The sequence below is a fragment of the Acinetobacter sp. V102_4 genome, assembly GCF_031799005.1.
Taxonomy (GTDB): domain Bacteria; phylum Pseudomonadota; class Gammaproteobacteria; order Pseudomonadales; family Moraxellaceae; genus Acinetobacter; species Acinetobacter calcoaceticus.
The window spans coordinates 1-185,758 of record NZ_JAVQNR010000036.1; the positions used below are offsets into that span (position 1 = coordinate 1).

Consider the following 185,758-nt stretch of genomic DNA (forward strand, 5'->3'; position numbering starts at 1 on the left):
TTTGATTTGATTTGATTTGATTTGATTTGATTTGATTTGATTTGATTTGATTTGATTTGATTTGATTTGATTTGATTCTTATTCTTATTCTTATGAGTTTTTAAAATAAAAAAAGAGAGCTTGAGCTCTCTTTTTTCTTAACTTTGTTATGTTTGTTTATTGCGTTTAGCTCAATGCTTCTTAAATTAGCTGATAATTTAAGGATCTTACTTTTTATCCAAAGAGATAGTTCCAGGACCAGTGAACGCTAATAAAATGAATCCCCCAATAATGCTTATATTCTTGTAAAAATTAATCATATTCGGATGAACGGCATCACCTGTCATATTCCAATACGCATGGCCTATGATTGCAGTTCCTAATGTGTACAAAGCAAAAATTAAAGCAATTGGACGCGTAAAGAAGCCAAGCACAATAAGAAGAGAACCACCTACTTCCATTGCGACAGCAATAGCGGCTGCAAGAACAGGAAGAGGGGTATGTAATGATTGCATGTAACCCACGGTTCCCTCAAACCCAATCAATTTTGGTATACCTGAGATGAGAAAAAGAGCAACTAGCAGTACACGTGCAAGTAATAATAAAATTGATCTGGCACTTTTTAGTTCAAAATATTGTAAGTTATTCATGTGAAATACACCTTATATGTATATTGTTGATAGTGTTAGAGAGCACCTTTAATCCTTTTTGATAGTTCTAATTAGAGTGGCTGCACTCTTATAATTCTATATCGATAGCCGAATCAGCCCATACCAAACATGGTGTTCCTGAGTATGAGTATAGTATCACCTAGAATGTTTCACAATTGCACCCTCTGAACCTAGATATCCTTGTCTTTAAAGAATTTCCTTATTCATTTGCTTATGAGCAGTTCCGACCTATAAAACTGCAAATATATTATTTAGAATAAATTTAAATTAACTAGTTATATGTAATAACAACTAAACATTAATGATGAAAGATACGGATATTTATTAAACGGGTCACATCATGTCAAGCTTTAAAATAAATACACTTTTACTTTCTCTTATCTCTTGTTCGGTCTTTTTTTCAGGGTGTAATGACAGCAATTCTTCTGATGATAATTCGGCAGCAAATCAAGAAATACCCGCAGCGCCAAAGGGCGTAGGCTTTGAGGATACTGCTCCAGTCCCATCAAATATCACCACTATTGTAGATTCGTGGATGACCAATCAACGTGGCGATGCGCGGTATGCAACGGTTGAAACAAATGCTGGTGTACGTGTGCTGAGTGGTTTTTTAGAGGTATGGACGCCATCAAGTTTATTTGTAGATGCAGGCCAATCTGCGGAGGCAAAAGATGGCTTTCCTGCCGTAGTCGAATCAAACTGGACAGGTTTACCAGGCGACAGTACGGACGGTACAAAAAAGAATGCAGATGTATTGAACTATAATATTAATTATTCCATTCAGACCACGCATAAGCGTACAGAAGAAGAAGCTATTCGTGCCTATTTAGATGATAGACGTGGAAAAAGTTATAGCGTAACGACAGGGATGGGAGCATTGACTGATCCATGGAGAAAGCTTACTGGGCAGACCACCACAATCAATTCAGTGCCAGCCGATGCCGCACAAGTAAAATATGATGACAAAGGAAATAATAGTGGGCTGACGACGGCTGATGGAAACGCCAACTTTGGAAAAGTCGTTGAGTTTGTTCAAGCGATGGGGAATAACTCATCAACAGAGTCTGCAAAACGTTTTTATAAATATGCTCGCCCGTGGCGTTGGAGTTCTGAAGTTATTGTAGTGCCTAGTTTAGAGTCTGCAAAAAGTAGTACGCCCGCAACTGACGGTGGATTCCCAAGTGGACACACGGCTGAAGCTGGCCGAAATGCAATTGCGATGGCGTATTTAGTACCCCAACGTTATCAGGAACTAATCGCTCGTGGTTTAGATTTGGGTGATTCACGTATTATTGCGGGAATGCATTCAGCGATGGACGTAATTGGCGGACGACTTCAGTCGATTGCCGCAGATGTTGCAAACTTAAATGCCATGACTGTAGAGCAACGAAAAGAAGCTTATTTACAAGCTCAAACACAGCTTATGAAAGAGACCAATAGCTCAACGTTTGAATCATTTTATGGTTTGTCTAAAACACCTTATGACGCGAATGACCGTTTTGCCGATATTGAAAAATTAAAACAGCAGGTGAATCACTGGATGACCTATGGTTTTAACCAAATTGGCGATAAAACAAAAATAGCCATGGTGCCTAAAGGCGCAGAGGTTTTATTAGAAACCAGACTTCCTTATTTAACAGCCGATCAGCGCCGTGTAGTTTTGAAATCGACTGCGCTTGCTTCGGGTTATCCTGTCATGGACGACGTAGAAGGATATGGTCGTTTAAACCTGTTTAGAGCGGGCGCAGGTTATGGCAGCTTTGATGGTGACGTAAATCTGACCATGGATGCAAGTTTAGGTGGCTTTAGCCAATATGACCAATGGAGTAATGATATTACGGGTGCAGGTAAACTCACTAAATCAGGCACGGGAACTTTAGCACTGACAGGAAATAACTCTTTTACTGGCGGTATTGATTTAAAACAGGGTGGTTTAGAAATATTGTCTGAGCATGGTGCTGGTCAAGGTGATATTTATATGCATGAAAATAGCCTATTAAAAACCAACTCAGCTAAAACAGTTAATATTGCGGGTCATTTAACTCAGCTTGCAGGAACCACATTCAACATCACGTTAAAATCGAATGGACTTCCAGCAGTTCAGGTAGCAAATACCCTGACTTTAAATGGAACATTGCAGCTCGTCACAAAAGACAATTTAGCGGCAGGAACTTATACGGTGTTATCAGCTAAAAAAGTCCAAGGCACCTACAAAAAAGTGACACTGAATGGCAAGGATATTACGCCAATCTATCAAAATAATAGCGTTAAGTTCACGGTGTCATAAGTAGAGCTTGGATAACCAATATCCATAGTTAAAATTTAATTGGGCCACTCCAGAAGTGTAATTAAACAATTTTGAAGAGTGGCCCGACTAAGCAATATGTTTGAATAATGGAAAAATATATCTACATACGAATTTTGCTATAGATAGATTTTACATTCTCGGGGCTAATGGCCAACATGTGAATCGCACCGTGAATCATTCCGTCTAACAAATGAAAGTTCACCTGAATACCGGCATCCCACAGTTTTTGAGCATATCTTTCACCGTCATCGCGAACGGGATCATATTCACAAATAAAAATGGTCGCATCCGGTAGTCCTTCTAAAGACTGAGCGAGTAACGGGCTTACAAGTTCATTCTGTTTTTCACTTTCATGCGGCACATATTGATCCCAGCAATAAACCATTGTGGATGATTCCAAACCATAACCTTCGGCGTATTGGCTATAAGAATTGCTACTCATTGTTGCATCTAAAGCAGGGTAGAAAAGAAGTTGATGGCTCACCTTAATTTCTGGATGTTGTTTTGCCATGAGACATGAGGCGGCAGCTATGTTTGCGCCCGCACTATCTCCACCTACAGCTATACGGTTTGAGTCAATTCCAAATAGTGAAGCATTCTCATGGATATAACGGAACGCCGTAAAAAAATCATTTAAAGGTGTTGGGAACTTAAACTCTGGAGCCAATCGATAATCCACAGAAAACACAACCAGGTGAGTGGATTCTGCTAATAACCGACACGAGCGGTCCCATGCATCTAAACTTCCCAGACACCAGCCTCCACCATGAGCAAAAACTAAAGCGGGCCGTTGCTCAGTGTTTTCTAGGGAATGGGGAACATAAACACGAACCTCAATTTCCATATCATCTGAAACAGCCACATGAAAACTTTGCTGATAGCTTGCATCATGATGAATGCCTTGTTGATCAATAATGTCTTTATTTACTTGTTCCCTTAGCTCTTGCAACGAGTTTACAGCCTGTGTGGTTGGTCTGGACTTAAGCCAGCTTTCAATTTCAGCAAGTAGAGGCATCGCTTTTTTCCTGCTGTAAAAAATCTAAAATGAGAGAGCTAAATTTTTCTGACTGTTCTTCCATAATGAAATGACCGCAGTCTTTTACAATCGCACTGGTTAAATGCGGTGAAACCTTTTTCATGGTTTCATAAGGTGCATTGTCTGTGGCATGTTCAGCACCTATGGCTAAAACTGGCATGTCTAAGCTTTTAGTTTCTCTGATTTTATTTTGACGTATGGTCTCTGGAATAGAACGGTAATAATTAAAACCCGCCGTTAATCGACCCGGAATTTTATAGGCTTCAATATAAGTTTCAATCGCCACTTTATCTTTGTGCCACGACCATTTATCAAACATATAATTTAAATAAGTATCTTCACGGCCTGCGATTAAAGCTTCGGGTAAATCTAAGGTCTGGTTAAACATGAAATGCCAAAGAAAGATATTTTCACTCGGCTCAACAAAAATAGGAGGTGCGGGCGCTAAACCGGGAATCACTGCTTCTGTTACCGCAAGACGAGTCACTGACTCAGGAAAGTCAGATGCAAGCGCATAGGCAACCCACATACCAATGTCATGACCAACAACCGAATAAGTTGGATATTCAAGTTCAGTCATAAGCATCGATAGAATTTTAGCAATACGCCCCGTATCGTAACTTCCCTCCAGTGGAGCTGAATTTCCGGTCCCGGGTAAATCAACAGCGATTGCTCGATAACCCTGTTTCGCCAGTTCAACCATGACTTTGTGCCACGCGTACCATGTCTGCGGCCAGCCTGGGATAAGCAATACAACGGGACCTTCACCTAAGGTGACGTAGTGTAATTTTTTACTTTCGATGTGAGTGTAATGATGTTGGAATTCGTTATACGAGTTTTCATTGAATAATTGAGTTTTCATGTTGATCTCTTACGATTCCTTAAATACCTAATAACTGATTAATTTGAGTCTGATTCACAGGGGCAGCAGCAAAGTCATCAAACACTTTATCGGTGACATGAATAATATTTTGCTTAATAAACTCGGCACCTTCGCGTGCGCCATCGTCTTTATTTTTGAGGCAGCATTCCCACTCCAACGTTGCCCAGCCTTCGTAGTCGTAATGCGCTAACTTGGAAAAAATCGCTTTAAAGTCAACTTGACCATCACCCGTAGAACGGAATCGAGCCGCTCGATTTCCCCAGCTTTGATAGCCGCTGTACATCCCTTGGCGGCCTGTTGGATTAAATTCGGCATCTTTAACATGAAACATGCGAATGAAATCTTTATAGATATCGATATATTCCACATAGTTCAGTTGCTGCAAAACAAAATGGCTTGGGTCAAAAAGAATATTGCAACGTGGGTGGTTATGAGTTCGCTCTAAAAACATTTCAAATGTAATGCCGTCATGCAAATCTTCACCGGGGTGAATTTCATAGCAAAGGTTGACGTCTTGTTCATCACAAGCATTCAAAATAGGAAGCCAGCGACGCGCTAATTCATCAAACGCCGTTTCTATAAGCCCGGACGGTCTTTGAGGAAATGGAAATACATAAGGCCACGCCAAAGAGCCTGAAAATGTCCCCATGTCTTTAAGACCTAAACGGGCAGATGCTTGAATTGAAGCGAGCATTTGTTGTTTTGCCCACTCGGTTCTAGCCGTTGAATTGCCATGCAAATGAGATGGGGCAAAGTTATCGCACATTGAGTCATAAGCAGGGTGAACAGCCATTAACTGTCCAAAGATATGAGTCGTTAACTCACTAATTTTTAAGCCATGATTATTTAAAGTACCTAATATTTCATCGCAATAATCTTGGCTTTCTGCTGCCAAATTGACATCAAATAAACGCTTATCCCAAGCAGGAAGTTGTACCGCTTCAAAGCCTTGGTTTGCTACCCAAGCAGCAATATCTTCTAGGCGGTTAAAAGGAAAAACATCATCGCTAAATTGAGCAAGATGAATACTAGGGCCTTTGATGGTTTTCATAATAAAACCTAATTAGTTGTCGATCGACAAACAATAGGCTGGATTTTGGAGAAAAACAACTTTTTATTTTAAAATCAAAACAAAACGGGACTATTTTGAATAAATCTCATTGATTTATTTGTGAAAATATTTTTTTCGAATAATAATGAAAAGACGTACTAAGTTTGATAAAGGGTCATTATGGCTGGCAGACCAAGAGAGTTTGATCGAGATGAAGCCCTCGTAAAGGCGAGAGATTTCTTCTGGCTTCACGGCTATGAAGGCACATCAATGTCAGATTTAGTTGAAGTTTTAGGGATTGCCTCAGCTCGAATTTATAAAGCATTTGGCTCAAAAGAGGCTTTGTTTAGAGAGGCTGTAAATCACTATGAAAAGAACGAAGGTAATTTCGCGTTAAATGCTTTAAAGCAAAAAAATATTAAAGATGCAATAACGCAATTATTTCAAGATGCGCTAGCACTTTACACGCAAGCCAACCATTCGTATGGGTGCATGGTTGTGTCCGCAGCGAGCGTGTTAGGCGAAGAAAACCAAGCTGTTTTAGACTGGATGAAAGCACAGCGTATTGCTCGGGGTCAGAGTCTAGTTGATCGATTTGTTCAAGCAAAATCAGATGGTCAATTGGTCGCAGAGGCTGACCCTAAAACCTTAGGGCAATATTACGCGCTTGTTCTGCATGGGCTATCTGTTCAGGCAAGAGATGGATATTCAAAAGAAGAACTTGCTCAAGTGATTAATTTTGCATTAAAAAATCTAGATCAATATGTTGTGAGTGTTTAATAAGCTGGTGTTTACTTTAATGAAAATAAGTCATCATTAAATGCTTAAAACATAAAGTTTATTATTTTTGAAATTAAAACGAAGATTGTGTCTAGAGCCATCTTTCTAGCACATCACATTCTTGATTTTTCAAACATACGTTCAGACAAGAAATTAACAAATGCTCGAACTTTTGGAGAGGGATGTTTACTTGCAGGCCAGAGTACATTAAATACGCCAGTTCTATCTATAAACTCGGGTAATACTTGAACTAATTGATTAGTATTCAATAATTCTTTGATAGAAAAGTCAGGTAGGCAAGCAATTCCTCGACCTTTCAGCGCAAAACAAAGGCGTGTCTCAATATTATTACAAATCATCGATATTGGCAGTTGTAAGTCCGGTTCGTTTTCGGTTGTTTTTAAGGGCCATTTCTCAAGCTTGCCGCTATGAGAAAATCGATAATGTAAACAAGAGTGTTCTAATAAATCAGCAGGTACTATCGGGGTTCCACGTTGAAGTAAATAGGCAGGAGAGGCTACAAGTAATTGTCTAAAAGTCCCCAGTTTCAAGGCTTTTAAGCGTGAATCTGTTGGAATACCTGTACGAACAACAGCATCAAATCCTTCTTCAATCACATCGACCAAGCGGTCTGTAAAATCAAGATCTAATTCTATTTCTGGATATTCCTGCATAAAGTCACCCAGTACAGGTAATACCAGTGAACTCACTAAAGGCAAACTCACACGTAACCGTCCTTTGGGAGACTTGATCGCTTGCGATAATTCCATTTCCGCTGCTTCAATTTCAGCCAGTATGCGTCGACTACGTTCTAAAAATAATATTCCTTCAGCAGTCAAATTAATACTGCGTGTATTACGATGAAAAAGTCGTACACCAATCTTTTCTTCAAGGCGAATCAAGCTCTTACCAACAGCAGAAGCTGAAATTCCTAATGAACGTCCTGCCGCCACAATACTTCCAGTCTCAGCGATTTTAACGAATACGGTAAATCCATTCAGGCTATCCATTCTTTGCTCCTTATTACGGAACAAAACTTCCGTATAACAAGGAACTATAACCGACTTTTTCTTTAATAGGAGTCTTCCTACTATATAAATCTCGAATATGAAAAGAAGTTTTTAATATGAATTCCAAAGCGTTTGAATCAAATACTACCGTTCCATCGACCTCTTTAAGCCTAGTTCAAAATGTTGTTCAAAAAGCTATAGACAATAACCAGTTAGTAGGTGCTGCGGTTATTGTGGCTCAACATGGGAAAGTGATACACCGTGAAGCATTAGGATTCTCTGATCGAGAGCGATCAATATCCATGACAACGGATACCGTCTTCCGTTTAGCATCAGTGAGTAAGGTTATTGTTTCAACAGCTGCTTTAGTCTTGGTTGCCCAAAATAAACTGAACTTAGATGAGTTCATTCATCATCAATTGCCATATTTTCAGCCTAAATTAGAAAATGGAAAGTTTGTTCCAATTACTCTACGCCAACTTCTTAGTCATACGGCGGGCTTGGGTTATCGGTTTCTTGAACCAGATAACGGTGGTGCATATTCACAGGCAGATGTATCTGATGGCATGGATTCATCCGATATGAGTTTAGAAGAAAACGTACGTCGAATTGCTACCGTACCTTTACTCTATGAACCAGGAAAAGGGTGGGGATATTCTTTGGCAACCGATGTATTAGGTGCATTAATCGAAAAAGTATATGACAAGCCTTTAGATCAAGCAGTTAAAGAATTAGTCACTGATCGGTTGAAAATGAACAACACAGGTTTCGCTGTACCAGATAACCAACATGTCGCAACTGCTTATGTGAGTGATAGTCCTGAACCTCATGTTTTATTAGAAGAAGAGGTTGTTTCACCATTTGAAGGATGTGTTGGAATTAGTTTTAGTCCACGCCGTATTTTTAATTCGCAAGCATTTTTCTCAGGTGGCGGAGGAATGGCCGGAACCGTTGAGGATTTTTTTAGCTTATTAGAAGCTCTTCGTCAGGAAGACTCATTATTTTTACCCACTGAATTAATCGCTGAAATGACAAAAGATCAAACGGGTGGTTATGAGTTACCTAATGCACCGGGCTTTGGTTTTGGTCTCGGATTTTCAGTACTCAGAAATGCTCAGCAAGCACTATCACCAGAGTCAGAGGGAACATGGCGTTGGGGAGGAGCCTACGGTCATTCATGGTTTGTCGATAAAAAACATAATCTGAGTGTCATCGCATTTACAAACACACTTTATGAAGGCATGTCTGGAAAGTTTGTCACGGACCTACGCGATGCAGTTTATAAAGCGATAGGAGTAGTCGAATGAGCAACGCACCTTCAAATGATCGGTTGCCTATCGTTCCTTTACTCATCCTCGCTATGGGGGCGTTTGTTACGATCTTGACAGAAGCGTTACCTGCGGGATTATTACCTCAATTAGCTTTGGGTTTAAATATATCTGAACCCTTAGCAGGACAAACAATCACGATATATGCGATTGGGTCTTTATTAACAGCCATTCCATTAACGAATGCTACCCAAAGTGTTCGACGTAAGCCCCTGTTATTAATTGCTCTAGCTGGTTTTGCTCTCACAAATCTAATTACAACGCTATCTACCAGTTATCTTTTAACAATGGTTGCCCGATTTTTGGCAGGTGTTTCAGCAGGGTTACTTTGGGCTTTGCTCGCTGGATATGCAACGCGAATGGCACCAGAACACTTAAAAGGGCGTGCGATAGCAATAGCAATGTTAGGAACACCATTGGCTTTGTCTCTAGGTGTGCCAGCGGGTACTTACCTTGGTCAATTGTTCGGTTGGCGAATGGCTTTTGGTGTTATGAGTATTTTTGCGATTATTTTAGTGGTGTGGGGAAGCCTCACACTACCTGACTTTGAGGGGCAGGCTACTGATAAACACATCTCTTTAAAACAGGTATTTATTTTACCCGGTGTCAGACCTATATTATCTACTGTTTTAAGCTTTGTGCTTGCCCATAATCTTCTATATACCTATATAGCTCCATTTTTATCAATTGCTGATTTAGCTAAAAATACGGACATTATTTTACTGATATTCGGCTATTTATCATTATTCAGCATCTTCATTACAGGTGCGTTGATTGACCAACATTCACGCCTATTAACACTCACTAGCATCATATTATTTGGCTTTTCCGCTCTTTTACTTGCGGTCATGGGTAATTATGCGGTTATCGTTTATGTAGCAATTGCAATTTGGGGCGTTGCGTTTGGTGGCGCTGCGACATTGTTTCAAACTGCATTAGCGAAGACTACAACCAATATGGCTGATATTGCTCAATCCATGTTAGTGACTGTTTGGAATATCGCTATTGCTGGTGGGGGAATTATTGGTGGCTTTTTACTTAGTAATTTTGGGGTGAGTTCTTTCCCTCTAGTACTTTTAATATTGTTATTTATTACATTCATTGTAGTTTGGCGGGCTAAGCAATATGGGTTTCGCTAAAAACGACATATTCCATTATGAAAGCAGAACTCCAAATATAAGAGCTCTACCTTATATTGAGTTTCTAATTAATCAAACTTAGTAACTTCTGGTACTGACTCTAAATAATCAAAAAATTGCTGTATTTGTTTTTCTGTTACCCGTGCTGTAGAAATAGGCGGCAACTCATCTCTACCAAAGAATCCAACTTCGGGTGTTTCAATACTTGGTGTTAGTTCACCATCAATAATTTCACACCAGAAGAAAGCCTTATACACATGTAAAAACATAGGAGGATGGGAGTGTTTGGTTCTATCTGTTAAAGCCAATAATTTAATGGCTTTAACTCGAAAACCTGTCTCTTCCAGAACTTCTTTTTCAGCATTTTCCGACGCTGAGTAACCCACATCAGCCCATCCACCCGGAACAGACCATCCACCCGGAACAGACCATCGCCCATCTCCAATTTCTTTTGCTAATAATAATTTATTTTCTTTAAAAACAACTGCTCTGACATCTAATTTGGGAGTGGCATAACCTACATCTTGAAGAACATTATTAATAAAATTTTCTGTTTTGATTTCCTTTAGTTCTAACAAATATTCAATATGTCCTAAGAGTTGTTCATAACGTTCTTTGTCATAAACATCTTTTGAATAATGTAAACCTGTTTGAGCAATACCAGTAATTTTATTTAAAGTTTCTAACCACTTCACTGAGTCATTCATTGCAACGGATGCCTTCAAGCTTATATCTTTTAGCTATGGTAAGGCATACTCAGGTGAAGCACTATTAAACAGTTGTTAACTGAAATTTCAAGCTAAGTCTTTTGAGATTTTTTACGATTAATAGTTCTAATAGAAAATTACTCTTTAAATGTATTTGCCTTAATCATGAGCGGTAAACCAAGTTCAGATAATAAAGCAGTTCGTGAATTTGGAACACTTTTTCTCTCTAAAGCAATAAGCTCAATAAATTCTTTATTAAATTGTTTTCTAGGGTATTTTTCTAAAATTTCATTTCTAAAAGATAGGGGAAGTCTATATAGACCATCACTAATCACATCACAGGATGCGCCTTGCTGTAATAGAGTAATTTCTGCTGGGTCAGAATGATCTATATAGCCGTTCATATGTAAGCAGATAGCATCTCTAATAACTTCACTTTTCTTTTCATCAAAGCTATGTTCTTTAGCCTTTAGCTCAAATTGTTTAGCACTCTCATAGGTAAAACAATTACAACCTTTTTTATGAATATGCTGTTCAGTTAAGCCAATATCATGAAAAAGTGAGGCTATTAAAAGTGATTCATGGTCAAATTGCTGTTTTTGTATATTGCCTAAGGCAGCTCCCCAGAAATAGGTCCGCCATGAATGATTGTAGATAGATATATTTGCTTTAGCCTCTAGTTCATCAAGCGCGACTTTAACCATTTGAGTATCTGGTATTACGATCTGATCGATATCAAAATCATGGGAAGTTTTGAACCGAAAGTAATTTATTTTTATAGAGGCCATAATACTCGGCAGCATAATTTTTTGAATTAACTTTATTTTCTCTTTGAAGCTGAGCTGACCATTTGTAGTTTGCATCCAGTGATATGAACCAATTCTTATAGTTTTCATTAGTAGATCTCACTTTAGAGTAATTGCTCTAAAATATTATCATAGGTGATTTTTTGCAAGTTTTCTCTTTTAAGACATCGATAGAGCTTTGATTGATAGACGTTTTATAAACCCCAATTTAACAATAAATTTTAATTATTTATCCTTACTTTTTAATGATCTATTTTAATACGATTGTCATTTCGTGTGCTTGACTGAAAGAGGGTTGAATACTATTCTTTGCCTGCTGGCCTACATTGCCAGTCGGTTTTAGCAGACCGTTTTTTCGACCACATCAGGATTATTTCTTCTGAGGAACAGTCTTGTGTGAGTATCTCGTTCCCTCCCGTAGCGGTAGGACGGGAGAGGGACACCCTCGGGTGTGCTGGAGTCGAAACCAGTCTGCTAACCCTCTTTCGTTCTGCCACCATAATTTATAATGTTTTGGCAGAACTCCAATTACAAAGGAGTTGGCTTTGCACATCCATTATTTCTTGGCAGTCTTTGCCAAAAGCTATAACGACACAACTTAAAATTTTAAAACAGTTTGATGGGCTATAAGCTTTTCAAGCTTTAAATCGTCACGACCAAAAAACGTAATCAACAATAAAACTTGAGATGTGCCAAGCACAGTCTTCATGGGCTTTGCTATGCCTTTTTTCTCCCAAAAACGGCAACGGTTTTTATATCTCATTTATATACAACAATAATTTTCTATAACGGTAAAACTATGCCACATTCAGATCTTCCATTTCGTGCTTTAAGCGTGCTTCACACTTCAAGATTTCTCTTTAATAAATACGGCTTTCATAACGTTGGAGTAGACCGAATTATCGAGTCGGCAAAAGTGCCCAAAGCTACTTTTTATAACTACTTTCATTCAAAAGAACGTCTCATTGAAATGAGCCTAACTTTTCAGAAAGATGGCCTTAAACAAGAGGTGATTTCAATTATCCATGTTCAAAAAGAATTAACGCTAATTGAAAAACTGCGCAAGATTTACTTTTTACATGCCGACTTAGAAGGGCTTTACCATTTGCCGTTTAAAGCGATTTTTGAAATTGCGAAAACACATCCAAAGGCATATCAGGTGGTAGTTGACTATCGAAATTGGTTCATTAATGAAATCTATAAACTGCTTTTAACAACTAATGAAAATGCTTCAAAACAAGATGCACACATGTTTTTGTTCGTGATTGATGGAGCAATGGTTCAACTTTTAGACCCCAACAAACCAGATGAAAGAGAGAGGTTGCTTGAGTATTTTTTGTTGGGGTTTGGGTGAGCGGAAGATAAAAAATATTTTTGAAGTGTAATTCAATAAGCTTATTTAAAATACTGCTTTATACCAGTAAAGAAATAAAAAATCTAATAGATACTATTAGGCTTAAGCAATGACTGAGTGGGATTAAATCATTTATTTAAATAAAAGCTAATAGCTTTTTGTTTTGGTAATGAAATTATTTTTATTGTGTAGAATTATTTAAAAATCAACGGGGGTTTTTAAATTAAACAAATGTGGTTTATAGGATTTATTTAATAAATTTCATTATTTTTTTGTTGTTTTTATAAATAAATATATAATATTTTTCTTTATTTTAATTTTACTCGGAGAAAAAGTAGTGGGTAATAAAAACAATATTTATAAGAAATCCAGATTTCTTATATTTTTTTCATCTTTTTTTTTAGTTGATAGTGTAATAGCAGCTCCCTTTTTAGAGTCTGCAAAAGTTGCACCAGAAAATATACAGTCATGTATTGCTGACTCTGGTATAAATCCACTTTCAAACCAGGTGGAATTATCTAGAGTTGATATTTCCGGTCCTTTACCTTTCATTAGAAGCTATTCAACAACCATTTTTTTTGGTGGAACACATATCCAATATTATAATACTCTTATGGATAGAGAAATTCGTGATATGGGTATAGGTTGGACTCATAATTATTCTTATAAAATGAGTGAAGGGGCAGCAATTGATTTTAGTGGAATTCGAATCGTTATTAGTGTTTTTCTTCCAGAAATAGGAAGACAAGTTTATTTCCAACAAAATAAAGATGGGACTTATACGCGTACAACAGGAGCGCCTTATTGGCATCCAGTTAAAGATAAGGAAATAAATTTAAATAGAACTTCAACAAATATTTTTGTTGTTACTTATCAAGGAGCTGAAATAGAGTTTGAAGTTCGTAAAGGCACAGGTTTCTTTGCTAAAAAAGTTACATATCCTGGAGGAAAAATAATAAATTTTACACATGTTTACTCATCACAATATAATCGATGGTTACTCACAAAAGTTGCTGATAATCGAGGGAATATTCTCAGTTTTAATCGAATTAATTTGGATGGAAAGAGTACGGATCCTAATGCCCAGTATTATCGTGGAGCAATTTCTAGTGTAAGTTCCAATAATAAAATCCAACCTCAAACAGTTCAATATAGTTATAACGTAGGAGAAGTAACTTGGCCTTCATTCTTCTTTATTGAGGGTGGTTCTGATAAAGCTTATACGTATAATCAATACCCTAATTTGATTCAAGTAACTTCAACAGCAAATCTTCAAGAAGATTATAGTTACACAACTTATTCCAAGTCTGCTGCATTTGATTCTAGTGTTTCTTTCCCTATAATTAGCGAATTTAAGCAAGCAAATATATCAAGACGAACATGGGCTTATACAGATAACTCAATAACGAGTAAAGTTCCAGATTTCCCTAATGAAGAAGTTCGTATTCAAACAGAAAATATTAATAACCAACATATATTATCTATTTTTCGAAGATTTAATAATACACTTACTCAGACAGACCGCTATATTCATGAGATTGATTTAGGTAATTCTGATGTTGGTAGTGTTCCGACTAGTGTATATCAGGGAGATGAAAGATATGCACGTTATCAATCAGATGGTTACGCATCTTGTTTAACTTATAATAATGTTCCATTAAAAGATATTGTTACATCAAATAGTATACGTCAGCTTTCTTCCATCACTGATCAAAATTCAAATCGTACAGATTTTAGTTATGATGAAAATAACCGCCTGTTAGAAACTGTTGAAGCAAAGGGAACAGCCTCCGAACGTAAAACTTCATTGTCTTATACTACGAAATTTTGGATACCTAGCACGATTAAGCGAGGAAACTTAACACAGACTAATACAGTAAATACTCTTGGACAGATTACTGAATCTATTCAAAGTTCTACGCAAACGGGCAGTATTAAAAAAACTACAATCTATGAGTATTTAGCAAATGGGTTGTTAAGTTTTATTGATGGCCCTAGAACAGGTACAGCAGATAAAGTAAGTTTTACTTATGATAGTTTTGGTAATAAAGCTTCAGCGTCTCAAACTGTTAATGGGAATGAAAGAACCACAAGCTATGTAGGCTATAATTCATATGGTCAGCCCGAGCGAATCGTATATCCGTCTGGGCTTGTAGATAAATTTAATTATAATTCAGATGGTACTTTAAAAAATAAAATTACAGGTACAGGTGGTTCAGCGACAGTCATAACTGGTAAAACAACGGAATATACATATGATAGTTTAAAACGAGTTGCATCAGAAAGTAGTCCTGATGGAGAAATCACCTCGTATTCTTATAACTTAAAAGATCAACCAACTATAATAATTACTCCAGATGGAAGCAAAATTATCAAAGAATATTATGGGAACGGAGTTGTTTCAGTTGAGAAAAAAACTGATAGCACAGACTCAACTGTATTTGATCAAACTTTAACTGAAATAGATGTAAATGGTAGACCAAGTGTTATTAAACGTGGATCTCCAGCTTGGAGCTCTACAAAGATTACCTATGATGGAAATGGTAATAGAACTCAATCTACTTCAGCTTTGGATATTGCAGAGAAGTGGACCTACAACGCATTCAACAAAGTACTATCTCATTCCAATGGTTTAAGTTATTTGGATACAAAAACTTATGATGCTCAAGATAATACAATTACAGCTTTAGATTCACTCAAGTCAGGTACGAATCCATATAGCTATCGCAATGGAGGTATTCTTACGCAAGAAGTTAATGCGGATTATGGTACAAAAAAATATAGTTATGATGAAGCAGATTTGTTGATCCAATCAACATTTGGTAGCCGTAAATGTGAAAATTTAAAAATAGATGAAATTGAAAGAGTTGGAGAACAAACTTGTACTAATTTAAATAGCTCCACTCCATCTACCTTACAGCATAGTTTTAGTTACGAATATGATAAAACAAAATATGGAAATTTAGATTTTGTAACTTCAAAAGATAGCACTTACGGCAGTACCACAGCATATATTTATGATGTATATGGACGTATCGTTGGTAAGACGCAAACCAATAATGCAATAAGTACTTGGGGAGCAACAAAAACTAATTTAAGTGTGGGCTATGCATATACACTAGGCGATAAACTATTATCTATAAGTATGCCTTCTGGGCGTGCCTTGACATTTACTTATGATGCTACAAACAAAAATCAACTTAAGAATATTAATCTCGACAAGACGTCTTTAGTTAGAGATATAACTTATGATGGTTCAGGTCAAATGACTGGCTGGAAGTGGGGAGCAGGAGAGGCAAGTTATGGGCAAACGTATGATGCAAAGAATAGTGGAAACATAAAATCTATTACGAATAAAAATAATAGTAGTTCAGTTAACTATAGCCTGTCGTATGATTTTGACCAAGATAATCGTATTACGAAGATAAGTAGAAACAGTAATATTAATGATAGTTTTAGTTATGATAATGCTGATCATTTGACCAAAGAGACTCGTGTAAATGGAACTACAAATGTCTTTGATATTGGTTATACATATGACACCAATGGTAATCGTTTAACTTTAGCTGCGACAGGAACACACCAGCAACCTCAGTCTAGTGTAGCTTATACTTATACTGGTAATAAACTAAATACTATTTCTGGTACTGCTGCAAAATATACAGCCAATGCAGAATTGATCTATGGTGGTTTTACACCAACTTATGACTATTCTGGTAACCGTCGTGAAGATAAAACTACAAGTGGTACGACAACTTCACCTCAGTATTACATGGCTTATAACCACAAAAATGAACGTACTCTTCGTGGCTATGCTGCCAATGGTTCAGTGTGGAAAACTAATGCCATCCAATATATTTATGATGAAAGTAGTCATTTGATTGGTGAATATAATGCTGATGGGATACCACTTGTCGAATACATCTGGATGGGGGATAAACCCGTTGCAGCCATCTATGGCTCAGGCGTTACAACTAAAACGTACTGGATTGTAACTGATGCTCAAAATACACCGCGCCGTTTGATTGATGCTGCTGATGGGACAACGACTGTTTGGGCTTGGGATTCCACCGCATTTGGAGTAGGCATACCAAGTGTTCAAACTGTGAAGTTTAATCTCCGTTTTCCAGGACAATACTACGATGAATTAACTAAACAGCATTACAACCATAACCGTTTTTATAATCCTGTACTAGGTCGTTATATGGAACCTGACCGTATTGGTTTAGAAGGTGGGTTGAATCCTTATATTTATGCTGGATCTGATCCAATTAATAATGTCGATATAACTGGTTTAAATACTCGAAACAGTAGAGTAGCAGCTATAAGACCGATGTCTGATCCTTTGATTACCTCAACAGTATTGAGATTACAACAAGACATTCGATTACATAATCCGAACTTTAGTTATAATGTTATAGTTCCAGCTGGACAACCAACATATACAATTCGTGATGTTTTCTTTCTACAAAGAGAGCTTAATAGATATAGCAATTCTAATTCAATACCACTGTTAAATGGAGCCTCAAGAAGTGCTCAATATGCAAATAATTGGCAAAGTGCGAGCCTTTCAGAGACTGTTAGAAGAATAGCTGGTGAGAATCCTAGAATATATAATACACCTAATCGTCAAAAAACTATATTTGAAAATAGAACGGATGGGATGCAAGTTATGTATGATCTATCAGGTAATTATTTTAGAATTAATAATTCTAATATTAATTCAAGTCGGAGCTTTGTAGGTTTAAATGGTGAAAACGTGAGTAATAAGACACTACCAAATGGCTCCCAAATGGGACGTTCAAAAGTGGAATATCAACAAGTTTCACATTTCTATGCTTTGCCTTAATTGGAGTTAAAAAATGATATGTTTAATTGTTCCACATGATCAAGAAGCCGTTAAAAAACACGATTATGGTGAAGATGACCCAAATACTATGACAATAGTCCCTTTAGAAGAAGATAAGATTAATACCTTATGGGATATAGGTTATTTTGATGACTTAAATAATAAGTTTGGATTAATGATTAGCACAGGTGAGGATGAGAAAATTACTGGTCAAGAAGTTTTGAAAGATGTACTTAGTACTACAAATCAATATATAAGTGATTATCCAGATATTGAGTATTTATTTATTCTGAAGTCTTTACTTGAAATGGCATTAGAAAAAGAGACAGAATTGAATATTTATCTTTAGAGCATATCAGGACTCTAGTAATCAATTATTTTTAATAGAAGAGTATAACTGAATGTTTTATAACTTAGATTGTCATGAAATTTTAACTTGATATTTAACAAAGGTAATTTTAGAATCCGCCCAACTAATTTTTAGGAGCTTCAATGTGAGTACTTGCTCGAGTGACGATAGTCGATCGGTAATAGTCTAAGTATCCACTGAAGTCCTGACAGACCTCTTTTTGTGGATGCAAGAAGAGGTTTTTTATTTTCATCTTTTCATTTCTATTATTAGCCCATGATTTAATCATGACGGGTTGCAGTACTCGCATATGCTCCATAACTTATGGGAGTGATGCCAGTGGTATTTACTTTAAAGAAACGCTCACTTATTTTTGGTTTCTGTTTATTGGCTTTATCTAATGCTAGCCATAGTGGACGACCTATGGTTGTTGACGATGCAGCTCTTGTTTCACCAAAAACCTGTCAACTCGAAACGTGGATGCAGCATAATCCTGAAAACAAAGAATATTGGGTAATGCCTGCCTGTAATTTTGGTGGTAATTTTGAATTTGCTGTAGGGCTGGGAAGAGTAAACGATGAGACTGAGCACGTCAGCTATGCAACCTTACAAGGTAAAACCTTATTAAAGCCTTTAGAAACCAATGATTGGGGAGTTGGTTTCTCTTTTGGCACTCAAATAAATACTAAAGATTCTTCTAAGAAAGATTGGACGGTCAATGTTCCATTAAGTATTTCTACTTTCGATGATAAATTTTTAATCCATACCAACCTCGGTTGGTTACGTGAAAATACCACACATAAAAACCAGACCACGTGGGGAATTGGAACCGAAACACAACTTACTCATCCATTAACGCTCACTGCCGAAGTATATGGTAATGACCGAAACGACTCCTTTTACCAAACAGGTTTTCGATACATGGTCTATAAAGACTTTGTTCAGTTAGATGCAAGTTATGGCAATGAAATTTCTCATCACGATAATGCATTTTTCTCTGTCGGATTTGTATTCCTAACAAATGCTTTTTTACCTTGATGGTTTAGGAATATCTTAACAAGCTACTTTCAAAAAAGTGCTCTTTTGAACAGGAAAGGGCACAAACAAAGAAATTTAAAAAGGATGAGCACATATTTCTTTCAAGGAAATTTTTTCATTAATTTTTGATTTCATCTAAAACAAGAAGTAAAGTTGCCTCACAAGATATTAAATAAAATGAATGGATTGTTATGAATATTATAAAAGGTACTAATTCCTGGAGATTACTTTCTCTTATATTATTCTTTATAATTTTTCTGGGATTATATTATTTTTTTATTCTATATCCTAAGCATACAGAAAGAAATAGAGTTCAAATTGGCGAAGAAATTTTATCTTCCTTCTTTTGGTTAGATCTAGCTGAGGATAGTGAAATTCATAGTCTTATTTTAAAACGAGGACTAGAATTAAGCCCTCTTAATGATGAGATATATATTAAAGATTTAAAGGTTTTGAATCTATTTTATAGTTGGAATAATAGACATACAGAAATGAACTATATTCTGAATAAATATTCAGACTATCCCTCTTTTGATAAAGATGCTATTCGAGGATTATGCTTAAAGCTTATGTTTGTACAACAATATAATCAAAAAATTCAGCAACAAAATTATTCTTCACCAAGGCTAGTGGCATTAAAAAATATCAATCAAATTTATCTAGAAACTATAACCCCATGGTTAGGTGACATGAAGGCTTTTGACGAGTTTTATAAAGCTAAACACATGATTCCAAATTGTAAGATATAGATATGGCCTCTAAAAACTTTCTGTCTACTATTGCACTGAAAAGTAAAGAGAACAAAGGAAGTATAGCTATATGTTCCATTCTTTTTATTATTCCTTTATTTGTATTTCCTGCCTATCCTAAAAACGAATGGCAGTACGAGCTATATCAATACATCACACAAATTATGCATGTGACTATTGGTACGAAAGGCCCATTACCGTTTTTTACGATTCTTTATAGCATTTACATAACCATAGTCATGTTCTTTCTAGGCTGTACAGTATGTTATTTTTTTATTAAAGAATATGGAATTAATAAAGTCTATCAAGAAGAAATTTATAAATTCCTTTTCAAAGCCGAATTTGAATCTTCAAAAAAATATCCTTGGTTAGAAAATCCTCTAATTAAAAAGACTTTAGTCTCAAGTACATTCGCAATATGTTTGATTATGGGAATTTTTCACTTTATTGATGATGATATTTCTCAGCACAGGCCTAGACGTAAAGGTGGACTTATAGCATTTAGTTATAACTATAGAGTGGGGGTTATGTTCTGGGAAATAGCAGTCAGCTTATTTAGTATTTTTCCGATTTTTTATTTTGGTCTTTTATTCCTATATATCATTAATTATTTTTTCCGCGGATTAGGAACGGGCAAGGTGACTATTCCTATAAAAGTATCAAGCAAAAAACAAAAACGAAGTAGGAAGATATGATATTTCTCTTTTAATGGAGGCTGCAAATTTCACTTTATCTATCAATAAGTCTGACAGATTCTAACTTTTGATATCAGATAAATGCATTTATCCTAATTGGACTTGAGCACAACCTTTTGAAGTGCTCCTCTTTATGGTTAGATTTTTAGGTATTTAAAAAATGAATAAAATGCACGTAACTTTAGCGGTAATTATTGGCTTAATTGTTGGTGGAGTAATCGGCGCTCTAGGCTACTCTAAAACTGCTGCACGTTATGACGCGATGACCACAGCATGTGTAATGGTAAACCAAGCGGTTGAGCATGGGATATTGAATCCTGAACAAGTAAAAGAGCTAGGTGAGCTAACAGGACAAAGCCTTAAAAAAGATTATGAGTCAGTTGCCTCTAAATTCAAATTCTCTGAAAAGCAATTAGGTAATGCATCTGAAGGTTCTAATTGTAGTCAGTTTATTGTTGGGTTAAATGCCGCACAATAACCATTCAGAAGCCCACAGTAAGTGGGCTTTTTTAATGCTTTGGCATAACTCTATAAGAATTGACGAAGCACAAGCAGAATATCAAATGGCTCAGATATTATTTATGAATAAGTTCCAACATATTTTTAAATAACACACTATTTTTGTCAGCAAGAGTATTCACAATATCAAAATGATTATGTCCATGGTCTTTTACTAATGAAACGTTTAAACCCTTTTCTTTGCAAATAGAGTAGAAAAAATCTGTTTGATTATGGAAACCTTGCGTCTCTAACTCACCTACACTAAGTAGGAGTGGAGCAGAGTTTTCTGGTAGTGGTAAATTCTCATAAGGACTCAGTTCTGTTGCCTGATTTGGAGTGAGTTTAAGCCATCCATTAATAGTGGTATCGCATAAAGGTAATAAATTATACAGGCCACTTAAGCCAAGAGCGCCCTTAATGACATTTTTGGGCAAGTTAAATTCTTCTTGCCAACGATCACTCCAAAGCATAGCAACTAAATACCCCCCAGCAGAACTACCCCCTATATATATTTGCTCAGGATCTATGCCATAGGCTTTAGCATTATGATAGATCCAAGCAATCGATGATCTTACTTCTCGTACAATTTCAAAAAGTGATGCATGAGGGCAAAGACTATATTCAATTGTAGATACGGCTATTCCATGTGTGACAAAATTTTCCGCCATAGAGCAGGCATCATCTTTACTTTGTGCACGCCAATATCCACCATGAATATAGATAAAAATCGGAGAGGGCTGCCTCTTTACTGGAAAGATATCTAAGGTTTCTCTTTTAGCTAAGCCATAATGTAAATTATATAAGCCTGTAATAGAGTCTTTGGACTTCTGTGCAAGTCGTGCATATTCCTTCATACAAGAATCAAAATCTGCTACGGAATTTCGCGCGTTGTACTGAATTTCTCTTTCTTGAAGATTAGAAAAAAATAGATCTGCCATATAAACCTCAATAACATTTAACTTAATAGAGAGTAGTGATCAATCAGTACTGATGACCTTAAATTTTTGCTTAGAGATATTTAGTTCTCGATACCATTTAAGTGCCAAACAAATAAAAGCAATAAGGGTAGGTATTGCTAAACTTAAGAAAATTGAACTTAGATCTAACTTCAAAGTAAAAATTAACGAGCCTAATAATGATCCTAAAATTGCACCAATACGGCTTATTCCATGCATCCAAGAAACACCAGACCCTCTACAGTTCGTAGGATAAAAGAGAGTAGCTAAAGGAAACAATGCGGTTTGGGCGCCAGCTAATAAACCTCCAATCATAAAGATCAGAATTGAAAATAGGGTGATGTTGGTATGGGTAAAACTGAGAAGAATGAACAACAAAAATGCTGAGAAATACGAAAAAGTAATCACTTTAGTTGGATTTAATCTATCCATAAATCTACACATGATTATGGCTCCAATTACTCCACCGAACGGGAATAACGTAGACATTAGACTTAATTGTTGTAGATCAAAACCAACTGTCTTTAAAATAGTAGGCATCCAACTAGTAAAAAGATAAAACACTAATAAGCTCATAAAGGAGCAGAGCCATAACATTAATGAACCGAATAAATATTTGCTAAAAATATCCTTAAGTGGATTATTCTGCTCAATAAATTTTTCTTCGACTGATAATAAGACAAGTTCTTTTTCAATTTTTTTACCATGTATCTTTTCTAAAATTGAAAGTGCTTTTTTCTTTTGATTATTAATAATAAGGAACTGTGTGGATTCTGGGAGTTTAAAAATTAATATAAAGGTAAGTACGGCAGGTATTAAGCCAATAATAATTAACAATTCAGACCAACTAAAAATTTTTAATAAATAGGCCGAAAGAAAACCTCCAGATGATACTCCCATTAGAAATCCACAACCAGCTAAACCTGTAAGAAAGGCTCTATGCTTTTTAGGCATGTATTCTGAAACGATTGTACTTACGTTAGGCATAGTAGCACCTAATCCAAGCCCAGTTATAAATCTATAGATAATGAGTTCTCTTGTATTTGTCGAATAAGCCGAGATTATCGTAAATACAGATATGATTAACATGCTGATAATCATTATTTTCTTTCGACCAAATTGATCAGCAAAAACACCTGATATTAAAGCTCCAATACTCATACCTACTAAAGCTGCTCCAAATACAGGAGCCAATTCGGCCTTTGAAATTTGCCACTCATCTAATAAAGATGGTGCTATAAAACCTATGATTCCAGTATCTAGACCATCACAGAAAAATACTAAAAAACCTAAAACAAAGACAACCCATTGGAGGGGAGATAATTTTTCTCTATCTACGATAGTATTCACATCTATTTTATTCATATACATCCTTGAAATTGATTTTAAAATTATTGTGAAACAAAGAAGGTTTGGCATGCTCCATAAGTTTTGGATATTCGTACGTGTTCAAGATTTATTCTTATTTTTATCAATGATGAAAAATATCCATTTCATCCGTATCTATATCCAGTAATTCCGAATATTCACTAGATCTCATCATTGGAGTTAGACGGAAGTTTATCTAAAGGTAGGTTTTTTGATTTCATCATTTATAATTTTCACAATACTTTTATTAGAATTTAATTATGCTCATTGTTTTTATTATTTTAGCGGTCTTCTTGGTTCTTGCACTTTTAACTAAATTTACTAAATGAAACTCTATGCACTTAAAATATCAAAAAAACTATTTGGTAGAGGCAATGAAGATAAGCGACAAGATCAACTGAACATATCATCTTCTGACTGCTATAATCGCGTTCAGCCTTAAGATCACCACAAAATCTAAGGGATAAGCTCGTCTTAAAGACAGGCATCTTGAGATTGCAAACAAGTCTGCTAGGAAATATGAAACGCTATTTAAAACAAATTGAATCCACTACAGCTAATTGGACAACAGAGCAAGACTGCTTCTTGATCGAAAATAATTCTCTCTCAATTTACGAACTCACAGAACACTTGCCTTTTTCTGAAGAAGAAATAAGAGTGCGTAGATCTGTTTTGGGTTTGGTGCGGCGTGATAAACAGATGAAAACATATTAATTTTACCAATTGGTAAAAAATAATATGAAAGTAAATGTTTCTAATTATCTCTATTCAACCATTCATTTTGTGGATGAGTTATCAAAACCATAATTTTTTTAGGTGTTTTTTAGGCTATCTTTACATAAGATGCTAATTACTTACAAGCCACACCTATAAGATTACCTTTACTTACATTTCTTTGAGCATAATCAAAGTCATAAAAGATTTTTAGATCAGCACTTTATAACAATAGTACGGAGAGAGGTTAATGCCAAAGTATTTAGCTGTAGCCGAAAAGGTTTATAAAAATATTAAAAAAGATAGCTTATTCACTGATGACATTACTCAGAATCTTAACTGTTTAATTAGTCAGATTCGAAAAGCGATCAAGGGAACTGACTTTAAGCTCAAGTTCAACTATATAGATTTTGAAGAGAACTTAACCAAACCTTTAAGTGAATGCAAAGTTCAAATTGACTTGAGTGTCATGCCAAAATTTGCAAATGAAGGAGAGTATCTTCTATGGTTAGCTGGTTTTATTGAACGAATTACGGAAGGTGGAAAACCTAAATTGCCACCAATTTCGCAATTTCTTCCACCAGGTTTTAAGATGTCGAAAGATGCATTTCCTGTATCTGTAGCTCCTCAAAAAGAAGAGCATGCAGACATGATTATCAATTATTTTAAATCTGAAGATTTTAGTAAAACCAATAAAACTCCCTCATAAAAAGAATGTAGAAGTGACCGTCCACCACACTTCTATATACTGCTGGTTTAACTTCAGCGACCGCCTTCTGGGGCGGTTTTTTTTGTCTTAATCTCATCCTAACTAACTTTTAATATTGTCTAAATTTAGATTTTAGAAAATATTAAATGTATACAAATGTGCAGATATCTGCTGAATAATAATAAATAACAATACCTTAGGTGTATTTGTTAATAAAGAAAAATATACGTTTTTCACATAAGCAATGTGTCAAGTAACGCAATTAAACATTTAGCTGTTCATAATCTTTAAAAAAAGGGGAATATAAATAATATGAATGAAAATGCCGAGTTAATTAAATACATAGACGTTGCTGAAAATGTATATGAACGTATTTATGAAAATAACCAAGTTTCAAACAACTTGATTGTTAACCTCAATCGAATTATGGCGGAAATCAAAAAGCAGGCCGAAGAAAAAGATTTAAAATTAAAGTATAACTCTATCGATTTTGAATATTGCCTGAGTTTGCCTTTGGCAGATAGAGATATAAAAGTTGATTTAAGTTTGATTCCTCATTTTGAACATCGTGATGAATGCATTTTATGGCTAACCAATTTTATTGGAAAAATTAGTGTGCAAAAAAGGATGATAAGGCAGAAACTAAATTATCATTAAAGAATTAGATTTTAAATGTATGAACAAACCGTCTTTAGACGGTTTTTTGTGGGTGAAATATATAATATGATTTGCTTTAGATTGACACTCCATAATTAGAAAATGACATAGAGCGCTTTAAAATGAAAAAGCTTGTAATGACTTTTGCTGTATTAATTCAACTATCGACCTATAGCGTAGCCAATGATTCTACGGGCTATGTCGGTACGGGTGGAATTCAATATCTTAAAAATTCGCAGATTGCCATGCAAAGCGAAGATCTATTTATTAGTAAAAAACTGATTAAGGTCGATTACCTCTATAAAAACCTAAGCAATAAAGAGGTCACTGAAACGATTTTATTTCCGCTACCGCGCATTGATAATTTCTTTGAGTCTGATTTTGCCCATACAGAAGAACTTCTAAAAAGTTTTAAGATAGTGGTGGATGGGAAAAATATAAAACCGGAAATGCATGTCAGAACGTTTATTCAAAAAGATGAAAAATCACCGCTCATTGATGCAACGGATGAGTTTAAGCAATGCGGTTTTAGTGAAAAAGATATGCTCAACCCGTGGCTACGTAATAACTATGATTATGAATATTATGTAGATAAGCTAAAGCAATGTAATAAACCACAAATACAGAAAATTTTAGCTAATTTTAAAAAAGATGATGTAATCCCGTGGTCATCTCAAGTGATCTATAGTTGGAAGCAAACCTTTAAAGCCAATAGTTTGACTAAAATTCACCATGAATATAAACCTTTGGTGGGTGGTTCTGTTGCTTTATATCCAGAGGAAGATAGCCGACAATTTTGTATGGATAAGCAATTTAAGCAGGGCTTAAAAAAGGCCAGTGCAGAAAATTCGCCGTTTAGTGCTTTGGGTTATATTTTGACGACGGGCGCCAATTGGGCAAAGCCCATTGAAAACTTTAAGCTAACCATTGAGCGTGATAAAGATGAGCTGGTTTCTTTTTGCTGGGATGGACAAGTTAAAAAGATTAGTCCAACTCAATTTCAGATGACCAAAACCAAGTTTGTACCCAAAAAAGACCTAGATATTATTTTTGTGAGAGTGAAATAAGCCAAACTCAAATAAAAATGAATAAATGGCTAGCCTAATCACGCTAAGAAATTCCATACTATAAAAGTAGAGGGATTTCTAATGCGGGATGAAACGTGAATTTAAAGAATCTGGAAGCTTTTTATTGGGTTGTGACTTTAAATAGCTTCAATAAGGCTGCAACTAAATTGCAAACCACCCAGCCTGCGGTATCTCAAAAAATCACATCTCTTGAAAATGAATTAGGCTTTAAAGTCTTAGATCGAAACTATCGGCAGTTTAAACCAACGCACAAAGGCTTAACTTTGTTTAAGTACGCCGAAAAATTTATGCGACTAGAAACAGATCTGGTGGCTGAACTCACTGAAAACCAGCACCTGACTGGTACAATTCGTTTAGGCGTTTCTGAAACGATTGTCTATACATGGCTAGTCGAATATATCGAAAAGGTTCAACAAGAGTTTCCAAAAATTTCAGTAGAAATTGTGGTGGACCTGACACCTAACTTACAAGAAGGTGTGCGGACAGGGGACTTAGACATGGCCTTTTTACTTGGACCAACGTTGGCTTTTGAATGTATTGAACAGGCATTGTGTGACTTTGAGCTGAGCTTTTTGGCTTCACCGTCATTTAAGGGCTGTGTGGCTCAAATGTCTTTTAAAACTCTCATGTCTCATACCATTTTAACTTATCCAAAAATTACCTATCCCTATAAAGAATTGAAAGCCAGAATGAAAGAGCAAGGGATTGATGAACCACTTTCAATTACCAGTTATTCATTGGCAACTTTATTGCGTTTAGCTGAGCAGGGCCTAGGCATTGCTGTCGTGCCGACCTTAACGGCGTTAAAAGAAATTACAGATGGTCGACTGGAAATATTAAATACACCCATTCAGTTAAAGACCTTTCATTTCACCTCGATCTACATTCAAGGAAATGACGTTGCCTTGAAAGAAAAATTGACAGAGGTTGCGGTTAAAGTTTCGGAAAGTGCCATGAAAAGCCTCAATGAGAAAATCCAAAAATAAGCGCTGTTATTATTTTTCATAAAATATTTTTTCTTATTTTAAGTAGGCTGCTTGCATGCAAAGTCATAAAAGCAGCTTATGAAGTTTGATAAGTAAAACTTATCCTGATTTTTTAATAAACATTAAATCATTTAAAATCAAATATTTGTATTTTTTATTTTATGTAAAAAGTCTTATTGTCCGTAGGTATTAGCTATGTTTTTATTTTAGATACAAGATTTGATCACCGATTGTGTTGATTGGGGAACAGGGAATCTTTGTCATTTAAAAGGATTAAAGAATATCGTTTGGGAACGAAATGGTGTTCTTGGTTCAACTTGCAAATAGCGTTGTTAAGCTCAAATGGATGAGGAACGCATTAATATGTCTTTACTGAAATCTTCTTTTTTATCAGATCGCCAATGGGCCATTGTTGCCTCAATCTTTATGATGGCGACCTCTGCAATGGGGCCCGGCTTTTTAACCCAAACTGCTGTATTTACAGTGAAGTTAGGCGCGGCATTTGGCTTTGCCATTTTAGTTTCCATTCTGATTGATTATGTGGTTCAACAAAATATTTGGCGAGTGGTTACACTCACTCAAATGCGTGCATCGGATATTGCCAATAAAGCAATTCCCGGCAGTGGCTACTTACTGGCTTTTCTGGTCATTCTAGGTGGTTTTTTCTTTAGTATTGGTAATATTGCAGGTGCGGCTTTAGGTCTAAATGCGCTTTTTGGCCTAGACACAAAGTGGGGCGGTATTTTAAGTGGTGCGTTAGCCATTTTGATTTTTGCCTCAAGAAAAGCAACGCTTGCCATGGATAAAAGCATGATCGTGTTGGGATTGCTTAAAATTCTCCTGATCATTATTGTTGCCGTGATTGTGATGCCTCCTGTGGGTCAAGCTGTACATCAAACCTTTGCTCCAGATCAGATTGACTTTGCCATTATTACGACCATTGTGGGCGGTACGGTTGGTGGCTATATCTGCTATGCAGGCGCACACCGTTTACTCGATAAAGGTGCGGTTGGTCCTGAAAATATTGATGAAGTCGCTAAAGCTGCAACCAAGGGCATTATTGTTGTCGGCATCATGCGCTATGTGCTGTTTTTAGCATTTTTAGGTGTAGTGGTGAGTGGTGCAAATATTGATTTAGCCAGCCATGATGCTAATCCGGCAGCTCAAGCATTCCAATATGCAGCGGGTACATTTGGTTTTAAATTATTTGGTTTAATTTTCTGGGCAGCCGGTATTAGTAGCACTATTGGTGCAGCATATACTTCAGTGTCGTTCTTTAACGTGTTTAAAAAGAACTTAACACCAAAACAAAATAACTATACGACCATTACCTTTATCGCATTGGCTTTATTGCTCTATGTGTTATTGGGCGCAACTCCAGCAGGTCTACTCATTTTTGTGGGTGGTTTTAACGGTTTAGTGTTGCCAATTGGTCTTACAATTTTTGTGTATGTTGCTGCGTGCCGTAAAGATTTAATGGGTAATTATAACTATCCAAAATGGTTACTTATTTTGGGTGGATTAACATGTCTGTTGACGTGGTGGATGGGCTATATGTCGTTTACGACAGTGTTTAACTATTTGACCAAGCTTTAAGCCAGACTTTGTTAAGTGATAAAGGAATGATGCCATGTTTGTAGATTTAAATAGTGATTTGGGTGAAAGCTTTGGCTCATGGAAAATGGGTAATGATGATCAGATTTTACCTGTCGTGACCAGTGCTAACATTGCTTGTGGCTTCCATGCAGGTGATCCACTCGGTATTTTAAAAACGGTTCGTAAAGCAGTTGAGCTTGGCGTGACCATTGGCGCGCATGTTTCTTACCCAGACCTTGTTGGCTTTGGCCGCCGTAATATGGATTTGTCACGTGATGAATTGATTGCCGATGTGCTTTACCAAATTTCTGCACTCGATGGTTTGGCTAAAGTAGCAGGTTCAAAAGTGCAATACGTTAAACCGCATGGCGCGCTCTACAACACCATTGCACATGACCAAGCTCAGGCAGCCGCAGTGATTGACGCGATTAAAATGTATAACCCTGAATTGGTTTTGGTGGCTTTGGCTGGATCAAATTTAGTAGAGCAGGCACGTGCGGCTGGTTTAAAAGTCGTGTCCGAGGCTTTTGCAGACCGTGCGTATAACAGCGATGGTTCACTGGTGTCTCGTCGTCTAGAAGGTGCGGTTTTACACGACTCGGCATTTGTTGCCGGCCGTGTGGTTTCAATGCTTAAAAATGGTGGAGTTGAGTCAATTGACGGTGTATTTACCCCAATTCAAGCCGACACGATTTGCCTACATGGCGACACCGACGGTGCGTTAGAAATGTCGGCAGCCATTAAAGCCGAGCTTGTAAAAAACAATATTGAAATTCGCCCATTTGTAAACAAAGCATAAGGATGAGCACAATGTATAAGGATATTAAAGTCGACCCAGCTCAGCTTGAAGCCGCTTTAGATGCGCGTTTAAAAATCCGTGCAGGTTTTGATAAACCAACAGCAGGTATGGCTGCTGGCATGACTCAGGTGAACATGATTTCAGTGCCAAAAGAGTGGGCTTACGATTTCCTTCTTTACGCACATCGCAATCCGCAAAGCTGCCCAGTGCTTGATGTGCTCGAAGAAGGCATCTATGCAACCAAGCTTGCCGCAGATTCAGACATCCGCACCGATTTTCCACGTTATCGTGTTTGGAAAGATGGCGAAATGGTCGATGAAGTAACAGATGCAAGCGAGATTTATAATGCCCATCCTGATTTGGTGACGTTTTTAATTGGTTGCAGTTTTTCATTTGAAACGGCTTTGCAAGAAGCGGGTATTGAAGTTCGCCATATTCATGATGACACCAATGTGCCGATGTATCTGAGCAATATTCAGTGCCAGCCAGCAGGGCGTATTTCAGGAAATATGGTGGTTTCCATGCGACCAATTCCATCGCATCAAATTAGTGAAGCTGTAAAAATTACATCACGTATGCCAAGCGTACATGGCGCACCTGTACATATTGGTCACCCTGAAAGCTTAGGAATTTCGGATGTAAACAAGCCTGACTTTGGTGATGCTTCTCGCATTGAAGCGGGTGAAATTCCAGTGTTTTGGGCTTGTGGGGTAACACCGCAAGCAGCCGTTATGAACTCGAAAATTCCTTTTGCCATTAGTCATGCACCGGGTCACATGTTTATTACCGACATTCCTGACCGTGCTTGGATTGGCTAATTGGACTAAAGAAGAATTAAAAGGATAAGCAAATGCGTTTTTTATCGGTAAACGCCGATTGTTTTCTGATTGAGCTCGCGAGCTTAGAAGAAACTTTGGTGTTGTACAATAAATTGCAAAATACGCAATTGAATGGAATTAAAGACTTAGTCCCCGCTGCAAAAACAATTTTGGTTTTTTTCAACGAGATCGAAACCAATTTTAAAACGCTGGTTGCTTCAATTCAGAGCCTCAAAGTTGATTCAGGGTTTGAGCGTAGCGGACAAGAAGTGATTGTACCGATTCGTTATGATGGCGAAGACCTTGCGCAGGTTGCTGAGTTACAAGGTTTGTCTGTGGCTGATGTGATTAGAAAACATCACGAAAGCGTGTGGAATGTGGCTTTTATTGGTTTTGCGCCGGGTTTTGCTTATATGAGCAGTCCCGAGCGGCCTTTTACCGATATTCCGCGTTTAACGGTTCCGCGCAAAAAAATACCGTCAGGTTCTTTGGGCTTGGCTGGAAAATACTCTGGTATTTACCCAAAAGACAGTCCGGGTGGCTGGCAGCTTATTGGGACTACCTCAGAAAAAATGTGGGATTTAGAGCGCAAAAATCCAGCACTACTTTTACCGGGCATGACCGTACATTTTGAAGATATTACGCATAGTCCAACGACTGTGACTGTACCGCAGCAAATTACGCGTAAGGTTGAGCCGAAACAATCCGTGCCACTGTTTACGATCACTGCACCAAGTTTACAGATGCTCATTCAAGACGAAGGGCGTTTAAACCAGACCAATATTGGTGTCGGAGTCGCAGGTGCAATGGACTTATCTTCCATGCATAGTGCTAACCGTATTGTGGGTAACCCAACCGATACACCTGTCATTGAAGTTTTAAATGGTGGCTTAAAAGCCAAAATGCAGCATGCTGGCGTTATTGCGGTTGCAGGTGCTATTTCAAACATTCGAGTGAAATTTGCCAATGGTCAAACCGCAGACTTTGTCAGCTGCCAACCGATTGATTTGGATGAAGGCGATGAATTTCAAATTCAGCCACCAACAGCAGGTTTAAGAAACTATTTGGCAGTTCGTGGTGGTATAGACGTTGAACCAGTACTCAATAGTACTTCGTTTGACAGCTTAGCGGTGTTAGGGCCAGAGCCTTTAAAGCTTGGAGATACCATTTACCAAGGGCAGGTTAAGGCCGCCAACATTAGTGTAAATGAAGTGGGCAAGTTCGATTTGCCAAAAGTTGGCGAAGTAGTTGAGCTAGAAATTGTGATGGGACCACGCACAGACTGGTTTGAGCAAGACAGTATTGAACTGCTGTGTCAGCAAGAATGGTTGGTGACCAATGAGAGCAACCGAGTCGGCCTAAGACTTTCAGGTGAGCAGCCTTTATCTCGCAAAATTACCCATGAACTGGAAAGTGAAGGCACATGCATTGGTGCTTTACAGATTCCACCGAGCGGTCAGCCCGTTTTGTTTATGAATGATCACCCTTTAACGGGCGGATATCCAGTCATTGGCGCTGTTGCTAAACACCATTGGGATTTGGTGGCGCAGATACCAGCAGGTTGCCATATCAAATTTAAAAAAATTGCCGAATTTACAGATTTTGAGAATGAATGATGAATACAGAAAAATTATTGATTGCTAACCGTGGTGAAATCGCCGTTCGTATTATTCATGCTTGTCGTGACATGGGAATTTCATCGGTCGCGTTATATGCAGATGACGACATTGGCAGCATGCATGTCGAACTTGCAGATGAAGCATGGGGCTTGGCTGGTGCTACCGCAAGCGAAACCTATTTAAATATTCCTGCCATTATCGAAGTTGCAAAAAAATCGAAAGCGACCATGGTTCATCCAGGTTATGGCTTTTTGTCTGAACGTGCCGAATTTGCTCAAGCCGTGATTGATGCAGGCTTAAAATGGGTAGGGCCATCACCAAGTGCCATTGAAAAACTAGGCGATAAAATCGAAGCACGTAAAATTGCTGCTTCAGTCGGTGCGCCGTTGGTTCAAGGTACACAAGACCCACTTAACAATGCAGATGAAGCTTTAGAGTTTGCCAAACAATTTGGTTTACCAATTGCCATTAAAGCTGCATTTGGTGGCGGTGGCCGTGGTTTAAAAGTCGCGTGGAAACTCGAAGAAGTAAAAGAGCTTTATGAGTCGGCAGTACGAGAGGCAAAAGCTGCCTTTGGTCGTGGTGAATGTTTTGTCGAGCAATATCTAGATAAACCGCGCCATGTAGAAGCGCAAGTGATTGCTGACCAACATGGCAACATTGTGGTGCTTGGTACACGTGATTGTTCATTGCAACGCCGTAACCAAAAGTTAGTCGAAGAAGCACCAGCACCATTTATTAGCGACGAGATTTATCAACAAATTTTAACCTCGGCAAAAGACATTTGTCAGGCTGCGAATTATGTGGGTGCAGGAACAGTTGAATATTTACTGAGTCGTGACGGCAAGCTTTCATTCTTAGAAGTAAATACCCGTTTGCAAGTTGAGCACCCAGTTACTGAAGAAACCTCAAAAGTTGATTTGGTGGTTGAGCAAATTCGTGTCGCTCAGGGTCAAGCGCTTTCCATTAAAGAAACACCAAAAGCCCAAGGCCATGCGATTGAGTTTCGTATTAATGCCGAAGACCCAGCACGTGGGTTTATTCCTGCGTTTGGTGTGTTGAGTTTATTTGAAGCGCCATTTGGTAACGGTGTGCGAGTCGACACAGGCGTTCGCACTGGCTCATTAGTTTCGAGCCATTTCGACTCGCTCATGGCAAAACTGATTGTGACTGGTCCAACTCGTGAAGTTGCAATTGCTCGCGCTAAACGTGCTTTAAAACAATTTAAAATTGAAGGTGTAGCTTCGGTTTTAGACTTTCACCGTGCGGTACTCAATGAACCTGACTTTACAGATGAGTTTCATGTACACACGCGTTGGATTGAAAATGACTTTAAACAAGAGTTAAAGCCGACCAAACGTGGTATTCCAAACCATCAACAACCAATGCTGCTTAGCTACATTGAAATTGATGGCAAGTTACACCGTTTAGGTTTACCAGCGGGCATGTTTGCACAAGGTCCAGCAACGGCAACTCAAGCGCAGACTAACGAGCCAGAAGTGAGTGCTGAGCATTTAGTTGCTCCAATTAATGGTGTGATTAGCGCTTGGAAAGTCGAAAATGGAGAGCAAGTGACAGAAGGGCAAGTGGTCGCAATTATGGAAGCCATGAAAATGGAAGTTCAGGTACTTGCACACCGCGGTGGTGTTATTCAGATTGAGGCAGAGAAGGGCGCGACCTGCCATGCAGAAACCATTATTGGTCGCATTAATTAAGATTTGAATAAATGATTTGGCCTGATTGTGTTGCTTGTTTGATCGGGTCAAATCGAATGCTTATTTATTAACTCAGTTAGCTATTTTCACAGTACTCGTTAACTATTTTCAACTTGAAAGCCAGAATAGGTTATGAGATATTTCCCGCACTTTGGTGATATCAAAATTAATCACTGTATTGAAAGCTCGCCTTATGCGAGCTTTAATTTTTAGACCAGTTCAAGCATTTCTCACTTAATGAGCTGGCTGCATAAAAAAATTGAGAATTTATCATCCATTTTAAAGGCTAATTGAAGAACGCGAATGAAAATTCTACCTTCATCTGAATATGATCAAATTCTAAAATACAGTGTCTATTGGCTCGCCATATCAATTGTGATTGGAGTCGTCGCAGGTCTGGCCTCGACTTTAATTTTTGTGGCTTTTGATATTTCAAATAAAGTCAGAAGTCTGCATCATTGGCTCATCTACTTTTTGCCTTTTGTAGGTTTTGGTATAGGTTATCTCATCAAAAAATATGGTTCACCGATTGAACGGGGAACTCATTTACTGATTGATGAAATTCACCAACCGAAGTCGTTCATTCCGAAAAGAATGAGCCCCATCATTTTTATCACCTCAATTTTAACGCAGTTGTTTGGTGGTTCGGCAGGGCGTGAAGCACCAGCCGTTCAGCTTTCAGGTGCTTTAATTGATCACTTGAGCCATATTTTAAAAGTCTCGGAAGATAACCGAAAAATTTGTTTAATCGCCAGTATTGGTGCGGGCTTTGCTGGGGTATTTGGTTTGCCTTTGGCTGGTGCAATTTATGGCTTGGAAATTACTGCTTTAGGTAATTTAAGATATTCAGCCATTTTTCCATGTTTTGTGTCTGCTCTTGTTGCATCGACCATTCCTGAACTATTCGATATCGTTCACCCACACATTTTTTATGTGATTAGTGAGTTTCCGCCTATTCATTTCGGCACGCTCATGAACTTAATTGTGGCAGGGCTAATCTTTGGTTTGATTGCACGTTTCTTTATTGCCGCAATTCATTTTGCCAGTGACGTCTTTTACAAATATATTCACTATTTGCCATTAAGAACGATGGTGGGCGGTATTGTGATTATGCTACTTACTTTGTTCACTGCGCATCAACAATACAATGGTTTGGGTACAGATAAAATCATTTCATCTTTTTATGTGCCGATTGAATTTTACGACTTTTTCAACAAGACCATTTTTACTGCCATCACTTTAGGTTCTGGTTTTAAAGGTGGTGAAATTACGCCATTATTTTATGTGGGTGCGACATTAGGTAATGCTTTAGGGGCAGTTTTAAACTTGCCAATTTCATTGCTTGCAGGCTTAGGCTTGGTGAGTCTGTTTTCAGGAGCGAGTAAGGCACCGTTGACGTCTATTATTTTAGCAGTTGAGCTATTTGGAATGAATGTTGCGACTTATGCCATTATTACTTGTTTGTTGGCAGCGCTATTTTCTGGAAATTGTGGGTTGTATCGCCGTAAAAAGCTGATGGATTGATTCAGCCTTTCTAAGGAGTTGAGTAGTTTTAGGTTGCTTAGCTCCTATTAAATCTTCTTTTTTAATAACAATAATAAAAATTGGCATATTAAATGCTTAATAAAAACTGATAAGCAAATGAAAAGAAATGAAGTTCTATCTCTTGTTGGGAACTATAATGAGAAATAGAAAATTGTTTTAATATTAAAAAAAGGAATAACTTAAACTGTGTCAATATTTATTCTAATACTTACGTTTTTTGTGGGTGTACTTGTTGGGCGATACACTATATTTTTAATTCAGAAGTCCTTATCTATTTTTATATCTGTTGTTGATAAATTTTTAAATAAATATTTTGTTCTTTTTCTTTCAGTTATTTTGTTCTTTATTTTATTCTCTCTAATTTTAACAGGAGGATTGATATTGTGGTATATCATTAGTGGTAGAGCAATAGAGCTAGGTAAGTTTGTATATTTATTGGGATGGGTGGTTGGATCAAGTTTTTTGGGATTTCATCCGAAGAATAATAGTTTTAAATAATAGATAAGTAGTTGATATAAAAATAATCTTAAAGAGGGTGCTATGTCTATATTGGGTTTCGCTATTTTTTTTATAATTTCACATATCATTGGATATTTTATAGCTAAAACTGAATGGAAGATTCGGCATTTGGCTGCCTTATCTTTTATTTCAACATTTATAATTGTTTGGTTAGGATTTTTATTACTACTTTATTTTAAAGGAAGATATGTCCAATTTTTTGTGGATGGAAGGATATCATTAAATTGGCGAGCAGTAGATTTATTTTTTGTGGCAGGTATGTCTTCAACTTTATTAACATTGCTACTAGTTATTGTAGTGTGGAGTATTCGTAATAAGGTTTTCTAAATTAACATTGTGATAAGTAAGTTATTATTTTAAAAGAAGGTGCTATGTCTATATTGGGTTTTGCTATATTTTTATATAGCATTGGCTACTTTGTAGTTAAAGCAGGGTGGAAGCTTCGCTATTTAGTGCCAATATGTTTTTTATCTTTTTTTATTATCACTCTATTTATTTTAGCAATTTTATTTCCTAAAGATTGGACCAATGCACAATTTTTTACTATAGATGGTCCTAATCACTTAGCACTTCTTTCTTTATTAATATCTTCATCTTTAAGTTCAGTTATTACGTTTATTTTAGTTTTGGTTGCATGGGCTATTCGACATGATGTCATTTAAATTGTTTAGATTAAAAAATCTTAGACAATCTAATATTTGTATTAAAGAGCTAAGTCTTCTCTCATTTGGAGTAGTAAAATGATTGAGTCCCTTCCCATGATCGTTTTGTTAGGTGCTTTTTCAGGTGCTATTTTTGGGCGCTATTATAGAGCAGTCTTTGCATTTTTATATGATAAAGTTTATATACTCCTTAAAGGCCTTCTAACTAATCCTTTTCTTTCAATTGTTTCGATGCTTTGTGCAATAGTTTCTGTTTTCCTATTCGCGCTATGGGGCAATGTCTTTTCTTGGGTTATCTCTGACGAAAATTGGGTGTATTTTTATAACTCCTATTTTATTGGAGTTCTGGTAGGTCTTTTTCTGCTTAGGTTAAGTAGTAAAAAAATAAGTTTTAAGTAGTTGAATTTAGATTATTCTACCTGTATCTGGCGATTGAAATGAAAAAAATATTAAAAATACTTAAATGGCTTATTGTCCTATTTCTAATGTTTGTTCTCTTGCTCGGTGTAATCGAGTTTATCGCAAATAAATTCTTTGATAATGCTGCCAAGAAGGATGCATGTGCTGACTCTGGAGGGGCATGGGATCATCAAAAAGATACCTGCCAATTTGCTCCTAATGACCCTAGAAGTAAAAAAGAATTGGGAATATAAATGGAAAAGCAATTTGTCGATGAGAAAATGCAGAAATACTTGCGATTAATGCGTTTACGTAGAAACTTTGTATTCTCAGTATTAGTATTTCCATCAGTTGTTATTGTTGTATTGATGCTAGCAAGAGTAGATGAAAAGTACTTATCTATCTATTTATTTTCCGATAACCATGATTCCTATCATATTATTTTTGATGTTTAAGCTGCTAGCTAACGATATATGCCCTTGGTGTAAATGTGGTTTTTTCATGAATGATTTAGGTTCTTTTGTTAATGGGCTAAGTTTTATCTTCAGAAAACAATGCTCTCATTGCGGGCAGCCAGACAAATTATCAAAAAATGAAGATGTACATGATTCTTAAAACTATAGAATATTATCGCCGTAAAAAGTTGATGGATTAGTGAGTGTTTTATAGGTAGGGTTTGATTGGGTTTTAGCCCAATCAGCTCATTTTTTGGGATTCTCTACCCATTTATTTGTGTTTGAGATTTTATGCTAAAATCCATTAAATATATTTATCACCAAATGCAATTTAATATTAATTATGTTTTTAATTTTAAGAAAAAAACTTCAAAAAATTGGTATCGTTTTCTTAGCAATCAACTTATTAGCTTGTAGTCATCAGCCAGATTTTAAAGATATTTCTCGGTTAGCAGAAAGAGGTGATGCAGGAGCTCAAGCAAAACTTGGTGAACTATATGTAGAGGGGAAAGTTGTTCCTCAAGATTATAAAAAGGCATTTGAATGGTATAGCAAAGCTGCTAATCAAGGAAATGCAGAGGCACAGAATAATTTGGGAGCAATGTATGCTTTGGGGCAAGGGATAGAGCAAAATTATAAAAAAGCATTTGAATGGTATAGTAAAGCTGCTGAACAAGGGGAAGTAAAAGCACAGAGTAATTTAGGTGCATATTATGCAAATGGTGATGGTGGAGTTAAAAACTATAAGAAAGCCTTTGAGTGGTTTAGCAAATCTGCTGCACAAGATAATGCTGAAGCTAAATACTATTTGGGCATACTTTATGAAGAAGGTTATGGGGTAATCCAAGATTATAAAAAAGCATTTGACTGGTATAGCAAAGCTGCTGCACAAAATTATGCAGATGCACAAAATAATCTTGCAGCACTTTATGCACAAGGTAAGGGCGTAGAACTAAATAATAAAAAAGCCTTTGAGTTATATAGCAAAGCGGCTGAGCAAGGAAACTCAATAGCACAAAATAACTTAGGGGCGTGTTATGCGCTTGGGCAAGGCGTAAATCAAGATTATAAGAAAGCGTTCGAATGGTATAGTAAAGCTGCTCAACAGGAAAACGATGAAGCACAATTTACTGTGGGCATGATGTACTTTAAAGGTGAAGGCGTACAACAAAACAATGAATTAGCCGAAAAGTGGCTAAGAAAAGCAGCAGAAAATGGCAATAAAGATGCCTTATCACTATTTGAAGAATAGCCATTTTTCTATGACATGGATTTGCTGTTTTGTGGCTTCAATTAGGTGAGGAGAATTCTCTAAAGTCCATGTTTCATCACACCAATCGCAAGCATCGTAGAAAGATTCGAGCCAAGTAGGGTAATAAATTATATTATCTGGAAGATTTCTTGGAGCGCCCATAAAACCTGTTTCTAAATTATTGAAAATAGTACATAGTTGAACTGGGCTTAGATTGTTTTCTTGATAATTATTTAAAATATCTAAAAAAAATCTAGCTGCTAATATTTCTGCTTCAATACAATTATATGAGAAACTAGGATCTGTTATATTTATTGTTCGAAGTAATAAAGAATTATAATCATTAAATGGTAGTAGTAATTCGGTAAAATAATCTATTTGAAAATCTTCATTTTCTTCAATATATTTATTAATATTTTTTGTTTTTTCATATGCCGAATATTCTCCATAATAAAACTCTATATATAAAGATTTTAATGTCATTAATTAACTCTAATCATTTTGTCATAAAATTATATCATACAAAAATGTATTATAAATTTCATAATGAACTAGACCATAACCTAAACCTAGTAAATGGCTTTTTAATTTCCCCAACCGCTCTACTTTAATACGATTGTCATTTCACACGCTTGACGCCAACAAGTGCGAATACTATCCTTTGCGTGCTGGCCTACATTGCCAGTTGGTTTTAGCAGACCATCAGCCAAAGTACACGAAAAAGTCTAACTTTTTTGTGGAAATCCCTGTGTGCCCCCTTTACGGTGGAACGGAAGGGGGACACCCTCGGGTGTGCTGGATTCTTTGGCTCCAGTCTGCTAACCCTCTTTCGTTTCACCACCATTATTTAGCAGTAATGCGGTGAAACTTCTTTTATAGCCAAAGGAGTCCGCTATGCGTACTAATTCTTCTCATTTATTGGCCTTTGCCAAAATCTCTCCGTCCATACCAATTAAACAGTCTATAAAACGGTTTAATCGACTCTAGGTTTTCTACGCCTTAAGAATCGTTACGACTAAAAAATCATAGCAACAATAAACCCGAGATAGCTTAGGGCACATTTTTGTGCGGCTTATCCATGCCTGTTTTTAGCACTCAATTTAAGAGTGACGGCATTTCTATCTCTTTTAGATACAACAAAAAATTATTTTAAGCGGTATACATGAAAAATTTAGAATCTTCATTTAGAGCGCTGCGCGTGCTTCACGCAGCAAAAGATTTATTTAATCAAGATGGCTTTCATAAGGTCGGTGTTGACCGAATTATTGCAGAAGCCAAAATTCCCAAAGCTACTTTCTATAACGACTTTCATTCAAAAGAACGACTGATCGAGATGTGTCTGACTTTTCAAAAAGATGCGCTCAAAGTAAAAGTATTTTCCATTCTTAATTCATACAAAGAGCAAATGGTGCTTGATAAACTCAAGCAGATTTACCTTTTACATGCCGACTTAAATGGCTTTTATCATTTACCCTTTAAAGCAATTTTTGAAATTGAAAAGCTCTACCCAAAAGCCTATCGCGTGGTGATTGAATATAGAACTTGGCTAATCAACGAAATTTATAAACTGCTTTTAACCGTCAAAAGTACGGCTTCAATGAAAGACGCCCACATGTTTTTGTTCGTGATTGATGGGGCAATGGTTCAGCTTTTAAGTAAAAACAGTATAGATGAGCGAGACAAGCTACTAAATTATTTTTTAATAATGCTCTCTTAGCTCTAAATCCACACACTTTTTAAAAGTAAAAAGCCCGTAATTGGGCTTTTTATTTATTCGAGCTCTAGTTGATCGTCATCTTTAGTGACTTTGATTTTCATCTTTTTATATTTACGTTTGTTTGGATCTAAAGCAGAGTTTGTCACTTCATCAGCAAATTTTGGATTCTGCATGAGTTTGGCATAGGCTCTATAACCTATACGAATTCTGGTAGGTGGACAATCTGTTCTTTTGGAATAATATTCAATAAGCGAATTTAATTCCTTTAACAAACTCTGATGTTCCATTGTATTGCTTATTTTCTATTAATTAGTAAGTTATTTTCAGCATACTAAAATTTAGAAAATTTCTAAAGATGTAGTTGATATACATCACTTTTAATAAATGTTAATTGATTTGCATTTATTCTATTAAGAGTGAATTAATTTGCATTTTATTTGGTGTTTCTGATTTCTTTTTAATCAAACCGTCATAACCAAGGTGTAAATTAATGTTAGAAAAAGAAAATAGATAGAAGATTGCCACGAACAATAACTATTTAAGCAATTTTCTCACACTGTGGTATTAAGCTGACTTTAACGAGTCGGCTTTTGTTTTTTGTGGCCAAATAAAAAGCCCTTAATTGGGCTTTTTATTTGATAGGTCTCGATTAAAACTTAAGTTTTTTAAGTCCACGACTTACGCCATTTTGTAAAGCTGCTTTAATGATCGGGCCAAGAAAAGGCACTCGACCTTTAAAGCTAATAGTGTAATCCAAGCGAGTACGGTTGTTCCCCAAATCAATAAACTTCATCACACCACGGTGACCTTTAATTGGGCTAATCCCGCTAGTGATTGCATATTCGATCAGTTCATTTTCTTTGTAGACTAAATTTGTCTCTACAAATGAAGGGGTAAATGGAATAGACATTTTACGAGCAGAGCCCACACCATTACGAGTGTCTTTTCCGTTACTAATGCGAGTCACTTTAGCAGGAGCGAAAAGTTTGCTTAGGTTTTCATGTTCACTCAAGACGGCAAAGACCTTGTCTACGGGCGCATCAAATTCTTGTACGATGTTGATTGTTTGAGTTTTTAACATCTTGTTCCCTCTGAAAATAATTTTGACATTGGTGATTGTCAGTTTTTGGATATTAGCATGCTTTGGGCAATGGGGGAATTCTAATCCGTCGGAGTTTTGAGTCTTCAACAATCAGAGCCTGAATTTATCAATTGACCTAAATACTAAAACATCTGCTTTAACCTCACATGGTTAATTAAAATTTAAACGCCTAATATCTATGCTTGGGATAAGAACGAGTACAACAAAAATGAATGCTGTTCAACCAACAAAGCCCGCAGGTGTTATGCGGTATTTAATAAGTAAACTGAGTGTAATAGGCCTCGTAGTCTGTGTCACAAGTGCATCTGCCGCTAAAGAAATAAAATCAGGAGATTCGGCAATGGGTTATCAAAATCAAGCTGCTTGGCAACAAATTGAACAATTTCTTCCTCTCGAATTTCATATTCCTAAAGACCAGTTACCAAAAGAAGAATGGTGGGCTTGGAATGGTAATAACATCCATTTGGATACTTATCGAAATCCAAATGCAAAAATTAAAGTGATTTTATTTCATGGTGTAGGTACGAATGGCCGACAAATGTCGATGATTTTAGGTAAACCATTGGCTGATCGGGGATATGAAACAATTGCAGTCGATATGCCGGGCTATGGTGTCACTCAAGTTAGCAAAGGCAAGGTTATTAGCTATAACGATTGGGTACAGGCTGGTAGTGATTTAATTGATATTGAATTAGCAAAAGATAGTCGTCCGGTTGTACTTTATGGTTTAAGCGCAGGTGGAATGCTGACGTATCACGTTGCGGCCAAGAATAAAAAAGTGAAAGCAATTGTAGGAATGACCTTTCTTGACACAAGTAGTCAGAAGGTTACAGACACTGTAGCAAGTAACTTATTTATGAGCCGAATAGGGACACCAATTGCGCATTTGACTGCAAAAACACCTCTGGCCTCAATGCGGATTCCAATGAGCTGGGCAAGTAAAATGAGTACCTTGGTGAATAATAAAGAGGCTTTAAAGGCCTTCATGAAAGATAAAACCTCGGCTGGTAACTCAGTTTCACTCACATTTTTAGACTCATATATACATTACAAACCTGAAGTGACGCCTGAAGAGTTTGATGTGTGCCCAGTCTTGTTAACTCAACCGGAAAAAGACCGTTGGACTCCACTTGACTTAAGTACACCATTTCTTAGCCGTATTCAGAAGGTACCTGTAAAAACCGTAATACTGGAAAATGCAGGGCATTACCCATTAGAGCAACCGGGTTTATCTCAAATGGTTGATGCTATTGATAGCTTTTACAGCACTACGGTGAAATAACGAGTAATTGTGACCCGTTTTAATTCTGCTCGTTACGGTTTTTTATTTCTTAATTTTTTAAAGAAAGGTTGAATCACAGACCAGTTGGTTGAAATCCAGCAAATAAATGAACCAGCCGTAACCATGGCTGTTCCTTGCCAAAAGCTTAAGGACAATTGAGTTTGTAAAACAAACATTGCCAAAATAGATGAAATAATAGGGGTGAAATAAGAGGCAACCACAAGCATGGTAATGTTTCCATGAATGATGCCAATGTTCCATGCTGCATAGCCAAAGCCAATTGCAGCGGATGCAATTAAAAGGGTGATTACAGTTGGAATATCCATTGAAGGAATGGTGAATTGCCCAGAGAGAAGCAGCTTGAGCCATAGTGTGAGTGCGACACAAACAAAGAAAATAGAGATCGGGTTTTGCCCATTACTCATTTTTTTGGTGAGTACACAGTAAAAAGCCCAAATAATGGCACCTACAAATGCCAAAATATAGCTCAGAGGGTTGCTATGAAAATTATCGACAATGCTACTTAGACTAAAATCACCGTTTCCAGTTTGAATAAAAATAATGCCAGAAATTGAAATAAGTAAGCCGAGAATAATAAGAAAATTAAACTTTAATTCCTTAAAAATAACAAAAGCCAAAACCGTTAAACTCGGCCACAGATAGTTAACAATGCTGACTTCAATTGCCTGTTGAGGGCTTTGAGAGTAAGCAATCGCAAATGAAAAACACAGCTCATAAGCAACGAACAGGACTGTACCCAATATTAAATATTTTTTAGAAATCTGTTTAAAGTCTGGAACTTTGAAAATGGCAAGCAACAGTAGCGCACTTAAAGAATAAATAAGCGTAACACCTAGCTCAGGTCCAATGACGGCACTGACTTGTTTCATCAGACCGACCATAGATGCCCACATGAGAATGGCGCTTAGACCAATCAATGTTGCTAGATTTTTTGACATAAAATTCAGTAAATAACGGTTAGAAAATGGTAAAAGATTAAGCTGTGCTGGCGAAAGGAATAAATTTTCAAGATAGGGAATATAGGACAAATTATATAAAATATAAACAATTAAATTTATTGATTGGTTGAATCTGCTATGTTTATTTAAGTATTCAATTGGGTAAAGAAATTTCGAATAAAACAACATTGTTACGAGGGAAATATGGAAGTTATTAAAACGATTGGTGTGGTAGGTGCAGGCGTAATTGGAGCAAGTTGGACTGCCTTATTTTTATATAAAGGATTTAAAGTTAAGGTTTACGACCCATATCCTATAGATGAAGCGATTTTTAAAAAAAGAATATATGCAAATTTAAATGATTTATTGGCTTTGGATGGAAACTCTGAACACACCCATTCTCTACAAGATGTATTACTTAATCTGGAAATTTCTAATCACTTAAAAGATGCAGTTTCAGATGCTGATTTTATTCAAGAAAATGCACCTGAACGTCTGGATTTAAAACAAAAGCTATATCAAGAAATCACATCATATTGCCCTGAACATACCATTATTGCTTCAAGTTCATCGGGCTTAAAAGTGTCTGATTTTCAAAAAGAGGCCAAACATCCTGAACGTATTTTACTAGGGCATCCTTTTAATCCGCCTCATCTTTTACCTTTGGCTGAGATTGTTGGTGGTAATTTGACGTCTCCACAAGTTTTGAAGCAGGCTTCCGAGTTCTATAAACAATTAGGTAAGAACCCAATCGTTTTAAATAAAGAAGTCAAAGGGCATGTAGCAAACCGTTTGCAGGCTGCGCTATGGAGAGAAGCCTTCTCACTGGTTGAACAAGGTGTGTGTTCTGCCGAAGATGTTGACGTCGCGATTACCAGTGGGCCGGGTTTAAGATGGGCGTTATTTGGCCCCTATATTAATATGCAGCTTGCAAACCAAAAGGGCTTTAAAGAGGCGATTCATCATTTAGGCCCACCAATGACAGAATGGTGGAATGATATGCACGCATTTCAACATTCCGATGAGACAACAGACTTATTAGAAACACAAACCAACCAGCTGTTAACCCAATATAAAGATATCGATTTATACCAAACCAGAGATAAAGGATTGGTGGATATCTTAAAGCTCAGACAGCAGCTCAAGTTAGATTAAGCCCAGTCTTTACGGCAGAGCCAATCATTTTAATATAGAGATGATTGGCTTTTTGTTAGATCAATAAGAAAAACATTCCTAATTAAAATTGCTGTGCATTCATTAATTGTTACTCAAATCTCTATTGAGATAATTACTGCGGTGTCGATGCTGTATTGCTGCTATGAAATGCACAGTTTTTAGTGCAGCTTTTTACTTTTTATTTTAAACCGCACTCAAATTGCCCAAGTTTAGTATTACTTTTAATAAAAAACGTAATACTAAGCTGGCATGTCCTTTGCATAGTCATAAACAATCAAAAGTGATCTAGGGTTCCGATACTTCATGTATGACTGGACCGAGAGTTCACGGTTCCTAGCGAACTACACGGAGGGATAAAAGCCCGGGAGGAAGTCTAAAACTATCCGACAGGAGTAGCTATGAACACTGCAAATTATCATAACAATCAGGCGATTTGGACTGAACTTTTACCCGGTGGACATCACTGGTCGGGCCGTATTCAAAAGGGAACCATTCTTAGATTTAAATCACTTGGCGCGCAAGCAAACGTTTCTTTGTTTTGTGTAAATGCTGCCGATGTGCTTGAACGTTTTAACATGCCTGACAGTTTAAAAGGGCAACACACAGCCTATTTAAAAGCATCTAATGTGCTCTATTCAGACCTTGGCCGTGTCATGGCTTCAATTGTTCATGATGAGCATGGTTGGAACGATGCACTCTGTGGTCCAAGCCGACCAGAACAAATTGAAAAGCAATTTGGAACGCGTACATTTCAAGATGCCCGCAATGATATGTACCAAAACGGCTTAGACAGTTTACTCATTGAGATGTGTAAATATGGGCTTGCAAGCCAAGACCTCAGTGCCGCCGTTAATCTATTTTCTAAGGTTGCGGCAGATGAAAGCGGTGCTTTGTCTTACGTAAATTCTGATAACACCGATCAAACCATTGAGCTGCGTTTTGAAATGGACTGTCTGCTATTTTTATCTGCCGCGCCGCATGGTTTAGACACCAGCTCAAGCTATCAACCTGCCGATATTCAACTCAGTTTATTTAAAGCCAATTCCTTAACAGACAGCGATATTTGTCGTGATGCATGTTCGCAAAATCAGCGTGCGTTTCAAAACACAGCCCGCTACTACGCACTTAGCAATATTTAAATCAGGAGAAGCATCATGACAGTTTTACAATCATTTGAAAAAGCAGTTTTAAATGAAGTTTGTCCTGCGGGCGAAGCGTGGATGTGCGAGGTTAAAAAGGGCCAATATTTTCGAATTATTGATCTTGAGGGAAACCAAGCGGTCGATACTTTGTTTATGAGTGCCGAAAACCCAACTGAGCGTTATAGTGCAATGGATACCTTGGCCATCAACCAACACATTTATTTAGAAAAGGGTACAAAGCTCTACAGTAACTTTGGCCGTCCAATTGCCGTCATTCATGATGATAACTGTGGTCGCCATGACACCATTGGCGGTGCCTGTTCATGTGAAAGTAATACGGTTCGCTATGCACATGAAACTTACCCAATGCATAGTTGTCGTAACAATTTTATGTATGCTTTGGCAAAACACCCAATTGCAAAAAAGCATGGATTAAATGTGCGCCATATTGGTCCAAATATTAACTTTTTTATGAATGTGCCTGTTACGCCAGACGGTCAGCTTAAATTTGATGATGGAATTTCAGGCCCGGGTAAATATGTCGAAGTTCGGGCAGAAATGGATTTAATTGTTTTAATTTCTAATTGCCCCCAGCTGAACAACCCATGTAATGCCTATAACCCAACCAAAATTCAATTGGTTGTCCTTGAAGCGGAAGGGGTGTAAGCATGTTTAAAAAAGTTCTGATTGCCAACCGTGGTGCAATTGCCTGTCGTGTAATTCGTACCCTTAAAAAACTCGGTATTGCTTCGGTTGCAGTTTACTCCGAAGCCGATCGTGATTCTCTACATGTCACTTTAGCCGATGAAGCTTTTCTGATTGGTCCTGCGCCTGCTCATCAAAGCTATTTAAATATTGAAAAAATCCTTGAGGTTGCAAAACAGTCGGGGGCAGAAGCCATTCACCCTGGTTATGGTTTTTTGTCTGAAAATGCCGAGTTTTGTGATTTGTGTGAAAGCCAAGGCATTGCGTTTATTGGACCAACTTCAAGCCAAATGCTCGATTTTGGTTTAAAACATACTGCACGTGAGCTGGCTATTAAAAGCAACGTGCCTTTACTTCCGGGCAGTTCACTACTTGCAGACGAAGCTGAAGCCTTAACTGAAGCGGCCCGTATTGGTTATCCAGTCATGCTTAAAAGTACTGCGGGTGGCGGTGGTATTGGCATGCGTTTGGTCTGGAATGAAACCGAATTAAAAGATACCTATCAAACTGTGTCTTATTTAGCTCAGGTCAATTTTAAAGATGCTGGATTGTATTTAGAGAAATTTGTACAACATGCACGCCATATCGAAGTTCAAATTTTTGGTGATGGGCAAGGACAAGTTTTAGCGTTGGGTGAGCGTGATTGTTCGGTACAACGCCGTAATCAGAAAGTCATTGAAGAAACACCCGCACCACATTTAAATGAGCAGCAACGCGAATACATTCAAAAAGTTGCTATTCAACTGATGCAGTCGGTGAACTACCGCTCAGCAGGCACAGTTGAATTTGTCATGGACACTGAAACCCAAGAATTTTATTTCTTAGAGGTCAACACTCGTTTACAAGTTGAGCACGGCGTGACCGAGCAAGTGTTCGGTGTCGATTTAGTCGAATGGATGGTGACATTGGCAAGTGGCGACTGGTCAGTACCGACTGAAAAGTTAGAGCTAACAGGGCACTCTATTCAAGTTCGTCTTTATGCCGAAGACCCAATTAAACAGTTCCAGCCAAGTGCAGGCCTACTTACCCATGTTAAATTTGACCCGCAAGCACGAGTCGAAACATGGGTAGAAACAGGGTCAACGGTGTCGTCTTTTTATGACCCGATGATTGCTAAAATCATTGTGACTGCTGCAACCCGAGAGCAAGCCATACAGGCAATGAGTGCTAGTCTTGCCAACACGCAAGTCGCAGGCATTGAAACCAATCTGGAATATTTGCAAAACATTATTGCTTGTGATGTGTTTGCTTTAGGTACTCAAACCACTCGTTTTTTAAATACATTTGAATGGAAAACTCAAAAAATTGAGGTGTTGCAAGCTGGTATTCAAACCGCCATTCAAGACGTAACAGGTCGATTAGGTTATTGGGATGTCGGGGTGCCGCCATCGGGTGCCATCGATCCACTCAGTTTAAGTGTGGCAAACCAACTGTTAGCCAATGAAACGAATACAGCAGGGCTTGAATGCACCTTGCAAGGACCAACTTTAAAGTTTCACTGCGACAGCCAAATTGCGATTACGGGCGGTGATATGCCTTCAAAACTTGATGGCGAACTTATGCCGATGTGGCAAACCATCAATGTGAAAAAAGGCCAAGTTTTAAAATGTGGACTTATCCGTTCAGGTTGTCGCAGCTATATTGGCATTAAAGGTGGTTTCGATGTCCCTGACTATTTAGGGTCACAGGCGACTTTTACTTTGGGGCAATTTGGTGGGCACGCAGGCCGTAATTTATTAATTGGTGATATGCTGCCAATTACTGAATATTCCACTCAATCGACCACCGCCTTAGCTCAAGCGCAAATTCCTAGCTTTACCCAAAACTGGAAAATTGCAGTGATGTATGGCCCACATGGTGCGCCAGATTTTTTCACCAAACAAGATATTGATACCTTCTTTGCCAATGAGTTTGAAATTCACTATAACTCAAGCCGCACAGGTATTCGTTTAATTGGCCCAAAACCTGAGTGGGCACGTGAAGACGGTGGTGAGGCAGGCTTACATCCTTCTAATATTCACGACAATGCTTATGCGATTGGTGCGATTGATTTTACCGGCGATATGCCAATTATTCTTGGTCCCGATGGTCCGAGCTTAGGCGGTTTTGTATGTCCTGCCGTGGTGATTCATTCCGAGCTTTGGAAAATCGGGCAGCTAAAAGCAGGCGATAAGGTTAAATTTGTACCCGTGAGTTATGCGCAAGCAAAAGCCCTTGATCAACAATATCATCAAAGCTTAACCGCGGCTGATACAACTAGCATTGATTTCAACCCAACCATTCAAGCAGAACCCGACACTTTAAAAGATGCCGTTCTGGCAACTTTAGAAGGTGAAGCTGACTTACCAAGTGTGACTTATCGACCAGCAGGAAATAGCTATTTGTTGGTGGAATATGGGGAGTTAGTACTCGACCTAAATTTACGTTTCCGTATCCACGCGCTTATGCAATGGGTTAAAGATCAAAACATTCAGGGCATTATTGACCTAACACCGGGCATTCGTTCACTACAAATTCATTTTGATTCAATTCAACTCGATCAACTGGAGCTTTTACAGAAACTTCAACAAGCAGAAGCTGAATTACCCGACATTCAAAATATGCAGGTGCCTTCACGGACTGTCTATTTGCCTTTGGCTTGGGAAGATTCGCAGACTCAACTTGCCACCGAACGCTACACACAGATTGTTCGTCCAGATGCGCCGTGGTGCCCGGATAACGTCGAGTTTATTCGCCGTATTAATGGTTTAGCTTCAAAGCAAGCGGTTAAAGATGTGGTCTACAGTGCGAATTATTTAGTGATGGGTTTAGGCGATGTGTATTTGGGCGCGCCAGTTGCGACACCACTCGACCCACGCCAACGGTTAGTCACTACAAAATATAACCCTGCGCGAACTTGGACACCTGAAAATGCCGTGGGTATTGGTGGTGCTTATATGTGTGTGTACGGTATGGAAGGGCCAGGTGGCTACCAGTTTGTTGGCCGTACCACCCAAATGTGGAGCCGCTACCGTAAAAATGCCGACTTCGAAGATGGCAAACCGTGGCTACTGCGCTTTTTTGACCAAGTTAAGTTTTATGAAGTCTCTGAGACTGAACTTCTGCAAATGCGTGAAGACTTTAAGGCAGGCCGTCTACAACTTCGCATTGAAGATGGTGTGCTCAATTTAAAAGAATACAACGAGTTTTTAAAAACACATCAAGACAGCATTCAAGCCTTTAAAGACACTCAGCAAGCCAATTTCGAGGCTGAACGACGCCGTTGGCACGAAGCGGGTTTGCAAGAATATATTTCTGAAAGCCTAGATGCTGTTGATGAAGGTGAAACCGTAGTTATTCCTGAAGGGGGCTGTGCAGTTGAGTCGCATATGCCGGGGTCAATCTGGAAAATTGAATGTGCATCGGGAGATATTGTTGAAGAAGGTGCAACTCTTGCGGTGATTGAAGCAATGAAAATTGAAATCCCGATTATTGCCCCCGAACGCATGAAAGTTGAAACCATTACCATTGAAAAAGGGCAAACCGTAAAAACAGGACAAGTACTTTTTACCTTGGCACCTGTCGCTTAAACCAAAAGAGAGCATCTATATCGATGCTCTCTTTAAACCTTATGCTTCGGTCAAATGCTTTAATACTTTATGACCATGTTCAACCGCTTCTAATTTAATTTTCGACTCTGGATTGCCTGATAAAGGTGATACGTCATAAAGCAAGTAAGTGGCACTTAGCTGCATTTGCGTATATTGAATTGAATATTGAACCGCTTTTAAAAAGCTATCCGCTAAGTTTTCTCGGTCGTTCACCATGTCGGCTTCTTTTTGACCGACCGTCATACTAATAATGACTTTTTTGTCTTTTAATTTGTCGCCCTGAGAGCCATAGGCAAACTGGTAAGTAAAAACTTCATCAAACCATAATTTCAAAATTGCTGGCATATTAAACCAGAACATTGGATATTGCAGAATGATCGTGTCGTGGCGTAACAAGGCTTCTTGTTCAGCACTGACATCAATTTGATAGTCTGGATAGAGCTGGAAAATATCTCGGACTTCTATATCTGGATAGGTTTTAACGAGCTCCTCTACAATTGCTTTATTTGCAATTGATTGAGCGTAGTAGGGATGAGCCAAAATAAGTAAAGCCATGAGAGTGCCTTTAAACTATAAAAATAATAGCCACTATAATTTTTATAGTATTGGCGTACAATAACTATCAAAGTTGATAGGTAGCGTTTAAAAATGGCAAATACTGAAAATACATGTGAAGTCACGGTAAATGGAAAAACTTATCCATGTCATATCAGTATGGCTATGGACTTAGTTGGTGGAAAATGGAAATGCGTGATTTTGTATTATTTAAAAGATAAGCCGAAACGCTTTAATGAAATCAAGCAACTCATTCCTACAATTACTGAAATGACATTAAGTCTTCAACTCAAGCAATTAGAACAGAGTGGCTTAATATCTAGAACTGTATATGGTGAAAAAGCACCGATCAAAGTTGTCTATGAAATGACAGAGTTTGGAAAGACGTTTAGGCCTGTTCTAGATTCTTTATATGTATGGGCGCATAGTTTGATTAGTCTATCTGAAGAGTCAAAATCAAAACTCAATTTATTGTGATTTAATTAATATAGAAGATTGGTTTTATTGTTCACATAAATTAGCTCCATCCCTGTGCATGGGGCTTTTTTTTGCCCAAAAATCACTCATAAATACCCATCCAATCCATCAAAACCGCGCTTAAGAACTGGCACATTTTCTGCATCTCTTGTTAGTAATACAAAAACTGAATTTGGTAATACCAAGCTAGAGGTGCGATATGAATGATGTAAAACCTGTGGTTCAACCAAAGCAAACTTTAAAAGCCTTTTTAGTCGAATTACTCAGTGTACGCGCAGGCGTATATATCAAACAAAACCATTATCCGACTAAAACAAAAGGATAAGACTGTGGCAAAACAAAAGTTAGCTCGAATCAGTATTACCGTACCTGAAACGACCCTCAACGCACTCGACCAAAAAATTGTCGAGCAGAACTATGAAAGTCGCTCGCAAGCGATTGTTGACATGATTAATAAACACCTAATTGCAGAGCAGGCGCAGGCCAATGAGGTCATGGTGGGCACCTTGACGTTGCTTTATGACGCTAGCCAAATGACCTTGCGCAATCAATTGGTTGATTTACAACAACAGTTTTTAGCACAGGTGATTAGTTCACTTCATATTCAGCTTGACCAACAAAAGATCTTGCAAGTGATGTTAATGCAGGGCGCGAGTTCTGAACTCAGAAAGATTAGCCAGCAATTTATTGTGCTTAAAGGGGTGATTAAAGGGCATTTAGAACTGATGGATGCCGTCATGCCACCTATACAGCAAAATGACTAAATGAGGAGTAGCGTGTTGAAAAATTTATGGACAATCCAAGACTGGAAAACAGCAGATCAAACTGGACAAATCCATATTGAAAGTCTGATTGCTTATGTTGCAGAAATTAAAAATGATGATCATGCATGGATTGAAATTGCCTCCGTTGAGCAGATTCAATCACAAATTGATGCTTTAAAGGATCAGAACATTGCTGATTTACCTCTGTACGGTGTGCCATTTGCAGTTAAAGACAATATTGATGTCGCTGGTTTTCACACGACTGCTGCCTGTAAAGAGGTTCAATATTTAGCTAAGCAAGATGCCATTGTAGTTGCCAAGTTGAAAAAAGCAGGAGCGATTGTGGTGGGCAAAACCAACTTAGATCAGTTTGCGACTGGACTGGTTGGTGTTCGTTCTCCCTATGGCGCAGTAAAAAATAGTTTTAACCCTGAATATATTAGCGGCGGTTCAAGTTCTGGTTCTTCTGTAGTAGTGGCTAACGGTATAGTGCCTTTTAGTTTAGGAACAGACACGGCAGGATCAGGGCGTGTTCCTGCGGGCCATAACAATATTGTAGGCCTAAAACCGACAAAGGGCTGGTTTTCTACTACAGGTTTAATTCCTGCATGTCGGACTATTGATGTCATTTCTATTTTTGCGCTGCATATTGATGATGCGTGGACCGTTGCCAACTTAATGCAAGGCTATGATGAAACAGATGAATATTCACGAGCACATCCAGCCAAGGTACCAACTCAGTTTTCTAAACGAAAAATTGCCATTCCTGCCCAGCTTGAGTTTTATGGCGATCTTGAATCTGAAAAGGCCTTTTTAATTGCAATTGAGCGCGTAAAAAAGCTGGGCTATGAAGTTGAGAGTATAGATTTCAGCGTGTTTAATGAGCTTGCTGCTGCACTTTATAATGATGCATGGGTAGCGGAAAGAACAATCGCCGTTGAACGCATGACAACGCGTGAAAAGGCTCATCCAGTCATTGCTCAGATTATTTCTCAGGCAGATAAATTCAAAGCAACAGATGCACTTCAAGCGGAATATAACCGCGCCGTTCTGGCTCGAAAAATTAATTTGGCGTTACAGCCTTTTGATACATTGATGGTCCCAACAGCACCAACCATTTATACCATTGCCGAAGTTGAAGCCGACCCGTTGACTAAAAACGCGCACATGGGGGCCTATACCAACTTTGTAAATTTTGCAGATCTTTCTGCATTGGCCTTACCAAATGTACTGTGTGAGAATGGTTTACCAAGTGGGGTAACCTTTATTGCACCAGCATGGCACGATCAGGCATTGGCAAATTTTGCACAACTCTGGCAAACCGAAACACCGCTGAGTTTGGGTAAATCAACTCAACATTATCAAAAAAGTATAGAGATCAAGTCGAATCATTCAGTGCAGCTTGCTGTCGTCGGAGCGCACTTAACAGGCATGCCACTTAATTTTCAGCTCACTAGTCGCAATGCCACTTTGCTCAAGAAAACCCAGACAGCAGACACTTATAAACTCTTTGCTTTAAAAAATACCACACCACCAAAACCCGGCCTGCAATGCGATGCAGCAGGTACTTCTATTGAAGTTGAAGTTTGGGATGTTCCATTCGCAAATTTTGGGGCCATTGTGGCTGAAGTACCTGCACCGCTTGGCATTGGCAACCTCAAACTAAAAGATGGAACATGGGTCAAAGGCTTTATCTGTGAAGCTTATGCAATTCATGATGCAATCGATATTAGCCATTTTGGAGGCTGGCGAGCCTATATACAGTCACTCAATCAAACCGCTCAAAGTGTTGTTAGTAAAAATGTTGGGGAAGTTTCTATATGATTAAAAAAGCGTTTTTATCCGTATCTATTTTATCGGTAGTTGTATTGGGTGGGTGTGACAATACGGCTAAAGTGCCCGAGGCCAAACAAGACGCTCAGGCAGCCACAAATACAAAACCAATTACCATTGGATATAGTGATTGGCCGGGCTGGGTGGCCTGGCAAGTAGCCATTGAAAAAGGTTGGTTAAAAGAAGCAGGGTTAAATGTTGAGTTTAAGTGGTTTGATTATTCGGCTTCGCTTTCGGCCTTTTCAGCAAATCAGCTTGATGCCGTGTTGGTCACCAATGGCGATAACTTGGTAACTGCTTCGGGCGGTACTCAAGGCATGATGATCATGGCAACAGATTATTCTGCGGGTAATGATGTCATTATTGCTAAGGAGGGTATTAATACCATTAAAGATTTAAAAGGAAAATCGATTGGTGTCGAAAAAGGCTTGGTTGATCATCTTTTACTGGCAACTGCTTTGACCGACCATAACATTAAAGCGAGTGAGGTGAAGTTGGTAAACTCAGCAACCAACCAGCTACCTCAAGTGTTCAATAGCCGAGATATTTCAGCGATTGCTGTTTGGCAACCTGTTGCAGGTCAAGCATTAAAAGCCGTGGCAGGCTCTAAAATTATCTATACCTCTAAAGACAAGCCGGGTTTAATTTATGACACTTTGACCGTCAACATGAGCCACTTAACTGCGCATCAAGAAGAATGGAAAAAAATCATTCAGGTGTGGGACAAAACGGTTAAATATATTAATGACCCTGCAACCCATGCCGATGCGGTTAAAATCATGGCAAACCGTTCAGGGGTTGATCCAAAACAATATGAGTCGATGGTCAGCGGTACACATTTATTAGATATCAATGCCAATAAAAAAGTATTTGCTAAATCAGATGGTTTTGACTCAATTTATGGCTCTACTTATCACGTAAATAAATTTAACGTTGAAAACGGTATTTATAAAACTGAGCAAAATGTAGATGGGCTGATTTACCCAACACTGGTAGAACAACTTAAATAAGCCCAATAAATTAAAAAGCCCAAGTTCAGCTTGGGCTTTTTAATGTCTTTATTATTTTTCTGTACTAACTTGAGTCATACGCGGTATTTTTGGTAAATCTTGTAAAGCTGGGTCAAGCTCGTCCTCTTCGGCGTGTACCAGATAATCAACTCGTGAACGGAGCTGTTTAAACTCAGGGGTAGTCATTAATTCCAGTGAACGTGGGCGCGGTAAATTAACTTCAATAATTTCCTTAATTTCACCTGGGTTGGCTTTGAGTGCCACAATTCGGTCTGCCAGTAAAATGGCTTCATCCATGTCATGAGTCACAAAAATAATGGTGATATCAATGTTTTGCCATAAATCCATTAAGTGTTTTTGCATTTTTTGACGAGTGTGAGGGTCGAGCGCACCAAAAGGTTCATCCATCAGTAAAATTTTAGGTTGATTGACCAAGGCTCTCGCAATTGCAACGCGCTGTTTCATGCCACCAGAAAGTTGATGTGGATACTGATTTTCATATTTTTCTAAACCAATAATATTGATCCATTCACGGGCTTGAGCTTCTGCTGTCATTTGACTGGCGCCGCGCATTTGCGGGCCAAACATCACGTTTTCTTTTACTGTTTTCCAAGGGAAAAGGGTATAGCCCTGAAACACCATGCCACGTTCAGGGCATGGGCCAGTAATGCATTCACCGTCTACTAAAACTTCTCCACTATGGTATGGGTCTAAACCTGCAATGACACGGCTCAGGGTCGATTTACCACAGCCAGAAGGACCAATCACACAGATAAATTCTCTTTTGTGAATTTTTAAATCGAGTTTATTTAAAACCGTACGTTCGGTTTGACCATGCTTAAAGACTTGGCTGAGCTGTTTAGCTTCTAAAATAACAGGGCGTTCATAAATTTTTTGAAAGTATTCATGTGCGTTAAATGTTGAATCGTTCATTATTTTGCTCCTACTTTCCAAGTGAACATTCGCTCACCTAACTTCATTAATACCCAATCACAGACCAGACCAATCACCCCAATAATCAAAATAGCCGCATAGACGTTGTCAAAGTTTTGATAGCGAGCCTGTTGGGTAATGAACCACGTAATACCCGAGGTTGTACCAATCAACTCAGAAACAATTAAATAGGTCCAAGCCCAGCCCAATAGCACACGTAGGTCACGGTAAATATCAGGTAAGGCAGCAGGAATCACCACATGAAATAAACTTTTGAGCTTATTGGTACCAAGCGTATAGCCAGCTTCAATTAAGCTTCGATCTACCATTCGGGTGGTATTGGCAATAATGAGAATTTGTTGAAAAAGCGTACCAAGCACAATAATGGCAATTTTAGGCGCATCATTAATCCCTAAAATTGCTACTGCAAGCGCGCCAAATGCGGGAGCGGGTAAGTAACGGAAAAACTCAACAAACGGTTCTGTTAACAGTGATATACGCTTAGAAAAACCACACAAAATACCCAGTGGAATCCCAATCAAGGAAGAGATAAAAAAGGCTGAAAAAACCAGTTTAATACTGTGCCATAAACTTTGATGAAACCACGGCGAATCAGGTTGTTCGGGGGGCGTAGTAAATGCAGTGACCAAAGCTTGAGCTACTTCATGAGGAGCAGGTAAATAAATCGGATTGACCAAAATACCTTGTGGTGGTGCAGAATTTCGATTGACTGCATTTTGTGCTTCGAGATAGAACACATTTTTATCAACGCGACTTCCTACTTGTAAGTAAGAAACACTTCCCGAACTCGTGATTTGTACTTGAGGATGCCAAACAAAAGGTAAGTAACTGATTGCGCACCAAAGACATATTGGAATAACGAAAGAACAAATACTGAGAATCAGCTTGTTCTTTCGCGTAAATTCCTTTGCAACATAACCCATATTGAGAGCTCCCCATTTTGATCAGTATTACGATTTTCATAAAACGTAATATTATTAAGCAAAATAAGTGCCATCTTTAAGGTGAGTGATATGACTTAGTTTTTAGTTTTGGAGTGGAACTAAAGTTTCATGTAAATAAACCCAATAACATTTTTCGCCTTCTACTTTAATGCAGGCTGTAGAAGTCCGTACTGTCTCGGTTTCACTCGTTTGCTGATGTTCCTGATATTGCACCCAACAATAATTTTCAAATTCGTATAAAGCTCTGCTTTTAAGAATATTGATTTTTAAAGAAGGTTTTTTCCCAACATTTTGGCTAAATAAACTATGCACTTCGGCGAAACCAATGCTATGGCCTTGAACCGTGACCATCTTAAAATTTTGATCGAAACTATCTAAAAGTGGGTTAAGACTTTGCTCTGCATTTTGGCCTGTAAATACATTTTCGATCAAAACGTGTAGGTCAATCACGCTTTGAATGGCCTGATCCATTTGATTAGACATGGGTTTTCTCCTTTAAAATGGGAATGAGTGAGAGTAAGCAGAGTAAAGCTGCAATTAAAAAAGTATGTTGATAGCGAAGCAGATCGCTTGAGCCAGACATCAAGTTATATATCGAAATGAGAACAACAGTACCGACACTAAATGAAACTTGTCGATTGATGTTCCAGAGTACACTGCCTTGTAGTAAATCTTGACCCTTGAAATCAATTAACGAACTGATTTGGGCAATATTGGCGCTTAAGCCACCTCCCATACCCATCACTAAATAGGCGAATACTAAAAAGCTTATGGAGCTAGTGTTTGAAATAAAAAATAAAAGAAAGATACCAAGGCTATGAAGGGTAATGCCAATAATAAGTAAATATTTTTTTTCTATTTTTTGATAGAGCAGGCCACCGCTGATCATTGCTACTAGCGCACCTGCTGCATAGAGCAACATGAATGAGCCAGTTTGTTTTGCATTAAAGCCAAGGTTAACCTGTAAATTAAAAATATTGAGTAAATTAACACCTGTAAAAATACCGGGAACAGCGTAATAGACAATAAATGCATTGCGTAAATTTTTATTTTTTAATAACTGAAGATTAAGAATAGGATGATCGATTTTTTTCGAATGTTGAATGTAAAAAATAAGCATTCCCACCGAAATTAGCAAACTGCTTATAGCCAACATGAGATTGTGATAATCCCCATAGAATGAAAATGAGAGTAACAAACATAACAGGCTTATATTAAAAATAACCAAGCCTTTTATGTCTGGTCTTTCACTCGACACATTCTCTGTTTTTTTAACCCATAGCCACGCTAGAAATGAGGCAAGTAAAGAAAATGGAAGATTAGAAAAAAACACCCATCGCCAACTCAATGAATCAATAATCACACCACCAAGGGCGGGTGAAAAAGCTGGAGCAATTAAGGCAATTGCCATAATCATTGTAGAAATGCGTTGGCGCTCTTGATTCGGGAATAAGGCATAGACGAGAGCTTGGCCGACTGGAATTAATAAACCTCCAGCGATACCTTGAATAAATCGCCAAAAGATTAAGCTATAAATCGATTCGCTAAATCCAATAAAGCAAATGCTTATAGAAAATAACAGCATCGAATAACACAATAACTTTTGGTTTCCTAACTTGGTGGCTAACCATAAACTCATGGGCATGATTAAAATGAGGCCGAGAATATAGGCATTTGTTACCCAAGCGACCATGGATTGGCTGACTGAAAATGATGATGCAATATTAGGTAAAGCAATTGCCGACATAAAAATGTTAATGCAATCAATAAAGAACCCAAGTAAAAACACCGTTGCTATTTTATATCGATAAGACATACCTACCTCCGTGCAGGCAGGGTAAGATTCGGCTCTTTTATTGTCGATGCAAGCGAAGTAAAATCATTGTTTAATAATTTCAAATAATCGGCTGAATTGTGCAAAAAAATCTCAAGCAAATTACTAGTTTTTTACAAGTTGTCGATTCCGGATCTTTTACTAAGGCTGCCGAAATTTTGGGACTGAGCCGATCAATGGTGAGTATTGATATAAAACAATTAGAAAAGCAGTTAAATACAAGTCTCTTAATTCGAAATACCCGTAATATTGCATTAACTGAAATAGGTCAGCATTTTTATGAAGATTTTAAACAAATCCAGCTTCAGATTGATGAGGCTTTTGAGCGAAGCCAACATTTAGGTACGAGCATTACAGGCACTTTACGTTTTTCATCTACCAATGAATTTGGTCAACGCTTTATTCTGCCTTTACTTCCTGAGTTTTGTCGGCTTTACCCACATTTACGACTACAATATTCGTTTAATTCATCGCTTGATGATTTAGTTACTGAAAAATTAGATCTTGTTATACGGCTAGGAAATTTAAAAAACTCATCTCTAAAAACCCGAAAAATCGGAGAATATCCAATTTATCTTGTGGCTACTCCGCAATTTATACAAAACCATCCTGTAGAAAATATATCCGATTTGGCAGATGTTCCGTGGATTGGTCACACCTTATTAAATTGGCAAGATTCACAATATATTTTACAAAATAGTTTAGGCGAGCAATATTCATTACCTTTTATTCGAAGTCAGTATGAATCAAACTCGGTAACCGCAATTCATCAAATGGCGCTGTCATCATTAGGTATTGCGATTTGCCCAGCATGGTTAGTTGATGAAGATATTCAACAAAACCGCTTAATTCGGTTATTTCCTGATTTCTCGTTACCGTTACAAAATATTCAATTACTTTATCCTAGTACTTCTAATTTACCAGCCAAAACTCGGGCATTTATAGACTTTTTGGTAGCCCGTCTTTCTTTTAGATAAACTAAAAAGTATGTAAGTTATGGACGATAAGCTATTTTATATAAATAGACAATTCTGTCTGTTTTTTATAAAATAGCGCTGATTATGACTCAGTTTTATAATAATGATGTCCAATAAAATATTTCAAATTTTAGATAGTTTAGGTTTGGTTGCACAGAATCGTGTACTTCATGTGCAATTTTCCAACCCATCATTAAACAATCAAGTCTTCTTGCAACGTATTGAAGGCGAACATACGCTCAACCAAGGCAGTGTTGGTGAGTTACTATGTCTGTCGACGAACGCACATATTGCATTAAAACAATTTATTGGCTGTCAGGTTGCCGTTGATCAGGTCACTGAAATGGGCCAGTTTTTTAGAACGACAGGCATTATTACCGAAGCCAGCCAAGGGCAAAGCGACGGTTCACTCACCATTTATAACCTCACCTTAAAAGACCCAACTGCACTTTGGCATAAACGTCGTAATAGCCGCGTGTTTATGAATAAAAGCGTGCGTGATATTAGCGAAATTCTGTTTAAAGAATGGCAGGGGAAAAGCCCGTTATTTGCCTCAAGCTTAACACTCGACACGGCAGGCTTAACTAAAGACTATGATGTGCGTCCATTTGTGATGCAGTCAAACGAAAGCGATTATGACTTTTTAACCCGTTTGTGGCGTAGCGAAGGCATTAACTGGCTGGTTGATGAATCGCAGCTTTTAGTCGCCGACCCGAATGTTGCCATCCAGCCACAAGTACTGCGTTTAATTGACGATAACCAAAATTATCAGGCGCTTGAACGCCGTAGCCTCCGTTACCAGCGCAGCAGTGCTACAGAACAGTTCGATACCATTACGCAAGTTAAGTCAGAACGCCGTTTACAGCCGACATCGGTTCATGTGCAACGCTGGCAAGCCGATGCCCTCCAACAAGAAGAAGGGAGTGGCAGCGTACAGGGCACGCAGCAGCACAGTGAACACTATGACAATGCGAGCCTAAACCTTGAAGATGCATGGCACGTTAGCCCTGCTTGGATGCAGGACCTAAAAGGCGAAGACCAAGCCACCGCTTCAGGCAATAGCCAGATTGAACAGCTTAACCAGCATATCAATGCATACCATCACCTGAGCTCTAAACAGTTTACGGTCTCAGGTAACGTCCGTGATGCACAGGTGGGTTATTGGTTTGAACTGAATGACCACCCTGAACTTGAGCGCCACGACAGTGCTGACAAAGAGTTTTTAATCTTAAGTAAGCATTACTATAACCAGAATAATTTACCGAAAGAATTACAACAGCAACTTGAGCGCCTATTACCAAAAGACAAGCTCAAAGCTGCCCAACTCGACAGCCAAAACCTTGAGCAGCGCCACTTTGCTGAGCTGAACGTGGTTCGACGCAATATTAAAGCTGTGCCTGAATATAACCCGCTAGAACACCGACCAGCCGCTTACCCACAGCGCGCTAGAGTGGTGGGGCTAGAAGGCGAAAGCATCCATGTTGACCAGTGGGGACGTATTAAAGTCCGTTTTCTGTTTACCCGAACTGATGACCATAGTCATGACGGTGGAGCGGGAAGTAACGACAATGACACCGACTCGGCTTGGGTCGATGTACTCACCCCATGGGCAGGCGCAGGTTATGGCGCACGCTTCTTACCGCGCGTTGGTGAGATCGTAGTGATCGACTTCTTTGACGGCAATGTTGACCGCCCGTTTGTGGTGGGGCGCATTCACGAAGCTGAACGTCACCCAACCCAGTTTGACCAAAAAGGCCAGCTACCCGACACCAAAAAACTCAGTGGTATCCGCTCCGAAGAAGTTGATGGTAAAGGCTTTAACCAGCTACGTTTTGATGACACCACAGGTCAAATCAGTGCCCAGCTACAAAGTAGCCATGCGGCCAGCCAACTCAACTTGGGTAACCTAAGCCATCCAAAAGATAAAGCCGAAAGTGATGGTCGTGGTGAAGGCTTTGAGCTACGAACAGACCAATGGGGCGCAGTTCGAGCAGGTAGTGGCTTACTCGTTAGTACCCACAAGCAGGACCAAGCTCAAGGCGTACACCTAGACGCAAACGAGGCCAAACAACAAATCGAAGGCGGCCTCAACAATGCCAAGGCACTCAGTGAAGTTGCTAAAAACCAGCAAACTGATCCATTGGAAGTGCTTGAGAACTTAAAAACGTTCATAGAACAAATTGAAGAAAAAGATCAAGACAAAGCTGCTGCTTTTAAGCAAGCCTTGATGATATTAACTGCACCTAACAGTATTGCTCTAGCCAGTAATGAAGACATTCACCTCAGCGCAGATGCTCAGTTAAGTCAAACTGCTGGGGATAGCATTAATCTGACCACTCAAAAGAACCTGATTGCGCATGCTCAAAATAAAATCAGCCTTTTTGCGGCTCAAGAAGGCGCGAGACTCTATGCAGGCAAAGGTAAAGTTGAGATTCAAGCGCAAGGAGATGGAGTAGATTTAATTGCCCGTAAAGCGGTTCAGATTATTTCAACAGAAGATAAAATTGAAATTAGTGCTTCTAAAGAAATCGTTATCATGGCGGGTGGATCTCAAATCAAGATTAATGGCTCGGGAATTTTCCCTGTCACTGGTGGCAAGTTTGAGGTAAAAGCTGGGCAGCATTTGTTTATGGGGGGGGAGGTGCGAATTTCAGTTCTTCACTACCGCCTCCGCCTAAACGTGGGCAGGGTGTGCTCGAGCTTTTACATGACTATTCACATGGTGCATTTGTTAAAGGGGCGGGTTATACCGTAACTGATAATTTGGGCAAAGTCGTTAATGGAAAGCTAGACGATAAAGGTTTCGCTCGTGTTGCAGGTTTGGCAACAGGTTCGGTGAAGGTTTTATTTGATCCAGACCCGCGTAATCCTTGGGATGAGGCAAGTGATTTTAAACGTAAGGCAGAGTGGCCAAATCAAAATGATGTAGAAGGAGGCATTGGTATTGCATCTGGCAGTAAAGGGTTAACCGAAACATTGAAAAATGACTTTAAAAAGTTGAGTGAACTTGCGGACAATGTGAAATCTGTGCAGCAGAAGATTGAATCAGTTAAAAAAATCAAAGATCAAGGTGCTAAAGCATTACTACCAATGGCAATGGAACAGGTTTTAGGGGAGAGTGATGGATCTAAGTTAAGTCAATCATTTGTTAGTCAAAATAGCTTTATGTCTTCAAGTCAGCAGAGTAATCCACTCCGAATGTTGACTCAAGTAAGCTCTGACAAAACAGCAATAACAAAAATCCAATCACCATTTGAAACGTTTGTATAATTTGAGAAGAACATGTCACAAAATTCAGTCGTTGCTCCTTTAAATACTTTCAGTCCAAAAGATTTAACTGCAAAGAAAGCAGCAGTTGATAAATGGTTTAGAGAATATACAAATGGTGTTGTTACAGTTGATCGACTAGAGACAATTTGTAGAAGTGTACCGGTTTTAGGAAGTGCCTTTGCTGTTGGCGATATCATTATTGATATCATAAGCATGCTCAATAAAGGTGGTCTTGATAAAGTTGAGATTTTTGATTGGTTAAATTTGGGAATTGATGTCATTGGATTGGTGCCAATGGGGCCAGTTGGACCTTCCGTGCGTGGTGCAGCACGACCAGCATTATTTTATGTAAAGAATGAATCAGAAAAAATTATCAAAGCGCAAGCAAAGAAATTAGGTAAAAAAACATTAACTTCTCAAGAAGTAAAAAAAGCTTTAAGTACAGGATTTAAAGACAGCGCAAGTGTATTTTTAACTACCATTATTGCTGAAAATGTAGCAGGGACTTTAGAAAACTTTGCTAAAAAAGGGCAAAGTTTACTTAGTCAGGTTCTAAAAGAAGTTGGCAATTGGATTGTCTTATTAACAAAAACTATTGATGACGGCTTTAAGAAATTAGTCAGCGGTTCTTTAAATGGACTTCCAAACCTTAAGCGAGCGGGCCAGCAGTCTTTAGGAGTAATAAAAGGAATATTTGAACTTGACGGAACCCGTATAGTAAACAATGCCAAATATGCTACTGAAAATGTTGCAAAGACTGTAGGTAAAGGGTATGTCAACCTAGCCAACTTAGTAGTCTCTGATGAAGCACGAGCTAAAGTTTTAGCTTTAGGTGCAAAAATAAGATCTATAGGTCAAGTTGCTCAAGGAAAAGTAAATGGTTTAAGTGACCCTAATACTTTATGGACTATTGGTTGGCTATTCAGCATTATGGGAATGGTTGCTGCAAAACATCGGCAAAAGAAAGCTCAGATTAAGGCAAAAGAAACGACGAAAGCCAGTGCAAGCCATCCATCAAATCCGACTGATAAAACAAATAAACAAGCTGAGGCAGGGAGTAATGCCAATCAGTGTAAAAACTGTATGGGGGGGACAGGTGGTTCAATTACCTTTGCAATGGGTACAGAGTTCTTTACTCATGTTGATGCTCAAATTGGTGGTGTAATTGAGGACAGTATTAGCCGTAGCTATGCTTCAAACTTGTATCAAATGGATGACTCTATCTTTGGTGCACGTTGGGTTACTCCATTTACTACAAAAATTTCTCGTAAATTTAAATATAGTCCAAAGAAAAAAGACCATAAAGACTATTTAAATGGGCTTGAATACATTGGTTTAGATGGCCGAGCAATCGATCTGCCTGCCCTAAGGACGGGTCAAAGTATTTACGATCCGGTTGAGCAATATACTTATACAGTTTTATCAGATCAGCTTCATTTAATTGCCTACGGTGAAGACGAGAAACGCTATTATGAAAAATACGGTGAGGACTATCGTCTATCCTATATAGAACGTAAAAATGGCTTCAAAGTAGCTTTACGTTATGACCATGTTTCTATAGATAATAAAACAATTTTATCGGACATTTTATTTAAACAGGACGATAATTTGCTGGCTCATTTAGCTTTGCAATTAACTCCACAAGGTTTGGTTTCCGATATTTGGACAATCAAAAATGGCCAATTAGATCGCGTATTGGCAAGTTATAACTATGATCAACAAGGTGACTTGGTTCAGGCAACAATTGAATTTGCTGCTTCTTATTCTTATCAATACAACTATCATTTAATTACACGTTATACAGATCTTACTAATCGTGGTATGAATCTAAAATGGGACGGTATTTTACCTACTTCAAAAGCGATTGAAGAATGGGCAGACAACGCCAGCAGTGCCTCAAAGCTGGAGTGGGATAAAGATATCCGAAAAACGACTGTGTTAGATGTTGAAGGGAATAGCACCGAACATTACTATGATATTGACGGTTATACTTACCGAATTGTTTATCCTGATAATTTTGAAGAGTGGTTCTTTCGAGATCATGCAAAAAACATAACACTCCATATTGCTAAAGACGGTTCAAAAACTTCTTATACTTACGATGAGCGCGGTAATGTCTTGACAACAACTCAAGATGATGGGGCAACGAGTTATTTTGAATATGATGAAAAAAATCAACTCACTGGTATGGTTGATGCCGAACAGGGACGTTGGTTTAAGCAATATGATGGTTCTGGTAATCTGATCAAAGAAATTGATCCACTTAAGCATGAAACGGCTTATGCTTACAATGCCATGGGCTTAGTAACTTCCATTGCAGATGCTAAAGGTGGAAGTAAGTCACTCAAATATGATGATCAAGGGAATTTAATCAGTTATACAGATTGTTCAGGTAAAGAGACCAAGTGGCAATATGATGAGCGTGGTCGTGTAATAAGTATTGAAAATGCATTAAAATAAAAAGTTGAGTATTTTTATACTGAACTTATCTTAGAAAATCGAGAACCAATTATAAAGGGTTTACCTCTGAATGCTTTTGGTCAACTTGAAAAGATCAAACATGCTGATGGAACCGAAGAACACTTCATTCATGATGCTGAAGGGCGGTTACTGGCACATGTAGATCCTAAACAGAACATCACTCGCTATGAATATGATGAGGTTGGTTTAATTCTGTCTCGTACAGATGCTTTAAATCACAAATTAAAATATAAATGGGATCGATTGGGACGTCTAACCCGACTAATTAATGAAAATGGTGCAAGTTATCAATTTTTTTATGACCTTGGTGGGCGTTTAATTAAAGAAATTGACTTTGATGGTAAGGAAACGGTTTACCACTACAATGAAAACTCGGGCCAACTTGCAACCAGTATTGAAGTCGCATCTGCTTATGGACAAGACCTCAAAGACCGAGCTGCACCAAAAGACCGAATCCAACAATTTATTTTTGACAGTATGGGGCGTTTAGAACAGCGTACTGCAGGCTATGGCCACTATGGTTTAGAACTTGAAGAACAACAGACTGAAGAGTTTGCCTATGATTATATGGGGCGAATCATTCAAGCTAAAAATGCTCAAAGCAATTTACAATGGTTTTATGATGCGGTTGGCAATTTAGTACGGGAACACCAACAAGACTATAAAATCAATAAAACCGCGGTGTGGAAACACCAATATGACGAAATTAATGATCGAATCAAAACGTCTCGTCCAGACGGACAGATTATTGACTGGTTGGTATATGGTAGCGGTCATGTACAAAGTTTGATCGTGAATGGTCAAGACCTTGTTAGCTTTGAGCGTGATGATTTACATCGTGAAATTGCACGTCACTATGCCAACGGAGTGAGTCAAGAACAGCAATATGACTTGGCAGGTCGTTTGAAAAGCCAAATGATGTTGAGTGAACATGAAAATGGCTATCAAAACCAATATAAGCCACACAACAATGCATTAGAGCAGACCAGTCAATTGGTACAACGTCTTTATCAATATGATAAAGCAGGTGAGCTAACGGCAATTCGAGATACACGCCGTGGCAATATTGCCTATAAGTACGATCCTGTAGGGCGTTTACTTGAAGCGAGCAGTAAACTTGGAAAAGAAACTTTTAACTTTGACCCTGCCAGTAACATTATAGATTCGTATCATAGTCAGAAGGCTCAAAGCCATTCACAAAGTGCGAAAGAAAAAGACTATGGTTATAACCGTTTAGTTAATAACGTAGTTAAAGAGTATCTAGATCAACAGTACCAATATGACGCTTATGGACAACTCGTAAGACAAAAAATGAGCCAAGGTGATTTAAACCTTGAGTGGGATGTCTATGGCCGTATGGTGAAGAGCCGTAATAGTCAATACACGGCAGAATATCGCTATGATACTTTAGGTCGTCGTATTCAAAAGCGAAGTAAACATCACCATACAGGTCAAGAACATAATATTATTTATGGATGGGATGGCGATACGCTTGCTTATGAGTCCACAGAGGAACTGACCAAGCATTACATCTATGAAAAAGACAGTTTCGTACCAATGCTACAGGCTGTTTATTTAAGTCCAATAGAATTACACCAAACTCCAGATTGGTCAGATAGACCTTATAACATACACCGTGACCCGCTTTGGAAAACTGAAAAACAGGGTAAAGAATTTGATGATGTATGGTTCTATCACTGCGACCATTTAGGCACGCCACAGGAAATGACCGACCATACTGGTTTAATTATTTGGAAAGCCGAATATAAAGCATGGGGTGAGTGTAAAGCGGAGAGAGCAAAATCCAATTTCTTCGAAAATAGTGAGATTATTTCAAATAATATCCGTTTCCAAGGTCAGTATTTTGATGAAGAGACAGGATTACATTACAATCGCTATCGATATTATTCGCCGTATGTAGGTAGGTTTGTAAGTAAAGACCCGATAGGGTTGTTGGGTGGTAATAATGTTTATGAATATGCTCCGAATCCAGTGGGGTGGGTTGATCCTACAGGTTTAAGGAAGAAAAAAAACTCGCAAGAGCTTGGTAAAAATGTAACAGGGCAATGTGGTTGGCCAGGAAAGCAAGCGCACCATGTAATTCCTGAAACTCTTGAAAATCATAAATTACTTAAAGATATAGACTTTAAAATGAATAGTGCCTCAAATGGGATAATGCTTCCTGAGACATCAAATGTTTATATCAGTGAGCATTTGGGTGGACATGCAGTTTATACAAGGGCTGTTAAAAAAGAATTGGATCATATTGAGAAAAAGTATGTTAACCAAGGTGATAGAAAAAGGGCTGTCCAAGATCTACAACGAAACTTGGATTCAGCATTAAGGCATAAAAAATTATCACTGTATAAAACAAGATGTGGTAAACCTACTGGACTTAAAGATGGTGATTGGGACCGATATATCAAATCATCAAGGAGATACTAAATGAACCTAAGCAAAGTTGAATATGCTAAGAAGCTCATTAAATTCGGTAAAAAAGTTGAGGCTGCTGAGATATTAAAGAAGTTTATTAGTGAAAATAGTGACTTTTCTTTAAGAAAAAATGCCTTGGAAGTTCTATTATTTGAAATTGAGTTGAAGAATGATAATTTAGTTTGGGAGCGCATAGATCCTTTAATTGAACTTGCTGAAGAACAGTCAATATTTTCAAAAGAAAAAATTGACGAGATTAGATCTTTGAAAAATACTAAAATCGTTAATTTAAAAAATGAAATAATACCTACAGATAAATTTGAAGAAATATATAGTTTTTTCAAAAATAATTTTTTAAGCTCAAATTTAAATAAAAAGCCAAGTGAAATTTTTTATGAAATAGATTTTGAATTAGCAGTAAAAACTGCCCATGACCAAAATGTAAAAAATCCATATGAAAGTTGGAATGATATTAGAAAATTTATAGAAAAAGAAATTTATAATTTTATTTTTTCAAATTCAATTAATATTGACTATCTTGACGATAAAATTAATAAGTTAAATATTGTCTTGGAAAATAAATTAAATAATCAAGATAAGGTTTTTTACTATTTTTTGGATGATGTCGAAAGCGATATTTATTTAATATTAATGGCTTGTTATGTTGATTTCGAAAATATATTAATAGATTTGTTATTAGAAGCATATAAGTGTAATTATTTTCCTTGTGGATGGAAGGGTAATTTCCCATCTGGAAATCTATGTGTAACTAATGGGATGCTAGAGTATGAGATTAAGTAACTACTTATGATATTAATTTTAAAAGCTTAATTAAAAAATACTGCAAGTTATCAATTTTTTATGACCTTGGTGGGCTTTTAATTAAAGAAATTGACTTTGATGGTAAAGAAACGGTTTATCATCGCAATTTGTAAATGCTGTTAATGAATTTCTTGGAATACTAAAATTTTAACAACTTTTAAAAGTGAATTAATAGTGTAAGTTTTTAATTCACTTTATATCTTTATACGTTCATCATCTTCATCCACTCTTGTATTCATATCGTTAAGTTTCTCTTTACAAAATAGACAGATGTTTCTGTATTTTATAAAATAATGCCAATCCTGACAAAATTTTCATAAAAAGATGTTATCTCATATACATAGAATTCTAGAAGATTTGGGTATTAGTTCGCAAAAACGCGTACTTCATGTTCAGTTTTCTAATCCATCGTTGAATACTCAAGTCTTTTTACAAAGTATTGAAGGGCAGCATCAGTTAAATGAAGGTCTGGCTGCCGATCTATTTTGTCTCTCTACTAATGCGCATATTTCATTAAAACAATTTATTGGTTATCAGGTTGCAGTCGATCAGGTAACTGATCAGGGGCAATTATTCAGAACTACAGGAATTATTACCGAAGCCAGTCAGGGGCAGAGTGATGGTTCATTAACATTGTATAAACTGAGATTACAAGAGCCGACCGCGCTATGGCATAAACGCCGAAATAGCCGTGTATTTATGAATAAAAGTGTACGGGATATCACTGAAATTCTATTTACAGAATGGCAGAACAAAAGCTCATTGTTTGCGTCTAGCTTAACTTTAGATTTAAAAAGTTTAACTGAAAACTACGATGTTCGACCTTTTGTTATGCAAAGTAATGAAACGGATTATGATTTTTTAACCCGACTTTGGCGTAGTGAAGGCATTAACTGGTTAATTGATGAAGCTCAGTTGTTTGTCACTAGTAGCTCAGATGAGATTCAACCACAAAAATTACGTTTAATTGATAATAATGAATCATATTTAGCATTAGACCGAAGAAATATCCGTTATCACCGTAGTAGCGCAGTTGAACAACAAGATAGTATGACGAGCCTCGTGCCAACTCGAAACTTGCAATCTACAGCCGTGCATGTGCAACGCTGGCAGGCTGATGCCTTAAGTCAAGAAGAAGGCATGGGGAGTGTTCAGTCAAAGCATAGTCATAGTGCTAATCAGGATAATGCAAGTTTAAGTCTAGAGCAGGCATGGCACATGAGTCCTGCTTGGATGCAAGATTTAAACGGTGAAGATCAAGCCACCGCATCGAGTCACCAGCAGCTAGAAAAACTCAACCAAAATCTATCCGATTATTATGCATCTCAATCGAAATACTTCCGTGCACAAACCGCAGTACGTGATGCGCAGGTTGGTTATTGGTTTGAACTCAATGAACATCCAGAAATAGATACGCATAGCGGGTCAGACAAAGAGTTTCTTATTATTGGCAAAAGCTTCTATTTGCAAAATAATTTGCCTAAAGATTTGCAACAACAAATCAATCAACTTTTTAGTCAAAGCCAATGGCAAAACAATCAATCAGGGCTAAACGACAAGACTGAGCGTCAAGGTAATGAACTCATTTTGTCGCGTAGAAATATTAAAACTGTTCCTGAGTATCATCCGTTAGAGCACCGACCAGTAGCTTATCCACAGCGTGCTAGAGTGGTGGGATTAGAGGGCGAAAGTATTCATGTCGACCAGTGGGGGCGGATTAAAGTCCGTTTCTTATTTACCCGTGGTGACGACCATAACCATGATGGCGGAGCAGGAAGTAACGATAATGACACTGACTCGGCTTGGGTGGATGTGCTCACCCCATGGGCTGGCGTTGGTTACGGTGCACGCTTCTTACCACGTGTGGGTGAGATCGTGGTGATCGACTTCTTTGACGGCAATATTGACCGTCCGTTTGTGGTGGGCCGTATTCATGAAGCTGAACGGCATCCAACGAAATTCGATCAGAAAGGTCAGCTACCCGATACCAAAAAGCTCAGCGGCATTCGCTCCGAAGAAGTCGATGGTAAGGGCTTTAACCAGCTACGTTTTGATGACACCACAGGGCAAATCAGTGCCCAACTACAAAGCAGTCATGCGGCAAGCCAACTAAACTTGGGTAACTTAAGCCATCCAAAAGAAAGCGCGACAAGTGACGGTCGTGGTGAAGGCTTCGAACTCAGAACAGACCAATGGGGCGCGGTAAGAGCAGGCAGTGGCTTACTCGTTAGTACTCACAAACAAGATCAAGCTCAAGGCGTACACCTTGATGCAAATGAGGCCAAACAACAAATAGAAGGTGGCCTTAACAATGCCAAGGCTCTCAGTGAAGTGGCTAAAAATCAGCAAACTGACCCGTTAGATATGCTTGAAAATATTCAGTCATTTATTGAAGTTCTCCAACAAGAAGATCCCAAAAAGGCTGTTGAGTTCCAATCAGCGGTAATGGTGTTAGCATCTCCAAAAAGTATTGCTGTGAGTAGTAATGAGGATATACACCTCAGTGCAAATGCACAGCTTACTCAAAGTGCTGGAGATAGCATTAATATCAGTACGCAAAAGAATATAGTGAGCCATGCGAGCCAAAAAATTAGTCTATTTGCTGCCCAAGAAGGTGCTCGGCTTTTTGCTGGCCAAGGCAAAGTAGAAATTCAGGCTCAAGGTGATGCCTTAGATGTCATTGCTCGAAAAGGTGTACAGATTACTTCAACCGAAGACACGGTTTTTATTACTAGTCCAACTGAAATTAATCTGACTGCAAATGGGTCTCAAGTTAAGTTGAATAGTTCGGGTATTTTCCCAGTTACGGGCGGTAAGCTTGAGGTGAAAGCAGGGCAGCATTTGTTTATGGGGGGCTCATCAATAAATCCACCTGCATTAGATTTACCAGACTGTTCTGCTAAACAGTCAGATGCAGCAAAAAATGGATCAGCAAAAGTGATATTGGACTAAGATGAAGCTTTTATTTTCTAAAGATGAATTAAATTCTAAAAAGTTAAGTGATTTAATATTAAGCTTATTTGAACAAAGTGGTCATATTAGTTTTTTATGCGATGAGACTTTATTGAGTGGATTTTTTGATGAGTTTATCGAAAAGTTAAAAGATTATGAATTGGAACCAATAGAGATTGCCGCTGCTGCTAAAAAAAATAGCCGTCCAGCTCTTTTTTTTATAAAAATAAAAGTGAAAGAAGATTTAGTAAATTCATTAGATTTTATTACTCAGATATTATTAATGAATTTGGATCAAAATGAGGATGGTTATTTTATTCATGGATTTAGCAAAATTGATGATCTAAAAATTGCGGTTCAAACTTTTAAAAAACTTGTTATTGCAAAAGATACAAAGAATAAATTTATTTTCCGCTGGTATGATCCACGAGTGTTGGTTTACTTGCCTGCAATAATTGATAAGAAAAGCGAACGAATTGAATCATTTTTAGGGAATTGGCATTTTGTTTTTTTTAACGGTTTGTATGAAGTGAAAATTCAAGAAAAAAGGGCGCTTTTTCCTCTTACTTTTACAAATGCTGAGTCAGCAAAACTAGATTTAATTGAGTTATCGAATACGGTGATTAAGCAATCTCTTATATATGACGAGAAGTTATTGATTCGTCAGGATGAGATATTAGATTCACTTCATCAAGCAATAACACATTATGGAATTTTACATGTAACGGATCTAATTACTTATGGAATGTATTCCGTTATTTTGCATAGAAATTTTATAAAAAGTCATTTGATTTCAGACATACTTGATCATTATTGGGTTGATAGAAATGAGGCCAACTCATTTACCAAAGCAATGGACTATTTAGAAGAAGATCAATATTCACAAGTTATAAGAGAATGTAAAGAGAGCTACCATGGCTAATGATAAACCGACTTTTGCGAAACAAATGAAAAAATTTGGGACGCCAGCACAACAAGAGCAGAAAGTAGTTCAAAAGTTAGGTGTTAGTCCAAACCCAAGCAAAATTAGTCAGCAGGCTGCTGCATCGACGACTCAGAATAATAAAATACCAGTCACTCAGATGTCTAAAAAGGAATGTACTAACTTTTGTCGCCCTACAGGTATAAATATATTACCTCTTAAATATTCTGTAGCTCGTTTAGGAGTAAAACCATTACCAGCACAATTAGGGGGCAATGTTACTAATGTTCCACTTAAGGAATATAAATATACGGTTCGAATGATTGATTCAGGATATATTTACTTACTCATAAAAAGAAAATCAGGGAAAAAAGAGTGGGTTGCGTATATTACCAATAAAAAGGGATTTCATCAGGAGTTTGCTATAGGGAGCAAAGCTCCAATTGTTGCTCAAGATTTTGCATGTAATAAAGCTGGGCATAGTGCTAACGCTTCTTTAATTACTATTCCTTCGGTAAATAATGATGATGCCCAAACGGTCTATTTACTTCATGCTCACGCTCCACTCACCAAAAAAATGAGAGAAAAATTTGAAAAAAATGCTGATCAGTATGCGACTTCAGGCTACTGGCAAAAAATTGATGTAACAAAAGGAGCTGTCCAGCAACATTGTCTTTCTAGTGCCCAGTTAAGTACTGTTGCATTACCTTTGGAATCATATGGTTCTGCTCGTTGGGGAGCAATAAACAAGAAATTTGGTGAGAAACCGAAAGAGCATATTGGTGTTGCGCTTTATGATCCGATAGGAATTACTTCTAAATTAAATGAAGATCGTAATATATTAAGTTTTAAAGGAATTGATAGCTTCTTAAAAGAAGATAAAGACGGTTTTAGCAATGAGCATAAGCTTCAGACCATGACCTTAATCGATAATATGAAGCAAAACTTAGTTGCAAATTCTATTCAGGCAAAATTTAAAATCATTGATTCAAATGAACAGCAAAGCAAGAAAATTACAGATCCTTATCTTCAAGCGGCGATTCAAAGAGCTGAACGCTTAGGCGATAAAACGGGACTCGAGAATCTAAAGAATGTCGAAAAAAATGCGCCTGTCAAAGCTGCGGCAGAACTCGAAAAAAAAAGAGCAGAGGCTATTAAGCAGGCGACTGTAGATGGGGATACAGCATGGAAAAAATACCAAGCACAATTAAATATGAATAGCTTGGAGAAGTTCCGCAAGGATGTCGATAAGAAATCTGAAGAAAGTTATAGTGCAGCCGCTCGCTATCTAGATGATCATTATAACTGGTTGGTTTCTTCCAATCTTTTAAAAGGTCTATTCTATTTTGACCAAAGTGAGGAATTGAAACAGGGGAAAGTATCAAAAGAAAGCAACGGCTTTATTTTCCATGCAGTCATTATGGATTTAATGTATGGCATGAATTTATTACAGAAGGGTAAGGATTTACTGAATAAATGGATATGTGAAAAAAAGGTTCCAGATAAAAACTTGTTCTTGAGAGCCTATTGTTTTAATAACAAAGTCTTGATGGATGAGTATGCCAAGATATTTGAAAGTCCAAGTTCAGCAAAAGACTTACTGGATTATAGTAAACAGAGTTTTAGTATGTTTACCGCAGCCGATGCTGCATTTGATAGTTGGCTAGGTAGTATTGAGGGGAAAAAGTTTATCTCAGCAAATGATTTTAAATGGCCAGATAAACTGTTCTATTGGATATCTTTGATGTTGAATACAGCTCTAAAAGAGTTTGGTGATATACGTTTAAAAACGATACATATCAGTCAAATTACTGTCATGGCAACTCAAGGTGCACAAAGGCATACGGCTCAATTGTTATATCTAAGATCAGGAAATTTGGCTCAACAAATCCCATTGATGAGATTGATGTATAACCTAGAATTTAGAGCTGCTGCAATTTCGTCTTTACCGCAAAGTGGTATGACTTATACTTATCGCAATACTAGAGCGATAGAAATTAAAAACTCGGTATCTTTAGCAGTTAAAGGGCAACCCGATATTACCAAAAACCGAATACTTGCTATCGTAGGTGTTTTTGAGTTACTGAATTTTTATTTCCAATATGATGCTTGGAAATCTGATATTAAAGATAAGCCGGAGTTAGCAGTACAGTTAGCAGGTGCTTCTTTTACATTAACGGCTGTAGCTTTTGATATGCTAGGAGAATCATGGTTGAACAAAGGAGTTAATGTAGCTAATAAGGCTCAAGCCTTTAAACTATTTGCTGCTACATTAGGAACAATAGGAGGAATTATTGGATTAATAGTTGATTACAAAGCATTACAGGACACAGATGATAAAATAATAAAAAATTTATTAAGAATTAAATATACAGCAAGTGTTTTTTTAGCGATAGGTCAAGTGCTATCACTCTTTACAACTATTGTATCTTATTCATCAAAAGAAATTGCAAAAAAAATGGGTGAGCGGATTACATCTAATCTCATTGCTTCTGCATTGATGGGCTCTCGAGCAATTGCTGGACTAACTGTGATAACTATTGCTGCAGTTGCATTAGAATTTTACTTAAGGAAATGTGTGTTAGATGATGAAATGGAAGATTGGTGTCAAAAATCTGCTTTTCATAAATCTGATAGTAAGGAAAAGCTCTACAAAACAGTAGATGAGGAATATGAAGGGTTTATGAAAGCTATTGTGAGTGTTTAATTATGTATGATTTAGTCAGATTTGAAGGTTATATCCAAAAATTAGAAGTTTATGAAGGTAAATTAAATACTTTAACTAATATTGGTGATTCGCAAATATCTTCTTCTGCAATTTTGTCGACGGTAGCTGAGAGTGTATCATTAGGAGTACAGACATTTTTTTTAGCTTCAAAAAGTCGGTTACATGTGCAATCTGTTGTAATTGAAATAGAGGGAAAAATCTGTATAGGTCAATTCCATCGTGCTTTATTGAAAGAAAATGAATATATAATATGTGTTGCTAAAAAAATAGGCAAAAACTTATACGAACTTTATTCTATATTAAGTCCAGAGACAGGGTTACTTCATATGCAAGTTGGTATGGGGGGGAGTGTAAAAAAGAGTTATGAGTCTGTTGTTAAAGGGGGGAGAGTCTGGTATTTATTAGGTGTTGCTATTATAGCTATTATACTTATATTGGGCGGAGATTTTGATAAAGAAAATCTATTAAGCTGGGGAGGGGTTCTGTTTTTATTTTATTTTATTTTATTTTATATTGTTAAAAAATCATTTAAATCTCTCAAACACTTTTCAGAGAAATCAGAAGAAATATTTAAAATTTATGGTTTCGAAAATCCAAAAGGAATTTTTTTATTATCTGGACGCCACTATAGTGATGATTATAAAATTCTTTTAGAGTCTGTATATGAATATAGAAAAGTTATTAAAAAAGATCCATATCCAGAAAGCTATATAGAGCAAAAAGAACGGAATGTATGATTTATTAAAGTTTGAAGGTCGCATTCAAAGACTAGAAATTTATGGTGACTCTTTAAGTGTATTTGGAAAGTCTGGTGGTGCTCAAATTGCATCTTCAGCGATTTTGAGTGGTGTGGCAGAAAATGTTTCATTGTCTGCACAAACTGTATTTCTCGCTTCACGTAGTCGTTTACATGTCAAATCAGTTGTTATGGAAATAGGTGGGAAAGTTTGTATCGGTCAATTTCATCGTGCGTTATTTGAACATAATGAATATGTCATTTGTGTCGTAAGACGTCTTGAAAAAAATTTGTATGAACTCTATTCAGTATTGAGCCCTAAAACAGGCTTACTTCATATGCAGGTTGGGATGGGAGCTTCTGTTAAAGCTCATCAGACTTCTATAGCTAAAGGTAGAAATGTTTGGTACGCAATAACAATTTTTTTAGGATCTTTAATTTATTTTTGGGCAAGAGGTTTTAATCAGGTTGATATATTAATTTTTTTAGGAGTGGTTATTTTATTTTATTTTTTATTATTAAAAATGCATCCAACTCATTAAAACATTTTTCAGAAAAGTCAGAACAAATTTTTAGTTTGTATGGCTTTAAAGACCCGCAAGAGGTTTTTTTATTGCCAAGTCGTTATTTGAGCGAAAAAGATCATTTGTTGCTAGAATCTGTATATGAATATAGAAAAGTTATTGAAAGTGATCCATATCCAGAAAGCTATATAGAGCAAAAATAAAAAAATGAGGGTAATAACTAAAGGCTAAAAGGTTATTTAAAGGTAAAGATTTTGAAATTACACCTTCAGCTGGTTCAGGGTCCAATCCACTCTCTAGAAAAAGCCAAATCTAAAATACCGGTAAATCAGAACGTGGGAGGCATTGCAGCAGGTACCGCTTTTGTAGGTGTACTTGCTGGAAGTAGCTCCTTACTCACAAGCTCACCTATTCTATTAATGGCTGGAAAAGCAAGAGATGGGATAACTTTTATTGGTGAAATAGATGGACATTCGATAATAGGGCAATTTACCACAGTACGTTTTGAGGAAAATGATGAGTTGATCGCTGTAATTAGCGAAAAACCTGTAAATGGGCGTCATCAAGTTTATGCTATCCTCGACCCGAAGTCTGGTTTGTTATATATGATTTATGAAATGGGGCGATCAGTAAAAAAAGGTTATAAAGCTATTTTTATGCAGACCTATTATTTTGCTCTAATTTGTTGGGGTGGGCTTTCTATAATTCTTTTAGTCCTTTATATATTTGATGCTAATTACTCATGGGGTTCCTTTTTTGATTTGATATCTTGGGTTCTCCTATTTTTAATTCTAGCTTTTTTATTTATGGGCTTTATTAATTATTTTGCCTATCGAAAATCATATGAGAATTTTGGTAATTTATCTGAACAAATATTTGATAAACTCGGATTCGATGATCCCAAAGAACAAGATTTTTATAATGATTTTCTAATTAATGATGGAATCAACATCAGTGTTATGGATTATAGAAAAAATTTAAAAGGCCCAGACCCTTATCCAGAAGATCATTTTGATAAGAAAAAATTTTGAAGTAAAAGGTTGCTTTATGAAGCTTAGATTGTTTGTCATTACCTTGATATTATTCACATCTGCATGCAGTCAAGACAAAGAAGAATACACTCAAGGAACATTGACTAAAGATTATAAAGATGTGTCTGAATATAAGTCTAAACATGATCTGGAAAAGGCTGCAAAAGCAAATGATGCAGAGGCTATTTTTGTATTGGCATCTATGTATGCTACAGGCGAAGGTGAAAAATTTGATCAAAAGAAAGCATTGGAACTATTTGAGAAATCTGCACAACTAGGCTCCTCAAATGCCATGCTTCAATTAGGTCTTATTTATCGAAATGGCAATGAAGTTGTTAAAAAAGATGATAAAAAAGCTTTAATGTGGTTTGAAGAAGGAGCTAAAAAGGGAAATCCTTCCGCAATTCACAATGTTGGGTTGGCATATTACAAAGGTTTAAATGTAAAACAGGATAGAGTAAAAGCTTTTACATATTTTATTCGATCTGCTGAATTAGGACTCATACAGTCCCAGACGGTAGTTGCTGCTCAATTATATGTAGGTGATGGAGTTGAGAAGGACATCAAAACATCTTTTAAATGGTTATTAAAAGCTGCTAAACAGGGAGATATTGAATCACAAAACAATGTGGGCTTGGCTTATGAGCGAGGTGAGGGTGTAGAGCAAGATCCGCTTCAAGCACTTGTCTGGTTTAAGCGTGCGGCTGATCATGGACATGCGTTAGCGCAATATAATACTGCTCTTAAATATTATAATGGTGCAGGTATGAAACAAAATTTAGATGAGTCAATACGATATGCAGAAATGGCTGTACGCAATGGAAATTCATCAGCCAAGACGTTGTTATATGATATTTACGCAGAAAGCAGTAGCTTGAAATATAATCCTGAGAAAGCTAATTATTGGAAGTCTAAAATATAAATTTATACTTAAATAAAAATTCTTTTGAGTGAAAGGCCTTTTTCCCTTTATCTAAACTTAAAAACTCGCAATATTCTTTAAAACTATAACGCCAAATAGTTTATTTTCTTGATATTGAGTGTAGTTTTGAGCCACCCGAGAACTTGACCTTAAAGTAAAAATAGTTACTCATAAATCTATGAGTTTTATTGATTCTACTGGCTCTCACAAAGTTAAATAAAAAATATACCAAATAGACAGATTAGTCTTGACAATTTTTGTGGTTTTTGTATCTAATTTTTTACTTTAAGTTTTGATGGTTTGTTCGTAACCAAATAGAAGCACCTTGTAGTTAATATAAACTTAAATATTGTTAAGCAAATGTTTCAAAAAAACTAAATGAATGATATTTAAATAAATTTTTAATTCAGTTTTTATTTTTATTTATTTTATTAAAATCAATTACTTATTTTTAATTACAAAAAATAACAATATTATATTTTTATAAGAATAACTTTATTAAGCTATATTTTATAACCATCTTAACTATTTACTTTTAGTTTAAGTTGATATGATTTTTATATAAAATATGTTTGTTTATATGATAAACTGCGCATAAATTTTTTGAATATAAGGTTTATAGTCTGATTTTTTAATGTTTTCTCAATATTAACTTTTCAGTAAAGCCTTGAATAAATAAGAAAACAGAGGAATGAAAGTTGTGTTGAAACGAAGTATTTTGATACTTTTTCTGACTGGAAACATTATCGGTCTATCAGGTGCTCAAGCAGCAGAACTAGAGCCTGTAAAACTTAAAAAAAGTTGTATTAAAAAGAATCCGTTAGCAGAAGGCCAAAATGATCCTGAGCTATTGAATATTTTTAAGCAAGTTTGTGATAGTGATAATACGACTCAAAAAAATGATTTATTAGCTAAAGCAGCCATGCGGTTTTATCAGACCAATCAACCAGTTAAAGCGTTGAATTTGGCAAGTCAATTGCAAAGTCAAAATATACGCGGTTCATTAATAACAGATGTTTTATTTTTATCTGGTGTAAGCATTGCAAATAACTCATTGCAGCAAATGCGAAGTCAGGAAATGCGTTATTTAAGCAACGATGTAACGTATCCACCCGCTAAACAGTTAATTGAAAATATTCATACTTCAATGCCTGCGCCTGATACTTCAAATGTTAAGGCTGCTACAGAAGGTGGCTCAGTTGATAACGAACGAAGAAGTTATAAAAAACAAACTGTAACACGTAACAGAGTTACTAGTTCCAGAACAGCAACTAAACGAGTAGCAACTCCAGCAAAAGCAACTGCGGTTAAACAAAAAACTGCCCCTGTAGCCAATGTTAATAAATCAAAAAGTTCGCCTTTTGACCCTTTAATTAAATAATCAGGAATAGAATCTTATGGCTAAGAGAGAAAGCGTACAAAAGAAGCTTCAGCGAATTCGACCTCCACGTGTTCAGCTTACATATGATGTTGAAATTGGTGATGCAAAAGAAGCGAAGGAACTTCCATTTGTTGTTGGTGTGATGGGTGATTTTTCGGCTGCATCTGAGCTTGAGCGTACAAAATTAAAAGATAAAAAATTCATCAATGTCGATTTAGATAATATTGATGAAGTTATGGAGTCATTGTCTCCAAGAGCAGCTTTTCAGGTAGATAATACGCTGACTGAAGAGGGTGGGCGAATTGCAGTTGATTTAACATTTAAGTCAATGGAAGATTTTCGCCCAGAAAATGTTGTTCAACAGGTTGACCCATTAAAGAAACTGGTTGAAGCACGTGAGCGTTTAACTGATTTGAGAAATAAGATTTCGAACAGTGAGCGTCTAGAAGACTTACTTGATGAAGTGCTTAAGAGTACTGATCAGATCCGTAAATTAAGTGCGGAGGCTGATCATGAATAATACTCAATCTGCAGCAATGTCACTTGTTGGAAATGAACAAGTTAATCTTTTAGACTCGATTGTTGAAGAAAGCCGTATTGCCCGAAATGAAGAAGAACATTCGCGTGCAAAAAGCTTAATCGGTGAACTTGCTAAAGAAGTAATGGCAGGAACAATTACAGTCTCTGAAAATATGACTTTATCAATTGATAAGCGTATTGCCGAAATTGATGCACTGATTTCAAATCAATTAAGTCAGATCATGCACAATGAGCAATTCCAAAAGATTGAGTCAACTTGGCGTGGTCTTTACTACTTCTGTCAAGAAACACCATCTAATCCGCTCATTAAAATTCGTATGTTAAATACGACTAAAAAAGAGTTGGTTAAAGATTTTCAAGGTGCTACAGACTTTGATCAAAGCACTTTATTCAAAAAAATCTATGAAGAAGAGTATGGGTCTTTTGGTGGTGCACCATATTCAGCACTCATTGGTGATTTTGAGTTTGACCGTACGCCTTCTGATATGTATTTGCTTGAGCAAATCTCTCATGTAGCAGCAGCAGCTCACGCACCATTTGTTTCAGCTGCTAGCCCAAGCATTTTGGGCCTTGAGTCATTTACCGATATTGATCGCCCTAGAGATGTTTCAAAAATCTTTGAAACGGCTGAATATGTTCAATGGCGTTCATTCCGTGACAGTGAAGATTCTCGTTATGTCGCATTAACATTGCCGCATGTGCTTGGTCGTCTTCCTTATCATCCAAAAGAAGGAACAGCTACAGAAGGGTTTAACTTTGCTGAAGATGTTTCGGGTGCAAACCACAACGAGTATTTGTGGATGAATGCTGCTTATGCTTTCGGTACGCGTTTAACAAATGCATTTGATATGCATGGTTGGTGTGCTGCAATTCGTGGTGTTGAAGGTGGTGGTCTAGTAGAAGGCTTGCCAGTTCATACGTTTAAAACACAAGATGGCGAAGTGGTATTCAAGTGCCCTACAGAAATTGCGATTACTGACCGCCGCGAAAAAGAACTAAGCGATTTGGGCTTTATTCCTTTAGTACATTGTAAAAATACCGATTACGCTGCTTTCTTTGGCGCGCAATCAACTCAAAAACCTAAAAAATATGACAATGATACAGCAAATGCAAACTCTGCTTTATCAAGTCAAATTCAGTACATCATGGCCGTTTCACGTATTGCTCATTATTTAAAAGCAATGATGCGAGATAAAGTGGGTAGCTTTGCTTCTGCTGGAAATGTTGAAGCATTTTTAAATGAGTGGTTGTCACAGTATGTATTGCTTGATGACGGTGCTTCCCAAGAAGCGAAAGCTCAATACCCTCTACGTGAAGCGTCTGTAAAAGTTGTAGAAGATCCTGCTCAACCAGGTCACTACAAATCTGTGGTTTTCTTACGACCACATTTCCAGCTGGATGAGTTGTCAGTTTCTTTGCGACTTGTTACTGAGTTACCTCAGTCCTCAAATTAATAAAGGTCAGCGAAAGAATAACTTTAAATTAAAAATAGGAAAGTTCTAAATGAAAGATATATACGTTGAGTTTCGCGGTAAGTATAAAGTTGATGGTGAATCTCGTGACTCTGAGCACAAAGGCTGGTTAGAGGTTAACTCTTGGTCTCACAACATTCGTCAACCTAAATCTGCTACTTCAAGTAGTGTTGGTGGCCATACTGCTGAACGTGTTGAACATTCAGATATGCTTTTTATTAAAGACCTAGATGCAACTAGCCCGAAATTATGGGAAGCATGTTCAGCTGGTTATACATTTGATGAAGTACAAATTGATTTTTATCGTGCGAATGGCGACAAACGCATCAAGTACTTACAAATTAAATTGAAGCATGTTCTTGTTTCTAGTGTAACTCCAACAGTTAACGAAGAAGGTGTTCCAACTGAAGCGTTTGGTTTGAAATACGCAGCTGTTGAGTGGACATATAACCAACAAGATATTAACGGTACTGCTAAAGGTGCTGTTACTAAGAAATGGTCACTTTCTAATAATACTGCTTCTTACGCAGCATAATTATTTAAGTGAATATTTGGTGGAGGCTGACATAAAGTTAGCCTCTGCTGTCTTTAAGCATGCTTGTTGTGAAATCGAATGAATTTAGATCGGCTTTATCCATACGGATTTCGTTCAACTCTGTTTGATCGTTTAATTCCTGAAAGTGAAGATTATGCAAAAGGTCTTTCTATTCAGCAATTAAGAGAATCGGTAGCGAAAGATTTAGAAGACTTGCTAAATAGTCGGGTCGCTAAATTGGACCACGTGGTCGATGATTATCCGCTAGTTAAAAAATCTATACTTCAGTTCGGGATTATTGATTTTGTGGGGCTTTCTACAGCCAATCCGCTAGATCGAGACAAGATTTGCCAATCAATTGAACAATCAATTGCAGCTCATGAACCCAGATTAAGACAAATACGGGTAGAGATGTTGTTGGATGGACACAATATGGGGGCATTGTGTTTAAGCATTCAGGCTTATCTCAATATTCATCCGCTGTATGAACCTGTCGTTTTTGATGCATTGCTAAAACCGACAACGCAACAATATGTAATTTCGGCGAGAACCTAAGCGTAGTGGGTGTGTTGTGATAGAAGAGCTTTTACCGTTTTACGAAAAACAACTACAAGAATTTGGTCAGCAATCTCGAGAATTTGCCCAAAAATATCCGAAAATTGCTCAGCGTTTATCGTTAAATCAAGAGCAGATTGATGATCCGCATATTGAGCGTCTAATACAGGCGTTTTCATTAATTGCTGCTCGCATTGATAAGAAACTTGCTGATAGTTATGACGTATTTACACGTTCTTTATTTGAGGTGATGTTTCCTCAATACTTACGTCACTTTCCTGCTTGTTCGGTGGTAAGTTTCGAAGATATAAATAAAATCAAACAGCTCACAGAAGCACATATTGTTCCCGCACAGACAGTCTTGAAGTCTCGCAGTTTTAAAGGTGTTCAGTGTGAGTTTAATACCACGCAAGAAATCAAATTACTTCCGATAAGTTTGCAAGCGCTAGAGTTCAAAAGTACACCTAGTGCACATATGCATTTAAGTCAAAATGCGACTTTAACTTTTAAGTTTGAAATTTTTAACCATGCTCATTTATGTTTAATAAATGAAAAGCTTCCTATTTATTTAGATGCAATTTCTAATTTTCCGCTTCAAGTACTAGACAGTATTTTTAAGAAGGAAACAACTTTTGCCATAAAAACAGGGCAGAGAGTTGTAGCGTTGGATAAAAATCCATTTGAGTTAACTGGTTTTTCAGAGCAAGAAAGTCTATTACCACTCGATCAACATACTCATCATGCGTATCGTTTGCTCATGGAGTATTTCTGTTTTCCTGAAAAATTTAATTATCTGAAACTTGATTTAGGTTTTTTAAAGAATTTATCTCTAGAAGGCAGTGAGTTTGAACTCCTGATCCATTTTAAATTAAATTTAAATGATCAAGCTGTAGTTCGAAATTATTCTGAGTTGAATGTTGCTAATTTTAAATTATTTACCACACCAGTCATTAATTTATTTGAAAAATATGCTGAACCTCAAAAAATCGTACACAAGCAATTAGAATATCCATTAATTACAGATGCACATCATCCTGAGTTTTATCAAGTCTATTCAATTACTGAAATGAATATGGTGCGTGAAAAAACTAGTCACGAAGAAAGCTATGTTCCGGTGCTGCCTTTTTTTGCGATGAGCCACTACCATGCGGACAAGGCCCGCTTTTTCTATTCGGTAAACTATCAAAAACTACAACCAAATTTTGTTGAAATGGGATATTCAATTATTTCTAAAAATTTAAATCCTTCTTCAACACGTTCAGATTTTATTAGTACAAAATTATTATGTTCAAATCGTGACTTGCCACATGAAGCATTGGGGCAGTCAAATAATATATTGAACTTAAATGATAGTAGTCTGGCCAGACGTGCCATTGTTTTAAAAAGGCCCACTAAACCTTATCAATTTGGACAAAGCCAGACTGAGCAGTGGCGTGTCATTTCACACCTTTCATTAAATAGTTTGGCTTTAATGAAAGGTGATGCCGTATCTCATATTAAAGAGTTACTTGCTTTATATAACTTACCGTTATCAAAAGAAAATTATCTAATTATTGAATCAATTAAACATCTCGGATTTTCACTTACCCACAAATTGGTAGATGGTAAACCATTCCCAATGTTTGTAAGGGGCGTGAAGGCCGAGTTGCAAATTGATACATCTGTATTCAGAGGGCATAGCCTATACATTTTTAGCCAATTGTTAAGTCGTGTTTTTAATTTAAAGGTTCAAATTAATAGTTTCGTTGATTTGGTTGTTAAGGATTATTCATCTCAGCAGGAGTTATACCAATGCAGTCAGAACGTTGGTGGCAAGACTCTTCTATAACAGCTGAGCTGTTTAACAAGCCAAAGTCTTTTGAATTTATTCAAGCAACACGTCTATTAAGGCACGATCCAAGTCGTGCGGTTGGTTCATCTTGGAGTGATCATTTCAAGTTTGAGACATCGTTTAATTTAAATTTCCCTGCTACTGAAATTGAAAATTTAGAATTATCGGATGAAAGGGTTTATATCACGAATTTAATTGTTGGTCTTACAGGTATCCAAGGTGCTTTACCTTATACATATACGAATAAGATTAAACAGGCCCCACGGCAGCAAAGAGCTGAAACTAAAGAGTTTCTGAGTTTATTTAACCATAAGCTTACTGCTCAATATGTAGAGTCCAGCATTACATATAATTTACCGATTCGATATGAGACTGAATATAAAAACGATTATTTAGATATTCTGCATGCATTGAATGGCTATGTGCGCTCCCAACATCAGCAAACAGAGCTTGATGACTATTTTGCAGAGTTTTCTGGATTAATGCAGGGCCAGAATAATACAGTTCATGCATTAAAAACGATGCTGTCCTGTATTTTTAAGCATGAAATTACGATTAAAGAGTTTATACAAGAATCTTTTAAGTTGGCGAGTGATCAATTAACGACTTTAGGTGGAAGTCAGCCGAGCTTACTTGGTATTAATACGTTTTGTGGGGAAACCATTCAGCAAATTGATGGAAAAATTGAAATTCAGATTGGACCACTAAAGCGTCAGCAATATTTAAATTTCCTCCCAAATCAAGAGTTGAGTTTAAAACTAAAAAAAATTGTAGAAACTTGGTGTAGTCCAACTTTATCGATAGATCTTCGACTCGTATTGGATGAGTCAGAAATACAACCTATTTGTCTAACTAAGAATAACCAGAATGGTTTAGGGCAGGGCTCTTTTCTTATATCACGACAACCAAAAGTACATAGTCATGAAACTTGCTATAGCCTTATTGGAGAGAGAATATGATTAAAAAAATATTACTCTCATTTATTGCTATTTTTTCAGTGGTTAGTGGAATTATTATTTTCTACTGGCGTGACGTTCAATATAACCCTGATAAAGGTGACTTTTTCCTTTATTTCTTATTGTTGCCAGCAATTATTACATTGGTGATCTTATCGCCTTGGTTAATTTATAGTGCCTATAAAACTTACAAAGATAAAAAAGAACAATCTATAAATCAAAATAAAGATGATGCTAATCAAAAACAAACCCCTGTAATTGACGCACCACTCGAACAGTTAGATTTTAATATTTACTCTGCTTTTGCTGTACATGCATTAGGTGAGAATGAATCAATTATTGAGCAGCTACAAAACTTCAAAAGCCCGGAGTTAGATGATCAACTGTTAAATTCTTATGGATTGCCTCTATTATCTTATCGTATTAAAGACTTGGATGAAGACAATCATGAGGAGAGTGATTACTCATCTCCACGACAAGTTCGTATGATGTTATTAATACAACAACAATTAGAACAAAATATAGAAAACTTATATCTTCTTGCAGAGCATTTAAAACGTTCGACTTTATTTTATGAGTCGCAACAATCTCGTGAATATCATATGCATCCGGCATGGGTTGATCCCGAGTCTGAATATGATGATGTTGAAATGCCTGTAGTCGAAGTTTACCGTTTAAATCGTTTAAATTTACACATCCTTCTTTCGGAGGATTTGCTACATATCTGGAATGATGATCAAAGTAATGAATTAATTTTAGAGTTCTTTGCTGAGATTGGTATTGCTCCGCAAAAGGTTCATATTGAATATCATTTTTTTGGAGAGCAATTAGCTTACCAAGAGTTGATACACCTATTAAAAGGTATTCATAAAAGAGAGCATGAGATGTTCTTTTTAGTCGTCGCTGATTCGGAGATTGATCAAGATCTAGTCGATGAAAAATCTTGGATGATTAAAGATTATATTCCTGCTGAATTTGCAGCAAGCTGTTTACTCGCAGATCCTTTAGTAAAAATTCAAGAATTAGAGCCTACTAAAGCACTGAAAGTGGTTGTGGGCCAACAAGATACAGCTAAGCTTTTTAATAACTTTGAATTTAATGATTTACCTCAGCATGAGGGTGAGGAACCTTATGTGCTGATATTGTCAGATCAGACCGATATAAGAGTTTCGAAGAAATTGCAGCAACACTTTCTTAAAACACCTGTAGAACCGCATCACTATATTTATGTGAAATCTTCATTAGGGCATACCCAACATTTAGCTGATATTTATGGCTTTATGCTAAGTATGCATTTCCCTGAACATATCATTCCTTTTGTCTTTGGTGAAAATACGGTGTCAGCACATACGTTTGTGAAGCATGTCACCGAAAATTCAGAAGATGATGTGATGGTGTTGAATAACTAATTTAAACTTTGGACTTAGAACGAGAATAGAATGCATACAATTTTAGGCTACTTGTGGCAGTACATCACGAATCCTAAAGCAATTATCGCCTTGTCATTGTTCGTGGCATTGATGTCTTCATATACTTCAATTCCCCGTCATATATTCTGGGCTTTAGCGACTGCCTATGCTTTGGGTCTTATTGTTTATGGTATCTATTGGCTTATTCAACGAAGAAAACATGCGGCTCAAGGTGAAGAGTTAGCTGAAGCGATTGAAAAAGATAATCAAGCTGAGTACGGAAAAAATAAAGATAAAGAAGAGCTTCAGCTTGTTAATCAACAAATGAAAGAATCAATTCAACTGATTCGTAAATCTAAGTTGGGTGATAAAAAAGGGAATGCTGCACTCTATGAGCTTCCTTGGTATATGGTTATTGGTAATCCCGCTGCAGGTAAAAGTTCAGCTATTTATAACTCTGGTTTAAAGTTTCCTTTTGAAGAAACGCATCAGAAAATGGTATCTGCTGGGTTAAGCGGTACTCGAAATTGTGACTGGTTTTTCTCTACAGAAGGTATTTTACTCGATACAGCTGGCCGTTATTCTGTTTATAGTGAAGATCATTCTGAGTGGCTAGGTTTCTTAAATATTCTAAAAAAGAACCGTTCTAAAGCTCCAGTCAATGGTTTGATTTTAATTGTCAGTATTGCTGAGCTGATTAGTCAAAGTCCTGAAAATTCGCTAAAGCTTGCTAAAAATTTACGTGCTCGTATTCAAGATTTAACTGAACGTTTAGAAGTCGTTGTTCCTGTCTATTTAGTCTTTTCAAAGATGGATTTGATTGCAGGTTTTACAGAGTTTTTTGAATTTTATGAAGCTCAGGAATATAACCAAGCTTGGGGGGCGACTCTTCCTTATGAACAGAGTTCCTCCCACAATGCCGTAGATTTATTCGAGAAACATTACAATATTCTTTACGATGGTTTAAAAGGGGTAAGTTCGACTCATTTAAGTCGCCGCCATTCGCAAAACATCTCTCCAAGTGTAATGACTTTCCCATTAGAATTTAAAACATTAAAACCAGCTTTAAAGAGCTTTATTGCGACACTTTTTGAAGATAATCCATATCAATTTCAACCGGTTTTCCGTGGGTTCTACTTCACTAGTGCTTTGCAGGAAGGTGTAATTGAAAGTCCAATGACGGAGCAAATTGCACAAGAATTCCAACTTACTCAAATTGCTCAAAGTGATTTAAAAGATCATTCAAAAATTACCCCTAACCACGGTTATTTCTTAAATGGTCTATTTTCAGATGTTATTTTAAAAGATAAAGATCTTGTTAAACAGCATGTAAATGCTGGCAGAAAACGTCAGCGTTACATTGCATTTATTGGCGCTTTAGCCGGTGTTTCAATTATTCTTGGTGTCTGGGTTTGGTCATATCGCAATAACCAGCAATTGATTGGTGAAGTTCAAGCTGATTTAAATAAAGTCGTTCAGTTAGAAAAAGCTTCAGGCCAGCAATTATCAACCCAGTTAGAAGCTTTACTTATTCTTCAAAGACGTCTACAGCAGTTAGATGAGTTTGATGAAAATAGACCACTTAAGTTTAGTTTTGGTTTATATCAGGGCAATGAGCTTCGTGAAAAACTAAAAGCGGAATATTTAAAAGGCGTTAAGCAAATTGTTTTAACACCGACACAACAAAATATTGCTCAATATTTGCAACGTGTAAAAAATAATGAAGCAACATTAAAAGCCAATCATACGAATGTTGAGATTAAACAAACTGCTCAGTCTCAACAATATTTAGAACCTTCAGATACAAATCCTCAAGATGCTTACAATGCATTAAAAGCATATTTAATGATGAGTAATCCACAATACATGGATGCAAGTCATTTAAGCGATCAGGTTACGCGTTTCTGGCGTTCTTGGCTTGATGCCAATAAAGGCCAAATGCCGCGTGCAGATATGATTCAGGAAGCTGAACAGATATTGTCATATGCAATGACTTTGGCAAATGATAAAGAATTCCCAATTTTAGATGCGGATTCGCAAATTGTTGATCAAACACGTCAAGTGTTGCTTTCAGTTGTAAGAGGAATGCCTGCGCGTGATCGTGTTTATAACGAAATAAAAATGCGTGCTGCGGTACGTTTCCCTGCATTGACGGTAAGTCAGATTGTGGGTGAGGCTAATAAAAATGTTGTATTAGGCAGTTATGCATTGCCAGGCGTATTTACTCAAAAAGCATGGAATGACTATGTAGAAAAGGCGATTGAAGAAGCGGCAGATAAGCCAACAGATAGTAAAGACTGGGTATTAAATAGCCGTCAATCTGATGATTTAACTTTCTCAGGCAGCCCTGAACAAATTAGAAAGCAACTGACAGCACTCTATAAGCAAGAATATATTGCGGAATGGAGAAAATTCTTAAGTGGTATTCATTATGCTAAAGCTGGCCAATTTGCTCAGCAAGTAAAAAATATTGATGTTTTAGGTGAGCCACAGAACTCTCCGATTCGTACCTTAATTGAAAGAGTAGCAATCGAAACAAACTGGGATAATCCAGTTGTGCAAGCAGAGCTCGCAGCTCCACAAAAAGGATTTGTTGCGTGGTTTAAACGTAAAGTTTTAAATCATGATGATAAGGTTGCCAATCAAGTGGCAACTAATGCTCAGGGCGCTATTTCTCAAGAATATCAAATGTTCTATCAGTTGGTTCGCAAACGCGATGATCAACAAGGTAAATCATTACTTGATGAATATATGACAAATTTAGCTCTAGTTCGTAGCAAGTTTAACGAGCTTAAGAATGCAGGTGAAGTTGGGCCTAATGCGATGACATTAGTCAAGCAAACCCTGAATGAGCAAACTTCTGTATTTAACCAGACGCAAAAAATTGTAGATGAAAAAATGGCGGTTGGTTTCAATGAAATTGATCAGCGATTATTACAAAAATTGGTGGTTAGTCCACTTACGCAGGCTTTCGAGAGTTTAATTACACCGACGCAAGATGAAATTAATAAATTGTGGGTAATGCAAGCTTATCAACCATTTACAGCAAATCTTGCTAAGAAATATCCATTTAACTCATCAGCTTCTTTGCAAGCTACAAGCAGTGAAATTGGTCAAATCTTGGGCGAGAACGGTAGTATTTCACGCTTTGTAAAAGAAAGTCTTGATCCATTTGTGATCCGTCGTGGTTATACGTTAACGTCTAAGACATGGAAAGATTTAGGAATTAGTTTAAATCCTCAATTCGTCATGAATTTCCAAAGATATGTTACTCCAGCGAATGGTATGGCAACAGGTGAGTTGAATGCTCAAGCTCCAGCAGCACCAGCAACCAACCAATCTAACTTCCAGTTCTACCCAATTCCAAATCCACAATTGCTTTCATATACCGTTGATATTGATGGTCAGCGTATGACTTATGAAAATGGTGTGCAGCAGTGGGTCAACTTCATTTGGCCAAACCAAGGAAGCATTCCGGGTGCTCGTATTACTGCTGTGGATTTACAAGGTCAAACGCACACGATTTTTGATGAGCCAGGTGAGTATGGTATTAACCGTTTAATTGATAGTGCTCAACGTAAAGAACAAAATGGCGGATTTGAAATGCTTTGGCGTAGTAAGACCGACCCATCATTAGTTGTAAAAATGAATTTTCGTCTAATCAGCAGTAATTCAGGCAGCATTGGTTCAAGCCGTGGTTATGCAGGTATGCAACTCGTTGATAAAGTCACTGCCGATAAAGCCGCTCGAGTGGTGTCTGCTCAGCAAGCGCCAGCTCAAGCTGCCGTTCCAGCAAGAGCTGAAAATCCTGTTGCAGCATTCGCTCAGCCTTCTGCGGGAGTTAAACCATGACATGGAAAATAACCTCTATGCGAAAGGAGGAGCACTAATGCAAACATTAAAAACCACTCCTTTGTATTACGGCAAAAGTCCTGCACGAGGCGACTTTTTAAAAACAAAAGGTCAGAATGCCTTAATACAGTTGCTTGATCAGTGGATTACTGAAGCATTGGAATATGCGATGCAATCGGGCAGCTTTAAAGAAGCTTATAGTACGTTGCCTTCACTGGATTTCTTTATTGCCAATCCGAAAGAAAATATGTTTTTGGTTGCGAACTTACTCGCAAGTGAAGATAGTTCAGGTCGATCTTTTCCAATGGTACTGAGCCATTTATTAGAAATTGATTTGCCGTATGATAATTTGTTATATGCACCGTATAGCTATAAACATGTACTTGTTGATTTATTTCAAAACAATCGTGCTTTAAAAGGCATTAAAGATTCAGATTTGTTACTTGGAAAATTAGGTCACTTACAAAATCAAATTCAGGTTTTAACTGAACGAGAATGTGTAGGCTTTTATGAAAATCATACAATGCACTCATTTGCTCAGTTAATGAAGTTGAGTATTTATGAGTTAGCGCAAAGTATGATTGGGTTGGGATTGTTACTACAGCCAATTTTACAAAATGGAACCAGCCGCTTAAATAAAGTTTTAATTTTGCCTATTAATAATCCTGCTTACAGTTATGAAATAGCAGCTTTTTGGGTCAGTATTATTTGCCGTTTTTTAAAGGAGCATAATACTGAGGTACTCATCGGCTTGTTACATCGAGAGCAACCCGTATTATTCTTCGGTTTTCAAGGTGCTGATATTTTAGCCCTTAGCGATATTTTTACTCAGAATATGGATAGTAAACACTGGGTTTCTTTAATAGAAGCTCAGTGGATTGATACTTATTTGGAGCAGAATGCTGGTTTAGCTACGCTAGAACAATCATTATGCCAACGCCAATTAAGTTTAAATCAAGGCTTAAAACTATTTAGACAGACTTTTTTGGGTGAATAATAATGAATCAAAAATATCAAACTAAACTTTCACAGCTCATAAAAGGCTGTTTTATCTATGCCATTGCTAATTATGCTTTGGCTCAGCCCATTGTTGTAGAAGGTGTAGTTCCTAACGAGGCTAGTAAACAGGCTATCTTATTAAAAATGCAGTCTGTTTACGGTGCAGATCAGGTTGTAGATAAAATACAAGTTAGACCGGTAGCTGCTCCAAATGGATGGAGTGATTCTGTTACAAGAGTCATTACACCTGATCTTAAAAAAGTCTCGCAAGGTAAGTTAAGCGTAAACGGTACTCGATTTGAGTTGAGTGGAAAAATGCTGAATCCAGCAGATATTCAGCCGACAATTCAGTCTTTTCAAGGGTTAGTTCAGCCTCCGTATCAACTGTATTCACAGTTATCAGTCAATCAAGCTGAACAGAAAATTATTGATGATGCACTTAAGAATCGAATTATTGAGTTTGAATCTGGCAGTGCAGTGTTAACTGATGCCGGTCAAAAAATTCTAGATGAGATGGCTGTTGCTTTAAATAAAGTAGGCGGTAAAAAAGTCAAAATCGTAGGACATACAGATAGTTCCGGCGATGCGACTAAAAACTTAAAACTTAGCCAAGATCGAGCATTGGCAGTAAAAAACTATTTAATTAGTAAGAGTATTCCGGCAGACCATTTATCTGCGGAAGGTTTAGGTTCCTCTAAACCAGTCGCAGATAATACTTCTCCAGAAGGAAGAAAGAAAAACCGTCGAATTGAGTTTACCGTTCTATAAATATAAGGAGAAGAACATGGCTAGCCCTTACATTACGATTGGATGCCCAACAACAGGTGGAGGGCAAGTCATTTCTGGTAATAGTACGTTTTTAATTGATGGAATTGCAATTGCATGTGTAGGAGACAAGGCAACTTGTCCGTTACACAAAACGGTTTCTACGATTGTATCGGGTGATCCGAATATGCTTGTTATGGGAAAATCTGGAGCGCGCGTAAATGATTCATTATCATGCGGTTGTAAATTATTACCAAAACAGAGTTTGGTTAATCAAGGATAAGGGTAGAGATATTTTTATATAGATATAAATATCTACTAGAACATATTAACGCTTGAAATGATGAGTAGTTTGTCTGATAAAGCTGAATTTTGTTAATATACAGACATTATGATTTTAAGCATTAAATTATTTAAAAATATTGAGAGTAATGATGAGTAATTTAAAAATTTTAATTACAAAACTTTCTACAGTTGCGCGTACTGCTTTAGAAAAATCGGCTAATGCTTGTGTTATTCAACAAAATTACGAAATTGAAATTGAACATTTATTTTTAGAGTTACTTAATCAATCTCTAGAGAATGATTTAAAAATTTTATTAAAGAAATATAAAATTTCACCTGAAGCTTTAGCTGATGATTTAAAAGAAACAATATCTCAATTACCGAAAGGTAATAATCGAACTCCTATTTTTGCTAAATCAATCGTTCGTTTGTTCGAACAAGCTTGGTTATTGGCTTCGGCTGAGCAAAATCCAGTCATGCGTAGTGGTCATTTATTAGTTGCATTATTAACTGCACCTGATTTATATCAAATTGCCACTCGAGCTTCGAGTTTATTTGATCTTTTACCAATTGATTCAATGAAACATAAGTTTCTTGAAATTTGTGAGAAGAGTGTTGAACAACAAGATGAAACAAAAACACTTTCGGGTGAAGATGAAGCAACAGAAACGACTGTAGCGAACACCAAAACTGCTAAAACACCAGCACTTGATCAATATACGATTAATCTCACTGAAAAAGCGAAACAAGGCGGTATAGATCCGGTTATTGGGCGTGAATATGAAATTCGGTTAATGCTCGATATTTTAATGCGTAGACGCCAAAATAACCCGATCTTAACGGGAGAACCGGGGGTTGGTAAAACAGCGGTGGTCGAAGGTTTAGCTTTAAAAATTTCCCAAGGTTTAGTGCCTAATGCCCTAAAAAACGTACATTTACATGTGCTTGATATGGGGCTGTTACAGGCAGGCGCAAGTGTTAAAGGCGAGTTTGAAAATCGTTTAAAACAGGTTATTCAGGAAGTTCAAGCTTCTGCTCATCCTATTATCTTATTTATTGATGAAGCGCATACCTTAATTGGTGCTGGTGGACAAGCTGGGCAAAATGATGCTGCAAATCTTTTAAAACCGGCACTTGCACGTGGTGAGTTGCGTACCATTGCGGCAACAACATGGGCAGAATACAAACAATATTTTGAAAAAGATGCTGCATTGAGCCGACGTTTTCAGGTTGTAAAAGTAGAAGAACCAACCGAAGAAGTTGCGGTAGATATGTTGCGTGCAATGATTCCTGTGATGCAGCAGCATTTTAAATTACAAATTGATGATGAAGCGATCGTGACAGCGGTTCATTCTTCGCACCGATATATTAGTGGTCGTCAACTTCCGGATAAAGCAGTGAGTGTGCTTGATACAGCAGCAGCACGTGTGGCTTTGACTCAAAATGCACAACCGGTAAAGCTTGACCAGTTAAAGGCTCAAGAGCATAACTTAAAGCTTGAACAGCAAATTTTAGAAAATGAGCATCGTCAGATTCCAATTCATCATGAACGATTGGAAACTTTAAATGTTAATTTGGAATCTTTGCAAAAAGAGATTCAAGAAACCCAAGAGCAGTGGAAAAAAGAATTAGAACTTGTTCATAAAATTCAGGAATTAGAAGCACAGAATCATACGAATGAATCTGAAGCTTATGATCAGATTAATCTACTGCGTAAGAATCTTGCTGAGATTCAAGGTCAGCAACCATTAGTATTTGAAAGAGTAAACTCTCAAATCATTAATGAAATTATTTCTGATTGGACCGGAATTCCTGTTGGAAAAATGGTTAATGATGAAATTAAACAGATATTAACGCTTGAAGATAAATTGGGCGAGCGTGTAATGGGTCAAGATTATGCACTCACACAATTAGTTCAAGGCATTAAAACATCAAAAGCAAGACTTGAAGATCCGAATAAGCCACAAGGTGTATTTCTTTTGGTGGGCCCAAGTGGTGTAGGTAAAACTGAAACTGCACTAACTTTGGCAAATGAATTATATGGTGGTGAGCAGCATTTAATCACAATTAATATGTCGGAATACCAAGAGGCACACACTGTATCTTCACTTAAAGGTGCACCCCCTGGATATGTGGGATATGGTCAAGGTGGTGTTTTAACAGAAGCTGTTCGCCGTAATCCTTATAGTGTTGTGTTGCTTGATGAAATTGAAAAGGCACATAGTGATGTTCAGGAACTGTTCTATCAAGTATTTGATAAAGGTACGTTAGAAGATGGCGAAGGTCGAGTTATTGACTTTAAGAACACCACTATTTTGTTGACTTCAAATGCTGGCTCAAGTGCCATTATGCAAGCTTGCTTAAATACACCTGTAGAAGAATGGCCTACAGCTGGAGAGTTGATTGACCATTTAAAACCAAGTTTATACAAGCAATTCAAGCCTGCATTTTTAGGCCGAATGAGAGTTGTGCCATATTTCCCATTGCATGACGATCTACTCGTACGAATTATTAAACATAAGTTAGGCAAGATTACAGCAAGAATTGAAAAACAATACGGTACACAAGTCCAGTATTCTGAAGATTTGGTAGAGCTGCTTTTAAGTCGCTGTACAGAAGTTGATAGTGGTGCACGTAATGTTGATAATATTTTAAATTCTACGGTGTTACCTGCATTGGCTACAGAAATTTTAGTGGCTTTAGCAGAGCAAAAGTTGCCAAAAATTATCATGATTGATGCTAAAGATGACGAAATTCAATATTTACTAGATCCTGTTGCAAAAGCTGCTAAAAAAAGGACCAGTAAAAAGTTGAAGTCAGAAGTTTAAATTGAATAGAGCTAAAATTAGATGAATATTGATATTTCTGAACTCCTTGAACCCATTAGCGATAGCTTACCTTGTGGTGATGACTTTTCATTTTCTAATGAATTTCATGAAATCAAAAAGGCGAAAACACAAGATGATCTATTGCTAGATCAAGGCGATTGGGTTGCTGAGCGAAAACAAGCCGACTGGGATTTTGTATCAAATAAAACGAGTGTTTTGCTAACAGAGAATACTAAAGATATTCGTCTATTAACTTGGCTCATAGAGGCTTGGACTCATCTTTATGGTTTTGAGGGTATGGCGAAAGGTTTAACTTTAAGCCATACCATGTTGAATCAATACTGGCAGGAAATTCATCCTGTTATTGAAGATGATGACTTAGATCAACGTATTGGTTTATTACAGGGTTTAATTAATCAACTTCCGATGCTGTTAAAGAAGGTTTCTTTAACCAATACAGCTCCTTTTTATAATTTGCTTGATTATGATAATTTTCTATATCACGAGAACATTCGTCGTAAGCAAACTGAAGAGTACGATAGTCAGTCGGGACCATCGGAGTTAGAACAGTTCGATCAAGCTATTTTTAATACGTCTAAAACTTTTCAATATTCTAATTATCAAGATTTTAGCTCAGTCTTAACCGAGTGGGATGTTTTAAAGCAAACCCTTGACCATTTAATGGGACTAGATTCGCCGAGTTTTGGTGCAATTGATTCAGCATTTGAAACCATTCACAGCACATTACGCAAGATTTATAAAGCAGAAGCTTTTGGTACTGGGCTTGCGCCAACCCAAGAACAGGCTGCTGTTATTACAAGCTCATCTATGGAAAATCAAGTGCCTGTCCAAATCGTGTCAGATCAGCCCGTTTTTCAGCCTCAAGCACAAACTCACTTGGCCAATCGTGAGCAAGCAATGAAAGTATTGCAAGAAATCGCGGATTACTTTCAAGCAAACGAGCCTCATAGCCCTGTGAGTTATATGCTTCAAAAAACCATTAAATGGAGTCAAATGCCGTTACATGAATGGTTAGGACAAGTCATTAAAGATGAGCATCCATTACAAATGGTTCAGGAAATGTTAGGTGTGCAGCCTAAAAATGAATACGAATAAAGATTGGTAAAGACATATGTTTAAAGCTGAAAAAGTCCTGTGGGGCGAAGGTTTATTTTTAAGACCTCAACATTTCCAAATTCAAGATACCTATCATGAACAACGCTTGAATCATACGGTTCGAGCGGTTGTACCTTTTTCATATGGTATTCAGAAATTAAATTTCGATGAGGCTCAATTGAGCACACATATTCTTGCTCTTGAGTCTGTAGAGATGATCTGGCAAGACGGTGAAATTTATCAGGCACCTGCATATGATCTATTGCCTGAGCCAATTTTATTGGATGATCTTAATTTACGTGGTGAAATGTTAATCTATTTAGCATTGCCACTCTTACAAGCAAATAAGCAAAATCTCATTGATCAGAACCAAGCGCAAAAGGGTAGATATCAATCTCATCTTGTCGAGACGCATGATCTATTTACTAACGCTACCGAAGCAGATATTAGTTTGTTACGCCGTCGTGCTGTTTTTAAACTATTAGATGTACATAGTAATCCTGACCATAATTTAGATGGTTTTTTATATTTACCTATTGGAAAGATTAAGCGTCAAAGTTCGGGTGCTTTCGAAATTGATCGAAAGTTTATCCCACCAATTTTGCACGTGGATGCCTCTGAAACACTCATTTCAAATTTAAAAAGAACACTGAACGTTATTAAGGCAAAAATTAAGACGATTCAAACGAATAACAGAGAAAATGAACAGAAGTTAATTGAATTTCGTTCAGGTGATATTGTTTCATTCTGGTTAGTGAATGCATTAAATACAGCTCATGCTGGCCTTAATCATTTTGTGCAGTATCCACAAATTCATCCAGAGCGTTTGTTCTTTGAATTATTGCGTTTAGCAGGTTCATTATTAACTTTCTCGACGGCTTATGATGTCGATCAATTACCTGCCTATAAACACCATAATTTACAAGAAAGTTTTTCGCAGTTAGATACGATTTTGCGTGATTTACTCGATACGATTATTTCGAGTCGTTACATCAGCATTGCACTTAAAGAAATCCGTCCTTCATATTGGGTGGGAAGTCTTGAGACCGATAAGATTACACGAGACACTCGACTTTATATTGCAGTATCAAGTAGCGCAATGCAGACACATGAGTTGATTCAGATCGTACCTTTACGATTCAAAATCGGTAGCACTTTAGATGTAGAGCAACGTGTGGTCGCTGCATTGCCTGCAATTCCATTGCATCACTTAATTCAAGTTCCAACTGCTATCCCTGTACGCTCTGGTGTGAGCTATTTTGAAATTGAACCGCATCATGAGCTATATCAACGCATGTTAGATTCAGAGACGATTTGTATTTATGTTCCGGCTGGTTTCCAAGATATCAGTATTGAACTGATTGCGGTCATGAACGCTTAACGATAAAGGAGAGAAAAATGTCACAATCCACAGGTGCTCCTTCTTTATTTGATGATGGGCAAATTGGAACAGGCGGGAGCAATAATAGCCAGTCTCAAGCAAAACTACAGGCAATCAATCTTATTGATTTATTGCATGATGGGTTTTATTTGGTTTTTTTGATTCGAAATCAGTATGTGCCGGCAGATGCACAGCGGTTTCGTGAAAAAATCTTAAATTTACTTAATCAATTTGAGCAACAAGCCAAAAAGTTGCAATTTTCAGCTGATGATATTCATGATGCTAAATATGCATTTTGTGCTTTGATTGATGAAACGATTGTAACGCAACAAGACGCGAATTATTTTAATTTGCAAAATGCTTGGTTAATTAGTCCATTGCAATTGAGCTTGTTTGGTTCTCAATTAGCTGGTTATCGCTTCTTTGAAATATTGGAGCAATTACGTAGCCGTGGAAAAGAACGTCTAGCTGCTTTAGAAGTATTTCATTACTGCCTTTTGTTAGGTTTTCAGGGTAAGTACCGAATTGAGTCAACGGAAAGTCTCAACCATTTAGTATCACGAGTGGGTGATGAAATTGACTATTTGAAGGGGAAAAAGCTCGCATTTTCGCCGTTCTCGGCAATTCCTGATCAGATCCGAAATATTATTCATCGCGAAGTACCGTTCTTCTGGATTTTGATCTTTTTATTGATTTTTGCATTACTTACCTTTGCAGGACTAAGATTTATGCTGAACAATCAAAATGATAAAGCATTATCTAATTATCAAAATGTGATTTCTGCTCCTCAAGAGCAAGCACATATTACAATTTATTTACCTTGATGATGGTACGAAATGGCTCAGGAAAAACCAACTTCTATTCGAGTGTTACAGTCGAATAAAAAAAAGCCGAAATCACCAATACTTTATATTGTCATTGGTGTTATTGCTGGGGTGTTTGTAAGCATCTCGCTATTCCTGTTCTTGTCTCAACCGCATTCGTCAGAATCAACAGCAATTGAGAGTAAATCAACAGAAGAACAGATTTTAAATCAAGAAACTGCTCATTCTTCTGATGAACAAAATCAGGTTGCTGTCAGTCAAGACAACGAAACAGATTCAATGAGCCGTGATGGCTTTGAACAACCTAAAGATAATGAATTAAGTAGTATCTTTAAACCTGCTCAGCATAAGCCTGCTACTGTCAATCAACAGCGAGTTTCTCCATTTGACGAACAGCTCACGGGTGAAAAGAAAGTTCAGGTTGTGCCTCAACTACAGACGGGTGTAGCTAAAACGGCTCAACCGAAGGTACAGCCGGCTCAGCAAAAGCCAGTAAGTAAACCGCAGCAACAACAAGCGGCACAGGCTAAACCAGTTGTTGAGAATAAAGCTCCAGCCGAACCTGAAGTTGAGGTTGAACCACCTAAGGCATCGGTAGATATTAAAATTACACGAAGTCCTTTTGCCGTGAATTAATGAACTGATGATGATTTTTCTCATTTTCTTTTGCTTTACATGCTTGGCAATTGGTTTAGCGTTTTTAATGTCTTATGAGCTAAGGAGTAGAAGCAAAGATTTTGTTTTGTCATTACTGCCACAAGGCCGTAAGCAGCTTAATCAAGTTAGACAATTTGCTCAAACAATGAATCAGGCAGCTGCGCCTGAAAAGCTACAATCTCATTGGCATTTACAGCAGTGGTGGATTGTCATTGCAGGCTTTTTCTTGTTTGCCAGTATTTTAGTGTTTGCTTTTACTCGACCTATTAGTTCAACTCGAATTGAGGCTGAATATCTGAAAAAAACAGATCCTCAAATTTATGCACTTTTGAATGGTGAAATATTATCGCCACCGCCAGAAGTGGATGAAAGCCTAATTGAAGCTGCGATTGTAGAGGCCACCCAATTAGAGCAACAATATTCCTCTCAAAGTAGTGGCGCTATTAATTCTTCACCTATTGATAATGCGAGTTTCGATGGGCGAGCTATTTTAGATACCAGTCTAGTAGATCGTAAATGGAGCAAAATGAACCCACGCTATAAGCAGCGTTTACTCATGGTTTTTAAAATCATGAAAGAACAATATGGCTATGAGTTGGTTTTATTAGAGGGATATCGTAGTCCTACTCGTCAGAATATGCTGGCAGGTAATCCGAATACGACCAGAGCAAAAGGGTATCAGAGCTACCATCAATTTGGTTTGGCGGCAGATGTAGCCTTTAAACGAAATGGAAAAGTGGTTATTTCGGAAAGAGACCCGTGGGCTATGCAAGGCTATCGTTTATATGGACAAGTTGCTGAATCGGTTGGTCTTACGTGGGGCGGACGTTGGAAATCTATTCAAGATTATGGACATACGGAATTCCGTATGCCGGGCTTAAGAAAAACACAGGAAATGGCTGAAAAACTGATTGCTGAAAGTTTGAATGATATAAGTTAAACACTTATTGATGATTGAAAACGTTCTTGTAAAACAGTTGTCATCTTGTCTACAAGCTGGGAAATTATCCCAGCTTTTTCCCATGTATAAATTGAAACGACCATAGGGGGAACGGCCCCTAATGCATCATATCGACATACTCGGCGTCCATGGGTGGTAGCCACAGGCAATAAAGATAATCCTAAGCCGGTTTCAACACTGACTAACACGCTTTCTAGGCTACTACCCGTAAAGGCAATATACCAACGTCGCCGTTCACGCTCTAAGGTTGCGAACATCTCATCCCGATAAAGTCCGCCTTGAGGAAAGGTCACCAAACTAATGGGATCAGACCATGTAGTTGTTGAATTCTCACTTTCAAACCATGCCATTTCTTCTGGGAATGTAGCGTGGTGATCAGCACTGGCTGCAGGTTCTTTGACAATAATAATATCGAATTCACCATTCCGATAACGTTCTGTTAAGTTGCGACTCAAGCCAGAGGTTACGTCTAAACGAATGGAACGATGCTCTTTGGCAAATATACCAAAAACTTCAGCCATTGCTGGACTCATCATATCTTCTGGTAAACCAATACGGATAGGAATACTTCCTGCCGGATCTTTAAGTAGTGCCTCAGCTTCTTGTTGAAGGGTCAAAATCCTTTGCGCATAACCAATCAGATATTCTCCAGACACCGTCAATTTGAAAGGCCGTGCTGTTCGATCTATCAGCGCATGACCGACGGATTCTTCAAGTCGCGCTAACTGCTGACTAATTGTTGATTGAGTCAGGTGTAATCGATCGGCAGCTGCGGTAAAACTGCCCGTTTCAAAAATAGTAACGAAAGCACGTAAAAGGCGAGGATCAAACATTATTAGGTACTGCCCGCTTAAAAGCCGATGAAATAAGTATTCATAATCTTAATACTATCGATTAAATAATTTAATTTCCAAATACTTTTGGTGAAGCTTATTCTAATTGCAAAATGTTTTGCCATAAATTTCTATTGGGAGGTCACCATGCGTAAGTCACTGTTATGGATGAATCTGATTGTCGCATTAGGGACTTTGGGTTTTATAAATATGACGAATGCAATGGGTGATTATCCTTTACATCAGGCAGTGATAAATAATGATACTCAATCTATCAAACAGATTTTATCTCAAAAGACCTCAATTGATGAGCGAGATGAAACAGGTGCAACTGCTTTGATGGTCGCAACAAGAGCAAATAATGTACATGCTGCTCATATGCTGATAGAGGCTGGCGCTGATGTAAATGCAAAAGACAATATTCAAGACAGTCCATATTTATATGCTGGTGCACAGGGATATTTAAAAATTCTAAGAATGACACTCATGCATGGTGCCGATTTAAAAAGTATTAACCGTTACGGTGGGACTGCGCTCATTCCAGCAGCGGAACGAGGCCATGTCGAAACAGTTCGTACATTAATTGCGGCCGGTGTAAATGTTAATCATGTCAATAATTTGGGGTGGACGGCATTGCTTGAGGCCATCATTTTGGGAAATGGAGAACCTAAATATCAACACATTGTAGAGCTTTTATTAAAAGCAGGTGCTGATCCGAACTTGGCAGATAAAGACAGGATTACACCGTTACAACATGCGCGTTCACGAGGATACCGCGAAATTGAAAAAAGACTTCTTGCAGCTGGTGCAAAATAGAAAGTGAGAGTATGTGATGGAAAAAGGTGAACAGTTTTTACGTAATGCGATTGAGCTTGCCTATAACAATATTGAAAAAGGTGGCAGGCCATTTGGTGCTGTGGTTGTAAAGAATGGAGAAATTATTGCTTCAGGCGTAAATCAGATTCTGACAACGAATGACCCAACCGCACATGCTGAATTACTGGCTATTCGTGCAGCCAGTCAAGTTTTAGGATCTGCCAACCTAGAAGGCTGCTCTGTGTATGCAAGTGGACACCCATGCCCAATGTGTATGGCAGCAATGCGTTTAGCCGGTATAAAGTCGGTGAGCTATGCATATTCTAATGAAGATGGAACACCATTTGGTCTGTCTACAGCCGAAATATATATTGAGCTTGCCAAGCCGTTTGCTGAGCAATCAATGAAAATTCAATATATACCGATCAGAGTTGAAAACCGCACTGATCTTTATGCATATTGGAAGAATTATCAAGCCAATCATTCAGGCTCAGAATAATGAAGCAGTCTGGCGTTTTTTTGACTCGTCCCATGCTTGTTGTAACGGTAGCTTTGGTGGGCCTTAATTTAAGACCATTTATCACAAGTATTGGACCATTGATTGTCAATATTCGAACAGCCACTGGCTTAAGCCTACAAGGCCTAGCACTGCTCACTTTGCTACCGATGATGCTTATGGGAATCGTTGCATTTGTTGGGCCAATATTGCAAAACTTTGTCGGCGAAAGAAGCGCTATTCTTGGTGCATTGCTGACCATTTGTGCGGGATGCGCTGTCCGATTTTTCTTTCCTACTGCCGAAGGATTAATTCTTAGCGCCATAGTGATTGGATTCGGAGTCGCGATGATACAAGCGGCATTTCCCGGCATGATTAAACGAGAATTTAGCCAACATATTGGTCCGATGATGGGGCTTTACTCAGCCATGCTTATGGGCGGTGGTGCCTTAGGAGCATGGTTAGCGCCTGTAGTTTCAAATATCACGGGTTTATGGTCTATTGGACTGGCTTTTTTTGCAGTTCCAGCTTTGTTTGCATTTATATTGGCGCTAGCTTTTTTACCTACAAAAGCTAGCTCATCCATTCATCGTGCGCCTGTAAGAAAGTTGTTAAATCAACCTCGAACTTGGTTATTAATGGCTTGCTTTGGGCTTGTAAATGGTGGCTACTCATCAGTCGTAGCTTGGTTAGCGCCTTCTTTTCAAGATCAGGGTTGGAGCGCAGCGCAAAGTGGGAAATTACTTGCTTTTCTGGCCTTGAGCCAAGCAGCTTCAGCACTCATTTTGCCTGTTTTAGCTAGGAAATATAAAGACCGACGTCCATGGCTATGGTTTACGTTAGCAATGCAAATGGTTGGTTTTTCAGGAATAGCTTTTATGCCTGAGTTCGCCGCTATGCTTTGGGCAATTTGTTTAGGCGTTGGCTTAGGAGGGTGCTTTGCATTAACGCTTATAGTTGCATTAGACCATTTTGATGAACCCATTCATGCAGGTGCTTTATCTGCATTGATGCAAGGCGGTGGTTTTTTACTTGCTGCAATCCCGCCATGGATTATTGCAATTTTGCATGATCTTACGAGGGCTTACAAAGCAGGGTGGCTTTTTCATTTAGCCAGTGTGATATTGGTTGTTATTTTAGTGATTAGATTGGCTCCTAAAAGTTATTTTAAGATGAGTCTATAAAATGTTGAGTTGGCTGAGATTCTTTTTATAAAGAATTACTGATGCTAAATCACAAGCAAATTAGGAAATAGTGATAGGATAGAACTGAAATTTTTCCGCTTCTAAATGAATACAACAATATTTGATTTCTATGACTTCATCTTTAAAACAGCTCACTTTATTTAATCAAGGCTTAGGAAAAACCAGTCGATTTACAAAAGGGATAGATGGCACTTTACAGGCTATTGAGCATTTAGGATATGTACAGATTGATACTATATCGGTTGTTGAACGTGCCCATCACCATATATTGTGGAGCCGAGTGCCTGATTATGATTTAAGTCATTTAAATAATTTGGTTCGAGAGCGTCAGATTTTTGAATATTGGTATCATGCGGCGTCTTATCTTCCTATGAAAGACTACCGTTATGCACTGCCTGCCATGATGTCGGTCAGGAAGGGGGAAAGTCGTTATTTCAATAGAGGTGATCCACATCTCATGAATGAAATCTTAGCCCGCGTTCGTGCAGAAGGTAGAATTCGACTACGAGATATTGATAAGAATAATAAAAAGAGTTTGGGAAATTGGTGGAATACAGGTCCAGGTCGCCGTGCTTTTGAGCAGTTATATATGCAGGGTGACCTGATGATCTGTGAGCGTAACGGAATGGAAAAAGTCTATGATTTGACCGAACGCTGCTTACCTGAAAATATTGATTTAAGTATGCCTACGCTTCATGAATATGCGCAGTATTTATTTAATACCACACTCCGGGCACATGGAGCATTCACATGGAAGCAATTGGTTCATTTAAAGGGAAAAGATTTAAAAGAAACTATGCGTGTCGTGCTGAAGGAGCAGATTGACGCAGGTGTAGTGTCAGCAATTCCGCTTACTGGTGGGCAAACTCTATATGTTGATGTAGCTGCAATAGAACAAAAAGTGAATACTGATTTTGGATTAAAAATACTTTCGCCTTTTGATAACTCGCTGATTCATCGTGACCGCTTAACATCTTTATTTGAATTTGATTATCGGATCGAATGCTATATGCCAGCGGCCAAACGGGTATTTGGTTATTTTTGCTTACCTATTCTTTATCAAGATGAGCTTGTGGGCCGCATAGATTGCAAAGCACATCGGACAGTAAAAGAGTTAGAAGTCATTAGTCTACATCTAGAAAAAACAATCAAAGATAAAGAGCTTTTCTTTTTCGAATTAGAGCAAGAGATCAAGCGTTTTGCAGAGTTTAATCAATGCACCATCATTAATGACAAAGTCATCAAGCTCATTCGCTAAGGTGTAAGCAGGGAACTATATTTAAAGCCAAATAATAGCCTAAGTTATGCTATTTACATAAATTTAATCATTATTCAAATACTTAAATACGAATTTTTATGGTGATCAATTGGTTATATGAAACTAGAAATGTTATTAAAATTTTTAAAATTAATTTTAATTAATATTATTTTAAGCTAGCACAATTAATCTAACTACATCAAAGCTTATTTAGTACACCTTTTAGCCACATTCTCCAGATGTGGCTCTTTTTTTATAAAAAATAAATGTAGCTAAGAACAAATTAATTAAGTTTTTAAGAGAAGTAAAAATTAATCTTCATCCATTGCATTACTGTAAAACTTAACGCCTAGTTTAATACGATCACGCCCATTACCCATACGCCAGCGGTTAGTATCTCGTAAAGAATATACACAGCCACAATATTCTTGCTGATAAAATTCTTCTCGTTTACTGATTTCAATCATACGGCTTGAGCCACCATTTTTACGCCAGTTATAGTCCCAGTACTGAATTTCGGGATAGTGAGCAGCAGCCCGAATTCCGCAGTCATTGATTTGCGCCATATTTTTCCAACGAGAAATTCCTAACGAACTACTGATGAGACTAAAGCCGTGTTCATGGGCGTAAAGGGCAGTTCGTTCAAATCTCATATCAAAACACATGGTACAACGAATGCCGCGTTCAGGTTCATCTTCCATCCCTTTTGCTCGGGCAAACCAATTGTCAGTGTCATAGTCTGCATCGATAAATGGAATATTATGCTTTTCTGCAAAACGAATATTTTCTTCTTTGCGGATTAAATATTCTTTTACTGGATGAATATTAGGATTATAAAAAAATATTGAAAATTTAATTTCTGAGTCGATTAATGCTTCCATAACTTCTCCTGAACAAGGAGCGCAACAAGAGTGAAGTAATAATTGATCGTGTCCAGAAGGGAGTTCTAATTTTAAACGTTGAGTTGACATAATAAAAAAATTAAATTGTAATGCTATTAATTATATATTTATTTTTTATATAATGTGAAATGAATTATTTTCAATTTTACTGTGAAATTAATTTAATATTTAAAAAATTCTATTGTTATATTTAAGGTTGAGTTGAATTTTGATAGTTAAATAAATGTGGTTTTTATATTAAGGTAAGATTTGTGGTTATATTGAAAGTTATTGATAAATATACTATATATTTAAATAAATTATGGATGAATTTTATATATTTAAAAATAATAAATATTAGGTTTCTGTTTGTAAGTATTTGATGTAATTAGAATAGTTTGAAGTTTTTTGTTTTTTACTGTGATGTAGTTCACAAATAAAACTTATTTTTTCAATTAAAATATTTCTTTACATTTATATCTTTAATAAATTTATACTATAAAATTCAGTGTGTTTTTTTAATTTAAGCGTGTGATAATTTTAGATATGGAAGATTGGCAATGTAAGTATTGTAATGGTTACATTATGGTTAATCATTCAAAGATCGGTGTAGGAGAAAAGGTTTACTTTTTGGTATATAAATTTGACGCAAAGAATGAAAGGAAAAAATTATATAAAAAGGGAGTTGTGGTTGCCCGTTACGATAATATATTACACATTGAGTCACGAAAAAAAACTTATAAGATCGAGCAGATAAAAGTCTATCCATTAGGTGCACCCATGCCTTTCGTTTACAACATGTTTTGGATTTGTGGATGTCCGTTTACTCTACAAAACTAATTTCTTAAATTTAAATGACAGCAAGTTATTTTATAGATTGAATTAATAATCACATCCATTTTTGTCATCAGCTTTTACAGATAAGATCTATACCTTGGGGAGAGTAGTTCATAGTGTATAAGAAAATCTCTGTTATTTATTTGACAAAAGAAAAGTGCTCTCTTATAAACCTCAAGTAAAGTTAAGGTCAATCATGATGAGTGAAAATAAAAAAGCTGACTCTAGTCGAGTTTTGACTGTGGGTGAAGTTGCAAAAAGGAGTGGAGTTCCTGTTTCAACCTTACATTTTTATGAAGCGAAAGGGCTTATAAAAAGTATAAGAACAAATGGTAATCAACGTCGGTATCCCTTAATTATTTTAAGATATATTGCGATTATTAAAGTCGCTCAAAGAGTGGGTATTCCTTTAAATGAAATTAAAGAGGCTTTAAGTCAGTATCCTGTGGGTAGCAAATTAACAGCCAAGCAATGGAAAGATCTATCAAGTCATTGGCGAGAAAATCTGGATGATCGAATTCAAAAATTAACTCGCTTAAGAGATGAAATGGACTGGTGCATTGGCTGCGGCTGTTTATCCTTAGAGCAATGTCCATTAAGAAATCCTGAAGATATTTTAGGACTAGAAGGATCGGGGCCACGAATTTTAGAAAGACCTGAATAGAATATTTCAACAATAGCTTTTAATTGGGAATATCTTAATTTCCAATAAATTAAATTTATTTTGCTAGAACATTCAAGTGAGTTTTTTATTGTAAAGAAGTGACATGGAATATGAAATTTTTTGATATCTTTAGTTTTTTTAGTAAGAAGCAAAAAATTATGAAAAAAATTCTCTTTCTTGGCTTGGCACTTGTTTCATTAGCGGCTTGCTCGTCTGTACAACATAAAGATCCGACTCCACCAAAAATTGGTTCACCAAATCCAGCTAGTCAATATTGTGTTGAACAAGGTGGAAAATTAGAAATTAGAAATGAAGCAAATGGTCAGGTCGGCTATTGTCATTTACCAAATGGCCAAGTCGTAGAAGAATGGAAATTATTCCGTGACAATCAAGCGAACTGTGTAGCAGAAGAAGCTCAAAAATTAGTGGGACAATCTGGCCTTACTGATGATCAAATTAAACAAAAGACTCAATCAGAAATTGTGCGTAAAGTTGCTCCAGGTCAACCAATGACCATGGATTATCGTACAAACCGAGTTACAGTCACCATTGACCCAGCTTCTAAAAAAATTACGAACGCAACTTGTGGCTAACTTTTTAATTAAAAGCTAATAGACCGAATTTTGAAATAAAAAAGCCTGCTGAAATGCGGGCTTTTTTTACGACTTTAATTTTGGGAATAGTGAATGACTGGATATTCTTTTTGTTGAGGCAGTTGTTGTAAAGCCTTGTTAATATTGATTAGAAAAATATCAACTTTATCTTGGCTTGGATTGTTAGTGTTGTACGAAGCTCTTTCTTGATAGTTAATTCCGCACCCAATAATTTTCATATTTGCAGGGTTAAAACTCCAGTCTTTTTTATTTTTGATAGAGATATCTAAATCACTATCACACTCTTTCCAGAGTTTTAAAAATTGATTGGAATATACGGTGGGAACTTCTTGGGCTCTGTAGGCAGTAAATCCCTGCATTTCAGAATTGGCAAATTGAAGTAGATGATTGGTGGGCATTCCTCCCCAAAGAATAGCAGTATCTTTTGATAGCTTTATCGAAGTTATATTTTCTTCTTTAAGTGGAGTAGTTTGTTCATTTTTCTGTTTTGACTTTTGAGATTTATAAACCAGTTTTGTTCCCACTGGAACAGTTACGCCTTTAGCTTGAGTTATTTGAGTTGTATAGAAATAAGGCGAATCATCACGGTTACAACCTGTTGGGTTATAACAGCCAATACAGCTACTCAAGAATAGAACTGGAAAACTTAAAACGCTTAATTTTAATATATGATTCATTTTTCTTGTCTTTCATTATTTCTATCAATTTAATATATCAGGCTTTATATCAATAATAAAAAAAGCCTCTAGCGGACTAGAGGCTGAAAAACATCAGATGCGGTAACAGGTGAATTATGCATCTGCGTTAAGTAGGTTGTATCAAACCATGTAAAATACTTTACCAGCAAAAATGAATAAAAATAGAGAGGTGCGACTAATGGCTAATGTTCTGCGGTTGTTTATTGAGCGCTGCTTGTAAGCTCGGATTTAATTTCTATTCTCAGCGCTCATTTTTAAATTTCATAAATTTTTTAGGTTCAATTTTTTTTAAAATATAGGCCAAATTTTATTTTTTAATTCTATTAATAAAATTAATATCTGATTTATATGAATTTTTACTCAGTTAAAGAATTTGAAGGGAAAGACTATTCTTTTTGCTGTATATCGTATACGATATATGAAGAATGATTAAACAGCTATTAATCCCATTCCATAACTTTTGAGATGGATTAACTCGAAAGTACGACTACCTAAAGTTTTATTTGTATTACTGAGGAATAATTATGAGTAATATCTTCACAGGATGTATCCCGGCACTAATGACCCCATGTACTCCTAACCGTGAGCCAGATTTTGACGCGCTTGTGAAAAAAGGGCATGAGCTGATTGAAGCGGGCATGAGTGCGGTAGTGTATTGTGGTTCTATGGGGGATTGGCCTTTATTGACCGAAGCTCAACGTCAAGAAGGGGTAGCACGACTTGTTGCTGCAGGCATTCCAACAATTGTTGGGACGGGTGCAGTTAATTCAAAAGAAGCAGTTTCTCATGCAGCTCATGCAGAAAAAGTAGGTGCACAAGGGCTTATGGTTATTCCACGTGTACTATCACGCGGTGCATCACCAACTGCACAAAAAGCTCACTTTTCTGCAATTTTAAAAGCAGCTCCAAGCTTACCTTCGGTGATTTACAATAGCCCATATTATGGATTTGCAACTCGTGCAGATTTATTTTTTGAATTACGCCGTGAGTTTCCAAATTTAATTGGCTTCAAAGAGTTTGGTGGTGCTGCCGATATGCGTTACGCGGCTGAGTTCATTACTTCACAAGATGATTCAGTCACCTTAATGGCTGGCGTAGATACTCAAGTTTTCCATGGCTTCGTCAACTGTAATGCAACCGGTGCGATTACAGGGATTGGTAATGCTTTACCTAAAGAAGTTTTACTGTTGGTTGACCTTAGTAAGAAAGCTGCAGCAGGTGATGCAAAAGCCCGTCGTTTAGCACAAGAGTTATCAAGTGCATTAGAAGTTTTATCTTCTTTTGACGAAGGAACGGATCTTGTTCTTTACTATAAATACTTAATGGTACTTAACGGTGATAAAGAATATACCTTACACTTTAATGAGACTGATGCATTGAGCGAATCGCAACGTAAATATGTTGAAACTCAGTATGAGTTATTCCGTACGTGGTACGGTAATTGGTCAGCTGAAATCTAAGTAAGTATCCATAAAAAAAGAGGCTAACAATTGAGCCTCTTTTTTTATTTCTATGAATTACTTTTTGGTCAGAACAATAACGCATAGGAAAATGAGAATTAAACCTAAATAACTATGCATTGTTAAACTTTCACCCACTACAACAACTGCTAATAATGCTGCAACTGGAATTTCAACTAAAGCTAAAGTCATAGCTTGACTTGCGGGAATTCGTTTAAGACCAAAGCTAAAAAATAAATAGCCCAAAAACATAGGAACAATCGGAATATAAATCGCAACCCAAATGTTAGTTGGGTAATCAAAAAGGTTTTGTGCCGTAATGAATAATGTAGGTAGTAAAAGCACTGCAGAGATACCAAAAATCACTCCCATGGCAGCTCTTGAGTCGACATCTTGGCGAATTAGGTTTCTCATTATCCAAGAATATGTTGCATAGCTCAGGCTAGAGAGTAAGCCAAAAAATACCCCTAAAATGCGATCAGATTGTACGACTTGATGTTGCGCATGATCACCAGCATAAGAGAGTAAAATAATTCCTAAAAAACCAAGAATAAAACTGATGAGCCATTTTAAAGAAAGTTTCCGTTTATCTAAAATCCATTCCAAAAGCACTGAAAACAAAGGCGCACAGCCAATAGAAATCACGGTGCCAATAGAAACACCCGCTAAAGAGACAGATGAATAAAATGCAAATGGACAAAGAATTGAAACAATGACCGCAATAAAGATTTGGGATTTATAGTGAAATAGTTTTTGGTAATTTTTTTTAATGGCTTTTAAGCTTAAAAACGTATGAATTAATCCACCGAAGCCAACAGAAATGGTAGCAATTACAAGTGGACTAATGCCTTTTGCAAAAGATGCCACTGTACCTGCTGTACCCCATAGAAAAGCAGCAAATAGTACAGATAAGAAACCCGTATAATAATTCAGAGAAAATTTTGCTTCTGTTGGCGTACTCATATGAAGTGACTCAAACTTTAAAAGTTTTATGCAGCATGATGTTTACAAGATAAAAATTTTATCTTGCAGGCAATAACTTAGCTAAATGGATAGGAATCTTTTTGACAGTTGCCCATCAAGAGAACAGGCTAGTATGCTGCTATTTATTATGATTTGCTTGGTTAGATACAATAAAATGATGACGATTTCAGCATAGTCTAATAATAGTTTTGTGAATTAAATGGTATAAAGTATACTTTAGCTATTAATGCAGTTAAAAATTATTAGCTCCAATAAATAGAGAAAATGAGTTTTAGCAGCATTGAATTAAAGGTAAGCCGTGCCGAAAATAATGCTTGAAAAGCAATGATTTCATTATGGCGGATGAATAAAAATTATCATCCTTTTATTTGTGTCATATTTTGAGGTTAAGAGAATATTCGTGACGCTACCATCTTTTAATGTATCAAATCTTGGTGCAATGCCTTCGGTATCTGAAGTTATTGTCAAATATATTAGAGAAGCAATTATTGCAGGGCATATTGCTGAAGGTGAACCGATTCGTCAGGATGAAATTGCCAAACTTTTTAATGTCAGCAAAATTCCCGTACGTGAAGCCTTAAAGCAACTTGAAGCCGAAGGCTTGGTTGAGTTTATAAAAAATCGTGGCGCAATTGTGACCCGCATCTCTGAAGAAGAGTTGGCACAGATTTTTGAAGTCCGAGTGATGTTGGAAACGAAGCTGATTCAGCTCGCCGTGCCGAATATGACGGAAGAAACTTATAAAAAGGCAGATGAAATTTGTAATGCCTTTATCGATAACATGGATATTGGAAGCTGGACCACACTAAATTGGCAGTTACATGCATGCCTTTATGAACCAGCACAGCGGCCCTATATGCTTGGATTAATTCGTTCTATTTACGATAAAATTGAGCGCTATTTAAGATTGCAGATGAATGTTTCAGAAGGTAAATCACGTGCAAATGATGAGCACAAAGAAATCGTGAAAGCATGTAAAGCCAAAGATGTCGATTTAGCGGTTAAATTAATAGAAGAGCATATTAATGGTGTTTGCCAATCACTCTATGAGCATCTACCTCACCATAAAAATGCGAAAAAATAAGCGCTCTATTCTTAATCATTTTAGTGTTATTTAAATTAGGCCAATGGCCTAATTTTTTTGTCTTTATTTTAGATGAAGCATATCTTAACTATGCTGATTTCGTCATCGATTCATAAGAAAACGATCAAGCTTGCTGTTTTGAGATCAGTCATCCTAGAAAAAAATGTAAGGATACTTTAATGAAAACAGTAAAAATTTTGGACTCTCATACTGGTGGTGAACCAACACGATTAGTACTTGAAGGCTTTCCTGATTTAGGCACAGGCGATATGGAAAGCCGCCGAAAAATCTTATCTGAACAATATGACCATTTCCGTAGAGCAACCATGTTAGAGCCGCGCGGTAATGATGTTTTGGTTGGAGCATTATTGTGTAAGCCAGTGAATTCTAAAGCGAGCGCAGGCGTTATTTTCTTTAATAACACAGGCTATCTAGGCATGTGTGGTCATGGCACGATTGGTTTAGTAGCTTCCTTAGCGCACTTAGGAAAAATACAAGTTGGTACGCATTTAATTGAGACTCCAGTCGGTGATGTTGAAGCGACATTGCATGAAGATCATTCAGTTAGTGTGCGAAATGTACCAGCATATCGTTATAAAAAAGCGGTCGAAGTTGATGTTGAAAAATATGGAAAAGTTACTGGCGATATTGCATGGGGTGGTAACTGGTTCTTTTTGATTAATGACCATGGTCAACGTGTTGCAAGTGATAATTTAGATCAACTGACTGACTATGCATGGACAGTCAGACAAGCGCTTACGGCACAAGGAATAACCGGTAAAGATGGGCAAGAAATTGACCATATTGAGTTATTTGCAAGTGACACTGAAGCGGACAGTAAAAATTTTGTACTTTGCCCAGGCAAGGCCTATGACCGTTCACCATGTGGAACTGGAACCAGTGCAAAAATTGCTTGCTTAGCTGCAGATGGCAAACTTGAACCAGAAAAGTTATGGAAACAAGCCAGCATTATCGGTAGTCAGTTTATTGCCTCGTATGAGCAAGCAGGGGAATATGTTATTCCAACCATTCGTGGTGAAGCTTACATGAGTGCTGAAGCAACTTTATTTATGGATGAAAATGACCCATTTGCTTGGGGTATTCAGCTATGAGAACCGATGCCATAGTCATTGGGGCAGGCATTGTAGGTGCGGCATGTGCTTATGAATTAGCCCGACAAGGGTTAAATGTGCAGGTTTTAGATGCTCGTATCGGTGGTGCAACAGCCGCGGGTATGGGGCATTTGGTCATTATGGATGACTTGGAAGCCGAATTAAAACTTAGTCATTGGTCAGTTCAGCTATGGCATGAATTAGGACACGAGCTTTCGGAGGAATGCGCGTATCGCCAAATGCCAACTTTATGGCTGGCAAGTAGCGCAGAAGAAATGCAGATTGCTGAGGAAAAATGTCAACGTCTCACTGCACAAGGCGTCCGTTGCCAACTTCGAAACGCAGATGAAGTTCATCAGCTTGAACCTCACTTAAAGCAGGGTCTTTACGGTGGGTTAGAAGTTTTTGATGATGGCATTTTATATGCACCCTGTGCTGCTGAATGGTTGTTAAAACAATTCCCGCAAAAGATTCAGCTTCAACAAGCTAAAGTTATTCATATTGAAGAAAATCGGGTTCAGTTAAGTGATGGAACATGGCTAGAAGCTGCGCATATCGTTTTAGCTAATGGCATTCATGCGACGGATTTTTTTCCAGAGTTACCGATTGAACCTAAAAAAGGTCATTTGGCAATTACCGACCGTTATCCCGAATTAAATGTAAAACATACCTTGGTGGCTTTAGCTTATGCAGCTAGCACGCAAGCGACAAGTGGAATTTCGGTCGCTTGTAATATTCAACCTAGACCGACAGGTCAGCTTTTTATTGGGTCATCTCGTCAGTTTAATACGGTTGATCCGACTGTAGAGCCAGAAGTGTTTACTCGAGTGCTTAAAGAGGCGGCTGATTATTTTCCAGCATTGGCTGATCTTAATGTTATTCGGGCATGGACTGGTTTTCGAGCAGCCACTCCGGATGGCATTCCTGTGATTGGACGGCATCCTGCATTTCAATCGGTTTATTTAGCAGTAGGTCATGAAGGACTAGGCGTAACCACTGCGACAGGTACAGCAAGACTTATTGCTTCACATGTATGTGGATTAAATTTTGATATTAATCCAGAACCTTTTTTACCTCAACGTTTTATAGGAGCTGCATAGATGATTCAGCTATTTATTAACGGACAATCAGTTTCTGTGATTGAAGGTACGAATGTTGCTGCTGCTTTAGCACAAGCGAAGTCTTACAGCCGTTTGTCTGTATGTGGGGAAAAACGTACTCCATTTTGTGGAATGGGAGTTTGTCAGGAATGCCGTGTCAATATTAATGGACTCAGAGTGCTTGCTTGTCAGACGCTGTGCCAGCAAGACATGAAGGTGGAAACACAATAATGGAAAAACAATACGATGTGGTAATTGTAGGGGCAGGCCCTGCTGGGGTGTCAGCTGCTATTGCAGCCGCCGAGAGTGGTGGGCGAATTTTAATATTGGATAATAACCCACAGGCGGGTGGTCAAATCTGGCGTGCTGGACCGATTTTTCCTGTACCTGAAATGGCGCAGCAGAAATATCAACAAATTGAGTCTTATCCTAATATTGAATTTATGTTTGGTGCCAAGATTGTCGCTGCACCTTTTGTAGGCCAATTACTCGTTGAGCGACCTCATGACAGCCTAAATCTGTCTTATCGTCAGCTTATATTGTGTACGGGTGCAAGAGAACTATTTTTACCTTTTCCCGGTTGGACCTTATCTGGCGTAACGGGTGCAGGTGGTTTACAAGCTTTAATTAAAGCAGGCACACCTGTCAAAAATGAACGTGTTGTGATCGCAGGTTCCGGACCATTACTCCTAGCAAGTGCGGCCACAGCAAAAAATGTAGGTGCTCAAGTCCTCTATGTTGCTGAACAGGCAGCTTCATCTTCCGTTCGTAAATTTGCACTACAACTTTGGCGCTGGCCTGCGAAAATAATACAGGCGTTATCTTTACCTTATCGTCTATATCACCCTGACAGTTATGTAATTGAAGCAATTGGACAGGATCGTCTTGAACGAGTAAGACTACAAACACCGAAAGGAATTGTTGAAATTGAGTGTGATCGACTCGCTTGTGGGTTTGGTTTAATACCGAATACTCAATTGGGCCAGTTAATGGGTTGTCAAATTAAAGACAATGCGATTGCGGTCGATGACTATCAACGTACATCACAGCCGCAGGTTTGGGCAGCAGGTGAGTGTACAGGTTTTGGCGGAAGTGAGTTGGCAATGGTTGAAGGTAGCATCGCAGGTTATGCAGCTATAGGTCAAAATGAAAAAGCCAGTCAATTATTTGCTCAAAGACAACGGTATCGATTATTTGCACATTTGCTTGAGAAAAGCTTCAAATTGCGTGCTGAGTTAAAAACGCTTGCGCGCCCAGAAACTATTTTTTGTCGATGTGAAGATGTAACTTTTGATAAGGTTGCCGAGCGTAGTAGTTGGATTGATGCAAAATTACATACACGTTGTGGAATGGGAGCATGTCAGGGAAGCACTTGTGCAACAGCAGCCGCCTGCCTATTTGATTGGCAGTTGCCTAACTCTCGACCGCCATTACTTCCTACCCGTGTAAAAAGCCTCATGGCGATGTCTACTTCTCCTTTAAATCAAAAATGAAATGTTCTAGAGTAGACAAGTTATTACTTTGCCCGCTCTAGCTCATGACTTTGGTTCAAATTCCGAAACTAACCACAACTTTGGAAGATTTCTTAAAAAATCTGGAAAGTATTGAACCATTATTTGATGCTTTATCTTCGGTGGTATTTTTCATCAAAAATACCGAAGCACGCTATGTATTTGTCAATCAAACATTAGTAAATCGCTGTGGTCTAAAAGATAAAACTGCGTTACTTGGAAAGACCTCGGAAGAAGTCTTTCCCCACTCACTTGGAAAAATATATACATCTCAAGATCTACAAGTAATTCGTCGTGGTAAAAAGTTAACAGAGCAATTAGAACTACATTTATATGCAAAGAACCAGTCGGGTTGGTGTCTAACCTATAAAGAGCCATTATTTGATGCGGATGGAAATTTAGTAGGAATAGCGGGTATTTCTAATGATTTAAATGTGCCTGAAAATACACATCCTGCTTTTTATAAGATGGTTCAGGTTGAGGAATATATTAAAAAGAATTATGCCGAAACGATTACCTTGGCACACTTGACCGCAATTGCGGGTGTGTCGGTGGCTCAGTTAGAACGTTATTGCAAAAAAATATACCATTTAACGCCGCGGCAAATGATTAGCAAAATTCGTCTTCAGGTAGCCACTGAATTACTGGCGACAGACTTACCGATTACTCAAATTGGTTTGCGCTGTGGCTATACTGATCATAGCGCTTTTTGTCGCCAGTTTAAGCTGCATACAGGGGTGTCACCTACCTTATATCGCGGCTCTATCAAAAATATTTAGATAAAAAATTGGGCTGTATAGAACAACCCAAAAACATTGTTAAGCGAATAATTTATATTTTAAAGACTAATCTTTAAAAGCAAGTGATCGGCCTTTGGTCTCTTTTACCAGCAAAATCGAGACAATAGAAATCAAGCTTGCTGCAACCAAATATAAAGAAATCGGAACCGAGCTATTAAATTCTTTGAGCAACGTTAAGGCAATTAATGGAGCGAGCGAACCTGCCATAATTGGCGCGACTTGATAACAAAAGGAAAGCGCCGTATAGCGAATGTGAGTAGGAAATAACTCAGTCATTAAGGCAGAGTAAGGCGAGTAGGTCATCGACTCAATAAATAGACCGAGCACAATTGCTAACATGATGAGCCAGTTATTGCCTGTATCCATTAACGGAAAGCCGACAAAGCCCCAAAAAGCAGTGAGTACAGCCCCAATAAGGTAAATAGGTTTACGGCCAAATATATCGCTTAAATGTCCCATGAAAGGAATAATAAAGAAATGGATGAGATGAGCGCCGAACATGAGCAGTAAGATTTGTGAAGTATCTTTATGGACGACCAACTTTAAATAACTGATCGAAAAAGTAACCACCATATAGTACAAAATGTTTTCTGCGAATCTAGCACCGATACCCGCAATAACAGATTTCTTATGATATTTTAAAACTTCAATAATACCGAGTTGTTGGTTTTCAAGAAGTTGCTGTTTGGCCTGCGCTTCTTTAAATACTTCAGCATCGTCTACATTTTTTCGAATCCATAAACCAATGAGTACAACGACTGCCGAAAACCAAAATGCACAGCGCCATCCCCAATCTAGAAATTGTTCGGGTGAAAGGTTTTTTGAAAGTAATAATAAAACCAGTGTTGCTACTAAATTCCCTAGCGGTACACCAGTTTGTGGCCAGCTCGCCCAATAGCCTCTGCGATCATCTGGACTGTGCTCTGAAACCAAAATGACTGCACCGCCCCATTCACCACCAAAAGCAAAGCCTTGAATTAAACGAAGCATGACTAGTAGAGTAGGTGCCCAATAGCCAATCTGATGGAAGGTCGGAACGCAACCCATTAAAAAAGTAGTTATACCGACAATAATCAGGCTAATTTGCAATAATTTTTTGCGACCAATTTTATCGCCATAATGACCAAACACTAGGCCACCAATAGGTCTTGCTAAAAAGCCAACAGCATAGAGGGCGAAAGCTGCCAAAATGCCATCTATAGCATTGCCTGTTTGTTGAAAGAAAAGTTCGCCAAAGACAAGGGCGGAAGCAGTTCCATACAGGAAAAACTCATACCATTCAGCTACGGAGCCGACCATAGAGGCCGCTACAACCTTTTTTAATGTTGTCGTCATATACCAATATCCTTATTTAAAAATATGTTACGTATTGATTTGATAGAGCATCTTGCTATCCATTTTTTTTCACTTTTTTATTTGAATAATGTGCGGTTACGTTGTGCGATTTTGATCTAAATAAAAAGGAGTTCATCTCTTGGATAAACTCCTTCAAAAATATTAAAGTGCAGCTTTACTCATTTCACCATTCACTAAGCGTTCAATACCAAGCGGATTAGCATTTTGAAGAGCGAGTGGCAATAAGTGATCTGGATAGTTTTGATAGCATACTGGTCGTAAATAACGCTCGATTGCTAAGGTTCCTACCGAAGTAGCGCGTGCATCTGAAGTTGCAGGGTAAGGACCGCCGTGTATCATGGCATCACAGACTTCCACACCTGTTGGGTAACCATTTAGAAGTAAACGTCCTGCTTTTTCTTCAAGTAATGAAATCAGGTTAGAGAAGTTTTCAAAATCTTGCAGCTCGGCAATTAATGATGCGGTAAGCTGACCACGAAGTCCGTTTAACGCTAGAGCAAGTTGCTCTGCCGATTCAACTTCAATCACAATCGTTGTTGGGCCAAATACTTCTTCTTGAAGTAACTCATCCTGCTCTAGTAAAAGAGATACATCAGCTTTAAAGAGCTGAGGATAGGCTTGTTGGCCTTGTTGTGGTTGACCCGCTAAATGCTCAATTTTGTCATGTGCGAGTAATGCTTTAAGGCCATGTTCATAGCTTCTTAAAGTGCCTTTGTTAAGCATGGTTTGTGGTGGCTGCTGAGCCATTGCAGCCGTGAACTGCTCAAGAAATTGGCTAAATTCAGCTGATTTAATTCCAATAATTAAACCCGGATTGGTACAGAACTGACCGCAACCTAAAACCACTGAACCACTAAGTTCAGCTGCAATTTTATCACCACGCACTTTTAGAGCCTCGGGTAATAAAACCATTGGGTTGATGCTCGACATTTCGGCAAAAACAGGAATTGGTTCAGAGCGTGCAGCAGCTAAATCGCAGAGAGCACGCCCACCTTTGAGTGAACCTGTAAATCCAACTGCTTTAATTGCGGGGTGTTTTACCAGTGGTTCACCAACACCTTGACCATAAATCATGCTAAAGATGCCTTTTGGCATAGCGCATTTCTCAATTGCACTACAAATCGCATTTGCAATTGATTCGGCGGTTGCCATGTGGCCGCTATGCGCCTTCACAATAACAGGACATCCTGCCGCAAGTGCTGAAGCGGTATCGCCACCAGCAGTAGAAAAGGCAAGAGGGAAATTACTAGCGCCAAATACAGCAACTGGCCCAACACCGATTTTATATTGACGTAAATCTGGACGTGGAAGTGGTTGACGTTCAGGTAAAGCCAAATCAATACGGGCACCTAAATAATCACCACGGCGTAATACTTGAGCAAACAGACGTAATTGGCCTGTAGTTCGCCCACGTTCACCACGAATACGAGCTTCAGGTAACGCGGTTTCTTGACAGACAGTGGCAATAAACTGGTCATCAAGCGCATCAATTTCATTGGCAATTATTTCAAGAAAAACCGCGCGCTGTTCTGGCGTAGTTTGTCTAAAAGCTGGATAAGCCAATGCAGCTGCTTGAGCTGCCTGATCAATTTCTTCAGGAGTTGCCTGAGCAAATTGATAGGGTAATGCTTCATCTGTTGCAGCATCATAACTTAAGACAAATTTACTGCCCGAACTTGAACGTTGACCTGCAATAAAATTTTGACCAGTAATATTTAACATTATCAACCTCACTTTAGAGTGAACGTCAAAAGTAGTTCTTCTGACGTTGGAGAATTATCGAAGCCTAGGTTTTACTTTTGAGAAATATAGTATTTTGTATACGTTATTAATCAAAAGAAAACCTTAATTTATATATGTTTAGGCAAGTGATCGCTAAGCTTCATCATCATTTTTAATCAGTGCTTTTGGTAAACCTGAATGTATTCCCCAGTAGTAACAACCAAGAGAAATCACCATAACTAAAAGTGTGTCAAACGGAGCTGCTAATAGGTGTGATGCACCATCACCAAAGCTGCCAAGGTAAGAAACAATAATCATTAAAATGTAGTAAACAAGAAGCCAAGCTGATGATTTTAATTGTTGAGCTAGGCTGACTTCTTGGGTTGGCACATAGCGTTTAAAAATGACATAGAGTGCAAACAATACGATTTGTGCGCCTAATAACCATGAAATGACATTCCAGCCAGACCAATAGACAATAAAAGAAGCAATGACAAAGGCGAGTGGGCCAAGAACAGTAAAGCCTTTTACATAGAATGGACGTTCAAGCTCAGGAGCATTACGACGTAAGGCACCCACTGTGACAGGAGCTAGGGCATAACTTAAAACTAACGCTGCCGAAACTACAGAAATTAATTTATCCCAAGATGGAAACGGCATAGTCCAAAATACAGAAAGTGCAAATGTTAACCATAATGCATAACGTGGAATGCCTGATTTTGGATCTACACGGGTAAAAATACGGAAGAATGTATTACTGTTCGACCATGCGTAAATTACACGTGGAGTTGCAGCCATATAGATATTGCCGCAGCCAGACGGAGAGATAATAGCGTCTGAAACAACTAACAGTGCTAACCATCCCAAACCTAGTAACATGGCAATATCGCGGTAAGGTAATGGGAACTTGTCACTGAGTCCTGACCAACCATTTGCTAACATATCGGTAGGTACTGCACCTAAGAAAGCAACTTGAAGCACTACATAAATAATGGTTGCCAAAACGACAGATAAGATGAGTGCAAAAGGAATCGTAAATTGAGGACGCTTTACTTCACTTGCCACCGAAATAATCGGTGTTAAACCTAAGTACGCAAAAATAATACCGCCAGCAGATACAGCACCTTGTACACCGTGAGCGCCCATTGGGGCAAACTCGGTCATTGAAAAGTTTGCAGGTTTAAAATGGTATAGAAGTGCGACCATCACTAAAACAGGAACAGCAAATTTCAACGCACTGATGAGGTTGTTGGCAATTGCAAAGGTCTTTACGCTGTAATAGTTCAATGCAAAAAATACGCATAAAAGTGCAAACTGAAACAACCATCCAATCGTGGTTGGAGACCGAACACCATCATTTATTTCTGTAAGTGAAGGGAACCATGCTGCTGCATATTCGCGGGCAGCAACGACTTCAATTGCAATTAAACTTGAAAAGGCAATAACGGTCACGGAACCAAGTAAATATCCTTGTAACGGACCATGTGAAAATACGGGATAACGGATAATACCGCCTGCTCGAGGTAAAGCTGCGCCTAATTCACAATAAATAATCCCCAGAATTAAAACGGCAAAGCCCCCAATAATCCATGACAATATACCCGCAGGGCCAGCTTGAGAGGCCACATGACTTGCTGAAAATAACCATCCTGAACCGAAAATGGCGCCTAAGCCAATGAATGTAAGATCCATTAGTGATAACTGCTTTTTAAACTGACTTGTCATTACGTTTTCCTTAACGACAGAACTATTGCTCTTTCATATATCGTATACGATATATGTTTATTGGTAAATAGGGGATTTTTTATTCTATTTATTGGCAAAGAATGATCTAAAAAATTGGTAAGTTATTGTTTTTAATTTTGTTTAAATTATTTAAATTCCAAGTGAATAGTTTGAATACCAAATTTTTTTTATAAAAAATTGGGAAAGGTCCGCTATTTTATTTGTTAAAAAGAACAATTCTTAAATATTTGTTGAGTAATTTACCATTTAAATTAATGGAAAATTCCATATTTTTGGAAAATATTAAATTAGAAATTGATTGTGTTGTTTTTAGGCAATGACCCATTTATTTTCAGTGCTTTATGGACAGCTTAATGATAATTTTAGAACTATCCGAAAGGACACAATAACGACGAACATACGAATAATAATGATTGAAGGTAGGACCCCGTGTTTATAAGTGTATTTGATCTTTTTAAAATTGGTGTAGGCCCATCTAGCTCCCATACCGTTGGGCCAATGCGGGCAGCGTGTAGCTTTGTGGACGATTTAGTTAAGCAAAATGATCTACAAAAGACGTTTCGAGTTCAAATTAAGTTATATGGTTCGCTTGCAGCAACTGGTGTTGGTCATGCGACAGATAAGGCTATTCTTTTAGGATTAATGGGTTTTGACCCTGAACATATCGATACTCAAGTAAGTACAAGTTTGATTGAAGATGTTCTTGAAAATAAAGCCATCCAGCTCGATCAACAAAAGAGTATTTCTTTTGACTATAAGTGTGATTTGCTTTTTTTAGATGAATCTTTGCCTCATCATCCAAACGCAATGGAACTGATTGCTTATAACGAGGCGAAAGAAATTTTATATGCTGAAACGTATTACTCGATTGGTGGGGGTTTTATTGTTAGTCAAAGGCAATTAACACAAACCCAGTCTGAGACTGATGAAATTAAGGTTCCATATCCATTTCATAGTGCGGCTGAACTTTTAAGCTTATGTAAAACTCATCATTTATCAATAAGTCAGTTAATGCTTGAAAATGAAAAAAGCTGGCGTAGTGAAAGTGAGATTCGCGCCAAGATTATGGATATATGGAAAGTGATGCAGCAGTGCATTCATAATGGATTAATTAATGAAGGAATATTACCGGGTGGATTAAACGTAAAACGTAGGGCTAAAAAAATTCACGATAAGTTATTAAATAAGAAAAACTCAAACCTGATTGTGACGACTTTTCATGCCATGGAATGGGTCAATTTATTTGCGTTAGCCGTAAATGAAGAAAATGCTGCTGGCGGTCGAGTAGTGACAGCTCCCACAAATGGTGCGGCAGGAATTATTCCGGCAGTTTTATATTATTATGTGACTTTTTCTAAAGACTTTTCCGAAGACAAAGTTGTTCGCTTTTTTCTCAGTGCGGCGGCAGTCGGCATTTTATGTAAACTCAATGCATCTATTTCTGGTGCAGAAGTGGGATGTCAGGGCGAAGTCGGCTCGGCGTGTGCGATGGCTTCGGCAGGTTTAGCCGAGATTTTAGGTGCTTCACCTGAACAAGTGGAGCATGCGGCTGAAATTGGCCTTGAACATAACTTGGGTTTAACGTGTGACCCGATTGGTGGTTTGGTTCAGGTGCCTTGCATTGAGCGAAATGCAATTGCTGCGGTAAAAGCCATTAATGCAGCACAAATGGCACTTCATGATGAAGGGGAGCATTTTGTGACGCTCGATAAAGTAATCCAGACGATGAAGGAAACAGGCAGAGATATGTCTGAGAAATATAAAGAAACTTCAAAAGGTGGCCTCGCTGTTAATGCCATTGAGTGCTAAAAAAGTGAGATGGGGATGAGGTGCCCCATCTAATTTTAAACATTAAGTAGGGCGAGCAGGAGGCTAAAAAATGGCTATCCAAACAATCAAATTTGATGATAGGCAGGTATTTGCAGGGACGCCAAGCGATATAATGGTGGCAGAAATTGATTCTCCGTTTGTTGTACTTTTGACAGCATCTGACTCGCAAGAGCAAAAAGAAGTGTTAGGTATTTCGAAAAAATTACTAAATCTTGGCTGTAAGGAATTTTGTTTTATAGGGCAAAATGCTGAGCTTTTACATGATCATGTGGATTTATTATTAGAAGAAGATGATCAGATTGATGTAGTAACAACATGGCATGAAGATATCATTGATGGGTGTGAATATTTTTTATTTGGAGCGGGTGGACAAAGTTTGACTCTTTATGCCTTAATTTCTGACCACTTAAAGCTGTTAGATGCTTTGATTTTATCAGCACAAGAATAGAATATAGATAAGCCGTGTTATTTTTTATTGGTAGCCTTGTTTAGGAGCCTATAGATCATCTATCGTACATAATTAATTTTTGGAGTTAACTACTTTTTGAAAACTTTTAATATTTTGCAGCTAATTGATCTAATTTCTTAACTCAGAAAATATAGTTTCTTTTAATTGGTTCCTTGCATCCACAGATAATCACGCTATTTTATTTTTTATCATAATTTATTAAATCATTTTTAGCGATTTCTATGACTTTATAGAAATCTTCTAATGAGAATTTAAAATCTATATCATTAGGGATAGCTGTTAAGTCTAAGAGAAACTCTATCTCAATATTTTTAACGCCATTTTCCCGATTTAATTGAAAAATTCTATAGTTATAAAAATAAACTTCAACTGTTAAGAATTCAAATTCAATATTGCTAGCAAAAATAATTTCGAAATTACGTGGGAGAGACATATCTATTTACTCTACTTAGAATCCAGTAAACCAAAGAAAAAGTTATCAAAACTAAAATGGACTCCTTGAATCATTAGGTGCTCTATATGAAAAAACTCTGCAAGAAAGAGCTATTCGTATTATAAAAGGATTATTTTTCTAAATAGTATAATCGAAACCTAGGAGTAGGGAATAGAATGGTCAGTTATTAAATTCTGAATTCTTGGAATACCAAACTTTTCTTAGCCATATTTGCTACCAAACAAATCTCTCTTGTAAAATCACCGCTTTACAACCCCCACTTAACAATAACACCCTCATTATTTAGCCTTACTTTTTTAATGATTTAATTTAAAGCAAATGGCATTTTGTGTGCTTGACTGCAATAGGACAGAGCACTATTCTTTGCCTGCTGGCCTACATTGCCAGACGGTCGTCGCGGACCGATTACAACAGCATCAGAATTATTCCTTTCTGAGGGATAGTTTTGTGTGAGCATCTCCTCGTTCCCTCCCGTTGCGGTAGGACGGGAGAGGGACACCTTCGGGTGTGCTGGTTGTTGTACCAGTCCGCGAACCCTTTCTCGTTCTGCCACCATAATTTTAATGTTTGGCAGAACTCCCAATAAAAAGGAGTTGGCTTTGCACATCCATTATTTCTTGGCAGCCTTTGCTAAAAGCTATAACGACACAGCTTAAAAATTAAAGCAGCTTGATTGCCCTAAGGTTTTCAGGCTTTAAGTCTTTTTTATTTAAAACTTATCAATAACGAACTTGAGATGTGCTACGCACAGTCTTTACGGCTTTGCTGCGCCTTTTTTTCTCCCCAAAAAGTATCTCATTTAGAAACAACAAGAATTTTTATAACGGTAAAACGATGCCAAAGTTAGTTCTCCCTACACGTGCCATACAAGTTATTAATACGTCGATTCATTTATTTCACCATTACGGGTTTCATAGGGTTGGGGTCGATAGAATCGTGAAAGAGTGCGGAATTCCAAAAGCGACTTTTTATAACTACTTTCACTCTAAAGAGCGGTTTATTGAAATCTGTTTGATCGTACAAAAAGAACGCTTAAAAGCAAAAGTAGTTTCAATTGCTGAGTACGGCCAAGGCTCAAACGTGAAAGATAAACTTAAGGCGCTTTATCTTTTACACACCGACTTGGAGGGGCTTTACTACTTACTATTTAAAGCCATTTTTGAAACGAAACAGATCTATCCAAACGCCTATCAAGTCGCAATTAAATATCGAACGTGGCTAATCAATGAAATCTATAGCCAGCTTAGAGCACTTAAAACCGATGCTTCCTTTCAGGATGAAAAGCTATTTTTATATATGATTGAAGGCGCAATTATTCAGCTTTTAAGCTTAGATGGGGCAATTGAGCTGGAAAAGGTACTGGATTGTTTTTTGCGCAGTTTAGGTAGTTGATGTAATTTGAGACCTCAGAATGCGCTAGACAATCGATAAAATTAAAAGCCAATTTGTCACCACATCTACGGATGTGGTTTTTTTATGTTTTTAACACATTTACTTTATTACTTAATCAGACAAATGCTGAGCTGATAACAAAAAATATTAGACCGGTCGTCTATCAATCTATATAGTGAGGCCTCACTTTGTTGACCTTCTAGTTTAAAAGAGAAAATTAATGTCTATTATTCTTCATCATTTAAATGCTTCACGCTCATTTCGCATTCTGTGGTTACTTGAAGAAATTAATCAACCTTATGAATTAAAAAGTTATTTCCGAGATAAAACTACAAATCTTGCACCTCAAGAATTAAAAAATATTCATCCTTTAGGAAAATCACCTGTGATTGAGCTCGATGGAAAAGTAATTGCAGAATCAGGTGCCATTGTAGAAATTTTGATTGAAAAGTTTGCTCCTCAACTTATGCCCGCGAAAAATTCAGACAGTTATCTTGATTATTTACAATGGATTCATTTTTCAGAAAGTTCGGCTATGGTTCCATATTTATTAAATATTTTTAATTCGGTTGAGTTAAAAAATGGCACTCAATTAAAGTTCTTAGATCAATATGCGCATGCTGAGTTGGATAAAGTATTTTCATATTTAGATCAACAATTAGTAGGCAAAAAATTCTTAGTAGGCAATTGCTTAACGGGTGCAGATTTTATGATTAGTTTCGTAGTCTATGGTCTAATTAATTCTTTAAATATTCGATCAAAATATCTTAATATTGAAAATTATGTAAGAAGTCTAGAAAACTTAGAAAGCTGGCAAAAAGCCATGTCTATTGAACAAAATCTTCCTCACCAAATCAATGCCTAAAATTGCTGTAAGTAATTTTTCAATATTGTTTAGCTGCTCAATTGGCTCGTATTCGTTCTTTCATTAGTTCTGGCAAACCAGCGAGTTAAAGGGGTCGCAATTTAAAATTATGAGTTGAAACTCTTGTACCTCTAATTGATGACAAGAGTTTCTAAGTCTATTTAAATCACATTTCTAAGTTCATTGGCCGTGTTACGCAGCAATGGCAAAATTTGCTGAACCAAATAATCTTCTTGTACACGGTTGGTTTGAGACATGCAGTTAAGTGCTGCTATAGCTTGACCTTGTGCATTAAATACAGGCACCGCAATCGCAATCACACCAAGCTCATGTTCTTCTTTAGAAAGACAATAATCCGATAATGAAATATCCTTAAGCACCTCAAAAAACTTTGACTCATCTACAACTGTAAATGGGGTTAAGCGTTTTAAACCGTAATTTTTTACCCATGTGTGCTGAGCTTCTTCACACAGTGCCGCAAGTAATACTTTACCTGTGGAAGTTGCATGGGCAGGGAGTCGGTTTCCTAAATGCATGCCGTAAGGGCTAACGCGTAAATTATCTTGCTGCGGTAAATAACTACGGGCAATCGGCACAACTTCATTATCGTCCAGCACCACAATCGAAAAAGTGAGAGACGTCTGCGCACACAAAAGATTTAAAAATGATTGAGCAACTTTAGGCAGATGGGCAGAGCTTAAATAAGAACTCGAAAAGCGCAGCACGCGATGGGTGAGCCAAAAGTAATGTTCATCTGTTTCTAAATAGCCTAAGTATTTTAAAGTTTTCAGATAACGTCTTGCCGCTGTACGGCTAATACCGGTTCGTTCGGCCACTTGAGTCACATTGAGCCGTTGCCGATCTGTTCCAAAAGCTTCTAGCAAAGCCAAGCCTTTTGCTAATCCTGCAATGTAGTCTTCTTGACGAATTTTCTCATGCGAGTTTGGGTGCTCTAAAAAAGCATCGAGAGAAGGCATCCTTTCATTCCTGTTATTTTGGTTGTTTCTGTCCGCTATTCGGACAAACTAAATGATAAACGGTTATTTTCGTCTTGGATACATAGTGCACAAAACTTAAAGCCAGTAATTTAAAAGTCAGGATGAAACAAGGATGAAGTTATGGATATTTTAAAGACACAGGTTGCAATTATTGGTTCTGGACCAGCAGGGTTATTGCTTGGACAACTCCTATATAAAGCTGGGATCGATCATATTATTGTTGAGCAACGTAGTGCTGAATATGTGGCTTCACGGATTCGTGCAGGAATTTTAGAACAAGTTTCGGTCGACTTACTTAAACAAGCAGGCGTTGACCAAAATTTAAAAGACAAAGGATTGCCGCATTCAGGCATTGAAATCTTAACCAATGGTGTAAAACATCGGGTTGATTTGGCGGCACTAACAGGTGGAAAACAAGTGACCGTATATGGTCAGACCGAAGTCACCAAAGACTTGATGACTGCGCGTGAAGCAGAGCAGCTGACTTCATTTTATGAAGCTCAAAATGTACAGGTTAAAGATTTCTACACTGCACCAAAAGTTGAGTTTGAGTACCAAGGTAAAGCTTTTCAAATTGAGTGTGACTTTATAGCTGGTTGTGATGGCTACCATGGTGTCTGCCGTGCCAGCGTGCCAGAAGATAAAATTAAGACCTTTGAAAAAGTTTATCCGTTTGGCTGGTTAGGTCTGTTGGCAGATGTTCCACCTGTAGCCGATGAATTGATTTATGTACAGTCAGAACGCGGATTTGCTTTATGCAGTATGCGTTCTGAAACGCGTAGCCGTTATTATTTACAAGTCCCTTTAACTGATCACGTAGAAGACTGGTCTGATGAAAAGTTTTGGGATGAGTTAAAAAACCGCCTAGATCCTGAAAGCCGTGAAAAGCTAGTAACTGGGGCCTCTATTGAAAAAAGTATTGCGCCGTTACGTAGTTTTGTGACTGAGCCAATGCGCTTTGGAAAACTATTCTTAGCAGGTGATGCTGCGCATATTGTTCCACCAACAGGTGCAAAAGGCCTCAATCTCGCTGCTTCCGATATTGCTTATTTATCAAGTGCACTTGTTGAATATTATGCCGAAGGTTCAGAACAAGGTATTGATGAATATTCTGAGAAATGCCTACAACGTGTATGGAAAGCAGAGCGTTTTTCTTGGTGGATGACTCATTTATTGCATCGCTTTGAAACTGAAAGTGAGTTTGATCATAAGATTAAACAAGCCGAACTAAGTTATGTGCTCGGGTCGATTGCAGGTAGAACAACATTGGCTGAAAATTATGTCGGTTTGCCTTATGAAATTAAGCAAATTGATAGTTTTAAGCACGCAAGTTGATTTTCTAAGTAATGAGGGAACCTGCTTTAACGCGGGTTCTTTTATAATAAAGCGATTAAAAATACCAAGTACATCTTCATCTTTTTAAGCTTAGCTCCCTTGAGAACTAAGCTTACCTAAAAAATTAAAATGAAGAGTAATAAACTCTACATATGTGGAAATAAGGAATAACTTTGAGGAGTAAATTCCTTATTTCCGGCTAAAGATCTAAAACATCTGTTTGATCGTTAGCACCATCACCATATAGGCACATGACCTAGATGGTATTTTGTGATGGATCTCTTTACGACTTTTGTGGGTCATATAATTTTTCTTTAATGAATAGGGCGGGGATCACACCACAAATCAGGTAGGCAGCACCCATTACAACAAAACCTAAACCAATAGAACCACCAGATGCTAAGAAGCCAATTGTGGCAGGTGCAAGGGCTGCTCCAAGACGACCAACATTATAAGCACCGCCAATTGCTGTACCGCGGATGGCTGTCGCAAAACTTTCAGTCATATAGGTTGCATTTACGCCGTAAGGAATACCGTATAAGAAACCGAAGGTAACGAGTAAATATAAAATGTTGCTTGGTGAGTTATAAAAAACAATAAGTGGTAAGAAAATAGCAGTACCAATGGCACCAAAGGCATAGGTAAAACGACGACCTAGTTTGTCTGCCATCATGCCGGCAAGGACTTTACCTAAAATCATGGCGGTATAAGTACCGACCATATAGGCAGTCATTTCTTTAAACTTCATACCTAACTCACTTTCTAGGTAAGAAGGCATCCAGTTATTTACGCCATAATAGCCAAACTGTAAGAAACCTGCGGTTAGTGCCCAAAGGATAAACATATTACGGTTCTGTTTATCTTGGAAAATAAGTTTAAATGCCGAAGTTTTCGATGCGTTTTGAGCCGCAACAGGTTGTTGTAGTCGAGCCTGTTGCCATGCTTGTGGTTCTGGTACAAAAATATGCATTAAAACGGCAATAATGACGGGAATAATCGCAACGTAAAACAGCATGCGCCAGCCATGATCTGGAATAATCCAACCCGCAAGTAATGTTGCAACAATATATCCAACCGTCCAACCCGCTTGTAAAGTTCCAAGTACGGTTGTGCGGTAACGTGTCGGGACATATTCGGCCATCAAGGTATTACACGCAATGTAGAGCGAGCCAAGTCCAAGTGATGCAAAAAATCTTAAAATACCAAATTGAAGAAAGCTCTGAGTAAAACCTAAGCCACAGGTGAGGAGTGAGAAAATTAAAATAGAAATAACAACAATGCGGACGCGACCAAATTTATCGCATGCCCAACCGCCAAAAATTCCACCAACAGCCATACCTGCTAAAGTAAAACTACCGAGCATACCGGCTTGTACCGAACTTAATCCGAAATCTGCCTTAATACTATTTAAGCTATAAGACAGTAGCATCAAATCTGCACCATCAACCAATAGCGCTAGAAATGCAAAAATAAATGCAATTTTCCAAGTATGAGGCTGTATACGAGAAAGACCTTCTTTGTAATTTGTAGCCATAATCCATTACCTACATTTGATTGAAAGCACTTCAAGTCGTTTTAAAGTGCTTAAAATTTGATTAAGACGCAGCGCGAATCATGTTTCGGGCAATAATCACTTGTTGAATTTGAGTGGTCCCTTCATAGAGGCGGAACAAACGAACATCTCGATAAAAACGTTCAATCGCATATTCACTGATATAGCCCGCACCGCCGTGAATTTGTACGCAGCGATCAGCGACTCGACCACACATTTCGGTCGCAAACATTTTTGCGCAGGAAGCTTCAGTGCTGACGTTTTGTCCTGCATCACGTAGGCGTGCGGCGTCTAACACCATGCATCTGGCTGCATAAATCTCGGCTTTGGAGTCGGCGAGCATGGCTTGAATAAGTTGGAATTCGGCAATGGGTTGCCCAAATTGCTTACGTTCGATAGCGTACTTTAAAGAATCGTCTAGCATCCTTGTCGCGGCTCCAACACTTAACGCCGCGATATGCAATCGACCCTTATCCAGCACTTTCATGGCCGTTTTAAAACCAACGCCTTCAACTCCACCAATGAGTGCTGAAGCAGGAATACGACAATTTTCAAAAATCACATCACAAGTGTGAGCGCCTTTTTGCCCCATTTTTTTATCGCGTTTGCCCAGAGAAATACCTGGAGTTTGGCTGTCGACAATAAAAGCAGAAATACCACCAGCACCCTTAATATCAGAACTTGTGCGTGCCATTACTGTAAATACGCCAGCATGAGGAGCATTGGTAATAAAGCGTTTGGTGCCATTTAAAATATAAAAGTCGCCATCTTTTACTGCACTAGTCTTTAAAGATGCAGCATCAGAACCAGCATCGGGTTCAGTTAAGCAAAAAGAACTGATCACTTCACCACGTGCTAAACGCGGCAAGAAAAATGATTTTTGAGTTTCAGTACCGTCAATAATCAGACCACTTGAACCAATGCCATTATTGGTCCCAATGAGAGAACGAAAAGCAGGAGAGGTCCGTCCTAATTCAAAAGCAACATAGACTTCTTCTTCCATTGTAAGTCCAAGGCCTTCGTACTCTTCAGGAATGGTTAAACCAAATAAGCCCAGCGCTTTCATTTGATCAATAATATCTTGAGGAATTTCATCCGTTTCAGCGACTTCATTCTCATAAGGAATTAATACACCTTCAACAAATTGTCGAATCATATCAACAAGTTGATCTAAGGTTTCCTGATCTCGAATCATAGTCTCATCCTTTTACTACATGCTAAGAACATCAATTCGATGTTCGTAAAATCATCAATATTTGAAGCGATAGTAATCAATGGATGAACGCAAAACAATATATTTTGAAAATTAATTTCGCAATGCGATATATTGTTGTTGGTATTTGATTGGCTAATTTATTGATTTATTTAAGCTATATTTTCTTATAAAAATTCATCATTTTTAGTGGAAAATTAAAGTTTGATTTTTAAAATGAGGTGTGTATATTAAAAATATATATCGCTATGCGAAATTTTAAATGGATAAATTTTCCTATAGGAAATGAATCACCAGATAGAGTGGGATGAAGATGGGTGCTTTAAATGGAATTCGGGTGCTTGACTTAAGTCGGGTATTGGCTGGGCCTTGGTGTGGACAGACGCTGGCCGATTTAGGTGCAGAGGTCATCAAAATTGAAAGACCCAAAGTAGGTGACGATACTCGTTCGTGGGGACCACCTTGGATGAAGGATGACTCTGGGTTTGATACTCAAGAGGCTGCTTATTATCAGTCTACAAACCGCAATAAACTATCGGTTGCCATCGATATTGCCAGTCCCGATGGTCAAGAATTGATTAAAGCTTTAATTCAAGATACAGATGTGGTGATTGAGAACTATAAAGCAGGTTCTTTGAAAAAATACGGTTTAGATTACGAGTCTTTGTCTGCAATTAACCCGAAATTGGTGTATTGCTCGATTACAGGTTTTGGCCAAACTGGCCCAAGAGCTGAAGAACCTGGTTACGACTTTATTATTCAGGGAATGGGCGGACTTATGTCAGTCACAGGTGAGCGTGATGATTTACCGGGCGGTGGTCCACAAAAAGTAGGGGTGGCTTTTTCTGATTTAGCTACAGGACTTTATTCTACGATAGCCATTCAAGCTGCTTTACTTAATCGTCATGTGACGGGTTTAGGACAATACATTGACATGGCTTTGCTTGATGTCCAAATTGCGACTATGGCAAATCAAGGAATGAATTATCTTTCATCAGGTAATATCCCTAAGCGTTATGGCAATGCACACGCCAATATTGTGCCTTACCAAGTATTCAAAGCCTCTGATCGTGATTTTATTATCGCGTGTGGAAATGACACCCAGTTTATTCAGCTCTGTAGAAGTATTGGCTTACCCGATTTACCCAATGATGCGCGTTTTGCCCGAAATGCAGACCGAATTAAACATCGTGATGAAATTATCGAAATTTTATCAAACCATTTCTTAACTAAAACTGCAGATGAATGGGTAGATGCGATTTATGCTGCTAAAGTTCCGGTAGGTGTAATCAATAACTTGGAACAAGCTTTTCAAGAGCCACAAGTGATTGCACGAGAAATGTTGGTCGAGATGAATCACCCGCAACGTGAAAAATTGAAGGTAATTGGCTCGCCAATCAAACTTTCAAGAACACCTGTTGAGTACAAAACAGCCCCTCCTTTATTGGGTGAACATACACAAGTGGTTTTAGGTCGAATCGTTTCTCTGGAAAAATTAGATGAGCTTAAGAAAAAAGGCGTGATTGCATAAGCTAGCCTGAAAGCGAAGGGTTAAAATTATTTTTAAAATTAGAAAATTAAATATTTAGCCTTTCGCTTGAATGGTTTAAATCAAGTTATATTTTAGTTGCAGACTAGGACGTTTGCTTTTTTGCTATTTATAGAAAAAATAGATTATAATTTTCGCAGTGCGAAACAAAATATGGATTGGTATAGATATGAATGATGCAGTAGATGCAGAGCAAACAGAAAAATTATTAGCGCCTTTAAGACATGAATTATTACATCCGATTCAAGACATGCAGGATGAAAATGATCGCCAATTTATTACTGCATTAGCCCGTGGTTTAGAGCTATTACGTTGTTTTACCCCAAAACATCAGCATTTAGGAAACCAAGAACTCGCACAAATGACGGGTTTACCTAAGCCAACCATTACTCGTCTAACGCACACTTTGTCTCGTTTGGGTTATATCAAACAAGTCCCAAATTCGAGCAAATTTCAACTTTCAGTTGGGGTTCTTGCTTTTGGTTATTCGATGCTTTCTAACGTATCGATTCGTTCTATTGCTCATCCATATATGAAAAATCTGGCAGACTATGCTGGCGCTGCGGTCGCAATGGCAACACGTGATCGACTTAATATGATTTATCTTGACGTGGTACAAGGTAAAGGAAATATGACCATGCGCCGTCAGGTCGGAACTTATTTACCCATTCATTTAAGTTCGATGGGACGTGCATGTTTAGCTGCAATGCCTGAAGATGAAAGAGAGTTTTTGCTTGATGCGATTCGTACCAAGCACAAAGAAGACTGGATCAAGATTAATCGTGATTTAGACAAAGCTTTTAAAGACTATCAAGATTTTGGATATTGTTTTTCAATTGGCGAATGGCATAAAGATGTGAACTCAGTTGCAGTTCCACTGATTCATGAACAACATGGTTTGCTGGTGTTCAACTGTGGCGGTCCAAGCTTTATTATGAACCGTGAAAAACTTGAAGAAGATATTGCACCACGTCTCTTACATATGGTGAATAACATTCGTACTGAGATTAGTTAATTGTACTGAATTAAAAAATCAAAAAAGGCCAGCAAAGATATTGATTGCTGGCCTTTTTCATAAGTTATATTTCAAATGACATGCTTATGAAAGTTCGGTTTTCTTTTTTCTTTGAAGGCGCTCAGGGCTTCTTTAAATTCTTCACCTTGCAAACAATGAGAAAAAATAGTCGACTCATGATCAATACGATTTAATAGATCATCAATAGGCATATCTCTTAATAATTTTTTACTGAGTTGTAAAGCTTGAGTTGGTTTATTTGCGAGTTTGGTCGCCGTATCTTCAACAAATTGCTCAAGCTCGTTTTCTTCGCATACGTTATTTACTAAACCATAATTTTTAGCTTGTTGCGCCGAAAATTTCTCGCCCAGTAAAATAATTTCAGAAGCTCGCGCGAAACCTAATAATCTCGGTAAGATGTAACTAGAACCTGCTTCAGGCACAAGTCCGAGATTCACAAAAGGAAACTGAAAAATAGAGTTTTGACTTGCATATACGAGGTCACAATGTAAAAGCATGGTGCTGCCAATGCCAATTGCTACACCATTTACCTTAGCAATAATCGGCTTTGGAAACGTTGCTAAGCTTTTTAGAAACACAATTGAAGAGGGTGGTTCGGTACTGGTTGTATTACGCGTTTCGAATGCATTTACGTCATTGCCACTGGTAAATGCAGACCCTTCGCCTGTGAGTATAACAACATGAACTTCTTGATTGATTGCTGCCTCATCTAATGCCTGACTGAGTGCAGAATACATTTCATAATTAATCGCATTCTTTTTGGTGGGATTGCTCATCGTTAGTGTGAGTATATTTTTATCTAAATGTTGCTTAATTACACCTATTGTCAATTTATTTTGACTCATATCATCCTGCTGCATCATTCATTCCTTTTGTTTAACTATTTGAAAAATATTTGCTTTATTGTTGATTCAAACCAAATATTCTTAGACAGATTTGAAATTAAAACTTTAAATTAATAAGATGATCCTATCGAAAATAAATTCCATTATCAATTAATTTGTTTTATATTGTGGTATGAAATTTTGTATTGCGAAATTTTAAGCTTTGTAAGTTTAGAAATGTTTACAGGATTTATTGGTAATAAAGTACCTAGACATGCTAAGGAAATCAGAAGCTAGGTAAATAAAAAGTGAGTGGAAATAATATGAAGACGAAAATTACAGAATTATTTGAAATCGAGCACCCGATTATTCAAGGCGGTATGCATTATGTCGGTTTTGCGGAGCTTGCTGCTGCGGTTTCAAATGCAGGTGGATTAGGCATTATTACTGGCCTGACTCAAAGAACACCTGAAAATCTAGCAAAAGAAATTGCGCGCTGTCGAGAAATGACTGATAAACCCTTTGGCGTAAATTTAACTTTCTTGCCTACCGTAAATACACCAGATTATCCGGGTTTTGTAGAAGCAATTATTAAGGGTGGAGTAAAGGTTGTAGAAACAGCGGGTCGTAATCCTGAACAGGTCATGCCTTATTTAAAGGCTGCTGGCATTAAAGTTATTCATAAATGTACCTCTGTTCGACATAGCCTAAAAGCCCAACAAATTGGATGCGATGCAGTTTCTGTAGATGGTTTTGAGTGTGGTGGGCACCCTGGTGAAGATGATGTACCGAATATGATTTTATTGCCTTTAGCAGCCGATGCATTAGAAATTCCATTTGTTGCTTCAGGAGGGATGGCGGATGGACGCTCACTCGCGGCAGCTTTAGCCATGGGGGCAGATGGAATTAATATGGGAACGCGTTTTATTGCAACTCAAGAAGCCCCAGTACACGCAAATGTGAAACAGGCGATTCTGAATGCAACTGAAAGAGATACCCGTTTAATTATGCGAGCTTTACGCAATACCGAGCGCGTGCTGAATAATGTGGCCGTTGAAAAAATTGTAGCGAAAGAAAAAGCGCTTGGCGATAACATTAAATTTGAAGATATTATTGAAGAGGTTGCAGGAGTTTATCCTAAAGTCATGATAGATGGCGATGTAAATGCCGGAGCATGGTCATGTGGGTTAGTTGCAAGTTTAATTCATGATATTCCGACCTGTGATGAATTGGTCAGCCGTATTGTAAAAGACGCAGAAGATATTATTCGTGGACGTTTATTGGGGCTTTTATAAAATCTAGCTTTAGCTCATAACGTTTATCGCGAAATTATTGAAAGTTATTCGTTTAAGATCAGTACAAGCTTGCTAGTTGTGCTGATCTTTTGCATCGGCGATACAATAATAAAGACACAAGACGGCAAAAATTAAGCCTAAAATACAGACACCCGTCCAACCAAAATGTTTCCAAGCGTAGCTTCCAGCTGTGGTGCCTAAAGCTCCACCTGCAAAATAACCAGTCATATAAATCGCATTAAAACGCGAACGTAATTCTTGATTGAGCTTAAATACAATACTTTGATTGGTGACATGAACTGCGGAAAGTGAAGCGTATAGAATGAGTAAGGCAATAATATAAAAGATGAAATGGTAGGGTAAAAGTGAAAAAAGAATCCAACTTAGAATAAGACCCACGCCGCAATAAATTGAAATTTTGTGGATATACCCTTGGTCAATAAATTTGCCTGAAAAATTGGCAACGAAAGTTCCTAAAACGCCAACAAAACCGAAAAGACCAATCGTAAAGTCACTAAAAAAATAGGGAGCGGGAGCCAAAAGTAATGACATGGTAGTAAAGGTTAAACTTACACAGGCAAATGTAAAACCACCAATATAAGTTCTGGTTCTTAAACGTCGATTTTGGATAAAAATTTGTGGAAGTGAGCGGACGGTTTTCGCATAGTTTTCAGATTTGGTGGGTGGGAACAATCCAATACTACGGTGCAAAATAATGGCGATGACTAGTAATAAAAAGCCACTGACCAGATAAATCACATTCCATGCAAAAAGCGTAGACATCAATCCTGATAGGGAGCGAGCGAGTAAAACCCCCATCATGAGACCACTCAGTAAAAAACCAACAACACGACCACTTTGTTGAATGGGAACCAGACTTGCGGCGAGAGGTAATAGAAGCTGAGCTGAACTGGAAAATAGACCGGTAATGATTGTACCTAGTAAGAGCAGATAAATATTATGTGAAAAACCACTAATAATTAATCCACTTGCAGCCAGTAACATAAAGATGAAGAGCAGTTTGCGCTTTTCTAAAATGTCTCCTAGTGGCATTAAAAAGAGTAAGCCACAAGCATAGGTAATCTGGGCTAAAGTAGGCACCCATGCCGTGGTGGTTTCGGTTAAATTTAAGCTCAAACTAATCGAATGAATAAGTGGTTGGCTAAAATAATTTCCGCCTGTACAGATGCCTGCTGCAATAGCCATTAAAATAATGGTTGGGGTATAGAGTGCGTTTTTCATCATGCCTATTGTCATAATGAAAGAGGAACTTTAACCATCACAACCATTACTTTTCTAAGTACGGTTGTCAGTGCGTTTCATTCAAAGCATCTTGAATATTGTGCACCATATGGATTAAACGTGGTCCAATTTCACCTTCAAGTTTTTCCGGATTTAAATGGAAACTTGGCGCACCACAGTTAAAGACATAAAGTCCGTGTTTAGAGCTGACTAAGGGTACAGCGACCGAGTTCACTTCTTTATGCCATTCACCTAAAGACAAACAATATCCGTAATCTTGATAATCTCGGAAAGCTCGTTCTAAAGAGCGTTTGATGGCAGGCCAGTTTTCAGCGTTCTTTTGCTTAAGTGCATCAAGTAAAAAATTACGTTCACGTTCAGGGGTCGCCGCTAAGCATGCTCTTCCCATTGAACTACTATGAAGTGGCAAAGTTGAGCCAATTGGACGGCGCATATTTAATGCAGTTTCAATTTGTACCACATCGATATACACCATATTTAATCGGTCACGTGTTGCCATTGCCACAGGGGCTTGCACATGTTGACTCATCTCTTCCATATATTGATGAGCAATAGTACGGATAGAAATATTCGACAATGCTGCATATCCTAAAGATAAAACACCAATGTCTAGGGTATATTTGGTCGAATTAGGCAATTGTTTTAAATAACCTAATGACACAAGGGTATTGGTAATACGTGCAATAGTCGGTTTAGGTAAACCTGTCATTTTTGCAAGTTCTTGATTTCCAAGTACCTGATTGTTTGCAGAAAAGCAGCGTAAAAGTTCTAAACCACGCGCTAAAGAAGCGATAAATTGAGGGTTATTTTCCCGATGAATATGTGAAATAGGATCTAGGCGTATCTCATCAAAATTTATTGGTTGTTCAGTTTTTGAATTCTGAGACATTCGATCCTCAAATATAATAAAGCAAAGTTTTGCCATTATATTTCGCTCTGCAAAATAAATCCATTCATCACTGCGCTGTTGTGATGAATGGATATCTGGTTTGGTAATTATGAAACGTTTTCAATCACCATAGCGAGGCCTTGACCCACACCAATACATAGGCTTACGACAGCATATTTCTTTTTACGACGAATGAGTTCGCGTGCCACAGTTAAAGCAAGACGGGCACCAGAGGCACCAAGTGGATGACCAATAGCAATTGCACCGCCATTTGGATTTACGCGAGAGTCATTAAAATCAATATCTAAGCCTTTTAAGCAAGACAACACTTGTGAGGCAAAAGCTTCATTAATTTCAATAATATCCATGTCATCTAAAGTCAGCCCTGCACGTGCAACTGCCTTTTTAATGGCTTCGATAGGGCCGGCCCCCATAATACGGGGTTCAATACCAGCAGCTGCTGCTGACAATATTTTTGCCATAGGCTTTAAGCCATATTTTTGACCTGCAGCTTCTGAACCAATCAAAAGTGCCGCAGCGCCGTCATTAATGCCTGAAGCATTCCCAGCAGTCACTACACCACCTTCAAACAATGGTTTTAATTTTGTAAGTGCTTCAACAGTCGAGCTTGGGCGAGGGTGTTCATCTTCAGAAACCAGTTTTGGTGGTAGCTTTTTGCCTTGGAAAACCTCAATTGGGGTGATTTCACCCGCAAAAAAACCTTCTTCTTTGGCTTTTTGATATTTGGCTTGTGACTGTGCCGCAAATAAATCGGCTTGCTCGCGTGTAATACCAAAGTCGGCAGCAACATTATCGCCCGTTTCAGGCATTGAATGACCGCCGTACTGAGCAATAATTTTTTTATTCGGAAAACGAGAGCCAATCGTGGTGTCATAAATTTTAGCATCACGGCTATAAGCACTTTCCGCTTTTCCCATCACAAAGGGTGCACGTGACATACTTTCTACGCCACCTGCAATATATAACTCACCCTCACCACAAGTAATGGCACGCGCAGAGTCAATTACGGCACCTAAACCACTGGCACATAAACGGTTTACGGTTTGACCGGGTACAGTTACAGGTAAACCTGCAAGTAAAAGCGCGTTTCTCGCAACATTACGGCTATCTTCACCTGCTTGGTTTGTATCACCCAAAATTACATCTTCAATATCAGCACCTGGAACACCAGTTTTTTCAAGTAACTTTTGAATGACTGTCGCTGCTAAATCATCTGGACGAATTGAGGCAAGTTCACCTGCATGGCGACCAATTGGGCTACGTAAACCATCATAAATATAAGCATTTAACATTGAGAAGTTCCTTTTCAAGACTCATGAGTAAAAGTAAGAGGTAAATGAAGTGCGACACGACGCTGTAACCACGGGCTAGGGCGATAGCGCGGGTCATGGGTAAGTGCTGTTATACGGTTCAGAATGAGTAAGATTTTTTGACTACCGACTTGGTCGCCCCACTCAATTGGGCCAAATGGATAGCCTAGGCCAAGACGTACTGCCGCATTAATATCATCTACTGTTGCAATATTTTGCTGGGCAATATCACAGCCTAAATTAATGACCATGGCTAAAACACGCTGAGCAACGAACCCAATACTTTCAGCAATCATGCTGACCGTATTTCCATCTAAATTGAAAATAGAGTGAGCTGCCTGAAGGTAGTCAGCTTTTGTGACAAGTGAAGGCATTAATGTGCGATGTTTTGCAATGCCATATAACATGTCTATAGCAACAGCTTGCTCAGGATTAACGCCTAGGCGTATAGCTGCTTGAGTTGTGTCTTCGCCGTAACAAGCGAGTAAACATAAACTGTCTGATTGCGGTGCAGAGCCAGTATCTAAGGCAATATTTTGCTGAGTTAAATAATCTTCAAGCTGTGTTTTATCTTCAGAGAAATCTGCTGCTACCCAAACTTTTGGATATTGCGCTAAACGGTCTACAAACTTGGCGGGTTGTTCACCTGTTTTTGAACCAGTTTCATAATTATAAAAACCTTGATTAACCTTGCGTCCGAGTTGTTTAGCCTCCAACATTTGTTTGGTTAACGGGTTAGGTTTGTAGCGTGCTTCTTCATAGTATTGATGGTAAATCGACTCCATGACAGGATGAGAAACGTCAAGCCCCGTTAAATCCATGAGCTCGAAAGGTCCCATTCTAAAACCAACACCGTCACGTAAAATTCGGTCAATTTCACTAATGTCGCAGACATTTTCATTTAGAATTTTTAAAGCTTCAGTTCCGTAAGCTCGTCCAGCATGATTAATAATAAATCCTGGTGTGTCTTTAGCAACCACAGGGCGGTGGCCGAATGCACGAGACAAGCTATTTAAAGCGTCGATAATAAGTGGATCGGTTTTTAAGCCCCGAATGACCTCAACAACCTTCATGAGTGGAACAGGGTTAAAGAAATGGTAGCCCACCACGCGTTCAGGTTTTTTACAGTTTGCAGCAATTGCCGTAATAGAAAGAGAAGAAGTGTTGGAAGCTAGGATGGTACTTTCAGAAACAACCTCTTCAAGTTGTTGCATCAAACTTTGTTTGATATCCAGACGTTCAATAATAGCTTCAATAATCAAGTCGCAATCTTTTAAATCTTCAATTTGTTGCGCAACAATTAAATGACTATTTGCCGCTGCAGCTTGTTCAGCCGTAATTTTATTTTTGTCGACCAACTTTTGAAATGTGGCAGCAAGTTGTTCTTTTGCTTGTTCTGCTGCACCTGCCTTAGCATCATATAAATAAGTGGTATGTCCAGATTGTGCAGCAATTTGAGCAATACCACTGCCCATAATACCTACACCAATCACAGCCATGCTTTTAATATCATAAGTCATGTCGATCATCCTGATTATTGATCTGTATTTGAAATTAAGCGGATAAATAAGGGTGGGTGATTTAACTTAAGCATTGTTTATCACCATCAATTGGTAAGATCTGGCCTGAAATAGAACGACCACTATCAGAGGCTAAAAATAGGCATAAATCTGCGATATGTTTCGGATTTACAAAATATTTGAGCGACTGATTTTTTAGTGCATTTTGTGTGACCTTCTCAAGAGAACTTTGGGCTACATCTGCGCGTGCCTGTAGAACGCGTTGGACACGGTCACCATCAACAGCACCTGGAAGAATCGCGTTAACTCGAATATTATCTGCACCGAGTTCCATAGAAAGTGTTTTGGTAAAACCAATAAGTCCCCATTTTGAAGTGGAATACGCCAAACGATATGGATAGCCTAAGCGACCTGCAATTGATGACATATTAATAATGACACCAGCGCCCGATTGCTTTAACAAGGGAATCGCTAATTGAGTAATTAAAAAAGTACTATTGAGATTTAAATTAATAACCGTATTCCAGTCATCAAAACTCAGTTCATCTGCGGCAATGGTTGGGCCTGAAATGCCTGTGTTGTTAACTAAAACATCAATATGGCCAAGTTTTTTGATCGCTTCGGCAAACATAAGCTTAATTTGCTCAGGCTCTGCTAAATCACATGCATATATGTGCAACTTTGGAGAATCTTTCTGAAACTGTTCTAGACTTTGAGCATTAATATCACAAACGAAAACTTCATCATCGTTGTTTAAAAATACTTCAGCAATGCAGCGTCCAATCCCTGAGCCACCTGCACTAATAAATACTTTTTTAGCCATTTTCATTCCTTTGGTGTTGTCTATTTAAATTATTTACCTTGATACGAGGGTTTGCGTTTTTCAATAAAAGCTTGAACACCTTCATTTTTATCTTCGGTAGAGAACAGTAGTTGGAATGATTTACGTTCTAGGGTTAAGCCAGCATTTAAAGGAACATCTTCACTCATGAGTGCAACTTCTTTAATTTGCTGCAAGGCGATAGGTGGCATTTTTGCTAGGCTTTGCGCCATTTGAATAGCGGTGGGAATAGTTTGATCGTCTTCTGTCACTTGTGAAACAAGCCCAATGATATAAGCTTCTTCAGCCTTCACCATTGCACCTGTCATAATCATGCGCATAGCATGAAATTTACCGACTGCACGAAACAAACGCTGTGTGCCACCAGCACCTGGCATTAAACCAACTTTAATTTCTGGCTGTCCAAAAACTGCACTTTTACCGGCAATAATAATGTCGGCATGCATTGCCAATTCACAGCCACCACCCAACGCATAGCCATTTACAGCCGCAATCACTGGTTTAGGGCACTGGGAAATTGCGTTCCAATAACGTTCAGTGTGACGTAATAGCATTTCTGTTGAAGTCGCTGTTGCCATTTCTTTTAAATCTGCACCGGCGGCAAAAACTTCATCTCCGCCAGTGAGTACAACTGCATTGATCTCATCGTTAAAACTTAATTCGGAAAAAATTTGTGCTAATTGCTTACGAACTTCACCGTTTAAGGCATTTTTAGCTTCTGGGCGGTTAATTTTTACAATCGCTATTTTTTGAATGGTGTAATCAACATCTACGAAATTATTCCCTATTTCTTTACTCATTTTTGCATTCCTTGTTTCGCATATCAAAACTATATTCCTTTTATGATGCGTATTTTGGAATTTATTTCAAGTCTTATTTATTTAAATAGAGCAATTGTGATCTCTTAAGGAGTGTAAGTGCTTGATATTGTGTATTGGTCTGTTTTTAAATTTCGTTTAACGAAATTAATTTTCAAAAAAGCTTGAAATTTGTGTTTTCGTTCTCGTACTATGAAACAAATCCGCAGTAAACAAGATTTAAAACATGGTATCCAGACAAGCTGGAATTGGCTGATGGGTACGATGGAAATACATAAGAAGGGAGATCACAGATGATCCGTGATGAAGGGATGTTGGAACAATTACTTTCAACAATTCGAGATTTTGTAAAAAATGAATTGATCCCTCGTGAAAACGAAGTGGTAGAGAAAGATAAAATTCCGGATGACATTGTGCAGCAAATGCGTGAGCTCGGTTTGTTCGGACTCACAATTCCAGAAGAATATGGTGGTTTAGGCATCACCATGGAAGAAGAAGTAAGAGTCGCATTTGAACTTGGGCAAACCTCACCAGCTTTCCGTTCTTTAATTGGTACCAATAACGGAATTGGCTCAAGCGCGATTTTGATTGATGGGACAGAAGAGCAAAAGCAAAAATATTTACCACGTTATGCAAGTGGCGAAATTATAGGTTCATTTTGTTTAACCGAGCCTGAATCTGGTTCTGATGCGGCATCTTTAAAAACCAGTGCAGTAAAAGATGGTGATTTTTATGTTCTAAATGGTACTAAGCGTTTTATTACCAATGCGCCACATGCAGCTACTTTTACGGTAATGGCACGAACCAATCCTGAAATTAAAGGATCGGGGGGCATTTCAGCCTTTTTAGTAGAAGCCAACACACCCGGCATTACTTTAGGAAAAATTGATCAAAAAATGGGACAAAAGGGTTCTCATACCTGTGATGTCATTTTTGAAAATTGCCGAGTACCTGCATCTGCACTTATTGGTGGCATTGAAGGTATTGGTTTTAAAACGGCCATGAAAGTGCTTGATAAAGGCCGTTTGCACATTGGGGCATATAGCGTCGGTGTTGCTGAGCGTATGTTAAATGATGCTCTTCACTACGCCATTGAACGCAAGCAATTTGGTCAGCCGATTGCGAACTTTCAGCTTATTCAAGCCATGCTCGCTGACTCAAAAGCCGAGATTTACGCTGCTAAATGTATGGTTTTAGATGCAGCTCGCCGTCGTGACAATGGCGAAAACATTAGTACAGAAGCATCTTGCGCAAAAATGTTTGCGACCGAAATGTGTGGTCGAGTGGCAGATCGCTGCGTACAAATTCACGGTGGGGCAGGTTATATCAGCGAATATGCCATTGAACGTTTTTATCGTGATGTGCGTTTGTTCCGTTTATATGAAGGAACCACGCAAGTTCAACAAATTATTATTGCCAAAAACATGATTAGGGAAGCTACAGCCTAATAAAAAATTAAATGCCATGAGGCATCGGATGCCTCATGTTCCTCTAAGGATATGGATATGACCACAGAAACACTGAAGCAGGAAGCAAGCCCTGAAGGGATTCAAACCCCCAAAAAGATTTGGATTACTGCATTTATCTTTGCCTTTCTTACCTTGTTATGTGATGGCGCAGATTTGGGTTTTCTCGCGCTCAGCTTAACCAGTTTAAAAACGGAGTTTCATTTAACGGGTGTACAGGCAGGTACTTTAGGAAGTTTAACGCTTTTAGGTTCAGCAATTGGCGGTCTGATTGGTGGTTGGGCATGTGACCGTTTTGGCCGCGTGCGCATTATTGTATTTTTTATTGCTTATTCTTCAGTTTTAACCTGTGCGCTTGGTTTTACTGATTCTTATATGCAGTTTGCCATTGTACGAGTCTTTGGCTCGATGGGGCTGGGTGCATTATATATTGCCTGTAATATTTTAATGTCAGAAATGGTGCCGACTAAACATCGTACCACTGTATTGGCAACCTTGATGACGGGTTATACCTTGGGTTCATTACTTGCAACCTTGTTAGCAGGTCATATTATTCCTGAGCATGGTTGGCGTTTTCTGTACTGGATTGCAATTACCCCTGTGGTGCTGTCGGTTTTGATGCACTTTTGTGTGCCTGAACCTGCATCTTGGAAAAAATCACGTGAATTGAAAGCGTTGGCGGCAACGACAGTCGATCCAACCCAAAAAGTGAAACGTCAGAATCCTTATCTTGAAATTTTAAAAGATAAAAAACACGGCACTATGTTTGTGTTGTGGATTATCAGTACAGGTGCATTACAGTTTGGTTATTACGGGGTAAGTAACTGGTTACCTGCTTATCTTGAATCTGATCTGGGGATCAAATTTAAAGAAATGGCGATGTATATGGTCGGTACCTTCCTGATTATGATGTTTGCCAAAGTAATTGCGGGCATTGTTGCGGATAAATTGGGTCGCCGTGCTGTGTTTGCTTTTGGAACCATTGGTACAGCACTGTTTATTCCTGTCATTGTTTATCTAAATACACCAACCAATATTTTATGGATGATGCTGTTCTTCGGTTTCTTGTATGGCATTCCATACGCCATTAATGCCACCTATATGACTGAAAGCTTCCCGACTTCGATTCGTGGTTCTGCGGTTGGTGGTGCCTATAATATTGGCAAGGTTCTGTCGATTTTCTCTCCACTTACAATTGGTTATTTATCGCAAAGTGGTTCTATTGGTTTAGGGCTATTGGTGATGGCAGCTGCTTATTTTATCTGCGGTGTGATTCCACTGTTATTTATTAAAGACCGATTATTTAACCCACAAAAAGCTGATTAATTCAGCAGCGTTTCAGACTTGATCATGATCAGGTCTGAACCTAAATCATGCACGGTTACCAGTTAATTTATTGCATGAAAAAAATGATAAATAGAAAGATGGATGATTTTTATAAAAATATTCTCTTTCAAATAAATGAGTTTAGGAATACTCACTTTTATGTAATGGATAGGTAAAAATATGAAAATGGAAGCTCTAAGTACATTCCAAGACAATGAGGTCACTCAGACACCTAAAAAAGTCTGGGTTCTAGCCTTTATATTTTCATTTCTCACTTTACTTTGTGATGGTGCTGATGTTGGCATTCTAGCTTTTACTCTGACCAGTATTAAGGCCGAATTTGGTTTAACCACGATTCAGGCAGGTGCATTAGGCAGTTGGTCAATTTTTGGTATGGCGATTGGTGGACTGATTGGTGGCTGGGCAAGTGACCGTTTTGGACGAGTCCGTATTATTGTCATTTCAACAGCAGCATTTGCCATACTTTCTTGTATGACGGGGTTTGCACAATCCTATGGGCAACTCGCGATCTTAAGAATTATTACCTGTATGGGATTGGGTTGTCTCTACATCGGCTGTAATACTTTAATGTCTGAAATGGTGCCGACCAAATATCGTACAACGGTGTTAGCAACACTGATGACTGGTTATACCCTCGGTTCTTTAACCATTACAGGTCTATCAGGTTGGATTATTCCTGAATTTGGCTGGCGGATGCTGTATTTCATTACGATTATCCCGATTGTTTTGGCTGTTCTCATGTTCTTCTTTGTGCCTGAACCTGAGTCATGGAGAAAAGCCCGTGCTTTAAAACTTGCTAACCCTGCTGTTGGCACTGCCAAAAAAGCTGAGAATCCTTATATCGCCCTATTTAAAGATAAAAAACACGGCAAGATGCTCATGCTTTGGTCATTTAGTTCTGGGTTCCTGATGTTTGGTTATTTGGGGGTGAGTAACTGGTTGCCTGCTTATCTAGAGTCTGAATTAGGGATTAAATTTAAAGAAATGGCAATCTATATGATTGGAACATTTTTGACCATGATGTTTGCCAAAGTGCTTGCTGGTTTTGTAGCAGACCGTATTGGACGCCGAGTTGTTTTCGCCTTCGGTACGATTGGAACCGCACTGTTTATACCAGTGGTGGTGTATATGCATACGCCTGAAAACATTGGTTGGCTGATGCTGGTTTTTGGTTTCCTTTATGGTATTCCGTACGCTATTAACGCAACTTATTTAACCGAAAGCTTCCCAACCTCTATTCGAGGTACAGCAGTGGGTGGTGCATTTAATATTGGACGTATCGGAGCGATCTTTGCGCCACTGACCATTGGTTATTTGGCAATGCATGGTTCCATTGGTGCAGGCTTATTACTGATGGGTATTGCATATTTTGTCTGTGGACTTATCCCAACCTTATTTATTAAAGATCGTTTATACGATCCTCAAAAAGCTGAATAACTAAGGAGAGTGAAGAAATGATTAATAAAGTGACCAGTGATATTGAACCGATTTTAAAAGCTATTCCTGATGGGGCAACCATCATGACAGGTGGGTTCGGTGTTACTGGACAACCAGCAGAATTAATTGAGGCCTTAATTGATTTAGGCAAGAAAGAACTTACCATTATTAATAACAATGCAGCTTCTGGTTATCGGGGTTTAACAAATCTGATTATTGCCGGTTGTGTTAAGAAAATGATTTGTTCATTCCCTAAATCGGCTGGGTCAACAGTTTTTCAAGATTTATATCGAGCTGGAAAGATCGAGCTAGAGCTGGTTCCACAAGGGAATTTGGCATGCCGTATTCAAGCAGCAGGTGCAGGATTAGGAGCTGTTTTTACTCCAACTGGCTATGGCACCAAAGTTGCCGAGGGTAAAGAAACGCGAACTATTAATGGCAAAAATTATGTACTTGAATATCCACTTGAAGCTGATTTTGCATTGATTTATGCAGATAAGGCCGACCGCTGGGGCAATTTAACTTATCGCAAAGCGGCCCGTAATTTTGGCCCCATTATGGCAAAAGCCGCAAAAAATACCATTGTTCAAGTTAATGACACGGTAGAGCTAGGAACGCTTGACCCAGAGTGCATTATCACACCGGGAATTTTTGTACAGCACGTTGTAAAAGTAGGAGATATCTAATGTCAGTTCAAAAGCGTTCTCGTGAAGATATTGCCAGACTGATTGCCAATGACATTCCTGAAGGTTCTTATGTCAATTTGGGAATTGGACTTCCTACTAACGTTGCCAAATTTTTGCCAAAAGACAAAGAAATCTTTTTACATTCGGAAAATGGTGTTTTGGCTTTTGGCCCGCCACCACAACTCGGTGAAGAAGATGAAGACTTAGTCAATGCCGGAAAAGAACTTGTCACTTTATTAGAAGGTGGATGCTTTATGCATCATGGTGACTCGTTTGACATTATGCGTGGAGGCCATTTAGACATTTGCGTTATTGGTGCATTCCAAGTTGCGGTAAATGGTGATTTGGCAAACTGGCACACAGGCAAACCAGATGATGTACCTGCCGTAGGCGGTGCGATGGATTTGGCGGTTGGCGCAAAAACGATTTATGTCTATATGGAACATGTCACTAAAAAGGGTGAGTCAAAAATTGTAAAAGAACTCACATATCCACTCACAGGTGAGCAATGTGTAAATCGTATCTATACCGATTTATGCATTATTGAACTGAAAGATCAGAAAGCCTATGTCAAGGAAATGGTGGAGGGTCTAAGTTTTGATGAATTACAGGCAGTGACCGACTGTCCGCTCATAGATGCACGTGTAGCCTAATTTATACACATGGAAAAAAGCTTCTTTAAGGATTAAAAGATGAAAAAATTAATTTTAGCTGCAGCTTGCGCTGCGGCTTCAGGGACTGTTTTTGCAAATTCTTCAGATACAACAGAACAGCGAATTAATTTGCTAGAAAGTGAGCTACAAAAGTTAAAAGCAGAACTTATAGCTCAAAAACAAAGTCAAAGTAATTTACAGGTCAAACAGGCCCAAATTGAAGAAAATGTCGAAAAGAATAAGAGCATTGAAACAGCTAAGCCGATTGCTCCGTCTTGGGTGACTTGGACCGACAATGTTAAGGTTTACGGTATTGCCCGTATAGATGCGGCGGTCGATTTTAAATCCTCACCTGATTCGGGAGGCAGAACGACAAGTAGCTTAAACCGCACACCTTTTGAGAGTGATAAACGTTCTAATCATGCGCGTTCAGATGTAAGTGTAAATGCAAGCCGCTTAGGGGTCTATTTTAATAGCCCGAATAAAGCGGTTACGGGAAATATTGAAGCCGATTTCTTTGATAGCTCTAACATGGGAACGGGCGATGGTAAATTCCGTATTCGCCATGCATTTTTCACTTATAAGGATTGGACCTTTGGTCAAACATGGTCACTCATGTCCAACATGGAAACACGTACAGAATCTGTGGACTACACGCAATTTGTAGGAACTTCCTATACACGGACTCCTCAAATTCGCTATGACTGGAAAATTGATGCCAATAATGATTTAAAAGTAGCTCTAGAATATACAGGTTCAAGAGTCTCGGCTTTTCCATCATTAACGGGACGCTATACCTTTAAACAAGGTCCTTTAACTGCACTTGCTCAAGGTTTTATTAATGAAAAATCTGCAGATGTCGCAACTGCCACGGTTAAGAAAGTAAGTTGGGGCGCAGGGGGCGGGTTAAAATACCAATTAACGCCACAGCAATCGGTGCAAGCAAATTATCAATATATTGTTGGTGATCAAAAATTTATGCCTTACACCACGCAAAGCGGCTTGGCAAATTCAACAAGTTTAAATGCAGCGGGTGATTTTTCTTTAAATGAAGAAAAAACAGATTTAGTTATGAATAAACTCAATAGCGTAAATATTGGTTATACATATAAATTCAATGAACAATGGCGTGCAAACTTATCAGCTTCAGTGTTTGATTATGATGATGATACGGCTTATGCAAAACTCAATCCCGATGCCAATAAGCGTTTAACTGACTATGCGGCTAACGTTTTTTATTCGCCTATTGAACAAATGGATATCGGCATGGAATACCATCAAGGTAAACGAGAAGTCTTTGATGGCAGAACAGCTGATGTATCACGTGTAAACTTTGTGTCGATGTATAAATTTTAAAATAGGGCGTAATTAAAAAATGGAAAAAATAGTTCGACCCGATGCAGACAATATTTTGTCAAAAAGCTTTATTTTTATCATGGCGATGACATGCGGGATTTGTGCGGGCTCGAACTATTATAACCAGCCTTTAATTTATTCAATTGCCAAAGCTTTGCAGGCTAATGCCGAACAAGTGGCTTTAACCATTGTGATTGGACAACTGTCTTATGCGATAGGACTGTTTCTATTGGTTCCACTCGGTGATTTCTTTGAAAAGCGTAGTTATATTTGTTTGCTCATGTGTTGTACGGGGCTTGCACAAGTGGGGCTTTCTTTTAGCCAAACCTTGCCAGTCTTATATGGCTTTACCTTTTTAGCAACATTCTTTTCTATTGCAACTCAAGTTTTGGTTCCTTTCGCCGCAGGTTTGGCAGGTCCGAAAAAAAGCCCGCAAGTTGTTGGGACTCTCATGAGTGGTTTGTTCTTGGGAATTTTATTGGCGCGCTCTATTGCGGGTTTACTTTCTACGGTTTGGTCTTGGCATGCCGTTTATTTAATTAGTGGCATCGTCATTTTGGTTTTTGCTTGGATCATGTGGTCAAAATTACCAGTTGCGCGTAAATCTCATCAACTCAATATTCTACAAATTTACAGTTCATTATTTTCATTAGCGGTGCATCAACCTCATCTGCTTCGCCGTGGTTTTGCTGGTGGAATTGGTTTTGGTATTTTGGCACTTATTTTTACAACCATGACATTTCTTTTAGCCAATGCTCCTTATCATTTTAATGATTTCCAAATTGGTCTATTTGGAATTGTCGGGTTAGCTGGTGTGTTTGCCACACCGTGGGCGGGTAAGAAAATTGCAGCGGGACTTGAGAATAAAGTTGCACTGGTTAGCATGGTTTTATTAATTACTGCATGGATACCACTATTTTTTGCACAGCAATCTTTAGTGGCCTATGCGGTTGGCGTAATTATGGCTTACTTTGGGCTGTCTGCATTTCATGTACTCAACCAAAATCTGGTTTATCGAATTTCCGCGCAGGCACGTTCCCGCATTAACTCAATTTATATGACGCTCTATTTTGGTGGGGCGGCCTTAGGTTCTTTTATTGCAGTTTATGCATGGAAACACTGGGGATGGGAAGCCTGTGTAGCCTTAGGTATAAGTCTAGCCATTGTGAGTTTTATGATTGATCGCTTAGATTTCTATGAAATGGACAAAATTGCCAAGCAAGAAAAAGCTCCATAAGGAGGAGCTTAACAGGGCTTTTATTTTCGAATAATCATTAATGTGGCAGTGGCAAAAGCATATACTTTTCCGTTTTCATCCACGATTTTTCCTTCAGTACTAATAATATTGCGCCCCGCATTAATCAACTCAGCCTTTGCGTAGTAAGACGTATCAACTTGCATGGGACGAATCATTTTTACATTCAAATCAATAGTCCCATAGCCAACTCCATGTTCGAGTAGAGTATGCGCAGCACTTCCTGTAGCAGTATCTAAAGCTGTAGCACAAAAGCCGCCGTGTACACCGCCTTGTATGTTTCGATGTTCTTGCTTAGGTGTAACTTTATAAGTGGCTTTACCTTCGGAAACTTCTACTAATTGCATGGGGATGGTGTGAGCCATAGGCGATGGAGAAACTTCGCCATTTTTTAAAGCTGTTAAAAATTCAAGACCTGTGTATTTCGGGCTATCCATAAATCGTCCTTGGATGATAAGTAATGTAATCACAATACTATAAATTGATTTTTTACGGAATAATATTTTGCAATACAAAATTAAAATAGCAATCAGTTTTTTATTTCTACAAGCATTAATTTAATAAAACTATTTAAATACAACTTCTTAAATATTTAACGGATATTTTTACGTGTTAAATTTTATGAAAATAGTGAAAACTAGTTTTGCTATAAGAAATTTTTTGATATTTTGGTTGAGTTGAAAAAATAAAAGTCTATTCAAGGAAAAACATATCTGCCTGTATGACCTAGGCAGTGAAGTGAAAGGGAAAAAACTATGCCTTTATACAAAGCTCCATTACGTGATATGCAATTTGTTTTGCATGAAATGCTTCAAACAGAACAGAATTACCAACGTTTAAGCAAATATCAAGAAAGCGTAAATCGAGAATTAATTGATCAATATTTAGAGGCAGCAGCAGATTTCTGTGAAAATGAATTGGCACCTATTAATCAAAATGGTGATCAAGAAGGGTGTCATTTAAATCAGGGCGTAGTGACTACACCGAAAGGTTTTAAAGAAGCCTACCAAAAATATGCCGAACTTGGGTTTACCTCTCTAACCGCCGACCCTGAATATGGTGGGCAGGGCTTACCAACTCTATTACGCATTGCGATTTCTGAAATGTTGTGTGGTTCTAACTGGGCTTGGGCAATGTATCCGGGATTATCTCATGGTGCGATGAGAACAATTGAACACCACGGAACAGAACAGCAAAAGCAGCAGTTTTTAACCAAGTTAATTAGTGGAATCTGGACTGGAACCATGTGCTTAACCGAATCACATGCGGGCTCGGACCTCGGTTTAATTAGAACCAAGGCTGAACCAAATCTGGATGGTAGTTACTCAATTACTGGGGAAAAGATTTTTATATCGGCAGGTGAACACGATCTTTCTGAAAATATTATTCATATTGTTTTAGCTCGATTACCTCAGGCACCCGCAGGCACAAAAGGTATTTCTTTGTTTATCGTGCCTAAATTTAATGTAGATGATGAAGGTAATTTGCAAGATCGCAATCAGGTCGTCTGTAGTGCCATTGAACATAAAATGGGTATTCACGGAAATGCCACCTGTGTTCTTAACTTTGATGGTGCTCAAGGTTATTTGATTGGTCCGGAAAATCGTGGGCTTAATTGTATGTTTACCTTTATGAATACCGCGCGCATTGGAACGGCAGTACAAGGGCTCGCTGCCTCTGAAATTTCATTTCAGGGCGCGTTAAGTTATGCCAAAGAACGCCTCGCAATGCGTTCATTATCTGGTCCAAAATATCCAGAAAAGAATGCCGATCCGATTATTGTGCATCCTGCCGTGCGTTCAATGTTAATGACACAAAAAGCATTTGCTGAAGGTGGACGTGCGCTAGCTTATTTTCTAGCTCAACATGTAGATATTGTTGAAAGTTCAGCCGATCAAGAACAGCAAAAACAGTCCGATAATTTACTGGCTTTTTTAACGCCTATTGCTAAAGCTTTTTTAACTGAGTCTGGTAATGAGTCTGCAAAACATGGTGTTCAGGTATTTGGTGGGCATGGGTTTATTGTTGAGCATGGAATGGAGCAAATTGTACGCGATGCACGCATTTCAACCTTGTATGAAGGAACAACCGAAATCCAGTCTTTAGATTTGCTTGCACGTAAAGTCTTAAATTCAGAAGGCAAGCTCTTAAAGAATATGACGGATTTAATTGATCAATTCATTCTTCAACATCAAGCAAATGTTGCACTGAAACCTTATTTAGAAAAATTAGGTGAACTTAAGCAACAATGGTTATCGCTCACTACAACAATTGCCGAAAAAGCGAAGCACAATCCAGAAGAAATTGGCGCGGCCTCTGTAGATTATCTTTATTTTTCTAGTTACGTCGTGTTTGCCTATCTTTGGGCTCGAATGGCTCAAGTTGCCCATGAAAAATTGGCATTAGGTACACAAGAGGAAGCTTTTTATAAAGCGAAGTTAACAACAGCTAAGTTTTTCTATCAAAAACTTTTACATCGTACACAAAGTCATGCTGCCGCAATTGAGTCAGGAGCTGAATCTGTCATGGAGCTTGACCAAGATGCTTTTGCATTCTAGCAAATAGTAGTTTTTTGAGAATCAATGGGTGAAATTTTTATGTGGAATTTTACCCATTGATTAAATTTGTAACTTTAGACTCATGAGTTTTTGGTAGGAAAAACCAATTTAGCCAAGGGAATAGACCATTAATATAAGCATTAAAACGTGAACTTTCATTAAATATTGATGTTCGATAAGGACTAAGGAAAGAAAATCATGAATGCTTATTATCAATTACTGAATAGATCAATTGGTCCTCAAGGTGAAGTTATTGCTCATTATTGCTCAACTGTTCATGCACAAGGCACTTGGAACCCTCATGAACAGCATATGGCACCAGCAAGTGGCTTAATAGCAGCGGAGTTAGAGCAGTTTTCACCACGACAAGGCATGCGAATTGGTCGAATTAGTTTTGATATTTTTGGTCTTATTGCATTTGGTGAATTTACAATTAAGACCCAAGTGATTCGTGCCGGAAAAACAATTGAGCTAATAGAAGCTGAAATGCAAGCACAAGGTAAAACCTGTATTGTTGCCAGAGCATGGCGAATGTGTACTCAAGACAGTTCCGATATTGCTGGGCTTGAAGATCAGCCAGTTCATCATCCAGACTCTTTTACAGAGTGGAAGGGTATGAAAAGATGGCCGGGTGGTTTTATTCAAACATTAGTGACAAAAATTGATGATCAGCATCGCGCAGGTAAAGGTATCGTTTGGCTAAATAATGATAAAGAAATGGTTGAAGGGCAGCTGACCACAGATTTTGCACATTTGATTGGTATGGTGGATACCGCAAACGGAATTGTACCAAGACAAGAAGGTGAATTTACGTGGGGGTTTCCAAATCTTGATTTGCAAATCCACATGCACCGTTATCCGCAAGGTAAATGGTTAGGTTTGGAAACTGTTCAGCAATATGGATCGGATGGTATTGGCTTAACAAGTGCAGTTTTACATGACCTCTATGGCCCATTTGGACGAAGCGAGCAGATTTTAACTTTACGTAAGATGGCCAAATAAATATTTGGACCCATAAAAAAGTCATCCCGGAGGATGACTTTTTTATTTTGAGATTTAAAGTTTAAGCAATTTCTTAGCTACGAACTTTAATCAGTGTTGGTGTAAGTTCATCCCAACGTGCTTTTGCAGCGTCCATTGCTTTCATTTTGATATGTCCATAACCACGAACTTCTGCTGGTAATTTTGCAATTTGTTCAGCAACAGCCAAGTTATGATTTTCTGGAGCTTCAACCAGTGCTTCAACAAATGCGATGTAACGGTCACGCCATGCTTGTTCGTGTTGACGTTCTTCTTGGCGCGCAAATGGGTCAAGGAAAGTTTCACGCAGCCATTGTAAGCGAGCAAGCATCATCATTGGGAAGCGCATCCAGTAACCAAACGCACGTTTACGAACATTTTGCAGACCACCGAGTAATGCTGGTGGAGCAAGATGGTAAGTTAAACGTAAGCCTTTACCAAACTGTGTTTCAATCGATTCTTTGAAGCTTTTGCCTGTTAACAGACGTGCAACTTCATATTCATCTTTGTACGCCATGACTCTATAAAGCTGGGTTGCAATTGTACCAGTTAATTCTTCTGGTAACTTTTTAGCAGCCAGTTCTACCAGAGTACGGTATTTAGTTGCATAAGCGTCATTCCAATAGTCTGTAAGACGAGTAGAGCGGTCTTCAACAAGTTCAGCCAACGTTTGCGGCGTTTTAGTTTTTGGCATTGCTGCGAGTAAACGTGCAGCTAAAGTTGGGTCACTTGCAAGATGACAACCTACGCGGAAAGCTTCAATGTTCTTTTCAACAGCCGTACCATTTAAGCGAATTGCTTTTTCAATGCTTTCACGTAATAACGGAATGCGACCAGATTGCCATGCCATACCGAGTAATAACTGATTGGTATAGATTGCATCGCCCAATAGTTGTGTTGCAATGCGAGCTGCTGGTAATGAAACCAATTGACCTTGACGAACACGACCACGAAGACGATCAATTAAATCAGTAATAGGTGCATACCAGTCACGAGATTTAATAAACTCAGAAGTAGGGGTACTGTCTTCATTGACAATGACTAAAGCATCATCTCTTAAGCGAGAAAGTGCGGCACTACCACCAGCCACTACAGCATCTGCACCAATCAGTAACTCACATTGTCCTGCTGGAATTTTTGTAGAAGAAATTTGCTCATCACTTGCTGCAAGTTGTACGTATGAATAAACCGTACCGCCTTTTTGTGCAAGTCCAGCCATGTCCATAACACGTGTCGCTTTGCCTTCTAGGTGAGCTGCCATACCAAGGAGTGCACCAATAGTCACAACACCTGTACCGCCAATACCACCGACCATAATACGACTTGGAACATCATATAACTGAGGAATGATTGGTGATGTTGGCCAGCCTGCGCCAATTCCTTCAAATTTAGCTGGACGTTTCATATCACGTGTATGAACAGTCACAAAACTTGGGCAGAAACCTTCAGCACAAGTGAAGTCTTTATTACAGCTACTTTGGTTAATTTGACGTTTAGTACCTAATGCTGTTTCTACTGGTTCGATAGATAAACAGTTTGATTTTTTCGAACAGTCGCCACAGCCTTCGCAAATATCACTGTTAATGTATAAACGCTCAGCTGGGTCAGGATAGGCATCACGTTTACGGCGACGGCGTTTTTCACTGGCGCAGGTTTGTACATAAATTAAAGCGGTCACACCTGAAACTTCACGCAATTCACGTTGAACCGCGTCAAGTTCATTACGATGGCGAATTTCTACACCCGGTGCAATGCCGTCTTCTTCGTTTAATAGTTTAACTTCATCAGTCACAATGACTTGTTTTTTAATACCTTCAGCAGCAAGCTGACGAGTTAATTGCGCAACGCTCAAATGTCCATCTACATGCTGACCACCTGTCATAGCGACCGCATCGTTGTAGAGGATTTTGTAGGTAATATTAGTTTTTGCAGCGATGGACTGACGGATTGCTAAGTAACCTGAGTGGAAGTAAGTTCCGTCACCAAGGTTGGCAAAAATGTGTTTTTCATTGGTAAATGGTGATGCACCGACCCAACTTACACCTTCACCGCCCATTTGCGAGAATGTTTCGGTACCACGGTCAAGTGAAACAGCAATATAGTGACAACCAATACCGCCTAACGCACGGCTACCTTCAGGGACTACCGTTGATGAGTTATGTGGGCAACCACTACAGAAATAGGGTTTACGCTCAGCAAGATCAATAACACGTTTTGATTCTTGCTCTGCTTTTAGCAGTAAGTCGATTCTGCTTTGGATTTGTACTTTTAAGCTTTCTGGAATATCTAGTTTTAAGAAGCGAGTAGCCAGCATTTTTGCAATAGGTTCAGGCTGGTACTCATAGTGACCAATGAGCGGTGCTTCTTCAATAGAGGTACTCCATTCACCTTTGCTATCAGTTGCTTTACCAATGACACGAGGACGTTTGCCATCAGGCAGTGAGTACAGCTCATCTTTAATTTGTGTTTCAATAATTGGACGTTTTTCTTCAATAACAATCAGTTCTTGCAAGCCTTCGGCAAACTCACGAACACCTTGAGGTTCTAAAGGCCAAATCATCCCAACCTGATAAACACGTAGCCCAAGCTGTTGGGCAGTTTCGTCTTCAATACCTAAAATACGTAAGGCTTCAATCGTATCTAAATAACCTTTACCACTCGCAGCAATACCAATACGGGCATTTTCACAAGGCCATGTTACGGTGTTGATTTTATTCGCGCGGGCATAAGCCAAAACAGCAGGTAAGCGATATTTATAAAGACGTTCTTCTTGCTGAATGCCATGATCTGGCCAACGAATATTAACGCCACCCTCTGGGAAATTAACATCTTCTGGTATAACGGGATTAACTCGGTCTAGATCAACATGAACTGAAGCAGAGGTTTCTACAATTTCACTGACCAGCTTCATTGAAGACCAAAGGCCAGAAAAACGTGAAACGGCAATGGCGTGTACACCAAAGTCTAAAATTTGTTGAACGGATGTTGGGTAGAAAATTGGAATACCACAACCAATCATGACATGTTCAGACTGGTGAGGGATTGTAGAAGATTTACAAGAGTGGTCATCACCAAATAAAGCAACGACACCACCACGTTCAGAGGTACCAGCTAAGTTCGCATGGCGGAGTACATCGCCTGAACGGTCAACACCCGGGCCTTTACCATACCACCATGAAGACACTCCATCATATTTGCCTTGGCCTGAAAGATTAACTTGTTGCGTACCCCAAATTGCGGTAGCAGCCAAGTCTTCGTTTACACCAGGTTGAAATACAACATTATGGGATTTAAGTAATCCTTGAACTTGCCAAAGGAAACTATCATAGTTACCAACAGGAGAACCGCGATAACCAGAAATAAAACCAGCAGTATGATAACCATTAATCGCGTCACGGCGAGTCTGAGCAAGAGGCAATCGAACAAGTGCCTGAATGCCGGTCATATATGCTGTACCGTTATCACTTATATATTTATCTTCAAGTGACACATCCTTTGTTGCAATAATATTTGGAGTGACTTTTGTAGCTATGTTCATTTATATCTCCTTAGAATTTTTAGTAGCTCGGACTACTTTCTTTTTTCAACATCCAGTTGAATATTTGGAGCAAGTGACATACGAAATAAAAAAAAGATCGGTTCCTCTTCTTAAAAAAGAATTAGTGCCAATGTATGTACATTTAGTCATTGTGGTTGATCTAAACTGGTGCAACAATCCGTAATTTAGGAAAACATATTTACGTTATGCGCAAAAATCTCGATGGTGGACTATTGCATGCAATGCATGCATTCCTGAAAGTGATTGATAGCGGGAGTTTCACAGCAGCAGCTGAGCAGATGGATCTGACCACAGCACAGGTTTCACGTCTTATCAGCGAGCTAGAAACACGCTTAGGTACAAAATTAATACAACGCTCAACGCGCCAGCAGGCTCTGACCGATATTGGTGCGACTTATGCAGAGCGCTGTCGCCAAGTCATTTCAATAGTGGATGAAGCAGAATCAGAAGTAACAGGAACGGCATCTAAACCGAAAGGGCGTTTACGTGTATTAAGCATGGGAAGCTTTGGGCATCACTATGTTTTTCCAGTCATGGCCGAGTTTTGCAAAAATTACCCCGAGTTAACGGTGGAATATACGACATCGCAGTACGTTCCGGACCTGTTGGCGAAAGGGGTAGATGTGAGTCTCTATCTCACTGAGTCTTTAACAGACTCCCGCTTTGTTGCTCGCAGAATTGGCACTATTTTTTCTGTTTTATGTGCTTCACCTGCGTACCTAGAAAAACATGGTGTTCCTAAGTCACCAGAAGACTTAAAAAACCATGCCTGTTTACGCTTAGTAAACCCGTCTATTACCCCAGATTGGCACTTGTTAAATGCAAATGGTGAGTCTTACCAAATTGATATTGGTGGGCAACTCATTGCAGATAATCCTGAGTTATTATTAGATGTTGTACAGCAGGACATGGGCGTGGCGTTATTACCAATGTTTTCGGCTTTAGACGCGGTTCAGAATGGAAGATTATGCCATATCTTGCCCGAATGGCGTTCGCCCGATATTGGAGTTTATACCTTACTGCCTTCACGCCATTTTATTGATGCCAAAACGCGTGCATGGTTGGATTGGGTGGAAGAATATATTTCACCAAGAATTGAAATGGATGCATCTTATTTTTATAAATAATGAGATAAATTTTTAAGGACTAAACTAGAAAAGGATGAACAATAATACGGATTAGAATAAAAATAGGGTAGAGAATGCTTCTGTTGAGAGGGGCATTTAATACAGAGATGAATGATAGATTTTAAATAAATTGCGTGAGGGATTTAGTCCCAATTTCTGATCAGAATGAGATAAAGACTAGACGCGATGATCTGGTACTTAGCCTAATCTATTCAGCCTTATACCAGAAGTTGAGTTATTTTAATTTATTGCTAAGCACACTTTGTCTGCCAATAGGCATTTGCATAATTCGACAAGCTTTTTCGGTTTAATACATTGCTAATATTTTGGCTGGCTTGCATTAACTTTTCTAAGTCTATGCCAGTTTCAAACCCCATGTGCGACAGCAAATAAAACAAATCTTCGGTCGATACATTGCCAGAAGCACCTTTGGCATAAGGGCAACCGCCAAGTCCTGCAAGGGACGAATCAAAAACACGAATACCTTGCTGTAAAGACTGATAAATATTGGCAATCGCCATGCCATAGGTATTGTGGAAATGTCCTGCCAAAACCTTGCTGTCTAGTTCAGCGAGGCATGCTTGCCAAACCTTTTGAACTCGATCTGGTGTTGCTGTGCCAATGGTTTCACCTAAAGACACTTCATAGCAGCCCATGTCATAGAGCCGCTTAACGACTTTCACCACTTGCTCAGGTGCAATCGCGCCTTCATAAGGGCAATCGACAATACAAGAGACGTAACCACGCACACGTATGTTCTGTGCTTTCGCTGCGGTCATGACATCGCTAAATTTTTCAAAACTTTCATCGATAGAGCAGTTAATATTTTTACGGGTAAAGCTTTCAGAAGCTGCGGTAAAAACCGCAACTTCTTTGCATCCTACGACTTGAGCAGTTTCAAAACCTTTAATATTTGGGGTGAGTAGACTAAATTGCACATCTGTGGTCTGGGGTAACAGCTTAAATAGCTCGTCACTTTGAGCCATTTGCGGCACCCATTTTGCCGAAACGCATGAACCCACTTCAATTGATTTTAGGCCCGCATTTATCAAGTCATTAATAAAGTTTAAGCGTTGTTCAACCGTTAAAGCCTGCTTTTCATTTTGGAGGCCGTCTCTGGGACCGACCTCCACAATTTTGACAAACTCACTCATGCAACTTCCTCCTGTGCAGGTTGAAATTCCACAAGCTCATCGCCAGCTTTGACTTGATCGCCCACTTGGAAATAGGAGTCTACAATCACGCCGTCTTTAGGGGCACGGATGGTGTATTCCATTTTCATTGCTTCAAGCGTCATTAAAATATCGTCTTTTTTCACGCTATGATTTGCACTCACCAGCACTTGTGTGACTACACCCGGCATTGGGGCTTTCAGGTGACCTTCATCGGCTTGACTATCTGCTTGATTAAAATCTTGACGAATATAAGCAAACTTATAGCTTTGCCCATTTTGGAATAAGGTAATGCCTTGCTGACTTTGATTAAAAGATAGCTTTTGCTGAGTACCAGCAATTTGAACAGAGGCAGTATGCGCATCAATTAATTGACCTGAAATCGGGTAGCTTTGTCCGTTATATTCTGCGGTGAAGCCATCCTCATGTGAGGCAAATTTGATTTGAATATTTTGGTTTAAATAATTCAGTTTAATGCTGTGCTGATAGGCAATATTTAAGCGCCAAAGTGGTTGAGCTTGCCAAAGCTGTTTTTGGCTTGAGCTGTTGTTATTAAGTTTACTTAAAAACTCAATAAATGCTGCTGCCACTACAAGTTCTGGTTTGATATTTTCAGGGCTAAACAAGAAGTTTTGTTCACGTTGAATCAGGTTGGTATCAAGCTTGGCTTGTTTAAAAGACTCACTGCGTACAATTTTTTCAAGAAAAGCAATGTTGTTGCCTAAGCCATCCACATGGAATTGGCTCAAAGCATGCTGCATTTGAATGAGTGCAGCTTCACGGTTTTTACCCCATACGATGAGTTTAGCAATCATTGGGTCGTAATATGTCGTGATTTCATCACCTTCAACGATACCGCTGTCTACACGCACATATTGGTTTTGAGTTGGGTAGTGCAAATAGTCGATTTTACCAATGGCAGGTAAAAAACCTTTTTCTGGTTCTTCAGCGTAAATCCGTGCTTCGAGCGCATGTCCGTGAATTTTTAATTCGTTTTGTAGTTTAGGTAAAGGTTCGCCATAAGCCACACGAAGTTGCCATTCGACTAAGTCTTCACCTGTAATCATTTCGGTGACAGGGTGTTCGACTTGTAGGCGGGTATTCATTTCCATGAAATACGCCGTACCGTCTTGTTCCACAATAAACTCAACCGTACCAGCACCGACATAGTCTACTGCACGTGCAGCATCAATAGCAGCCTGACGCATCGCATCAAGCTTCTCGCTTGGCATTTGTGGAGCTGGAGCTTCTTCTAATACTTTTTGGTGGCGACGTTGTACGGAACAGTCGCGTTCAAACAAGTGCACATAGTTGCCGTGTGTATCGCCAAACACTTGTACTTCGATGTGACGTGGTTGAATCACATAACGCTCAATTAAAACATCATCATTACCAAAGCTCGATTTAGCTTCGCGCTTACAAGAAGCTAATGCATGCAGAAAATCTTCACTGCGCTCAACCAAGCTCATGCCTTTACCGCCACCGCCAGCACTGGCTTTGATTAAAACTGGATAGCCAATTTTGTCTGCCTGTTGTTTTAAAAAGTCGGCATCTTGGTTGGTTCCATGATAACCCGGTGTTAAAGGAACACCTGCCTTTTCCATTAAAGCTTTAGACGTGGCTTTTAAACCCATAGCTAAAATGGCATCGACTGGCGGTCCAATAAAGCAAATATTGTGTTGTTGGCAAGCAAGAGCAAACTGGTCATTTTCTGATAAAAAGCCGTAGCCCGGATGGATTGCTTGGCTACCTGTATCAATGGCAGCTTGAATAATGCGGTCAGCTTGTAAATAACTTTGAGTCGCAGGCGACTGACCAATATAAATCGCTTCATCTGCAAGTTTGACATGTTGTGCATTTGCGTCTGCATCAGAGTAAACAGCAACTGTTGCGATACCTAATTTTTTGGCAGTATGAATTACGCGGCAGGCAATTTCACCACGGTTCGCAATTAAAATCTTTTCAAACATGATGATCGTCCTTAATTGTTGTTATGCGAGTTAGAAACCCAAGCAGGCTGTTGTTTATTTAAAAAGGCACTCAGACCTTCTTTTGCCTCGCTACCTTGACGGACTTGAGCAATATGATGTGCTGTCTGTTGCAGCAAGTCATTGCTCATGGTCTGGTTACTCACCATTTGAATGAGTTGTTTTGATGCAGCCTGAGCGTGGGGGCCGCCAAGTAATAGAGCATCAATAATTTCTTGAACTTTTCGATCTAAGTCTTCCGCATCTGCGACTTCATGTGCCAAGCCAATTTGTTTGGCGTCACGTGCTGAAATACGTTCAGCCGTTAAGAAGTAACGAGATGCTTGTCTTGCACCAATCGCACGAATCACATAGGGACTAATGGTAGAGGGCGCAAGACCTAAACGCACTTCAGAGGTTGCAAACTTGGCGTCAGTACTGGCAATACAAATATCACAAGCCGACGCCAAGCCCATACCGCCACCAAAGGCAATGCCATGAACGCGGGCAATAGTGGGTTGTCTCAATGTTGCAAGTGCATCTAACATTTGCGCGAGTTTTAGAGCATCTGCTTCATTTTCTGCTGAAGATGCCTGACCTGCTTGTTTCATCCAATTCAGGTCAGCACCTGCTGAAAAGCTTTTTCCACGACCGGCTAAAACCACAACACGAATATCATCACGTGTATTAATTTGCTTAAAGCAATTATGCAACTCTTCAATGACTGTGGTATTGAAGGCATTGTGTAGTTCAGGGCGATTCAGCCAAACATAGGCAACTTGACCTTGTTGTTCGAGTTGTAAAAATTGATAGCTCATATACACCTCTTACATGCGGAACACGCCAAATTTGGTTGGCTGGATAGGGGCATTCATAGCAGCAGCAAGGCTTAAACCCAGTACTTGACGGGTTTGAGCTGGGTCAATTACACCGTCATCCCAAAGGCGGGCAGAAGCATAATATGGATGGCCTTGGCGTTCGTATTGTTCACGAATGGGTTGTTTAAACTCATCTTCTTGTTGAGCTGACCACTCGGCACCTTTTTGCTCAATTTGATCGCGTTTTAAGGTTGAAAGTACGCTGGCTGCTTGTTCGCCGCCCATCACTGAAATACGTGAGTTCGGCCATGTCCATAAAAAGCGTGGTGAATAAGCGCGTCCGCACATGCCGTAGTTACCCGCACCAAACGAACCGCCAATAATCAGGGTGAGTTTGGGTACATTGGCGGTTGCAACTGCCATGACCAGTTTAGCGCCATTTTTTGCAATCCCTTCATTTTCGTACTGACGGCCCACCATAAAACCAGTAATGTTTTGTAGGAATAACAATGGAATATTGCGCTGTGTGCATAACTCAATAAAGTGCGCACCTTTTTGTGCAGACTCTGAAAATAAAATCCCATTATTGGCAATAATGCCGACTGGCATACCATAAAGCGAAGCAAAACCAGTAATGAGGGTTGAGCCAAAACGTGCTTTAAACTCATCAAAACGAGAACCATCTACAATGCGCGCAATCACTTCGCGGATGTCAAAAGGCTTACGTGCATCACTTGGCACCACGCCGTAGAGTTCAGATGCATCAAACAATGGTTCATCAACTTGTTTATTGAAATCATTTGGCTTTTTATTTAAGTTGGCAATAATGTTCCGTGCAATCGCAATTGCATGTTCATCATTTTCTGCTAAATGGTCAGCCACACCTGAAAGGCGTGTGTGTACATCGCCACCACCTAAGTCTTCACTGCTCACCACTTCGCCAGTTGCAGCTTTTACCAGAGGAGGACCACCTAAGAAAATCGTACCTTGATTACGGACAATAATGGTTTCATCAGACATGGCTGGTACATAAGCACCACCAGCGGTACAGCTTCCCATCACCACAGCAATTTGGGCAATCCCTAGGCTCGACATGCGTGCCTGATTATAGAAAATGCGCCCGAAGTGATCACGGTCAGGGAAAACCTCATCTTGCATTGGTAAATAAGCACCGCCTGAGTCCACCAAATAAATACAAGGCAAGTGATTTTGTTCGGCAATTTCTTGGGCACGTAAATGTTTTTTAACCGTAAGGGGATAATACGTTCCACCTTTAACCGTTGCATCGTTGGCAACGATCATGCAAGTTATGCCGTTCACTTGACCAATACCAGCAATCACACCTGCGGCAGGAACATCATCTTCATAAACGTTGTACGCTGCCAATTGACCAATTTCTAAAAATGCGGTTCCGACATCAATCAGTTGATCAATACGTTCGCGAGGTAAAAGTTTCCCTCTAGCCAAATGTTTTTGACGGGCATTTTCTCCACCGCCTAAAGCAATACGTTGGGCCACTTGTTTGAGATCTGTGACCAATGTTTGCATGGCTTGCTGGTTTGTTTTGAAGTCTTCACTTCGAACATTAATCTTGCTTTGTAATTGGTTCATAAGATGCGTCCTTATTTATAATTATTATTTGGTTTCATTGAAGAGTTCGCGGCCAATGAGCATACGGCGAATTTCAGAAGTTCCGGCACCAATTTCATAAAGTTTTGCATCACGCCATAAACGACCAGCAGGGAATTCATTGATGTAACCGTTGCCGCCTAAACTCTGGATTGCTTCGCCTGCCATCCATGTGGCTTTTTCAGCAGAATATAAAATGGCACTTGCAGCATCTTTACGTAGGCTGCGGTCATGGTCGCCTTTGTCACAAGCAGCACCAACAGCATAAACGAGGGCTTTACATGCCAACCAAGTTGAATACATATCGGCGAGTTTGCCCTGCATGAGCTGGAATTCACCTAAAGCCTGACCAAACTGTTCGCGTTGATGTAAATAAGGAATCACCACATCTAAACAAGCATCCATAATTCCTAAAGGTCCGGCACTTAAAACTGCACGTTCATAGTCCAAACCACTCATGAGTACTTTTGTACCATTACCCACGCCACCAAGTACGTTTTCAGCAGGCACTTCCACATTGTCAAAAAACAGTGGGTAAGTGTTAGAGCCACGCATACCGAGTTTGTCTAAATGGTTGCCGTGACTGAAGCCTTTCATGCCTTTTTCAACTAAAAAAGCAGTCATGCCTTTCGCACCAGCTTTAGGGTCAGTTTTTGCATAAACCACAAGTACATCTGCATCACCGCCGTTGGTGATCCACATTTTTGAACCATTTAAAACGAAATGATCACCTTTTTGCTCAGCACGTAATTTCATGCTAACCACATCAGAACCAGCATTTGGTTCAGACATCGCAAGGGCACCTACATATTCGCCAGAAATCAGTTTGGGTAAATATTTCTGCTTTTGCTGCTCGTTACCGTTTCGGTTAATTTGGTTTACACATAAATTAGAATGAGCACCGTAAGAGAGGCCAATGGCTGCCGAAGCACGAGAAATTTCTTGCATGGCAATAATATGAGCTAAATAACCCATATTGGCACCGCCATATTCTTCAGAAACGGTCATGCCTAAAAGGCCCATATCTCCGAATTTTTTCCAGAGGTGTGCAGGGAATTTGTTGTCTTGATCAACTTGTTGGGCAATTGGTGCAATTTCCTTTGCACAAAATGCGGCTACTGAATCTTGAAGCGCAATTAAAGTTTCATCTAGACCGAAATTCAAGCTGCGGAGGTTCATGATATTTTCATCCTATTGGTTATATTTGTTGTCCATAAAATATTTTGTGGGTGTTTGAGATGTACCATACAATGATTTTTTAAAAAAGTGAATACAGATTCATAAAATGATTTACAATTCATTTTATTTGTTAGAGAATAAATTATGAGCTATAAACGATCATCTTTAATGCAAGAGCGGATGGAGCAAAATCGTAAGTCGATTTTGAGTTCAGCCAGAAAGTTAATTTCAGAGGGAGGATTTAAAGACGCGCAAATACAAACAATTGCAGAGCAAGCGGGTGTATCAAGTGGTCTGGTTTATCGCTACTTCGATAATAAAAGCCAAGTGCTCATTGAGGTTTTGTCTGAGGCCATTAACACAGAACTATTGGTGATTGATTCGATTACCGAAAGTGATTTATCGGCAAAGCAGAAATTACATAAGGCTGTGGCAACCTTTGTAAAACGGGCACTGAATAGTCCTCAGCTTGCATATTCACTCATGTTTGAACCCGTCGATTCAACGGTTGAACATGAGCGTTTTCGTGTGAAGCAATTGATTAAACAAAGTATGAAAAAAATACTTGCGGATGGAAATGCAAGTGGTGAGTTTGTCTTGGATGATTTAAATACAGCAGCGCTCTGTGTTGTTGGTGCCATGACCTATGTGGTCGTTGAACCCCTAGATCCAGCTCAAAATACAAAGTTTGATCAAGCACACAGAGACTATTTTTCAAAACAGATTGCTGACTTTTGTGTGGATGCTGTGCAGAAGAAATAGGGCATATAAAGGATAAACATTACAAAGTAGGCGGTTTGGAAAAGTAGTTGCAGTAACAACAATTAGATCAGGTACGAAGAGAATTACAAAGAATCAAGGAGAATGATTCAATGCAACATGAACGGTTAAGCTACGCCTCGGGACCAAGCACGCAACCCTTACTGGGTATGACCATTGGTGAACAATTTGATCAGGCCTGTCGGCAATATGCAGAAAAGGAAGCAATTGTCAGTTTTCATCAAAACAGACGGTTAACCTATAAAGCTTTACAGGATGAAGTAAATGCTTTTGCTTGTAGCTTGTTGAAATTGGGTTTAAAAAAAGGCGACCGGTTAGCGATTTGGTCACCAAACTGTGTGGAATGGACAGTTACCCAATTTGCAGCTTTTAAAGCAGGCATTATTTTAGTCAATCTAAATACAGCTTATAAAAGCCATGAACTTGAATATGTGTTGAATAAAGTCTCATGCAAAGGATTGATTATTGCTTCTCAATTCAAAACCACCGATTACCAAGAATTACTCACAAAAATTGCCCCTGAGTTAACAAACAGTCCTGATAAAGTACTCTGTTTAGAACGACTGCCACATTTAAAATTTGTCATTAAAATTGATGACCAGCAACATATCGGTATTCACCGTTTTAGTGATTTAGTTACAACACCAAACTCCGAGCAGCTTGAACAACTAAAACAGTTGACGAAGCAACATCAGTTTGATGAAACCATTAATATCCAATTTACTTCTGGTACAACGGGTAATCCTAAAGGGACCATGTTGACCCACCATAATATTTTAAATAATGGTTACTTTGTTGGCGAAGGTATTCGTTTAACGCCTCAAGATAAAGTCTGTATTTCTGTGCCGTTGTTTCATTGTTTTGGCATGGTCATGGGGAATTTAGCGTGTGTTACGCATGGGTCAACCATGGTCTATCCATCGGCCGTATTTAATCCTTTAGAAACGTTAAAAGCCATTCATCAAGAACGTTGCACGGCAGCTTATGGCGTGCCAACCATGTTTATTGCAACTCTAGAACATGAACAGTTTAATGAGTTTGATCTGTCGAGCTTAAGAACGGGCATCATGGCGGGTAGTCCTTGTCCACGTGAAATTATGCAGCGGGTCATAGACCGTATGCATATGTCTGAAATCACGATTTGTTATGGCATGACTGAAACTTCGCCAGTAAGTGTACAAAGCTCGGTAAATGATTCAATCGATAAACGAGTAAGTACAGTTGGCCATGTTCATCCTCATGTTGAAATTAAAATTGTCGATTTAGAAGGTCAGATTGTTCCGCAAGGGACTTTAGGCGAGCTATGTGTTCGTGGTTATTCAGTCATGGCTGGTTATTGGGGCGAAGAAGAAAAGACCCGTGAAGTGATTGATGCGGCTGGCTGGATGCATACGGGTGATATTGCAGAAATGGACCAAGACGGCTTTATTAAAATTAAAGGTCGTATTAAAGACGTCGTGATTCGTGGTGGGGAAAATCTCTTTCCAAAAGAAATTGAAGACTTTTTATATACCCATCCCGATGTGAGCGATGTACAGGTGATAGGCCTGCCAGATGCGAGATATGGCGAAGAACTTTGTGCTTGTATTATTTTGCATGAACACCACCAAATTGATGAAAACAGTATTCGCCAATTCTGCAAAGAGCATATTTCCCATAATAAAGTGCCGCGCTATGTTCGATTCTTTAATGAATTTCCAATGACTGCTTCAGGCAAAGCCCAAAAGTTTAAGTTACAAGAAATTATGCGTGCTGAGCTTAATTTGACAGGAAATGTCTTTGACTAAAGAAGCCAAAAGCCCAGTCAAAGTGCAGCAAACTATAAATTGAAAGGCAGTTCAAATAGAGGATACAACAAAATGGCAAAAGACTTTAATAGCCCTAAAGTAGTCGATGGTTATGATGAACATATCCGTAAATTAATTCCGGGTTATGAAGTGATCCATCAACAGGTGGATGCCATTTTGCAATCAGTGTTGAAACCTAATGCTCATATCTTAATTGTGGGCTGTGGTACGGGGTATGAACTCGAATATTTACTTAAAAGACATCCGAACTGGAAATTTACAGCCGTTGATCCATCTTTAACGATGCTTCAAAAAGCCCAAGAACAGGTTGAACTTTTAGGTAAATCTTCACAAGTGACCTTTATTCATGGTGAAACTTCGGCTTTGCCTCTGGAAAATTGCTTTGATGCTGCACTGTCTATTCTTGTGGCGCATTTTATTGCTGATGATATAAAACCTGCGTTCTTTAAAGATATTTATAATCGCTTAAAAGAAAATGCTGTCTTGCTCACCTACGATTTAATGACGTGTATAAACCCTCAGCAGCTTCAAGCTTTACGTTATTTATGCTTGTCACAAGGCTTAACTGAGGAGCAATGCCAGAAAATGTTAGAGCGTATGGCTCAAGACTTTTTTAGCCTAACCACAGAAGGTTATATAAAACTTTTGCAAAAGACTGGCTTTGAAAGCGTGCAGTCCTATGCACAGGTTCTGACTTATCAGGGTTTTATTGCAAAAAAATAATGCCAGTAGAGACATAGGAATGTTGTCTTAACACCTAAATATTCTCAATGAGGAAGAGAATATGAAAACTGAAAAAAATTAAAAGATTTAGCTTTACTTAAAACAAATTAAAAAGTGGCCCTAATGCCGCTTTAGGGAGGTTTTGTCTAAAAAATATGATGGAAGGTCTTTCTTGAGAAAGAAAGTCAGTTTTTTAAGGGCCTGTTTTAGATAGGTGCATAACAAAAAGGATGTCGAGATCTTTAAGTCTATTTAAAGATCAAAAAAGGAAAGTTTTATGATAAATGCTTTAAATACAACGGTTCAAAAAAGCCTATTGGCGGTTTCTGTGACCCTGTTTGTGTCTTCTGCTTTTGCAGGCAAAACAGATCCTGAAATAGAACAACTTCGACAAGAAGTAAAAGAACTACGAGCTATGCTACAAGCAAATATACAAGCTCAAAAATCTTTATCGCAAGGACGAGTGGAACTAGCAACTTCTGCAACTCCTCAAGCTGCACAGCCAATACAGCAAGGGTTAACTAAGTCTGGTGCAGAATTTAACCTCTATGGATATATACGAGCAGATGCTTCTTATCAAATGAAGGGCGCATCGGCTATGTATAACAACATTAGTGGAGTTCCACTCGAAAATACTCCTGAAGAGGGCGCACAAAAAGACCAATTACACAGTACCGTTAATGTGACACGTTTCGGGTTGAATTTTAAAACCCCAACAGCCGTGGGTGATGTGGGTGGAAAGTTAGAAATGGACTTCTTTGGGGCAGCCACTCGTGATCAGTTCCGTATACGCCATGCTTATTTAACTTTTGATAAATGGCTCATTGGACAAACGTGGTCGACATTTATTGCACCAGAATATTACCCAGAAACGATTGATGCAGGCACATTTGTAGGTGGAGCATTATTAAGATCGCCGTTAGTTCGCTATAGCGATAACTTAACTGCAAATACAAGCTTTGCAATATCGGTTGAAGATCCGAAATATACAGCGACCTCAGACCCTGATAACAAAATGCGTTTACCAGCTTTGGTAGGGCGCTTAAATCATAAATTTACAAATGGCTCGATGCTATCAGGTCGTAGTTTTGTGGCTGAAAAGAGAACCAACAATGATGAAGAAGTGGCTTGGGGTGTAGGCCTAGGGGGGAAATATCAGATTACGCCAGATACATTACTCAAAGCCGATTATTACCATGTCAAGGGAGATGGACGTTTCCTACTATGGAGTAACAGCGGCTATGCAATAGATGATCAAAACAATATGCATAGCAATGAATTTGACACAGTTTCATTGGGCATAACCCATCAGTTTACGCCACAAATTCGTTCAACCTTGGGTTATGGCTATATGAAAGCCAAAGATGACAATCGTTTTGCCGAATTACAACGCACTAGCACAACCCAAAACAAAGAACTTTGGCAGGGCTGGGTAAATGCACTTTATAACCCGTATAAACCAATTACTTTGGGCGTCGAATATGTTTATGGCGAACGAGAAACTTTTGATGGGCGTAACGGGACGGATAACCGCTTCAACATGATGGCGAGTTACGATTTTTAATTAATTCAATAAGACCTTGAATAATCTGTTTTTTCTTTAGGGTGCAATATGTCGTTTTAAAAAATTGAATATGAATTTATCTCACAGAGGAGGTGGGTAAATGACAACATCTAAATTAAATGTAAATGAAATTATTGATCAGGCCAAATTTAGACCTTATCACTGGAGTATTTTACTTTGGTGTTTATTAATTATTATCTTTGATGGGTATGATCTGGTTATTTATGGTGTAGTGCTACCTTTGCTGATGCAAGAGTGGTCATTGACAGCTGTACAGGCGGGGATGTTAGCAAGTACAGCACTATGCGGAATGATGTTTGGGGCAATGTTCTTTGGAACTTTGGCAGACAAAATAGGCCGTAAAAATGTGATTTTAATTTGTGTCGCTCTTTTTAGTGGTTTTACTTTTTTAGGTGCTTTTGCATCAAGTCCACTTGAGTTTGGGGTGCTTCGATTCTTAGCGGGATTAGGTATTGGTGGGGTAATGCCAAATTTAGTTGCACTCACATCAGAATATGCACCTAAACGTATACGCAGCACCTTAGTGGGTACCATGTTTAGTGGATATGCGATTGGGGGGATTCTTTCAGCATTAATTGGCAGTTATTTGGTTGAAAGTCAGGGGTGGCAAATTATGTTCCTGATTGCAGGTATCCCTTTATTTTTGTTGCCTGTTATATGGAAGTTTTTACCGGAGTCTTTAACCTTTTTAGTTAAGACTGGTAAAACTGAGCAAGCACAGCGCATTATTCAAAAAATTTCACCTGAACAAAACCTAACGATCAATACGCAGTTAGTGCTTAATGACGATAATGTTCCAACAGGTAGCTCTGTAAAGGGGTTATTTCAACAAGGCCGCGCTTTCAATACACTCATGTTCTGGTTAGTGTTCTTTATGTGCTTACTTATGGTTTATGCCTTAAGCAGCTGGTTACCAAAACTCATGCTGGCAGCAGGGTATTCACTCGGAAAGAGTATTTTATTCTTGTTTGCTCTAAATGTTGGTGCAATGATTGGTTCAATTGGTGGTGGTATTCTATCTGATAAATTCCATTTAAAACCTGTAATTATGGCAATGCTGCTGGCGGGTGTTATGGCATTAGTCGGTTTAGGCTTTAACTCACCAGCCTATGTTTTATATGGTTTGGTGACTGTTGCAGGAGCAGCAACCATTGGTACCTCAATTCTCCTTTATAGCTACGTTGCTCAATATTATCCATTAAGTGTGCGTTCTACTGGAATTGGCTGTGCTTCCGGTGTTGGCCGAATTGGGGCAATTGTGGGACCAATCTTAACGGGCATGTTATTAGGCCTACAGTTACCACATAAAATGAATTTTGTGATGATCGCAATTCCTGCAATTCTTGCTTTTTTAGCAGTCATGATGCTTCGACGACCTGCGGTTGAAAAACAGCCGATTGCACCGAAACTTACCGCTGAATTAGAAGGTAGTTAATCGATATTGATACAGGTAGGGGGGAAATTCCTACCTGTATCTGTAAATTTTATTTTTTCAGTAACTGGTTTAAATGAACCAGATTTGCCATTTGTTGATTACCGCGATCATTGGGATGTAAATGATCACCTGAGTCATAAATCGGGTTTAATCGTTCGGGATGTTTTGAATCTTTTAAGCCTTGATCAAGATCAAGAACTCCATCAAATGTTTGACTGGTTCTTATCCAATCATTAATTTTTTTACGTAATTGATCTTTGTTCGGTTGGTAGTAGTTATCTAAAGGGGTATTGGGTAAAGCACCTGAAAATGGAGGTAAGGTTGCCCCAATCACTTGAATGCCTTGTTTATGTGCTTCATCTACGACGCGTTTATAACCTTGAGTTAATGCTTCAAAAGACGGTATTTCTTGTTTAGGAGCAAAAGCAGTACCGGGCCATGAAATATCATTAATACCCACCAGAACAATTAACGTTTTCACCTCAGAATATTGAAATACTTCTTTTTTCAAGCGCTCTAAAGCACTGTCGCCCATACCGTCGTTAAGTAACCGATTTCCTGAAATTCCGCTATTAATCACCGCTACTTGATGTGGCGATAAACGCTTAGCTAAAAAGTCGGTCCATCTCGTGTTTGCATCTAAAGTCGCCGTTGCTCCATCGGTAATTGAGTCTCCAATAACTACAACAACATGGGCTTTATGTTTTGGTTTTACCTCTATCGCAGAGAGTAATAATCTTGCAGTGGTTGTTTTGGCATCGGTAGGAGTATTTAAATTTGCTGTCTGGTTACCTGTAATCAGCCAACTGGTTTGTTTAGCATCCCAATGAAAAGTGTTAAATGTCGTTGGTTTTTGAATAAAACTATTTACCATTAATTGTGCATGATCAGGAACAGAGAGATGAATTGGGTCACTAATCAATTGTTTACCCGGTAAAATTTGTGCTTTGAGCTTACCCGAGAAGTAAACAGGGTAAGCACTCTTTGATTTAAGACTTTTTGGGGTAACTAAGCCTACGGTGGTTTTATCAATGTAAAGCGGCTGTTCGCCATATTGATTGGTGAAAACGAGTCGAACTGCTTCACCACCCAAACTAATTTGACTAACTTGTCTGATCGTTTGATTGGATATTTGTTCGGGAATATGGGTTGGGAAAACAAAATCCTTATTCCAAACCTTTTGTGGGCTGGCTGACCAACTGGTAATCCATTGGTTTTTTTGTACTTCTGCTTGCGCTACAGTCGACAATAAAACTAAAGAGAAAAGGGTAGATTTATAAAGTTTCATCTCATGAATCCTTAAAACGAATTAGAGTTATCTTGAAACAAATTAGTGGCTTGTTATAGCGGTCTAAGCGGAATAAGATTTGTGAATTAGATTCATAAATAGATTTCGTTATGTCATATTTTGATATTAATCGATCTGGCGAGTTGGCAATTTTTATTCGGGTGGTCGAATTAGGAAGTTTTTCAGCAGTAGCGAGAGCATGCGACATGACGCCGTCTGCTGTCAGTAAATTAATTGCTCGGCTCGAAAAACGACTAGGAGTCCGGTTACTAAATCGTTCAACACGCCAGTTTCAGCTCACAAGTGAAGGCTGTCAGTTCTATGAGCAAGGTCTTCAAATACTCAGTGAGCTAGATGAACTGGAACAATCTGTTACTGCAAATCACACACCTAAAGGCCGAATCAGAATACATACCAGTCTTTCATATTGGACCCATTTTTTGTTGCCGTGTATTTCTTTATTTAATCAGCGCTATCCACAAATTGAATTAGAAGCTCATTTAAGTGATGAAGTCATTAATTTAGTTGAGCAAAGAATTGATGTCGCAATTCGGACAGGACCTTTAAAAAGCTCAAATTTGGTGGCTCGCTCACTGGGGAGTACTCATAAACATTATGTATGTTCACCTATATATATTACACAGTGTGGTTGTCCACAGCATCCAGATGAACTATCTGAACATCAGCTTTTAGACGTCAGCTATCAGCGCCAGAATAAGACATGGCTGTTTAAAAAAGAGAATCAAGAAATCACGCTCGTACCTACTCAGGTTTTAAGAGTAAATCATGGGGAAGCGATTTTGCAGTTAGCACTTGCCGATGCAGGCATTGCACAACTCAATGAATTTCAAGTTCGAAAAGCGCTAGAACAAAAGCAGTTAACTAAAATTCTTGAAGACTGGAATGTTAATGCTTCTGAAGAATTTCATGCTGTCTGGATCGGTCATGATAAATATGTTCCTAAACGTGTAAGAGTCTTTCTAGATTTCTTGGTGGAACATGCAAATATCAGTTAATTTAGTCTTTTCTTGCACTTAACTGACATTGGTGAATTGTTTCATTCATTGTTTCCACAAAGTTCATGTTCGCATCAATATTTTGTAAGCTTACTTTTTCTAGATCTTCTACAAATTGTGGCGAATAATGTTCTTCTAAAGCGTTATAAATACAATTGCATTGTGAGAGCGCATGGCCTGACCACACACAATGAGTATTGAATTCGTTTTTACTGATAGGTCTGCACCCTAATAAACTTATAGAAATTATTAATAGAGTGCACACTAAAACAATACGATATGAAAAAAACATCATTATTGCTCTTCGTTGGTTGTTGTTATCGTTAAGTTATGCTTATAGATGCGCTCATCTTTAACTGGCGTTAAATGTTGAGATCTTTTCCCTAAAAAGATAAAAGTAGGGATAGGTAAAAAGATGGGAAGAATTCTTTAAACGTGTTTTAAGCTGAACAATAAAAATAAAATGATATAAAATAATAGTCATTAGAGACTCCTTGATAAAAGAAGTTGTGCCCAATCACTGCTATTAATTATGGTGGTGAAACGAAAGAGGGTTAGCAGACTGATACCTAAGAAACCAGCACACCCGAAGGTGTCCCACTCCCGTTCCTCCGTCAAAGGCACGAGGGGCTCCACACCAAAAAACTTGTTTTTAGTGCACTTAGGTAGACGATCTGCTAAAACCGACTGACAAAATAGGTCAGCCGGAGCATCATAAGCTGAGCCTTAAAGCGGGTCAATTGCAAAAATAAAAGATTGGTTTATATAAACAAATATTAATATTTTTAAATTTTCATTAATAAAATAACAAGTTATTTAGAATTTAAACAATTGAATAATTATTAAACCTAATTTCTACAATTGAGTTTTAATGTTTATATATCAAAGATTTATTAATTGTTTATTTATATATTGTTTGCAATCATTGGCTTAATAAGACATAAACTCAGAAAGGATGAGCAATTTTACTTTTATGAGTATGGCAATCTTAAATAATTAGCTTATGCCAAAATTTAATTAAAATATCAATTGCAAGAATGGTATTTTTTAATCATTTGTTTAATTTTGATTTTACAAAAGCTTGCATAACCTACAAAAGTTAAGAGAACCACAGCGGTAGGCCAACATAAGATAATGTTATTCATAAGCCTACGTCTTAAAATTTATAAGGGTGACCTCAATGTTAAGAATTTTTTGTGCAGTTAGCATGGTTGTTACAATCGCAATAGGTATGAGCGCTTGCCAAGATCGAGATTCAAGAGATGATGGAACTCATGGTGCTAATGATCCAACTACTCCTCACCAAATTGATAAAAATTCATAAGTATTTTTTCTAAGAAAGCTCACTTTTAGGTGAGTTTTCTTATCGTTATTTTCTATAAAATATGTAACATAATAAAAAAGATAATTATATGAAAATATAAAATTAATCAGTAAATTAGTAGGTTATTGTCTTTATATAAATTTGTTGTTACTGAATTGTTTCTAGGGTGAGTTATAGTTTCAAAAAATTAATAAAATACACACAATAAATTACTTATATTCATCCAAAATTCATTGTAGCGATGACAATTTTATAAAGGTAAGGATATGCCCCAGTATTTAAGAATAGCTGAGAAAATATATCAAAATGTTAAAGAAAAAAAAGGCTTTACAGATGAGCCTATGGAAGATCTTAATAATTTGATGATTGAACTCAGACATGAAATCAAGGGGACAAATCTGAAGCTTTTATACAATTATATTGATTTTGCTGAATTACTGATTAAACCTTTGCAGGAATCTAAAATTAAATTGGATTTAAGTATTATTCCTAAAAGTAAAAATACTCAAGAATTTGTATTGTGGCTTGCAGGTTTTATTGAGCGAATTACCACGGGCGGACAAGAAAAATTACCACCAATCCGAGGTAAGGTTGCTTTACCTACCTATGCTTACGACGAAACCTTGCCTTCTTCAGCAACTCCTGTGAATAACGGAGAAGAAATTATTGAATATTTTAAGAAAAATGAAAGTTAAATAGGGGCGTATAAAAAGAGCTTATTTCCGAGGGCCAATAGGAAATAAGCTCATATTTTTTAAATTAATAAATAGAAGATATTACATACAAATACTATCTATCGTTCCATGCATCTTTAATTGCCTGTTTAGCATGTTCCCATTTTAAGCGGGATTCAGCTTTCAGCTCTTCCCATTTTTGTTGAAGGCTACCTTCAACATCTTCAAATTGAGCACCTTCTTCAGATTCGGTACGGGCACGATGACCTAATTCATAGGCTGTCGAGAAATCTCGATCATAATCTAGATCTGGAGTAGTAAGCTGAGCTTCTTGATAATAAGGACGAGTAACGTAACTTTCGCGCCAATAAGTATCAGAATAGTTATGGTCGCCAGCTGGCAGTCGTGCGTGATCGCTATTTTGATCTGTCATCAGTTTTTCCTCATCTATTATTAAATTTTATGCTTATGTTGAATTTAGGAAGGTGAAGGCACCTTCCTAAATAAAATGAAGACCGCATCAAATGACAATTAAATCGGCAATGAATTAACGTTGCTGATTATTGTTATTTGAGTTTTGTTGACTAGGATCTTTTTGATTAGAGCCTTGTTGTGGGCGGCGGTTGTCATTTTGCTGTTGTTGCTGATTGTTTTGTTGCTGTTGATCTTTTTGCTGTTGGTTGCCATTTGGCTGTTGCTGGTTATTACGGTTGTCATTTTGCTGCTGTTGTTGCTGCTGATTATTAGGTTGATTGCTTTGATTATTAGTAGTGCTCATCTTTAATTACCTCATATCATTTATGATGTGTGTTTTATCTGAGAGCTTCAGATAGGTTTATTTAAACACGAAAATTTTAAATGTGAAGTCTAAGGGTGTTACCCTATATTTAACTGTAACTTTAGAAACTAATTAAAACTTTGATTTTTATATAATGAAGATTTTATCGATAAACATAATTAATATGAAGATGGATAAAATTACATTTAAGTACATTGATGTTAAAGAAACACTATGATCATTTCTAAATATGTATTTGTTATTTTTTATTAGTGAGATTATCTTTTTTATTATCTAATATTATGAATTCTATATCTTGAGTAATGTAATAAACAAGTTGTCTTAGCTTAATGTAGGGAAGGCCCTTAAATATACGGCGGAAATTATAAAAATTATTTTTATAATAAATAGAATAAAAGAAGGTACCTACCGGTTTTTCTTTTGTTTCTGATCCACCTTTTTTTAATAATCCCGTGCAAGCAACATAAATATCTGCCTTTATAAGGTCTTTACCTTTTTTGATCATCTCTACAGTGACTTGCATGGATTCAGGTGTATATTTTTCAATAAGTTCCGAAGAAATGTGAAGGGTATTTTCTTTAACCCGTAAGTCATAGCTGACTAAGCTTCCAATAAGTATGTCGCCGGAATAGGGGCTTAAAGAAAAGCGGTAAGCTAAATAACCCGCAGAAGCACTCTCAAAAAATGCAATTTTAACTTTTTCTTGTGCTAATAATTTACAGCATGAATTAAACATTTTTTTCTCCTTTCAATTGTTTTTAAATTAGTTATAAAATTATTTTTAATTACTTTATGTTAATTTTTTAATCTTTATAATTTTAAAGGTAACTTAATGTAATAAAAAATTAAAATTTATATTTTTTTATAGAAACAGGAAGTTAAATTATTCTAAAGATGAGAATGTAATTTTGTGTGAGAAGTTATGTTTTTGAATTTTAAAGATTTGTGGGAAAACAATTATTTTTAATAACGCAATATAACAAAGCGATACTGGGATTATACTTTGATTAAAGTATGGTAATTTATATCTCACAAAAGGAGAATGGAAATGCCTGTTGTAGTGAAAGAAAGATTATTAGACCTATTGCAAGATAATCAACAGAACTATTACGAATTATTTGTTTTTTTCCTTGATCCTGATATTTCTAGTTTTGAAAAAGAAAAGAAAGCAAGAGATTTTCTAACTAAAGAAATAGATAAAATAGATCAAAATGAAATTGATTTCCCTTCACATATAAATATGGTTAAAGCATGGTGTGAGAACAATAATAAAGAAAATTGTGAGGTATTTCAGTCTTATTTAAACCGCAGACAAAGCGGAGGTGAGAGAGAGTACTTTAATAATGTCGGTCAGGCGTTTGAATTTTTAATTAAAGTTTCTCCAACCAAAAAAGTAGATGGTGCATGGCTATATAGTTGTGTTCACTATTGGAATGACCCAGTTTTCCACGATCTTATTATTACCTATTTGGAAGAGCTTGGGTTAGGTGAACCTAAGGCAAATCACGTATGTATTTATGATGACTTGCTACGTAGTTTGGGACTCGATAGCTTTGAGCTGCTTTTAGCAGATGAATATTACCATAATGCTGTGATTCAGTTAGCGCTTGGTTATGCTCCACCTGAGTTTATTCCAGAGATTGTGGGCTTTAATTTAGGCTATGAGCAACTGCCACTTCATCTACTTATTAGCAATTATGAGCTTGCAGAGCTTGGCATCGATTCTAAGTACTTCAATCTGCACATTACCATTGATAACATTGATAATGGACATGCAAATAAAGCGATTAAAGTTATAGAAAATATTTATGATAAATATAGAGATAAAGAACTTTTTCTAAGTAAATTAAAACGTGGTTTTGCGCTAAACAATCATGGCGTAGGCTCTTCTAGTATTATAAAAAATTTAAATCTTGAAGATTTTGTTCTTAAAATTTTAAAGAGAAAAGCATTGGTTGGGCAGTTAATTCATAACGAAACTAGAGATTTCGGGTGCAAAACGATTAATCAATGGTTATCTAACCCAGACGATGTTGAGGGGCTGCTATCTCATTTAATTGAGAATAAGTGGATTAAATTTAATGCTGACCCTGAACAGAGTGTTTTCTGGAGATTAATTAATGATGAGAATGGAAAAATGTATGGGGTATTTAACCCTGTAGAGCGTCAGATCATTCATGACTGGATTGCGGGCAATGATCATTCTTCTAATTTCTTGGCATATAGCAGAGCATTAAATACTAGCCAGCGTATTCAAGATTATTTATTTAGCTATATCTCTGATGGCGAGCTTGATGCATTACAAGAGCGTGTGCAGAAATCACATGATCTTGCCATAAAAATATGCAAGCTGACTCCGTTTCTGGGGCCAGATTCACATCATAAAAGTATTGGACTTTGGAGCACACGTAAATATGTTGAACTCCTTTTCCCATATTTAAATTCTTTTAACAAAAACTAGCTCTTTAATTTTTCTACTTCACCCAAAGTTTAACTTTAAAATATAGGTAATAAACATGACTGATAACGTTAAATTAACAAATAAAACAAGTGAAATGGCTGGTGCTGATGAGGCAAACAAAGCCAATACCACTCAAAAAACTGAACAGTTAGATACAGTAAGAGATGATGCTACAAATCAGGCTTTAACCACAAATCAGGGGGTTAAAATTGCTGATAACCAAAATAGTCTAAAAGCAGGAACGCGTGGATCAACGTTATTAGAAGATTTTATCTTACGAGAAAAGATTACCCATTTTGACCATGAACGAATTCCAGAGCGTATTGTGCATGCTCGTGGCGTAGGAGCTCACGGTTATTTTCAGGCTTATGAAGGTAATGAGCGTCTAACGAAAGCGGGTTTTTTGACGGATCCATCTATTCAAACTCCAATTTTTGTACGTTTCTCTACCGTACAAGGGCCACGTGGTTCAGCCGACACCGTTCGTGATATTCGTGGATTTGCTATTAAATTTTATACGCAAGAAGGCAACTTCGATTTGGTCGGCAATAATGCTCCAGTTTTCTTTGTACAAGATGGTATTAAGTTCCCTGATTTTGTACATGCGGTAAAACCTGAACCAGATACTGAAATGCCTACTGGAGCGAGTGCGCATGATACATTTTGGGACTTTGTGTCTTTAGTACCAGAGTCCGCGCATGCCGTGATTTGGGCGATGTCTGATCGTGCTATTCCTCGTAATTTACGTTCAATTCAAGGCTTTGGTGTGCATACCTTCCGTTTAATTAATGCTGAAGGTAAAGCTCATTTTGTTAAGTTTCACTGGACCCCTAAACAAGGCTTAAGTGCTCTGGTTTGGGATGAGGCACAAAAACTTGCAGGTAAAGATCCTGATTTCCATCGTCGAGATCTTTACGAAGCCATTGAGAAAGGCGTGTATCCTGAATGGGAATTAGGGGTGCAAATTGTTGCAGAAGAAGATGAAATGAAGTTCGATTTCGACTTACTTGACCCAACAAAAATTATTCCTGAAGAATTAGTTCCTGTCACACCTATTGGCCGTTTTGTTTTAAATCGAAATGTTGATAATTTCTTTGCTGAAACAGAGCAGGTTGCTTTCTGTCCGGGGCATATTGTACCGGGTATTGATTTTACAAATGATCCCTTATTACAGGCACGACTATTTTCATATACGGATACACAGTTAAGTCGTTTAGGCGGACCGAATTTCCATCAAATACCAATTAATAAACCTGTATGCCCATTCCATAACAATCAACGCGATGGTATTCATCAGCATACTATTCATAAAGGGCAAGCTTCTTATCAACCAAATTCAATTGATGGGAACTGGCCGGTTGAAACACCTCCAGCGGCAGAAAATGGTGGATTTGAAAGTTACTATGAAAGAGTGAGTGGTCAAAAGATTCGTGAAAGAAGTGAATCTTTTTCCGATCATTTTTCTCAGCCTCGTCTTTACTACAAGAGCCTTGCACCTCATGAGCAAAAACATGTGGTCGATGCGTATACCTTTGAGCTCAGTAAGGTAAAAAGAAAACATATTCGAGAACGTCAGGTTCAACAAATTTTGGCGAATATCGACCTCGATTTAGCACGTCAAGTGGGAGCAAATCTAGGTATAGAAGTACCTGATCTTAGCCTTGATTTTAAACCTCAAACAGTTGAAAAATCGGCTAAGTTATCCATGCTCGCTTTCCCGCCAGCCGATATTCAAGGCCGAAAAATAGCCGTACTCATCCATAATCTGGTGAAGTCTGATGCATTAGAAACCATTAAAAACTGGGCAATTAAGGAAGGGGCTGTTGTTCATTTATTAGCACCGAGCTTAGCACCAGTTAAAGATCATCAAGACAAAATTATTGCAGCTGATGGCATGCAAATGGCAGAACCATCAATTGCTTATGATGCAGTCATCATTCCTGATGGCGATAATCTAAATGCGGTGATACAAGATGGTGTAACTCGTCATTACATATTAGAAGCCTATAAACATTTAAAACCAGTCGTCTTTTTAGGTAATAAATCTGATCTACTTGAACCGCTTAATTTGGTTGCAGATGAAGGAACACTAATAGAAGATGAATTTAAGCATATTTCAGAGAAACTTAAAAACTTGCTTAAAGCTCATCGGGTTTGGTCGCGAGAGAAAATAGCTCAGCACGTTCCGGCTTAAAGTAAAAGCCCTGAGGGTTAAAACTTTCAGGGCTTTTTTATGCAAATATTTTAACCATTCACAATTTGACCACCGTTTACATGAATAACCTGACCTGTAATGTAGCTTGCATCATCAGAAGCAAGGAAAAGATAGGCAGGGGCGACTTCACTTGGTTGACCCATTCTTCCCATCGGTGTGTCTTTACCAAACTTCTCAACGGTTTCTGCATCGAAACTACTTGGGATTAATGGTGTCCAGATTGGGCCAGGCGCAACACCATTTACTCGAATTCCTTTTTTTTGTTTCATTAAATTGTTTGATAGGCTACGTGTAAAAGAAGTAATCGCGCCTTTAGTACTTGCATAATCAATGAGTTCATCATGCCCTTGATAGCTAGTAATACTGGTTGTATTAATAATGCTATCTCCCTCTTGCATATAAGGAATAGCTTCTTTTGTTAAGTAAAACATTGCAAAAATATTGGTTTTAAATGTTTTTTCTAATTGTTCATTGCTAATGTCTACAATATCTTTTTGCTGATATTGAACACCTGCATTATTGACCAAAATATTAATATTGCCAAAATGCTTTAACACTTCATCAATTTCTTGTTTTGCAATGTCTGGGTCTGAAATATCGCCTTTCAGTAAAAGACAATGTTGGCCTTCTTTTTCAATAAGTTCTTTAGTGATTTGGGCATCTTGTTCTTCTTCAAGATAAAGTATGGCAATATCCGCACCTTCTCGAGCAAATAATACAGCCACGGACCGACCAATACCGCTATCACCACCGCTGATTACGGCAACTTTACCTTGTAACTTATCGCTACCTTTATGCGATGCTTTTATGACTTCTGGTTCTGGATGCATTTTTTCCTGATCACCAGGTTGATGAGATTGGACTTGTGCAGGGGCGGAGGTTGGATACTGATTTGTTGAATTTTCCATGTTTCAAATACCTCTGTTTAAAATCTAGTTTTACTATTCCTATAATGCTTAATTCCCACGTGAATATGAGTAAGTTGTCTTTTTTAAAAGGTTGCCTTTGTTATTTTATATATAGAGATGTAAAAAAATATTTATTATCTAAATATTAGGTGATTTCTAATATTTTAACTTTGTTTTTATCAATCATACTTTCAATAATAGATCTATGACCTGTATCATTTAACCAGTTCTCTATAGGTAAATTTTTAGATAAATCTAATATTTTCTTTATAATTATTTTTGCTGATTCTATCGTTTCTAAATTTTTATTTTCTTTAGTTAAGTAGTTGTCTCTCATTAATTTTTCTTCTTCTTTAATCTTTTTTGATTTAATTACATATACATCTCTTTGAAAGGGATGGCTTGCGTAAGGCGGCTCTATTCTATAACTCCATTCCTGATCAAAGCTCTGCCATGTGTTATCAATATTAATATGGCCTAGTAGAATTTCAGGAATTGAAATATGAATATATTGGGGAGTTGGCTTTTGATTTTTGAATTGCATGATTTCTTCTCATCATCAAATATCTTAAATTAATTTTTAAACATGAAAGTTTATTGCGAAAGTAAATATTTTTTTGAAATGTAATAATATATGTTATTGTTTTTTATTAAAATTAAATGTTTTTCAACTGTTTTTTTAATTAACCCATTGTTTTGGTTTTTTACGATTTTGTTTATATTGAAAGTTTTTGTTATCTAGAGGGATATATAACATATATTTGTAAAAATATATTGTAGTGTTTGTTTGAGTAATAATAAGTATGCTGAGTATTTAAAAAGTAAAAATAATAAAAATTAAAATCTTTAAATTTTTCTGTAAGTAATAAATTTATAAGGTTTTTAACTATTTTATTTTATATACATTTAAAAAGATTGATACATAGCATAGATAGGAAAATATTATAGATCTTTTATCTTTATTTAGTCCGTTAAATAAAAGCGGTAGTGACTATAATTAAATATAGGAAGATGTAACTATGGCTAATACAAGATATGAAGATCAAGATAATAACAGCACAGGTACTTCAAATCGTGGATTTGCAAGTATGGATCCTGAAAGAGTTAGAGAAATAGCCAGTAAAGGTGGACGAGCTGCGCATGCAAGCGGTAATGCGCATGAATTTACCTCTGAAGAAGCTCGTGAAGCTGGCCGAGCAGCACATGCAAGTGGAAATGCTCACGAATTTACCTCTGAAGAGGCTCGTGAAGCTGGTGCTTTAAGTCATAAAAATAGTGACCGTAACGGTCGAAGCCGCAGTCGTGATGACGACGACGATGACGATGATCGCGGCCGTTCAAGTGGTCGAGGTCGTAGCCGCAGCCGTGATGATGACGATGATGATGATCGTGGCCGTTCAAGTGGCCGAGGTCGAAGCCGCAGTCGTGATGACGATGATGATGACGATCGTGGCCATTCAAGTGGCCGAGGTCGTAGCCGCAGCCGTGATGACGACGATGACGATGATGATCGCGGCCGTTCAAGTAGTCGAGGACGTGGTCGTAGCCGTGATGACGACGATGATGACGATCGTGGCGGTTCA

The 185,758-nt window shown here is 38.1% G+C and carries 157 protein-coding genes, 4 pseudogenes and 1 riboswitch; of the genes and pseudogenes, 111 read left to right on the top strand and 50 right to left on the bottom strand.

The features are described 5' to 3' along the window. Positions 1–206 precede the first annotated feature (206 nt). The gene (locus tag RMB13_RS07880) at positions 207–629 is read right to left on the bottom strand and encodes a DoxX family protein (RefSeq protein ID WP_056478960.1); all 423 of its coding nucleotides are present in this window, start codon (positions 627–629) and stop codon (positions 207–209) included. Positions 630–990: 361 nt separating this feature from the next. Between RMB13_RS07880 and RMB13_RS07885 the strand changes: the two genes are divergently transcribed. Further along, positions 991–2,937 (top strand): phosphatase PAP2 family protein, encoded by a 1,947-nt coding sequence (locus RMB13_RS07885; RefSeq protein WP_311084882.1) that lies wholly within the window; start codon positions 991–993, stop codon positions 2,935–2,937. 121 nt (positions 2,938–3,058) lie between these two features. Here RMB13_RS07885 and RMB13_RS07890 read toward each other — a convergent pair whose 3' ends face one another. Genes RMB13_RS07890 through RMB13_RS07900 form a run of 3 tightly spaced genes read right to left on the bottom strand, consistent with a single transcriptional unit; the run spans position 3,059 to position 5,928 of the window. Further along, positions 3,059–3,973, bottom strand: coding sequence for an alpha/beta hydrolase (locus RMB13_RS07890; protein WP_311084883.1), 915 nt, complete (start codon positions 3,971–3,973; stop codon positions 3,059–3,061). Further along, positions 3,957–4,856: an alpha/beta hydrolase gene (locus tag RMB13_RS07895; RefSeq protein ID WP_311084884.1), complete on the bottom strand. Its 900-nt coding sequence runs from the start codon at positions 4,854–4,856 to the stop codon at positions 3,957–3,959. Before RMB13_RS07895 ends, RMB13_RS07890 begins: the two co-directional genes overlap by 17 nt. Positions 4,857–4,875: 19 nt before the next feature. Then, entirely contained in the window at positions 4,876–5,928 is a 1,053-nt protein-coding gene (locus RMB13_RS07900; RefSeq protein ID WP_311084885.1) for a sugar phosphate isomerase/epimerase family protein, read from the bottom strand. Between the two features lie 180 nt (positions 5,929–6,108). Here RMB13_RS07900 and RMB13_RS07905 point away from each other — a divergent pair, with 180 nt between their 5' ends. Then, positions 6,109–6,708, top strand: coding sequence for a TetR/AcrR family transcriptional regulator (locus RMB13_RS07905; protein WP_311084886.1), 600 nt, complete (start codon positions 6,109–6,111; stop codon positions 6,706–6,708). Positions 6,709–6,821: 113 nt separating this feature from the next. Here RMB13_RS07905 and RMB13_RS07910 read toward each other — a convergent pair whose 3' ends face one another. Further along, positions 6,822–7,718, bottom strand: coding sequence for a LysR family transcriptional regulator (locus tag RMB13_RS07910; protein WP_311084887.1), 897 nt, complete (start codon positions 7,716–7,718; stop codon positions 6,822–6,824). Between the two features lie 116 nt (positions 7,719–7,834). Here RMB13_RS07910 and RMB13_RS07915 point away from each other — a divergent pair, with 116 nt between their 5' ends. Continuing rightward, complete coding sequence (locus tag RMB13_RS07915) at positions 7,835–9,025, top strand: serine hydrolase domain-containing protein (protein ID WP_311084888.1); 1,191 nt, start codon at positions 7,835–7,837, stop codon at positions 9,023–9,025. Next, on the top strand, positions 9,022–10,185 hold the full coding sequence (locus tag RMB13_RS07920) for an MFS transporter (RefSeq protein ID WP_311084889.1): 1,164 nt from the start codon (positions 9,022–9,024) through the stop codon (positions 10,183–10,185). Before RMB13_RS07915 ends, RMB13_RS07920 begins: the two co-directional genes overlap by 4 nt. Before the next feature lie 68 nt (positions 10,186–10,253). Here RMB13_RS07920 and RMB13_RS07925 read toward each other — a convergent pair whose 3' ends face one another. Continuing rightward, on the bottom strand, positions 10,254–10,892 hold the full coding sequence (locus RMB13_RS07925; protein WP_311084890.1) for an NUDIX hydrolase: 639 nt from the start codon (positions 10,890–10,892) through the stop codon (positions 10,254–10,256). A 137-nt stretch (positions 10,893–11,029) separates the two neighbouring features. Further along, positions 11,030–11,788 carry an HD domain-containing protein gene (locus RMB13_RS07930; protein WP_311084891.1) on the bottom strand — a complete coding sequence of 253 codons (759 nt, stop codon included), beginning with the start codon at positions 11,786–11,788 and terminating at the stop codon, positions 11,030–11,032. 709 nt (positions 11,789–12,497) lie between these two features. Here RMB13_RS07930 and RMB13_RS07935 point away from each other — a divergent pair. From RMB13_RS07935 to RMB13_RS07965, 7 genes are all read left to right on the top strand, one after another. After that, positions 12,498–13,052 carry a TetR/AcrR family transcriptional regulator gene (locus RMB13_RS07935; RefSeq protein WP_311084892.1) on the top strand — a complete coding sequence of 185 codons (555 nt, stop codon included), beginning with the start codon at positions 12,498–12,500 and terminating at the stop codon, positions 13,050–13,052. A gap of 337 nt (positions 13,053–13,389) precedes the next feature. Then, entirely contained in the window at positions 13,390–17,901 is a 4,512-nt protein-coding gene (locus tag RMB13_RS07940; protein WP_311084893.1) for an RHS repeat-associated core domain-containing protein, read from the top strand. A 13-nt stretch (positions 17,902–17,914) separates the two neighbouring features. Continuing rightward, positions 17,915–18,250: a hypothetical protein gene (locus tag RMB13_RS07945; protein ID WP_198078074.1), complete on the top strand. Its 336-nt coding sequence runs from the start codon at positions 17,915–17,917 to the stop codon at positions 18,248–18,250. 333 nt (positions 18,251–18,583) lie between these two features. Next, positions 18,584–19,288 carry a hypothetical protein gene (locus RMB13_RS07950; RefSeq protein ID WP_311084894.1) on the top strand — a complete coding sequence of 235 codons (705 nt, stop codon included), beginning with the start codon at positions 18,584–18,586 and terminating at the stop codon, positions 19,286–19,288. A gap of 191 nt (positions 19,289–19,479) precedes the next feature. Beyond that, positions 19,480–20,037 carry a hypothetical protein gene (locus tag RMB13_RS07955; protein ID WP_311084895.1) on the top strand — a complete coding sequence of 186 codons (558 nt, stop codon included), beginning with the start codon at positions 19,480–19,482 and terminating at the stop codon, positions 20,035–20,037. A 2-nt stretch (positions 20,038–20,039) separates the two neighbouring features. After that, on the top strand, positions 20,040–20,732 hold the full coding sequence (locus RMB13_RS07960; RefSeq protein WP_311084896.1) for a hypothetical protein: 693 nt from the start codon (positions 20,040–20,042) through the stop codon (positions 20,730–20,732). A gap of 160 nt (positions 20,733–20,892) precedes the next feature. Beyond that, positions 20,893–21,210: a hypothetical protein gene (locus RMB13_RS07965; protein WP_311084897.1), complete on the top strand. Its 318-nt coding sequence runs from the start codon at positions 20,893–20,895 to the stop codon at positions 21,208–21,210. Between the two features lie 97 nt (positions 21,211–21,307). Here RMB13_RS07965 and RMB13_RS07970 read toward each other — a convergent pair whose 3' ends face one another. Then, positions 21,308–22,171, bottom strand: a complete 864-nt coding sequence (locus RMB13_RS07970) for an alpha/beta hydrolase (RefSeq protein ID WP_311084898.1) — start codon at positions 22,169–22,171, stop codon at positions 21,308–21,310. A gap of 39 nt (positions 22,172–22,210) precedes the next feature. Beyond that, complete coding sequence (locus RMB13_RS07975; protein WP_311084899.1) at positions 22,211–23,554, bottom strand: MFS transporter; 1,344 nt, start codon at positions 23,552–23,554, stop codon at positions 22,211–22,213. A 522-nt stretch (positions 23,555–24,076) separates the two neighbouring features. On the opposite strand from RMB13_RS07975, the gene RMB13_RS07980 reads away from it, so the two are divergent. From RMB13_RS07980 to RMB13_RS08060, 17 genes and pseudogenes are all read left to right on the top strand, one after another. Then, on the top strand, positions 24,077–24,271 hold the full coding sequence (locus RMB13_RS07980; protein ID WP_311084901.1) for a hypothetical protein: 195 nt from the start codon (positions 24,077–24,079) through the stop codon (positions 24,269–24,271). Between the two features lie 250 nt (positions 24,272–24,521). Further along, entirely contained in the window at positions 24,522–24,980 is a 459-nt protein-coding gene (locus RMB13_RS07985) for a hypothetical protein (protein WP_004642270.1), read from the top strand. 312 nt (positions 24,981–25,292) lie between these two features. Next, complete coding sequence (locus RMB13_RS07990) at positions 25,293–25,637, top strand: hypothetical protein (RefSeq protein WP_005041708.1); 345 nt, start codon at positions 25,293–25,295, stop codon at positions 25,635–25,637. A gap of 122 nt (positions 25,638–25,759) precedes the next feature. Then, positions 25,760–26,704 (top strand): DUF4424 family protein, encoded by a 945-nt coding sequence (locus RMB13_RS07995; RefSeq protein ID WP_311084902.1) that lies wholly within the window; start codon positions 25,760–25,762, stop codon positions 26,702–26,704. 95 nt (positions 26,705–26,799) lie between these two features. After that, positions 26,800–27,711 (top strand): LysR family transcriptional regulator MumR, encoded by a 912-nt coding sequence (mumR, locus tag RMB13_RS08000; RefSeq protein WP_017390332.1) that lies wholly within the window; start codon positions 26,800–26,802, stop codon positions 27,709–27,711. 342 nt (positions 27,712–28,053) lie between these two features. Beyond that, complete coding sequence (locus RMB13_RS08005; protein WP_003650999.1) at positions 28,054–29,307, top strand: NRAMP family divalent metal transporter; 1,254 nt, start codon at positions 28,054–28,056, stop codon at positions 29,305–29,307. 34 nt (positions 29,308–29,341) lie between these two features. Further along, entirely contained in the window at positions 29,342–30,106 is a 765-nt protein-coding gene (locus RMB13_RS08010) for a 5-oxoprolinase subunit PxpA (RefSeq protein WP_311084903.1), read from the top strand. Positions 30,107–30,108: 2 nt separating this feature from the next. Beyond that, on the top strand, positions 30,109–30,924 hold the full coding sequence (locus RMB13_RS08015; protein WP_311084904.1) for a putative hydro-lyase: 816 nt from the start codon (positions 30,109–30,111) through the stop codon (positions 30,922–30,924). A 32-nt stretch (positions 30,925–30,956) separates the two neighbouring features. Then, positions 30,957–32,540 carry an urea amidolyase family protein gene (locus RMB13_RS08020; RefSeq protein WP_311084905.1) on the top strand — a complete coding sequence of 528 codons (1,584 nt, stop codon included), beginning with the start codon at positions 30,957–30,959 and terminating at the stop codon, positions 32,538–32,540. Beyond that, on the top strand, positions 32,540–34,258 hold the full coding sequence (locus RMB13_RS08025; protein WP_311084996.1) for a biotin carboxylase N-terminal domain-containing protein: 1,719 nt from the start codon (positions 32,540–32,542) through the stop codon (positions 34,256–34,258). The genes RMB13_RS08020 and RMB13_RS08025 overlap by 1 nt, the downstream gene beginning before the upstream one ends. Positions 34,259–34,561: 303 nt before the next feature. After that, on the top strand, positions 34,562–35,782 hold the full coding sequence (locus RMB13_RS08030) for a chloride channel protein (RefSeq protein ID WP_311084906.1): 1,221 nt from the start codon (positions 34,562–34,564) through the stop codon (positions 35,780–35,782). A gap of 561 nt (positions 35,783–36,343) precedes the next feature. Continuing rightward, entirely contained in the window at positions 36,344–36,649 is a 306-nt protein-coding gene (locus RMB13_RS08035) for a hypothetical protein (RefSeq protein WP_311084907.1), read from the top strand. 44 nt (positions 36,650–36,693) lie between these two features. Next, positions 36,694–36,984, top strand: coding sequence for a hypothetical protein (locus RMB13_RS08040; RefSeq protein ID WP_311084908.1), 291 nt, complete (start codon positions 36,694–36,696; stop codon positions 36,982–36,984). A 78-nt stretch (positions 36,985–37,062) separates the two neighbouring features. Next, positions 37,063–37,383: a hypothetical protein gene (locus RMB13_RS08045; RefSeq protein ID WP_311084909.1), complete on the top strand. Its 321-nt coding sequence runs from the start codon at positions 37,063–37,065 to the stop codon at positions 37,381–37,383. 38 nt (positions 37,384–37,421) lie between these two features. Further along, a complete protein-coding gene (locus tag RMB13_RS08050; protein WP_311084910.1) occupies positions 37,422–37,637 on the top strand; it encodes a hypothetical protein in 216 nt (71 codons plus the stop codon). Then, a pseudogene (locus RMB13_RS08055) lies at positions 37,638–37,998 on the top strand (hypothetical protein). Between the two features lie 183 nt (positions 37,999–38,181). Further along, entirely contained in the window at positions 38,182–39,090 is a 909-nt protein-coding gene (locus RMB13_RS08060) for a tetratricopeptide repeat protein (RefSeq protein WP_311084911.1), read from the top strand. On the opposite strand, the gene RMB13_RS08065 is transcribed toward RMB13_RS08060, so the two are convergent. Continuing rightward, positions 39,076–39,573, bottom strand: a complete 498-nt coding sequence (locus RMB13_RS08065) for a hypothetical protein (protein ID WP_231763697.1) — start codon at positions 39,571–39,573, stop codon at positions 39,076–39,078. The genes RMB13_RS08060 and RMB13_RS08065 overlap by 15 nt on opposite strands. Positions 39,574–40,252: 679 nt before the next feature. On the opposite strand from RMB13_RS08065, the gene RMB13_RS08070 reads away from it, so the two are divergent. Continuing rightward, positions 40,253–40,807, top strand: a complete 555-nt coding sequence (locus RMB13_RS08070; RefSeq protein WP_311084912.1) for a TetR/AcrR family transcriptional regulator — start codon at positions 40,253–40,255, stop codon at positions 40,805–40,807. Positions 40,808–40,860: 53 nt separating this feature from the next. Here the strand turns inward: RMB13_RS08070 and RMB13_RS08075 are convergent, their stop codons facing one another. Both RMB13_RS08075 and RMB13_RS08080 read right to left on the bottom strand, forming a co-directional pair. Further along, the gene (locus RMB13_RS08075; protein WP_003651015.1) at positions 40,861–41,094 is read right to left on the bottom strand and encodes a hypothetical protein; all 234 of its coding nucleotides are present in this window, start codon (positions 41,092–41,094) and stop codon (positions 40,861–40,863) included. 362 nt (positions 41,095–41,456) lie between these two features. After that, positions 41,457–41,888, bottom strand: coding sequence for an SRPBCC family protein (locus RMB13_RS08080; protein ID WP_311084913.1), 432 nt, complete (start codon positions 41,886–41,888; stop codon positions 41,457–41,459). A gap of 229 nt (positions 41,889–42,117) precedes the next feature. Here RMB13_RS08080 and RMB13_RS08085 point away from each other — a divergent pair, with 229 nt between their 5' ends. Continuing rightward, positions 42,118–43,191 (top strand): alpha/beta hydrolase, encoded by a 1,074-nt coding sequence (locus RMB13_RS08085; RefSeq protein ID WP_311084914.1) that lies wholly within the window; start codon positions 42,118–42,120, stop codon positions 43,189–43,191. Positions 43,192–43,223: 32 nt separating this feature from the next. On the opposite strand, the gene yddG is transcribed toward RMB13_RS08085, so the two are convergent. Next, complete coding sequence (gene yddG, locus RMB13_RS08090) at positions 43,224–44,150, bottom strand: aromatic amino acid DMT transporter YddG (RefSeq protein ID WP_311084915.1); 927 nt, start codon at positions 44,148–44,150, stop codon at positions 43,224–43,226. Positions 44,151–44,354: 204 nt separating this feature from the next. On the opposite strand from yddG, the gene RMB13_RS08095 reads away from it, so the two are divergent. The 4 genes from RMB13_RS08095 to uca all read left to right on the top strand — a co-directional run bounded on the left by RMB13_RS08095 (position 44,355) and on the right by uca (position 50,742). Continuing rightward, positions 44,355–45,305 (top strand): 3-hydroxyacyl-CoA dehydrogenase NAD-binding domain-containing protein, encoded by a 951-nt coding sequence (locus RMB13_RS08095; protein ID WP_311084916.1) that lies wholly within the window; start codon positions 44,355–44,357, stop codon positions 45,303–45,305. Between the two features lie 295 nt (positions 45,306–45,600). Next, positions 45,601–45,696, top strand: a riboswitch (guanidine-I (ykkC/yxkD leader). 28 nt (positions 45,697–45,724) lie between these two features. After that, positions 45,725–46,465 (top strand): urea amidolyase associated protein UAAP1, encoded by a 741-nt coding sequence (locus RMB13_RS08100; protein ID WP_311084917.1) that lies wholly within the window; start codon positions 45,725–45,727, stop codon positions 46,463–46,465. Positions 46,466–46,480: 15 nt separating this feature from the next. Then, complete coding sequence (locus tag RMB13_RS08105; RefSeq protein ID WP_311084918.1) at positions 46,481–47,134, top strand: urea amidolyase associated protein UAAP2; 654 nt, start codon at positions 46,481–46,483, stop codon at positions 47,132–47,134. Between the two features lie 2 nt (positions 47,135–47,136). After that, positions 47,137–50,742 (top strand): urea carboxylase, encoded by a 3,606-nt coding sequence (gene uca, locus RMB13_RS08110; protein ID WP_311084919.1) that lies wholly within the window; start codon positions 47,137–47,139, stop codon positions 50,740–50,742. A 39-nt stretch (positions 50,743–50,781) separates the two neighbouring features. On the opposite strand, the gene RMB13_RS08115 is transcribed toward uca, so the two are convergent. Beyond that, positions 50,782–51,318 carry an NAD(P)H-dependent oxidoreductase gene (locus tag RMB13_RS08115; RefSeq protein ID WP_311084920.1) on the bottom strand — a complete coding sequence of 179 codons (537 nt, stop codon included), beginning with the start codon at positions 51,316–51,318 and terminating at the stop codon, positions 50,782–50,784. Positions 51,319–51,411: 93 nt separating this feature from the next. Between RMB13_RS08115 and RMB13_RS08120 the strand changes: the two genes are divergently transcribed. The 5 genes from RMB13_RS08120 to RMB13_RS08140 all read left to right on the top strand — a co-directional run bounded on the left by RMB13_RS08120 (position 51,412) and on the right by RMB13_RS08140 (position 55,402). Beyond that, positions 51,412–51,795, top strand: a complete 384-nt coding sequence (locus RMB13_RS08120; RefSeq protein ID WP_311084921.1) for a helix-turn-helix domain-containing protein — start codon at positions 51,412–51,414, stop codon at positions 51,793–51,795. 199 nt (positions 51,796–51,994) lie between these two features. Then, complete coding sequence (locus tag RMB13_RS08125) at positions 51,995–52,120, top strand: hypothetical protein (protein ID WP_311075026.1); 126 nt, start codon at positions 51,995–51,997, stop codon at positions 52,118–52,120. Positions 52,121–52,124: 4 nt separating this feature from the next. Further along, a complete protein-coding gene (locus RMB13_RS08130; protein ID WP_311084922.1) occupies positions 52,125–52,559 on the top strand; it encodes a transcriptional regulator in 435 nt (144 codons plus the stop codon). Positions 52,560–52,571: 12 nt separating this feature from the next. After that, positions 52,572–54,383, top strand: coding sequence for an allophanate hydrolase (gene atzF / locus RMB13_RS08135; RefSeq protein ID WP_311084923.1), 1,812 nt, complete (start codon positions 52,572–52,574; stop codon positions 54,381–54,383). Beyond that, positions 54,380–55,402 (top strand): ABC transporter substrate-binding protein, encoded by a 1,023-nt coding sequence (locus RMB13_RS08140; RefSeq protein WP_311084924.1) that lies wholly within the window; start codon positions 54,380–54,382, stop codon positions 55,400–55,402. The genes atzF and RMB13_RS08140 overlap by 4 nt, the downstream gene beginning before the upstream one ends. Positions 55,403–55,453: 51 nt before the next feature. On the opposite strand, the gene RMB13_RS08145 is transcribed toward RMB13_RS08140, so the two are convergent. From RMB13_RS08145 to RMB13_RS08160, 4 genes are all read right to left on the bottom strand, one after another. Then, entirely contained in the window at positions 55,454–56,335 is an 882-nt protein-coding gene (locus RMB13_RS08145; RefSeq protein WP_311084925.1) for an ABC transporter ATP-binding protein, read from the bottom strand. After that, the gene (locus RMB13_RS08150) at positions 56,335–57,279 is read right to left on the bottom strand and encodes an ABC transporter permease (protein ID WP_311084926.1); all 945 of its coding nucleotides are present in this window, start codon (positions 57,277–57,279) and stop codon (positions 56,335–56,337) included. The genes RMB13_RS08145 and RMB13_RS08150 overlap by 1 nt, the downstream gene beginning before the upstream one ends. Positions 57,280–57,381: 102 nt before the next feature. Further along, positions 57,382–57,783 (bottom strand): hypothetical protein, encoded by a 402-nt coding sequence (locus tag RMB13_RS08155; RefSeq protein ID WP_311084927.1) that lies wholly within the window; start codon positions 57,781–57,783, stop codon positions 57,382–57,384. Then, positions 57,776–59,116: an MFS transporter gene (locus RMB13_RS08160; RefSeq protein WP_311084928.1), complete on the bottom strand. Its 1,341-nt coding sequence runs from the start codon at positions 59,114–59,116 to the stop codon at positions 57,776–57,778. Before RMB13_RS08160 ends, RMB13_RS08155 begins: the two co-directional genes overlap by 8 nt. Positions 59,117–59,214: 98 nt before the next feature. Between RMB13_RS08160 and RMB13_RS08165 the strand changes: the two genes are divergently transcribed. From RMB13_RS08165 to RMB13_RS08310, 30 genes and pseudogenes are all read left to right on the top strand, one after another. Beyond that, positions 59,215–60,111: a LysR family transcriptional regulator gene (locus RMB13_RS08165; protein WP_205469505.1), complete on the top strand. Its 897-nt coding sequence runs from the start codon at positions 59,215–59,217 to the stop codon at positions 60,109–60,111. Between the two features lie 103 nt (positions 60,112–60,214). Continuing rightward, positions 60,215–62,788, top strand: a pseudogene (locus RMB13_RS08170) (type VI secretion system Vgr family protein); the annotation flags it as partial. Between the two features lie 14 nt (positions 62,789–62,802). Continuing rightward, positions 62,803–63,381, top strand: a complete 579-nt coding sequence (locus RMB13_RS08175; protein WP_311084997.1) for a hypothetical protein — start codon at positions 62,803–62,805, stop codon at positions 63,379–63,381. A gap of 12 nt (positions 63,382–63,393) precedes the next feature. Beyond that, positions 63,394–68,307, top strand: a pseudogene (locus RMB13_RS08180) (RHS repeat-associated core domain-containing protein). After that, positions 68,308–69,096 carry a hypothetical protein gene (locus RMB13_RS08185; RefSeq protein ID WP_132071257.1) on the top strand — a complete coding sequence of 263 codons (789 nt, stop codon included), beginning with the start codon at positions 68,308–68,310 and terminating at the stop codon, positions 69,094–69,096. Between the two features lie 345 nt (positions 69,097–69,441). Continuing rightward, positions 69,442–72,069 (top strand): type VI secretion system Vgr family protein, encoded by a 2,628-nt coding sequence (locus RMB13_RS08190; RefSeq protein WP_311084929.1) that lies wholly within the window; start codon positions 69,442–69,444, stop codon positions 72,067–72,069. 1 nt (position 72,070) lies between these two features. Continuing rightward, positions 72,071–72,991: a hypothetical protein gene (locus RMB13_RS08195; protein WP_311084930.1), complete on the top strand. Its 921-nt coding sequence runs from the start codon at positions 72,071–72,073 to the stop codon at positions 72,989–72,991. Beyond that, positions 72,984–75,698: a T6SS effector BTH_I2691 family protein gene (locus RMB13_RS08200; protein WP_311084931.1), complete on the top strand. Its 2,715-nt coding sequence runs from the start codon at positions 72,984–72,986 to the stop codon at positions 75,696–75,698. The genes RMB13_RS08195 and RMB13_RS08200 overlap by 8 nt, the downstream gene beginning before the upstream one ends. Positions 75,699–75,700: 2 nt before the next feature. Next, positions 75,701–76,456, top strand: a complete 756-nt coding sequence (locus RMB13_RS08205; protein ID WP_311084932.1) for a putative type VI secretion system effector — start codon at positions 75,701–75,703, stop codon at positions 76,454–76,456. Continuing rightward, positions 76,449–77,182 (top strand): annotated as a pseudogene (locus RMB13_RS08210) (putative type VI secretion system effector). Before RMB13_RS08205 ends, RMB13_RS08210 begins: the two are co-directional and overlap by 8 nt. Before the next feature lie 51 nt (positions 77,183–77,233). Then, positions 77,234–78,010 carry a putative type VI secretion system effector gene (locus RMB13_RS08215; protein WP_311084933.1) on the top strand — a complete coding sequence of 259 codons (777 nt, stop codon included), beginning with the start codon at positions 77,234–77,236 and terminating at the stop codon, positions 78,008–78,010. A 16-nt stretch (positions 78,011–78,026) separates the two neighbouring features. Further along, the gene (locus RMB13_RS08220) at positions 78,027–78,932 is read left to right on the top strand and encodes a tetratricopeptide repeat protein (protein ID WP_311084934.1); all 906 of its coding nucleotides are present in this window, start codon (positions 78,027–78,029) and stop codon (positions 78,930–78,932) included. 691 nt (positions 78,933–79,623) lie between these two features. Then, the gene (locus RMB13_RS08225) at positions 79,624–80,313 is read left to right on the top strand and encodes a hypothetical protein (protein WP_199991178.1); all 690 of its coding nucleotides are present in this window, start codon (positions 79,624–79,626) and stop codon (positions 80,311–80,313) included. Between the two features lie 16 nt (positions 80,314–80,329). Beyond that, positions 80,330–80,833, top strand: coding sequence for a type VI secretion system contractile sheath small subunit (gene tssB / locus RMB13_RS08230; protein ID WP_003651049.1), 504 nt, complete (start codon positions 80,330–80,332; stop codon positions 80,831–80,833). Next, positions 80,826–82,307, top strand: coding sequence for a type VI secretion system contractile sheath large subunit (gene tssC / locus RMB13_RS08235; RefSeq protein WP_311084935.1), 1,482 nt, complete (start codon positions 80,826–80,828; stop codon positions 82,305–82,307). The genes tssB and tssC overlap by 8 nt, the downstream gene beginning before the upstream one ends. 49 nt (positions 82,308–82,356) lie before the next feature. Then, positions 82,357–82,860, top strand: a complete 504-nt coding sequence (locus tag RMB13_RS08240; RefSeq protein WP_003651052.1) for a type VI secretion system tube protein Hcp — start codon at positions 82,357–82,359, stop codon at positions 82,858–82,860. Positions 82,861–82,938: 78 nt separating this feature from the next. Then, on the top strand, positions 82,939–83,415 hold the full coding sequence (tssE, locus tag RMB13_RS08245) for a type VI secretion system baseplate subunit TssE (RefSeq protein ID WP_002048404.1): 477 nt from the start codon (positions 82,939–82,941) through the stop codon (positions 83,413–83,415). Between the two features lie 16 nt (positions 83,416–83,431). Beyond that, entirely contained in the window at positions 83,432–85,243 is a 1,812-nt protein-coding gene (gene tssF / locus RMB13_RS08250; protein ID WP_311084936.1) for a type VI secretion system baseplate subunit TssF, read from the top strand. Further along, complete coding sequence (gene tssG, locus RMB13_RS08255) at positions 85,207–86,205, top strand: type VI secretion system baseplate subunit TssG (RefSeq protein WP_311084937.1); 999 nt, start codon at positions 85,207–85,209, stop codon at positions 86,203–86,205. Before tssF ends, tssG begins: the two co-directional genes overlap by 37 nt. Continuing rightward, positions 86,202–87,611 carry a hypothetical protein gene (locus tag RMB13_RS08260; protein WP_311084938.1) on the top strand — a complete coding sequence of 470 codons (1,410 nt, stop codon included), beginning with the start codon at positions 86,202–86,204 and terminating at the stop codon, positions 87,609–87,611. Before tssG ends, RMB13_RS08260 begins: the two co-directional genes overlap by 4 nt. A 30-nt stretch (positions 87,612–87,641) precedes the next feature. Then, on the top strand, positions 87,642–91,463 hold the full coding sequence (tssM, locus tag RMB13_RS08265) for a type VI secretion system membrane subunit TssM (RefSeq protein WP_311084939.1): 3,822 nt from the start codon (positions 87,642–87,644) through the stop codon (positions 91,461–91,463). Between the two features lie 37 nt (positions 91,464–91,500). Further along, positions 91,501–92,460 (top strand): type VI secretion system-associated protein TagF, encoded by a 960-nt coding sequence (gene tagF / locus RMB13_RS08270; RefSeq protein WP_005047747.1) that lies wholly within the window; start codon positions 91,501–91,503, stop codon positions 92,458–92,460. A gap of 2 nt (positions 92,461–92,462) precedes the next feature. After that, positions 92,463–93,230, top strand: a complete 768-nt coding sequence (locus tag RMB13_RS08275; protein ID WP_311084940.1) for an OmpA family protein — start codon at positions 92,463–92,465, stop codon at positions 93,228–93,230. Between the two features lie 16 nt (positions 93,231–93,246). Beyond that, on the top strand, positions 93,247–93,510 hold the full coding sequence (locus RMB13_RS08280) for a PAAR domain-containing protein (RefSeq protein ID WP_003651066.1): 264 nt from the start codon (positions 93,247–93,249) through the stop codon (positions 93,508–93,510). Between the two features lie 148 nt (positions 93,511–93,658). Next, the gene (gene tssH / locus RMB13_RS08285; RefSeq protein WP_311084941.1) at positions 93,659–96,340 is read left to right on the top strand and encodes a type VI secretion system ATPase TssH; all 2,682 of its coding nucleotides are present in this window, start codon (positions 93,659–93,661) and stop codon (positions 96,338–96,340) included. 21 nt (positions 96,341–96,361) lie between these two features. Then, a complete protein-coding gene (tssA, locus tag RMB13_RS08290) occupies positions 96,362–97,456 on the top strand; it encodes a type VI secretion system protein TssA (RefSeq protein WP_311084942.1) in 1,095 nt (364 codons plus the stop codon). A 16-nt stretch (positions 97,457–97,472) separates the two neighbouring features. Beyond that, the gene (gene tssK / locus RMB13_RS08295) at positions 97,473–98,837 is read left to right on the top strand and encodes a type VI secretion system baseplate subunit TssK (protein ID WP_005041639.1); all 1,365 of its coding nucleotides are present in this window, start codon (positions 97,473–97,475) and stop codon (positions 98,835–98,837) included. A 17-nt stretch (positions 98,838–98,854) separates the two neighbouring features. Next, positions 98,855–99,661, top strand: a complete 807-nt coding sequence (gene icmH / locus RMB13_RS08300) for a type IVB secretion system protein IcmH/DotU (protein WP_281832042.1) — start codon at positions 98,855–98,857, stop codon at positions 99,659–99,661. Between the two features lie 12 nt (positions 99,662–99,673). Continuing rightward, complete coding sequence (locus RMB13_RS08305; protein WP_311084943.1) at positions 99,674–100,297, top strand: hypothetical protein; 624 nt, start codon at positions 99,674–99,676, stop codon at positions 100,295–100,297. A gap of 7 nt (positions 100,298–100,304) precedes the next feature. Beyond that, positions 100,305–101,258, top strand: coding sequence for a M15 family metallopeptidase (locus RMB13_RS08310; protein ID WP_056479146.1), 954 nt, complete (start codon positions 100,305–100,307; stop codon positions 101,256–101,258). On the opposite strand, the gene RMB13_RS08315 is transcribed toward RMB13_RS08310, so the two are convergent. Beyond that, positions 101,255–102,112, bottom strand: coding sequence for a LysR family transcriptional regulator (locus RMB13_RS08315; protein WP_311084944.1), 858 nt, complete (start codon positions 102,110–102,112; stop codon positions 101,255–101,257). The genes RMB13_RS08310 and RMB13_RS08315 overlap by 4 nt on opposite strands. A 147-nt stretch (positions 102,113–102,259) precedes the next feature. On the opposite strand from RMB13_RS08315, the gene RMB13_RS08320 reads away from it, so the two are divergent. From RMB13_RS08320 to RMB13_RS08335, 4 genes are all read left to right on the top strand, one after another. Further along, positions 102,260–102,928, top strand: coding sequence for an ankyrin repeat domain-containing protein (locus tag RMB13_RS08320; protein WP_311084945.1), 669 nt, complete (start codon positions 102,260–102,262; stop codon positions 102,926–102,928). A 16-nt stretch (positions 102,929–102,944) separates the two neighbouring features. After that, positions 102,945–103,427, top strand: coding sequence for a nucleoside deaminase (locus tag RMB13_RS08325; protein WP_311084946.1), 483 nt, complete (start codon positions 102,945–102,947; stop codon positions 103,425–103,427). After that, the gene (locus tag RMB13_RS08330; protein WP_311084947.1) at positions 103,427–104,608 is read left to right on the top strand and encodes a cyanate transporter; all 1,182 of its coding nucleotides are present in this window, start codon (positions 103,427–103,429) and stop codon (positions 104,606–104,608) included. Before RMB13_RS08325 ends, RMB13_RS08330 begins: the two co-directional genes overlap by 1 nt. Before the next feature lie 130 nt (positions 104,609–104,738). Beyond that, the gene (locus RMB13_RS08335; protein WP_311084948.1) at positions 104,739–105,887 is read left to right on the top strand and encodes a DNA glycosylase AlkZ-like family protein; all 1,149 of its coding nucleotides are present in this window, start codon (positions 104,739–104,741) and stop codon (positions 105,885–105,887) included. Positions 105,888–106,198: 311 nt separating this feature from the next. On the opposite strand, the gene RMB13_RS08340 is transcribed toward RMB13_RS08335, so the two are convergent. Then, positions 106,199–106,858 (bottom strand): epoxyqueuosine reductase QueH, encoded by a 660-nt coding sequence (locus RMB13_RS08340; protein ID WP_311084949.1) that lies wholly within the window; start codon positions 106,856–106,858, stop codon positions 106,199–106,201. Positions 106,859–107,314: 456 nt separating this feature from the next. Between RMB13_RS08340 and RMB13_RS08345 the strand changes: the two genes are divergently transcribed. The 3 genes from RMB13_RS08345 to RMB13_RS08355 all read left to right on the top strand — a co-directional run bounded on the left by RMB13_RS08345 (position 107,315) and on the right by RMB13_RS08355 (position 108,862). Further along, the gene (locus tag RMB13_RS08345) at positions 107,315–107,608 is read left to right on the top strand and encodes a hypothetical protein (protein ID WP_003651095.1); all 294 of its coding nucleotides are present in this window, start codon (positions 107,315–107,317) and stop codon (positions 107,606–107,608) included. 193 nt (positions 107,609–107,801) lie between these two features. After that, a complete protein-coding gene (gene soxR, locus RMB13_RS08350) occupies positions 107,802–108,269 on the top strand; it encodes a redox-sensitive transcriptional activator SoxR (protein ID WP_080592416.1) in 468 nt (155 codons plus the stop codon). 158 nt (positions 108,270–108,427) lie between these two features. Then, entirely contained in the window at positions 108,428–108,862 is a 435-nt protein-coding gene (locus RMB13_RS08355; protein WP_311084950.1) for an I78 family peptidase inhibitor, read from the top strand. A 74-nt stretch (positions 108,863–108,936) separates the two neighbouring features. Here RMB13_RS08355 and RMB13_RS08360 read toward each other — a convergent pair whose 3' ends face one another. Beyond that, positions 108,937–109,560, bottom strand: coding sequence for a hypothetical protein (locus tag RMB13_RS08360; RefSeq protein ID WP_311084951.1), 624 nt, complete (start codon positions 109,558–109,560; stop codon positions 108,937–108,939). Positions 109,561–110,105: 545 nt separating this feature from the next. Between RMB13_RS08360 and RMB13_RS08365 the strand changes: the two genes are divergently transcribed. Beyond that, on the top strand, positions 110,106–111,041 hold the full coding sequence (locus RMB13_RS08365) for a dihydrodipicolinate synthase family protein (protein ID WP_311084952.1): 936 nt from the start codon (positions 110,106–110,108) through the stop codon (positions 111,039–111,041). Positions 111,042–111,098: 57 nt separating this feature from the next. Here the strand turns inward: RMB13_RS08365 and RMB13_RS08370 are convergent, their stop codons facing one another. After that, the gene (locus tag RMB13_RS08370; RefSeq protein WP_311084953.1) at positions 111,099–112,004 is read right to left on the bottom strand and encodes an EamA family transporter; all 906 of its coding nucleotides are present in this window, start codon (positions 112,002–112,004) and stop codon (positions 111,099–111,101) included. Positions 112,005–112,425: 421 nt separating this feature from the next. Here RMB13_RS08370 and RMB13_RS08375 point away from each other — a divergent pair, with 421 nt between their 5' ends. From RMB13_RS08375 to RMB13_RS08400, 6 genes are all read left to right on the top strand, one after another. Beyond that, positions 112,426–113,109 (top strand): GntR family transcriptional regulator, encoded by a 684-nt coding sequence (locus RMB13_RS08375; protein ID WP_000174664.1) that lies wholly within the window; start codon positions 112,426–112,428, stop codon positions 113,107–113,109. Between the two features lie 179 nt (positions 113,110–113,288). Continuing rightward, positions 113,289–114,221: a 4-hydroxyproline epimerase gene (locus RMB13_RS08380; protein ID WP_311084954.1), complete on the top strand. Its 933-nt coding sequence runs from the start codon at positions 113,289–113,291 to the stop codon at positions 114,219–114,221. Next, on the top strand, positions 114,218–115,321 hold the full coding sequence (locus RMB13_RS08385; protein WP_311084955.1) for an FAD-dependent oxidoreductase: 1,104 nt from the start codon (positions 114,218–114,220) through the stop codon (positions 115,319–115,321). Before RMB13_RS08380 ends, RMB13_RS08385 begins: the two co-directional genes overlap by 4 nt. After that, positions 115,322–115,552, top strand: coding sequence for a 2Fe-2S iron-sulfur cluster-binding protein (locus RMB13_RS08390; protein ID WP_101663680.1), 231 nt, complete (start codon positions 115,322–115,324; stop codon positions 115,550–115,552). Further along, positions 115,552–116,814, top strand: coding sequence for an FAD-dependent oxidoreductase (locus RMB13_RS08395; RefSeq protein WP_311084956.1), 1,263 nt, complete (start codon positions 115,552–115,554; stop codon positions 116,812–116,814). Before RMB13_RS08390 ends, RMB13_RS08395 begins: the two co-directional genes overlap by 1 nt. Positions 116,815–116,858: 44 nt before the next feature. Then, a complete protein-coding gene (locus RMB13_RS08400; RefSeq protein ID WP_311074859.1) occupies positions 116,859–117,611 on the top strand; it encodes an AraC family transcriptional regulator in 753 nt (250 codons plus the stop codon). Between the two features lie 66 nt (positions 117,612–117,677). Here RMB13_RS08400 and abaF read toward each other — a convergent pair whose 3' ends face one another. The 3 genes from abaF to RMB13_RS08415 form a co-directional block, all read right to left on the bottom strand. After that, positions 117,678–118,967, bottom strand: coding sequence for a fosfomycin efflux MFS transporter AbaF (gene abaF, locus RMB13_RS08405; protein WP_311084957.1), 1,290 nt, complete (start codon positions 118,965–118,967; stop codon positions 117,678–117,680). Between the two features lie 162 nt (positions 118,968–119,129). Then, on the bottom strand, positions 119,130–120,710 hold the full coding sequence (locus RMB13_RS08410; protein WP_311084958.1) for an aldehyde dehydrogenase (NADP(+)): 1,581 nt from the start codon (positions 120,708–120,710) through the stop codon (positions 119,130–119,132). A 153-nt stretch (positions 120,711–120,863) separates the two neighbouring features. Then, the gene (locus RMB13_RS08415) at positions 120,864–122,435 is read right to left on the bottom strand and encodes an APC family permease (protein WP_311074854.1); all 1,572 of its coding nucleotides are present in this window, start codon (positions 122,433–122,435) and stop codon (positions 120,864–120,866) included. A 450-nt stretch (positions 122,436–122,885) separates the two neighbouring features. Here RMB13_RS08415 and RMB13_RS08420 point away from each other — a divergent pair, with 450 nt between their 5' ends. Both RMB13_RS08420 and RMB13_RS08425 read left to right on the top strand, forming a co-directional pair. After that, complete coding sequence (locus tag RMB13_RS08420; RefSeq protein ID WP_311084959.1) at positions 122,886–124,265, top strand: L-serine ammonia-lyase; 1,380 nt, start codon at positions 122,886–122,888, stop codon at positions 124,263–124,265. A 70-nt stretch (positions 124,266–124,335) separates the two neighbouring features. Continuing rightward, the gene (locus RMB13_RS08425; RefSeq protein ID WP_311084960.1) at positions 124,336–124,734 is read left to right on the top strand and encodes a hypothetical protein; all 399 of its coding nucleotides are present in this window, start codon (positions 124,336–124,338) and stop codon (positions 124,732–124,734) included. Positions 124,735–124,933: 199 nt separating this feature from the next. On the opposite strand, the gene RMB13_RS08430 is transcribed toward RMB13_RS08425, so the two are convergent. Further along, a complete protein-coding gene (locus RMB13_RS08430) occupies positions 124,934–125,188 on the bottom strand; it encodes a hypothetical protein (RefSeq protein WP_311084961.1) in 255 nt (84 codons plus the stop codon). Between the two features lie 855 nt (positions 125,189–126,043). Between RMB13_RS08430 and RMB13_RS08435 the strand changes: the two genes are divergently transcribed. Both RMB13_RS08435 and RMB13_RS08440 read left to right on the top strand, forming a co-directional pair. After that, positions 126,044–126,601 (top strand): TetR/AcrR family transcriptional regulator, encoded by a 558-nt coding sequence (locus tag RMB13_RS08435; RefSeq protein ID WP_311084962.1) that lies wholly within the window; start codon positions 126,044–126,046, stop codon positions 126,599–126,601. 220 nt (positions 126,602–126,821) lie between these two features. Then, a complete protein-coding gene (locus RMB13_RS08440; protein WP_311084963.1) occupies positions 126,822–127,466 on the top strand; it encodes a glutathione S-transferase in 645 nt (214 codons plus the stop codon). A 161-nt stretch (positions 127,467–127,627) separates the two neighbouring features. Here RMB13_RS08440 and pobR read toward each other — a convergent pair whose 3' ends face one another. Further along, positions 127,628–128,443: an IclR family transcriptional regulator PobR gene (pobR, locus tag RMB13_RS08445; protein WP_311084964.1), complete on the bottom strand. Its 816-nt coding sequence runs from the start codon at positions 128,441–128,443 to the stop codon at positions 127,628–127,630. A gap of 141 nt (positions 128,444–128,584) precedes the next feature. Between pobR and pobA the strand changes: the two genes are divergently transcribed. After that, positions 128,585–129,799 carry a 4-hydroxybenzoate 3-monooxygenase gene (gene pobA, locus RMB13_RS08450; protein WP_311084965.1) on the top strand — a complete coding sequence of 405 codons (1,215 nt, stop codon included), beginning with the start codon at positions 128,585–128,587 and terminating at the stop codon, positions 129,797–129,799. A gap of 283 nt (positions 129,800–130,082) precedes the next feature. Here the strand turns inward: pobA and RMB13_RS08455 are convergent, their stop codons facing one another. Continuing rightward, positions 130,083–131,333, bottom strand: coding sequence for an MFS transporter (locus RMB13_RS08455; RefSeq protein WP_198496052.1), 1,251 nt, complete (start codon positions 131,331–131,333; stop codon positions 130,083–130,085). 61 nt (positions 131,334–131,394) lie between these two features. Beyond that, positions 131,395–132,546: an acyl-CoA dehydrogenase family protein gene (locus RMB13_RS08460; protein WP_311084966.1), complete on the bottom strand. Its 1,152-nt coding sequence runs from the start codon at positions 132,544–132,546 to the stop codon at positions 131,395–131,397. A 331-nt stretch (positions 132,547–132,877) separates the two neighbouring features. Between RMB13_RS08460 and RMB13_RS08465 the strand changes: the two genes are divergently transcribed. Both RMB13_RS08465 and RMB13_RS08470 read left to right on the top strand, forming a co-directional pair. After that, entirely contained in the window at positions 132,878–134,095 is a 1,218-nt protein-coding gene (locus tag RMB13_RS08465) for a CaiB/BaiF CoA-transferase family protein (RefSeq protein ID WP_311084967.1), read from the top strand. A 187-nt stretch (positions 134,096–134,282) separates the two neighbouring features. Beyond that, the gene (locus RMB13_RS08470; protein WP_017389939.1) at positions 134,283–135,128 is read left to right on the top strand and encodes an IclR family transcriptional regulator; all 846 of its coding nucleotides are present in this window, start codon (positions 134,283–134,285) and stop codon (positions 135,126–135,128) included. 71 nt (positions 135,129–135,199) lie between these two features. Here RMB13_RS08470 and RMB13_RS08475 read toward each other — a convergent pair whose 3' ends face one another. Continuing rightward, entirely contained in the window at positions 135,200–136,009 is an 810-nt protein-coding gene (locus RMB13_RS08475) for an enoyl-CoA hydratase (RefSeq protein ID WP_311084968.1), read from the bottom strand. A gap of 287 nt (positions 136,010–136,296) precedes the next feature. On the opposite strand from RMB13_RS08475, the gene RMB13_RS08480 reads away from it, so the two are divergent. After that, positions 136,297–137,268, top strand: coding sequence for a nitronate monooxygenase family protein (locus RMB13_RS08480; protein ID WP_004642382.1), 972 nt, complete (start codon positions 136,297–136,299; stop codon positions 137,266–137,268). Between the two features lie 72 nt (positions 137,269–137,340). Here the strand turns inward: RMB13_RS08480 and RMB13_RS08485 are convergent, their stop codons facing one another. The 6 genes from RMB13_RS08485 to RMB13_RS08510 all read right to left on the bottom strand — a co-directional run bounded on the left by RMB13_RS08485 (position 137,341) and on the right by RMB13_RS08510 (position 143,912). Beyond that, entirely contained in the window at positions 137,341–138,513 is a 1,173-nt protein-coding gene (locus RMB13_RS08485) for an MFS transporter (RefSeq protein WP_311084969.1), read from the bottom strand. A gap of 64 nt (positions 138,514–138,577) precedes the next feature. Then, positions 138,578–139,420, bottom strand: coding sequence for an IclR family transcriptional regulator (locus tag RMB13_RS08490; RefSeq protein ID WP_004642385.1), 843 nt, complete (start codon positions 139,418–139,420; stop codon positions 138,578–138,580). Between the two features lie 107 nt (positions 139,421–139,527). Further along, on the bottom strand, positions 139,528–140,733 hold the full coding sequence (locus tag RMB13_RS08495; RefSeq protein ID WP_311084970.1) for a 3-oxoadipyl-CoA thiolase: 1,206 nt from the start codon (positions 140,731–140,733) through the stop codon (positions 139,528–139,530). Positions 140,734–140,747: 14 nt separating this feature from the next. Next, the gene (locus RMB13_RS08500; protein ID WP_311084971.1) at positions 140,748–142,271 is read right to left on the bottom strand and encodes a 3-hydroxyacyl-CoA dehydrogenase; all 1,524 of its coding nucleotides are present in this window, start codon (positions 142,269–142,271) and stop codon (positions 140,748–140,750) included. Between the two features lie 61 nt (positions 142,272–142,332). Continuing rightward, a complete protein-coding gene (locus RMB13_RS08505) occupies positions 142,333–143,094 on the bottom strand; it encodes an SDR family oxidoreductase (RefSeq protein ID WP_311084972.1) in 762 nt (253 codons plus the stop codon). 29 nt (positions 143,095–143,123) lie between these two features. Continuing rightward, positions 143,124–143,912, bottom strand: a complete 789-nt coding sequence (locus tag RMB13_RS08510; RefSeq protein ID WP_311084973.1) for an enoyl-CoA hydratase — start codon at positions 143,910–143,912, stop codon at positions 143,124–143,126. 311 nt (positions 143,913–144,223) lie between these two features. Here RMB13_RS08510 and RMB13_RS08515 point away from each other — a divergent pair, with 311 nt between their 5' ends. The 7 genes from RMB13_RS08515 to RMB13_RS08545 all read left to right on the top strand — a co-directional run bounded on the left by RMB13_RS08515 (position 144,224) and on the right by RMB13_RS08545 (position 152,112). After that, positions 144,224–145,378 carry an acyl-CoA dehydrogenase family protein gene (locus RMB13_RS08515; protein ID WP_003651134.1) on the top strand — a complete coding sequence of 385 codons (1,155 nt, stop codon included), beginning with the start codon at positions 144,224–144,226 and terminating at the stop codon, positions 145,376–145,378. A 57-nt stretch (positions 145,379–145,435) separates the two neighbouring features. Continuing rightward, positions 145,436–146,722 carry an MFS transporter gene (locus RMB13_RS08520; protein ID WP_005041502.1) on the top strand — a complete coding sequence of 429 codons (1,287 nt, stop codon included), beginning with the start codon at positions 145,436–145,438 and terminating at the stop codon, positions 146,720–146,722. 180 nt (positions 146,723–146,902) lie between these two features. Continuing rightward, positions 146,903–148,180, top strand: a complete 1,278-nt coding sequence (locus RMB13_RS08525) for an MFS transporter (RefSeq protein WP_205469469.1) — start codon at positions 146,903–146,905, stop codon at positions 148,178–148,180. 17 nt (positions 148,181–148,197) lie between these two features. Next, positions 148,198–148,866, top strand: a complete 669-nt coding sequence (locus tag RMB13_RS08530) for a 3-oxoacid CoA-transferase subunit A (protein ID WP_311084974.1) — start codon at positions 148,198–148,200, stop codon at positions 148,864–148,866. Then, a complete protein-coding gene (locus RMB13_RS08535) occupies positions 148,866–149,519 on the top strand; it encodes a 3-oxoacid CoA-transferase subunit B (protein WP_311084975.1) in 654 nt (217 codons plus the stop codon). Before RMB13_RS08530 ends, RMB13_RS08535 begins: the two co-directional genes overlap by 1 nt. Before the next feature lie 39 nt (positions 149,520–149,558). Beyond that, the gene (gene dcaP, locus RMB13_RS08540; RefSeq protein WP_311084976.1) at positions 149,559–150,875 is read left to right on the top strand and encodes an outer membrane trimeric porin-like protein DcaP; all 1,317 of its coding nucleotides are present in this window, start codon (positions 149,559–149,561) and stop codon (positions 150,873–150,875) included. A 19-nt stretch (positions 150,876–150,894) separates the two neighbouring features. Then, complete coding sequence (locus tag RMB13_RS08545; RefSeq protein ID WP_311084977.1) at positions 150,895–152,112, top strand: MFS transporter; 1,218 nt, start codon at positions 150,895–150,897, stop codon at positions 152,110–152,112. A gap of 20 nt (positions 152,113–152,132) precedes the next feature. Here the strand turns inward: RMB13_RS08545 and RMB13_RS08550 are convergent, their stop codons facing one another. Beyond that, positions 152,133–152,582 (bottom strand): PaaI family thioesterase, encoded by a 450-nt coding sequence (locus RMB13_RS08550; RefSeq protein ID WP_080592417.1) that lies wholly within the window; start codon positions 152,580–152,582, stop codon positions 152,133–152,135. Positions 152,583–152,885: 303 nt separating this feature from the next. Between RMB13_RS08550 and RMB13_RS08555 the strand changes: the two genes are divergently transcribed. Beyond that, positions 152,886–154,688 (top strand): acyl-CoA dehydrogenase C-terminal domain-containing protein, encoded by a 1,803-nt coding sequence (locus tag RMB13_RS08555; RefSeq protein WP_311084978.1) that lies wholly within the window; start codon positions 152,886–152,888, stop codon positions 154,686–154,688. Between the two features lie 198 nt (positions 154,689–154,886). After that, the gene (locus RMB13_RS08560) at positions 154,887–155,690 is read left to right on the top strand and encodes an acyl-CoA thioesterase domain-containing protein (protein ID WP_209830545.1); all 804 of its coding nucleotides are present in this window, start codon (positions 154,887–154,889) and stop codon (positions 155,688–155,690) included. A 73-nt stretch (positions 155,691–155,763) separates the two neighbouring features. Here the strand turns inward: RMB13_RS08560 and RMB13_RS08565 are convergent, their stop codons facing one another. Continuing rightward, the gene (locus RMB13_RS08565) at positions 155,764–159,246 is read right to left on the bottom strand and encodes an indolepyruvate ferredoxin oxidoreductase family protein (RefSeq protein ID WP_311084979.1); all 3,483 of its coding nucleotides are present in this window, start codon (positions 159,244–159,246) and stop codon (positions 155,764–155,766) included. 206 nt (positions 159,247–159,452) lie between these two features. Here RMB13_RS08565 and RMB13_RS08570 point away from each other — a divergent pair, with 206 nt between their 5' ends. Further along, positions 159,453–160,394: a LysR family transcriptional regulator gene (locus tag RMB13_RS08570; protein WP_209830547.1), complete on the top strand. Its 942-nt coding sequence runs from the start codon at positions 159,453–159,455 to the stop codon at positions 160,392–160,394. 251 nt (positions 160,395–160,645) lie between these two features. On the opposite strand, the gene RMB13_RS08575 is transcribed toward RMB13_RS08570, so the two are convergent. Genes RMB13_RS08575 through RMB13_RS08595 form a run of 5 tightly spaced genes read right to left on the bottom strand, consistent with a single transcriptional unit; the run spans position 160,646 to position 167,159 of the window. After that, a complete protein-coding gene (locus tag RMB13_RS08575; protein WP_311084980.1) occupies positions 160,646–161,548 on the bottom strand; it encodes a hydroxymethylglutaryl-CoA lyase in 903 nt (300 codons plus the stop codon). Beyond that, on the bottom strand, positions 161,545–163,536 hold the full coding sequence (locus RMB13_RS08580) for an acetyl/propionyl/methylcrotonyl-CoA carboxylase subunit alpha (protein WP_311084981.1): 1,992 nt from the start codon (positions 163,534–163,536) through the stop codon (positions 161,545–161,547). Before RMB13_RS08580 ends, RMB13_RS08575 begins: the two co-directional genes overlap by 4 nt. 11 nt (positions 163,537–163,547) lie before the next feature. Then, positions 163,548–164,351, bottom strand: a complete 804-nt coding sequence (locus RMB13_RS08585; RefSeq protein WP_311084982.1) for an enoyl-CoA hydratase/isomerase family protein — start codon at positions 164,349–164,351, stop codon at positions 163,548–163,550. 9 nt (positions 164,352–164,360) lie between these two features. Beyond that, entirely contained in the window at positions 164,361–165,962 is a 1,602-nt protein-coding gene (locus RMB13_RS08590; RefSeq protein ID WP_311084983.1) for a carboxyl transferase domain-containing protein, read from the bottom strand. A 24-nt stretch (positions 165,963–165,986) separates the two neighbouring features. After that, complete coding sequence (locus RMB13_RS08595; protein ID WP_311084984.1) at positions 165,987–167,159, bottom strand: isovaleryl-CoA dehydrogenase; 1,173 nt, start codon at positions 167,157–167,159, stop codon at positions 165,987–165,989. Between the two features lie 144 nt (positions 167,160–167,303). Between RMB13_RS08595 and RMB13_RS08600 the strand changes: the two genes are divergently transcribed. From RMB13_RS08600 to RMB13_RS08620, 5 genes are all read left to right on the top strand, one after another. Next, the gene (locus tag RMB13_RS08600; protein ID WP_003651165.1) at positions 167,304–167,921 is read left to right on the top strand and encodes a TetR/AcrR family transcriptional regulator; all 618 of its coding nucleotides are present in this window, start codon (positions 167,304–167,306) and stop codon (positions 167,919–167,921) included. A 110-nt stretch (positions 167,922–168,031) separates the two neighbouring features. Then, complete coding sequence (locus RMB13_RS08605) at positions 168,032–169,726, top strand: AMP-binding protein (protein WP_311084985.1); 1,695 nt, start codon at positions 168,032–168,034, stop codon at positions 169,724–169,726. Positions 169,727–169,798: 72 nt separating this feature from the next. After that, entirely contained in the window at positions 169,799–170,470 is a 672-nt protein-coding gene (locus tag RMB13_RS08610; protein ID WP_311084986.1) for a methyltransferase domain-containing protein, read from the top strand. A 280-nt stretch (positions 170,471–170,750) separates the two neighbouring features. Next, the gene (locus RMB13_RS08615; protein WP_132071487.1) at positions 170,751–172,034 is read left to right on the top strand and encodes a DcaP family trimeric outer membrane transporter; all 1,284 of its coding nucleotides are present in this window, start codon (positions 170,751–170,753) and stop codon (positions 172,032–172,034) included. Positions 172,035–172,134: 100 nt separating this feature from the next. Continuing rightward, complete coding sequence (locus RMB13_RS08620; protein WP_311084987.1) at positions 172,135–173,490, top strand: MFS transporter; 1,356 nt, start codon at positions 172,135–172,137, stop codon at positions 173,488–173,490. 49 nt (positions 173,491–173,539) lie between these two features. On the opposite strand, the gene RMB13_RS08625 is transcribed toward RMB13_RS08620, so the two are convergent. Continuing rightward, positions 173,540–174,778 carry an SGNH/GDSL hydrolase family protein gene (locus tag RMB13_RS08625; RefSeq protein ID WP_311084988.1) on the bottom strand — a complete coding sequence of 413 codons (1,239 nt, stop codon included), beginning with the start codon at positions 174,776–174,778 and terminating at the stop codon, positions 173,540–173,542. A gap of 110 nt (positions 174,779–174,888) precedes the next feature. On the opposite strand from RMB13_RS08625, the gene RMB13_RS08630 reads away from it, so the two are divergent. Continuing rightward, the gene (locus RMB13_RS08630; RefSeq protein WP_311084989.1) at positions 174,889–175,794 is read left to right on the top strand and encodes a LysR family transcriptional regulator; all 906 of its coding nucleotides are present in this window, start codon (positions 174,889–174,891) and stop codon (positions 175,792–175,794) included. Position 175,795: 1 nt separating this feature from the next. On the opposite strand, the gene RMB13_RS08635 is transcribed toward RMB13_RS08630, so the two are convergent. Beyond that, the gene (locus RMB13_RS08635) at positions 175,796–176,089 is read right to left on the bottom strand and encodes a hypothetical protein (RefSeq protein ID WP_005047637.1); all 294 of its coding nucleotides are present in this window, start codon (positions 176,087–176,089) and stop codon (positions 175,796–175,798) included. A gap of 1,295 nt (positions 176,090–177,384) precedes the next feature. Between RMB13_RS08635 and RMB13_RS08640 the strand changes: the two genes are divergently transcribed. Then, a complete protein-coding gene (locus RMB13_RS08640; protein WP_311084990.1) occupies positions 177,385–177,813 on the top strand; it encodes a hypothetical protein in 429 nt (142 codons plus the stop codon). 94 nt (positions 177,814–177,907) lie between these two features. Here RMB13_RS08640 and RMB13_RS08645 read toward each other — a convergent pair whose 3' ends face one another. The 3 genes from RMB13_RS08645 to RMB13_RS08655 form a co-directional block, all read right to left on the bottom strand. Next, on the bottom strand, positions 177,908–178,225 hold the full coding sequence (locus tag RMB13_RS08645) for a hypothetical protein (protein ID WP_005041460.1): 318 nt from the start codon (positions 178,223–178,225) through the stop codon (positions 177,908–177,910). Positions 178,226–178,339: 114 nt separating this feature from the next. Then, complete coding sequence (locus RMB13_RS08650) at positions 178,340–178,570, bottom strand: hypothetical protein (RefSeq protein ID WP_004642433.1); 231 nt, start codon at positions 178,568–178,570, stop codon at positions 178,340–178,342. A gap of 259 nt (positions 178,571–178,829) precedes the next feature. Next, complete coding sequence (locus RMB13_RS08655) at positions 178,830–179,327, bottom strand: CinA family protein (RefSeq protein ID WP_311084991.1); 498 nt, start codon at positions 179,325–179,327, stop codon at positions 178,830–178,832. A 312-nt stretch (positions 179,328–179,639) separates the two neighbouring features. Here RMB13_RS08655 and RMB13_RS08660 point away from each other — a divergent pair, with 312 nt between their 5' ends. Beyond that, on the top strand, positions 179,640–181,052 hold the full coding sequence (locus RMB13_RS08660) for an iron-containing redox enzyme family protein (RefSeq protein ID WP_311084992.1): 1,413 nt from the start codon (positions 179,640–179,642) through the stop codon (positions 181,050–181,052). A gap of 49 nt (positions 181,053–181,101) precedes the next feature. Further along, positions 181,102–183,246, top strand: coding sequence for a catalase HPII (gene katE, locus RMB13_RS08665; protein ID WP_281832543.1), 2,145 nt, complete (start codon positions 181,102–181,104; stop codon positions 183,244–183,246). Between the two features lie 50 nt (positions 183,247–183,296). Here katE and RMB13_RS08670 read toward each other — a convergent pair whose 3' ends face one another. Both RMB13_RS08670 and RMB13_RS08675 read right to left on the bottom strand, forming a co-directional pair. Continuing rightward, complete coding sequence (locus RMB13_RS08670; RefSeq protein WP_311084993.1) at positions 183,297–184,175, bottom strand: SDR family oxidoreductase; 879 nt, start codon at positions 184,173–184,175, stop codon at positions 183,297–183,299. 145 nt (positions 184,176–184,320) lie between these two features. Continuing rightward, a complete protein-coding gene (locus tag RMB13_RS08675) occupies positions 184,321–184,719 on the bottom strand; it encodes a DUF6367 family protein (protein ID WP_311084994.1) in 399 nt (132 codons plus the stop codon). Positions 184,720–185,194: 475 nt separating this feature from the next. On the opposite strand from RMB13_RS08675, the gene RMB13_RS08680 reads away from it, so the two are divergent. Next, positions 185,195–185,758: KGG domain-containing protein (locus RMB13_RS08680; RefSeq protein WP_311084995.1), on the top strand; the 564-nt coding region annotated here is incomplete at its 3' end.

Excerpts from the sequence above, each read along its gene's own strand:
- RMB13_RS07880 (WP_056478960.1), bottom strand. The coding sequence starts at position 629 with ATGAATAACTTACAATATTTTGAACTAAAAAGTGCCAGATCAATTTTA.
- RMB13_RS07885 (WP_311084882.1), top strand. The coding sequence starts at position 991 with ATGTCAAGCTTTAAAATAAATACACTTTTACTTTCTCTTATCTCTTGT.
- RMB13_RS07890 (WP_311084883.1), bottom strand. The coding sequence starts at position 3,973 with ATGCCTCTACTTGCTGAAATTGAAAGCTGGCTTAAGTCCAGACCAACC.
- RMB13_RS07895 (WP_311084884.1), bottom strand. The coding sequence starts at position 4,856 with ATGAAAACTCAATTATTCAATGAAAACTCGTATAACGAATTCCAACAT.
- RMB13_RS07900 (WP_311084885.1), bottom strand. The coding sequence starts at position 5,928 with ATGAAAACCATCAAAGGCCCTAGTATTCATCTTGCTCAATTTAGCGAT.
- RMB13_RS07905 (WP_311084886.1), top strand. The coding sequence starts at position 6,109 with ATGGCTGGCAGACCAAGAGAGTTTGATCGAGATGAAGCCCTCGTAAAG.
- RMB13_RS07910 (WP_311084887.1), bottom strand. The coding sequence starts at position 7,718 with ATGGATAGCCTGAATGGATTTACCGTATTCGTTAAAATCGCTGAGACT.
- RMB13_RS07915 (WP_311084888.1), top strand. The coding sequence starts at position 7,835 with ATGAATTCCAAAGCGTTTGAATCAAATACTACCGTTCCATCGACCTCT.
- RMB13_RS07920 (WP_311084889.1), top strand. The coding sequence starts at position 9,022 with ATGAGCAACGCACCTTCAAATGATCGGTTGCCTATCGTTCCTTTACTC.
- RMB13_RS07925 (WP_311084890.1), bottom strand. The coding sequence starts at position 10,892 with ATGAATGACTCAGTGAAGTGGTTAGAAACTTTAAATAAAATTACTGGT.
- RMB13_RS07930 (WP_311084891.1), bottom strand. The coding sequence starts at position 11,788 with ATGAAAACTATAAGAATTGGTTCATATCACTGGATGCAAACTACAAAT.
- RMB13_RS07935 (WP_311084892.1), top strand. The coding sequence starts at position 12,498 with ATGCCACATTCAGATCTTCCATTTCGTGCTTTAAGCGTGCTTCACACT.
- RMB13_RS07945 (WP_198078074.1), top strand. The coding sequence starts at position 17,915 with ATGATATGTTTAATTGTTCCACATGATCAAGAAGCCGTTAAAAAACAC.
- RMB13_RS07950 (WP_311084894.1), top strand. The coding sequence starts at position 18,584 with ATGCCAGTGGTATTTACTTTAAAGAAACGCTCACTTATTTTTGGTTTC.
- RMB13_RS07955 (WP_311084895.1), top strand. The coding sequence starts at position 19,480 with ATGAATATTATAAAAGGTACTAATTCCTGGAGATTACTTTCTCTTATA.
- RMB13_RS07960 (WP_311084896.1), top strand. The coding sequence starts at position 20,040 with ATGGCCTCTAAAAACTTTCTGTCTACTATTGCACTGAAAAGTAAAGAG.
- RMB13_RS07965 (WP_311084897.1), top strand. The coding sequence starts at position 20,893 with ATGAATAAAATGCACGTAACTTTAGCGGTAATTATTGGCTTAATTGTT.
- RMB13_RS07970 (WP_311084898.1), bottom strand. The coding sequence starts at position 22,171 with ATGGCAGATCTATTTTTTTCTAATCTTCAAGAAAGAGAAATTCAGTAC.
- RMB13_RS07975 (WP_311084899.1), bottom strand. The coding sequence starts at position 23,554 with ATGAATAAAATAGATGTGAATACTATCGTAGATAGAGAAAAATTATCT.
- RMB13_RS07980 (WP_311084901.1), top strand. The coding sequence starts at position 24,077 with ATGAAACGCTATTTAAAACAAATTGAATCCACTACAGCTAATTGGACA.
- RMB13_RS07985 (WP_004642270.1), top strand. The coding sequence starts at position 24,522 with ATGCCAAAGTATTTAGCTGTAGCCGAAAAGGTTTATAAAAATATTAAA.
- RMB13_RS07990 (WP_005041708.1), top strand. The coding sequence starts at position 25,293 with ATGAATGAAAATGCCGAGTTAATTAAATACATAGACGTTGCTGAAAAT.
- RMB13_RS07995 (WP_311084902.1), top strand. The coding sequence starts at position 25,760 with ATGAAAAAGCTTGTAATGACTTTTGCTGTATTAATTCAACTATCGACC.
- RMB13_RS08005 (WP_003650999.1), top strand. The coding sequence starts at position 28,054 with ATGGATGAGGAACGCATTAATATGTCTTTACTGAAATCTTCTTTTTTA.
- RMB13_RS08010 (WP_311084903.1), top strand. The coding sequence starts at position 29,342 with ATGTTTGTAGATTTAAATAGTGATTTGGGTGAAAGCTTTGGCTCATGG.
- RMB13_RS08015 (WP_311084904.1), top strand. The coding sequence starts at position 30,109 with ATGAGCACAATGTATAAGGATATTAAAGTCGACCCAGCTCAGCTTGAA.
- RMB13_RS08020 (WP_311084905.1), top strand. The coding sequence starts at position 30,957 with ATGCGTTTTTTATCGGTAAACGCCGATTGTTTTCTGATTGAGCTCGCG.
- RMB13_RS08025 (WP_311084996.1), top strand. The coding sequence starts at position 32,540 with ATGAATACAGAAAAATTATTGATTGCTAACCGTGGTGAAATCGCCGTT.
- RMB13_RS08030 (WP_311084906.1), top strand. The coding sequence starts at position 34,562 with ATGAAAATTCTACCTTCATCTGAATATGATCAAATTCTAAAATACAGT.
- RMB13_RS08035 (WP_311084907.1), top strand. The coding sequence starts at position 36,344 with ATGTCTATATTGGGTTTCGCTATTTTTTTTATAATTTCACATATCATT.
- RMB13_RS08040 (WP_311084908.1), top strand. The coding sequence starts at position 36,694 with ATGTCTATATTGGGTTTTGCTATATTTTTATATAGCATTGGCTACTTT.
- RMB13_RS08045 (WP_311084909.1), top strand. The coding sequence starts at position 37,063 with ATGATTGAGTCCCTTCCCATGATCGTTTTGTTAGGTGCTTTTTCAGGT.
- RMB13_RS08050 (WP_311084910.1), top strand. The coding sequence starts at position 37,422 with ATGAAAAAAATATTAAAAATACTTAAATGGCTTATTGTCCTATTTCTA.
- RMB13_RS08060 (WP_311084911.1), top strand. The coding sequence starts at position 38,182 with ATGTTTTTAATTTTAAGAAAAAAACTTCAAAAAATTGGTATCGTTTTC.
- RMB13_RS08065 (WP_231763697.1), bottom strand. The coding sequence starts at position 39,573 with ATGACATTAAAATCTTTATATATAGAGTTTTATTATGGAGAATATTCG.
- RMB13_RS08070 (WP_311084912.1), top strand. The coding sequence starts at position 40,253 with ATGAAAAATTTAGAATCTTCATTTAGAGCGCTGCGCGTGCTTCACGCA.
- RMB13_RS08075 (WP_003651015.1), bottom strand. The coding sequence starts at position 41,094 with ATGGAACATCAGAGTTTGTTAAAGGAATTAAATTCGCTTATTGAATAT.
- RMB13_RS08080 (WP_311084913.1), bottom strand. The coding sequence starts at position 41,888 with ATGTTAAAAACTCAAACAATCAACATCGTACAAGAATTTGATGCGCCC.
- RMB13_RS08085 (WP_311084914.1), top strand. The coding sequence starts at position 42,118 with ATGAATGCTGTTCAACCAACAAAGCCCGCAGGTGTTATGCGGTATTTA.
- yddG (WP_311084915.1), bottom strand. The coding sequence starts at position 44,150 with ATGTCAAAAAATCTAGCAACATTGATTGGTCTAAGCGCCATTCTCATG.
- RMB13_RS08095 (WP_311084916.1), top strand. The coding sequence starts at position 44,355 with ATGGAAGTTATTAAAACGATTGGTGTGGTAGGTGCAGGCGTAATTGGA.
- RMB13_RS08100 (WP_311084917.1), top strand. The coding sequence starts at position 45,725 with ATGAACACTGCAAATTATCATAACAATCAGGCGATTTGGACTGAACTT.
- RMB13_RS08105 (WP_311084918.1), top strand. The coding sequence starts at position 46,481 with ATGACAGTTTTACAATCATTTGAAAAAGCAGTTTTAAATGAAGTTTGT.
- uca (WP_311084919.1), top strand. The coding sequence starts at position 47,137 with ATGTTTAAAAAAGTTCTGATTGCCAACCGTGGTGCAATTGCCTGTCGT.
- RMB13_RS08115 (WP_311084920.1), bottom strand. The coding sequence starts at position 51,318 with ATGGCTTTACTTATTTTGGCTCATCCCTACTACGCTCAATCAATTGCA.
- RMB13_RS08120 (WP_311084921.1), top strand. The coding sequence starts at position 51,412 with ATGGCAAATACTGAAAATACATGTGAAGTCACGGTAAATGGAAAAACT.
- RMB13_RS08125 (WP_311075026.1), top strand. The coding sequence starts at position 51,995 with ATGAATGATGTAAAACCTGTGGTTCAACCAAAGCAAACTTTAAAAGCC.
- RMB13_RS08140 (WP_311084924.1), top strand. The coding sequence starts at position 54,380 with ATGATTAAAAAAGCGTTTTTATCCGTATCTATTTTATCGGTAGTTGTA.
- RMB13_RS08145 (WP_311084925.1), bottom strand. The coding sequence starts at position 56,335 with ATGAACGATTCAACATTTAACGCACATGAATACTTTCAAAAAATTTAT.
- RMB13_RS08150 (WP_311084926.1), bottom strand. The coding sequence starts at position 57,279 with ATGGGTTATGTTGCAAAGGAATTTACGCGAAAGAACAAGCTGATTCTC.
- RMB13_RS08155 (WP_311084927.1), bottom strand. The coding sequence starts at position 57,783 with ATGTCTAATCAAATGGATCAGGCCATTCAAAGCGTGATTGACCTACAC.
- RMB13_RS08160 (WP_311084928.1), bottom strand. The coding sequence starts at position 59,116 with ATGTCTTATCGATATAAAATAGCAACGGTGTTTTTACTTGGGTTCTTT.
- RMB13_RS08185 (WP_132071257.1), top strand. The coding sequence starts at position 68,308 with ATGAACCTAAGCAAAGTTGAATATGCTAAGAAGCTCATTAAATTCGGT.
- RMB13_RS08190 (WP_311084929.1), top strand. The coding sequence starts at position 69,442 with ATGTTATCTCATATACATAGAATTCTAGAAGATTTGGGTATTAGTTCG.
- RMB13_RS08195 (WP_311084930.1), top strand. The coding sequence starts at position 72,071 with ATGAAGCTTTTATTTTCTAAAGATGAATTAAATTCTAAAAAGTTAAGT.
- RMB13_RS08200 (WP_311084931.1), top strand. The coding sequence starts at position 72,984 with ATGGCTAATGATAAACCGACTTTTGCGAAACAAATGAAAAAATTTGGG.
- RMB13_RS08205 (WP_311084932.1), top strand. The coding sequence starts at position 75,701 with ATGTATGATTTAGTCAGATTTGAAGGTTATATCCAAAAATTAGAAGTT.
- RMB13_RS08220 (WP_311084934.1), top strand. The coding sequence starts at position 78,027 with ATGAAGCTTAGATTGTTTGTCATTACCTTGATATTATTCACATCTGCA.
- RMB13_RS08225 (WP_199991178.1), top strand. The coding sequence starts at position 79,624 with ATGAAAGTTGTGTTGAAACGAAGTATTTTGATACTTTTTCTGACTGGA.
- tssB (WP_003651049.1), top strand. The coding sequence starts at position 80,330 with ATGGCTAAGAGAGAAAGCGTACAAAAGAAGCTTCAGCGAATTCGACCT.
- tssC (WP_311084935.1), top strand. The coding sequence starts at position 80,826 with ATGAATAATACTCAATCTGCAGCAATGTCACTTGTTGGAAATGAACAA.
- RMB13_RS08240 (WP_003651052.1), top strand. The coding sequence starts at position 82,357 with ATGAAAGATATATACGTTGAGTTTCGCGGTAAGTATAAAGTTGATGGT.
- tssE (WP_002048404.1), top strand. The coding sequence starts at position 82,939 with ATGAATTTAGATCGGCTTTATCCATACGGATTTCGTTCAACTCTGTTT.
- tssG (WP_311084937.1), top strand. The coding sequence starts at position 85,207 with ATGCAGTCAGAACGTTGGTGGCAAGACTCTTCTATAACAGCTGAGCTG.
- RMB13_RS08260 (WP_311084938.1), top strand. The coding sequence starts at position 86,202 with ATGATTAAAAAAATATTACTCTCATTTATTGCTATTTTTTCAGTGGTT.
- tssM (WP_311084939.1), top strand. The coding sequence starts at position 87,642 with ATGCATACAATTTTAGGCTACTTGTGGCAGTACATCACGAATCCTAAA.
- tagF (WP_005047747.1), top strand. The coding sequence starts at position 91,501 with ATGCAAACATTAAAAACCACTCCTTTGTATTACGGCAAAAGTCCTGCA.
- RMB13_RS08275 (WP_311084940.1), top strand. The coding sequence starts at position 92,463 with ATGAATCAAAAATATCAAACTAAACTTTCACAGCTCATAAAAGGCTGT.
- RMB13_RS08280 (WP_003651066.1), top strand. The coding sequence starts at position 93,247 with ATGGCTAGCCCTTACATTACGATTGGATGCCCAACAACAGGTGGAGGG.
- tssH (WP_311084941.1), top strand. The coding sequence starts at position 93,659 with ATGATGAGTAATTTAAAAATTTTAATTACAAAACTTTCTACAGTTGCG.
- tssA (WP_311084942.1), top strand. The coding sequence starts at position 96,362 with ATGAATATTGATATTTCTGAACTCCTTGAACCCATTAGCGATAGCTTA.
- tssK (WP_005041639.1), top strand. The coding sequence starts at position 97,473 with ATGTTTAAAGCTGAAAAAGTCCTGTGGGGCGAAGGTTTATTTTTAAGA.
- icmH (WP_281832042.1), top strand. The coding sequence starts at position 98,855 with ATGTCACAATCCACAGGTGCTCCTTCTTTATTTGATGATGGGCAAATT.
- RMB13_RS08305 (WP_311084943.1), top strand. The coding sequence starts at position 99,674 with ATGGCTCAGGAAAAACCAACTTCTATTCGAGTGTTACAGTCGAATAAA.
- RMB13_RS08310 (WP_056479146.1), top strand. The coding sequence starts at position 100,305 with ATGATGATTTTTCTCATTTTCTTTTGCTTTACATGCTTGGCAATTGGT.
- RMB13_RS08315 (WP_311084944.1), bottom strand. The coding sequence starts at position 102,112 with ATGTTTGATCCTCGCCTTTTACGTGCTTTCGTTACTATTTTTGAAACG.
- RMB13_RS08320 (WP_311084945.1), top strand. The coding sequence starts at position 102,260 with ATGCGTAAGTCACTGTTATGGATGAATCTGATTGTCGCATTAGGGACT.
- RMB13_RS08325 (WP_311084946.1), top strand. The coding sequence starts at position 102,945 with ATGGAAAAAGGTGAACAGTTTTTACGTAATGCGATTGAGCTTGCCTAT.
- RMB13_RS08330 (WP_311084947.1), top strand. The coding sequence starts at position 103,427 with ATGAAGCAGTCTGGCGTTTTTTTGACTCGTCCCATGCTTGTTGTAACG.
- RMB13_RS08335 (WP_311084948.1), top strand. The coding sequence starts at position 104,739 with ATGACTTCATCTTTAAAACAGCTCACTTTATTTAATCAAGGCTTAGGA.
- RMB13_RS08340 (WP_311084949.1), bottom strand. The coding sequence starts at position 106,858 with ATGTCAACTCAACGTTTAAAATTAGAACTCCCTTCTGGACACGATCAA.
- RMB13_RS08345 (WP_003651095.1), top strand. The coding sequence starts at position 107,315 with ATGGAAGATTGGCAATGTAAGTATTGTAATGGTTACATTATGGTTAAT.
- soxR (WP_080592416.1), top strand. The coding sequence starts at position 107,802 with ATGATGAGTGAAAATAAAAAAGCTGACTCTAGTCGAGTTTTGACTGTG.
- RMB13_RS08355 (WP_311084950.1), top strand. The coding sequence starts at position 108,428 with ATGAAAAAAATTCTCTTTCTTGGCTTGGCACTTGTTTCATTAGCGGCT.
- RMB13_RS08360 (WP_311084951.1), bottom strand. The coding sequence starts at position 109,560 with ATGAATCATATATTAAAATTAAGCGTTTTAAGTTTTCCAGTTCTATTC.
- RMB13_RS08365 (WP_311084952.1), top strand. The coding sequence starts at position 110,106 with ATGAGTAATATCTTCACAGGATGTATCCCGGCACTAATGACCCCATGT.
- RMB13_RS08370 (WP_311084953.1), bottom strand. The coding sequence starts at position 112,004 with ATGAGTACGCCAACAGAAGCAAAATTTTCTCTGAATTATTATACGGGT.
- RMB13_RS08380 (WP_311084954.1), top strand. The coding sequence starts at position 113,289 with ATGAAAACAGTAAAAATTTTGGACTCTCATACTGGTGGTGAACCAACA.
- RMB13_RS08385 (WP_311084955.1), top strand. The coding sequence starts at position 114,218 with ATGAGAACCGATGCCATAGTCATTGGGGCAGGCATTGTAGGTGCGGCA.
- RMB13_RS08390 (WP_101663680.1), top strand. The coding sequence starts at position 115,322 with ATGATTCAGCTATTTATTAACGGACAATCAGTTTCTGTGATTGAAGGT.
- RMB13_RS08395 (WP_311084956.1), top strand. The coding sequence starts at position 115,552 with ATGGAAAAACAATACGATGTGGTAATTGTAGGGGCAGGCCCTGCTGGG.
- RMB13_RS08400 (WP_311074859.1), top strand. The coding sequence starts at position 116,859 with ATGACTTTGGTTCAAATTCCGAAACTAACCACAACTTTGGAAGATTTC.
- abaF (WP_311084957.1), bottom strand. The coding sequence starts at position 118,967 with ATGACGACAACATTAAAAAAGGTTGTAGCGGCCTCTATGGTCGGCTCC.
- RMB13_RS08410 (WP_311084958.1), bottom strand. The coding sequence starts at position 120,710 with ATGTTAAATATTACTGGTCAAAATTTTATTGCAGGTCAACGTTCAAGT.
- RMB13_RS08415 (WP_311074854.1), bottom strand. The coding sequence starts at position 122,435 with ATGACAAGTCAGTTTAAAAAGCAGTTATCACTAATGGATCTTACATTC.
- RMB13_RS08425 (WP_311084960.1), top strand. The coding sequence starts at position 124,336 with ATGGCTATCCAAACAATCAAATTTGATGATAGGCAGGTATTTGCAGGG.
- RMB13_RS08430 (WP_311084961.1), bottom strand. The coding sequence starts at position 125,188 with ATGTCTCTCCCACGTAATTTCGAAATTATTTTTGCTAGCAATATTGAA.
- RMB13_RS08435 (WP_311084962.1), top strand. The coding sequence starts at position 126,044 with ATGCCAAAGTTAGTTCTCCCTACACGTGCCATACAAGTTATTAATACG.
- RMB13_RS08440 (WP_311084963.1), top strand. The coding sequence starts at position 126,822 with ATGTCTATTATTCTTCATCATTTAAATGCTTCACGCTCATTTCGCATT.
- pobR (WP_311084964.1), bottom strand. The coding sequence starts at position 128,443 with ATGCCTTCTCTCGATGCTTTTTTAGAGCACCCAAACTCGCATGAGAAA.
- pobA (WP_311084965.1), top strand. The coding sequence starts at position 128,585 with ATGGATATTTTAAAGACACAGGTTGCAATTATTGGTTCTGGACCAGCA.
- RMB13_RS08455 (WP_198496052.1), bottom strand. The coding sequence starts at position 131,333 with ATGGCTACAAATTACAAAGAAGGTCTTTCTCGTATACAGCCTCATACT.
- RMB13_RS08460 (WP_311084966.1), bottom strand. The coding sequence starts at position 132,546 with ATGATTCGAGATCAGGAAACCTTAGATCAACTTGTTGATATGATTCGA.
- RMB13_RS08465 (WP_311084967.1), top strand. The coding sequence starts at position 132,878 with ATGGGTGCTTTAAATGGAATTCGGGTGCTTGACTTAAGTCGGGTATTG.
- RMB13_RS08470 (WP_017389939.1), top strand. The coding sequence starts at position 134,283 with ATGAATGATGCAGTAGATGCAGAGCAAACAGAAAAATTATTAGCGCCT.
- RMB13_RS08475 (WP_311084968.1), bottom strand. The coding sequence starts at position 136,009 with ATGCAGCAGGATGATATGAGTCAAAATAAATTGACAATAGGTGTAATT.
- RMB13_RS08480 (WP_004642382.1), top strand. The coding sequence starts at position 136,297 with ATGAAGACGAAAATTACAGAATTATTTGAAATCGAGCACCCGATTATT.
- RMB13_RS08485 (WP_311084969.1), bottom strand. The coding sequence starts at position 138,513 with ATGATGAAAAACGCACTCTATACCCCAACCATTATTTTAATGGCTATT.
- RMB13_RS08490 (WP_004642385.1), bottom strand. The coding sequence starts at position 139,420 with ATGTCTCAGAATTCAAAAACTGAACAACCAATAAATTTTGATGAGATA.
- RMB13_RS08495 (WP_311084970.1), bottom strand. The coding sequence starts at position 140,733 with ATGTTAAATGCTTATATTTATGATGGTTTACGTAGCCCAATTGGTCGC.
- RMB13_RS08500 (WP_311084971.1), bottom strand. The coding sequence starts at position 142,271 with ATGACTTATGATATTAAAAGCATGGCTGTGATTGGTGTAGGTATTATG.
- RMB13_RS08505 (WP_311084972.1), bottom strand. The coding sequence starts at position 143,094 with ATGGCTAAAAAAGTATTTATTAGTGCAGGTGGCTCAGGGATTGGACGC.
- RMB13_RS08510 (WP_311084973.1), bottom strand. The coding sequence starts at position 143,912 with ATGAGTAAAGAAATAGGGAATAATTTCGTAGATGTTGATTACACCATT.
- RMB13_RS08515 (WP_003651134.1), top strand. The coding sequence starts at position 144,224 with ATGATCCGTGATGAAGGGATGTTGGAACAATTACTTTCAACAATTCGA.
- RMB13_RS08520 (WP_005041502.1), top strand. The coding sequence starts at position 145,436 with ATGACCACAGAAACACTGAAGCAGGAAGCAAGCCCTGAAGGGATTCAA.
- RMB13_RS08525 (WP_205469469.1), top strand. The coding sequence starts at position 146,903 with ATGAAAATGGAAGCTCTAAGTACATTCCAAGACAATGAGGTCACTCAG.
- RMB13_RS08530 (WP_311084974.1), top strand. The coding sequence starts at position 148,198 with ATGATTAATAAAGTGACCAGTGATATTGAACCGATTTTAAAAGCTATT.
- RMB13_RS08535 (WP_311084975.1), top strand. The coding sequence starts at position 148,866 with ATGTCAGTTCAAAAGCGTTCTCGTGAAGATATTGCCAGACTGATTGCC.
- dcaP (WP_311084976.1), top strand. The coding sequence starts at position 149,559 with ATGAAAAAATTAATTTTAGCTGCAGCTTGCGCTGCGGCTTCAGGGACT.
- RMB13_RS08545 (WP_311084977.1), top strand. The coding sequence starts at position 150,895 with ATGGAAAAAATAGTTCGACCCGATGCAGACAATATTTTGTCAAAAAGC.
- RMB13_RS08555 (WP_311084978.1), top strand. The coding sequence starts at position 152,886 with ATGCCTTTATACAAAGCTCCATTACGTGATATGCAATTTGTTTTGCAT.
- RMB13_RS08560 (WP_209830545.1), top strand. The coding sequence starts at position 154,887 with ATGAATGCTTATTATCAATTACTGAATAGATCAATTGGTCCTCAAGGT.
- RMB13_RS08565 (WP_311084979.1), bottom strand. The coding sequence starts at position 159,246 with ATGAACATAGCTACAAAAGTCACTCCAAATATTATTGCAACAAAGGAT.
- RMB13_RS08570 (WP_209830547.1), top strand. The coding sequence starts at position 159,453 with ATGCGCAAAAATCTCGATGGTGGACTATTGCATGCAATGCATGCATTC.
- RMB13_RS08575 (WP_311084980.1), bottom strand. The coding sequence starts at position 161,548 with ATGAGTGAGTTTGTCAAAATTGTGGAGGTCGGTCCCAGAGACGGCCTC.
- RMB13_RS08580 (WP_311084981.1), bottom strand. The coding sequence starts at position 163,536 with ATGTTTGAAAAGATTTTAATTGCGAACCGTGGTGAAATTGCCTGCCGC.
- RMB13_RS08585 (WP_311084982.1), bottom strand. The coding sequence starts at position 164,351 with ATGAGCTATCAATTTTTACAACTCGAACAACAAGGTCAAGTTGCCTAT.
- RMB13_RS08590 (WP_311084983.1), bottom strand. The coding sequence starts at position 165,962 with ATGAACCAATTACAAAGCAAGATTAATGTTCGAAGTGAAGACTTCAAA.
- RMB13_RS08595 (WP_311084984.1), bottom strand. The coding sequence starts at position 167,159 with ATGAACCTCCGCAGCTTGAATTTCGGTCTAGATGAAACTTTAATTGCG.
- RMB13_RS08600 (WP_003651165.1), top strand. The coding sequence starts at position 167,304 with ATGAGCTATAAACGATCATCTTTAATGCAAGAGCGGATGGAGCAAAAT.
- RMB13_RS08605 (WP_311084985.1), top strand. The coding sequence starts at position 168,032 with ATGCAACATGAACGGTTAAGCTACGCCTCGGGACCAAGCACGCAACCC.
- RMB13_RS08610 (WP_311084986.1), top strand. The coding sequence starts at position 169,799 with ATGGCAAAAGACTTTAATAGCCCTAAAGTAGTCGATGGTTATGATGAA.
- RMB13_RS08620 (WP_311084987.1), top strand. The coding sequence starts at position 172,135 with ATGACAACATCTAAATTAAATGTAAATGAAATTATTGATCAGGCCAAA.
- RMB13_RS08625 (WP_311084988.1), bottom strand. The coding sequence starts at position 174,778 with ATGAAACTTTATAAATCTACCCTTTTCTCTTTAGTTTTATTGTCGACT.
- RMB13_RS08630 (WP_311084989.1), top strand. The coding sequence starts at position 174,889 with ATGTCATATTTTGATATTAATCGATCTGGCGAGTTGGCAATTTTTATT.
- RMB13_RS08635 (WP_005047637.1), bottom strand. The coding sequence starts at position 176,089 with ATGATGTTTTTTTCATATCGTATTGTTTTAGTGTGCACTCTATTAATA.
- RMB13_RS08640 (WP_311084990.1), top strand. The coding sequence starts at position 177,385 with ATGCCCCAGTATTTAAGAATAGCTGAGAAAATATATCAAAATGTTAAA.
- RMB13_RS08645 (WP_005041460.1), bottom strand. The coding sequence starts at position 178,225 with ATGACAGATCAAAATAGCGATCACGCACGACTGCCAGCTGGCGACCAT.
- RMB13_RS08650 (WP_004642433.1), bottom strand. The coding sequence starts at position 178,570 with ATGAGCACTACTAATAATCAAAGCAATCAACCTAATAATCAGCAGCAA.
- RMB13_RS08655 (WP_311084991.1), bottom strand. The coding sequence starts at position 179,327 with ATGTTTAATTCATGCTGTAAATTATTAGCACAAGAAAAAGTTAAAATT.
- RMB13_RS08660 (WP_311084992.1), top strand. The coding sequence starts at position 179,640 with ATGCCTGTTGTAGTGAAAGAAAGATTATTAGACCTATTGCAAGATAAT.
- RMB13_RS08670 (WP_311084993.1), bottom strand. The coding sequence starts at position 184,175 with ATGGAAAATTCAACAAATCAGTATCCAACCTCCGCCCCTGCACAAGTC.
- RMB13_RS08675 (WP_311084994.1), bottom strand. The coding sequence starts at position 184,719 with ATGCAATTCAAAAATCAAAAGCCAACTCCCCAATATATTCATATTTCA.